The sequence below is a fragment of the Kocuria sp. LHG3120 genome (assembly GCF_049897445.1).
In the GTDB taxonomy this organism is placed as follows: domain Bacteria; phylum Actinomycetota; class Actinomycetes; order Actinomycetales; family Micrococcaceae; genus Kocuria; species Kocuria rosea.
Map to the genome: position 1 here is coordinate 16,562 of NZ_JAFCWG010000001.1, position 227,826 is coordinate 244,387.

General features: G+C 68.4%; 207 protein-coding genes, 6 tRNA genes, 1 other RNA gene, 1 pseudogene and 1 riboswitch (1 of these 216 running past the window's edge). Of the genes and pseudogenes, 75 read left to right on the forward strand and 140 right to left on the reverse strand.

Annotation, left to right across the window (positions count from 1 at the left end):
• Positions 1 to 224 precede the first annotated feature (224 nt).
• A complete protein-coding gene (locus ACP7CD_RS00075; protein WP_426118205.1) occupies positions 225 to 1,049 on the reverse strand; it encodes an IclR family transcriptional regulator in 825 nt (274 codons plus the stop codon).
• A 30-nt stretch (positions 1,050 to 1,079) separates the two neighbouring features.
• On the opposite strand from ACP7CD_RS00075, the gene ACP7CD_RS00080 reads away from it, so the two are divergent.
• The 5 genes from ACP7CD_RS00080 (at position 1,080) to leuD (ending at position 6,183) form a co-directional block, all read left to right on the forward strand.
• Positions 1,080 to 2,321, forward strand: coding sequence for an FAD-dependent monooxygenase (locus ACP7CD_RS00080; protein WP_426118207.1), 1,242 nt, complete (start codon positions 1,080 to 1,082; stop codon positions 2,319 to 2,321).
• Between the two features lie 31 nt (positions 2,322 to 2,352).
• A complete protein-coding gene (locus ACP7CD_RS00085; protein ID WP_426118209.1) occupies positions 2,353 to 3,240 on the forward strand; it encodes a fumarylacetoacetate hydrolase family protein in 888 nt (295 codons plus the stop codon).
• Positions 3,241 to 3,354: 114 nt separating this feature from the next.
• On the forward strand, positions 3,355 to 4,485 hold the full coding sequence (locus ACP7CD_RS00090; RefSeq protein WP_426118211.1) for a cupin domain-containing protein: 1,131 nt from the start codon (positions 3,355 to 3,357) through the stop codon (positions 4,483 to 4,485).
• Between the two features lie 9 nt (positions 4,486 to 4,494).
• Complete coding sequence (locus ACP7CD_RS00095) at positions 4,495 to 5,331, forward strand: maleylpyruvate isomerase N-terminal domain-containing protein (protein WP_426118213.1); 837 nt, start codon at positions 4,495 to 4,497, stop codon at positions 5,329 to 5,331.
• A gap of 252 nt (positions 5,332 to 5,583) precedes the next feature.
• Positions 5,584 to 6,183, forward strand: a complete 600-nt coding sequence (gene leuD, locus ACP7CD_RS00100; protein WP_426118215.1) for a 3-isopropylmalate dehydratase small subunit — start codon at positions 5,584 to 5,586, stop codon at positions 6,181 to 6,183.
• 111 nt (positions 6,184 to 6,294) lie between these two features.
• Here the strand turns inward: leuD and ACP7CD_RS00105 are convergent, their stop codons facing one another.
• The gene (locus ACP7CD_RS00105; RefSeq protein ID WP_426118217.1) at positions 6,295 to 6,516 is read right to left on the reverse strand and encodes a MarR family winged helix-turn-helix transcriptional regulator; all 222 of its coding nucleotides are present in this window, start codon (positions 6,514 to 6,516) and stop codon (positions 6,295 to 6,297) included.
• A 418-nt stretch (positions 6,517 to 6,934) separates the two neighbouring features.
• Here ACP7CD_RS00105 and ACP7CD_RS00110 point away from each other — a divergent pair, with 418 nt between their 5' ends.
• The 3 genes from ACP7CD_RS00110 to ACP7CD_RS00120 are packed head-to-tail and all read left to right on the forward strand — an operon-like array spanning position 6,935 to position 9,311.
• Positions 6,935 to 7,885: an SDR family NAD(P)-dependent oxidoreductase gene (locus ACP7CD_RS00110; protein ID WP_426118219.1), complete on the forward strand. Its 951-nt coding sequence runs from the start codon at positions 6,935 to 6,937 to the stop codon at positions 7,883 to 7,885.
• Between the two features lie 11 nt (positions 7,886 to 7,896).
• Entirely contained in the window at positions 7,897 to 8,838 is a 942-nt protein-coding gene (locus ACP7CD_RS00115) for an amidohydrolase family protein (RefSeq protein WP_426118221.1), read from the forward strand.
• Entirely contained in the window at positions 8,835 to 9,311 is a 477-nt protein-coding gene (locus tag ACP7CD_RS00120; RefSeq protein ID WP_426118223.1) for a MaoC family dehydratase, read from the forward strand. The genes ACP7CD_RS00115 and ACP7CD_RS00120 overlap by 4 nt, the downstream gene beginning before the upstream one ends.
• 120 nt (positions 9,312 to 9,431) lie before the next feature.
• Here the strand turns inward: ACP7CD_RS00120 and ACP7CD_RS00125 are convergent.
• Positions 9,432 to 9,835: pseudogene (locus ACP7CD_RS00125) on the reverse strand (recombinase family protein); the annotation flags it as partial.
• A 260-nt stretch (positions 9,836 to 10,095) separates the two neighbouring features.
• Between ACP7CD_RS00125 and ACP7CD_RS00130 the strand changes: the two are divergent.
• A complete protein-coding gene (locus tag ACP7CD_RS00130; RefSeq protein ID WP_426118225.1) occupies positions 10,096 to 11,727 on the forward strand; it encodes a bifunctional 3-(3-hydroxy-phenyl)propionate/3-hydroxycinnamic acid hydroxylase in 1,632 nt (543 codons plus the stop codon).
• 209 nt (positions 11,728 to 11,936) lie between these two features.
• On the opposite strand, the gene ACP7CD_RS00135 is transcribed toward ACP7CD_RS00130, so the two are convergent.
• From ACP7CD_RS00135 to ACP7CD_RS00150, 4 genes are read right to left on the reverse strand one after another with little or no spacing between them, the layout of a single operon-like run.
• Positions 11,937 to 12,698 carry an IclR family transcriptional regulator gene (locus ACP7CD_RS00135; RefSeq protein WP_426118227.1) on the reverse strand — a complete coding sequence of 254 codons (762 nt, stop codon included), beginning with the start codon at positions 12,696 to 12,698 and terminating at the stop codon, positions 11,937 to 11,939.
• Positions 12,699 to 12,712: 14 nt separating this feature from the next.
• Positions 12,713 to 13,114 (reverse strand): nuclear transport factor 2 family protein, encoded by a 402-nt coding sequence (locus ACP7CD_RS00140; RefSeq protein WP_426118229.1) that lies wholly within the window; start codon positions 13,112 to 13,114, stop codon positions 12,713 to 12,715.
• On the reverse strand, positions 13,111 to 14,406 hold the full coding sequence (locus ACP7CD_RS00145; RefSeq protein ID WP_426118231.1) for a DUF3500 domain-containing protein: 1,296 nt from the start codon (positions 14,404 to 14,406) through the stop codon (positions 13,111 to 13,113). The genes ACP7CD_RS00140 and ACP7CD_RS00145 overlap by 4 nt, the downstream gene beginning before the upstream one ends.
• 55 nt (positions 14,407 to 14,461) lie before the next feature.
• Positions 14,462 to 15,307: a FadR/GntR family transcriptional regulator gene (locus ACP7CD_RS00150; protein ID WP_426118233.1), complete on the reverse strand. Its 846-nt coding sequence runs from the start codon at positions 15,305 to 15,307 to the stop codon at positions 14,462 to 14,464.
• A gap of 34 nt (positions 15,308 to 15,341) precedes the next feature.
• On the opposite strand from ACP7CD_RS00150, the gene ACP7CD_RS00155 reads away from it, so the two are divergent.
• From ACP7CD_RS00155 to ACP7CD_RS00165, 3 genes are read left to right on the forward strand one after another with little or no spacing between them, the layout of a single operon-like run.
• On the forward strand, positions 15,342 to 16,187 hold the full coding sequence (locus ACP7CD_RS00155) for a fumarylacetoacetate hydrolase family protein (RefSeq protein ID WP_426118235.1): 846 nt from the start codon (positions 15,342 to 15,344) through the stop codon (positions 16,185 to 16,187).
• The gene (locus tag ACP7CD_RS00160; RefSeq protein WP_426118237.1) at positions 16,184 to 17,416 is read left to right on the forward strand and encodes a CaiB/BaiF CoA transferase family protein; all 1,233 of its coding nucleotides are present in this window, start codon (positions 16,184 to 16,186) and stop codon (positions 17,414 to 17,416) included. The genes ACP7CD_RS00155 and ACP7CD_RS00160 overlap by 4 nt, the downstream gene beginning before the upstream one ends.
• The gene (locus tag ACP7CD_RS00165) at positions 17,413 to 18,345 is read left to right on the forward strand and encodes an enoyl-CoA hydratase/isomerase family protein (protein WP_426118239.1); all 933 of its coding nucleotides are present in this window, start codon (positions 17,413 to 17,415) and stop codon (positions 18,343 to 18,345) included. Before ACP7CD_RS00160 ends, ACP7CD_RS00165 begins: the two co-directional genes overlap by 4 nt.
• Before the next feature lie 274 nt (positions 18,346 to 18,619).
• On the opposite strand, the gene ACP7CD_RS00170 is transcribed toward ACP7CD_RS00165, so the two are convergent.
• The 10 genes from ACP7CD_RS00170 to ACP7CD_RS00215 form a co-directional block, all read right to left on the reverse strand.
• On the reverse strand, positions 18,620 to 20,335 hold the full coding sequence (locus tag ACP7CD_RS00170; RefSeq protein WP_426118241.1) for a CocE/NonD family hydrolase: 1,716 nt from the start codon (positions 20,333 to 20,335) through the stop codon (positions 18,620 to 18,622).
• Complete coding sequence (locus tag ACP7CD_RS00175) at positions 20,332 to 21,207, reverse strand: EthD domain-containing protein (protein WP_426118243.1); 876 nt, start codon at positions 21,205 to 21,207, stop codon at positions 20,332 to 20,334. Before ACP7CD_RS00175 ends, ACP7CD_RS00170 begins: the two co-directional genes overlap by 4 nt.
• 199 nt (positions 21,208 to 21,406) lie before the next feature.
• Positions 21,407 to 22,333: a LysR family transcriptional regulator gene (locus ACP7CD_RS00180; protein ID WP_426118245.1), complete on the reverse strand. Its 927-nt coding sequence runs from the start codon at positions 22,331 to 22,333 to the stop codon at positions 21,407 to 21,409.
• 328 nt (positions 22,334 to 22,661) lie between these two features.
• Complete coding sequence (locus ACP7CD_RS00185) at positions 22,662 to 23,672, reverse strand: helix-turn-helix domain-containing protein (protein ID WP_426118247.1); 1,011 nt, start codon at positions 23,670 to 23,672, stop codon at positions 22,662 to 22,664.
• 97 nt (positions 23,673 to 23,769) lie between these two features.
• Positions 23,770 to 24,780, reverse strand: coding sequence for an alpha/beta hydrolase (locus tag ACP7CD_RS00190; RefSeq protein ID WP_426118249.1), 1,011 nt, complete (start codon positions 24,778 to 24,780; stop codon positions 23,770 to 23,772).
• 588 nt (positions 24,781 to 25,368) lie between these two features.
• Positions 25,369 to 25,704, reverse strand: a complete 336-nt coding sequence (locus ACP7CD_RS00195; RefSeq protein WP_426118251.1) for an NIPSNAP family protein — start codon at positions 25,702 to 25,704, stop codon at positions 25,369 to 25,371.
• A gap of 323 nt (positions 25,705 to 26,027) precedes the next feature.
• Positions 26,028 to 27,245 (reverse strand): alpha/beta hydrolase family protein, encoded by a 1,218-nt coding sequence (locus ACP7CD_RS00200; protein ID WP_426118253.1) that lies wholly within the window; start codon positions 27,243 to 27,245, stop codon positions 26,028 to 26,030.
• A gap of 33 nt (positions 27,246 to 27,278) precedes the next feature.
• Complete coding sequence (locus tag ACP7CD_RS00205; RefSeq protein WP_426118255.1) at positions 27,279 to 28,076, reverse strand: SDR family NAD(P)-dependent oxidoreductase; 798 nt, start codon at positions 28,074 to 28,076, stop codon at positions 27,279 to 27,281.
• 96 nt (positions 28,077 to 28,172) lie between these two features.
• On the reverse strand, positions 28,173 to 29,192 hold the full coding sequence (locus tag ACP7CD_RS00210) for a VOC family protein (RefSeq protein ID WP_426118257.1): 1,020 nt from the start codon (positions 29,190 to 29,192) through the stop codon (positions 28,173 to 28,175).
• 143 nt (positions 29,193 to 29,335) lie between these two features.
• Positions 29,336 to 30,001, reverse strand: a complete 666-nt coding sequence (locus tag ACP7CD_RS00215; protein ID WP_426118259.1) for a TetR/AcrR family transcriptional regulator — start codon at positions 29,999 to 30,001, stop codon at positions 29,336 to 29,338.
• Positions 30,002 to 30,158: 157 nt separating this feature from the next.
• Between ACP7CD_RS00215 and ACP7CD_RS00220 the strand changes: the two genes are divergently transcribed.
• The 3 genes from ACP7CD_RS00220 (at position 30,159) to ACP7CD_RS00230 (ending at position 32,709) form a co-directional block, all read left to right on the forward strand.
• Positions 30,159 to 30,452: a putative quinol monooxygenase gene (locus tag ACP7CD_RS00220; RefSeq protein ID WP_426118261.1), complete on the forward strand. Its 294-nt coding sequence runs from the start codon at positions 30,159 to 30,161 to the stop codon at positions 30,450 to 30,452.
• Positions 30,453 to 30,535: 83 nt separating this feature from the next.
• Entirely contained in the window at positions 30,536 to 31,777 is a 1,242-nt protein-coding gene (locus ACP7CD_RS00225) for an FAD-dependent oxidoreductase (protein WP_426118263.1), read from the forward strand.
• A 170-nt stretch (positions 31,778 to 31,947) separates the two neighbouring features.
• Positions 31,948 to 32,709, forward strand: a complete 762-nt coding sequence (locus tag ACP7CD_RS00230) for an SDR family NAD(P)-dependent oxidoreductase (RefSeq protein WP_426119017.1) — start codon at positions 31,948 to 31,950, stop codon at positions 32,707 to 32,709.
• Positions 32,710 to 32,762: 53 nt separating this feature from the next.
• On the opposite strand, the gene ACP7CD_RS00235 is transcribed toward ACP7CD_RS00230, so the two are convergent.
• The 5 genes from ACP7CD_RS00235 to ACP7CD_RS00255 all read right to left on the reverse strand — a co-directional run bounded on the left by ACP7CD_RS00235 (position 32,763) and on the right by ACP7CD_RS00255 (position 38,451).
• A complete protein-coding gene (locus tag ACP7CD_RS00235) occupies positions 32,763 to 33,722 on the reverse strand; it encodes a LysR family transcriptional regulator (protein WP_426118265.1) in 960 nt (319 codons plus the stop codon).
• Between the two features lie 28 nt (positions 33,723 to 33,750).
• Complete coding sequence (locus ACP7CD_RS00240) at positions 33,751 to 34,767, reverse strand: fumarylacetoacetate hydrolase family protein (protein ID WP_426118267.1); 1,017 nt, start codon at positions 34,765 to 34,767, stop codon at positions 33,751 to 33,753.
• Between the two features lie 64 nt (positions 34,768 to 34,831).
• Positions 34,832 to 35,956 carry an FAD-dependent monooxygenase gene (locus ACP7CD_RS00245; protein ID WP_426118269.1) on the reverse strand — a complete coding sequence of 375 codons (1,125 nt, stop codon included), beginning with the start codon at positions 35,954 to 35,956 and terminating at the stop codon, positions 34,832 to 34,834.
• 77 nt (positions 35,957 to 36,033) lie between these two features.
• Positions 36,034 to 36,993 (reverse strand): cyclase family protein, encoded by a 960-nt coding sequence (locus ACP7CD_RS00250; protein WP_426119019.1) that lies wholly within the window; start codon positions 36,991 to 36,993, stop codon positions 36,034 to 36,036.
• 828 nt (positions 36,994 to 37,821) lie between these two features.
• Positions 37,822 to 38,451, reverse strand: coding sequence for a TetR/AcrR family transcriptional regulator (locus ACP7CD_RS00255; protein WP_426118271.1), 630 nt, complete (start codon positions 38,449 to 38,451; stop codon positions 37,822 to 37,824).
• Between the two features lie 133 nt (positions 38,452 to 38,584).
• On the opposite strand from ACP7CD_RS00255, the gene ACP7CD_RS00260 reads away from it, so the two are divergent.
• Both ACP7CD_RS00260 and ACP7CD_RS00265 read left to right on the forward strand, forming a co-directional pair.
• The gene (locus tag ACP7CD_RS00260) at positions 38,585 to 39,028 is read left to right on the forward strand and encodes a DUF3237 domain-containing protein (protein WP_426118273.1); all 444 of its coding nucleotides are present in this window, start codon (positions 38,585 to 38,587) and stop codon (positions 39,026 to 39,028) included.
• 43 nt (positions 39,029 to 39,071) lie between these two features.
• Positions 39,072 to 39,983, forward strand: coding sequence for an alpha/beta hydrolase fold domain-containing protein (locus ACP7CD_RS00265; RefSeq protein ID WP_426118275.1), 912 nt, complete (start codon positions 39,072 to 39,074; stop codon positions 39,981 to 39,983).
• Between the two features lie 618 nt (positions 39,984 to 40,601).
• On the opposite strand, the gene ACP7CD_RS00270 is transcribed toward ACP7CD_RS00265, so the two are convergent.
• Genes ACP7CD_RS00270 through ACP7CD_RS00280 form a run of 3 tightly spaced genes read right to left on the reverse strand, consistent with a single transcriptional unit; the run spans position 40,602 to position 43,398 of the window.
• Positions 40,602 to 41,828 carry an amidohydrolase gene (locus ACP7CD_RS00270; RefSeq protein ID WP_426118277.1) on the reverse strand — a complete coding sequence of 409 codons (1,227 nt, stop codon included), beginning with the start codon at positions 41,826 to 41,828 and terminating at the stop codon, positions 40,602 to 40,604.
• Positions 41,829 to 41,853: 25 nt separating this feature from the next.
• Complete coding sequence (locus ACP7CD_RS00275; RefSeq protein WP_426118279.1) at positions 41,854 to 42,618, reverse strand: hypothetical protein; 765 nt, start codon at positions 42,616 to 42,618, stop codon at positions 41,854 to 41,856.
• Between the two features lie 27 nt (positions 42,619 to 42,645).
• The gene (locus ACP7CD_RS00280) at positions 42,646 to 43,398 is read right to left on the reverse strand and encodes a DUF5058 family protein (RefSeq protein WP_426118281.1); all 753 of its coding nucleotides are present in this window, start codon (positions 43,396 to 43,398) and stop codon (positions 42,646 to 42,648) included.
• Positions 43,399 to 43,628: 230 nt separating this feature from the next.
• Between ACP7CD_RS00280 and ACP7CD_RS00285 the strand changes: the two genes are divergently transcribed.
• Positions 43,629 to 44,642 (forward strand): AsnC family transcriptional regulator, encoded by a 1,014-nt coding sequence (locus ACP7CD_RS00285; protein WP_426118283.1) that lies wholly within the window; start codon positions 43,629 to 43,631, stop codon positions 44,640 to 44,642.
• A gap of 237 nt (positions 44,643 to 44,879) precedes the next feature.
• Here the strand turns inward: ACP7CD_RS00285 and ACP7CD_RS00290 are convergent, their stop codons facing one another.
• Positions 44,880 to 46,529, reverse strand: a complete 1,650-nt coding sequence (locus tag ACP7CD_RS00290; protein ID WP_426118285.1) for a helix-turn-helix domain-containing protein — start codon at positions 46,527 to 46,529, stop codon at positions 44,880 to 44,882.
• A 243-nt stretch (positions 46,530 to 46,772) separates the two neighbouring features.
• On the opposite strand from ACP7CD_RS00290, the gene ACP7CD_RS00295 reads away from it, so the two are divergent.
• Positions 46,773 to 48,383 (forward strand): flavin-containing monooxygenase, encoded by a 1,611-nt coding sequence (locus ACP7CD_RS00295; protein ID WP_426118287.1) that lies wholly within the window; start codon positions 46,773 to 46,775, stop codon positions 48,381 to 48,383.
• A 51-nt stretch (positions 48,384 to 48,434) separates the two neighbouring features.
• On the forward strand, positions 48,435 to 49,823 hold the full coding sequence (locus ACP7CD_RS00300) for an aldehyde dehydrogenase family protein (protein ID WP_426118289.1): 1,389 nt from the start codon (positions 48,435 to 48,437) through the stop codon (positions 49,821 to 49,823).
• Between the two features lie 183 nt (positions 49,824 to 50,006).
• On the opposite strand, the gene ACP7CD_RS00305 is transcribed toward ACP7CD_RS00300, so the two are convergent.
• A complete protein-coding gene (locus tag ACP7CD_RS00305; RefSeq protein WP_426118291.1) occupies positions 50,007 to 50,906 on the reverse strand; it encodes a LysR substrate-binding domain-containing protein in 900 nt (299 codons plus the stop codon).
• A gap of 110 nt (positions 50,907 to 51,016) precedes the next feature.
• On the opposite strand from ACP7CD_RS00305, the gene ACP7CD_RS00310 reads away from it, so the two are divergent.
• The 6 genes from ACP7CD_RS00310 to ACP7CD_RS00335 all read left to right on the forward strand — a co-directional run bounded on the left by ACP7CD_RS00310 (position 51,017) and on the right by ACP7CD_RS00335 (position 57,713).
• A complete protein-coding gene (locus ACP7CD_RS00310) occupies positions 51,017 to 52,261 on the forward strand; it encodes a CaiB/BaiF CoA transferase family protein (RefSeq protein WP_426118293.1) in 1,245 nt (414 codons plus the stop codon).
• A 22-nt stretch (positions 52,262 to 52,283) separates the two neighbouring features.
• Positions 52,284 to 53,513: an acyl-CoA dehydrogenase family protein gene (locus tag ACP7CD_RS00315; RefSeq protein ID WP_426118295.1), complete on the forward strand. Its 1,230-nt coding sequence runs from the start codon at positions 52,284 to 52,286 to the stop codon at positions 53,511 to 53,513.
• A gap of 56 nt (positions 53,514 to 53,569) precedes the next feature.
• Positions 53,570 to 54,784, forward strand: a complete 1,215-nt coding sequence (locus ACP7CD_RS00320; RefSeq protein WP_426118297.1) for a thiolase family protein — start codon at positions 53,570 to 53,572, stop codon at positions 54,782 to 54,784.
• Positions 54,784 to 55,644: an enoyl-CoA hydratase/isomerase family protein gene (locus ACP7CD_RS00325; RefSeq protein WP_426118299.1), complete on the forward strand. Its 861-nt coding sequence runs from the start codon at positions 54,784 to 54,786 to the stop codon at positions 55,642 to 55,644. Before ACP7CD_RS00320 ends, ACP7CD_RS00325 begins: the two co-directional genes overlap by 1 nt.
• 38 nt (positions 55,645 to 55,682) lie before the next feature.
• A complete protein-coding gene (locus ACP7CD_RS00330) occupies positions 55,683 to 56,564 on the forward strand; it encodes a 3-hydroxyacyl-CoA dehydrogenase family protein (RefSeq protein WP_426119021.1) in 882 nt (293 codons plus the stop codon).
• Positions 56,565 to 56,669: 105 nt separating this feature from the next.
• Entirely contained in the window at positions 56,670 to 57,713 is a 1,044-nt protein-coding gene (locus ACP7CD_RS00335; protein ID WP_426118301.1) for a zinc-dependent alcohol dehydrogenase, read from the forward strand.
• 262 nt (positions 57,714 to 57,975) lie between these two features.
• Here ACP7CD_RS00335 and ACP7CD_RS00340 read toward each other — a convergent pair whose 3' ends face one another.
• Together ACP7CD_RS00340 and ACP7CD_RS00345 are read right to left on the reverse strand one after the other, a co-directional pair.
• Positions 57,976 to 58,761 (reverse strand): (S)-acetoin forming diacetyl reductase, encoded by a 786-nt coding sequence (locus ACP7CD_RS00340; RefSeq protein ID WP_426118303.1) that lies wholly within the window; start codon positions 58,759 to 58,761, stop codon positions 57,976 to 57,978.
• A gap of 51 nt (positions 58,762 to 58,812) precedes the next feature.
• Positions 58,813 to 59,589, reverse strand: coding sequence for an SDR family NAD(P)-dependent oxidoreductase (locus ACP7CD_RS00345; protein ID WP_426118305.1), 777 nt, complete (start codon positions 59,587 to 59,589; stop codon positions 58,813 to 58,815).
• Positions 59,590 to 59,782: 193 nt separating this feature from the next.
• On the opposite strand from ACP7CD_RS00345, the gene ACP7CD_RS00350 reads away from it, so the two are divergent.
• Positions 59,783 to 60,709 carry a helix-turn-helix domain-containing protein gene (locus ACP7CD_RS00350; RefSeq protein ID WP_426118306.1) on the forward strand — a complete coding sequence of 309 codons (927 nt, stop codon included), beginning with the start codon at positions 59,783 to 59,785 and terminating at the stop codon, positions 60,707 to 60,709.
• 142 nt (positions 60,710 to 60,851) lie between these two features.
• On the opposite strand, the gene ACP7CD_RS00355 is transcribed toward ACP7CD_RS00350, so the two are convergent.
• The 3 genes from ACP7CD_RS00355 to ACP7CD_RS00365 form a co-directional block, all read right to left on the reverse strand.
• Positions 60,852 to 61,559, reverse strand: coding sequence for an SDR family NAD(P)-dependent oxidoreductase (locus tag ACP7CD_RS00355; protein WP_426118308.1), 708 nt, complete (start codon positions 61,557 to 61,559; stop codon positions 60,852 to 60,854).
• Between the two features lie 272 nt (positions 61,560 to 61,831).
• Positions 61,832 to 62,554, reverse strand: a complete 723-nt coding sequence (locus ACP7CD_RS00360; RefSeq protein ID WP_426118310.1) for an SDR family oxidoreductase — start codon at positions 62,552 to 62,554, stop codon at positions 61,832 to 61,834.
• Positions 62,551 to 63,534 carry a VOC family protein gene (locus ACP7CD_RS00365; protein ID WP_426119023.1) on the reverse strand — a complete coding sequence of 328 codons (984 nt, stop codon included), beginning with the start codon at positions 63,532 to 63,534 and terminating at the stop codon, positions 62,551 to 62,553. Before ACP7CD_RS00365 ends, ACP7CD_RS00360 begins: the two co-directional genes overlap by 4 nt.
• A 526-nt stretch (positions 63,535 to 64,060) precedes the next feature.
• Between ACP7CD_RS00365 and ACP7CD_RS00370 the strand changes: the two genes are divergently transcribed.
• From ACP7CD_RS00370 to ACP7CD_RS00380, 3 genes are all read left to right on the forward strand, one after another.
• Complete coding sequence (locus ACP7CD_RS00370) at positions 64,061 to 65,191, forward strand: mandelate racemase/muconate lactonizing enzyme family protein (protein ID WP_426118312.1); 1,131 nt, start codon at positions 64,061 to 64,063, stop codon at positions 65,189 to 65,191.
• 96 nt (positions 65,192 to 65,287) lie between these two features.
• Entirely contained in the window at positions 65,288 to 66,319 is a 1,032-nt protein-coding gene (locus ACP7CD_RS00375) for a zinc-dependent alcohol dehydrogenase (protein ID WP_426118314.1), read from the forward strand.
• A 241-nt stretch (positions 66,320 to 66,560) separates the two neighbouring features.
• On the forward strand, positions 66,561 to 67,589 hold the full coding sequence (locus ACP7CD_RS00380) for a cyclase family protein (protein ID WP_426118316.1): 1,029 nt from the start codon (positions 66,561 to 66,563) through the stop codon (positions 67,587 to 67,589).
• A 234-nt stretch (positions 67,590 to 67,823) separates the two neighbouring features.
• Here ACP7CD_RS00380 and ACP7CD_RS00385 read toward each other — a convergent pair whose 3' ends face one another.
• Positions 67,824 to 69,302 (reverse strand): Nramp family divalent metal transporter, encoded by a 1,479-nt coding sequence (locus tag ACP7CD_RS00385; protein WP_426118318.1) that lies wholly within the window; start codon positions 69,300 to 69,302, stop codon positions 67,824 to 67,826.
• Positions 69,303 to 69,551: 249 nt separating this feature from the next.
• On the reverse strand, positions 69,552 to 70,448 hold the full coding sequence (locus ACP7CD_RS00390) for a LysR family transcriptional regulator (protein WP_426118320.1): 897 nt from the start codon (positions 70,446 to 70,448) through the stop codon (positions 69,552 to 69,554).
• Positions 70,449 to 70,792: 344 nt separating this feature from the next.
• Here ACP7CD_RS00390 and ACP7CD_RS00395 point away from each other — a divergent pair, with 344 nt between their 5' ends.
• The 5 genes from ACP7CD_RS00395 (at position 70,793) to catA (ending at position 76,301) form a co-directional block, all read left to right on the forward strand.
• The gene (locus ACP7CD_RS00395; protein WP_426118322.1) at positions 70,793 to 71,506 is read left to right on the forward strand and encodes an alpha/beta fold hydrolase; all 714 of its coding nucleotides are present in this window, start codon (positions 70,793 to 70,795) and stop codon (positions 71,504 to 71,506) included.
• A gap of 334 nt (positions 71,507 to 71,840) precedes the next feature.
• On the forward strand, positions 71,841 to 72,737 hold the full coding sequence (locus ACP7CD_RS00400; RefSeq protein WP_426119025.1) for a helix-turn-helix domain-containing protein: 897 nt from the start codon (positions 71,841 to 71,843) through the stop codon (positions 72,735 to 72,737).
• 122 nt (positions 72,738 to 72,859) lie between these two features.
• Positions 72,860 to 74,740: an FAD-dependent oxidoreductase gene (locus ACP7CD_RS00405; protein WP_426118324.1), complete on the forward strand. Its 1,881-nt coding sequence runs from the start codon at positions 72,860 to 72,862 to the stop codon at positions 74,738 to 74,740.
• Positions 74,741 to 74,752: 12 nt separating this feature from the next.
• A complete protein-coding gene (locus ACP7CD_RS00410) occupies positions 74,753 to 75,289 on the forward strand; it encodes a VOC family protein (RefSeq protein WP_426118326.1) in 537 nt (178 codons plus the stop codon).
• Between the two features lie 127 nt (positions 75,290 to 75,416).
• Complete coding sequence (catA, locus tag ACP7CD_RS00415) at positions 75,417 to 76,301, forward strand: catechol 1,2-dioxygenase (RefSeq protein WP_426118328.1); 885 nt, start codon at positions 75,417 to 75,419, stop codon at positions 76,299 to 76,301.
• A 160-nt stretch (positions 76,302 to 76,461) separates the two neighbouring features.
• Here the strand turns inward: catA and ACP7CD_RS00420 are convergent, their stop codons facing one another.
• The 6 genes from ACP7CD_RS00420 to ACP7CD_RS00445 all read right to left on the reverse strand — a co-directional run bounded on the left by ACP7CD_RS00420 (position 76,462) and on the right by ACP7CD_RS00445 (position 81,442).
• Entirely contained in the window at positions 76,462 to 77,388 is a 927-nt protein-coding gene (locus tag ACP7CD_RS00420; RefSeq protein WP_426118330.1) for an ABC transporter substrate-binding protein, read from the reverse strand.
• Positions 77,385 to 78,086 carry an ABC transporter permease gene (locus tag ACP7CD_RS00425; RefSeq protein ID WP_426118332.1) on the reverse strand — a complete coding sequence of 234 codons (702 nt, stop codon included), beginning with the start codon at positions 78,084 to 78,086 and terminating at the stop codon, positions 77,385 to 77,387. Before ACP7CD_RS00425 ends, ACP7CD_RS00420 begins: the two co-directional genes overlap by 4 nt.
• On the reverse strand, positions 78,083 to 78,760 hold the full coding sequence (locus tag ACP7CD_RS00430; RefSeq protein ID WP_426118335.1) for an ABC transporter permease: 678 nt from the start codon (positions 78,758 to 78,760) through the stop codon (positions 78,083 to 78,085). The genes ACP7CD_RS00425 and ACP7CD_RS00430 overlap by 4 nt, the downstream gene beginning before the upstream one ends.
• Positions 78,757 to 79,569: an ABC transporter ATP-binding protein gene (locus tag ACP7CD_RS00435; RefSeq protein WP_426118337.1), complete on the reverse strand. Its 813-nt coding sequence runs from the start codon at positions 79,567 to 79,569 to the stop codon at positions 78,757 to 78,759. Before ACP7CD_RS00435 ends, ACP7CD_RS00430 begins: the two co-directional genes overlap by 4 nt.
• A 340-nt stretch (positions 79,570 to 79,909) precedes the next feature.
• The gene (locus tag ACP7CD_RS00440) at positions 79,910 to 80,890 is read right to left on the reverse strand and encodes an NADPH:quinone reductase (RefSeq protein WP_426118339.1); all 981 of its coding nucleotides are present in this window, start codon (positions 80,888 to 80,890) and stop codon (positions 79,910 to 79,912) included.
• Positions 80,891 to 80,902: 12 nt separating this feature from the next.
• A complete protein-coding gene (locus ACP7CD_RS00445; protein ID WP_426118341.1) occupies positions 80,903 to 81,442 on the reverse strand; it encodes a PadR family transcriptional regulator in 540 nt (179 codons plus the stop codon).
• A gap of 197 nt (positions 81,443 to 81,639) precedes the next feature.
• Here ACP7CD_RS00445 and ACP7CD_RS00450 point away from each other — a divergent pair, with 197 nt between their 5' ends.
• Both ACP7CD_RS00450 and ACP7CD_RS00455 read left to right on the forward strand, forming a co-directional pair.
• On the forward strand, positions 81,640 to 82,254 hold the full coding sequence (locus ACP7CD_RS00450) for a cysteine hydrolase family protein (protein WP_426118343.1): 615 nt from the start codon (positions 81,640 to 81,642) through the stop codon (positions 82,252 to 82,254).
• 131 nt (positions 82,255 to 82,385) lie between these two features.
• Positions 82,386 to 83,336 carry an aldo/keto reductase gene (locus ACP7CD_RS00455; protein ID WP_426118345.1) on the forward strand — a complete coding sequence of 317 codons (951 nt, stop codon included), beginning with the start codon at positions 82,386 to 82,388 and terminating at the stop codon, positions 83,334 to 83,336.
• Between the two features lie 130 nt (positions 83,337 to 83,466).
• Here ACP7CD_RS00455 and ACP7CD_RS00460 read toward each other — a convergent pair whose 3' ends face one another.
• A complete protein-coding gene (locus ACP7CD_RS00460; RefSeq protein ID WP_426118348.1) occupies positions 83,467 to 84,921 on the reverse strand; it encodes an aldehyde dehydrogenase family protein in 1,455 nt (484 codons plus the stop codon).
• 319 nt (positions 84,922 to 85,240) lie between these two features.
• Here ACP7CD_RS00460 and ACP7CD_RS00465 point away from each other — a divergent pair, with 319 nt between their 5' ends.
• The 5 genes from ACP7CD_RS00465 (at position 85,241) to ACP7CD_RS00485 (ending at position 91,024) form a co-directional block, all read left to right on the forward strand.
• Positions 85,241 to 86,074 (forward strand): PaaX family transcriptional regulator C-terminal domain-containing protein, encoded by an 834-nt coding sequence (locus ACP7CD_RS00465; RefSeq protein WP_426118350.1) that lies wholly within the window; start codon positions 85,241 to 85,243, stop codon positions 86,072 to 86,074.
• A 248-nt stretch (positions 86,075 to 86,322) separates the two neighbouring features.
• Positions 86,323 to 87,435: an NAD(P)-dependent alcohol dehydrogenase gene (locus ACP7CD_RS00470; protein WP_426118352.1), complete on the forward strand. Its 1,113-nt coding sequence runs from the start codon at positions 86,323 to 86,325 to the stop codon at positions 87,433 to 87,435.
• 236 nt (positions 87,436 to 87,671) lie between these two features.
• A complete protein-coding gene (locus ACP7CD_RS00475; RefSeq protein ID WP_426118354.1) occupies positions 87,672 to 89,396 on the forward strand; it encodes a sulfatase-like hydrolase/transferase in 1,725 nt (574 codons plus the stop codon).
• Positions 89,389 to 90,360, forward strand: coding sequence for a formylglycine-generating enzyme family protein (locus tag ACP7CD_RS00480; RefSeq protein ID WP_133410750.1), 972 nt, complete (start codon positions 89,389 to 89,391; stop codon positions 90,358 to 90,360). Before ACP7CD_RS00475 ends, ACP7CD_RS00480 begins: the two co-directional genes overlap by 8 nt.
• A gap of 502 nt (positions 90,361 to 90,862) precedes the next feature.
• Positions 90,863 to 91,024, forward strand: a complete 162-nt coding sequence (locus ACP7CD_RS00485; RefSeq protein WP_426118357.1) for a hypothetical protein — start codon at positions 90,863 to 90,865, stop codon at positions 91,022 to 91,024.
• 181 nt (positions 91,025 to 91,205) lie between these two features.
• Here ACP7CD_RS00485 and ACP7CD_RS00490 read toward each other — a convergent pair whose 3' ends face one another.
• From ACP7CD_RS00490 to ACP7CD_RS00510, 5 genes are all read right to left on the reverse strand, one after another.
• Positions 91,206 to 91,754: an antibiotic biosynthesis monooxygenase gene (locus ACP7CD_RS00490; RefSeq protein WP_426118359.1), complete on the reverse strand. Its 549-nt coding sequence runs from the start codon at positions 91,752 to 91,754 to the stop codon at positions 91,206 to 91,208.
• 183 nt (positions 91,755 to 91,937) lie between these two features.
• A complete protein-coding gene (locus tag ACP7CD_RS00495; protein ID WP_426118361.1) occupies positions 91,938 to 93,608 on the reverse strand; it encodes a (2,3-dihydroxybenzoyl)adenylate synthase in 1,671 nt (556 codons plus the stop codon).
• Positions 93,609 to 93,613: 5 nt separating this feature from the next.
• A complete protein-coding gene (locus ACP7CD_RS00500; protein WP_426118363.1) occupies positions 93,614 to 95,686 on the reverse strand; it encodes an acetate--CoA ligase family protein in 2,073 nt (690 codons plus the stop codon).
• Positions 95,683 to 97,254, reverse strand: coding sequence for an FAD-dependent monooxygenase (locus ACP7CD_RS00505; protein WP_426118365.1), 1,572 nt, complete (start codon positions 97,252 to 97,254; stop codon positions 95,683 to 95,685). The genes ACP7CD_RS00500 and ACP7CD_RS00505 overlap by 4 nt, the downstream gene beginning before the upstream one ends.
• An 88-nt stretch (positions 97,255 to 97,342) precedes the next feature.
• Positions 97,343 to 98,176, reverse strand: a complete 834-nt coding sequence (locus tag ACP7CD_RS00510; RefSeq protein WP_426118367.1) for a PaaX family transcriptional regulator C-terminal domain-containing protein — start codon at positions 98,174 to 98,176, stop codon at positions 97,343 to 97,345.
• 145 nt (positions 98,177 to 98,321) lie between these two features.
• On the opposite strand from ACP7CD_RS00510, the gene ACP7CD_RS00515 reads away from it, so the two are divergent.
• The 4 genes from ACP7CD_RS00515 to ACP7CD_RS00530 all read left to right on the forward strand — a co-directional run bounded on the left by ACP7CD_RS00515 (position 98,322) and on the right by ACP7CD_RS00530 (position 102,592).
• Positions 98,322 to 99,701 carry an MFS transporter gene (locus ACP7CD_RS00515; protein ID WP_426118369.1) on the forward strand — a complete coding sequence of 460 codons (1,380 nt, stop codon included), beginning with the start codon at positions 98,322 to 98,324 and terminating at the stop codon, positions 99,699 to 99,701.
• Between the two features lie 117 nt (positions 99,702 to 99,818).
• Positions 99,819 to 100,919, forward strand: coding sequence for a cupin domain-containing protein (locus ACP7CD_RS00520; RefSeq protein ID WP_426118371.1), 1,101 nt, complete (start codon positions 99,819 to 99,821; stop codon positions 100,917 to 100,919).
• An 80-nt stretch (positions 100,920 to 100,999) separates the two neighbouring features.
• Positions 101,000 to 101,827: a fumarylacetoacetate hydrolase family protein gene (locus ACP7CD_RS00525; RefSeq protein ID WP_426118373.1), complete on the forward strand. Its 828-nt coding sequence runs from the start codon at positions 101,000 to 101,002 to the stop codon at positions 101,825 to 101,827.
• A 24-nt stretch (positions 101,828 to 101,851) separates the two neighbouring features.
• On the forward strand, positions 101,852 to 102,592 hold the full coding sequence (locus tag ACP7CD_RS00530) for a maleylpyruvate isomerase family mycothiol-dependent enzyme (protein WP_426118375.1): 741 nt from the start codon (positions 101,852 to 101,854) through the stop codon (positions 102,590 to 102,592).
• A gap of 52 nt (positions 102,593 to 102,644) precedes the next feature.
• On the opposite strand, the gene ACP7CD_RS00535 is transcribed toward ACP7CD_RS00530, so the two are convergent.
• The gene (locus ACP7CD_RS00535) at positions 102,645 to 103,832 is read right to left on the reverse strand and encodes a luciferase family protein (protein ID WP_426118377.1); all 1,188 of its coding nucleotides are present in this window, start codon (positions 103,830 to 103,832) and stop codon (positions 102,645 to 102,647) included.
• Positions 103,829 to 104,371 (reverse strand): VOC family protein, encoded by a 543-nt coding sequence (locus ACP7CD_RS00540; RefSeq protein WP_426118379.1) that lies wholly within the window; start codon positions 104,369 to 104,371, stop codon positions 103,829 to 103,831. Before ACP7CD_RS00540 ends, ACP7CD_RS00535 begins: the two co-directional genes overlap by 4 nt.
• Positions 104,372 to 104,817: 446 nt before the next feature.
• Here ACP7CD_RS00540 and ACP7CD_RS00545 point away from each other — a divergent pair, with 446 nt between their 5' ends.
• From ACP7CD_RS00545 to ACP7CD_RS00555, 3 genes are all read left to right on the forward strand, one after another.
• Positions 104,818 to 106,770, forward strand: coding sequence for a beta-glucoside-specific PTS transporter subunit IIABC (locus ACP7CD_RS00545; RefSeq protein WP_426118380.1), 1,953 nt, complete (start codon positions 104,818 to 104,820; stop codon positions 106,768 to 106,770).
• A 70-nt stretch (positions 106,771 to 106,840) separates the two neighbouring features.
• Positions 106,841 to 108,265, forward strand: a complete 1,425-nt coding sequence (locus ACP7CD_RS00550) for a glycoside hydrolase family 1 protein (RefSeq protein ID WP_426118382.1) — start codon at positions 106,841 to 106,843, stop codon at positions 108,263 to 108,265.
• Between the two features lie 97 nt (positions 108,266 to 108,362).
• Complete coding sequence (locus tag ACP7CD_RS00555) at positions 108,363 to 109,208, forward strand: PRD domain-containing protein (protein WP_426118384.1); 846 nt, start codon at positions 108,363 to 108,365, stop codon at positions 109,206 to 109,208.
• Between the two features lie 51 nt (positions 109,209 to 109,259).
• On the opposite strand, the gene ACP7CD_RS00560 is transcribed toward ACP7CD_RS00555, so the two are convergent.
• The 33 genes from ACP7CD_RS00560 to ACP7CD_RS00720 form a co-directional block, all read right to left on the reverse strand.
• Positions 109,260 to 110,105: a Cof-type HAD-IIB family hydrolase gene (locus ACP7CD_RS00560; RefSeq protein WP_426118386.1), complete on the reverse strand. Its 846-nt coding sequence runs from the start codon at positions 110,103 to 110,105 to the stop codon at positions 109,260 to 109,262.
• A gap of 1,040 nt (positions 110,106 to 111,145) precedes the next feature.
• Positions 111,146 to 111,295, reverse strand: a complete 150-nt coding sequence (locus tag ACP7CD_RS00565; RefSeq protein WP_426118388.1) for a hypothetical protein — start codon at positions 111,293 to 111,295, stop codon at positions 111,146 to 111,148.
• Between the two features lie 25 nt (positions 111,296 to 111,320).
• Complete coding sequence (locus ACP7CD_RS00570) at positions 111,321 to 111,515, reverse strand: hypothetical protein (protein WP_426118390.1); 195 nt, start codon at positions 111,513 to 111,515, stop codon at positions 111,321 to 111,323.
• A gap of 117 nt (positions 111,516 to 111,632) precedes the next feature.
• Positions 111,633 to 112,208 carry a hypothetical protein gene (locus ACP7CD_RS00575; RefSeq protein ID WP_426118392.1) on the reverse strand — a complete coding sequence of 192 codons (576 nt, stop codon included), beginning with the start codon at positions 112,206 to 112,208 and terminating at the stop codon, positions 111,633 to 111,635.
• Positions 112,209 to 112,308: 100 nt separating this feature from the next.
• Positions 112,309 to 112,887 carry a hypothetical protein gene (locus tag ACP7CD_RS00580; protein WP_426118394.1) on the reverse strand — a complete coding sequence of 193 codons (579 nt, stop codon included), beginning with the start codon at positions 112,885 to 112,887 and terminating at the stop codon, positions 112,309 to 112,311.
• A 4-nt stretch (positions 112,888 to 112,891) separates the two neighbouring features.
• Complete coding sequence (locus ACP7CD_RS00585; RefSeq protein ID WP_426118396.1) at positions 112,892 to 113,350, reverse strand: hypothetical protein; 459 nt, start codon at positions 113,348 to 113,350, stop codon at positions 112,892 to 112,894.
• A gap of 341 nt (positions 113,351 to 113,691) precedes the next feature.
• Positions 113,692 to 115,146, reverse strand: a complete 1,455-nt coding sequence (locus ACP7CD_RS00590; protein WP_426118398.1) for a zinc-ribbon domain-containing protein — start codon at positions 115,144 to 115,146, stop codon at positions 113,692 to 113,694.
• A gap of 631 nt (positions 115,147 to 115,777) precedes the next feature.
• Positions 115,778 to 116,827: a TniB family NTP-binding protein gene (locus ACP7CD_RS00595; protein ID WP_426118400.1), complete on the reverse strand. Its 1,050-nt coding sequence runs from the start codon at positions 116,825 to 116,827 to the stop codon at positions 115,778 to 115,780.
• 72 nt (positions 116,828 to 116,899) lie between these two features.
• Positions 116,900 to 119,083 carry a Mu transposase C-terminal domain-containing protein gene (locus ACP7CD_RS00600; protein ID WP_426118402.1) on the reverse strand — a complete coding sequence of 728 codons (2,184 nt, stop codon included), beginning with the start codon at positions 119,081 to 119,083 and terminating at the stop codon, positions 116,900 to 116,902.
• 5 nt (positions 119,084 to 119,088) lie between these two features.
• Positions 119,089 to 119,916: a TnsA-like heteromeric transposase endonuclease subunit gene (locus tag ACP7CD_RS00605; RefSeq protein WP_426118404.1), complete on the reverse strand. Its 828-nt coding sequence runs from the start codon at positions 119,914 to 119,916 to the stop codon at positions 119,089 to 119,091.
• A gap of 591 nt (positions 119,917 to 120,507) precedes the next feature.
• Positions 120,508 to 121,278 carry a hypothetical protein gene (locus ACP7CD_RS00610; protein WP_426118406.1) on the reverse strand — a complete coding sequence of 257 codons (771 nt, stop codon included), beginning with the start codon at positions 121,276 to 121,278 and terminating at the stop codon, positions 120,508 to 120,510.
• Positions 121,279 to 121,569: 291 nt separating this feature from the next.
• Positions 121,570 to 122,568, reverse strand: a complete 999-nt coding sequence (nrdF, locus tag ACP7CD_RS00615; RefSeq protein WP_426118408.1) for a class 1b ribonucleoside-diphosphate reductase subunit beta — start codon at positions 122,566 to 122,568, stop codon at positions 121,570 to 121,572.
• Between the two features lie 91 nt (positions 122,569 to 122,659).
• Complete coding sequence (nrdE, locus tag ACP7CD_RS00620) at positions 122,660 to 124,819, reverse strand: class 1b ribonucleoside-diphosphate reductase subunit alpha (protein WP_426118410.1); 2,160 nt, start codon at positions 124,817 to 124,819, stop codon at positions 122,660 to 122,662.
• Positions 124,816 to 125,313 (reverse strand): class Ib ribonucleoside-diphosphate reductase assembly flavoprotein NrdI, encoded by a 498-nt coding sequence (gene nrdI, locus ACP7CD_RS00625; RefSeq protein WP_109222434.1) that lies wholly within the window; start codon positions 125,311 to 125,313, stop codon positions 124,816 to 124,818. Before nrdI ends, nrdE begins: the two co-directional genes overlap by 4 nt.
• Before the next feature lie 74 nt (positions 125,314 to 125,387).
• Positions 125,388 to 125,624 carry a glutaredoxin-like protein NrdH gene (gene nrdH, locus ACP7CD_RS00630; protein WP_109267973.1) on the reverse strand — a complete coding sequence of 79 codons (237 nt, stop codon included), beginning with the start codon at positions 125,622 to 125,624 and terminating at the stop codon, positions 125,388 to 125,390.
• A gap of 298 nt (positions 125,625 to 125,922) precedes the next feature.
• Entirely contained in the window at positions 125,923 to 127,422 is a 1,500-nt protein-coding gene (locus ACP7CD_RS00635; RefSeq protein ID WP_109267974.1) for an aldehyde dehydrogenase family protein, read from the reverse strand.
• 142 nt (positions 127,423 to 127,564) lie between these two features.
• Positions 127,565 to 128,635: an App1 family protein gene (locus ACP7CD_RS00640; RefSeq protein ID WP_426118414.1), complete on the reverse strand. Its 1,071-nt coding sequence runs from the start codon at positions 128,633 to 128,635 to the stop codon at positions 127,565 to 127,567.
• Between the two features lie 106 nt (positions 128,636 to 128,741).
• On the reverse strand, positions 128,742 to 129,959 hold the full coding sequence (gene fdhA / locus ACP7CD_RS00645; protein WP_426118416.1) for a formaldehyde dehydrogenase, glutathione-independent: 1,218 nt from the start codon (positions 129,957 to 129,959) through the stop codon (positions 128,742 to 128,744).
• Between the two features lie 240 nt (positions 129,960 to 130,199).
• A tRNA-Ala gene (locus ACP7CD_RS00650) sits at positions 130,200 to 130,275 on the reverse strand.
• 110 nt (positions 130,276 to 130,385) lie between these two features.
• Positions 130,386 to 130,796 (reverse strand): ribosome silencing factor, encoded by a 411-nt coding sequence (rsfS, locus tag ACP7CD_RS00655; protein WP_017834607.1) that lies wholly within the window; start codon positions 130,794 to 130,796, stop codon positions 130,386 to 130,388.
• Positions 130,797 to 130,912: 116 nt separating this feature from the next.
• On the reverse strand, positions 130,913 to 131,791 hold the full coding sequence (locus ACP7CD_RS00660) for a hypothetical protein (RefSeq protein ID WP_426118418.1): 879 nt from the start codon (positions 131,789 to 131,791) through the stop codon (positions 130,913 to 130,915).
• Positions 131,791 to 132,465 (reverse strand): nicotinate-nucleotide adenylyltransferase, encoded by a 675-nt coding sequence (gene nadD / locus ACP7CD_RS00665; protein ID WP_306460803.1) that lies wholly within the window; start codon positions 132,463 to 132,465, stop codon positions 131,791 to 131,793. Before nadD ends, ACP7CD_RS00660 begins: the two co-directional genes overlap by 1 nt.
• Positions 132,466 to 132,532: 67 nt before the next feature.
• Positions 132,533 to 132,781: a hypothetical protein gene (locus ACP7CD_RS00670; protein WP_017834605.1), complete on the reverse strand. Its 249-nt coding sequence runs from the start codon at positions 132,779 to 132,781 to the stop codon at positions 132,533 to 132,535.
• 123 nt (positions 132,782 to 132,904) lie between these two features.
• On the reverse strand, positions 132,905 to 134,263 hold the full coding sequence (locus ACP7CD_RS00675) for a glutamate-5-semialdehyde dehydrogenase (RefSeq protein WP_426118421.1): 1,359 nt from the start codon (positions 134,261 to 134,263) through the stop codon (positions 132,905 to 132,907).
• A complete protein-coding gene (gene proB, locus ACP7CD_RS00680; RefSeq protein ID WP_035930013.1) occupies positions 134,260 to 135,513 on the reverse strand; it encodes a glutamate 5-kinase in 1,254 nt (417 codons plus the stop codon). Before proB ends, ACP7CD_RS00675 begins: the two co-directional genes overlap by 4 nt.
• A 127-nt stretch (positions 135,514 to 135,640) precedes the next feature.
• A complete protein-coding gene (gene obgE / locus ACP7CD_RS00685; RefSeq protein ID WP_368828128.1) occupies positions 135,641 to 137,200 on the reverse strand; it encodes a GTPase ObgE in 1,560 nt (519 codons plus the stop codon).
• A gap of 142 nt (positions 137,201 to 137,342) precedes the next feature.
• Positions 137,343 to 137,600, reverse strand: coding sequence for a 50S ribosomal protein L27 (rpmA, locus tag ACP7CD_RS00690; RefSeq protein ID WP_017834601.1), 258 nt, complete (start codon positions 137,598 to 137,600; stop codon positions 137,343 to 137,345).
• A 60-nt stretch (positions 137,601 to 137,660) separates the two neighbouring features.
• Positions 137,661 to 137,972 (reverse strand): 50S ribosomal protein L21, encoded by a 312-nt coding sequence (gene rplU, locus ACP7CD_RS00695; RefSeq protein WP_017834600.1) that lies wholly within the window; start codon positions 137,970 to 137,972, stop codon positions 137,661 to 137,663.
• Positions 137,973 to 138,192: 220 nt separating this feature from the next.
• Positions 138,193 to 139,728: a bifunctional hydroxymethylpyrimidine kinase/phosphomethylpyrimidine kinase gene (locus tag ACP7CD_RS00700; protein ID WP_426118425.1), complete on the reverse strand. Its 1,536-nt coding sequence runs from the start codon at positions 139,726 to 139,728 to the stop codon at positions 138,193 to 138,195.
• Positions 139,725 to 140,408 carry a thiamine phosphate synthase gene (gene thiE, locus ACP7CD_RS00705; RefSeq protein ID WP_176337485.1) on the reverse strand — a complete coding sequence of 228 codons (684 nt, stop codon included), beginning with the start codon at positions 140,406 to 140,408 and terminating at the stop codon, positions 139,725 to 139,727. The genes ACP7CD_RS00700 and thiE overlap by 4 nt, the downstream gene beginning before the upstream one ends.
• Positions 140,405 to 141,229: a hydroxyethylthiazole kinase gene (thiM, locus tag ACP7CD_RS00710; RefSeq protein WP_426118428.1), complete on the reverse strand. Its 825-nt coding sequence runs from the start codon at positions 141,227 to 141,229 to the stop codon at positions 140,405 to 140,407. The genes thiE and thiM overlap by 4 nt, the downstream gene beginning before the upstream one ends.
• Before the next feature lie 42 nt (positions 141,230 to 141,271).
• A riboswitch (TPP riboswitch) is annotated at positions 141,272 to 141,365 on the reverse strand.
• Between the two features lie 49 nt (positions 141,366 to 141,414).
• On the reverse strand, positions 141,415 to 142,149 hold the full coding sequence (locus ACP7CD_RS00715; protein WP_426118430.1) for a nuclear transport factor 2 family protein: 735 nt from the start codon (positions 142,147 to 142,149) through the stop codon (positions 141,415 to 141,417).
• Between the two features lie 193 nt (positions 142,150 to 142,342).
• A complete protein-coding gene (locus ACP7CD_RS00720) occupies positions 142,343 to 145,693 on the reverse strand; it encodes an Rne/Rng family ribonuclease (protein ID WP_426118432.1) in 3,351 nt (1,116 codons plus the stop codon).
• Between the two features lie 427 nt (positions 145,694 to 146,120).
• Between ACP7CD_RS00720 and ACP7CD_RS00725 the strand changes: the two genes are divergently transcribed.
• Positions 146,121 to 146,753: a vitamin K epoxide reductase family protein gene (locus tag ACP7CD_RS00725; RefSeq protein WP_035930031.1), complete on the forward strand. Its 633-nt coding sequence runs from the start codon at positions 146,121 to 146,123 to the stop codon at positions 146,751 to 146,753.
• Positions 146,754 to 146,887: 134 nt separating this feature from the next.
• On the opposite strand, the gene ndk is transcribed toward ACP7CD_RS00725, so the two are convergent.
• The 5 genes from ndk to ACP7CD_RS00750 form a co-directional block, all read right to left on the reverse strand.
• On the reverse strand, positions 146,888 to 147,304 hold the full coding sequence (gene ndk / locus ACP7CD_RS00730) for a nucleoside-diphosphate kinase (protein WP_017834593.1): 417 nt from the start codon (positions 147,302 to 147,304) through the stop codon (positions 146,888 to 146,890).
• A gap of 43 nt (positions 147,305 to 147,347) precedes the next feature.
• Positions 147,348 to 147,782: a DUF4233 domain-containing protein gene (locus tag ACP7CD_RS00735; RefSeq protein WP_426119027.1), complete on the reverse strand. Its 435-nt coding sequence runs from the start codon at positions 147,780 to 147,782 to the stop codon at positions 147,348 to 147,350.
• Positions 147,783 to 147,847: 65 nt separating this feature from the next.
• Positions 147,848 to 149,221, reverse strand: a complete 1,374-nt coding sequence (locus ACP7CD_RS00740; RefSeq protein ID WP_426118434.1) for a bifunctional folylpolyglutamate synthase/dihydrofolate synthase — start codon at positions 149,219 to 149,221, stop codon at positions 147,848 to 147,850.
• Complete coding sequence (gene ileS / locus ACP7CD_RS00745; protein ID WP_426118436.1) at positions 149,218 to 152,577, reverse strand: isoleucine--tRNA ligase; 3,360 nt, start codon at positions 152,575 to 152,577, stop codon at positions 149,218 to 149,220. The genes ACP7CD_RS00740 and ileS overlap by 4 nt, the downstream gene beginning before the upstream one ends.
• Before the next feature lie 356 nt (positions 152,578 to 152,933).
• Complete coding sequence (locus ACP7CD_RS00750; protein WP_426118438.1) at positions 152,934 to 153,713, reverse strand: SDR family oxidoreductase; 780 nt, start codon at positions 153,711 to 153,713, stop codon at positions 152,934 to 152,936.
• 85 nt (positions 153,714 to 153,798) lie between these two features.
• Here ACP7CD_RS00750 and valS point away from each other — a divergent pair, with 85 nt between their 5' ends.
• Positions 153,799 to 156,459 carry a valine--tRNA ligase gene (valS, locus tag ACP7CD_RS00755; protein WP_426118440.1) on the forward strand — a complete coding sequence of 887 codons (2,661 nt, stop codon included), beginning with the start codon at positions 153,799 to 153,801 and terminating at the stop codon, positions 156,457 to 156,459.
• A gap of 90 nt (positions 156,460 to 156,549) precedes the next feature.
• Here valS and ACP7CD_RS00760 read toward each other — a convergent pair whose 3' ends face one another.
• The 6 genes from ACP7CD_RS00760 to ACP7CD_RS00785 all read right to left on the reverse strand — a co-directional run bounded on the left by ACP7CD_RS00760 (position 156,550) and on the right by ACP7CD_RS00785 (position 161,886).
• Positions 156,550 to 157,146 carry a DsbA family protein gene (locus tag ACP7CD_RS00760; RefSeq protein ID WP_109222440.1) on the reverse strand — a complete coding sequence of 199 codons (597 nt, stop codon included), beginning with the start codon at positions 157,144 to 157,146 and terminating at the stop codon, positions 156,550 to 156,552.
• A 64-nt stretch (positions 157,147 to 157,210) separates the two neighbouring features.
• Complete coding sequence (clpX, locus tag ACP7CD_RS00765) at positions 157,211 to 158,506, reverse strand: ATP-dependent Clp protease ATP-binding subunit ClpX (RefSeq protein WP_017834586.1); 1,296 nt, start codon at positions 158,504 to 158,506, stop codon at positions 157,211 to 157,213.
• 151 nt (positions 158,507 to 158,657) lie between these two features.
• On the reverse strand, positions 158,658 to 159,335 hold the full coding sequence (locus tag ACP7CD_RS00770) for an ATP-dependent Clp protease proteolytic subunit (protein WP_017834585.1): 678 nt from the start codon (positions 159,333 to 159,335) through the stop codon (positions 158,658 to 158,660).
• Between the two features lie 61 nt (positions 159,336 to 159,396).
• Positions 159,397 to 160,062: an ATP-dependent Clp protease proteolytic subunit gene (locus tag ACP7CD_RS00775; RefSeq protein ID WP_017834584.1), complete on the reverse strand. Its 666-nt coding sequence runs from the start codon at positions 160,060 to 160,062 to the stop codon at positions 159,397 to 159,399.
• A gap of 190 nt (positions 160,063 to 160,252) precedes the next feature.
• The gene (gene tig / locus ACP7CD_RS00780) at positions 160,253 to 161,704 is read right to left on the reverse strand and encodes a trigger factor (protein ID WP_017834583.1); all 1,452 of its coding nucleotides are present in this window, start codon (positions 161,702 to 161,704) and stop codon (positions 160,253 to 160,255) included.
• 109 nt (positions 161,705 to 161,813) lie between these two features.
• Positions 161,814 to 161,886 (reverse strand) — tRNA-Pro (locus ACP7CD_RS00785).
• Positions 161,887 to 162,111: 225 nt separating this feature from the next.
• On the opposite strand from ACP7CD_RS00785, the gene ACP7CD_RS00790 reads away from it, so the two are divergent.
• A tRNA-Gly gene (locus ACP7CD_RS00790) sits at positions 162,112 to 162,182 on the forward strand.
• 81 nt (positions 162,183 to 162,263) lie between these two features.
• On the opposite strand, the gene ACP7CD_RS00795 is transcribed toward ACP7CD_RS00790, so the two are convergent.
• Genes ACP7CD_RS00795 through ACP7CD_RS00805 form a run of 3 tightly spaced genes read right to left on the reverse strand, consistent with a single transcriptional unit; the run spans position 162,264 to position 164,350 of the window.
• Complete coding sequence (locus tag ACP7CD_RS00795; RefSeq protein WP_109222441.1) at positions 162,264 to 162,905, reverse strand: methyltransferase domain-containing protein; 642 nt, start codon at positions 162,903 to 162,905, stop codon at positions 162,264 to 162,266.
• A 32-nt stretch (positions 162,906 to 162,937) separates the two neighbouring features.
• A complete protein-coding gene (locus ACP7CD_RS00800) occupies positions 162,938 to 163,828 on the reverse strand; it encodes an Fpg/Nei family DNA glycosylase (RefSeq protein WP_284563641.1) in 891 nt (296 codons plus the stop codon).
• Positions 163,829 to 164,350 carry a ribose-5-phosphate isomerase gene (locus tag ACP7CD_RS00805; protein ID WP_035930062.1) on the reverse strand — a complete coding sequence of 174 codons (522 nt, stop codon included), beginning with the start codon at positions 164,348 to 164,350 and terminating at the stop codon, positions 163,829 to 163,831.
• Between the two features lie 252 nt (positions 164,351 to 164,602).
• Between ACP7CD_RS00805 and pepN the strand changes: the two genes are divergently transcribed.
• Both pepN and ACP7CD_RS00815 read left to right on the forward strand, forming a co-directional pair.
• Complete coding sequence (pepN, locus tag ACP7CD_RS00810; RefSeq protein WP_284563640.1) at positions 164,603 to 167,170, forward strand: aminopeptidase N; 2,568 nt, start codon at positions 164,603 to 164,605, stop codon at positions 167,168 to 167,170.
• The gene (locus ACP7CD_RS00815) at positions 167,167 to 167,712 is read left to right on the forward strand and encodes a globin (RefSeq protein ID WP_126346268.1); all 546 of its coding nucleotides are present in this window, start codon (positions 167,167 to 167,169) and stop codon (positions 167,710 to 167,712) included. Before pepN ends, ACP7CD_RS00815 begins: the two co-directional genes overlap by 4 nt.
• 13 nt (positions 167,713 to 167,725) lie before the next feature.
• Here the strand turns inward: ACP7CD_RS00815 and ACP7CD_RS00820 are convergent, their stop codons facing one another.
• Both ACP7CD_RS00820 and ACP7CD_RS00825 read right to left on the reverse strand, forming a co-directional pair.
• On the reverse strand, positions 167,726 to 168,394 hold the full coding sequence (locus tag ACP7CD_RS00820; RefSeq protein ID WP_284563639.1) for a hypothetical protein: 669 nt from the start codon (positions 168,392 to 168,394) through the stop codon (positions 167,726 to 167,728).
• 5 nt (positions 168,395 to 168,399) lie between these two features.
• Positions 168,400 to 168,885, reverse strand: coding sequence for an acyl-CoA thioesterase (locus tag ACP7CD_RS00825; RefSeq protein WP_017834576.1), 486 nt, complete (start codon positions 168,883 to 168,885; stop codon positions 168,400 to 168,402).
• A gap of 73 nt (positions 168,886 to 168,958) precedes the next feature.
• Between ACP7CD_RS00825 and ACP7CD_RS00830 the strand changes: the two genes are divergently transcribed.
• Positions 168,959 to 169,849 carry an acyl-CoA thioesterase gene (locus ACP7CD_RS00830; RefSeq protein WP_017834575.1) on the forward strand — a complete coding sequence of 297 codons (891 nt, stop codon included), beginning with the start codon at positions 168,959 to 168,961 and terminating at the stop codon, positions 169,847 to 169,849.
• A 102-nt stretch (positions 169,850 to 169,951) separates the two neighbouring features.
• Here the strand turns inward: ACP7CD_RS00830 and ettA are convergent, their stop codons facing one another.
• Complete coding sequence (gene ettA / locus ACP7CD_RS00835) at positions 169,952 to 171,634, reverse strand: energy-dependent translational throttle protein EttA (protein WP_031283621.1); 1,683 nt, start codon at positions 171,632 to 171,634, stop codon at positions 169,952 to 169,954.
• Between the two features lie 122 nt (positions 171,635 to 171,756).
• Positions 171,757 to 172,260 carry a single-stranded DNA-binding protein gene (locus ACP7CD_RS00840; protein WP_426118447.1) on the reverse strand — a complete coding sequence of 168 codons (504 nt, stop codon included), beginning with the start codon at positions 172,258 to 172,260 and terminating at the stop codon, positions 171,757 to 171,759.
• A gap of 59 nt (positions 172,261 to 172,319) precedes the next feature.
• Between ACP7CD_RS00840 and ACP7CD_RS00845 the strand changes: the two genes are divergently transcribed.
• The 3 genes from ACP7CD_RS00845 (at position 172,320) to ACP7CD_RS00855 (ending at position 176,990) form a co-directional block, all read left to right on the forward strand.
• Positions 172,320 to 174,476, forward strand: a complete 2,157-nt coding sequence (locus tag ACP7CD_RS00845) for a KAP family P-loop NTPase fold protein (RefSeq protein ID WP_426118449.1) — start codon at positions 172,320 to 172,322, stop codon at positions 174,474 to 174,476.
• A gap of 1,348 nt (positions 174,477 to 175,824) precedes the next feature.
• Positions 175,825 to 176,268: an excalibur calcium-binding domain-containing protein gene (locus tag ACP7CD_RS00850; protein WP_426118451.1), complete on the forward strand. Its 444-nt coding sequence runs from the start codon at positions 175,825 to 175,827 to the stop codon at positions 176,266 to 176,268.
• Positions 176,269 to 176,534: 266 nt separating this feature from the next.
• A complete protein-coding gene (locus tag ACP7CD_RS00855; RefSeq protein ID WP_426119029.1) occupies positions 176,535 to 176,990 on the forward strand; it encodes a class F sortase in 456 nt (151 codons plus the stop codon).
• A 218-nt stretch (positions 176,991 to 177,208) separates the two neighbouring features.
• On the opposite strand, the gene ACP7CD_RS00860 is transcribed toward ACP7CD_RS00855, so the two are convergent.
• The gene (locus ACP7CD_RS00860; protein ID WP_426118453.1) at positions 177,209 to 177,874 is read right to left on the reverse strand and encodes a hypothetical protein; all 666 of its coding nucleotides are present in this window, start codon (positions 177,872 to 177,874) and stop codon (positions 177,209 to 177,211) included.
• 472 nt (positions 177,875 to 178,346) lie between these two features.
• Here ACP7CD_RS00860 and ACP7CD_RS00865 point away from each other — a divergent pair, with 472 nt between their 5' ends.
• Positions 178,347 to 179,369 carry a hypothetical protein gene (locus ACP7CD_RS00865; RefSeq protein WP_426118455.1) on the forward strand — a complete coding sequence of 341 codons (1,023 nt, stop codon included), beginning with the start codon at positions 178,347 to 178,349 and terminating at the stop codon, positions 179,367 to 179,369.
• 132 nt (positions 179,370 to 179,501) lie between these two features.
• Here ACP7CD_RS00865 and ACP7CD_RS00870 read toward each other — a convergent pair whose 3' ends face one another.
• The 17 genes from ACP7CD_RS00870 to ACP7CD_RS00950 form a co-directional block, all read right to left on the reverse strand.
• On the reverse strand, positions 179,502 to 180,095 hold the full coding sequence (locus tag ACP7CD_RS00870) for a recombinase family protein (RefSeq protein ID WP_426118457.1): 594 nt from the start codon (positions 180,093 to 180,095) through the stop codon (positions 179,502 to 179,504).
• Between the two features lie 362 nt (positions 180,096 to 180,457).
• Positions 180,458 to 180,970: a hypothetical protein gene (locus tag ACP7CD_RS00875; RefSeq protein WP_426118458.1), complete on the reverse strand. Its 513-nt coding sequence runs from the start codon at positions 180,968 to 180,970 to the stop codon at positions 180,458 to 180,460.
• 92 nt (positions 180,971 to 181,062) lie between these two features.
• Positions 181,063 to 181,776, reverse strand: coding sequence for a hypothetical protein (locus tag ACP7CD_RS00880; protein ID WP_426118460.1), 714 nt, complete (start codon positions 181,774 to 181,776; stop codon positions 181,063 to 181,065).
• Between the two features lie 30 nt (positions 181,777 to 181,806).
• A complete protein-coding gene (locus ACP7CD_RS00885; RefSeq protein WP_426118462.1) occupies positions 181,807 to 183,423 on the reverse strand; it encodes a recombinase family protein in 1,617 nt (538 codons plus the stop codon).
• A gap of 357 nt (positions 183,424 to 183,780) precedes the next feature.
• A complete protein-coding gene (locus ACP7CD_RS00890; RefSeq protein ID WP_017834572.1) occupies positions 183,781 to 183,915 on the reverse strand; it encodes a hypothetical protein in 135 nt (44 codons plus the stop codon).
• A 436-nt stretch (positions 183,916 to 184,351) separates the two neighbouring features.
• On the reverse strand, positions 184,352 to 184,582 hold the full coding sequence (locus ACP7CD_RS00895; RefSeq protein WP_017834571.1) for a hypothetical protein: 231 nt from the start codon (positions 184,580 to 184,582) through the stop codon (positions 184,352 to 184,354).
• Positions 184,583 to 185,513: 931 nt separating this feature from the next.
• Positions 185,514 to 185,822 carry a hypothetical protein gene (locus ACP7CD_RS00900; protein ID WP_426118465.1) on the reverse strand — a complete coding sequence of 103 codons (309 nt, stop codon included), beginning with the start codon at positions 185,820 to 185,822 and terminating at the stop codon, positions 185,514 to 185,516.
• 295 nt (positions 185,823 to 186,117) lie between these two features.
• Positions 186,118 to 186,885, reverse strand: coding sequence for a hypothetical protein (locus ACP7CD_RS00905; protein ID WP_426118467.1), 768 nt, complete (start codon positions 186,883 to 186,885; stop codon positions 186,118 to 186,120).
• A gap of 366 nt (positions 186,886 to 187,251) precedes the next feature.
• A complete protein-coding gene (locus ACP7CD_RS00910; protein ID WP_426118469.1) occupies positions 187,252 to 188,316 on the reverse strand; it encodes a hypothetical protein in 1,065 nt (354 codons plus the stop codon).
• Positions 188,317 to 188,614: 298 nt separating this feature from the next.
• The gene (locus ACP7CD_RS00915; RefSeq protein ID WP_426118470.1) at positions 188,615 to 188,881 is read right to left on the reverse strand and encodes a hypothetical protein; all 267 of its coding nucleotides are present in this window, start codon (positions 188,879 to 188,881) and stop codon (positions 188,615 to 188,617) included.
• A 74-nt stretch (positions 188,882 to 188,955) separates the two neighbouring features.
• Positions 188,956 to 189,324 carry a terminase gene (locus ACP7CD_RS00920; RefSeq protein ID WP_426118472.1) on the reverse strand — a complete coding sequence of 123 codons (369 nt, stop codon included), beginning with the start codon at positions 189,322 to 189,324 and terminating at the stop codon, positions 188,956 to 188,958.
• 370 nt (positions 189,325 to 189,694) lie between these two features.
• Positions 189,695 to 190,522: a hypothetical protein gene (locus ACP7CD_RS00925; protein WP_426118474.1), complete on the reverse strand. Its 828-nt coding sequence runs from the start codon at positions 190,520 to 190,522 to the stop codon at positions 189,695 to 189,697.
• Between the two features lie 11 nt (positions 190,523 to 190,533).
• On the reverse strand, positions 190,534 to 190,725 hold the full coding sequence (locus tag ACP7CD_RS00930) for a hypothetical protein (RefSeq protein ID WP_426118476.1): 192 nt from the start codon (positions 190,723 to 190,725) through the stop codon (positions 190,534 to 190,536).
• A complete protein-coding gene (locus ACP7CD_RS00935) occupies positions 190,722 to 190,943 on the reverse strand; it encodes a hypothetical protein (RefSeq protein ID WP_426118478.1) in 222 nt (73 codons plus the stop codon). The genes ACP7CD_RS00930 and ACP7CD_RS00935 overlap by 4 nt, the downstream gene beginning before the upstream one ends.
• 228 nt (positions 190,944 to 191,171) lie before the next feature.
• On the reverse strand, positions 191,172 to 191,345 hold the full coding sequence (locus ACP7CD_RS00940; RefSeq protein ID WP_426118480.1) for a hypothetical protein: 174 nt from the start codon (positions 191,343 to 191,345) through the stop codon (positions 191,172 to 191,174).
• Positions 191,342 to 192,679, reverse strand: a complete 1,338-nt coding sequence (locus tag ACP7CD_RS00945) for an AAA family ATPase (RefSeq protein WP_426118482.1) — start codon at positions 192,677 to 192,679, stop codon at positions 191,342 to 191,344. Before ACP7CD_RS00945 ends, ACP7CD_RS00940 begins: the two co-directional genes overlap by 4 nt.
• 537 nt (positions 192,680 to 193,216) lie before the next feature.
• Complete coding sequence (locus ACP7CD_RS00950) at positions 193,217 to 193,414, reverse strand: helix-turn-helix transcriptional regulator (RefSeq protein WP_426118484.1); 198 nt, start codon at positions 193,412 to 193,414, stop codon at positions 193,217 to 193,219.
• 108 nt (positions 193,415 to 193,522) lie between these two features.
• On the opposite strand from ACP7CD_RS00950, the gene ACP7CD_RS00955 reads away from it, so the two are divergent.
• Both ACP7CD_RS00955 and ACP7CD_RS00960 read left to right on the forward strand, forming a co-directional pair.
• Positions 193,523 to 194,080, forward strand: a complete 558-nt coding sequence (locus ACP7CD_RS00955) for a helix-turn-helix transcriptional regulator (RefSeq protein WP_426118486.1) — start codon at positions 193,523 to 193,525, stop codon at positions 194,078 to 194,080.
• A gap of 15 nt (positions 194,081 to 194,095) precedes the next feature.
• Complete coding sequence (locus tag ACP7CD_RS00960; protein WP_426118488.1) at positions 194,096 to 195,199, forward strand: tyrosine-type recombinase/integrase; 1,104 nt, start codon at positions 194,096 to 194,098, stop codon at positions 195,197 to 195,199.
• A gap of 88 nt (positions 195,200 to 195,287) precedes the next feature.
• Here the strand turns inward: ACP7CD_RS00960 and ACP7CD_RS00965 are convergent.
• Positions 195,288 to 195,360: transfer RNA gene (locus ACP7CD_RS00965), tRNA-Arg, on the reverse strand.
• Between the two features lie 69 nt (positions 195,361 to 195,429).
• Positions 195,430 to 197,001: a polyprenol phosphomannose-dependent alpha 1,6 mannosyltransferase MptB gene (gene mptB, locus ACP7CD_RS00970; RefSeq protein ID WP_306460800.1), complete on the reverse strand. Its 1,572-nt coding sequence runs from the start codon at positions 196,999 to 197,001 to the stop codon at positions 195,430 to 195,432.
• A 156-nt stretch (positions 197,002 to 197,157) separates the two neighbouring features.
• Between mptB and orn the strand changes: the two genes are divergently transcribed.
• From orn to def, 3 genes are all read left to right on the forward strand, one after another.
• Complete coding sequence (orn, locus tag ACP7CD_RS00975) at positions 197,158 to 197,775, forward strand: oligoribonuclease (RefSeq protein ID WP_095650531.1); 618 nt, start codon at positions 197,158 to 197,160, stop codon at positions 197,773 to 197,775.
• A gap of 129 nt (positions 197,776 to 197,904) precedes the next feature.
• Positions 197,905 to 197,978: transfer RNA gene (locus tag ACP7CD_RS00980), tRNA-His, on the forward strand.
• Between the two features lie 98 nt (positions 197,979 to 198,076).
• On the forward strand, positions 198,077 to 198,649 hold the full coding sequence (def, locus tag ACP7CD_RS00985) for a peptide deformylase (RefSeq protein ID WP_109244278.1): 573 nt from the start codon (positions 198,077 to 198,079) through the stop codon (positions 198,647 to 198,649).
• A 31-nt stretch (positions 198,650 to 198,680) separates the two neighbouring features.
• Here the strand turns inward: def and ACP7CD_RS00990 are convergent, their stop codons facing one another.
• Positions 198,681 to 199,454, reverse strand: coding sequence for a YaaA family protein (locus tag ACP7CD_RS00990; protein ID WP_186374906.1), 774 nt, complete (start codon positions 199,452 to 199,454; stop codon positions 198,681 to 198,683).
• A 69-nt stretch (positions 199,455 to 199,523) separates the two neighbouring features.
• On the opposite strand from ACP7CD_RS00990, the gene rnpB reads away from it, so the two are divergent.
• Positions 199,524 to 199,917: RNase P RNA component class A (gene rnpB, locus ACP7CD_RS00995), an RNA gene on the forward strand.
• A 46-nt stretch (positions 199,918 to 199,963) separates the two neighbouring features.
• Here rnpB and ACP7CD_RS01000 read toward each other — a convergent pair.
• Positions 199,964 to 200,698, reverse strand: a complete 735-nt coding sequence (locus ACP7CD_RS01000; RefSeq protein ID WP_426118492.1) for a zinc ribbon domain-containing protein — start codon at positions 200,696 to 200,698, stop codon at positions 199,964 to 199,966.
• A complete protein-coding gene (locus ACP7CD_RS01005) occupies positions 200,695 to 201,654 on the reverse strand; it encodes a Nif3-like dinuclear metal center hexameric protein (protein ID WP_426118494.1) in 960 nt (319 codons plus the stop codon). Before ACP7CD_RS01005 ends, ACP7CD_RS01000 begins: the two co-directional genes overlap by 4 nt.
• A gap of 104 nt (positions 201,655 to 201,758) precedes the next feature.
• Between ACP7CD_RS01005 and msrA the strand changes: the two genes are divergently transcribed.
• From msrA to epsC, 3 genes are all read left to right on the forward strand, one after another.
• Positions 201,759 to 202,361 (forward strand): peptide-methionine (S)-S-oxide reductase MsrA, encoded by a 603-nt coding sequence (gene msrA / locus ACP7CD_RS01010; RefSeq protein ID WP_232035287.1) that lies wholly within the window; start codon positions 201,759 to 201,761, stop codon positions 202,359 to 202,361.
• Positions 202,362 to 202,498: 137 nt separating this feature from the next.
• Entirely contained in the window at positions 202,499 to 203,434 is a 936-nt protein-coding gene (cysK, locus tag ACP7CD_RS01015; protein ID WP_017833731.1) for a cysteine synthase A, read from the forward strand.
• A 158-nt stretch (positions 203,435 to 203,592) separates the two neighbouring features.
• Entirely contained in the window at positions 203,593 to 204,177 is a 585-nt protein-coding gene (gene epsC, locus ACP7CD_RS01020; protein ID WP_109222445.1) for a serine O-acetyltransferase EpsC, read from the forward strand.
• Between the two features lie 76 nt (positions 204,178 to 204,253).
• Here epsC and gndA read toward each other — a convergent pair whose 3' ends face one another.
• Positions 204,254 to 205,711, reverse strand: a complete 1,458-nt coding sequence (gene gndA, locus ACP7CD_RS01025) for an NADP-dependent phosphogluconate dehydrogenase (RefSeq protein WP_095650535.1) — start codon at positions 205,709 to 205,711, stop codon at positions 204,254 to 204,256.
• Positions 205,712 to 205,929: 218 nt separating this feature from the next.
• Between gndA and ACP7CD_RS01030 the strand changes: the two genes are divergently transcribed.
• Positions 205,930 to 206,226: a hypothetical protein gene (locus tag ACP7CD_RS01030; protein ID WP_229587629.1), complete on the forward strand. Its 297-nt coding sequence runs from the start codon at positions 205,930 to 205,932 to the stop codon at positions 206,224 to 206,226.
• 42 nt (positions 206,227 to 206,268) lie between these two features.
• Here ACP7CD_RS01030 and ACP7CD_RS01035 read toward each other — a convergent pair.
• The 4 genes from ACP7CD_RS01035 to ACP7CD_RS01050 all read right to left on the reverse strand — a co-directional run bounded on the left by ACP7CD_RS01035 (position 206,269) and on the right by ACP7CD_RS01050 (position 208,319).
• Positions 206,269 to 206,344 (reverse strand) — tRNA-Val (locus tag ACP7CD_RS01035).
• Positions 206,345 to 206,474: 130 nt separating this feature from the next.
• A complete protein-coding gene (locus tag ACP7CD_RS01040; RefSeq protein ID WP_284563633.1) occupies positions 206,475 to 207,377 on the reverse strand; it encodes an NAD-dependent protein deacetylase in 903 nt (300 codons plus the stop codon).
• Positions 207,378 to 207,408: 31 nt separating this feature from the next.
• The gene (locus ACP7CD_RS01045; protein WP_017833736.1) at positions 207,409 to 207,867 is read right to left on the reverse strand and encodes a peroxiredoxin; all 459 of its coding nucleotides are present in this window, start codon (positions 207,865 to 207,867) and stop codon (positions 207,409 to 207,411) included.
• Positions 207,868 to 207,902: 35 nt separating this feature from the next.
• Positions 207,903 to 208,319, reverse strand: a complete 417-nt coding sequence (locus ACP7CD_RS01050; protein WP_017833737.1) for a DUF3052 domain-containing protein — start codon at positions 208,317 to 208,319, stop codon at positions 207,903 to 207,905.
• Positions 208,320 to 208,772: 453 nt separating this feature from the next.
• On the opposite strand from ACP7CD_RS01050, the gene aceE reads away from it, so the two are divergent.
• The 6 genes from aceE to ACP7CD_RS01080 all read left to right on the forward strand — a co-directional run bounded on the left by aceE (position 208,773) and on the right by ACP7CD_RS01080 (position 216,894).
• On the forward strand, positions 208,773 to 211,511 hold the full coding sequence (gene aceE, locus ACP7CD_RS01055) for a pyruvate dehydrogenase (acetyl-transferring), homodimeric type (RefSeq protein ID WP_284563632.1): 2,739 nt from the start codon (positions 208,773 to 208,775) through the stop codon (positions 211,509 to 211,511).
• A 111-nt stretch (positions 211,512 to 211,622) separates the two neighbouring features.
• Positions 211,623 to 212,897: a PucR family transcriptional regulator gene (locus ACP7CD_RS01060; protein ID WP_035929850.1), complete on the forward strand. Its 1,275-nt coding sequence runs from the start codon at positions 211,623 to 211,625 to the stop codon at positions 212,895 to 212,897.
• A gap of 78 nt (positions 212,898 to 212,975) precedes the next feature.
• Positions 212,976 to 213,890: an ACP S-malonyltransferase gene (locus ACP7CD_RS01065; RefSeq protein WP_095650538.1), complete on the forward strand. Its 915-nt coding sequence runs from the start codon at positions 212,976 to 212,978 to the stop codon at positions 213,888 to 213,890.
• A gap of 111 nt (positions 213,891 to 214,001) precedes the next feature.
• Positions 214,002 to 215,069: a beta-ketoacyl-ACP synthase III gene (locus ACP7CD_RS01070; protein WP_095650539.1), complete on the forward strand. Its 1,068-nt coding sequence runs from the start codon at positions 214,002 to 214,004 to the stop codon at positions 215,067 to 215,069.
• Between the two features lie 208 nt (positions 215,070 to 215,277).
• Complete coding sequence (locus ACP7CD_RS01075; RefSeq protein WP_017833742.1) at positions 215,278 to 215,523, forward strand: acyl carrier protein; 246 nt, start codon at positions 215,278 to 215,280, stop codon at positions 215,521 to 215,523.
• 111 nt (positions 215,524 to 215,634) lie between these two features.
• A complete protein-coding gene (locus tag ACP7CD_RS01080) occupies positions 215,635 to 216,894 on the forward strand; it encodes a beta-ketoacyl-[acyl-carrier-protein] synthase family protein (protein ID WP_426118501.1) in 1,260 nt (419 codons plus the stop codon).
• A 138-nt stretch (positions 216,895 to 217,032) separates the two neighbouring features.
• Here ACP7CD_RS01080 and ACP7CD_RS01085 read toward each other — a convergent pair whose 3' ends face one another.
• The 13 genes from ACP7CD_RS01085 to rimM form a co-directional block, all read right to left on the reverse strand.
• Positions 217,033 to 217,536 (reverse strand): DUF3145 domain-containing protein, encoded by a 504-nt coding sequence (locus ACP7CD_RS01085; RefSeq protein WP_031283140.1) that lies wholly within the window; start codon positions 217,534 to 217,536, stop codon positions 217,033 to 217,035.
• A gap of 309 nt (positions 217,537 to 217,845) precedes the next feature.
• Positions 217,846 to 218,796 carry a tyrosine recombinase XerC gene (locus ACP7CD_RS01090; RefSeq protein ID WP_426118503.1) on the reverse strand — a complete coding sequence of 317 codons (951 nt, stop codon included), beginning with the start codon at positions 218,794 to 218,796 and terminating at the stop codon, positions 217,846 to 217,848.
• A 9-nt stretch (positions 218,797 to 218,805) separates the two neighbouring features.
• The gene (gene dprA, locus ACP7CD_RS01095) at positions 218,806 to 220,014 is read right to left on the reverse strand and encodes a DNA-processing protein DprA (RefSeq protein ID WP_426118505.1); all 1,209 of its coding nucleotides are present in this window, start codon (positions 220,012 to 220,014) and stop codon (positions 218,806 to 218,808) included.
• 52 nt (positions 220,015 to 220,066) lie between these two features.
• Entirely contained in the window at positions 220,067 to 221,638 is a 1,572-nt protein-coding gene (locus ACP7CD_RS01100; protein WP_426118506.1) for a YifB family Mg chelatase-like AAA ATPase, read from the reverse strand.
• Positions 221,639 to 221,806: 168 nt separating this feature from the next.
• Positions 221,807 to 223,063: a hypothetical protein gene (locus ACP7CD_RS01105; RefSeq protein ID WP_426118508.1), complete on the reverse strand. Its 1,257-nt coding sequence runs from the start codon at positions 223,061 to 223,063 to the stop codon at positions 221,807 to 221,809.
• 90 nt (positions 223,064 to 223,153) lie between these two features.
• Positions 223,154 to 223,522, reverse strand: coding sequence for a YraN family protein (locus tag ACP7CD_RS01110; RefSeq protein WP_017833749.1), 369 nt, complete (start codon positions 223,520 to 223,522; stop codon positions 223,154 to 223,156).
• 112 nt (positions 223,523 to 223,634) lie between these two features.
• Positions 223,635 to 223,979: a DUF2469 domain-containing protein gene (locus tag ACP7CD_RS01115; protein ID WP_144836305.1), complete on the reverse strand. Its 345-nt coding sequence runs from the start codon at positions 223,977 to 223,979 to the stop codon at positions 223,635 to 223,637.
• The gene (locus ACP7CD_RS01120) at positions 223,976 to 224,749 is read right to left on the reverse strand and encodes a ribonuclease HII (RefSeq protein ID WP_426118511.1); all 774 of its coding nucleotides are present in this window, start codon (positions 224,747 to 224,749) and stop codon (positions 223,976 to 223,978) included. Before ACP7CD_RS01120 ends, ACP7CD_RS01115 begins: the two co-directional genes overlap by 4 nt.
• Complete coding sequence (gene lepB / locus ACP7CD_RS01125) at positions 224,739 to 225,644, reverse strand: signal peptidase I (protein WP_232035286.1); 906 nt, start codon at positions 225,642 to 225,644, stop codon at positions 224,739 to 224,741. The genes ACP7CD_RS01120 and lepB (ACP7CD_RS01125) overlap by 11 nt, the downstream gene beginning before the upstream one ends.
• A gap of 62 nt (positions 225,645 to 225,706) precedes the next feature.
• The gene (gene lepB, locus ACP7CD_RS01130; RefSeq protein ID WP_426118513.1) at positions 225,707 to 226,387 is read right to left on the reverse strand and encodes a signal peptidase I; all 681 of its coding nucleotides are present in this window, start codon (positions 226,385 to 226,387) and stop codon (positions 225,707 to 225,709) included.
• Between the two features lie 16 nt (positions 226,388 to 226,403).
• Positions 226,404 to 226,808 (reverse strand): 50S ribosomal protein L19, encoded by a 405-nt coding sequence (rplS, locus tag ACP7CD_RS01135; RefSeq protein ID WP_017833754.1) that lies wholly within the window; start codon positions 226,806 to 226,808, stop codon positions 226,404 to 226,406.
• Positions 226,809 to 227,003: 195 nt separating this feature from the next.
• A complete protein-coding gene (trmD, locus tag ACP7CD_RS01140) occupies positions 227,004 to 227,822 on the reverse strand; it encodes a tRNA (guanosine(37)-N1)-methyltransferase TrmD (RefSeq protein WP_426118515.1) in 819 nt (272 codons plus the stop codon).
• Positions 227,822 to 227,826: the 3' portion of a ribosome maturation factor RimM gene (gene rimM, locus ACP7CD_RS01145; RefSeq protein WP_426118517.1), read on the reverse strand. The gene runs 664 nt beyond the window's last position; 5 of the gene's 669 nt are visible here — the last part of the coding sequence; the start codon falls outside the window, past its right edge; its stop codon occupies positions 227,822 to 227,824. The genes trmD and rimM overlap by 1 nt, the downstream gene beginning before the upstream one ends.

Here is a 227,826-nt window from a genome sequence, read left to right on the forward strand (position 1 = left end):
CCACCACCGGAAAGCTACATAAACCGCTCCTGCGTGCCCAGTCATAACAACGGGGGGGGCCCCCGGCCTTGCCCCCCGGTGGGGGCGGGGCCCGGGACGACGCCGACACGGGGTCAACGATGTCGTGACCGACGTACGTGTCATACCCACGGGCTCGCTCCACGAAGACGTGCAGCTGTGACTCGGCCTCCTGACCCGTGAGTAATAAGTTCGTGTACACGCCTTTAAGAGCGTCGTTCGACGCCTAAATCAATGAGGGCCAGGTCGCGCTCAATCTGGGTCCTGGCGTCTCGGAGGAGATCCAGCAGGGCCTTCTCGATCTGACTGGCGAAACGGCGAGTCTGGGTGGACACCGAGATCGCCCCCACTGGCTCGCCCAACCGATCGTGCACTGCCATTCCCACGGCCGCGACGCCGCGTTCGGTTTCTTCGAAGTTGACGGCGAAGCCCTGTTTGCGTACCCGGGCGAGGTCCTCCGTCAACGCGGTGAAGTTGTCGTGAGTCATGAGGTACGGGTTGTCGCCTCGTGGATTCTCCAGGTACAGCCGGGCGAGCCGGTCCTCCGTCAGTTCCGCCAGCAGTGCTTTTCCCCCGGAGGATTGGTGGGCCAGCATCACGATGCCTTTGCGGTCGTTGGTGGCGTGCACCGACTGTGCCCGGACCGTGCCCAGAAAGCGCACATTGGCGCCCACCCGGATCATCAGGTTCGCTGATTCGCCGCTGCGGCGCGAGAGGACCTCCAAGTGGGGTTCGCACAGCTTGCGGAAGTCCGTGATCCAGGCCAGACGCGCCGGGCCGGCGTCCATCGCCGGGCCGGGACGGTAGATGTGCTCCTCGTCCTGCATCGCGAAACCGCGGTAGACCAGTGTCTGTAGGAGCCGATGCGCGCTGGAGCGCGAGATGTTCAGATGGGCGGCGGCATCCATGACCCGCAGGCTGCCGTAGTCCCGCAAAAACTGCAGCAACTGCAACCCCCGATCCAGCGATCCCACAGCTCCGGTGGGCCGCTCAGGCAAAGGTGGGTTGCGCATAGCGGAATTGTATTCCATGTCACCCCATCCCTTCCGTACGGTCGTGATATGTCTCACACCAACAGCACTTCACTGGAAAATGCCTTCGTCGTCGGCGGCGGGATCGGCGGGCTGGCCACGGCTCTTGGACTGGTCAAAGCGGGGTACTCGGCCACGGTGGTCGAGCAGGCCCCGGCCTTTGGCGAGGTCGGAGCGGGCCTTCAGCTCGGTCCCAACGCCACCCGCATCCTCGACTCCTGGGGCCTGATGGACCAGGTCAAAGCCGTCGGTTGCCTGCCGGAGAATCTCGTCATGCGGGATGCCATCACGGGCGAGGAGCTCACCCGACTGCCGCTGACTGGGGAGTTCGTGCAGCGCTACGGCGCCCCGTATGTCGTCATTCACCGCACCGACCTGCACTCGATCTTGCTGGAAGCTTGCCGCGAGGCCGGGGTGACGTTGCAGACTGATGTCCGCATCGGCGCGGTGGAGCGCACCGAGACCGGAACGCGGGCGGTAGCCGAGGACGGCCAGGCCTTCGAGGCGGATCTGACGATCGGTGCTGACGGCCTGCACTCGGTGCTGCGCCAGGGCATCGTCGGGGACCAGCCGGTGCCCTCCGGCTATGTCGCCTACCGGGGCACCGTTCCTAGCGAAGACGTCCCGACCGATCAGGGACTCAATGATGTGGTGGTGTGGGTCGGTCCTGCCTGTCACGTGGTCCAGTATCGGCTGCGGGCCGGGGCCGTCCTCAACGTGGTTGCGGTCTTCGAATCTCCGTCGTTCCTGCGCGGGGAGGAGGAGTTCGGCGGGGTCGAGGAGCTGGAGGCTGCTTTCGCTGCCTGCCACCCGCGGGTCCGGGAGACCCTCGAGCACATTGGCCGGCATCAGCGGTGGGCGATGTTCGACCGGGAACCGGCCGAACATTGGGGCGAAGACCGGATCGTGCTCACCGGCGACGCCGCCCACCCCATGCTGCAGTACCTGGCCCAGGGCTGCTGCCAGGCCCTGGAGGACGCCAAGACGCTCGAGACTCTCGCCCGTCAGGCCCGCGATACCGGGTCCACCCCGTGGAGCGAGGTCACTCGCCGCTACACCGAAGCCCGCATCCCCCGCACCGCACAGGTACAGCAGCGCGCCCGGATGTTCGGAGAAATCTGCCACGCCACCGGTACGGCCCGTCTGCTGCGCAACGAGCTCCTCGCCCAAGGAGACGTCGACCTTTTCGAGTACACGGATTGGATCTATCAGGACAGGATCCCTGCCCTGCCCACCGAGCCGGCCACGCCGGTGAGCGCCACCCTCGCCTAGTCCCTCCCCCGCTGACCGAAGGAGCACCATCATGAAACTGGCTGTCTTGGACGGCGACCGCGCCGCGATCGTCATCGACGAGGTCGTCTACGATGTCACCGATCATCTGCCCACCCGCGCCGGTCGCTACGGCGGGCCCTGGCTTCCCTGGCTGGAGGAGGGTGGGGCCATCGCGCAGCTGCAGCAGATCGATCTCACCGCCTGCCCGCAGCAGCCCCTGTCGCAGGTTCGCCTGGCGGTTCCGCTGTCGCGGCCGGGCAAGATCGTGGCCGCCCCGGTGAATTATCTCGACCACAAGGTGGAGATGTCTGAGCAGAAGACCATCGCCGAGTACGGGGTTTTCCTCAAGGCCAACACCTCGGTGATCGGTCCCGGGGAGGAGGTCGTGCTGCCCTACACCGACAAGCGCACCGACCAGGAGGGTGAGCTGGCGATCGTGATCGGCCGCACGGCCCGCCACGTGGACGTCGATCAGGCCCTGGACTACGTCTTCGGGTACACCGGTGCCCTCGACATCACGGTGCGCTCCACCGAGGACCGCTCCACGCGCAAGTCCTTCGACACCTTCACCCCCCTGGGCCCGTGGATCGTCACCGCCGATGAGGTCGGGGACCCCGACAACCTCTCCTTGCGCTGCTGGGTCGATGGTGAGCTGCGCCAGGACACCAACACCTCGGAGCTGATCTTCGACGTCGCCGAACTCGTCGCCTACGCCAGCTCCGTCATGACCTTGCACCCCGGCGACGTCATCGCCACCGGCACCCCGGCTGGAGTCGGCGCCCTCTCCGATGGCTCCCTGGTGCGGCTGATGATCCAAAACATCGGCACCCTCGAGGTCCAGACCACCGCACGCCACGCCATTGCCTACGCCGACCGTCCCGGAGCCCGCCACGACGCGCGGGTTCTCCAACAGGGATGAGAGAGAACGACTATCTGACGCGGCATCGACGGCATCGCAATCCTTCCTCACCGAGGCCGGTGCCAGAGCCGTCGCCCCCCATATTGCCGAACCTCCGTTCCGGAAGGAAAGACCATGACTGAGCACAACCTGACCGAGGTGACCCCCGTGCCCGGGGGGCAGCCGGAGCCCAGTGAGGCTCTCGATCGGCTCTACGCCGACTTCGCCCGCAACTCCACGGCACCGCTGTGGACGCAGACCAACGACCTGATGCCCCTGGAGCCGAAGCCGGCGGCGGTGCCGTTCGTGTGGAAGTGGGCGGAGCTGCTGGACATCGCTAAGCGCGCCGGTGATCTGGTGCCCGTGGGACGGGGCGGGGAACGACGAGCCATCGGGCTGGCCAACCCCGGGCTGGCCCCCACCGCCTACGCCACCCCCACCTTGTGGTGCGCCATCCAGTGGCTGGGCCCGCACGAGACGGCACCGGAGCACCGCCACGCCCAGAACGCCTTCCGCTTCGTCGTCGAAGGCGAGGGCGTGTGGACGGTGGTCAACGGGGACCCGGTGGCCATGCGCCGAGGGGACCTGCTGATGACTCCGGGCTGGAACTTCCACGGCCACCACAATGACACCGACCAACCCATGGCTTGGATTGACGGGCTGGACGTGCCCTTCGCCCACGACGTGGACTTCGGGTTCTTCGAGTTCGGCTCCGAACGCGTCACCGATGAGGCGTCCCCGGCGATCTCGCGCTCCGAACGGATGTGGGCCCACCCCGGTCTGACACCCCTGGCCTCCCAGCACGAGCAGGTCTCCACCCCGATCGCCGCCTACCGATGGGAGCACACCGACCGCGCCTTGTCCGAGCAGCTGGCCCTGGAGGATGAAGGCCACCCGGCCACGGTCGAACCCGGTCACGCCGCGATCAAGTACACCAACCCCACCAACGGCGGGGATGTCTTGCCCACGATGCGCTGCGAGTTCCACCGTCTGCGTCCCGGCACCAAGACAGCAGTACGCCAGGAGGTCGGATCCTCCGTCTGGCAGGTCTTCGAAGGATCCGGAACGGTCCTGCTCAACGGCGAACCCCGCCACCTCGTGCGCGGTGACGTCTTCGTGGTTCCCTCCTGGGTGGCTTGGTCGCTGGAGTCCGAGGACCAGCTGGACCTGTTCCGCTTCTCCGATGCCCCGATCGTGGAGCGCCTGCACTTCCAGCGCACCTACTTTCCCGAGGCCGGCCGGTTCCTGCCCGGCAGCCGCGGCTGAGGACGCCACATGGCTGCCCGACATGACCAGGTCACCGATCCGCAGATCACCGCCTCGCTCCTGCTGGCCCGTAGGGGCACCGCCTACTTCTCCCGCTACCTTACCCAGCTCACCGCGGAGGACATGCGGGGACCGTCCCTGATCCCCGGGTGGGACCGGGCGCACGTGGTGGCCCATGTCGGTTACCACGCCCGGGGCCTGGCCCATCTCATCGAAGAAGTCCGTACGGGCATGCCTGTGGCAGAGACAGATCTGCCGCAGGCCCATGACGTCGACTACGGGGCCACCCTGCCCGACGCCGCCCTGCGCAATCTCCACGTCCACGCAGCCGTCCACCTCAACGTCGAATGGCGCGACCTCCCCGCCGAGCGGTGGAGTACGGTCTTCACCCGAGACAACCAATCCTCGGTGCACGTTGCAGATACTGCCTGGCAACGAGCATGTGAAGTGTGGGTCCATGCCGTGGACCTCAACGTCGGCGCACGGCTGGAGGACTTCCCACCGCCACTACTCGAACGTCTCCTCCACGACGCCTTGGACGACTGGAGTGCGCGGTCTGCGCAGAGGGACACGCGCCCGCAGCTTATCCTCCGGCCCACAGATCGGGATGCTGACCACCGCATACCTCACCCCAGGAACACGCTGACGCCCCGGACGGAGGAAGGCGCCGCGCCTGGCCACACCGTGATCATGGAGGGCACTCTGGCTGCCCTGACCCGATGGTGTCTAGGCCGTGGGACCGCTGGTGTGCTCAGCACCGAGGGGGCAGTTCCGGTGCTGCGCCCGTGGACACCGCACGAGGATGCCTGCCCATTCCCGCCTCACGCGTCGTTGCTGATGGTGTGATCGCTCGTGCTGTTGTCGGGGCAGCTCATGCCCTACGGGGGAACCGAGTGGGGTTTGCAGTACCGATCATTTAGCCCGGCCTGCCACGACACCTTTGAGGCTATTCGACCCGCGCACTGCCATTTCCCGGGGCCCTTGAGTCGCCGCACCCAGCATGCGCGTCGAGAGAAGCCGTGCGCGGACTACCCCTCAGCCATAAAGCCACCGATCTTTGGACTCCTCCGCCCCTCTGCAGACAAGGAACCCACGCCGATGCAGCCGTTCACTACCGTCACCGGAACCGGAGTCCCGTTACGGCGCAGCAATGTCGATACGGATCAGATCATCCCCGCCGCCTACATGAAGCGCATCACGCGCACCGGTTTCGAAGACGGCCTGTTCGCCGCCTGGCGCAAGGATCCCCACTTCGTACTCAATGATCCCCACTATGCCCAGGGCCGTGTACTGATTGCCGGCCCCGACTTCGGTACGGGCTCCTCTCGAGAGCACGCCGTTTGGGCGTTGCTGGATTATGGATTTCGAGTGGTGATCTCTCCTCGCTTCGCCGATATCTTCCGCAGCAACGCCGGCAAGGCTGGCCTGTTGGCGGCGCAGGTGTCCGAGACGGACATCGAGGCGCTATGGGAGGTTGCCGAAAGGTCACCCGGCGTGCAGATTACCGTGGACCTGCACCGCCGCTCCATCACCGCCGGGCGACTTTCGCGGGGATTTGACGTCGACGACTACACCCGCTGGCGGTTACTCAATGGCCTCGACGACATCGACCTGACCCTTCAACATTCCAACGCTATCGCCGATTTTGAACAACAACGACCGGCATGGTTGCCCACCACCTTGCCTCACCGGAGGTGAGTCCCTTCGCTGGACCATGCCTGCACAGAGGCATGACGACTCCGGGAAACTGTAGGCCATACCGCGACCGGCAACTCCACACTTCTGCGCCTTCGGCGGCAAAGGGCGAGGCTAGAACGCCACTTGAGTCAATAACTGGCGCCGCTGTTCACGCTCAGCAGGAGCCAACCTCGCCAACGAATGCTCCGTGGCACCAGCCACGACCTCCTCCGCCTCGGCGTACAGCATCCGCCCCGCGGCGGTGGGCGCAATGATCTTCCACCGCCGATCACGGGGGTCGGCTCGACGCTCGACGGCACCCCGCCGCTCCAACTCATCGATGAGTCCCACCATCTGGCTGGGATCCAGGACGAGGAACTCCCCCAAGCTCCCGCTGAGTGGGTTCCTCACCGTTGCAGATGATGGCCCGGACGGAGTAGTGGCGCACCTTCAAGCCAAGATTGGCCAGCCGCCGGTTGGCCTCCGAGGAGCCGATCGAGGCAGCCCGGGCCATGAGGAAGATCGACTCATCGGCCAGCCCCGTACTGACCAGTCGCCCAGCGGCGACGCCAGAGGGCGGGGTAAGAGGTCATGAGGGGGCTCCTGGGTGGCTAGATCGGATGGGACCCATCCTAGAAGTACTTAATAATCTCATCTGTAGCTGAACTAAACTATTGACTTTTTAAACTATCTGACTTGAAATGGTCGGAGAACAGCAGACCACTACGTCGTTGATGTCCGTCACCGCGTACCCATCGAAGGAGTTCCTCCCATGACCGATAACAGCACCGCACCACTGACCGGCAAGGTCGCCGTCGTCACCGGCTCCGGCCAGGGTCTGGGCCTCGCCTACGCTCAGGAGCTCGCCCGCCAGGGTGCCGCCGTGGTGATCAACGACGTCGACCAGGCCATCGCCGAGCGCGCCGTCGCCTCCATCACCGAGGCCGGCGGGCGGGCCGTCGCCGTCGTGGCGCCGGTGGGCTCCACCGAGACCGCCACCGCGCTCGTGACCGGGGCCGTGGAGGCCTTCGGCCGCCTCGACGTCCTCGTGACCAACGCCGGGGTGCTGCGCGACAAGTCCCTGCTGAAGATGACCGACGAGGACTTCGACCTGGTCATCCAGGTGCACCTGCGCGGCACCTTCACCTGCGCCCGCGAGGCCTACCGGTACTTCAAGGAGAACGGGGTGCCGGGGCGGATCATCACCATCGGCTCCCCCACCGGCCAGTACGGCAACTTCGGCCAGACCAACTACGCCGCGGCGAAGGCCGGGATCGTGGGCATGGTCCGCACCTGGGCGCTGGAGATGAAGAAGGCCGGCGTCACCGCCAACGCCGTCATCCCCGTGGCCGCCACCGCCATGACCGAGACCATCCCCTTCTTCGCCTCCGCCGTCGAGGCCGACCGCCGCGGCGAGCCGATGCCGGAGTTCTTCCGCAAGGACCTCGGCTTCGGCAACGCCGCCGACGTCGCCGGGCTGATCGCCTGGCTCGCCTCCGACGACGCCGCGCAGGTCACCGGCCAGGCCATCGGCGCCGGCGGGGACCGCCTGCAGGTCTTCAGCCACCCCCGGCCCGTGGCGACCGAGTACCGCGACGGCGGCTGGACCTTCGAGGCGCTGCGCGAGCAGCTCCCCGCGATCCTCGAGGGCAGCCTGCAGCCGGTCGGCGAGACCCTGCCCCCGCTGCCGGCCGAGCTCCAGCCCGAGACCGCGACCAAGTAAGGAACCGGAACATGGCTTATGAGTACGGGATCGATCTGGCGTCGGTGGACGCCATCGACATGCACGTGCACATCGAGTGCGACGGACACGGGCACTCCTCCCTACCTCCGATCTTGAACGAAGCCTCCACGAAGTACTTCAAGGCCGAGGACCGCTCCCCGTCCCTGGACACCATCGCCGAGCGCTACCGGCAGTGGCGGATGGCCGCCGTCGTCTTCACCGTCGACGCGACCACGGCCCTGGGCCACGAACCGAACTCCATCGAGGAGATCGCCGCCGGCGCGGCCCGCAACAACGACGTGCTGATCCCCTTCGGCTCCGTGGACCCGCTCCAGGGCTCCGCCGCGGTGGAGCGGGCCCGGATGCTCGTCGAGGAGCACGGCGTCAAGGGCTTCAAGTTCCACCCCTCCCTGCAGGGCTTCGACCCCTCCTACGAGCGGTTCTACCCGCTCTACGCGGCGATCCAGGACCTGCGCGTCCCCGCCCTGTTCCACACCGGGCAGAACGGCATGGGCGCCGGGCTGCCCGGCGGGGGCGGGATCAAGCTGGGCTACTCCAACCCGCTGCTGCTGGACGCGGTGGCCGCGGACTTCCCCGAGCTGCAGGTCATCATGGCCCACCCCTCGGTGCCCTGGCAGGAGGAGGCCAACTCCATCGCCACCCACAAGGCCAACGTGTGGATCGACCTCTCCGGCTGGTCGCCCAAGTACTTCCCCGATTCGCTGGTGAAGGCCTCCAACCGGATGCTGCAGGACAAGGTCCTCTTCGGCACCGACTACCCGCTGATCACCCCGCAGAAGTGGCTCGGCGCCTTCGAGCAGCAGTCCTTCACGGACGAGGTCCGCCCCAAGATCCTCAAGGACAACGCCGTGCGCCTGCTCGGCCTCGACGGAGCACGGGCACCCCACGCCACACGATCCATCACGGACACCACCACGGAGGACACGCCATGACCGAAGCACAGACCCAGCCCCAGACCGTCGTCGCCTTCGACGAGGTGAAGAACCTCGTCGGCAAGAGTCTCGGGCACTCCGCCTGGCGGGAGATCACCCAGGAGCAGGTGAACACGTTCGCCGACGCCACCGACGACCACCAGTGGATCCATGTGGACCCCGAGCGCGCCGCCGAGGGACCGTTCGGCGCCCCGATCGCCCACGGCTTCCTGACCCTGTCCCTGCTCATCCCGATGTGGTCCGAGCTCTTCGACGTCACCGGCGTGCGGACCAAGGTCAACTACGGCCTCGACAAGGTCCGCTTCACCTCTCCCGTCAAGGTGAGCTCGCGGATCCGCATGACCGTGACCATCACCGACGTCCAGGAGGTCAAGGGCAACGGGCTCCACGTGGTGGCAGATGCCACGATCGAGATCGAGGGCGAGGAGCGGCCCGCTGTGGTCGCCACCTTCCTCGGCCGCTTCTACGCCTAAGGGCTCCCCTACGGTCAGTGCCCCTCCGTTCACCAGGACGGAGGGAAACTCACGTCGCCCCCCATTGCGCGTGAGGAGTCGGCGCTCTGTACAAAACCCGACGGACCGCCCACTGCGACTTCAGCTGGTCGGTACCGGCAGTTTAGGGATCCACCGGTAGAGGGCGGCCCCCGACATGCCCAGGTCCCGGGCGGCCTGGGTGGCCGGCTCGCCGCCTTCGATGAGGCGCAGCGCGTTACGGATTTGGGAGTCGGTGAAGGCCTGGCGCCGCCTGCCCAGATCCTTGTCGGCGGCTCGGAGTTTGGCCACCAATTCGATGATCCGTTTCCGCTTGATCTCCAACTCCATCTGCGTCAGGGCTGCCATGACGGTGAAGACCATCGAGCCCATCGGGGTGTGGGTGTCCACATCTCCCCCCCCCCACCGAGGTTCAGCACCCGCAACCCGGTTCCCCTGCCCCGCAGCGTCTCGGCGAAGGCCAGCAAGTTGTGGGTCGAGCGCCCCAGGCAGTCAAACGTGGTGATGCTATGAGTGGCGAGACTAGGGATGGTGCGTGCATGGGGTACTCCTCCAGCCGTGCGACCCCGGACGGGGTAGCGCTTCCTGGCAATGGTGAGGAGCGTCTGTGACGTGAACAACACATCTGCCCCGGAATCCGGGACACCCTATGAGACCTACCACATGGTGTCCCGGATCTCGGGACACCATGTGAGACAGGTCACCTTGGGCTCCGTACGGTGGGCGGCACCCCGCCCTACCGGGGGCTCGAGACGGAAGGCCGGCCATGAACCCCATTGCAGATGCAGATACCCCCGACATCTTGATCGCCGACGTGACGATCGTGGGCTTCGGCCCCGTCGGCAAACTGCTGGCGATCCAGCTGGGCCGCAAGGGCCACCGGGTCGTGGTCGTGGACCGCAAGCAGAGCGGCTATCCATTGCCGCGGGCGGTGACGCACTGCTCAGACTTCGCCCGCATCCTCCAGTCGATCGGCCTGGCCCCGGACATCATCCCGGAGGTGACTCTGCCCTACGACGACATGTACGTGTGGCGCAACGGGGAGGGGCGCACCTTGGTGGAGGTCGACTGGAGCGGGCACGGGGAGTCCGGGTGGTACAACACCTACTTCTTCAACCAGCCGGCCCTCGAAGACCGCCTGGACGCCCTGGTGACCGCTCTGCCCTCGGTGACCGTGCTGCGCGGCTGGGAGGCCGGGGAGCTGTCCCAGGACGAAGCCGCCACCCGGACCGCGTTGCGCCGCACCGACGACGGACGCCAGTGCACCGTGATCTCGGACTGGCTCATCGGCGCCGACGGGGCCAGCAGCGCGATCCGCCAGTGGGCCGGGATCCAATGGCACGACGAGGGCTTCTTCTACGACTGGCTCGTGGTCGACGTCAAGCCCGGCCCCGAGCTGAACTTCCCGCACGTAGCTAACCAGGTCTGCGACACAGCCCGGCCGGCCACCATGGTGCCCGGTGGGCCCGGGCGCCGGCGCTGGGAGTTCATGCGCCTGCCCGGAGAGACCCGCGAGGAGCTCAACCGCACCGCGAAGGCCTGGGAACTACTGGCACCCTTCGGGGTCACCCCGGACAACGCCGAACTGGAGCGTCACTCCGTCTACACCTTCCAGGCCTGCTGGGCCACCCGGTGGCGCCGCGAGCGGGTGCTGCTGGCAGGGGACGCCGCGCACCTGATGCCGCCCTTCGCCGGCCAGGGCCTCGGAGCCGGGGTGCGCGATGTGATGAACCTGGGTTGGAAGCTCTCGGCGGTGCTCGAGGGCCTGGCAGGTGAGGCCCTGCTGGACACCTATGGCCCGGAACGCTCCCAGCACGCCATCGCGTTCGTGCGTTTCTCCATGGGACTGGGCCAGGTCATCTGCCTCACCGATCCAGCCGAGGCCGCCGCCCGTGACGCCCGTATGATCACCGAATGGGAAGCCACCCACACAGCCCCCGCCCCGCCCCGCCCCGGTCTGGGCCCGGGCCTGCACACCGGACCCCACGGCGGTGAGCTGGCCCTCCAGGGCCGTGTGATCCACGGCGAGAGCGCACCGGTCCTGCTCGATGATCTGCTCGGCGGCCCCGGTGCCCTCCTTGCCCGTCACGCCGACATGCTGCAGCAGGTTTCTTCGGTTGACCGCCGCGCACTGCAGCGCCTGGGCATCCGCCTTGTGGCCCTGGAGGGCACGGAGGATGCGGGCGCGACGGAGGGCATCCTCGTCGTCAAAGACGTCGAGGGGACCTATCGGAACTGGCTGGATGAGCTCGGCACAGAGGCCTCCCCCGCCGACGTTGTCCTGATCCGACCCGACTTCCACCTCTATGGCACCGGGGGCGCCACTGGTGCCGCGGCTCTGGCGACAGGGTTCCTCACCGGGTTGCACGCCGACACCTTGGTCCTCACCGCCGGCTGACGAGGCCTTGCACCAGCGGTCCCGCACAGCAGGTCGGAGAGATCGCCGGATGGAGCGCTGAACGCTCCACCCGGCGATTACCTTGGCACACCTCCGTCAAACCCCTTACCGCTCTACACTGCCAAGAACCGGCCCCGGTGGCAGATCCCCCGGCCTGGTAAACCCACTGCAACCACGGGAGGACCGCTGACAGGGGCGGGCCGGGCTCATCAGAGCCCGGCCCGCATCCTCGTCTCCACCTGCTCCCCGGCCGCTCGCAGATCGACCGCTGGGTTAAGCCGCTGCAGGCCCTGCAGGATCACGGTGCGCTTGGCCGCAAACCGCCGGGTAGGTACCACCACGGCCACGGCTTGTAACGCGCCGGTGGGCCCGATCTGCGCGGTGGCCACCGCGCAGATGCCCACGTTGTGCTCCTCGACATCCACGGCGGTCCGGGTGGTGCGCACCGTTTCCAGCTCGGCCAGTAGGACCTCACGGTCGGTGGTGGTCGCTTCGGTGAACCGCTGCAGCGGAGCCGGTAGCAGCTCGGTCACCCGCGCAGGCGGCAGGAAGGCCAGCAGCGCCTTGCCGATACAGCTGGCGTGCAGGGAGAAGCTCTTGCCGACTTGGGTGACGCCTTTGAGTCGCTCTGGGGAGGCCACCTGGTCCACGACCACCACCTCGCGGCCGCTGAAGATCGCCAGCTCCACGTTCTCGTTGGTCTCCCGGGCCAGGGCCACCAGCCGGGAGCGGTTGGCGCTGAGCAGCTGCAGGTGCCCGGCCAGACCGAACTTCAGCAACCCCGGCCCTAGGGCGTAGCCGGGCCGATCCGGTAGGCGCACGAGGTAGAGCTCGGCCTCCAGGTCCTGCACGGTGCGGTGCACGGAGGAGCGCGGCAGGCCGGTGCGGGCGGCCAGCTCGGTCAGCGTCAAGGGCCCCCGGCTCTCGGCAATGGCGTCCAGGATGAGGCTGGCCCGCGAGAGGGTCGTCACCGCGTCACCCTAGCTCAGCTCGCAGCGGTCCAGGTACGGGTCACGGTCAGTTCCCGCACCGACCAGTCCTTCTCGGCGATGAGCAGCTCGTACTCCCCGAGAGTGTGGAGCACCGGGGCCGAGGGGGCGAGCACCCACCGGGTGTAGTGCGCCCGGGCCCGCCACGTCCCCGGCTCCTGAGCCGGTTCCACGACCAGGTTGGACACATCATGGCGATGGCCCACCGGAGCGCTCCACAGACCGGCGAAGAAGGCCCGCGCGCTCTCGGCGTCGTCGGATCTGCCGGCGGGGAACCGCACCCGGGATCTACCGAGCAAGTTCACGACGGCGTCGACGTCCTTGCGGTCGGCGATCTCCGTGTAGCCGTGCAACAGATTCGCGACCCGGTGCCGGGCTTCTGCCGCCCCGGCACTCACCGGGATTCCTCGGCGTGGGCGGCCTGCCACTGACGCACCCAAGCGCGGCCGTAGTCGTTGCCGTGCGGGGTCCGCAGCACGGTGTGGATGTGGAAGTGCTTCGGGATGTCGTAGTCCAGGAACACCCCGCAGTGGTGGTCCAGCTCGGCGATGACCACCGGGGACTGGATCCGGTAGTAGAACACGTCCCCGGACTCGTGGCCGCCGATCCAGCTGAACCACGTCTCGTCCAGGTGCTCGGCGATCTCCCGCATCCGGGCCGTACGCGGGCCCTCGGGCAGGGGCAGGACGAACTGCTCGGCGATCGACAGCACCAACCGCTGCGCCTCGTCCGGCATCTCGGCCACCCGGATCCCCTCGAACGGGATGACCCGGTTGTCCTGGAACGCCCCGGCCAGGTGCCGCTCGTCCCCCGGATGCACCCGGCCGGCGGGCATGGCCGGGTCCACCATCTGCTCATAGACGGTCGCTGCGGCCCGCTGATCGGCGGGCAGGGCGGCCATCAGCTCGGTGCCCAGGCGGATGCGGTCCCCGAAGGCGGCCGTGCCGGCGTGGGGGCCGGCGTCGACCTCATTGGGCTCGGCACCGAAGAACACCGGGCCGATGGCCATGCGCCCCTCGACCACCAGACAGTTGACCGCGCAGTGGTGGCCGTACAGCTGCCAGCCCCACGGGGCGGTGGGGTGCGGGGTGCCGTAGAGGGCGATGTTGTAGCTGAACTCGTTGAGCACATTCTCCAGGCCCACGACCTCCCCGAGGAAGCCGTTGATGAGCATCATGTCGTGGGCCAGCCGGTAGCCCTCCGGGCTCAAGGACGTCTCCATCAGGGCCAGCGCCTTCTCCCGCACCTGCTTGGGCTGGAACTCCAGGCGCAGACCGGTGTCGAACTGCATGAACTCCGGATTCGCCCAGGTCTGCCACTCCACCGCGTCCACCGCGTGGGTCAGCTTTTCCCGATCCTCCTCCGACACCGCCGCCAGCAGCGCCTCGGCCGCGGCCACCATGGCCACCACCGGGGCTTCCTCCCCAGGCTCGGCCGGTGCCAGCGGGTACAGCCCCTGGCGCAGGATGCCGCCCTCGGTCACCCCGCGGAACTTGTTGAGGTACAGCGGGGTCCAGCCGCGCACCAGTTCCCCCGTGAAGGTCCCCGGCTCCCGGGCGACCTCCCGGTAGGCGTATGCGTCCAGACCCTTGACCTCCGTCAGGCGCGGGTGGTCGGCGGGGTAGAGGTACTGGCGGAACTCGGCGGTGGACTGGATCGTGGACTCGTTGCTGGACTCGACGTCGGTCATGGCGCACTCCCTCGTGCTGGTCGAATGGCTCGTGCTGATCAAGTAGGTGGGCGGGTCAGTGGGTGGTGTTGTGGTCGGCGACAGCGACGCGAACGGCCTCGACGTCACCGGCGGCGATGGCCTCCACCAGCGCGGCGTGCACCCGGTGCCGCTGCGTGCGGTAGGCGGCCGCGGCCGGGTCCTCGGCGTCGAAGCGCGAGGACGCCGTGGAAGACAGATGGCCCAAAGTGCCGGTATAGACCGCCCGGGCCATGGCGTTGGGAGCGATCTCGGCGATCCGGGCGTGCAAAGCCCAGTTGGCGCGCATGAACCCGTCCCAGTCCCCGGCCGCCTCCATCTCCCCCAGCAACCGGCGCAGGTCCCCGACGTCGGCGGCCGTGCGGCACCGGGCCGCCCCGACATCGATGAGCTCCTCGAGGTGGTCCCGCAGCTCGATCGCATCCAGTACCGCGGAGGGGTGCTCGTCAACGCTCAAGAGCGTGTGGCGCAACCGCACCACCGGCGTCGGCTCGGCCATAAACAGGCCCCCGCTGCGCCCCGGGCGGATCTCCAGCACCCCGCGTTCGCGCAGCAGCCGCACCGCTTCGCTCACCGTGGAGCGGGCGTACCCGCTCTCCTCCCGCAACGACTGCAGCGTCCCCACGAAGTCACCCGGTTGCAGCCCCTGACCCCGGATTCGATCGTCCAGGGCCGCAGCCAACTGCTCGGCCCGCGATCGCGGGCCCGGCAGCTTGAGGGCTTCAGCCTCGACGGAGGAAATCGGTGCTGTCCCGGAATCCTGGCCAGGGGGATGTACCGCCCCTGTGTTCTGTGTCATGCTCCTATTCAAGCACAAAAGATGCGAATGTTTTAGAGGTTTATGTGTGGCCGGGACACCCCGGCACCGGAAGGGGCAACGCATGAGAATCGTCGGAATCCGCCGCCACGGAGGCCCAGTGGAAGTCGCCACCCTGTCCCAGGACGGGACCGAGGTCACCGTCCTGGCCGGGCTCGAGGAGTTCTGGCTCGACGCCCCCGCCCACCTCTCGGCTGCCGCCTCCGCAGAGGTGCTGCCTGCCGCCGAGGTGGAGTTCGTGCCCCCGGTCCTGCCCGGGGCACGGGTGGTCTGCATCGGGCTGAACTACCTCAAGCATGTGGCCGAGGGGTCCTACAAGGACCAGCAGCTGCCCGAACACCCCACGCTGTTCGCCCGCTGGACCCAGTCACTGACGGTCGGCGGGGCGGAGGTGCCGGTGCCCGCCAACGAGGACGGGCTGGACTGGGAGGGCGAGATCGTCGCTTGGGTCGGCGGCTCCCTCGTGGACGCCACCCCGGAAGAGGCCCTGAGCGCCGTCGTGGGCTACTCAACCTTCAACGACCTCACCGCCCGCCGGGCACAGAAGCTCACCTCCCAGTGGATCCTGGGCAAGAACAGCGACCGCTCCGGGCCGCTGGGCCCGATGGTCCCGGCCGCCGCAGTCGGGGACCTGCGCGACGGCCTCCAGGTGGTCACCCGCGTCAACGGCGAGGTCGTCCAGGACGGCAACACCACCGAGATGGTTTACACGGTCGGGGACACCCTGGCCCACATCTCCCGCACCTTCACCCTCCGCCCCGGGGACCTGCTGGCTACCGGCACCCCGTCGGGGGTGGGCTACGCCCGCGACCCGCAGTGGCTGCTGCAGCCCGGCGACGTCGTCGAGGTCGAGATCGACAAGCTCGGGACCCTGCGCAACACCGTGGTCGGCAACGACGCCCGCCACGCCGCCACGGAGACCGCCGCCGGGAAGGCCCTGCGATGAGCACCCCCGGACCCCTGGCCGGGGTGACGGTCCTGGATCTGAGCCGGGCGTTGTCCGGGCCCTACTGCTCCGCCCTGCTGGCCGACCTCGGGGCGCAGGTGATCAAGATCGAAAGCGCCAAGGGCGGAGACGTCACCCGGCTGTGGCCCCCGTTCGAGGACGAGCATAGCCTCTACTTCGAATCCACCAACCGCAACAAGTCCTCCATCGCCCTGGACCTCTACTCCCCCGACGGTCAGGCGATCCTGCACCGCCTGGTGGAACAGGCGGATGTGCTGCTGGAGAACTTCCGCCCCGGGGTGCTGCCCAAGCTCAGCCTGGACTTGGAACAGCTACGACGGGAGCGGCCCGAGCTGGTGATCGCCTCCATCACCGGTTTCGGCACCACCGGGCCGCTACGCGAGGCCGCCGGTCTGGACCAGGTCGCCCAGGGCATGGCCGGGCTAATGTCGGTCACCGGCCCCGACGCCGAGCACCCCTACCGCTTCGGGGTGCCCATCATCGACATGGTCTCCGGGATCTTCACCGCCCTGGGCATCGCCGCCTCCCTGGCTGGGTGCGCCCGCACCGGCCAGGCCACCGCAGTGGCCACCTCCCTGCTGGAATCGGCCCTGGCCCTGTCGGCTTTCCATGGTCAGGGATATCTGAGCACCGGCAAGATCCCCACCCCGCAGGGCAACGACCATGCCTCGCTGACCCCTTATGGCACCTTCCGCACCGCCGACATCCCGCTGATCATCGCCGTGGGCAACGAACGCCAATGGGTCCAGTTCTGCGCACTGCTCGGGGACCCGGAGCTGGCCACCGACTCCCGGTTCGTCACCGGGCGGCTGCGCACCCAGCACCGCGCCGACCTGAAGCAACGGCTGGAGGAATTGCTGGCTGCCCGGCCGGCCGCAGCATGGATGGAGACCATTCGTGCCGCCGGGATTCCGTGCGGACCGATCTACACCTACGAGCAGGCCTTCGCCGACGGGCAGGTCCGCGCCCTGGACATGGTCCAGCACCTCACCCGCACCGACGGCTCCGCCCTGCCGCTGCTGCGCGGGCCGCTGAGCCTGGACGGGGTGCCCACCGCGGTGCACAAGGTGCCGCCGCAGTTGGGGGAGGACACCGTCGACATCCTGACCGGCGCCGGCCTGACCCCCGAGCAGATCGACGACCTCATTGACCGCGGGGTGGCGCACACACCTCGGGCCCACGCCTCGACCACCGGAGGACCCCGATGACTGCTGAACCGATCCCCGAAACCTCCACCGGCGCCCTGAGCGTGCACCGCCAAGGGCCCGTGGCATGGGTGGTGCTGGAGCGCCCCGAGCGGCGCAACGCCCTGTCCCCGGCGATGTGGGCGGATCTGCCCGCCCTGTTGGAGGAGCTCGACGCCGACCCGGGCGTGCGGGTGATCGGCCTGCGCGGTGCCGGTGGGGTGTTCTCGGCCGGGGCCGACATCGCTGAGGTCTTCGACTGCCTGGGCGAACCCGGCACGGGCCTGCCCCGCGGCGGGTTGCTCACCGAGGCCGAGGTGGCCCTGACGGCGGTGCACAAGCCCACCGTGGCCGCCCTGGAGGGGTACTGCATGGGTGGGGCCTGGATGCTGGCCGGGGCCTGCGACCTGCGCATCGCCACCACCTCCCTGCGCATCGGGCTGACCCCGGCGAGGATTGGCATCATTTTCCCGGCCACCGGCATCCAGAACCTCGTGCGCCTGGTCGGCCCCGGGGTGGCCTCCTACCTGCTGCTCACCGGGGACACCGTCACCGCCGCCGACGCCGAGGCCTGGGGCATGCTCACCCGCGTCGTGAAGGATGAGCACTTCGAGACGGTGCTGGGCGAGATTGTCACCGGTCTGGCCCAGCGGTCCCAGCTGACCATGCAGGCGCACAAGCACCTCATCCGCCAGACCCACAGCGCCGAAACGGAGGCCGCCGCCTTCGGCACGGACGAGATCTCCGAGGCCCTTTTCCGCCAGGTCCTCGACGGGCCCGACGCCCGGATCGGCCAACAGGCGTTCCTGGCGAAGAAACACCCCCGATTCGAGTGGTCCGGGGAACACTTCTGGGCTGAGTGGCACCGGCGGCTGACGGCCAGCGGCGGATTTCACCGGCAGCGTGCAGGAGGTCGCCGATCCCGCCGACCGTTCCGGGCCCTCCGTTCATAAGGGGACCGATCCGTGCAGAGCTCGGTGTTCCACCACCTCAACCTCGAGCTCCAGCCATTCGATGCCACCGCCGCCATCGGAGGAACCCTTGCTGTTGCCGCTCTGCGGCGATGGATCCCACACCCAGAGGAAGCTCGATGCCTGCCATCCCCTCCCGGCCCCGTCCTCGGGAAGACGCATGGGCGTGCCGTGGGATGTTGGGCGGAGAGACCAGCGGCCTGCTCCGAGGGGTGTCCGAGCAGGCCGCCGATGTGGCCTCAGGGGCCGGGTCGGGTCAGCGTTCGATGACGGGCAGGTAGAGGTGGCTGTCGAACTGGCCCCCGGTGTGGATGATGTGGTGGCCGGCGTTGTGTAGCGGGGCGAAGACGATCTCGAACGGACCGCTGTAGCGCTGGATCGGGGCGCCCTTGACGATGACTCGCAAGGTCTCGCCGGGTTCGAAGACGACGCTGTTTGGCCAGATCTCGATGTCCACGGGCACCGGGGTGCCGTGCACGAGCCAGTGGCGGTGGGTGTGGGAGTGCCAGGGGCGTTCCGGGGTGGAGCGTTCCTCGTCCAGAGCCCGGTGCGAGACCCGCAACCAGCCGAAGCCCATCGGGCCATCGTTGTACATCTGAGAGAACGTGAATGGCACCCGGCTCCCGTCCGGATCGAGCTTCTCCACCCCGACGAACAGGTCGGCGTCGTTGCTCAGGTCGGTGGAGATCCACAGCCTCAGCTTGGCGTTGCCGGTCATCTCAGTGCGTTCCCGGAAGCTGAGGTCGAAGGTCGCCGACCCGTCCTCGTCGGTGGAGACGTAGGAGACCGTGGAGGCCGTTTCGGGGCGCTGGTCGCCCAGGGACCCTTCGGCGGCGTCGAGCCACAGGGTGCGGTAGCTGACATCGGGCAGGGGCCAGTCGGGCTCGTCACGGAAGCTCCACTGGTCCTCGCGGGTGCGCACCCCGATGCGCACCCGGGGCCAGTTGGCCACGTCGTTGTCGGCGTCCATCAGGTAGCGGTCGAAGAACTCCTTCTGGCGTTGGACGGATTCGGGCTGGTAAAACCCTTCCCATTCCTTGTCGCCGCGGATCTCCAGGAACTTTTCCGGTGAGCTGATGCCGCGCCACGCCTCGATGGTCCCGCGCAGGTGCAGGTTGTTGGGGAACTCGGTGACGGCGTAGGCCGGGACCTGGACCGCCTCCCAGTCGGCGACCCGGCACTGCCAGTACTCATCGAAAGTGGGGTGGTCGCGCATCCCGGCTTCCATGTCCTCGACGCGCTGCCGGCCGGTGCCGGTGAGCATCATCCAGCCGTGGATGAAGGGGAAGGAGGGGATGCCCCCATGTAGATAGGCCTCCCGGTAGCAGTCGCTGGCCGCGTCCCAGGGCAGGATCGCGGCCAGGTGCGGCGGTCGGGTCGCCGCTACCGACCATGCGGTCATCGCGAAGTAGGACACCCCGCCCCATCCGACTTTGCCGGTGCACCAGTCGCGTCCCGCCAGCCACTCGACGACGTCGTGGCCGACCCAGGCCTCTTCGGGGGTGAAGAAGGTCGCATCACCTTCGGAGTACCAGTTGCCCACCCCGTCGACGATGGCGATGGCGTAGCCCCACGCCGTCCAGCGCACCGGGTCGAACTGTTCCCACGGCACGAACTCCGAGAGGGTCTCGAAGGGGATGCCGGAACCGGCCCACATGGTGGCGATGTCCAGGTGGGGGTGCTTGCCGAAGGGGGCGTAGCCGACGATCACCGGGGCCTGGACCGCGCCCAGGGGCCGGAAGACATCGGCGTAGACGGTGCCGCGTCGGGTGGGGATCGCCACGTCGCGCTCGATGAGCATGTTCCCGTGCTCCTCGGTGCGGTACCCGAACCCCGGGTGGGGCTTGGCGCCGAGCAACGGCTCGGTGGGCGCCCGGCCCGGTCGGTAGGTGCGGCCCAGGCGCGCGTCGGTCCGGGCCTGCTCCTCGCGGGTCCAGGCCGGGCCGGTGCGGGTGCTGGTCTCTTCGGTCACTGCAGGGCTCCTTCGGCGGCCGGGACGATGGTGTTCCACTGTCCCCAGGCCCGTTCGGTGGTCAAGGTGGATGCTTCGACGCTGGCGGGGTTCTCGACCGCCGGCCGCGGTGGGGCATCGGCCCCGGAGTAGTCCCACACCACCCGCTCCACTACGACCATGGAGAAACTGCGCTCAGCGTCGATGAACTGGCTCTCCAGTTCCTGGCAGACGGGGTCCGCCTCGCGGCGTCGCCGGAAGCTGCGGGCCGCCTCGGGGGTGGGGAACCACAGCTCCTCGATGGCGGTGTAGGTCTGCACCCCGCCCATCTCAAACAGGGTTCCCTGGAACATCGCCGCATCCAGGGGCAGCTGGGTGTTCTGCACGTAGCGACGCAGGTCGTTGCCGTCGGCGGCCAGCTCGTAGATCCGCTCGGCGTATTCGTCGCGGCCGCGCTTCTCGAAGGTGTCCCGGTCCACCCCGGCGGCTGGCGCCAGGAAGTTCACCACCTTCACCCCCGTGCCCGGGACGATGCCGGGACCGAAGGACCGGTCGGCGACCACCCCGGTGAGCTCGATGACGAACTCCTTGTCTCCGAAGGCGTGCGGCTGCATCCGCCGCGGGTAGTCCTCCCCGCCGAAGATCTCCTTCAGGGCATGGACGTCAGGCATCATGTGGTTGGCGATCGAGTACCACCCCTTCTCGTGCCGGCCATAGGGGAACGCCTCCTCCGGCACCTCGTCGGGGGCCCTGTGCTGGGAGTACTTGATGAACCCCGCCATCACGCTCGGGGTGGTGAGCATCAGGGCCACATGGATGACCCCCCACTCGTAGTCGAACATCTCCCGGTCCGCACCGGGCCGGGGGCGAGAGGCCAGCCAGAAGTTGATCATCGTCGGTCCTTTCCCACAGGCTCCAGCTCCACGGTGGATCTGGACCTGCCTCCAGGATGTGACACGGAGCACACTTGGTCCATGTCGAAATAAGCGGAGATCATTAACAAAACCTGAACGATCGCCGGGGGTAGCGCCGGGCGGCCCCACCGGTGCCGCGCGCCCCCTCCGGGTTGACCCCGCCAGGGCCTGTCCTGGGTCAGGAGGCGGTCGAGCCAGTGGGGAAATACTCGTCGACCAACCCGGCGAAGCGCCCTAGCAACGTGGAGGCGGGACGTTGGAGCAGAGACATGTTGAACGGTGCGCCGGGGATATCCGTCACCGCCGCCCAGCTCACCCCGGGGTGGTGCGTAGCCAGAGCCACAGGCTCGGGCACGAGGTGGACCCCCAACCCGGTGGCGACCATGGCGAAGGCCTCCTCCAGGTTGCGCACCTGCGGTCCCCGCCGAGGCCGGCCACCGTCCGGGCGCGGATCCACCAGTGCCCAGCTGATGTAGCGGTCATCGGTGGCCTCCGGCACCAAGAACGTCGCCGCGGACAACTGCGCCACCGAGGTCTCGCCGCCATCGGAGTCGCTCAAGCTGGTGGGGTCGCTCAGGCCGGCGTCGGAACCGGCGTGGAGAAGCACGACCCGTCGGGCCGTGGTCAGCGTCCGGGTGGCCACCCCGTCCAACCAGTTCGGACCCCAGGAGAACACCACATCGACCTCACCATCCCGCAGGGCGGAAGCGATGCCGTCACGGGTGACGTGGCGAAACTCCAGACGGGTCCCAGCCAGGCGCTCCGGAACCGCCGCGAACACCTCCGACAGCAGCTCCGGAGCCCCCACATGCACGAACCCGACCCGCACCACCGCCTCCTGGGCCCGACTCGACCAATGGCGAATGCGGTCGTGGACATTGATGGCCTCCTGCGCCAAGGGCAACAGATCCCGTCCCTCGGCCGTGAGTTCCACCCGGCGCGAGGAACGGGCGAACAAGGACGTGCCCAGCAAGGCCTCCAGGCGGTGGACCTGCTGGCTCAGAGCTGGAGTGGTCATGTGTAACGACTGTGCTGCCCGGGTGAAGTGCAACTGCTCCGCCACCGCCACGAACGCCCGCAAAGCAGTAATATTGGGTTCCGCCACGCCCCGCCCTTCATAAAAGTTCCCTTAACGGTAGAAACCGGCTGTGGCGAAGGCAACACGAGAGGCTGTCTCATCGGCACCTCTGGCGCTGCACATCTTCTCCTCGCATAGAGTGTGGCCGCTCGTCCTCGCGGATCGCCCACCAATGGGGCACCTGCCGCACGGCCCCGTCCTGGAGCATGGACGGGGTCGAGAAGTTGGCGGACATCTGCGGAAGGAGACCCTGGCTGGGTTCCTGCGGTGGTTGCACCACCTCGGGGCTTAGGGTGTCACCACCGCGCGCGTCCAGCCAGTTCGCCTTGCTTCTACAGCACGGGAGTCCTCCTGCTCAGGGAGCGGGACGGTGCAGGCGGTGCAGCACGAGTGCCAGCTGGAAGCGCAGGCGTCCGTGCGGGTCAGTGACGGACCATCCCAGGGCTCTTTCGGCGCGGAGGAGTCGTTCCTGGAGGGTGGAATGGTGGATTCTTAGGTGCGCGGCGGCGGCACGCAGGCTGGTGGTGGAGGCGACGGCATCCAAAGTGATGAGGACTCCCGGGGTCGTGGTGGCGGCGCGCTGCAGGGCGATTTCGTCTGGGGTCAGTGGGGTGTTGGGGCCTACGTGGTGGGCCAGCAGGGCCAGTCCCCCCATCTGTTCGGCGTACACAGTCCGAGGACCGGGGTCCTCGGGTGTGCCTTCGGCGCTCAGGCGTAGTGCCACCTGGGCTGCTGTCCAGGAAGCGGGCAATTCCAGCACCGGCACTGCCGGCCCAATTCCAGCCCGAAAGGCCCCAGAGGATGCGTCGGGAGCAGGGGTCATGACTTGGATGTGCGCCTTCCCTCCGGGCAGGGCGAGGGCCCGGGCCAGCGTGGAGATCGGCAGACCCATGGCTCGAGCGGCGTGCCGTCGGGTGGACTCCGGCACCTCAGCATCGATGAGCACCTGCGCCCATTCAGTGTCACCGGGTCGGGCTTGTCCCCGGCCGCGAGTGCGCTCAAGTACCTCTCGAGCCAGAGTGGCAGCGCGCTCGAGCACCACCGCGTCAACAGTGCGGGCCGGGCCGGGGCGTTCGATCCATAGCACGGCATTGTCACCGTCGTCACTGCCGAGCGAGGCGCTCAACCACTGCGGGTCCAAGGCTTCTGGATCATAGTGGGATACCCCGTCCTCACCCACGCGCAGGTGCACGTGGCGGCCGGGATCCACGATCCCGGCCGCGGCCCCGGTCAGAGTTACGGCCCCGCGCACGATGGCCGACAGGCCCGGACGGGATTGGGCCAGGGTGTCGAAGTAGGTGATCGCCCGTAGGGCGGCGCCGGCCTCGGGGTCCAACGCTGACAGGCGCACAGTCAGGTCCTTCACCGCTTCATCGTCCTCCCGCCGCGACCATCCCGCCAGGGTGGTCCTACCGCTGCATTGGTAGAACCACCCTGCCGGGATGGTGAGACTCCCGGTGGTCTCAGCTCTCCAGCAGGCGCCGCAGCCAAGCCAGTCGCGCCGCCTTTGCCTGCTGAGAAATTGGAGCGGTGGGTGCGAAGAGGTCGAACCCGTGGCACCCCCCGGGCCACACGTGCAACTCCGCGACACCACCGGCAGCCCAGATCCGGCTGGCGTAGGCGACGTCCTCGTCGCGGAAGGTCTCGGCCGAGCCGACATCGATGAACGTTGGGGGCAATCCGGACAAATCCGTAGCCCGGGCCGGGGCCGCGTAGGGGGATACCTCCGGGCCCCCGCAGGTCTCCCCCAGCAACGCCGTCCACCCGGTATGGTTGGAGGCCTGGTCCCACACGCCTAGCCCGGCCATCTGGTGGGCTGAGACGGTGTTGTTGCGGTCATCGAGCATGGGGCACTCCAGCAGCTGTCCCGCAAGCTGCGGCCCACCCCGATCGCGGATCAGCAGTGCGACAGCGGCGGCCAGTCCCCCACCCGCACTGCCGCCGGCTATGACGATCCGCTCCGGGTCGACCCCCAGCTCCTCGGCGTGCTCAACCGTCCACACCAGACCCGCGTAACAGTCCTGCACCGGCCCGGGGTGTGGAGTCTCCGGAGCCAGGCGATAGTCCACCGACACCACTGCCATACCCAGCTCTTGGGCCCAGTCCAGCACCTCGGGTAGGCCGGTGCGGCTGTCCCCGACCACCATGCCCCCACCGTGGATGTGGTAAACGGTAGCCACCGGATCGCCGCCCACTGCCGCCGGCCGGCAGATCAACACGGGCACCTCAGGCGCGCCCTCCGGGCCTGGGACCAGTCGCTCCTCGACCTCGAAGAACCCACCGCGGGCCAGCTCCTCATTCGACGGCGGCTCTATTCCCGGCCTGCCCTGGCGCAGTACAGGAATGGCCTCCAAGGTAAAGGCATCCGGCGGCATGAATTGGTTGAGAACCTGCACCGCGGCCGCGACCTCAGGGTCGAACGGCGGGGGCGGTCCGACCTCGACGACGGGTGGTGCTTGCACAGACTCAGTCATGGAAGGCTCCTTCAACATCGACCCGACACCTTGTGTGATGTCGCTCACGCCAGCATGGTGCTTATTTGTCTTACAGCAGAGCCGTCGAACGGCGGAAACGCCCCGCCGAATGGCGGGTATCTTCATTGATGGACCCTTGCCGGTCCGACTGTGGGTGTGTTGGTACTTCGGCGAGAAGCCCGGTGTGGTTGATGCCCGTCTATCCCGCGCGGTGAAAAGCCAGATCCCGTGCGACATGCGCATCACGATGTCCACAAGAGAGGCCGGACTCAGATCGTCGTCGCTTGCGGCAGCTCGCGGATCCGTCGGTAGAGGGCGGCCCCGACATGCCCAGGTCCCGGGCGGCCTGGATGGCCGGCTCGCCGCCTTCGATTGTCAGCGCGTTGCGGATTTGGGAGTCGGTGAAGGCCTGGCGCAGACTGGCCGCTGCTGAGCGGCGACGACCGATCGCGGTACGGCGATCTCGTTGCCGCCCGGCTCGCTGAAGGCGAGCGAACGCAACAGAGGCCGGATACTCGGATGGCCTCACCCGCTCTTGTCGCGCTCGACGGAGCGTCGCCGTCGCGGGCCGCATGCGTTACGGTGCTGCTACCGGTGCGCCGAATCGCTCCGCGACGGGTCGGCGGGTGCAGGCTCCACGAAAACGGACCGGACGTCGACGATGCCGGACGGGTCGAAGCCGGCCATGTCGGCTGCGAACTCGGCGCTGTGCATGAAGGTCTTCGTGGCCTCGGCAGGATCAGCGCCGTTGTCGTACTCGACCAGGGCGACAAGGCGCGGGACGTCCGCTGCTACTTCCCGCCACACGTGGTGTGTGGTGATGCCATGAGCGGCGAGACTAGGGATGTGACGCTTCCAGTGCACGCTTGCGTACTGGTCGAGAGCCTCCACCGAGGCGAGTGTGTAGGTGCGGATCTCGAGCATGGAATGTTCCTTTCAGATGCTGTGGATGAGCGGAGTGCCACCGCATGACCCGATGGACGGCCCGCAGAGTCACACCGCCGACGGGGCGGGGGTCACCCGGCCGACGGCCAGCAGCGGAGCATCGCGCCCCAAACCATGGTCAATAATCTGCCGAGTGTAGAGAGCAGCGCGTCGGTCCCATGGGTACCGTGCTGCTTGAACAAAGGACGCTTGGGCTTTTGCGGTGGCCAGGGGTCGGCACCGCCCTGAAGGATCAAACACGGGGCCTCGAGGATGTGTTGGCGTGGGACATTCCACACCCCCAGCCATTGTCGCTGTTCCGGTTACTTCGTGGGTGCCCGTCCGGACACGGCAGCAGCCTCCCGGTCGGAGGTCAGGGTGCCCGCCGTCAGCTCCTGGAAGGTTTGGGCGACCCAGTCGGCGACGAAGGCGCTGACGTAGGGCAGGTGGTCCAGGCCGATGTGCTCGGCCCCGCCCTCTTCCTTGGTGAAGATGCGCAGCTGCCGTTTGGGGCTGTTGACGGCCTGGTCGTAGGAGCGGTGGGCGTACTCGAGGGGGATCTGGCGGTCGTTCTCCCCGTGAAGGATCAGGAAGGGCACGGTGATGTTCTCCACGACACCGTCGAGGTGGACGTCGTCGGCGAAGTCGATGAAGGTGTCCAGGTCGTCGTGGCCCCAGACCCACATCACGTGCTCCCAGTAGTGGGGAACGGGCCGCTCCCCCTCTTTCTGCAGGCGGCGGCGCTGGACCGCGCCCCAGTTGTGGTTCGCCCCCCAGGCCACGACCAGGGCCAGGCGTTTCTCGAAGGCCGCCGCCCTGGGGGCGTAGTAGCCGCCCAGGGACCAGCCGGCCAGCCCGATCCGCGCCGGGTCCACGTCCTCGCGGGTCTGCAGGTAGTCCACGCAGGCGGTGGCCCATTCCTCGGTGTCGATCTGGGAGGTCAGTCCCTGCAGGCGCAGGGCTTCGCCGGTGCCGGGGGTGTCGACCATGAGGGTGGAGATCCCGCGGGCGGCCAGCTCGGCGCCGTGGCCGGAGCAGTAGATGTGCTCCTTGGTGGAGTCCAGCCCGTTGAACATGATCATCACCGGAGCCGGGCTCTCGGCGGTGGCCGGGGCCTGGGTGAAGTAGGCCGGCAGGGTGGTGTCGCGGAAGGGAACCTCCACCCGGGTGGTGGCCGGATCGGCCAGGGCGAAGGAGCGTTCCATGAGGTCCAGGCAGCGACGGTAGGTGTCCAGGCGCCCCTCGGAGCCGGCAGCCTGCATGCGTTCGGCGTTGATGAGGTAGTTGGTGGCCCGGACGTAGGTCTGCCCGGCGGTGCGGGTGCGGCCGGTGGCCTCCATCTCCTGGGCCTGGGTGACGAGCTGGTCCACCAGTCCGGTCCAGGCGGTGAGGAAGTCTTGCGTGCCGACGTCCTCGTTGGAGGTGGCCACATCGCGCAGCGGGCGGCAGGCGCGGTCGACCTCGTCGATGAGGCCGCCGCTGTTGAGGGCGGCGACCACCCCGAGGTTCCAGACGTAGTTGCCGGGGAAGTACTCGAACACAGCAGGTCCTTTCGTAGAACGGGGAAGTTAGGGTCAGCCGGGCAGAACGGCCGACCAGCCGCCGTCGACCATGAGGTTGGTCCCGGTGACGTAGGATGCCTCCTCCGAGGCCAGGAACAGCGCACAGGCTGCGACCTCCTCCGCCTCACCCACCCTTCCGAGCGGGATGTGGCCGGCGATTGCGCGCATCGGGTGGTCCTCGGTGAGCAGACTGGACTCGGTGGCTGGGGTGCGGATCATCCCGGGACTCACACAGTTGACCCGGATGCCGGCCGGGGCGCCCTCGGCGGCGAGCTGCCGGGTCATTGCCACGACCGAGCCCTTGGTCGCGGTGTGCGCCAGCCGGGCGTTGGTCACCGACCCGGTGACGCCGGCGGTGGAGCCCACCAGCACCACCGCCGCCCGCCGCGCGGCGGTGAGCAGAGGCCAAAATGCGCGGACTGGGAGGAACACGACGTCGACCTCGTGGCGGAAGTTCCACTGCCAGTCCGCGTAGGAGATCTCCTCCACGGGTGCGAATCGGGTGGCGGCGGCGTTGGCGTAGAGCACGTCCACGCGCCCGTGGGCAGTACCGACGTCGGCGGCCCAGGCGGCCACAGCGTTTTCGTCGGTGAGGTCCACCTGACAGGCGTTGTCGGCGGTGCCGCCTGCGGCGCGGACGGCGGCGACGGTGGCCGCCGCACCGTCCAGGTCGAGATCGCAACCGACCACGGTGGCTCCTTCCCGGGCGAAGGCGCAGGCAGCGGCCCGACCCTGGCCGGAAGCGGTGCCGGTGATGACCGCGACCTTGCCCACCAGGCGTCCCTGTCTCCCTGGTTGTCTGCTACTCACTTGTCCTCCTGCGGGGGGGTAACGGGGGTCCGGCCACCGCGACGGTGGCCGGACCCAGGCGCCCGGGTAGTACCGCCCCGGCATGCGGTTCACTGCTCAGCCACGTCCCTGCACGGCATAGGGGTTGATGATGGCGGCCTTCATCTCCTCCGAGGCCCCTTCCTCGGTGGCCGTGAAGCCCTCGGCGTGCGGGAAGGACTCGGTCATCGAGTGCGGCATCGCCCCGTTGCGGTAGAAGTTGGCCGCTCCCTCCGAGGGCTTCCAGGTGTTGGGCGCCCAGTCGGGGACGTAGTTGCGGTAGCCCCCGGAGTTCAGCTCCACCCGCAGGGTCGAGGGCTCGCGGAAGTACAGGAAGTTCTGCTCCCCGATGCCGTGGATCGAGGGCCCGTACTCCATCGGGGTGCCGTGCTCCATCAGCACGTCGGCGGTGCGCAGCAGGTCCTCGTGGGTGTCCACCCAGAACGCGATGTGGTTGACCCGGCCCGCCCGCTCGGAGGTGTCCAGCACCACGCCGAGGTCGTGGGACTTCTCGTTGGTCGTCAGCACCGAGAAGACGGTGATGGGAGCCTCGTCGAGGTCGGTGAAAGCCATGGTGCGGAAGCCCAGGGTCTCGGAGTACCAGGCCGCGAAGCCGCGCACGTCCGAGGTCGCGACGGTGACGTGGTCCAGGAACCGGGGCGCGGCCGCGTGGGCGCTGCGCTTCTCGGGGCGGTCCGGGTAGATCGAGGCGAGCTCCGCCGGCGCCTTGTACTTCTCGACGTCCCAGACCAGGCGCATGGGGTGGCCGTAGGGGCCGGTGAACTCGTAGGCCCGGCCGTACCCGTAGCCGCCCTCGGACCAGGTGCCGGCAGCGCCGGTGGCCTCCACACGGGCCGCGGCGGCCTCCAGCGCCTCCGCCGACGTGGTGCGCCAGGCCATCCGGTGCAGGGACGGCTCCTCGCCGGGTACAACGACAAGGCTGTAGGTGTCGTAGTCGCCCCAGCAGCGCAGGTAGACCTGGCCGTCTTCGCGGTGGACCTCGCGCAGGCCAAACTTGTCCACGTAGAAGGCCGCGGAGGCCTCGACGTCGGGGCTGGTGATCTCCAGGTGGCTCAGGTGAGCCAGCAGCTTCTCCACGACGGGGAACCTTTCATTCGGGATAGGGACCGGTTGTGATCCTGACCACCATCGTGGAGGCGTTCCCCGGTCGGGGGAATCGGCCTCTGTGCATAGCAAGTATCCGCGCCGTGGATACTCCGTGGGGAGGCTCGACCAGGAGATCACTCCATGGACTGGGAGAAGAGATAGCGCATGGCCGCGTCGGCCAGCGAGTCCTGGAACTGCTCCTGGGGCACGGCCGGGACCGCGAAGCCGGGTCCGTACATGGTGCGCATCACCACGGCCGAGTGGATGAGCCCGAAGCAGAAACGCAAGGCCCCGAGAGGGTCCTCATGGGGCAGCCGCGAGGCCAGTGGTTGCAGGAGGGCGACGAAGTTCTCACCCAGCTCTTGGCTGTAAGCGCTGCCGCGGCGGTGGACCTCCGGATGGGTGCTGGACAGCAGCAGGACCGGTTTCAGGAAGGCCTCATGGCGGTGGAACACCTCGGCGATTCCGTGGACGACCTCGCCCACCATGTGCCACGGGACATCGCCCGAGGGGCCCATCCCGTCGAAGACCTGCCCGATCTGTTCTCGCACCTGGGCCAGGCCGTGCTCGTAGACGGCCAGGAACAGCGCCTCCTTGGTGTCCACCCGGGCATAGATCGCCCGTGGTGGCACCGCGGCCCGCTCACACACCGCCGCGATGGTGAAGGCCTCATACCCGCCTTCGCGCAGCAGCTCGACTCCGGCGGCCAGGGTGCGTTCCCAGGCTTGGCGGCTGCGTTGCTGCAGAGGTGGGCGGACGCCGTAGTCGACGTCCTCGCTCGCTTCGTAGGGCCCCGGCATCAGTGCCTCCCGTTCATCTGTCGTGCAGCCTCCGTGGCGAGATGTCCCCCGGAGAGGGGTTGACACCACTGTGAAGCAGGCCACATCCTTCTGTCTAAAGCGTAGCGCACACTACGTTTCTGCTCGTCCACCACAATCGCTTCGTCGAGGAGGACCCATGATCATCGCCCTGGGCATCGCCCGCCCCGCCCCCGGTCGGCGAGAGGAACTGCTGCAGGCCTGCCGGCGCGTGGCCGAGGCCTCGCGCGGCGACGAGGGGTGCGTGGAGTACGGGTTCCATCTCAGCCTGGAGGATCCGGAGGCGGTCACCAGCGTGGAGATCTGGGCCTCCCAGGCTGCCCTTGACGCCCACATGGAGCACGGCCACACCGGGGAGTTCCTCGCTGCCGTGGCCGATTTGACCGACGGGGACCCGCAGATGCGCCTGCTCGAGGCAAAACCGGCCTCCTGAGGTTGCTCCAGCTTCTCCTGCACCACCTGTCCGTCGTACCACGATCTGCCCATCTGTTTCTTCACACCGTTTCGAGGATCACCATGAACACCACTCCCACTCGTGGCCGTGTTGCGGTCATCGGCGCCGGCCCTGCCGGCATGGCCACCGCCCTGTCCGTCCATCAGGCCGGGCACGAGGTGCAGCTGTTCGAGCGTTACGCCCAGGCCCGCCCGGCCGGCAACATCCTCAATCTGTGGCCCCCGCCCCTCAAGGCCTTGGGGCTGATGGGCGTGGACCTGGAGGACTTTGGGGCTCCCTGCCGCTCCGAGTTCCGCAGCGTCACCGGCCACGTCCGGGCCGCGATCAACCTGCCGCAGGAGGTCATCGACCAGTACGGGGGCGGCTTCATCGGCCTGTTGCGCCCGGAGCTCTACGAACGCCTGCTGACCGCCCTGCCCGAGGGCGTGCTGCAGACCAACCGCGCGGTGCAGCGCATTGAGCAGGATCGCACCGGGGCCCGGTTGTTCATGACCGACGGGGAGGTGGTTGAAGCCGACGTGGTCGTCGGTGCCGACGGGATCAACTCCATGGTCCGCAAAACCCTGTGGGGTGACCAGCCGATCCGGGAGCACAATTTGCACATCTTCGGCGGGTTCATCTACGACCCTCCGGTGGAGGCCGAGCCGGGGCTGTGCGTGGTCTCCCACGACCGCGTCACCCAGGGGGCGTGGACCTCGATCCGCCGCAAGGGCCGCGACGGGTTCCAGTGGTGGGTGCTCACCGCCCACGACGCCGCCGAAGAGTTCACCGCCGACCTGCACGAGACCGCCGCCGCCCTGGCCGCCGGTTTCCCGGCCCCGCTGCCGCAGCTGATTGCTGCGACCCCGCCCGAGAACGTCCAGCGGTGGGTGCTGCGCGACCGCGCACCGCTGAAGCAGTGGTCGACCGGCCGGGTGACCATCGTGGGCGACGCCGCCCACCCCACCTCTCCCTATGCCGCCTACGGGGCCGGGATGTCGATCGAAGACGGGTACTTCCTGGGCCGGGCCCTGGCCGGAGTGGATCTGCGCGACCACGACCAGGTCAGGGCGGCCCTGGCCGGCTTCGAGGCCCCACGCCGTCCGCACACCGCCCGTCACACCCAGATCGCCTGGGCTTCGGGCAAGGCTTTCCATCACGCCCCCCGCCCCTTGCAGCCGGTCCGCGACGCCATCTTCGACCGCACCCCGCTGCTGCAGAAGGTGATCGGGGACTCCAACCCGAAGGAGATCCTGGGTCAACTGGGTCAGATCGAGGCTGCTGAGCAACGATTCCGCGCCACGCTGGGCCAGTCGGCCATCTGACCCACCTGCTGAAGTGACATCGACGGCATCGATAGCAGGCATCCGGGGGCCGCAGGATCTCCCTGCGGCCCCCGGCCCCACACTGAGACCTGACACCACACCTCACCCGTATGGGCCCGGCGTGGATTGCGCCCACACCCCACCCTACGAAAGGTGACCCCGTGATCGACATGAGAGGAAAGGTCGTCGTCGTGACCGGCGCCAACGGCGGCCAAGGACTGGCAGAGGCACGCCTGCTCGTTGCGGCCGGCGCGCATGTGCTTGCCGGGGACCTGACCCCCGAGCCTTCGGGAGAACTGCAGCAAGTGATGCCCGAGTACGCCGGAGCCGTGACGTACCTGCGCTTGGACGTCACCAGCCCCGGTGACTGGTCTGCCCTGGCGGACCGTGCCGCGCAGGAAGTCGGGCGGATCGACGGGCTGGTCAACAACGCCGGGATCACGCGTCGGCCTCGCCTGCTCGAGGTCACCCCGGCCGACCTCACCGTGGTGGCCGACGTCAACGTCGCCGGGCCGCTGCTGGGCATTCAGGCGTGTGTGCCGCTGATGGGCGCCGGCGCCTCGATCGTCAACGTCGGTTCCGTCGCCGCCCTGACCGGGCACTATCCGGTGGCCTACACCGCCAGCAAGTGGGCCCTGCGCGGGCTGTCCGCGGCCGCGGCCACCGAGCTGGGCCCACGCGGGATCCGGGTCAACACGGTTCACCCCGGCTTCATCGACACCCCCATGACTGCTGGGGCGAACCCTGCGTTCCGGGAGGCCACGGTGGCCGAGACGCCGCTGGGGCGCACCGGGGCCCCGGAGGAGGTCGCCGCCGTCGTGGCTTTCCTGCTCAGCCCTCTGGCCTCCTTCGTCACCGGTGCGGAGATCCCGGTCGACGGCGGCCAGACGTCCCACGGTGGCGCGAAGTCGATCTCCGACGCGCTGCGCTAATTGTGTCTTGTTTGATCCTGCCTCATGGCTGAGTCGGCCCCTGTGGGGCCGACTCAGCTGTGAGGCGCCACCTCCACTCGTATGGGATGCACGTTGAGGACAGGTTCATCCAAGCTTTGGGCCGCCCGCTGTACCAGGGAGCGGAGCCACATGTTGGCCGGGTCCGCGGTCTGCAGAGGGTGCCAGTACATCGACTCCACCAGGGGCACCTCCAACTCCTCGGCGAACCTCACTACGGTGATGCCCTGGGACCGTGCCGCGCGTACGGCCAGCATGCTCGGGACCAGAGCCACCAAGTCGGTGCCCTCCACCACCGTGGGCAGCGCCTGGAATCCCGCCACCCGGGCCGCGACCACCGGGGACTGCCCCATCCGTTGGAAGAACTGCATGGGGGGTGTGACGATGCTGCCGCCGAACTCCCCGACCGCTTGAGGGGTGGTGGCGATGTCGTGCACCGTCAGCGCCTCCCGTTGCAACAGGGGGTGGGTGGGGTCCATGACGATGACGAACTCGTCGCGGAACAGCTGCCGGGTGCTGCCGGCCAGGTCGAAGCCCATCGGGCCCACGATGAGGTCGATGTTGCTGAAGGACTCCAGCCCGGGCTTGATCCGTGCCCGGGAGGTGGGCACGAAGTCCACGGCGATTCCGGGGGCCTCGACTGCGATGAGGGCCCGCAGGTGGCGGATGAGCACCCCGGTGACGTAGTCCGAGGCCGCCAGAACGAAGGTGCGGTCGCTGCCGGCCGGGTCGAAGTCGGTGCGCAGCTGCAGAGCGTCCTGGACGTCGGCCAGGGCTTGGTCCACCCGTGGGGCCAGGGCCTGGGCGAAGGGGGTGAGCTCGTAGCCGCGCCCGGCGCGCACCAGCAGGTCGTCGTTGAAGTGGCGCCTCAGCCGGGACAGTGCTGCACTCATGGCCGGCTGGCTCAGGTGCATCCGCTCCGCCGCCCTCGAGACGTTGCGCAGCTCCAGCAGTGCCTGCAAGGAGGGCAGGAGATTGAGGTCGACGTCCTTCATATCCCGATCATGCCCCGGCCCTGTGGCATCACCGACCCCCCGCGGCGGGGTCCACGGGTGCGCCCGTCCGGGCCCGGCCGCGCCGGCGGGCGCGGGCGGCGGGGATCCGGTTGTGGCGGCGTTCTCCGATGGTGTTCTCGATTTCCCCGATACCCGCAACGACCAGGCGCACCCGGTCCCCGGCCCGCAGCGGGGAGGGGACCAGGGCGCCGTTGCGGCCCCACAGTTCCGCCAGGCAGCCCCGGCCGGACGTCCCGGAGCCCAGTACGTCGCCCGGGAGCACGAGGGAGTCCTGGGAGGCGTAGGCCACCAGCTCCGCGAACGGCCAGCCCATGTGGGCCAGCGAGTCCGTGCCCAGCGGCTCCTCGTTGACGAAGGCGGTCATCGCCAGGTCCAGGAAGCCCTCGGCGTCGTGGCGGTGCTCGAGCTCGTCGGCGGTGACGATCCACGGGCCCAGGGTGGAGGCGAAGTCTTTGCCCTTGCACGGGCCCAGCCGCACCTTCATCTCTCGGGCCTGGACGTCGCGGGCGGACCAGTCGTTGAGGATCGTGTAGCCGAAGATCATCCGGTGCGCGTCGGCGGGCTCGAGGTCGGTGCCGGTGAGCCCGTCGACCGCCCCGAGCACCGCGGCGACCTCCGTCTCCAGGTCCATCCGGGAGCACCCGGCCGGCACGGGGATCGTTTCCCCCGTGGCCTGGACGGTGTGCGGGTTGGTGAAGTAGAAGGTGGGGGCCTCGTACCACTCCTCGACGACTTCGCTGACGCCGTCGATGCTGGCAGTGACTCCCTCGACGTGCTCCTCGAAGGTGACGAAGTCCCGCACCGTGCGCGGCACCAGGGGAGCCAACAGCTGCACCTGTGCCAGGGTCGGCACGTCGGCCGGGGCCTCAGCGACGGTGCGGGCGGCCAGCTCGAGGGTGGCTTGCAGGCCCGCCTCGAACAGGTCCTGAGGTGTGTAATGCTCAGGCAGGGGCAGGCAACGGCCCTCATGGACGAACCCGGTGCGGACGGTGTCGGCCTGGGCCCAGCGGGCGATCTTAGCCACGGGACTCCTTTCGGTGGTGAAGCGTGGATGCGGTGGTCGGCGGGCACAGGCCCCGGGGCAACGCTTACACGGGCACCTTGACCGTGTCGGCGACCAGGTGCATCAGCCCGGGGACGTCGGCGTCTTTCTTGCCCTCGAGCATCCACTGCCCGATTTGCACGGAGGCCTCCACCACGGTGCGGGCGCGGGGCAGGCGTCGGTCCCGGTAGTGGGTGAGCACCGACTCGTCGAAGGCGTCCGCGCGCAGGACCTCGTCTGCCAGCACGGCGGCGTCTTCTACGGCCATCGCCGCGCCCTGGGCGATGGTGGGTGGGCAGCTGTGGGCGGCATCGCCGAGCAGCACCACCCGCCCGCGGTGCCAGGGGCCATCCACCAGGTGGGTGGTGAAGTGGGTGTAATTGACGTTGGCGTCCTCGTCGAGGTTCTGGCGGATCTCGTGCCAGGGCCCGCCGTAGGCCGCGGCCAGCTCGCCCATGATCGCCGGTCCGTCGTGGACGTCGCGCTCCTGGGCCTCCTCGACCAGGTAGGCGTACATGCTGTCGGGACCTGTGGGGGTGTAACCGGCGATGTAGGCGGGACCGCCGTAGTACAGGTCACTGCGGGTCACCTCGGCCGGGCGTGGAACGAAGGCACGCCAGATACCCATGCCGGTTCGCCGCGGCTCTTCGGTGATCCCGATGGCGGCCCGCACGGCGGAGTTGAGCCCGTCAGCGCCCACCAGCAGGTCGTAGGTGAGCGTCTCCCCGGGGGCGGTGGTCACCGTCACCGCGTCGTCGACCTGTTCGAGGCCGGTGACGGTCACCCCGTAGCGGATCACGGCTCCGGCCTTCTGAGCCCGGGCTCGCACGATGGCAGCCAGGTCGCGCCGTGGAATGCCCATCGTGGCCGGCAGGTCCTCCCCACCCACGCGCACATCATCGAGCACGGCGATGACGGTGGCCGCCAGGTCCGGGGCGCGCAGACCCAAGTTGTTGAAGGGATAGCCCTTCTCCTGCAGTTGGTCCCAGATACCCAGTTCACGGAAGATGCGCAGAGCGTTGCCCTGCAAGGTGATGCCGGACCCCAGGGTCGACGGGCCGGCGGCCTTCTCCAGCACCTCGACCTCGAGGCCTGCGTCGGCCAGTAGGGCAGCAAGGGTGAGGCCTCCGATGCCGGACCCGACGATGCCGATCCTTTGAACAGCGGGCATGATGATGTCCTTCCTGAGCGAGCGACAACCAATCCGGCTGCCACTTGGTGTGCTGGTGCGTGCGGTGAACGGGAGCTCTACTTCAAAGCCACCGGGTTGAGCGGGGAGCCGACGGCCCCGGTGATCGGCAACGGTGGGGCGGACAGCAGGAATTCGTAGCGCCCGTCGGCCGCGCAGTGGGCGGCGAGCCCGTCCAGGGCCCACATTTCCCCGATAAACAGCCCCATGTTGGGGATCACGATCTGGTGCAGCGGCTGAAAGGCGTCGTCGAACTCGTTGGGCCGCACCTCGAAACCCCACGTGTCCGTCGCGACGGCGGCGACCTCTCGCTCGTGCAACCACGGGGCGGTGGTGAAGGACAGCCCCGGGGCCGACCCGCCCGCATAGGAGCCCCATCCCTCGCGGCGGGTGCGGGCGTACTGGCCGGTGCGCACCAGGAGGATGTCCCCGCGCCCCACCGCAGCCGAGGAACCCTGGGCCTGAATGGTGGCCTCCAAATGCGCAGGCGTGATCGCGAAGCCGTCGGGCAGCTCCGGGTGCTCCAGCCCCAGCTCCGCTGCGAGGACCCGACCCACATCCAGCAGCACGCCCCGGCTTACCAGGTGCGCGCCCGCGGTCTCGATGCCGGTGACCTGGTCCCCGTCGGAGGTCACCACAGACCCGGCGCGCCGGCCGTTCCAGGCGCGGCCGCGATCGAAGATGTGCCCGAGCCCGTCCCACTGGGTGGAGCACTGCAGGGGCATCGCGATCACGTCGTCGGCCCCGCCGAAGCCGTGCGGGAAGCCCTGGTCCCCGAACTCCGCCTCCAGGCCGGTGTCGGTCATGGTGTGCACCGGGTTGGTCCGGCGCCGCCACCCGTTCTGCGGGCCGTTGGTGTCGAAGGCCTGGGCCAGGGAGAACACCGTCCCGGAGCGCACCAGCGAAGCGGCCTGGGCGCGCTTGGCGTCGTCGATGAAGTTCAGCGTGCCCAGCACGTCCTCGGCGCCCCATCGGCCCCAGTTGCGGCATCGGGCGGCCATCTCTTCGATGCTGCCCATCGCGTCGCTGCGGTCCACGTGCTCTCCTCGCCCTCCGGGACGGCCGACACGGACGTCCTGTGATCCTGGCCACTACTCTCCTGCCGGACCGCCCCTGGCGGAAGTCGCTTGCCCGGATGCCAGGTATTTGCTCCGTAAATATATGTCGCCACGTGTTTTCACACACCAAAGTTTTTCGCGCCTGCAAGAATGAAGTGATTGATCAAGCACGAGCTGAGCCCGGCGAGTTGCCCACCCTCCGCTGCAACCGGGAATTCAGCCGACCTTTCGACCGGAACCGACACCCTGATGGCAACGCGCCAGAGACCGCAGCGTGAACCGTGCCACAGCGGCTGGATCGGCCAACTCACGGGGGGTCGCAACCGAGCCATTCGGCGGATCTACACCTCACCATGGAGCGTTTCGCACTCTTCCCGCAGGTCCTGAAAGACCGGTCAGCAGTTCGGCATGGACCGGGTTCGTGCACTGGGTTCGAGCCGTGATCGCTGAGCGGCGAATGGTGTCCACCCTGCGGGTGGATTCCACGATCCCATCGCGGTCCTTTGAGACTCCCCGGGCGCGCCCGGAAATCACCGCCACTGCGGCGGCATAAGCGTCGAGCGACTCGAACATTCCCTTGATCCGCCGGCTCCATCAGTTGGGGTAGCTCGAGCGCCACGAGCCGTATCCTCGTGGCGCGCCCCGAACGGGCCTGCCCGGCGCCGCAGGAGCCGATGCCTTCGACACCGACTGTGTCCACAGTCGCGCAGGAGAGGCCCTGGGCGCGCGGAGCAGTTATGGCGCAACTGCGCTGCGGCACCATGCGTCAGTAGACAGCCGGCGAGGTGCTCAGGTTTTGTGTTTCCTGGAGGAGGACATGAAGGCGGCGATGGCCCCTTCGGTGGGGGGCGAAGGCAGGAATGTAGTGCCGGGGTGGGCCCGGAGGCCGTCGATAAGGATGCCCAAATAGCGTTCCACTGACATCCCGGGAATCTGTTGCAGGTAGGGGCCGAGCTCGCCCAGCATGTACAGCAGGGGAGGAATGTCCTCGGCGCTGACATCGGCGCGCATCCGCCCCTCGGCCTGCGCCCGGGTGACGAGCACCTTCAGGGGTGGTCTGAGGCGTTCGTGGACGTCCTGGAACTGCGTGCCGGTAAGACCGGGACCGAAGACGATTTCGCGCAACGCTCGATTCGAAAGCAACTGCTGACAGGCGGCACCGAGGTAGGCCACCAGCCCCTCCCATCCCGAAGAAGACCGGGTCGCAAGCTGGACAATGTCCTCTAACTCATCCAGGACCGAGGCGAACACGGCATTCACCAGGTCCTGCTTGTGGGGGAAGCGCCGATAGAGCGTGCCCACCCCGACCCCGGCGTGGGCGGCGATGTCGTTGACACTGACCGCCAACCCTGCAGTGGCGAACCGGTCCCGCGCCGCCTCAACGATGCGACGCCGGTTCTCCCGGGCGTCAGCGCGCATCTGTAGCGGCTGCCTGTGCTCTTTCTCAGTTCCCACCTTTCCCACAGTACAACCGGAGCATCGCGCTCCAGTTAGGATATGGTGAGGCATGTCACATTCAGTGATTCATCGTTGGTTCGGAAGGCAGGCCACCATGACCCATCCCACCCTCGAGCTCGAGCTCCTCGCACGTCTGCAGGTCCAGATCGCCGAGCCCTATGACGGCGGGGTGACTGCAACAGGTGAGGCCAGCAGCATCATTCCCATCATTGGTGGCACGGTCGAGGGCCCGCTGCTGGAAGGTGAGATCCTGCCGTTGGGGGCGGACTGGGGGGTGGCCAGGACCGACGGCACCTTCAAGGTCGCGGCCCGTTACCTCATCCGAACCATTGACGGCACCGTCCTCACCGTCACCAACACCGGGGTTATCGCCGCCGGGCAGGATCCGATCGGGTTGACCTCCCCGCGGATCGAGGCCCCCGAAGGACGCTACGCCTGGCTCAATGACGCGGTGCTGATCGGTACCCTCAGCCCCGTGTTCGCCAACGATGCACCGGTGGGCGTCAGCCTAGAGTTCCACTGCGTACGTACGGTCTGAGCCATTCCCAGTCCCTGGTCCGCTCCCGTGAAAAGGACACGTCTTGGCCCTTCAATTCGTCCCAGATGCCATCGCCCGGCTGCTGAAAAAGGTCGTAGATCCCATCCCCAAGGCCCACCTGCAGTTCGTGAACATCCCCGGTACCACCACCGAGGCCACCGTGCCGACCCGCCACGGCGACGTGGCCTGCACGCTCTATTGGCCTGCGCCGTCCGGGTCGGTGCGCCCGGCGGTGTATGTCAACGCCCATGGTGGCGGTTACATCATCGCCCGCCCAGAACAGGATGACCCTTGGTGCCGTTTTCTGGCCTCCCGGGCCGGAGTGGTGGTCGTGAACGTCGACTACTCCGTGGCCCCGCAGGCGCGCTTCCCGGTGCCCGTGGAACAGGTCTACGACGTGCTCCAGTGGGCCGCCACACCCGAACGGGAGTGGGACGGCTCACGTCTATGCGTGGGCGGGCAGAGCGCCGGCGGCGCCATCGCAGCCGGCGCCGCACGACTGGCCCTGGACAACAGCGGACCCACCCTGCGCCTGCAGGTGCTCAACTACCCGCCGCTGGATCTGGTGACTCCAGCCAAGGACAAGCGCGCCGGAGCAAAGAAAGTGGTCATCCAGCCCTGGATGGCCAAAGTTTTCGACCGCGCCTACGTACCCGATCCTGCGCGGCGGCGGCACCACCTGGTGTCCCCGGCCTGGGGGTCCAACGGCGAGAGAATCGCCGGCATCGCCCCTGCCATCGTCGTGACCCCGGGATTGGACCGCCTGCACGACGAAGGGGCAGCCTATGCCCACCAACTGAAGGCGGCCGGCGCACTGGTGGAACACCATGACCTGCCCGGAGTGGACCACGCCTACAACCTCATGGGCGACTCCCGCGAGATAGCCGAACAAGTCTACGAACAGCTCGCCGCCCATGTGATTCGCGCCGTCGCTCCCACGGTGCCCACTAACTGACCCTTTACTTCCTCACCCATCGGACCGATACCGAACCTGGATCCAGCTCGCGTCGTACTCCAACCACCCAACATCGACCCCTACTCGCCCACACATCCAGGGACTGTCGCAGAGACGGTGTAGCAAGCATTTCTGCGTCAGTCCCGACTCCTGCGCTTCTACGTGTGAGGAACATGCTCTCAGTAACTCAAAAATACTTTGAGGGACTACCCCGGGTCTCTTTGACTCCGACCTGCCCCATGTCTTCATTACCGGCCCGCGGGCGGGTCAGCTAAATGACAAGCGCCCTGGCCGCCAGAACCGCTAACCCGGCCATATGTTAAGCAAAAAGAATGGAGCCGCTCTTCGATTCGTTGCACGGGCCAACCAGCAACCGTTCCAGTCCTGAATGTACGGCCAGACCCTTGGACCCAGCGCGCCCGTGAGGAAACTCCTACTGGAACGCCAGGGGCGTTTGACACGCACCCCAGATCTATAATCAATTTTATTGCGGAACTCCCAGAAATGGGGTGAACGTTTCTTCCGTTCCGTGAGATGAAGGCTGAAGTGTGGTTGCAATGAAGCGGTCCGGTTTCGTTGACGGGGCCGGACCGCTACGTCTGGCAGACACGTTTGGGATCAGTGGCCCACCCGCGACAGGATCGCGGTGAGCGCTGCCTGGACCCCGGTGGACAGGGTCGGCTCCATGGCGGGGGCGAAGAACGGGGAGTGGTTCACCGGCACCGGACCTTCTGCGTCCATCGTGGTGACGTCGTGTCCGCCGAACATCCAGAACACCGAGGGCACCCCGATCGCCGCGCCCAGGGCCCCGAAGTCCTCCGAGGCCGTGACGGGTTCGACCTCCACCACGTTGTCCTCCCCCAACACCTGGCGGAACCGCTCGACGAGGGCGGTGGTGGCCTCGGGGTCGTTGTAGGTGCGCGGGAAGGTGGAGAGCACCTTGATGCCCGGCTCCGGGGCCCCGGAGGCTGCCGCCTCCGCCGAGATGATCCGCCGCAGCGCTGTGAGGACGTGGTCGCGGGTTGCCGGGTCGAGGGTGCGCACGTTGAGCGTGAACTCGGCCGAGGCCGGGATGATGTTCTCCTTGAGCCCTCCGTGGAAGGTCGCCACGGTGACCACCGCGGCCCGGCGTGCGTCGATCTCGCGGGAGACGATGGTCTGGATCCGGGTGATCATGTGCGCCCCGAGCACGATCGGGTCGGTGGCGTCCTGCGGCTGGGAGGCGTGGGATCCCTTGCCGTGGACGGTGACCCGCCAGGAGTCGGCCATGGTCAGTGCGTCCCCGACCGTATAGCGGACGGTGCCGGCCAGGGCGGGCATGACGTGCTGACCGTAGACGACCTCCGGGGCCGGGGCTTTGTCCCACAGCCCGTCCGCCAGCATGGCTTTCGCGCCGGCGCCGGTCTCCTCCCCTGGCTGGAAGATCAGCACCACGGTCCCGGCCCAGGCCTCCCGCGCGCCGGCCAGCAGCTCGGCCACGGTGAGCAGCACGGCCACGTGGGTGTCGTGGCCGCAGCCGTGCATCACCGGCACGGTCGTGTCGTCTTCCAGCCGCCCGGTGGCGGTGCTGGCGTAGTCCAGTCCGGTGTCCTCGGCCAGGGGCAAGCCGTCGGTGTCGGCGCGGAAGGCCACCGTGGGCCCCTCGCCGTTGCGCAGCACCCCGACCACCCCGGTGCCGCCGCACCGGAAGTTCTCGATGCCCAAGGTAGCGAGCCGGTCCTCGATCAGCTCGGCGGTGGCGTGCTCCTGCATGGACAGCTCCGGGTTCGCGTGCAGGTGCCGGTAGAGGTGGTGCATCTGCTCACGAAGGTCGTCGGTGAGCTGCACCGCGTCGGTGGTGATCATGAATAGTGTCCCTTTCTATGGGGGGTCAGTCGCGGGCGGGCTCGTGGGCGGGGGCCTCGTCAGCCTCGTCCACCGGCTGATCAACGGGGTTCGGGTGGGCCGACCTGTCGCGCAGGAACCATGCCAGCACAGCGGTGGCGATCACCGCGATGGCGGTGCCGAAGAACGCCAGGGCCGGGACGGCGGGCACGAGGACGAACACCACCGCGGCGGAGACGACGGCGGCGACGACCGTCATGCGCAGGTTCCACTGGGACACGATGGCCTGCACGAGCACGGCGCCCAGCACGGACGGCAGGATGTAGGTCTGGACCACGGCGACGACGTCGGCCGGGACGACGCTCACCAGCCAGGAGCCCAGGAGACCGACCAGGACGAGCAGCGAGACCAGGTGCACCATGGCCGCTCCGCTGATCGCCATCACCGCCGCCAGCTCCCCGCGGCGGGTGCCGGGCTTCGCACCGATGGCGGACTGGGCGATCAGCGCCGAGGGCAGCAGCTTGTTGGAGATGTTGCCGATCATGAAGGCCTGGTACATCGAGGCCTGGCCCAGGATCGGGTAGTAGGTCAGCGGCTCCACGATCCAGAGCACCCCGAAGGTGCCGGCGATGGCCAGCAGGGCGGTCCAGATCCGGGCCTGGTCCACGTCCAGGCCGGAGAAGAGCACGAGGTAGGCGGGGCCGGCCAGGGCGAAGAGCAGCCCGGCGATCATCGTCAGCCGGCCCCAGCGGGCGGTGGTCGCGTCGAACTGCTCCAGGGCGGGGACGGCAGCGGGGTTCACGGTGGTCATGGCAGAAGTCCTTCGGTGGTCTCGGGCTCAGGCGGTGAAGACGCCGGCGCCGACGGTGAGGTAGGTGACGACCAGCGCGGTCAGGATGGCGATGCCCAGGGCCCACTCGCGGATCCACTGCGCCCGGAGCGCCTTGGCGAGGCCCAGGCACACCGCCATCACGGCCGCCGAGGCGAGGAAGGCGACCACGTGGTTGCCCGACTTCGGCAGCTCCCCGAGCCCGAGGGCGAAGAACGCCCCCAGCAGGGCCGCCCCGGGGACCACGGTCATCACGGCGGGGTTGACCTTGCGCAGGTTGACGTCCCCGCGCTTGAGCAGCGGGGTGAGGACCAGCGTGGCGAGCATCCACATCGCCCCGCCCAGGCTCATCGCCATGAACGCCACGGCGAAGACGCCCTGCGTGTAGGTCGGGCCGCCCAGGTCGGCTCCCATGGTGCCCGCGGCGATGCTGGCCGCACCGGTCTCGAAGGACACCGATCCGATCAGCCCGATCCGCACCAGCACGGCCGGGGTGCCGAAGACGGTCAGGAGCGCCACGGCGACGAGGGCCACGGCCAGGGACGGCCCGACGGCGGAGACCGCCCCGGCGCGGAAGGAGGTTCTCAGCTCGGCCGGGCTCACCCCGGCGGCGGGGGCCGCCGCACGGGCGGCCCGGACGTAGATGAGGGTCTGGACGACGATGACGGCGAAGACGCCGAGGGCGCAGATCCACAGCACGGGCAGGTTGGCCACGGACAGGATGTCGGTGGAGGCGCCGTCGACAGCGGTGCGCAGGTTCATGAGAACTCCCAGGGAAGGATCAGGCGAACACGGCAAGAACTCAAGGGGCGAGGACGTCGCCCTCACCTAACCGGGCCCGTACGGTACGGGGAGAACCTCCCGCGGATGCGCCGAAGAACAGGTCGTCCGGTGTGGAACGCGTCTCTCCTGAGATTCACTCGGTATCAGTCGTCATGCCCCGATATGGTCGATAAACTGCATGAAGGCATGTTCTTACCGAAGGATTCAGCATGGAGTTGCCCGTCGAGGATCTTGAACTCGTCCACGCCCTGCAGATCGCACCGCGGGCCACGTGGACCCAGCTCGGTGCGGCGCTGGGGCGCCATCCCACCACCCTGGCCGCCCGCTGGGAGCGGCTGCGAGCCGACGGCCGCGCGTGGGTCACCGGTCATCTCGGCATTTCCGGGGCGCAGGGCTGTTCCACCTTCATCGGCCTCGAGTGCCGCCCGGGTCGCCGGGCGGAGGTGCTGGAGCGGCTGTGCGCGGCACCGGAGATCGACAGCGTGGAGGAGTCCGCCCGGGCCTGGGACCTCCGGCTCACCGTCCTCACCCACACCTGGCAGCAGATGGCCAGCCATGTACTCCCACTGGTGCGGGCCGACCCGGGCATCCTGCGCACCCAGGTCACCGTGCTCACTCGCCTGTACGCGACCGGCAGCACCTGGCGACTGGACGTGCTGTCCCCGGAGCAGCAGCGCCGCGTGAGCGCCCTGCGCCTCGAGGCGCTACGCCCGCACGGGACTCCTCCCCCGCGCTTCGAGGAAATATCAGCCGTGCTCCAGGCTGATGGGCGCGCCACCGCCGCAGAGATCGCCGCGGCCACGGGCACCCACCCCACGACGGCGGCCCGGCACCTGCGCCAAGCGATCGAGACGGGCTCGATCGCCCTGCGCTGCGAACTGGCCCAAGAACACTCCGGCTACCCCCTGTCCTGCCAGTGGTACGTCCGGGTGCCACCGGCCCAGCTCGAAGCGGCCGTGCGCCATCTGCGCTCCCACCGGACCCTGCGCCTGTGCGCCTCCACCACCGGCGACACCAACCTCACCTTCCTGCTCTGGCTGCGCACCCCCGGAGACATACTCGACATCGAAGCCGGGCTGCAGACCGCCGCACCCGGAATCCAGGTCGTGGAATCCGACGTCGGGGTGCGCACCCACAAACGCATGGGCTGGATGCTGAACCACGACTCCACAGCCACCGGCAAGGTCGTGGTCAAGAACAACCCCACCACCGGGCAGTCCTGATGCTCATCACGGCGATAACTTCCACCTGAGATCTCTCCCGCGCCGTTTCCATCATCTGCGATGAGCCTGCCACGTCACATGAACAATTGAGTGGCTCCGGCTGTCGGTCCTGATGATGGCGAATTATTTCCGCGTTTTCGTGGAAGCATTTCGCAGGTTTCACACCCGTGGCTGTTCATCCATCGGCGCCACAGGCCAGATGGGTTTTTCAATCCGCCCCTCAGATCCGACGATTAATCAACTAGTTTCTGCAAGGCTCAGAACTTCTGCCACCGCGTCTATCTGCCGTTGATCGATCGACAGGGATCGAATTTTCCGATACAGGGTGGTCCGCCCGATGCCGAGCATCGCGGCGGCCTCTGACTTGTTTCCCTTTGCCTCTCCCAGCGCGGCGAGAACAGAGTCGCGCTCTGCCTGATCCCATCTGCTCAGCCGCCGCCGCGGTGCTGCCAAGAACTGTGGGGGCAAGTCGTTAACGTCCACGGTCCACGGGTTCTCCGCGGTCCGCCGAAGTCCGTTGACCGTCCTTGCCAGCTCGGCCATGTCACCGGGCCAGTGCCACGACAGCAGAGCGCTCAGCGCCTCAGCGGTGAAGCGTGGCGGTGGGGATTCTCCGCGGTAGGCCCCTCGGGCCAGGTCTGCCAGGGCGGAGCGGCGGTGACGCAAGGTCGGAAAGACGGGTACACCGTCCGCGGCCATGTCCTCCGACCCCCGTTCACCGGCATCGAGGGAGGCGGCCACAGCGCGCGCCGGCCTGCCGGAGGCCTTCGACCAGCTGCGGATCCACTTTTCCCCATCAGATCCCGCTGGGACCGGGACCGGTAGTTCCCGGCCTTTACCTACTGCCGCACGATTCATCGCGGACCACCATGCAGCGACGGCTTGATCGGCCTCCTCGGGGGGCGGCGTTGAAGCCGCGTCCGAAGCGGCTACCGGTCGTGGACGACTGGAGGAGGCCAGCTTTTGCTGGGGGTCTTCTGTCGGTGCGGACAGTTGCAGTTCCAGCACCGGCTCGGAGGACGCCCCGACATTCCTGACAGTTCCCGCCAGACCGGCTTCTGGGAGATCGAAGTTCCGTTGTTCGCCGACGCCGAGCCGACTGACGAGCTGGTCCCAGATCTGGGCCTGCAACTCAGCGTCCAAATAGGACAGCGCCGGCAGATCCGACATCACGGTATCCCGGTTCATGACCACCACTCCGCGACTGCCCGACCGGGCCTTGCGAAACGCCCGCGCCAGAGCCACATCCCTACTGTCGGAGCCCTCGAGCAAGGAGTCGGAGATCTCCTGGCTGGCCTGGCGCACCAGCGCGACCATGAAGTCGTTGGCTTCCTGTGCGGGAGAAGTCAGTGAGACCGATCCGGTGACCCGGCCGGTGAGCGGATGGATGACCGGGGCTGCCGCGCAGGCTACGTCGCGCAGAGACTCCAGAAAGTGCTGACTGCCGCGGATGAGGATGGGTTGACGCCCTTCGATCGCAGTCCCCAGGCCGTTCGTCCCGGAGGAGCCCTCCGAAAAATCACTTCCTTCGACCGCTCCCACTTGGTCGAGGGTGCGCCGGTCCCGGGCATCGATGGTCCGTCGCCAGATGATGTGGCCCTGGGCATTGCCCAGCAGGAGGGTGGCCCGGGTGTTGGTCAAGGAGCCGTACCACCGGTCCATCACCCGGCCGGCAGCTTCACGGATGAGGTCCTCCTGGGAGCCGATGTCCTCGATGCGGGGATGCCCTGAGGGATCGACCTTCGAAGCGATCGAACGTCGCCAGCTGTTCTGGATCGCCGGGGGCACGACGTGATCGATCCCGACGTCGGACATCAAGCCTTGATCGATCAGACGCCGAAGCGCAGCGCGCACAGGATCGTCAGCGTCGTACTGTCCGCCGCTCATAGCTCCCCTCCTTTCGACGATATGTCAATCATGACGCCGCAACGGTTCCTTTGTCTGCACCGCGGGCTGGTCCAGGTCGCCCAGACGTCCGGTGGTGCCGATCCGAGCCAGCTATCCCACCCACAGCGGGTTGTACCAAAGCGGAACACCGAGTGACTTGGATCACTCCATAGAGTCCTTATCAGGAGTGGTCGGGGTCACACATGCCGGAGACCACGAAGCTACCGCACACAGGAGGATTCCATGGGTACTCACGAGACTGTTGACGCCGTCGTCATCGGAGCCGGATTCGGCGGCATCTACGCCATGCACAAACTGGTCAACGAACTGGGCCTGACGACCGTCGGCTTCGACCGGGCGGGAGGACCGGGCGGCACTTGGTACTGGAACCGCTACCCCGGTGCTCTGTCGGACTCCGAGAGCTACGTCTACCAGTACTCCTTCGACAAGGACCTGTACCAGGACACCATCTGGAAGAACACCTACCTGACGCAGCCGGAGATCCTGTCCTACCTGGAGGGCGTCGTCGACAGGTTCGACCTGCGCCGTCACTTCCGCTTCAACATGGGGGTGTCCGCTCAGCGCTTTGACGAGGAAGCAAACCAGTGGGTCCTGACCACGGACGACGGCGCCACGATCCGTGCCACCTACGTCATCAATGCCGTGGGACTGCTCGCGGCCATCAACATGCCTGACATCCCGGGACGTGACGACTTCCAGGGCCGGTTGGTCCACACCGCCGCCTGGCCCGAGGACCTCGACGTGACCGGCCAGCGCGTGGCCGTGATCGGTACCGGCTCGACCGGCCAGCAGGTGGTCACCGCCCTGGGCCCGCAGGTCGATGCCCTGAGCGTCTTCGTCCGCACCCCGCAGTACTCCGTGCCCGTGGGGCTGCGCCCGATGCGCGAGGGCGAGGTCGAAGACACGCATCAGCGCTACGAGCAGATGTGGGACGAGATCAAGAAATCGGCTCTGGCCTTCGGCATCGACGAGGTCGAACGGTCCATCTTCGACTCGACCGAGGAGGAGCGAGAGCGCATCTTCCAGCAGGCCTGGGACCAGGGCGGTGGATTCCGGTTCATGTTCAGCACCTTCGGGGATCTCGCCACCGACGAAAAGGCCAACCGGCTCGCCGGAGACTTCATCCGCCGCAAGATCGCCGAGACGGTCAAGGATCCTGAGACGGCACGGAAGATCATGCCGGAGGGGCTCCACGCCCGACGTCCTTTGTGCGACAACGGGTTCTACGAGACCTTCAACCTGCCCCACGTCGAGCCGGTGAACATCAAGGAGACCCCGATCGAGCGGATCACTCCTGAGGGCATCCTGACCTCCGACGGTGTGCTGCGTGAGTTCGACGTGATCGTCTTCGCCACGGGTTTCGACGCTGTGGACGGCAACTACCGCCGCATGAACCTGACGGGCCGTGACGGCGTGGGCATCAGCGAGCACTGGGCAGAAAACCCGACCAGCTACCTCGGAGTGACCACGCCTGGCTTCCCGAACTGGTTCATGGTGCTGGGCCCCAAGGGTCCGTTCACCAACCTTCCCACCAGCATCGAGGTCCAGGTGGAGTGGATCGCCGGCGCCGTCGACCACGCCCGACGCGAGGGAATCCAGCGCCTGGAGCCGACCGAAGAGAGCGAGCAGGAGTGGAGCGAGACCTGCCGTGAACTGGCCAAGGACTCGCTGTTCGGCCGTGTGGACTCCTGGATCTTCGGTGCCAACGTTCCGGGCAAGAAGCGCAGTGTGCTGTTCTACCTCGGCGGCCTGGCGAACTACCGGCAGAGGATGTCGCAAGAGGCCCAGTCCGGGTACTCCGGCCTCACCTCCTCTGTGTCGGTCGACGCCTGAAGTCCAGCCTTCCGCTTGCAGTCCTCGCACGACACGACAAGGAGTTTTCCATTGGGTGTATACACCTCCACCAATCCGGCCGACGGAACGGTCACGGCCACGTACCAGGAGATCTCGGACGAGGCGCTCGATGGGGTCATCACCACGGCGGCGCAGGCGCAGAAGGCCTGGGCGTCTCGGCCCGCCGAGGAGCGCGCCACCGTCCTGGCGTCCGTGGCCCGAGCCCACCGCGAACGGCGAGAGGAGCTCGCTGCGGTCCTGACCCGGGAGATGGGCAAGCCCATCTCCCAAGCCCGCAAAGAGGTCGACATCGTCGCGGCGATCTTTGACTACTACGCGGAGCACCTTCAGCAGTTCCTCGGCGAGTCCGAGCTGCCGATCCGCGGAGAGGGCAGCGCGGTGATCCGCAACGAGCCGATCGGCGTCCTGCTGGGCGTGATGCCCTGGAACTACCCCTACTACCAGGTGGTTCGCTTCGTGGCTCCGAACCTGGGACTGGGAAACGCGGTCTTCGTCAAACATGCCCGCAACTGTCCGGAAGCAGCCTTGATGATCGAGCAGGTCCTGCGTGCCTCGGGAGTGCCGGAGGGGGTCTACACGAACACGTTCATCTCATCGGCCCAAGTGGAGCGGGCGATCGCCGATCCGCGGGTGGCCGGTGTGTCCCTCACCGGGTCTGAGCGTGCCGGCGAGGCCGTGGGCGCGGCGGCCGGACGTCATCTGAAGCGCGCGGTGCTGGAGCTCGGCGGCGCTGATCCGTTCGTGGTCCTGGACGACGCCGATGTCGCGGAGGCGGCCAAGGTGGCTGCCGCCGGACGTCTCGTCAACGGTGGGCAGACGTGCACGGCTTCCAAGAGGTTCATCGTCAACGAGCGGATCTACGACGAGTTCGTCGAGCGGTTCACCCAGGAGATGGCCCAGTACACACCCTCCGATCCGATGACCGAGGACTGCGCGCTGGGTCCGCTCGTCTCGGCACAGGCCGCTCAGGAGCTCGACGCGTTCGTTGCCGACGCCGTGCGGCACGGGGCCCGCGTCACCACTGGTGGTCGCGCGGAGGGAGATGAGAGCGCGTACTTCCCGCCGACTGTTCTCGTGGACGTGGTGGAGCCGGCGCGGGCCTACCGCGAGGAACTGTTCGGACCGGTGGCCGTGGTCCACTCTGCGACTGATGACGACGAGGCAGTGCGCCTTGCCAACGATTCGCCCTTCGGTCTGGCAGGAACGGTCTTCGGTCAGGACAAGGGCCGGGCCCGCTCGGTGGCCGAGAGGATCGAGACCGGCATGGTGTGGCTCAACAGCGTCTCCCGGTCAGCACCGGACCTGCCCTTTGGCGGGGTGAAGCGCTCCGGCATGGGACGCGAACTGGCCAAGGACGGATTCATCGCCTTCGCCAACCAGAAGCTCATCCGTGACCCTGCTGCGATCGTCGAAGGCTGAGCAGCCCCGCGTTCCGCTCTGCGTTGTCGCTGTTGTGCAGGGGCACCACACGGGTCCCTGCACAACAGCGACGACGATTTTTGACCGTGGTCACATCATGGGGTTCCGTCCGGCTGCCTGCGTGCGCCGCGTGCAGGCCGCGAGGCTCCTAGCTTTCCGGCGGCCTGCCCAGATGAGTAGTGTCTATGCGGGTTCTGCGGGCCATACCTTCTCGGTGAGCGCCAGCACCGCGGTCAGGGCGGGATTGTCGTTGTCGGCGCGCCAGGCCAGGCGCAGCTGGACGGGCAGGGTGTCGTCGAGAACTCTCACGAAGCGTACGTGGGAATCCGTGACGTTCTCCGCCACGGAGGACAAAGTGAGCGAGCAGCCTACCGCCGCACCAACGAGGGCCATCGCTGTCCAGGAGTCCGGGGCGATCTGGACGATCTCCGCCTCGAAGCCCGCTCCGTGACTGAGCCGCCGCAATCGGTCCCCCAGCACGGCCCCCTCGTGCGGGGGCAGAGCCACAAAGGGTTCTCCGGCGAGTTCGACCATGTGCATGCCGTCGGCGTCGGCCAGGCGGTGCGAGGCAGGTACGGCGATCACCAGGTGTTCATCGGCGACGACACGGGTCCGTATGTCCGCAGGAATAACGTCCCAGCGTCCCAGTCCCAGGTCCATCTCCATGCGCAGCACTCGACCCAGGGCGGGCAGGGCGAAACTCTGGCTGTAGAGGCCCAGTTCGATTCCGGGATGGTGTCGGCGCACCTCTCGAGCCAGCACACCGACCAGTACATGGGTGGATGCACCCGCGTAAGTGAGCGTCACCCGTCCCACTTCACCTCGCCCGGCGGCCAGGGCCACTCTTCGAGCACGTTGCACAGCGCTGAGAACGTCCCGGGCCGGTTGGACCAGCGCCTGACCGGCCGCCGTGAGCCGCACGCTGCGCGTGCTGCGGTCGAACAGCTTGGTTCCCAGTTCCCGCTCCAGCTGCTGGATACCCCGAGTCACCGGTGGCTGGGCCATGTGCAGCTTCTCTGCGGCGCGACCGAAATGCAGCTCTTCTGCCACTGCGATGAACAGGCGGAGTTGTTGGAAGTCCATGTACCCATTATTGCAACATACGCAATACTCCCCGACATATTGGTATTGGACCTGCAGTAATCCGGGGTGGGAAGGTGGAATTCAGTCCAACCAACGATGTGAGGTGCATGATGACAGCGACGAAGAACGGTGCGTCCGCCCGGTTCGAGACCCTGTCCGAAGATCTGTTGGATGCCACAGGCACCGGTCCCCTGACGGGCCTGGTAGTGGCCGACTTTTCCCGGGTGCTGGCTGGCCCGTACTGCACCATGTTGTTGGCGGACATGGGAGCCACGGTGATCAAAGTGGAAGGCCCCGCCGGCGATGACACCCGGGCATGGATGCCACCGGTACGTGACGGGGAATCCACGTACTACCTTTCGATCAACCGGAACAAGCGCTCGATCGCCCTGGATTTCAACGACCCTGACGACCTGCAGGTGGCCCAGGAGATCGCTCGCCGCGCCGACGTGCTGGTGGAGAACTTCAAGCCGGGCGGTCTCACCAAGTACGGCCTGGACTATCCGGCCGTGACGGCGGGCAACCCGGAGGTGATCTACGCCTCGATCACGGGATTCGGAACTGCGGGGGGTGCATCGCTGCCTGGGTATGACCTGCTCGTCCAGGCGATGTCCGGTCTGATGAGCGTCACCGGCGGCCCGGACACATCCCCGTTCCGTTCCGGGGTGGCCGTGTTCGACGTAATGACCGGACTCCACGCCAGCATCGGCATTCTCGCCGCACTGCATGATCGCAACGACTCCGGCAAGGGGCAGCTTGTGGAGCTGAACCTCATGTCCTCGGCACTGTCAGGCATGGTCAACCAGACCGGTGGGTACCTGCTCAGCGGCACAGTGCCCCAGCGCATGGGCAATGACCACCCCAGCCTCTACCCGTACGAGCCCTTTCCCACCAAGGACGGGGACATCGTCATAGCCATCGGCAACGACGGACAGTTCCGCAAGCTGTGCAACGCGCTGCAGGCCGGACACCTCACCGACGATCCGCGTTTCAGCGCCGCCCCGGAGCGCAGTCGCAACCGTGCCGAGCTGCGCCCGCTCCTGCAGGAGTCGTTTGCGAATCGAACCGCCGTCGAGTGGTTCGAGATTCTCACTGCCGCCCGCATCCCCTGCGGTCCCATCAACGATGTCCGCGGAGGCATCGAGTTCGCCGAGCAGATCGGATTGGAACCCGTGGTGACCGTTGGCCACGGCACCGAGGCCGTGCCCGGGATCCGCCATCCTGTCGCCTTCTCCCGCACGCCTGCCGGGTACGACCTGGCACCGCCGGCCCTCGACGGTGACCGCGAGGCCATCCTGTCCTGGGTGCGCACTCCCACTGTCTCGCTCCCGGCCGATGCGCTCCGGAGATCTTGAACCGCTGCTGAAAGGACCCATCATGACCACCACCTCTGTCACCCCCTCAGCCACGTCCACGCCCCGGATGCCCGGAGCGTCCTCCGACTACTTCCGGCTCGACGACGAGCTCACCCCGGAGGAGATCGCGATCCGGGACAAGGTCCGCTCCTTCGCCGAGGGTCGGGTGCAGCCGATCATCAACGACTACTGGGAGCGCGCGGAGTTCCCCTGGGAGCTGCTGCCCGGGCTGGCCGAGCTGGGCATCATCGGCACCACCATCCAGGGCCACGGATGTCCGGGGATGACCCGCAAGGCCGCCGGCATGGTGGCCCGCGAGATGGCCCGGGTGGACGGCAGCATCAACACCTTTCTGGGCGTGCACGCCAACCTGTGCATGGGCGCCCTGAACATGCTCGGCTCCGCGGAGCAGAAGCAGCGCTGGCTGCCGGCGATGGCCCGGCTGGAGAAGACCGGCGCGTTCGCCCTCACAGAGCCGGAGCACGGCTCGGACTCGGTGGCCCTGGAGACCAGCGCCCGCCGCGAGGGCGAGGAGTGGGTGATCGACGGGCACAAGCGCTGGATCGGCAACGGCCACGCCGCCGACGTCGTCGTCCTGTTCGCCCGCAACGTCGAAGACGGCAAGGTCAACGCGTTCGTCGTGGAGAAGGACGCCGAGGGCAACCACCCGGCCGGCTACGCCCCGACGGTGATCACCGGCAAGGTCGGCAAGCGCGCGATCCAACAGGCCGACATCGTCATCGAGGACATGCGCATCCCCGCGGAGAACCGGCTGGTCGAGTGCCGCTCCTTCGCGGACGTCTCCCGGGTCCTGCAGGCCACCCGCGGCGGCGCCTCGTGGGAGGCCGTGGGCCACGCCATGGCCGCCTTCGAGATCGCCGCCGACTACGCCGCGACGCGCGTGCAGTTCGGCAACCCGATCGCCGGCTATCAACTCGTCCAGGCCCGGCTGGCGAACATGCTCAGCGAGCTCACCACCATGCAGCTGCTCTGCAACCGCATGGCGGAACTCGCCGACCGGGGCGAGCTGACCAACGCCATGGCCTCGATGGTGAAGATGTCCACGTCCCAGAAGGGCAAGTGGATCTGCAACGAGGCCCGGGAGCTGCTGGCCGGCAACGGGCTGCTGCTGGAGAACCACATCGCCCGGCACCTGACCGACATGGAGGTGGTCTCCACCTACGAGGGCACCGACTCCATCCAGGCCCTGCTCGTGGGCCGCGACATCACCGGGATCTCCGCCTTCCGCTGATTCCAGTGCCGCACCTCTGTATGACCAGCTCTCAGCAGAACGAAGGAGTTCTCTCCATGCCCGAAGCATTTCTCATCGGCGGGGCCCGCACCCCCGTGGGCCGCTACGGCGGCGCCCTCTCGAGCGTGCGCCCCGACGACCTCGCCGCCCTCACCGTCAAAGCCGCCGTCGAGCGGGCCGGGATCGACCCGCACGACGTCGACGAGGTGATCCTCGGTAACGCCAACGGCGCCGGCGAGGAGAACCGCAACGTCGCCCGCATGGCCTGGCTGCTCGCCGGCTTCCCCGACACTGTCCCCGGCATCACCGTCAACCGGCTCTGCGCCTCCGGGCTGTCGGCCGTCATCATGGCCTCGCACATGATCAAGGCCGGGGCCGCCGACATCGTCGTCGCCGGCGGCGTGGAGTCCATGTCCCGCGCCCCCTGGGTGATGGAGAAGCCTGCCAAGGCCTACGCCAAGCCCGGCGACGTCTTCGACACCTCCATCGGCTGGCGTTTCCCCAACCCCACCTTTCTTTCCGGGGAGCTCTCGCGCGAGGGCAAGGCCACCTATTCCATGCCCGAGACCGCCGAGGAAGTGGCCCGGGTCTTCGGCACCTCTCGTGAGGATTGCGACGCCTTCGCAGTGCGCTCCCACGAAAAGGCGACCGCTGCGATCGAGGCGGGGCGCTTCGCCGGCGAGATCGTCCCGGTCACGATCACCGATCGCAAGGGAGCGGAGACGGTCGTGGACACCGACGAGGGTCCGCGTCCCGGTACGAGCCTGGATGTGCTCGCAGGACTGCGCCCGGTCGTCAAGGGCGGCAGCGTGGTCACCGCCGGCAATGCCTCGACCCTCAACGACGGCGCCTCCGCGATCATCGTCGCCTCGGAGCGGGCCGTGGAGAAATACGGCCTGGTCGCCCGGGCGCGCATTGCCGATGGAGCTTCCGCCGGCGTGTCCCAAGAAGTCATGGGCATCGGCCCGGTCCCGGCGACCCGCAAGGTGCTCCAGCGCGCTGGCATCACGGTCGGCGATCTGGGCGCTGTGGAACTCAACGAGGCCTTCGCCAGCCAGTCCCTGGCTTGTATGCGCGAGCTGGGACTCGATCCTGGCACCGTGAACAACGACGGCGGGGCCATCGCCTTGGGTCATCCGCTCGGATCTTCCGGTTCGCGACTGGTGGTGACCCTGCTGGGCCGGATGGAGCGCGAGGGCGCCGACCGCGGCCTCGCCACCATGTGCGTAGGTGTGGGACAGGGCACCGCGATGCTCGTCGAGAAGCTCTGATGGCCGGGCCCAGCGAGATCCTCGGCGCGGAGTTCACCGCCCTGCGGCTCGAGGAGCGCGAGGACCGCCTGCACGTGGTCCTGGACCGCCCCGCCGTGCGCAACGCCATCGACGCGACCATGGTCGAGGAGCTGCATACCGTGTGCGGCCACCTCGAGCGGCACCCCAAGGTCCTGATCCTCTCCGGCACCGAGGTGAACGGCCGGGGGATCTTCGCCTCCGGCGCCGACATCGCCCAGCTGCGCGAACGCCGCCGCGACGACGCCCTACAGGGCATCAACTCCCGGATCTTCGACCGGATCCACCACCTGCCCATGCCCGTGATCGCCGCTCTCGACGGCTACGCCCTCGGCGGCGGCGCGGAGTTGGCCTACGCCGCCGACTTCCGCCTCGGCACCCCGACCCTGCGCATGGGCAATCCTGAAACCGGACTGGGAATCATGGCCGCGGCAGGGGCGACCTGGCGGCTCAAGGAGCTGGTGGGCGAGCCGGTCGCCAAGCAGCTCCTCCTGGCGGGCGCAGTGCTCACGGGCCAGGACTGCCTGCGGGTCGGACTGGTCACCGAACTGGTGGAACCCGAGGAGCTGACGGACGCGGCGCATGCGCTGGCCGACCGGATCGGCACCCAGGACCCCCTGGCCGTGCGGATTTCCAAGCGCGTCTTCGCCGCTCCGCGCGAGGCTCACCCGCACATCGACGAGCTGGCCCAGGCCGTGCTCTTCGAGTCGCAGGCGAAGTTCGACCGGATGCAATCCTTCCTGGACCGCAAGAAAACCCAGAAGCCCGAGCCGAATCAGACTCCTCCACGTCCCAACCTTCCGGCGCAGACGCCGCAGGACCAGCACCAGGAGCAGAAGTGACCACCAAGCACAGCAGCACAGTCGGGAACGCCCCCGTCATGGAACCCCAGCAGGCCTCCACCACTCCCGCTTCGGTCCCGGCCGTCGTGGGTGTCCTGGGCGGAGGCCGCATGGGCGCGGGCATCGCCCACGCCTTCCTGCTCGCCGGGGCGAGGGTGACCGTGGTGGAGCGGGACGGGCAGGCCGGACAGGCCGCCCGCGAGCGGGTCGAGCGGGACCTCGCCAAGTCCCTGGAGCGCGGGAGCGTGGACGGCAACCTGGACGAGTGGGCCGAGAACCTGACCGTCTCCCTCGACCACGCCGACCTCGCCGGCTGCGAGCTCGTCGTCGAGGCCGTCCCCGAGGCGTGGGACCTGAAGGTCTCGGCCCTGCAGGAGGTCGAGCGCCACCTGGGCGACACCGCGTGGCTGGCCACCAACACCTCCTCGCTGTCCGTGGACGGGCTCGCCGAGCAGCTGCAGCGCCCCGAGCGGTTCTGCGGACTGCACTTCTTCAACCCCGTGCCGGCCTCGAAGCTCGTGGAGGTCGTCATCTCGAAGCACACCGGCGAGGAGCTGAAGAAGCTCTCCGTGCAGTGGGTCGAGGGCCTGGGCAAGACCCCGGTGGTCGTCAACGACGCCCCCGGCTTCGCCTCCTCCCGGCTGGGCGTGGCGATCGCGCTGGAGGCCATCCGCATGGTCGAGGAGGGCGTGGCCTCTCCCGCCGACATCGACAACGCCATGGTGCTGGGCTACAAGTTCCCGGTCGGCCCGCTGGCCCTCACCGACATCGTGGGCCTGGACGTGCGCCTGGGCATCGCCGAGTACCTCGAGTCCACCCTGGGAGAGCGCTTCGCGCCCCCGCAGCTGATGCGGGACATGGTGGCCCGCGGCGAGCTCGGCCGCAAGACCGGCAAGGGCTTCTTCGACTACGAGCAATAGGCAGTACATGGCGCAACCAATGTTGTGGTCGCCCACAAGTTCTCTAGTGCAAGCAGTCGACAGTGCCCGCACAGGGCATGTCCGAACAGAAATGGAGCTGGAATCATGCGTGCAGTTGTCTACCAGGGCATTGGTGAACTCGTCGTCGAGGATCGCCCCGTTCCCGAGATCGGCCCGAAGGACGTGCTGGTCAAGAACATGCGTACCGGTATCTGCGGTACCGACATCAGTGCTTACACGAAGGGTGGCGATGACCTGGGCATCTTCCCCGGTGGACTGGTCGGCCACGAGTTCGTGTCCGAAGTTGTCGAGGTGGGTGCGGAGGTGGAAGATCCGCGGATTGTCCCTGGCCTGCGGGTGTTCGTGAACGCCTCCACCTCCAAGCGCGGCGACGATGGCCGGACGAAGCTGGAGATCACCGACTCCGCCGGCGGCCTGACGCAGTTCATCTCGGTTCAGGACGCGACGATCGGCTACAACCTGCACCCGTTGCCGGACAACGTCAGCTTCGACAAGGCGGTGGTGATCGAGCCGTTCTCCGTGGCCAACCATGGAGTGAACCTGGCCGAGCCGAGGGCGGGTGAGCGTGCCCTGGTGTTCGGCGCCGGTGCCGTGGGCCTGGGTGTGCTGGCCAACCTGAAGGCCAATGGGGTGGACGAGGTCATCGTCTCGGACATCATCCACAGCAAGCTGGAGGTGGTGCAGCAGATGGGCGGCATCCCGGTGAACGGCATGGAGGTCGACCCGATCGAGTTCGCCAAGGAGAAGTTCGGCACCGTGGCCAACTTCCTCGGTGAGCAGCGTCCGGACGTTGACATCTACTTCGACTCGGCCGGTGCCCCCACTGCCATCCCGGATTACCTGCGCGGTGGCAAAGCCGGTTCCCGCATGGTCGTCCTGGCACTGACCCCGCGTCCGATCGAGGCCCCGCAGACGCAGTTCGTCCTGTCAGAGCTCACCATGATCGGTTCCACCGCCTACGACAACGACGACATCGCGCAGGTCGTGTCCTACCTCGGTGATGAGAAGTACGATCCGACCCCGGTCGTCACGCACCACTTCCCACAGGAGGACGTGATCGAGGCCTTCAGGACCGTGATCGAGAAGAAGGACGAGGTCATCAAGGTCGTCATCGACGTCCACCCGTGATCGGCCCGCGGCCCGTTCCTCAGCGCCTCGACGGAGCCGGGCTTCGCTCTGCGAAACTCGGCTCCGTCGTCGTCCAGGCATCACCGCTCGATCCCTCTGGCCGTCACCCGACATGCACGGATGCGCCGCAGCCCACCGCCGGTGAGAACGCAACCGCAAGTAGGTCTTCATGAGAACAACCCACCGCCGCCCGCGCACTGCAGCCGAGCTGCCCCTGGTGCGAGCCGGATCAGGGGCCGCTTGTGCGTGCGCCCATCACTTTCTAGTTGAAGACCATGCCGCCGTCGACCAGGATCGACTGTCCCGTGATGTAGTCCGAGTCGGGCCCGGACAGGAACGAGACGATGCCCGCCACCTCGGACGGCTCGGACAGCCGCTCGAGCGTGATCCCATGGGTGAATTGCGCCCAGCCCCATTCCTCGGACTGCCCGGCGGACGCCGCGGTCTTCTTGGCGAGATCCTCCATCAGCGGCGTCCGGACGATGCCCGGGGCGTACGTGTTCACGGTGATGCCGAGCGGAGCCAGATCTCGCGCTGCGCTCTGCGTGAGGCCCCGTACGGCGAACTTCGTGGCCGAGTACAGTGCGATGCCAGGATTCCCGACGTGGCCCGCCTGCGATGCGGCGCTGATGATCTTGCCGCCGTGGCCGAGATCCTTGAACGCCTTCGTGGCCGCCTGGATGCCCCACACGACGCCGTTGAAGTTGATCGAGAAGATCTTGTCGATGCTCTCGGGCGTGATGTCCTCGATGGGAGACTGCGGAGCGATGCCGGCGTTGTTGATGATGACGTCGAAGCCACCGAGCGCGGAGGCCGCCTCGGCGACAGCGGCGAACACGCTGTCCCGGTCGGCGACGTTCACGGGCAAGGCGATCGCCCCGCCGTCCTTACCGCCGAGATTCTCCGCGACAGCACCGGCCGTCTCCATGTTCAGGTCCGCGATCGCGACCTTGAAGCCGTCGGCGTGCAGCCGCTCGGCAATCGCCCGGCCGATGCCCTGACCGCCACCGGTGACCAGCGCGACCTTTCCGTTCTCTGTGCGTTCCATGTTCTTCGTTCCTTTTCTCGCGGTTCGATGCAGCGGACGACGCCGGATTCTCTAGACGAGGACCATGCCGCCGTCGATCATGACGATCTGTCCGGTCATGTAGTCGGAGTCGCCGGAGGCGAGATACAGCGCCGTGCCGACGACGTCGTCGGCGGTACCGGGGCGGCCGGCGAGAATTCCGCTGGAGAACTCCGAGAACGCCTCACCCGGTGCCTTGCTGTCGCCGAGTTCCATGAGGTCCAGGTCGAGCTTCTTCCACAGGGGAGTGTCGACGACGCCGGGGGCGAAGGCGTTGCAGGTGATGCCGTGCACGGCCAGGCCCCGGGCAGCCGCCTGAGTCAGCGCGGTGACGGCGAACTTGCTGGCGCAGTACGGGGCGAAATTTGGATAGCCCTGACGCCCGGCGATCGACGACGTCAGGATGAGCTTGCCTCCGGTGCCCTGAGCAATCATCTGCTTGGCCGCCTCCTGCTGGCAGATCAAAGTGCCGAGGCCGTTGACGTCCAAGGTCGTCCGCCAGTTCTCCTCCGTGACGTCGAGGAAGTGCATCGGCTTGATGATGCCCGCAATGGCGAAGAGGACATCGAGTCCACCGAAGGCGTCCACGGACTTCTTCACCGCGTCGGCCACGTCGCCGCGTTCCGTGACGTTGCCGCCCACGGCGACAGCCCGACCGCCTTTTGTCTCGATCTCTTCGGCGACCGCGTGGGCTGCGTCCACGTTCAGGTCGAAGAGCACGACCTGGGCACCCTCATCAGCCAGCTTCAGGGCGATGGTGCGGCCCATGCCGCTGCCGGCCCCGGTGATCAGAATCCTCTTGTCCTGCACGCGTCCTACCATGATCGTCAGTTGCTCCTTGGTCGGGTGGTCCGCTCAGCGACGGCGTCGTCATGACGCCCTCATGGCGGGAGGGGTGCTCCCATACTGTGACGCCGGGCACACTTCCCGGAGGATGTGTGCAGAACTTGAACAGCCGGCTAGAGGCCCACCGTTTCACTCACTGCAAGGCCGGGGAGGAATGATGACCGATCCAGATCGAGGCACCGCGCCCTTGGTGCGAGTTGCCACCAAGGCGCTGACATCCACGAGGGCCGCCCTGGAAGGCACGACGACCTGGCTCGCACTGAGTGACGCGGACGGGCGCGTCGTGTACGAGTGGTCGTCGAGCGACCGGCTGAGGCGGCAGCTTCAGCGAGCCGACGTCCACGCCGGCGTGGACCTGGCCATCGGAGCCGCCGGGGCCAACGGCATCGGTCTCGCCCTGGCGCGCCGTGCCGCCGCCATCATCCACGGGGCCGACCACGAGGACGAGCGGTGGAAGGGGCTCACTTGTGCGGCGGGCCCGCTGCTCCACCCGGCGTCCAGGGAAGTGCTGGGCGCCGTCAATGTGACGTGCCTGGCGAACGAGGCGAATCCCTATTTGAAGCTGGCGCTGAAGCACGTGATCGACGAGGTTCAGACCGCGCTGAGCCGGGCCTCGCAGGCGCGCCATCGCCGTCTGATGGAGGCCCACCTGCGCGTCAAGGCCGGCACCCGCGCTGCCGTCGTCACCCTGGACCGCCATACCGTGATCGCGGACGGAACAGGTCCCGCCATCGGTGAACGGGCGGCGATCTGGGCGCTGCTGGAGCGTGCGGGATCCGGCGCCGCAGAAGTGGTGCTGCCTGCCGGGGGGCATGCCCGAGTGGTGCTCGTCGACCCTGGCGATGTCACCGCCGGATGCTCTCTCGTCGTCGGACACGTCGACGCCGCAGCCTTCGCGCAAGCTTCGCTGAGGGGTGAGATGCCAGTGGCTGCCGGTGCCTCGCTGAGCCCGCTGGAGACCGCCGAGCGGGAGATCATTGCGGCCGTCCTCGCTGCCTGTGACGGCAACAAGTCCGATGCAGCCGACCGTCTGCAGATCTCCCGCGGCACGCTCTACGAGCGGATCCGCCGCTACGGACTCTGACGGGCGGTGCACACTTGGCCGTACCGAACTGCTCGCGCGGAGCCCCCGGTCACTCGTTCAGTGCGCGAGTCCCGCGCTGCACGGGACGAGGTCGACTGAGCGGTACGTCAGAGCCGCCTTTGCGAGCGAGTGCCCCCCTCCGTCAGAAGTGGTTGGCGCCGACCGTCATGCCGCCACAGACATAGAGCGTCTGTCCGGTCACGAAGCCGGCCTCCTCGGAGGCGAAGAAGTTCACGGCGTGGGCCACCTCGGACGGCTTGCCCATCCGTTTCACCGGAACGGACTCCGCCAAATCGGTTCCGTCGGACGGCCGCGAGTTCGCGCCGGCGAAAAGGGGAGTTTCGATGGGGCCGGGTCCCACTGCGTTCACGGTAATGCCCGCGGCAGCGTATTCGAGAGCCCACACTCGCGTCAGTCCGATGAGTCCGGCCTTGGCAGCGACGTAGGCCGTGCGTTCGGCCTTACCGAGTGCTGCCCGCGACGTGATGTTGACGATCCGGCCCCAGCCTGCCTTCGCCATGCCGGGAGTCATCTTCTGACTGAGGATGACTGCGGGCATCAAGTTCAGGCGGAAGGACGCCTCCATGGAGCAGGGGTCGAGGTCGGCAAGTGCACCCGGGAACACTGCGCCTACATTGTTGACTAGGACATCGACTCGGCCGACGCGGTCCAGCACTTCATCGGCTAGCTGCGCCGCGGTGTCCGCTGAGGACAAGTCTCCCGCCAGCGTGTCGTAGCGACCCTCGACACGATCGATGGAGGTGACGTGGTATCCGGAGGCGTCGAGGGCTTCGCAGATGGCCAGGCCGATGCCGCCCGACCCTCCGGTCACGAGAGCATGTTTCTTCACGGTTGACTCCACTAGGTAGTTGCTCTGGGCTTCGTTCAAGGCGCGAACACGCCGAGAGCTGGACGATGATGCCGTCAGCAGTGGGTGACCGTGCGGACAGCAGGATTGAGGCGGGCAGTAGTCCTCGGGAGCTTCTTCACGAGGACGGTGGAGGGATCGCCGGAGAGACCGGGCCCTCGTCCGGCCCATGCCCGTGTCGAGGGGTTCTCATGCGCGGCCATAGGAGCGCACTCCCGGACCGGACGAGGCACGGTGCGGCCTCGACAGGCTCCTCAACGAAGGTGGACGCCGCCGTTGATGTCTAGGGTCGCCCCGGTCATGTAGCCGGCTGCCGGCGTCAGCAGGTAGGTGACGGCCCCTGTGATCTCGTCACGCGTGCCGAATCGGCCCGCGGGAATGCGATCGACCAACGCGGTGCGCGCCTCGTCCGGCAAGGCCTGCGTCGCAGGACTGTCCAGAGCCCCTGGGGCGATCGCGTTGGCCGTGATCCCCTGGGCTGCCAACTCTTTGGCCAGGACCTTGGTCAGCACGATGACCCCGGCCTTGGAGGCGGCATAGTGAGGTCCTCCGACCAGCCCTCCGGTGTAGGCGGCCACGGAGGCAATGTTGATGATGCGGCCGGCCCCGCCGGCGGCCATCAGCTTGGATGCCTCGCGGGCGATGTTGAGGCTGCCCCACGTGTTGATCTTCAGGACGGTCATGAACTCGTCGACCTGGACGTCCCACAAGCCGGCCGTCGGAATGACGGCTGCAGCGTTGACGAGTCCGTACAGCTGTGCCCCGCCGGTCTGGATGCTCTCCATGAGCTGGACCACCTGTTGTGTGTCGGTGATGTCGCAGGCCGTGACGTCGAGCCCGCCCACCGTGCCGGCTCGCACATCGACCGGGACGACTTCATAGCCCGTCTCCGCCACGGTCCGAGCGACGCTTCCTCCGACGAGGCCGCTGGCACCGGTGACGATGACGGCCCGCCGCTGCGCGTTGTCGGCGCTCATGACTGATCGACCTGGTGGATCTCGATGATGTTGCCGGCCGGATCGGACAGGAACACCTGCCGCCATCCCTTGAGGGCCCAGTAGCCGTAGTCGGAGTACGGCACGCCGTGCTCCTCGAGCCGGCGCAGCACGGCTTCGATGTCGTCGGTGCGGAAGCAGAAGTGACCGTTGAGCAGCGGATTGACGTACTGCTTGTGCTCGTACGAGGCATCGGGACGACGGCGAGTGGCGTGGATTTGCAGCTCGGACTCGTGACCGGCCACGAAGAAGCTGGCCGTTCCGCCCCATTCAGCGGAACCGTCGGTGTCGGCCTCGGACTGTCCGACCATCGGCGGGGTGGGCAGCTGCTGCAACCCCAGGACGGTGCCGTAGAACGAGTCAAGCTGTCCCATGTCGTCCGTGCAGACATTCACATGATGAAGGCGGAGCAGTCCGGCGGGCACGAACTCCTCCAGCTCCTCCACGCCATCGACCTGGTGGATCTCGATGATGTTGCCGGCCGGATCGGACAGGAACACCTGCCGCCATCCCTTGAGGGCCCAGTAGCCGTAGTCGGAGTACGGCACGCCGTGCTCCTCGAGCCGGCGCAGCACGGCTTCGATGTCGTCGGTGCGGAAGCAGAAGTGACCGTTGAGCAGCGGATTGACGTACTGCTTGTGCTCGTACGAGGCATCGGGACGACGGCGAGTGGCGTGGATTTGCAGCTCGGACTCGTGACCGGCCACGAAGAAGCTGGCCGTTCCGCCCCATTCAGCGGAACCGTCGGTGTCGGCCTCGGACTGTCCGACCATCGGCGGGGTGGGCAGCTGCTGCAACCCCAGGACGGTGCCGTAGAACGAGTCGAGCTGTCCCATGTCGTCCGTGCAGACATTCACATGATGAAGGCGGAGTTTCACGCAGGTCTCCTGAAGAGTTGGCGTTGGAGGCGCCACGCGTGGTCCTGGCGTGGCGGATGTTCTGGATCCGGTGGCGGATGTCACAAGTCTGCCCAAGGAATTGATTGGAATCCAATACCGATCTTCCAATGCTTCATCCTGAAATTAGATGACACATCGGACACAGCAGTCACCGGTGGATGCGGCGCCACAGCCTATCCATCTGATTTCTGTATGGCCGGGTGTTGGATTGGTATTGGACGCTGTGCAATAGGGACTGGGAAGGTGGAAGCACGGCCCTCCGGCCCCGGGAGGGAACAACGGAACGAGCGCGTCGGAGTGGTCAAGGGTGACTGCGCCCTCCCTTCCGGTGCGAGTTCCGAGGTTCTGGCCGAACCTCCTTGCTCCGCGGCGCCGGCCCGCTCAGGGCTGGGATTCGGATCCGGAGCACGATGGGCTCCGACGAAAGCAGAGGCAAGACGTCGGTCCGCGTGCTTTGAGGCCTGACAGTGGGCAAGGCCCTGTGACCCCCGACTGCCACCCGACCGAAGGAGTCTCCCCTCGCACGGAGGTCGGTGCACGTCAGGTCTGTTCGAAAAACTGTCCGTCACGAGAAAGCTGTCACAGCCCCATGAAGATCCAGCGCGTCGAAGCCATTCCCTACGAGATCCCCTATGTCACTCCTCTGAAGTTCGCCAGCGGTGAGGTCGTCACGGCCGATCACGTGCTGGTGCGGATCATCACCGACGACGGGATCGTGGGCACGGCCGACACCCCGCCGCGGCCCTACACCTACGGCGAGACCCAGAAGTCCATCGTGGCCGTCGTCGAGGACCTCTTCGCCCCGCAGCTGGTGGGCCTGGACGTCCTCGACCGCGAGAAGGTCCAGGCCGTGCTGGCCCGCACCGTCCACAACCAGACCGCCAAGGGCGCCGTGGACATCGCCCTGTGGGACGTCATCGGCCAGTTCCTCGGGCAGCCGGTGACCAGGCTGCTGGGCGGGTTCACGGACTCCATGCGGGTCTCCCACATGCTGGGCTTCAAGCCGGCCCAGGAGCTGCTGGACCTCGCCCTGGAGTTCCGCGAGACCTACGGCATCACCACGTTCAAGCTCAAGACCGGTCGGCACCCGATCGGCCTCGACGTCGAGGCTGCGGCCGTGCTGCGCGAGGGCCTCGGCGAGGACGCCGAGCTCTACATGGACGCCAACCGCGGCTGGACCGCCAACGAGGCCATGGAGGTGCTGCGCCGCACGGCCGACCTGGGCCTGCAGTTCCTCGAGGAGCCCGACGACGCCCGCGAGGTGCTCGGCCGGCGCCGGCTCGTGGAGCGGTCCCCCATCCCGATCGCCGCCGACGAGTCCGCCCCGAACCTGGGGGAGGCCGCAAAGGAGATCCTCACCGGCGGGGCGAACCTGCTGGCCGTGAAGACCGCCCGCTCCGGGTTCACCGAGGCCGCCAAGATCGTGGGCATGGCCGAGGGCATGGGGGTGGACGTGTACGTGGGCAACCAGATCGACACCCAGGTCGGCACGATCGCCTCCGTGGTCTTCGGCGCCGCTTTCGCGCATACCTCCCGGCGCGCCGCAGAACTGTCCAACTACTTGGACATGGCCGACGATCTCCTCGCGGAATCGATCATCATCTCCGACGGGCGCATCGCCGTTCCCCAGGTACCGGGTGTCGGCACCATCGTTGATGAGGACAAGCTCACTGCCTACCGCACCGACAGGTCTGCGCCGTCGCGCTCAGTATTCTCCTGAGAAGTATTGACTTCGGCTGTCGACATTCCCCAGGCCTCGGAAGGCAAACTGATGCGCGCTGTCCTCAAACATCGACCCAGCCCCGGATCGACATACGTGACCGACTATCCCGAACCGGAGACTGCCGCGGGGCAGGTGAAGATCAAGGTGGCCGCGGCTTCCGTGTGCGGCAGTGATCGGGAGATCTACGAGTACACCCCCATGGCTCAGGCCTTTGATCTCAACATCCCGGGTGTCATGGGTCACGAATGCTCCGGTACGGTGCTCGAAGTCGGAGCCGGCGTGACGTCTCTCGTCGTCGGCGACAAGGTCGCCTTGGAATCCCACTGGGCATGCGGCACCTGCTACCCATGCCGGACGGGCGATGCCCACAACTGTCTCAACATGCGGCTGCTCGGGCTGCACGTCGATGGCGGCTTTGCAGAGCGTCTCGTCGCGCCCGCCTCGGCGTGCTTCAAACTGCCCTCCGGCTTTTCCCTGGAACAGGCGGCCCTGCTGGAGCCGGCTGGTGTCGCCATGCACGCCATCCAGCGTTCGGGTCTCAATCCTGCCGGGGCCGACGTGGTCATCAGCGGCGGAGGGCCCGTAGGCCTGCTTATCGCCGCCCTGGTCGACGTCATGGGAGCCGCCCGCGTGGTCGTCGTCGAGCCCAATGCATACCGCCGCGGGCTCGCCGAAGGACTCGGCGCCACGGCAATGCACCCGGAGGATGACGTCGTGACGCACTGTCGCACGGTCTCCGGCGACAAGAACGGATTCGATATCGCTTTTGAGGCCTCCGGCGTTCCGGCCGCCATGGGACCGCTGTTGGAGGCAGTGCGCAAGGAGGCAACCGTTGTCGCCGTGGGTATTGCCGGCCGCCCGATCGAGTTGGATGTGGCCGCCTACCTCATCAAGAAGGGCCTGACTTTCCGCGGCAGCTTCGGCCGCGCTCTGTGGGAAACGTGGGAGCAACTCGTAGCGGTCGTCGCCAGCGGCAGACTGGACCTCGCGCGTTTCATCACGCACCGACTTCCGCTTTCGGCCATGGACGAGGCCATCGCACTGCTCCAGGGAGAGGCCTGCAAGGTCCTGCTCGTTCCGGAGCTAGACCGCCTTCCTGAGGGCACAGCCGCACGAGAGCGCTGATCCACGAGGTGCTGCAGCGCACCGCATCGCCTCCGTGCCGTGGGCATGGAGGCGATGCGGCTGCCATGGGATGAGCCTTCCATGTGCCAGATCGAGGCCTCCCGGTCCAGGCGCACCCACAGCACGACATGACTGCACGGCCTCAGGCGGACAGCCCTGCTCGCCGGTGGCTCTTACATTCCCATGGACTTGATCGGCACAATCGTCGATAGTCCATCACCACATCACGAGAGGACACCGCATGCCCCGGCCTACCGACGTTCCCAGCTATGAGAGCCTCCTTGCCCGGACCGATGTGCCCCCGGGCAGCAGTTGGGGACTGTTCGGCGCCGATGATGAGATCGGCACACTCAATTTTCTCGCGCCCGAGCAACGGGTCCGGGCAGCCGGTCTCGTGCGCAGCGGCCGGACGTTCTCACTGGATCTTCCCCTGGACGCCTTTCCCCAGCCACTGATTCCTCACCGCGGCGCCCTGCAGCACAGCGTCTTCGGCCTGAACGAATTCCACCGCGACGACCGGATCGACAACCTTTTTCCTCAAGCCACCAGTCAAATCGACGGCCTCCGCCACTTTGGGCACCCGGACCACGGCTTCTACAACCATGCAGATCCACAGAGGCTGATCGCCGGCGATCCCCTGTTGGGCGTCCAGCGCTTCGCCGAGCACGGCATCGTCGGCCGTGGGGTGCTCCTGGACGTCGAACGGCACCTCGCTCGTCGTGGAGAGCCGATCGACCATGCCGATCCACAGCCCGTCCCTGCCCAGGTGCTGGAGGAGACGGCAGTCCATCAGGGCGTCGACCTCGAACCCGGCGACATCCTGCTGATCCGCTTCGGATGGTTGGGACACCGCTTCGCGCAGCTTCGGGACGCATCGAACGCAGGCGACGTCGACGCGACCTCCGAAGCACCGGTCCCGTTGGTGTCGGTGGGGCTGGAGGCGAGCCATGAGACCGCGGCCTGGCTCTGGGACCACCGGGTCGCCGTGGCCGCTGCCGACAATGTGGCGCTGGAGGCCTGGCCGGCGACGGCTTCCGCCCTGCGCGTCAGAGCCGAGCTCGACGGAACCCTCCCGGCCTCATCCCACACCGGCATGCTCCACCGGATTCTCATCCCGATGCTGGGACTGGTCATCGGTGAACTGTGGCAGCTGGACGAGCTTGCCGACACCTGCGCCGCCGAGGGGCGGTACGACTTCATGGTCGTCGCCACCCCGTTGAAACTGCCCGGAGGAGTCGGCTCACCGGCCAATGCCGTCGCCATCCTCTGACTACTGCACAGCCTTCACCGAGCCCGAAGTGATCTGCCAGGGCAGACGGTGCCGCTCACCCTCACCGGCCCCGGCTGACGGCCGGCGCCCGGTGAACAACTGCGGCTCGGGACCGCATCCGCCGAGAGTCGTTGGCGGTGTCGCAGCCTGGCCCGCACATGCGCTTCGGATCAGAACGAACAAGGAAGTGGGCCGGGCATCGCAGCCCGGCCCACCGCCGTGGACTGTCTCGCGCTAGGCGGCGAACAGCTTCTGCGCCTGGATCACCAGGGTGTAGACCGCCACGACCGAGTAAAAAACGGTCGCGATGCCCATGACGGCCACACGGTGGCCCGGCATGCGGATCACCTTGTGCAGACGGCGGTTCAGCACCACGAGCAGGATCGAGTAGACGACCATGACTCCGCAGTTCAGCACTGCCGCCATGGCCAGCAGCGTGATCGGCTGGGTGATGCCGACCCCGAGGATGATGATGCCCAGCCCCACCATGATCCAGACGAAGGAGCTGTAGATCTTGGCCTCCGTCCAGAACGTGTGCCCGCGCAGGTAGTTCACGGTCAGGACGTCCGAGACGACCCGGGCAACGAGATCCACCACGGCGAGGTTCGCGAACATCAGGGCGACGGTGCCGATGAGCAGGTAGAAGAACTGCAGTCCGCCTCCGAACTGGTCGCCGAGGACGCCCGCCTGCACCTGGATGAAGGACAGGTCGGCCTTGCCTTCGTAGCTGCCCACCGGGATCAAGCGGTAGGCGAGCAGTGAAAAGATCGTGATGCTGAACAGCCCGACCACGAAGAAGGTCCAGAACTGTTCTGCGCAAGCATTTTTCCACCAGGTCTTCCAGCGCGACTGGTTCTCCGGGGTCATGAGGAACTGCGTGCCCGTGGCGGTGCCAGCCTCTTCATGACCGGTGATCGGAGAGACGATGCGGGGAGCGTGCGCCCCCATCCCCCATCCCTTGTCGCGGGTGTAATTGCTGACGGTCAGGTTGATGACACCCCCGCCACCGGCGAAGACGACCGAGGTCACCAGGAACTCCACCGGGATGCCCTCCGGCAGACGACCGAAGCCTTGGGCCGTGTCCGCCGGCAGGGCGGCCCACGGCCCCCAGCCGATCACGACCAGGCAGATGATCACGGCAAAGACCAGAATTCCGATGACCTTGAGGAACTCGAGCTTCTCGACGGTCTTGTACACGATCGGCGAGAGCGTCAGCACCAAACCGATCACGACGAGCCCGCCGATGGCGATCCACTGCACATTGCCACGGCCACCAGCGGTGAACGTGGCCATGGTGGCCGCACTGCTCATCCATCCCGGCCACGCAAAAGGGATCACGGTCATCGCGATGAACAGCGGTGCCCATCCACGCCACAGCCGGGCGAATCCGGTCATCGCCGTCTCGCCGGTAGCCAGAGAGTATCGAGCCGCTTCGGTGTTGAGGAAGTATTGAATGCCGATCCCCAGCGCTGCGGCCCACAACCATGTGAGGCCGACCTGGCTGGTGATGTAGGGATGAGAGATGTACTCACCCGATCCGATCCCCACGGCGACCAGGATGACCCCGGGGCCCGCCATCCTGCGGAAATTCACGGGCTTGGGAAGCTCGGCCCAGCGCAGAGCCGGGAGCCGCCCCGGCTTTTGACGGCCTCCTGAGCCGCCGAATTCTTTAGCTTCCACCTCGGTCGTGGTGGGCGGGTCGTTCACTGTCATGGCTTTGGCCTCACTGTTGGTCGAGGTCGATCGAGTAGCACATGGCGCGGTGACAGTCCTGTTGAGCGCTCAGCACCATGGCGTGGATTGGGAGACTGTTGCAGCACCATCGGCAACACCCATTGGGTGTGATGTGCGCTACATCTCCCCAAAAGGCTAGAACGGCCGTCTATAAGAGGGAAATACCAGTCACTGATCGACTATGACTGTTTTTAGATGGGGAGTACCCTCTGCCTGTCGGGGATGTCCTCAGTGGGCCGGCTCCGGCAGTACCTCGGCGCAGATGTCCAGCACCCGCGCCAGAGCCGGGGATGCGTTGTCCGTGCGCCACGCCAAGGCGGCGTGCAGCCAGATCGGCTCCCCGGCGATGGGGATGTAGGCGACACCCGTGGGCTGGACGTGACGTACCGAGGTGAGAGTCAACGTGGCCCCGGCGCCTGCGGCGACGAGGGCAAGGATGGTGTAGGAATCAGGAGCTTCCTGGACGATCCTCGGTGACACTCCGGCCTTAGCGCAGGCATCCAGCAGGGCAGCCCGAAGGGTGGATCCGCCTTCCGCCGGAAAACTGATGAAGGGGTCATCGGCCAGGCTGGCCAGCGAGATCTCATCCTCCCCCGCCAGCCGATGCGAGGAAGGCAGAGCGCAGATGAGCCGTTCGTGCTCGATGACGCGATAGCTGACCTCGGAGTGCCGCACGGGGAGCCGGACGAAACCGAGATCCAACTGGCCGCGCACCACCTGATCGAGCGCAGCCCCGGCGTAGGTTTGCCCCTGCAGCACCAGGTCGATGCCGGGATATCGGCGACGCACTTCCTGCGCCAGAGCAGGGAGGATCTTGCTGCTGGAAGCGCCGGCAAAGCCGAGCCGTACCCGACCGGACTCCCCTGCAGTCAGAGCACGCGCTGCCGCATGGGCCAGTTCAACGTCGGCCAGCACCTTTCGCGCCGGCCCCAGAAGACGCTCCCCCGCGTCCGTGAGAGTCACCGAGCGCGTATTGCGGACGAACAGTTTGAGCTTGAGCTCCTTCTCGAGCTGCTGGATGCGGTAACTGAGCGGAGGCTGGGCCATCTGGAGCCGTTGCGCTGCTCGACTGAAATGGAGTTCCTCGGCCACCGCGACGAACGCTTCCAGCTCCTTGATGTCCAACGTTTCGTCCCATGGTCGTAGCCGTCAGTGCCGGATCGAGCAGATCCCGTGGATGTTGCCAGTGGACCCAGCATAGGCATGCCCCGAGCGGAGAACAGGACGTGTCGGCATCTTCGGTCAGTCATCCGGCTCGGCTGAACGTGGGCCGCTTCTATACCGACCATCGATCAGTGAGGCCGGAATTAGTCTTGGCCCAGGAAAAGTGAGCCCGACTACAGTCTCGGTAGCGCCTTTGCGCGCCCGCTGTCGGCGGGAAGGATGCTCCCTGACCAGCAGCGAACAATGAGGCATGACCACGGCCGTACGCGTTTTGCACAGCGCAGAACACGATGAGGGGATCCGGCATGGCACAACAGCCAGAGCCCGCTCCTTTGCAGCTGACGTCGAAGGACGGCACATCGCTGGCCGTGACCGTCACCGGCGACGGCCCGCCGATCGTCATCGTCCCGGGCTCTCTCAGCATGGCCGGGGACTGGCAGGCCGTGACTCGGGTGCTCGCGCCCGAGCTGACGACATACTTTCTCAACCGATGCGGCCGCAGCGCCAGTGGAGACCATCCCTCGCACTGTCTGGAGCGGGAGATCGAGGATGTGACCGCCGTTCTCGACGTGGCCGGTCCTGAGGCCGTCCTGTTCGGCCACTCCTTCGGCGCACTGGTCTCCCTCGCTCGGGCTGCACAGCGAAGCGTGCGGGGTCTCATCCTCTACGAACCCGGCCTCGCCCTGGACGGGCCCGTCGGAGGCCCCGCCGTGGAGGCTTTTTCCGATCTGGTAGCCGTTGGTGATGCTGAGGCGGCTCTTCGGTTTGGACTGGAACATTTTGTCGGCCTCTCCCCCACGGAGGTCGAGATGTTCGCACAGGCCCCATCGTGGTCACAACTGGTGGCCATGGCGCCGACCTGGAGCCGGGAACTCGTCGCCATCGACGGCTACGCCGTCGATATGGATCGTTTGTCGTCGATCGAGATACCCACGCTGATGATGGCCGGTGAAGTCAGCCCGTCCTGGTTGATCATGGTCTCGCAGGCGGTCCACGACGCCCCGCCCCGATCCTCGTGAGCCACGCTCGCCGGTCAAGGGCACGTGGCGAACGAAGCGGCTCCCGATCTCCTGGCGCGTGAGGTCGCCGCCTTCGTAGCCTCGCTGCGCTTCCTGGCACGTCCATGACGTAGCACGGGTCCCGAACAGAGGACGTCTCGGCTCGAAGGACATGGTCACCGCTACACTGGCTCACAGTGGTGCGACGTAGATCACATGATGGCTGATGAGGGCTTCCGGTGTGTGTGCCCGTCCCGCCGCCGACGCGCCAGGGGCGGTTTCCGGCGCAACCAGGCGTCGGCGACCGTCGATGCCAGGGGAATCCGGCCCCCTATTAAGGAGGACATCCGTGTCGATGGCAGCTGCTGTGAGCGATGAGATGGTGGAGGACTTCTCCACCAGCCATTTGCCGTGGCGGCTTGACGTCTCCCGCGGCAGCGTTCTGGAGCACAGGACGGTCCACATGGGTGAGTCGTGGGCCGTGGACTGTCGTCTCGGCGGCATGGCAGGACGGCGTGATGCTCCGCAGATCCGGCGGACGGACGGAGAATACGTAGCGGTCCTACTGGTGCGGCACGGCACGGAGACGTTCACGCAGCACGGCCGGCGCGCCCAGGTCGGCGCCGGCACCGCGGTGATCTGGGACGGTGTGCGTCCCGGGGAGTGCGTCAGCGGTCAGGACCTCGTCAAGACCACGTTCTTCATGCCGCGCGACGTGTGCCGCGACACCATGCCCCCTCTGGATGCGATCGTCGCCCGCACCGTGCCCGACTCCCCCAGCCTGCGCCTGCTCTTCTCGTGGTTGCAGACGTCGACGTCGACCGAGGACCTGGACGGCACCGCCGCCGCGACAGCCGGACATGTCGCCGTTGACCTGCTGACCTCGGCGATCGGCGCGTCCTCGAACGTGGTCCTGGACACCCGGACGATCCGGCTGATGGAGATCAGGGCCTTCATCGACGCACACTTCGGCGACTCGGAGCTCACCGTGGACACCATCGCCTCGGCCAACGCGGTGTCAACCCGCTATCTGCATCTGCTGTTCCAGGAGACGGGCGAGAGCTGCCGGCAGTACCTGATGCGCCGACGCCAGGAAGCGGCGCACCAACTGCTGATGTCGGCCACAGGTCTGTCCATCACCGAGGTCGCTCACCGGTGCGGGTTCGACACCCCGTCCTCCTTCAGCCGCACCTATCGCACCGCCTTCGGCCTGTCGCCCCGGGCGGCACGAAACGCACGGCGCCAGACATGACCTAGCTCACACTGTGCACGTGGTGCGCGTTCTTGTGCGCATCACGGCAAGTTTCAACCCCTGCGGCCCTTCAATACTTGCTGACAACCGAGGAGGCACCTCCCGGCAACGAAGGAGTCGAGATGCTCAGCACATCACCTCACAGCGCGGTGAAGCACAGCGCCCTGTTCCAGCCCGGCCGCATCGGCCGGATGATCCTGAAGAACCGATTCGTCCAGTCCCCCATCTTCACCCAGTACGCCGGCACGTGGGGCGAGGTGAGCGACCGGCTCATCGAGTACTACCGGGAGCGGGCCCGCGGCGGCGCCGGCCTACTCATCACGGAGAACACATCGGTCGACTGGGAGCTCGGCCGCACAGTCGGCCACCCCATCCGGATCGACCACGACCGGTTCCGGGCCGGACTGGCCGACCTGGTGGAAGCCGTGCACAACGAGGGTGCGAAGATCGCCGTACAGCTCCACCACACCGGCCGTCAGAACTCCCAGGGCAACACGGAGCGCAACGAGCCCCCGATCGCCCCGACCGCCGGTATCACCAGCGCCTTCGGCACGGCTCCTCGGGCGATCGAACTGGAGGAGATCCCAGGGCTGATCCAGCGCTACGCCCAGGGCGCCCGGCGGGCGAAAGAGGTCGGCTTCGACGCGGTGGAGCTCCACGGTGCGCACGGATACCTGCTCTCCCAGTTCCTCTCCCCCAAGACCAACAAGCGCACCGACGAGTACGGCGGCTCCTTGGAGAACCGGGCACGCTTTGCCCTCGAGGTGGTCCGGGCGGTGCGGGAGCAGGTCGGCCCGGACTTCCCCGTCCTGTACCGCCTCAGCGTCGAGGAGCCGTACGAGGGCGGCCTGTCCCTCGACGACGGGCTGGCGTTCTGCGAGATGCTCGAGGAGTACGTCGACGCCCTCGATGTATCGGCGGGCAACTACGACACCGCCGACGTCCTGCTGCCGATGCATCCCCCGGGGAACCTGCTGCACTACGCCAAGGCCGTGAAGAAGCGGGTGTCCGTGCCTGTCATCGGCGTCGGCCGGCTGACCTGGTTGCTGGACGAGCTCAACGACGACGTGGCTGCCGGCGAACTCGACTTCGTCGCCCTGGGGCGTGCCCAGCTGGCCGACCCAGCAGCGGTGGAGAAGACCCGGCGCGGGGAGACTTCTCGCGTGCGACGCTGCATTGCGGTCAACGAGTGCATCTCACGGTGGATGTTCAACGGGCAGCGCACCCAGTGCGTCATCAACCCCGCACTCTCCCAGGAGAAGCGAGCCTCGGAGGCTCGGCACCCCGCGCCTGTCTCCAAGCGGGTGCTCGTCGTGGGGGCCGGACCCGCCGGGTGCGAAGCGGCCATGCTGGCAGCCGAGCGCGGGCACGCGGTGACACTGATGGAACGCGAAGCGGAGATCGGCGGCCAGCTCCGGTCCTGGGCCGCGGCCGAGGTGCTCAGAACGGAGATCTCGACCCTGATCAACTTCTACCGCACCGAGCTCAACCACGCCGGTGTCGATCTCCGGCTGGGCACTGATGTCCAGGAAGCGGATTTCGCCGACTACGACACCGTTCTGCTGGCTACGGGGACCGTCAGCACGGGGGCACCCGACGATGCGCTGGACGCCGTGGAGATGCTGGCCACCCGCCGCCCTCCCGATGCACAGCAGGTCACCGTCCACGGGGACACCGAGATCGCCTTGTTCGCCGCCCTGTGGCTGGCCGAACAGGGCCGGGAGGTGACCCTCTCTTCCCCGAGCGATGACATCGGCTTGGACACCAACGACATGCAGCGCGCCCATCTGACCCAGCTGCTCGTCGCCAAGCACGTCACCGTACTCACCGGACAGCAGGCTCCGACCGGCCCCGGGGTGGTGTGGGCACAGGACCGTGCGTCCGACGAGGGCTTGTCCGAGACCGTCGACGACGACCGCGTGCACATCATCGGCACCCGCCTGCGGGGCGGACGGATGTACGAGGCGACCCAGTCCGGCTTCTGGGCCGCGTCCCAGGTCTGAGAGGAGAAACCGATGACAGTCCGCGCCATCGAGCACATCGGCATCACCGTGCCCGACCTCGAGCAGGCCACCCAGTTCTTCGCCGAGGCCTTCGGGGCCGAGAAGATCTACGACATGCTCGACGAACCCCTCGCCGGCCCCGAGGTCGAGGCCGGCCTCGGCATACCCTCCGGGGCCAGGATCGAGGCGATCCGCATGTTGCGCCTGGGCGAGGGACCCAACCTGGAGCTGTTCACCTACTCCGGCACCGCCCAGCGGGACCCGGTGGTGCCGAGCGATCTCGGCCTCCAGCACTTCTGTGTCTACGTCGATGACATCGACGTGGCCGCAGACCGGCTGGAGCACGCCGGCGGCCGGCTGCTGAGCCCACCCGGCGAACTGCCCGGAGGGGACACCGGCCCCGGTAACCGCTATCTGTACGCCCGCACCCCGTGGGGCAGCACGGTGGAACTCGTGAGCTACCCCTCCCCGCAGGCCTACGAGGCAAGGACCAGCCGACGCCGGTGGCGTCCTCCTGCGCAGTCCAACAGCACCGGGCAACAGCCGTAAGCATGTCGTCCCGGTCTCACAGCCCCCCGCTCGGGCGCACGGCCGGCGCCGCGCCCGAACCCTCCCGGCGCCCGAGGACGGGGCCGGACCAGCATCAACCGAACCAACAATCGACGAGGAGAACATCATGACCGAGACACAAGAGCAACACCGCAAGGAGAACGAGGGCACCGCGGTCGAGGCCGGGTCCAAGGCCACCGAGCGGTTCACCCAGGCCGGCAAGCTGACTTCCCTGAAGGTGTCCCAGGAACGGGTGAGTCTGCTGGCCGGTGCGGCGATCAAGGCGATCAACGACATCGCGGTCAAGCACCAGGTCACCTACGAGGAGTACAACGCGCTGAAGGCGTGGCTGATCAAGGTCGGCACCGACGGGGAGTGGCCGCTGTTCCTGGACGTGTGGCTGGAGCACACCATCGAGGACGTCAACTCCCAGCACCGACCCGGTGCGGTGGGCGCCATCGAAGGCCCCTACTACGTCCCGGGCGCCCCGGTGCTGCCCACTCCCGCGACCCTTCAGATGCGCGAGGACGAGCCCGGCACCCCGCTGCTGTTCAAGGGCCGGTTCACCGACACCGACGGCAACCCGCTGCAGGGCGCCCAGGTGGAGATCTGGCACGCCGACGCCAACGGCTTCTACTCCCAGTACGCCCCGGAGCTGCCCGAGTGGCTGTTCCGCGGCGCCGTGCAGGCCGACGAGAACGGCTACTTCGAGATCAACACCAAGCGTCCGGCCCCGTACCAGATCCCCACCGACGGGGCCTGCGGGCAGCTGATCGCCGCGGCCGGCTGGCACGCCTGGCGCCCGGCGCACATCCACATCAAGGTCTCCGCCCCCGGCTACCAGCTGGTCACCCAGCAGCTGTACTTCCCCGGCGACCCGCACAACGAGGACGACATCGCCTCGGCGGTCAAGCCCGAGCTGATGCTCGACCCGACCCCGCGCACCGACGGCGGGGCGGGCGAAGAGGTCGTCTACGACTACGTCCTCGCCAAGGAGGGCCAGACCAAGTAGGACCCCAGCCGTCACCGAAGACCAGCCGGAAAAGGCACTCCCGGCACAGGACGCATCCCCGTCGGCATCGACGGGGATGCGTCCTTGGCGCGGTCCGCGGCTGACCGAGCCCGTCCCACGGCACGGCCCCGGTGCGGTTCGGCACGGGGCAGAGTCGTCCCTAGAACAGGTCCTGTTCTGCTAGCCACGTCGCCGCGATCGTCCCAGCCGGGGCCTGTTCCTGCACGCTCCGAGCATTCAGCTCGATGAGCCCTTCCGGAGTCAGCGCCGCATCCACTTCGTTGATGATCGCGGCGGCGGCCTCGTCCACGTCGTCGCTGGCCAGGGGCACGACATGCGAGGCCAGGAAGAGGCCGGCGGGGTCCTCGAGGGACACGAGATCGTTCTCGGCGATCGAAGGGTCGGCGGTGTAGACGATGGCGAGCTGAATGCTGTTGTCCCGCAGGGCCTTGACCGTCAGGGGGCCGCCGCCGTCCTCGATCGGGGTGAAGTCGACGTCGACATCGTAGGCTTCCTGGAGCCCCCGCGGTCCGTTCGGCCGCGTCTCGCCCTCGGAGTTGCCGCCGAGGGTCAACGGCTCCGTGACGTCCGCCAGGTCGCCGATGCCGGTGAGGTCCCAGGTCTCCGCGAACGCACGGGTGACGACATAGGAGTCCTGGTCAGTGGCAGAGGACTGGTCGAGGATCCGCAGGCCCTCCGGGACGGTGCCGGCAAGTTCCGCGTAGACGTCCTCAGTGAGGCGGGCAGTGGTGTCGGGTTTCCAGTACTGCAGCAGCGGACCCGTGTACTCGGGGAACAGGTCGATCTCGCCGCTCTCGATCTCGGGCAGGTAGACCTCGCGCTGGCCGATGCGGAACTGTCGCTCCACCGCGTACCCGTGGATCTCCAGGGCTTGGGCGTAGACCTCGGCAATGATCTCGTTGGAGTAGTAGTCCTGGGAACCCACGACGATGGTCGGTTTCTCCCCGGTCCCGTCGGTGGAGTCGCCGGAGGCTCGGGACAAGGGAACGGCATCGGAGCACGAGGTCAGCATCAAGGTGCCGGCAAGCAGCGTGCCGGCGAGCGCGGGCAGGGTACGGGGGTTCATCGGAGTCCTTCCGTGGGGGTGGAGCGACGCGGGGGTGCGTCAGGAGTGGTGGCCCGGGCGATCCGGCGGTGCGCCTGGCCCAGCGCGCCGTCGAGCAGGAGGGCGAGGAGCACGACGAGCAGGGATCCGGCGAGCATCAGGGGGTAGTCGCGGGCCTTCAATCCGGTGAACAGGTATCGGCCGAGACCGCTGTCCGCGACGTAGGCGGCGAGTGTGGCAGTGGCGACCACCTGCAGGACGGCCGAGCGCAGGCCTCCAACGATGACCGGTCCGGCCAGCGGCAGCTCGACGCGACGGACGATCTGCCACTCGGTCATTCCCACAGCTCGAGCGGCGTCGATCGTGGCCCGGTCCACGGCTTCGACGCCGGAGTAGGCGCCGGCCAGCATCGAGGGGATCGCCAGCACGACCAGGGCGAGCACGGGTGCCTGCAGCCCGATCCCGACGAGGAGACCGACCAGGGTGAGCAGTCCCAGGGTGGGCACCGCCCGGCCGGCGGCCGCGGCGGTGACGACGAGGCCGCGGCCTCGGCCCGTGTGGCCGACCAGGACCCCGGCGGGGAGGGCGATCGCTGCGGCGAGGACCACCACCAGTGCCACGATGCCGAGGTGCTGGAGCAGCCTGCGGGTGATGCCGTCGGTGCCGGCCCAGTGCGCGGGGTCGCCGATCCAGATCAGGGCCTCGGTCAGGAGGTTCATGGCATCGTCCGGGCTTGGGTCGGCTTCATCGGACGTCGGCGCCCGGAGCGGGTCCATGGCATGGCCGAGCGGCCCAGTGCGGCGCACAGCCCGTCCAGGGCGAGCGCCAGGGCGACCGTGAGGACCAGCCCCGTCAGGACCTCTCCGGGGAGACCGCGCTGGAAGCCGTCGGTGAACAGGGTGCCCAGGCTGCGGATCCCGATGACCGCGCCGATGGTGACGAGGCTGACCGTGCTCACCATCACGACCCGGACCCCGGCGAGCAGGACCGGACCGGCCAGGGGCAGCTCCACCAGCCAGAAGCGCGCCCAGGAGGAGAATCCGATCGCTGTGGCGGACTGGCGCACCGGATCGGGGACCGAGGCGAACGCGTCCGCGGCTGTGCGTATGAGCAACGCCGCGGCGTAGACGGTGAGGGCGATGGTCATGGTCGCGGCGGAGCGCAGGGGCGTGCCGAACACCGTGGGGATCATGATGAGCAGCGGGAGAGAGGGGATCGCGTACAGGATGCCCGCGCCACCGAGCAGGGGTGCCCCGAGGGCGGGGTGGCGGAACGCGAACCGGCCCAGCGGCAGGGCGACGACGAGTCCGACGACCACCGGCACCAGGCTCAGCAGCAGATGGGTCAGGAGCAGTTCCTCCACCAGCGGCAGATTCTGCAGCAGCCACGTCATGGTGCCAACAGCCCCGCGGGGCGCCCGTCGCGGTCGACGACGATCTGTCGACCTTCGAGCTGTTCGATGCGCAGAGTGCGCTTGGCGCTGTCGGATCCGATGAACTGCCGCACGAAGTCGTCGGCGGGGTGGGCGAGGAGGTGGGCGGGTGTCCCGGTCTGGGCGATCCGCCCTCCGGAACGCAGGACGACCACCTCGTCCCCGAGGGCGAAGGCTTCGTCGATGTCGTGGGTGACGAGGACGATCGTCTTGCCCAGGTCGGCCTGCAGCCGCCGCAGCTCCTCCTGCAGGCCGGTGCGCACGATGGGGTCCACCGCCCCGAAGGGTTCGTCCAAGAGCAGGATGTCGGGCGCGCCGGCCAGGGCCCGTGCCACGCCGACGCGCTGCTGCTGGCCGCCGGACAGTTGCGCGGGATACCGAACGGCAAGTTCTGTGCTCAGCCCGACCCGCTCCAGCATCTCCAGGGCCGTCGACCGCGCCTGGCGTTTCGGGGTGCCGTTGAGCACGGGGACGGTGGCGACGTTGTCAAGGACCGTGCGGTGCGGCAGCAGCCCACCCGCCTGAAGCACGTAGCCGATCGACCGGCGCAGCCGCATCTTGTCGAGGGACCGCACGTTCTGCCCGTCGATCATCACCGCCCCGGACGTGGGGTCGAGCATCCGGTTGACCATCCGCAACAGGGTGGTCTTGCCGGACCCCGAGGAGCCCACGAGCACCACGGTCCGGTGCGAGGGAACCGTGTAGGAGAAGTCGTCCACCGCGACCGACTCGTCGGCGTAGGTCTTGGTGACGGACTGGAACTCGATCATGGCTGACTTTCGGGTCGGGACAGAAGCATGGGCTTCACCGGGGTGCTGGTGTGGCGCCGGCCCACAGGCACGGCTGGGTACCGGCGGCGCATCGGAGCCGGCCCGGGATGTGGGACAGCTCTGGAGCGACGGGCTGGTCCAGGACCACGAGGACGACACGCACGAGGCGGCGTCGTTCACTGTGGCGTTGACCGCTCGGGGGAACAGCTCGTGCTGGCGGGTCTCGGGCAGGACTTCGTCGAGGATATACCTCGAAACGAGGTAATCTAATTTGATATTCCACTCGCTCGGCATGTTTTCCGTCACCGCCGGACGTCCAGGCCGGGCCGGCGGCGAGCTCTCAGTCCGGAATGGCGAGGAGGACGCGGCGCCGGTTGTCGACGTCGACCTGGTCGTGCGCCAGAGCGACCTGCTCGAAGGGGAACGGCGGACGGACGGGAATGCTCAGCGCACCGACCTGCGCGGCAGCGGTGAGGTCACTGGCCGCCTGCCGCTTGGCTGCGGGCGGGAAGTCGTCGCTGCCGAGGAGCCGGACCGTGATGTTGTCGAACAGCATCGGCCAGAACGGGAAGTCCGGCCGGTCGCGGCCACTGGCGTAGGCGGCAATCACGGCGCCGTTCTTCGCCACGGCGGCATCCAGGTCGATGTTGCCGGCGAAGTCGACCTCGACGATCCGGTCCACACCGTCCGGCGCCAGGGCGCGGACGGCGCCGGCAGGGTCGGGCTCTCCCAGGACCACCGTGTGCCCGAACGCCGCCCCTCTCAACCGGAACGCGTCCTCGGAACGCCGGACGGTGGTGACGACGTGGGCCCCGGAATGGTGGGCGAGCTGGGCGGCCAGCGAGCCGACCGCCCCCATGGCCCCGTGCACCAGCACGGTCGCCCCATCCACCGGGCCGTCGCCGAAGACGGCACGGTGGGCAGTGATCCCAGGAATGCCGAGGCATGCCCCGAGAAGGTCATCGACCTCGTCAGGCAGATCGACCGCCTGGTCGGCGGGCACCACGGTGTACTGGGCGGCGGTGCCGAGAGGCCGGTAGGACTGGGCACCGTAGACCCAGACCCGCCGCCCGATCCTCGACGGGTCCACACCATCTCCCACCTCGTCGAGGACACCGGACCCATCACTGTGCGGGACCACCCGAGGGAAGGCCATGGTCGACCCCAGCCAGCCGCGCCTTTTCTTCGTGTCCCCCGGGTTCACCCCGGAATACCGCAAGCGCACCCGGACCTCCCCCGGCCCCGGCTCGGGATCGGGCAACTCCCCGGCCTGGAGCACGTCACCGGCCGGACCTTGCTGCTCGTACCAGACTGCGCGCACATCGCCTCCTGATCAGTCGTGGGTGTGGTCGCCGTCCAGGACGCCGCGCAACCAGGTCCTTTCGGCCCGGCTCGTGGCCCGCGCGACGACGAAGAGGCCCTTGCGGTAGGGATCGTCCATCTCGCGTTCACGCAGGGGGCGGTCGCCGTCGTAGAAGAAGCTGGCCGGCTCCTCCAGGAAGGCAAGTCGCCTCGAGAGGACGGCATGCTGGTCGGCAACGTCCGGCAGCTGGGAGAGGAAGGCGAGGACCACAGCGAATCGGTTGAAGTCGGTGATGTCCTGCTCGGGCGGCCGCCTCAGCCGTTGCAGCAGGTCGGTCCGGCCGGCCTCCGTCAGGTGCAGCACGTGGCGCCGGGCGGCAGCCCTGCCGGCTTCGGTGCGTCGTTCCAGCAACCCCTGACGGACCAACCGATTGATCGCAGGGTACAGGCTGCCGTCACTGACCGGCCGGGAGTGGCCCGACAAGTGCGCCACCCGGCGCCGCAGTTCGTACCCGTGCAGCGGAGCTTCCGCCAGGAATCCCAGAATCGCCAGTTCAAGCATGATGGCCATGACTATACCTCGAACCGAGGTAGTGTGGATGTCGTCATTGCCGGACCAGGACCTGACCGAGAGATCGGCCCACCGCCGACCACAAGCGCGGAATCTGACAGTCCCACGAGATGCAGACCACGGACCCGGGCTCGACGCAACCGGTCAGCCGCTCGTCCCGGTCCCCGACGACACCCCACAACCCCTGAGGAGCACCCATGGACATCACCACCCTCGACCCCACGAACACTGCCCTGCTGCTGGTGGACCTGCAGAACGACAACGTCCACCCCAACGGCGCGTTCGCCGCCTCCGGAGCAGCCGATCACGCCGCAGAACAGAACCTCGTGCCGAACGTGCGCGAGCTCCTCGACTGGGCCCGGGGGCGGGAGATGCCGGTCATCCACAACCGCATCGTGTTCTACCCCGGCGGCAGCTACGGCGGCGACAATGCCCCGATCTTCCGCATGATCGGACCGGAGTCGCTCAAGCTGGGATCATGGGGTGCTGAGGCCCTCGAGGGCCTGGAGGCCCTGCCGGAGGAGCCGGTCCTGATCCGCAACCGCATGAGCGGCTTCAACGGCACCGGCCTGGACGCCCTCCTGCGCAACGCCGGCGTGACCGACCTTCTCGTGGCAGGCGTCTGGACCAACATGGCGGTGGAGCACACAGTGCGGGACGCCGCCGACCACGGCTACCGCCCGATCCTGGTCACCGACGCCACGTCCAGCATCAATGCCGACTGGCAGCGCGCCGCCCTGTCGTACGCGCTGACCAACATCGCCGAGTTCACCACCACTGGTGACGTCACCGGTGCCTCGCCCACGAGCTGAGCGCACATTGTCAGGGGCCGGGCCGGTGAAGCACGCCGCCGGCCGGCCCTCGCCTCAGGCACTGCATCAGTAGGGCCGCCGCGCCGAAACGGATCGACACGGCAGGAGACCCGCATCAAGAAAAGAGAGACATGACCACCACCGTTTCCAACCCCAGCCTCGGGGCTCCGATCGTCCCGCTCCATCTGGGTGGCAACACCTTCGGGTGGACTTCCGGCCGAGAGCAGTCCTTCGCCGTGCTCGACGCCTTCCAGGATGCCGGCGGCAACGTCGTGGACACCGCCGACATGTACTCCTCGTGGGTTCCGGGGCACTCCGGCGGGGAGTCCGAGGAGATCCTGGGGGCGTGGATGGCCGCCCGCGGCAATCGTGACCGGGTGGTCATCGCCACCAAGACCGGAGCTCACCCCGAGTTCACCGGCTTGGCTCACGACACTGTGGTGGCCTCGCTGGAGGCCTCCCTGAAGCGCCTGCGGACCGACCACGTCGATCTCTACTACGCCCACTACGACGACGAGTCCGTGGAGATCTCCGACCAGGTGGACACCTTCGACGAGCTCGTGCGCAGTGGCAAGATCCGTGGAGTCGGCCTGTCCAACTACTCCCCCGCCAGGATGCGGGAGTTCTTCACCACCGCGCGACAGGACGGCAGGACGATCCCGGTCGCGATCCAGCCCCAGTACAGCCTGGTGGCCCGCAAGGAGTACGAGCAGGAGTACCGGCCTCTCGTGGCGGAGTTCGACGCTGCGGTGTTCTCCTACTACTCCTTGGCCTCCGGGTTCCTGACGGGCAAGTACCGCACACCCGAGGACCTGCAGGGCTCGGCGCGGCAGGACGCCGCCCAGAGCTATCTGACGGCGGACGGGCTGGAGGTTGTCGACACGCTGGACCGGATCGCCGCTGCCCACGGCACGCACATTCCCACCGTCGCCCTCGCGTGGTTGCGGGCCAGGGGTGTGACCGCCCCGATTGCCTCGGCATCGAGGCCTTCGCAACTGCCGGCCCTGCTGGCCGCGTCCTCCCTGCGCCTGACGAACGAGGAGTTGGGCGCCCTCGACGACGCCTCGCAGCCGTTCGCCTGAGAGCACGCCCGCACGGCGGCCGCACTTCTCCAGCGGCGTGCAGCAGCCCCGACCTCGTCCGACGAGATCGGGGCTGCTGCACGATCGGGAATCGGCCGACGGCGCGGCCCTGAGCTTGTAGCTCAGCTCCCTACTTGAGGAGGCGGATGGCGTGGTCCTCGGCGTAGGCGGCCAGCCCGGCCTCGCCGAACTCCCGGCCGAGGCCGGACTGCTTGATCCCGCCGAAGGGCATCCGCAGGTCCAGGGACTCGAAGGAGTGGGTGTTGATGAAGGTGCTGCCGGCCTCGATGCGGGAGGCCATGGCCAGACCGCGCTCGGGATTGGAAGTCCAGACCGAGGACCCGAGCCCGTACTCGCTGTCATTGGCCCAGGCGATGACCTGTTCCTCGTCGTCATAGGCGGTGACCGGGATGATCGTCCCGAACTGCTCGCAACCACTGAGCTCGGAGCCGTGCTCCACGTCGGCCACGATGTGCGGCAGCACGTAGTAGCCGTCCGCGGCGTCCAGTCCCTCCGCCAGGCGCCCGAGCTCGACCACCTCGGCCCCGGTGGCCCGGGTGGACTCGATGAACCCGCGCACCTTCTCGTACTGCGCCTGCGTGGCCAGCGGCCCGAAGTTCACACCCTCGGTCAGACCGTGCCCCACGACGTAGTCCTGCACGCGTGCGATCATGGCATCGACGAAACGGTCGTGCATCTCTCGCGGCACGTAGATGCGCTTGACGGCGAAGCAGATCTGACCGGACCGGGTGAAAATGCCGGCGAGCATCCGGTCCAGGGTCGCCTCGAGGTCGGCGTCGTCGAGCACGATCGCCGGGTCGTTGCCACCCAGCTCCAGGGTGACGTTCTTGATCGTGTCGGCGGCGGCCTTCACCACGTGCTTGGCCGTCTCGGTGCCGCCGGTGAAGCCGATCTTGCGCACCAGCCGGTGGGAGGTCAGCGCCTGGCCGACGTCGCCGTCACCGTGGACGACGTTGATCACCCCGGCCGGGAACTTTTCGGCCATCCGCTGCAGTGCGAGCGTCAGGGCGGCCGAGGCGAACGGTGAAGGCTTGAGCACCAAGGTGTTGCCGGTGGCCAGCGCCGGGGCGAGCTTCATCATGGTCAGCACGATCGGCATGTTCCACGGCACGATGGCCGCCACGACACCGCGGGCTATCTTCTCGATCCGGATGAAGCTGGTCTCGTCGTCGTACTCGACCGGGACGAAGAACTGCTCGGTCAGACTCGCGGTGTGCTGCAGCACCCCGGCACCCAGGGCGAAATCGGTCTGGGCCTCCCACAGCACCCCGCCGTGCTCGCGCACCAGCAGCGGCGCGAGCTCCTCCGCGGACCCCGAAAGCACCTCGGCGGCCTCGAGCAGCTTGCCCGCCCGCTCCGCCGGGGCCACGGTGCGCCAGGACAGATACGCCTGATGGGCGGCCTCCACGGCACGATCCACGTCGGCCGGGGTGCCCACCGCCAGACGAGCCACCACCTCGGTGAGCCGCCCCGGATCCCGGTGGTCCCGGAAGTTGTCGCCGCTGGTCATCTCGCCGTTGATCAGGTGACCGATCTGCAGAGTCTTGGTGGGAGTGATGGTCATGGTGAATTCCTCCTGCGTGGGAAGGTGGAGTGGTCGTCGGCGCGGGGTCGGCCTGCAGAGTCGCAGTGGCGCCGGCGAGTCTGTTCCGGGTGCCTGATGCAGCACTGACCCGCTGTGACCGTGCCGTGCAGTCGCCGCGGCTCGGGCCTTGGGACCTCATGGGGACGTCGTGGCGGAGCCCGTCGTCCGATCCGGATGACGGCTGTGCCGTGTATCACACAGTCAATACGATTGTCCGACGTACGTCAATAGGATGAATCACAATAACGAGAGCTGACCGGTGGGCAGTGCCGGACCCGGCCCGACAGGAAGGACCGTCGTGAAACCACGCGGGATCGTCATCGACCTCTTCGGCGACTACCTGCGCTACCGGGGAGGAAGTGCCCGGTTGCGGGACCTGACCGCGCTGCTGGAGTGCTTCGGCGTCGGGGAGAGCACAGCCCGGGTCACACTGACCCGGCTGCGCAAGGAGGGGTGGTTCAGCACCGAACCGGATCCGAGCGGCCGGGGCGTCATCTACTCCCTGACCGAGAAGAGCTGGCGGATCCTGGACGAGGGGCGGGAGCGGATCTTCACGCGCGCGGAGAGCGAGTGGGGCGGCATGTGGCACATGGTCATCTACTACGTCCCCGAACCCGAACGGGCCCTGCGGGAGCAGCTGCGCAAGGAGCTGTCCTGGCTGGGCTTCGGCGCACTGGCCGCCTCCACGTGGATCTGCCCACACGACCGGTTGACCACGGTCGAGGAAAAGTTCGCCGGCATTCCGGCCGTACGCCTGGATCTGCTGCGCGCCCAGTCCAAGGGACTGACCTATGACCGCGACATGGCTCAGCGCTGCTGGGATCTCACGGAGCTCAACCACGACTATGTGGAGTTCGTGGAACGGTATCGCCAGCTGATGCCCCGGTTCCGGTCGGGCCGCATGCCGGCCCGGGAAGCGCTGGTGGAGCGCACTCGCCTCATCCAGGACTACCGGAAGTTCCCGTTCCGTGACCCCGACCTGCCAACCGACCTCCTGCCCGCCCGGTGGATGGGATGCGAAGCCCACGAACTCTTCCTGGAGGCGCGGGGCGTCCTTCGCACGAGCGCCGAGGGTCATGTCGACACCCTCCTTGGGCCCGTCGGGACACAGAATGCCCCGGGCGCTGTGTAACTCAGATTTATAACGGACGTCCTACTCTTGACACATTGTGAAGCACATCACCACAATGGGGCATCGACTACGTCGCCATCCCCTGTTGACGGTGTTGTCCCGCACCGCGGCATCGAGACGGTCGGTACAGCGTCGACAGGCGGCGGGCCACATCGGACATCGACCCCGGTGATCGACGGACCCACCGCGGGAGGTCGTAGTCGCCCACAGAGCGTCCACACAGGTGTCCCGAAAAAAGGATGAAGTCCATGACGACAACAGTCACAGCAGCAGTGGCCCGTACTCTGGGCGAGCCGCTCGCCATCGAAGAGCTGCAGCTCGACGATCTGCAGGCGAACGAAGTGCGGGTGCGCCTGGTGGCCACCGGCATCTGCCACACGGATGCGATCGTGCGCGACGGGGTGTACCCCACTCCCCTGCCGGCGGTGCTCGGTCACGAGGGTGCCGGTGTCGTCGAGGCCGTGGGCAACGAGGTCGCCGCCGTCGAGGTCGGTGACCACGTGGTGCTCTCGGCCGCGTACTGCGGCACGTGCCGGCAGTGCCGGGCCGGGCGCATGGCCTATTGCGAGAACCTCTTCGCCGAGGACTTCGGCGGTCGGCGCCGCGATGGTTCGACCGCTTTATCCGCGGACGGGGAACGCATCTCCTCGCACTTCTTCGGCCAGTCCTCGTTCTCCACCTACGCCAACGTGGTCCAGGAGAGCGTGGTCGTCATCGACCGAGAGGTCCCGCTGGAGCTGATGGGCCCGCTCGGGTGCGGCCTCCAGACCGGCGCCGGGGCGGTGCTCAACGAGCTCCGGCCCGAACCAGGGACGTCTCTTGTGGTGTTCGGCACCGGTGCGGTGGGTTCGGCGGCCATCATGGCCGCCAGGGTCGCCGGGTGTACGACGATCGTCGCAGTGGACCTCCACGACTCTCGCTTGGAGCTGGCTACCGACCTCGGAGCCACCCACACCATCAACGGCAGGACGACCGATGCTGTAGAGGAACTGCGCCGCATCACCGACGGGCAGGGCGTGAACTACGCCGTGGACACCACCGCGGTGCCGGCAGTCCTCCGTCAGGCGGCGGATTCGTTGGGGATCCGCGGCACCCTGGTGCTCGTCGGTGCCGCCGCCCCGGGTACGGAGGTGCCCTTCGAGATCGGTGGTTCCCTGGTCAAGGGATGGACCTTCAAGACGGTGGTTCAGGGAAGTTCCGTGCCCCAGGTGTTCATCCCCCGCCTCGTGGAGCTGTGGAAACAGGGCCGGTTCCCCTTCGACAAGCTCGTCCGGCACTACGCCCTGTCCGACATCAATCGGGGTTTCGAGGACTCGGAGAACGGATCCGTGATCAAGCCGATCGTGAAGCTGTCCAGCTGAGTGCCAAGCTCCTCGTCGTGCTCGACCGGTAGAACTCCTCCACCTCTCTCATGAATCGGCGAGCACCTACCCCTTCCCAGGTGGGTCCGGTCGCCTTTAGCTGCCCCTCTTTCCGCGCTGTTGAAAGTTGAAAGCTCATGAACTCTTTTCCCACACCTCACCCTGGCCGGCTGGCTTGGCCGATCCTGTCGGTAGGGGGCTCCGTACTCCTTGCATCCAGCCTGGCCGGTTGCGGAATGTCCTCAGAATCCGCCGGACAGGAGATCACGCCTGCTGCACACGGGCAGGAACAGCCGAACATCATGATGATCCTCTTGGATGATCTGGGGTATAGCGACCTGGGCGCATATGGTAGTGAAATTGACACACCGCACCTGGATGCCCTGACCAAGGAGAGCACTCAGTTCACCGATTTCCATGCCTCTCCCCTGTGTGCTCCCACGCGTGCAGAGCTCATGACCGGCCAGGACCGGCACCGAGTCGGCTTGGGCTCCATGGAGGGTCTGACCCCGCCAGGAGTGCCTGAGACGACCCCTGGTTACAAGGGCAGTCTGGAGGGTGATTTCACCGGCATCGCCGAGCTGCTGGGCGACACCGGGTACGACACCTACCAGGTGGGCAAGTGGCACCTGGGAGGGGAAGAAGGCCAGACCCCCCAGGACCTCGGCTTCGACCAGAATTTCACCCTCTACGATGCCGGCGCCTCCTACTTCTCCGACGGACACCGCCTCTTTGACAGGCCGGTGGAGCCGGTAGATACCGTCATCCATGAGCGCAGCGGCGAACGGGTCGACGAGCTGCCGGACGATTTCTTCTCCACGCGTTCCTATACCGATGAAATGCTTCAGATGGTCGATCAGAGCGTGGAAGCTGACCAGCCGTTCTTCAGCTACCTCGCTTACACCGCTCCTCATGATCCCCTGCATGTGGAAAACGAAGAACTCATCGAGCAGTACCTAGACATGTACATGGATAAGGACTTCGTAGAAATTCGAACCGAACGTATCCAACGGATGGCTGAACTCGATCTCATCGACGAAGGCATGGAAACCCGGTGGCTGGATCGCACACCTGAATGGGAGTCCCTGACCCCCCTCCAGCAGCAGGATCTGGCCTACCGCATGGCCACCTACGCAGCCGTCATTCATGAGGCAGATGAACAAATTGGCCGGGTCATTGACCACCTCAAGGACAGCGGCGAGTACGACAACACGCTCATCGCGGTGGTCAGCGACAACGGCGCAGCCGCCAGTACCCAGGCCAACTACCTCGGATTCAGCACTGAAGAAGGCTGGCACGACCGGGCTTACCCACTGATGGGGGACATGGAGGCATACGGTCAGCAGGGATCCTTCGCGTCCATCGGTCTCCCCTGGGCTCAAGTTTCCTCCGGACCCTACTTCCAGGCCAAGAACACCCTGTTCGAGGGTGGCACCCGGGTGCCGGCGATTGTCAAGGCCCCGGGAACCAACGGGGATGCTGGTGGACGGGTTGTCGATACGTTCGCCCATATCACCGATCTCTACCCCACCTTCGCCGAGTACGCCGGGGCGGATCTCGCCTCGGCCGGCAACCTCCTCGGTGATTCCGCCCGCCCGCTGCTGGAGGGCACCGCGGAAACCATCGGGGACGATGAATTCGGCTGGGAGCACTTCGGACACCGCGCCTACCGTTCCGGTGACTGGAAGCTGGTATTCGCCCCTGCACCCATGGGTGGCACGGGTGAGTACTCGCTCTACAACCTGTCAGACGATCCGGGCGAGACCACGAACCTCGCATCCGAACGCCCGGACGTCCTTGACGATCTGAGCAGGAAGTGGGACCAGTACGCCGAAGAGAACGGTGTCGCCGTCGTCGACTTTGAAGCCGTCAACAAAAACGCGCCTGCTGCAGCTGACAAGTGGTACGTCATGGATTGGGCGGTTGAAAAGAATGCTTCGGAGACCGCCACCAATGGGTAACTGCTGCTCGCCGTCAGGTGATGACCTCTCCTCATCCGGCTCGGTCACAACAACCAGCTCCATCCATCCTCAGCCCACCCTGTCGGGCAGGGCCATCCGGCAGCAAGCACCAGGTGAGTTCGCCGACATCCCCGCCGGCAGCTTCGCCATGGGAGACCACCACAATGAGGGGCACCCGAAGGATGGGGAGACCCCCGTCCACCAGGTCGCTCTGGAGGGTTTCCGTATGCAGAGCACAACGGTCACCAACGCCCAGTTCGAGGAGTTCGTGCAGGCCACCGGCTACCGGACCACCGCAGAACGGTTCGGTATCTCGGCCGTCTTCTACGCCGCCTTCCAGGCGCAACGCACCGACATCCTTAACCAGGCCGCCGGTGTCCCTTGGTGGCTGGCCGTAAAAGGAGCCGACTGGCAACACCCCCACGGACGGGCATCTGATCTGACCGGACTGGAGGACCACCCGGTCGTCCACGTCTCCTGGGACGACGCAACCGCCTACTGCCAATGGGCCGGCACCCGTCTTCCCACCGAGGCCCAATGGGAGTACGCCGCCCGAGGCGGCCTGCAGGGAAAACGCCTGGCGTGGGGAGATGAGCTGACCCCGGACGGAACGTGGAACTGCAACATCTGGCAGGGCCGGTTCCCGCATGAGAACTCTGCCGATGACGGATATCTGATCACCGCACCGGTGAAGACCTATCGACCCAACGGGTACGGGCTGTGGCAGATGGCCGGCAACGTCTGGGAATGGTGCCGGGACTGGTTCGAGGCGGACTACTATTCCCAGACCCCACTCAATGATCCTCACGGTCCGGCATCCGGCACCCGGCGTGTGCTGCGCGGTGGGTCCTACTTGTGCCACGATTCCTACTGCAATCGCTACAGGGTCGCGGCCCGCAACTCCAACACCCCGGAATCCACCTCCGGCAACATCGGATTCCGAGTAGTCGCCGACATCAGGTGAGACCAGCGAGATGACACTGCCCTTCGGCTAGCAGGCTCGCTAAAGAGCCTCCAGGTAGATGCAGGCCTCCCCCTCAACATGGGAGGCCTGCATTCCGTTTCATAGGGTGTTTCCCAGGGGAATGATTCAGCTGACAAGGTATCCCGTGTATCAACAAGTCCCTCGAGCCATTCTTGCTACACGTCTTCAAGAGGCCATTGACGTCGTGAGACATCGGGGAAAGGGATGCCCAGAATCGACACGCTGCTCGACCCCTACGGCCGACCAAAGGGCCGGGTCGAGCTCATCCGCAAGTGGTAGAAGACCACTCGGATCCGCCGCTTCACCAACCACGGCCGAGGGACAAGTCCTCAAAGCGGCCATCGGGATCGTCAGTTACTCCATGCGCGAAGACCTCGACCGGCACGTACCCTCAATGCTCGAAGCATCCGAAAAGCTGGGGAAACGCCTGGTCAGCAGAGCAGGCAATGAACCGACGGCGCGACGATGTGCGGAGAGTTCCGTGCCACAGGTGTTCAACCCCCGTCTCGTGAAGCTGTGGAAGCAGGGCCGGTTCCCCTTCGACAAGCTCGTCCGGCACTACGCCCTGTCCGACATCAATCAGGGGTTCAAGGACTCGGAGAGCGGATCCGTCATCAAGCCGATCGTGAGTTTCGCCGACTGACCCGACCTCGGGGCCACGACGATGGGCGCTCTCCGCCGTGGCGGGGTGCGCCCATCGTCGTGCGGTCGTCCGCGACGACGGCGCCCGGCCCGGCCCGCGTGATGGGGTGCGGAGCGGATTGCCGGTCAGTGTCTTCTCCTCCGCGGAGGGCAAGGTCACACGTGCATCCGTGCGGCCGTGTTCATCGATGAGCAATCCGGAACGGGCCCAGCAGCCAGTCGCGGAGACGCTGAGCGGCAGGTATGGCGATCAGGATGAGGAACGGGACTGTGACGAAGGTGGTGATCAGGGTGCGCACGGGAAGCGGGAGCGGCTCGAGCTGAGGCACCAGGAGGTAGCCCAGAATGGTGGAGGTCGGGAAGAGCGTGATCCACACCCACACTATGGTCCTCCATCGTGACGGGGGCGAGACCGCTTCGCCGGGACGCGCTCCCAGCAGCGCGCCGTTCAGATCGGCGGCGGACAAGCGGCTGCTCGGCACGAGCATGGAGTCCCGGCACTGATCGAGGAGGTGGTGTCGCTCGTCGCTGCGCTCCCACTCCAGGAGGTGCTCAGTGCTGTCGAAGGTCAGGACGACCAGCAGCTGGTGGCCCTCCTGATCCTCTCGGGTGAGGTGGGCGTCGAGATAGCCCGGAAAGGTGCCGGCGGCGTCGCAGAGCGCGCCGGCCCTGTCGCGGAGCGTGTCCTCGTGGCCCGGACGGGCCCGCATGGAGACGGCGATCATCGCCATGGGTGTGAGCCGTCCTTTCTCGAGGCGGGTCCGGGCCGCTCAGTGCGGGCCCATCAGCCGGGGGCTTCGGTGCCAGATTCCGGGAGGCAGTCCGTGCGACGGCGGACCGGCGAGCCGTGCCCGCACCGTGCACGGGAGTGCCGAGCCGCCGCGGTCATGCGGCGGCTCGGCACTCGGGACGGATCACACCTCGAGCTGTATCCGTTCGGCGATGTCGGCACGCAGGGCCTTCTTGTCGATCTTGCCGACCTTGGTGGTGGGGATCTGATCCACGACGACGACCTTCTCGGGGATCTTGTACGCGGCGACACCGGCTGTCTTCAGGTGGGCCTGGACCTGTTCGAGAGTCAGCGGCTTTCCGCCGGCCATCTCGGCGTAGAGGCAGACCTTCTCCCCCAGCACCGGGTCCGGCATGGAGACCGCGGCGACGATGCTCAGACCCGGGATCTGGTAGACGAGAGACTCGATCTCCTCGGCCGAGACCTTCTCCCCGCCGCGGTTGATCATGTCCTTGTCCCGTCCCTGCACAATCAGGTTGCCGTCGGGGCGGCGTTCGACGATGTCACCGGAGGCGTACCAGCCGCCGTCCTCGAAGGACTTGGTGTTGGCCTCCGGGGCGGCGTAGTAGCCACGTGGGGTGTAGGGCCCGCGGGTAAGGATGGACCCGGGGGTGCCATCGGGCAGCTCCTCGTCGACCACCAGGTCGACGATGCGGACCTCGTCGGCCTCGGAGACGGGCCGGCCCTGGGTGGTGCAGATGACCTCCTCCGGATCGTCCAGCCGGGTCATGTTGATCAGGCCCTCGGCCATGCCGAAGACCTGCTGCAGGGTGCAGCCCAGGACCGGTTTGACCTTGCGGGCGACCTCGTCGGGCATCCGGGAACCGCCGACCTGCAACACTTCCAGGGATGTGAGCTGGTCGGTGGGGTGTTCCTCCTGGTACTCGATCCATTTCTGCGCCACCGCCGGCACCACCGCGGTGATTGTCACGGATTCGGCCGCGATCACGGGGAACGCCTTGGCAGGGTTCGGGGACGGCAGCGTCACGGCGCGGGCGCCCAGGAAGAGGGCACCGAGGACACCGGGGCAGGCCAACGGGAAGTTGTGGCTGACGGGCATGGACACCAGGTAGACGGAGTCCGCCGTCAGACCGGCCACCGCGGCGCACGCCTTGATGTTGTAGGCGTAGTCGTTGTGGGTGCGCGTGATGAGCTTGGGCAGACCTGTCGTCCCGCCCGAGAGCAGGAACAGGGCCGGGTCCGTACCGGCCGGGGCGGAGGCGTCCAGGCGTGCGCGGGCGCCATCGGGATCATCGCCCGGGCGGAGGATGTCCTCCAAGGACAGATTGCCGTCCTGGGGCGTCCCCGAGACGAGGGTCCACTCCAGGGTGGGAATCTCTGGGCGCAGCTCAGCGGCGAGCTGCTGGTAGTCGAAGCCCTTGACCTCGTCGGCGGCCACGATCGCGCGGGCCTCGGCGAGCTTGCCCAGGAACTTCAGTTCGTACTGCCGGTGGGCAGGCAGCGCCATGACCGGGATGATCCCGGCACGGAAGCAGGCCAAGGTGAAGACCATGAACTGCCAGCCGTTGGGCAGCACCACGAGCACGCGGTCGTCACGCTCGAGGCCCAGCCGCAGGAGTCGCTCTGCGGCGGCGTCGGCCCGGCCGACGAGTTCGGCATAGGTCATTCGCGTACCGTCGGCCGCGTCGACGACGGCGATTCGGTCGGGGAACGCCCGGGCGGCCTCCTGGAAGTGGGCGCCCAGAGGCTTGTCCTCCCAGTACCCCTTGGTGCGGTAGAGCTCGGCGTACTCGGCGGGCCAGGGAACGGTGCCCTCGCTGGTGTGCTTGACCATGTGTTTCAGTCCTCCTCGACCGAAGTGCCGTTGGCGACGATCACGGCGTCCAGGGCGATGAGCCCGGAGCCGGTGAGTCGCAAGGGGTTGATCTCGATCTCGCTGATGCCGGTGTCGGCAGTCAGGGTGGCGCCCAGTATGGCCAGAATGCGCGCGAGTTGCCCGGTGTCGACGGCCGGTCCGCCGCGCCAGCCGCGCAGCAGGGCCTTGCCGGCCAGCTCCTCGATCATCGACTCGGTGGCGCCCTCGGTCATCGGTGCGGCGCGCAGAGCCACGTCGGCCAGGGCCTCGGCTGCAGTGCCACCCAGTCCGAGCAGCACGACCGGCCCGAAGACGGGATCGCGGCGGGCGCCGACCACCAGGTCGATGCCGGAGGACGCCATCTCCTCCAGGAGGTACTCCTTGGCCCCGGCCCGGTCCAGTGCGGCCAGTGCCTCGTCGAGCTGAGACTCGGTAGCGATGCCGAGGTGCACACCGCCGATCTCGGTCTTGTGCAGCACCGCGGCGTCCACCAGTTTGACCGCCACAGGCTTGTTCAGGTCGGCGAAAGCGGTGCGGGCCGCTTCGTGGGTGGTGGCTCGGGCCCGGGTGGGCACCGGGATGCCGGCGGCCTCGAAGAGGTCCTTGGCCTCCGCTTCGTCCCACGGGCCGTCGCCGGTCTCGATGGCCGGTGCTGCCACGAGCGGGTGGCCCAGTCCGTGCTGTGCCTGGGCATCGCGGACCAGTGCGGTGAGTCCGCGAGCCAGGGCGGTGGGTCCGGTCACGACGGGCAGGTCCCGCTGGGCGCCGTCGGCCACGACGGAGGCCACCTCCGGTGCCGGCCCGTCGACGGCGATGAGCGCCGGGGTGTTCTCAATGCCGGCCGCGGTCACAGCGGCGGGCAGGTCCACGACGGGTTCGAGGATTCCGTACAGGCCCACGGCCTGGATGGCCGGGTCCTCCGCCACGGCGCGCACCACGTCCGGGAACTCGGGGCCGGGTCGGCCGGTGTCCACGGGGTTGCCCTGGAAGGTGAGCGGCGGCAGCAGCGTCGACAGGGTCGCGGTCGTGGCTTCCGACAGGCGCGGCACGGCCACGGCCGCGCCGGCCAGCTGGTCCGCGATGATGAGCCCGGGCCCGGCCTGGCCGGTGATCAGACCGATCCCGGGTGCCGGGTGAGCGGGGATGCGGGTGCGGGCCAGTGCGGTGACCGCGTCGACCAGCTCGGTCTCGTCGTTGACGAGCACCGCCCCGGACTGGCGCAGGACCGAGCGGCTGGTGCGCCAGGAGGTGGCCAGTGCCCCGGTGTGGGACTGGGCGAACTCGGCGACGTCGTTCTGCCCGATGACCAGGGCGACGACCGGCTTGACCCTGGTGGCTCGTCGGATGGCATCCATCATGCGCGGTCCGTCGGTGACCGTTTCGATGTGCAGGGCGATGGCGGTGGTGTGCGGGTCGGCGGCGAGATGGTCGATCACGTCCGGGGCGGTGACGTCGATGCCGGCACCCAGGCCCACCCCCAGGCTCACCCCGACACCGGCCTGCTGGAGGCGGAAGGACACGGCGTGATTGACCCCGCCGCTGGAGGAGATCACTCCGACGGGTCCAGGGCTGATGGCTGAGACCCCGGGCACGAAGCTGGCGCGCAGGCCGCGGTGCGGAGCAAAGAACCCGGAGGTGTTGGGGCCCAGCACGCGGATGCCGGTCTCGCGGACAGCGTCGATGACGTCCTGTTGGTACTGCACCCCGGGGCCTCCGGCCTCGGCGAAGCCGCCGGCGCAGACCAGAGCTGCTTGTACTCCGGCGGCTGCGGCGGCGCGCAGGGTCTCAGCGGTGACGGAGGCCGGCACGCACAGGATGGCTAGGTCGATCGGGCTGTCCAGTGCGTCAGCGGCGGCTCCGATGGAGGGGTGCATGCCCTCACCCCGGGGATTCACCAGCGCGATCGGCGCATCGTAGGAGGCGACGGCCTGGGCCATCACGGCCCCGAGCTTGCCCGGGGTGGATGAAGCACCCACGACCGCGACGGCGCGCGGAGCGAAGAGCGCCTCCAGGCCGGTGACGGACTGGGTCGGATTGATGTCGAGGGAGCTGGTCATCGGGCACCTCCGGCGGTCACGGCGTCGGAGCCCTGGGAGGCCACGCCGGTGCCGACGGCCACGGCGTCGGCCCTGCCCGAGAGGACCGCGGTGGCCGCCGCGTCCTCGGTGGCGTCCTCGAACAGGATCGCGGTCAGACCTCGGCCCAGCCGTGCCTCCTCCGAGACCAGGCGGCGGGTCAGAGCGGTGCCGCCGCGCACGAGAACGGTGCCGGAAGCCGGCACCTGCGCGAACACCTCGGCCAGACCAGTCTCGTCGGCGGGAGCCTCGAGAACGGTGAGGGCCGGGGCGTCCAGTGAGAAGGTGGTGGTGCCGTCGGTCAGCCCATCGTCCACGGCGGACAGCAGGCGACCGGAGAACTCGGTCCCGTCCACGACGACCGGGGTGCGCAGCGGGTCGGTCCCGTGACGGCGCAACCACTCCTGCTCCACCGCGGCCACCAGCTCTGGGTCGCGCTGGCGGATCTTCTCCCGGGGAATGGATCGGGAGAAGAAGTGGAAGGTGAACTGCAGCGGGTCGAAGGCGTTGTGGTAGCGGCCGAAGTGTTCCCACCAGCTCAGCGAGGGACGGGCAGCGTCCTGGACCTTGGCGACCTCGGGCTTGCGCTCGGCCTCGTAGTTGGCCAGGGCTGTCGGCAGGTCCTGCGGGTGGGCGGCGACCTCGCGGGCCAGAACGATGGAATCCTCCATCGCCATCTTGGTCCCCGACCCCACGGAGAAGTGCGCGGTGTGCAGGGCGTCACCGATGAAGACCACGTTGTCGTGGTGCCAGTGGGCGGTGCGGCGGGTGCGGAAGTTGCCCCAGCGGGAGTTGTTGACCACGATCTCGTGGCCCTGCAGGTCCGGCGCGAACAGCTTCTCCAGGTAGTCCTTGGACTTCATGTCCGAGACCCCGGGGGGCTGGGTGGGGTCGAACTCGTCGAGGCCGGCGTTGCGCCAGGTCTGCTCGTCGGCTTCGACGATGAAGGTCGAGAGCTCGTCACTGATGGGGTACGCGTGGGCGGCGAAGTTGCCGTGCTCGTTCTGCCGGTGCACGAAGGTCAGCCCCTCGAACATGTAGGTGGTGCCGAACCAGATGAACTTCGCGGTCGCCTCGACCACCTCGTGGCCCAGGACCTCCTCACCGATCTGCTGACGGGTGTTGGAGTTCGCGCCATCGGCGGCGACCACCAGGTCGAAGTCGGCCAGCTGCGCCAGATCAGGGACGAAGGTGCCGAACCGCAGGTCCACCCCCGCCTCCCGGGCCTTCTCCTGGAGCAGGGACAGCAAGGTCTTGCGGTGGATGGCGGCCATGCCATTGCCGGAGAAGGCGTGCCGCTGATCCTTGAGCCACACCTGGATCGCGTCCCAGTGGCACCCATGGTCGGACAGGGCGTCGTTGAGCACCGGGTCGGCCTCGGTGATCCGCCGCAGCGTGGCGTCGGAGAACACCACACCGAAACCGAAGGCGTCGGTGGCTTGGTTGCGCTCGAAGAGCACCACCTCGGCCTCGGGCAGCTGGCGCTTGAGCAGGGTGGAGAAGAACAGGCCGCCGGGTCCTCCGCCAATGCATGCGACTCGGATCGTCATGGTGGGTCACTCCCTCGTGTGGATGGTCTCGATGTGATCGAGGTCTCCTCACAACTGTAACAACACAACGCGCATCAGTGAAAGAGTGTCACGCAATTGTTTTGAGTGACGGCGTGGTCGTCCTGGCGGATACGGTCAGCACGGAGGACACATAGGAGGTGGCCGGACCAGCGAGGGCCTGGTGCGCCCGGACGAACGTCTCATACGCCTCGTCCCCCGGCCACCCGTCCGGCTGGAGGGCAGTGGGCAGTTGCGGGTCGCGGAAAGGAAACCGCCGGTAGGCCGAGACCAGCTCCACCCGGGCGACCAGGGCCTCCTCCGGGGTGAGCTCGCCCGGGTCCAGCGGTGTCCACTCAGCACATTGAGCAATGAAACGCCGGTAGTCGGCCGCCAGATCCTCGAGGTCCCAGCACTGCACGGCCAGTCCGCGGTCCCGCTCTAGGGCACCGGTCGACATCGTCACGACGTGGATGTTCTCGTCGGCGTCGCAACTCAGGGCCGCACACATCTTCTCCCGCACGTCGCGCGGAGCTACCCAGGTGGTGGGGTTGAGCTGGCCGAAGCCCTCCCAGGACAACGCCTTCTTCAGTTGGTCCCGTTCCGCCCGGCGAGATTCGGGAATCTGGTAGAGCACCATCGTCCACTGCCCCGCCCACGGGGAACGCGGCGGGGCGAAGATCCGCTCCCGGCCCTCATCCAGGACCTCCAGCAGCTTGGGCGTGGCCGAATAGTCCATCTCCCTTCCGTGCCGCCGCGTTTCCACCCAGCCGTCCTTGCGCATCCGCGACAGGGTCACGCGAGTGGTGGCCGGCTCCACGCCAAACAGTTCCAGCAACTGGCTCAGCTGACTCAGGCGGATGCTGCCACCCATGTAGCGGACGTAGTCCCCGAAGAGATCCATCACCAAGTCCTTGGGTCGCATCTCGTCTCCTCCTCGACGGCGTTTTTCAACAACTACCGACTCCCCCTTGTGAAACAACTCACTGTGTGTTCACATTTTAAGTGTTACATATGCTCCGGGTGCTCGCCACGACGCTGGGGCACCATCGCCCATCAAGGAGTACCCCATGAATGACTCGCCCAACGGCCTGAAGGCCAACGGCCGTCAGGCCGCACCCGAGAATAGGACCACACGGCCGCGGAAGTCCGCCGCCGTGGTGATCCTGCTGTGCTTCGTAGCCATCGTCTTCGACGGCTACGACCTCATCGTCTACGGCGCCATCGTCCCATCCCTCCTGGCATACGAGCCATGGGGGCTCACCCCGGTCCAGACCGGCGCCTACGGCAGCTACGCCCTGGCCGGCATGTTCATCGGCGCCATCGTGGTGGGCTACCTCACCGACGTCGTGGGACGTCGCAAGGTGCTCCTGGCCAGCATCTCGATGTTCTCCCTGCTCATGGTTGCCACGGCCTTCGCCCCGAGCCCTGAGCTCTTCGGCCTCTTCCGGTTCCTGGCCGGCCTCGGCCTGGGCGGAGTGATCCCCACCGCCATCGCGGTGACTGTGGAGTTCTCCGCCGCGCACCGGCGCAATTTCAACAACGCGCTGATGTTCTCCGGCTACGCCATCGGCGGCATCCTCGCCGCGCTCTTGGCGATCCTCCTGCTCGGCGCCATCGGCTTCCGCGGCATGCTCGCCATCGGCGGCCTGCCCCTGATCACAGTAGTCCCGCTGCTGTTCTTCCTGCTGCCCGAGTCCCCGGCCTACCTGCGCGCCCGCGGCCGCCATGACGAGGCAGCTCGCATTGTCGACGATTACGGCCTGCCCACCCCCGCTGAGGACTCACCCACAGAGGCCGCCGCCGCCGCCGGTAGCATCCACGAGCAGCCCAAAGCACCGAACCGGCTCCGGGCGATCCTCACCGGCCGCTGGGCGATTGCCACCGTCCTGTTCTGTCTCGCCGGCATCGCCGGCCAGACCCTCGTCTACGGGCTCAGCACGTGGATGCCGCAGCTGCTCGTCCTCGCCGGCTATTCCCTGACCTCTTCTCTCAGCTTCCTGCTCACCGTCAACATCGGCGCCGTGGTCGGGGTGCTCGTCTCTTCCCGGCTCGCCGACGCCTTCGGGCCCCGGCCGTTGACCGCCTTCGCGTTCCTGTCCTCCGGAGCCGCGCTGCTGCTCATGGCCACCGGAATCATGCCCCTGTGGGCCATGTACCTGCTCGTGGCCATCGTCGGCTTCGGCTCCATCGGCGCCCAGATCCTCGTCAACGGCTTCGTCGCCACCTACTTCACCGACGCCACACGGGCCACCGCTCTGGGCGTCACCCTGGGCATCGGACGCATCGGCGCGGTGCTGGCCATCGCCGGCGGCGGCGTCCTGGTCGCCGCGCAACTCGGGACCTTCGCGAACTTCTCTGTCTGGTCCATTGCCGCACTGGTCGGCATCATCGCCGTCCTGACCGTTCCGCGAAAGAAGCCCGCACCCACAGCCTCCCCCAGAATGTAGCCAGACCGTGTCCACGCTTGGACCACCCGGCCTCGAACCAAGCTCAGGCCGCCGCAGCCCTGCGGACAGAACGCACCTAGCAACCGCCTATTCACCATCGACATCGAGGAGCTCACCATGAGTCACGACAACCAGATGACGGTCCCGGCCCCCACGCCTCAGGAGCAGGCCGAGCTCGATGCCCTCTACCAGGACTTCGAGTCGGGCCACATGGTCCCGCTGTGGACGGAGATCGGCAACCTCATGCCGGAGGCCCCGGCCTCGGCGGCCGTGCCGTTCGTGTGGGAGTGGAAGAACCTGCTGCCGCTGGCCGAGCGGGCCGGGGACCTGGTGCCCGTGGGCCGCGGCGGGGAGCGGCGGGCCATCGCGCTGGCGAACCCCGGTCTGGGCGGGCGCCCGTACGCGACCCCCACCCTGTGGTGCGCCATCCAGTACCTCGGCGGCCACGAGGTCGCCCCGGAGCACCGGCACTCCCAGAACGCCTTCCGCTTCGTGGTCGAGGGCGAGGGCGTGTGGACCGTGGTCAACGGCGACCCGGTGCGGATGTCGCGCGGGGACTTCCTGCTGACCCCGGGCTGGAACTTCCACGGCCACCACAACGAGCTCGACCAGCCCATGGCGTGGATCGACGGCCTCGACATCCCGTTCGTGCACTACACCGACACCGCGTTCTTCGAGTTCGGCATCGACCGGGTCACCGACGAGTCCACCCCGGAGTTCTCCCGCGGCGAGCGGCTGTGGTGCCACCCGGGCCTGCGCCCGCTGTCGGGTCTGGGCAACACCGTGTCCTCCCCGATCGGGGCCTACCGGTGGGAGCACACCGACCGGGCGCTGTCCGAGCAGCTGGCCATCGAGGACGAGGGCTACCCCGCCACCGTGGAGCCCGGCCACGCCGCGGTGCGCTTCGTGAACCCCACCACCGGCGGGGACGTCATGCCCACCATCCGCGCCGAGTTCCACCGCTTCCGCCCCGGAGCCCAGACCCGGACCGTCCGCGAGGTCGGCTCGAGCGTCTACCAGGTCTTCGAGGGCCGGGGGCAGTTCGTGCTCGACGGCGAGGTCCGGGTCGTGGAGAAGGGCGACCTGGTGGTCGTCCCGTCCTGGACGGCCTGGCAGATCCAGGCCGAAACCGGCTTCGACCTGTTCAAGTTCGGCGACCAGCCGATCGTCGAGAAGCTGAACTTCAACCGCACCTTCGTGGAGGGCGAGGAGAAGTAGCCCCACCCACCCCTCCGGCGCGCGGCGCAGTCCGCGCCACTCGCTGGCCCACGTACCCCGAACCAGGAAAGTAGAACCTTATGAAGCTTGCAACCCTGCGCACCGACCGGTCTACGGCGGCCGCCCGCCTCGACGGTGAGGTCTTCACCGAGATCGAGGGCTACCCCGATCTCGGGGCCTTGCTGACCGAGGCCGACTGGCGCCGGCTGGCCGAGAACGCCTCGGGCCCGCGCCACGAGGCCGCCCACGTCCAGCTGGAGACGCTGGTGCCCAACCCCTCCAAGGTGCTGTGTGTGGGGCTCAACTACAAGTCCCACATCCAGGAGATGGGCCGGGACCTGCCGAGTCACCCTACGATGTTCGCGAAGTTCGCCGACACCCTGACCGGGCCCAACGACCCGGTGGAGGCCGTGGCGGAGGACCCGGAGCTGGACTGGGAGGGCGAGCTCGTCGTCGTCATCGGCAAGACCGCGCATAAGGTTTCCGAGGAGGACGCCGGCCAGTACATCGCCGGGTACACCGCCGCCAACGACATCTCCATGCGTGGCTGGCAGTTCCGCACCAAGGAGTGGCTGCAGGGCAAGATCTGGGCGAAGTCCACCCCTGTGGGCCCAGTCATGGTCACCGCCGACGAGTTCGACCCCGCGGCCGCGACCCTGCGCACCACGGTCAACGGCGAGACCATGCAGGAGCACTCGATCGGGGACCTGCTGTTCACCCCGACCTATCTGGTCTCCTACCTCTCCACGATTCTGCCGCTGCGCCCGGGCGACATCATCCTCACCGGCACACCGGGCGGGGTGGGCCGGGCCCGCAACCCGCAGATCTTCCTGAAGTCCGGCGACGTGGTCGAGGTCGAGATCGACGGCCTGGGCGTGCTCACCAACAAGATCGTCGATCCCGCCTGAGCGCGGGCACGAGAGGAGTCAGCCATGGTCGCCCGTCAGGACCTCACCACCGACGAGGACCTCAAGGCCCAGCTGCTGCTGGTCCGCCGCGGCACGGCGTTCTGGTCCCGCAAGGTCAACGAGCTCACGGACGACGAGCTCGACGGACCCTCGCTGCTGGACGGCTGGTCCCGCCGGCACGTCATCGCCCACGTCGGCTACAACGCCCGCGCCCTGACCCGGCTCGTGCAGTGGGCCAACACCGGGGTGGAGACCCCGATGTACTCCTCCCCGGCCGCCCGCAACCAGGAGATCGCCTACGGGGCGACGCTGCCGGCCCGGGCGCTGCGCCACCTCAACGACCACGCCTCGGTGTCCCTGAACGTCGAGTGGCGCGACACCCCGGACGAGGCGTGGGCCCACGAGGTGCGCACCGCCCAGGGCAGGACCGTGCCGGCCACGGAGACCGTCTGGATGCGCAACCGCGAGGTCTGGATCCACGCGGTCGACCTCGACAACGGGGCCCGCTTCTCCGACGTCCCCGCCGAGGTCCTGACCCGGCTGCTCACGGACATCCTCGGCAACTGGGCGGGACAGGACAAGGACCCCGGGCTGCGGATCCAGGTCTCCGACGCCCCGGAGCTCGGCGAGCTCGGGGCCGGGGCGGGACAGGACGCCGGGATCCTGGTGCGCGGGGACCTGGCCGTGGTCGCCCAGTGGGCCTCCGGTCGCGGCGGAGCCCGCCTCGAGGTCGGCGCGGACGTCGAGAACCCGCGCTGGATCTGACGCACGCCGGCCGGCGCAGGGCCCCGGGGAGCACCCCGGGGCCCTGCGCCGTTCAGGTGCTGGGATGCATTCCCTCGGCAGCGCGCGTGCCACCGGCGGCGTAGCTGTGGGCGGTGGCCACGATCCCGGCCACGGTCTCCAGCTCGGGCTCGTTCCGAGGGCCGTAGACCATCACCATGCCCGGGGTCAGTCGCACGCCGGCCAGCGGGTGGGCCTGGGCCCAGCCCTTCGTGATCGCCTCGGCGACCAGCGGCCTGGGCAGGGCCACGTGCAGGGAGCCGTCGTGACCGGGGTGCTGATGGGCGAACTCCCCAGCCGGCGGAACGAGAAAAGCATCCAACGGACCGGCCGCGGTGGGCCCCAGCATCAGGCCGTGGGCTCCTGGCACGGATATCGCCGACTGCCGCACCGTCACACCGGGCAGCGCGGCCAGCCGGGCGAGGAGACGCTCCTGAAGTCCGGGCGGGGCGATGTCGGTGAGCTGCTCCTGTGGAATGGTCCAGGACACCGTCGGCCTCGATCTGGACCGGACGGGAAGGCGCCCGTCCAGCGCATCAGCCCAGGTGGCGGCACCGAGTGGCGGCGACAGTGGTCCGCGCCGGTCCAGGAATGCCAGACGCTCCTGGATCCAGCCACCGAGCTCCGCCAGGGTGGGCACGGTGATGCCGTGCCCACCGGGGTCACGCCGGGCATAGGCAGGGGCGCCGGAGTCCCCGAGGAGGTAGGACCAGGTGCGGTCCAGCAGCTCGCGCGGAATGACGGAGTCCTGCTCCCCCTGGGCCACGAACACCGGGACCCCGGTCAGCCATGCCGGGTTCACGGGAATCCCGGCCTCGAAGGGCAGGGTGCCGTAGAGGATCCCGGCCCCGGCGAACCGGGAAGGCTCCTGGAGGAGCAGGGCCCCCGCGAAAGCGGCCCCGCCGCTGAAGCCGATGAGCACCACCGGCCGTCCTGCCGGGGCAACCCGGTCGAGCCAGGTGCGGAACCAGGCCGTGGTGGCGGCCAGCGACTCTGCCACCGGGCGGCCGATGCCGCGGTTGGCGAACCAGGCGAACCCCCCGTCCTCGGCGATCGGGGCGCGCACCGCCGCGTAGGCCGGCCCCACCGGCAGGCGCGAGGCCAGGGAGAGGATCTCCCGTTCGTGGGAGCCGCGTCCGTGCAACAGCACCACCAGCGGGGCCCCTGGATCGGTGGACCCGGCAGTGGCCACCACCGGGTCGTCGAACAACGTCGCGCTCACGCGCCCTCCCCCAGGTTTCCCTGCGACGACGAGGTCGTGTCGGTCTGCACGCTGCCGGCCGTTCGGACGCCCGACCAGCGGACCAGCTCCGCGGCCAGGTCCAGGGCATCGACCGGCGCCTCGGTCTCGTAGCGGCCCCAGTCGGAGCGGGGCAGCATCCACATGATCTCGAACTCGTTGCCGTCCGGATCGACACCGTAGACGCTCTTGGTCGCCCCGTGGCTGGACTCCCCGGTGTAGGCACCGGCTTCCACGAGTTGCTCGCGCGCCCCGGAGAGCTCCTCGATGGTGTCGACCTGCCAGGCCAGGTGGTACAGCCCGATCCCGCCCCGGCGCTTCGGCGGAGCACCGGCACCGAGGCCGAACAGCCCCAGGTCGTGATGATTGCCCGAGCGCGGCAGACGCAAGAACGCCGCATCGGCACGCGGTTCGCGGGCGACAACGCTCATCCCGAACACCTCCGTGTAAAAGCGTGCAGCACGCTGGAGATCAGCAACGAACAGCACGGCGTGATTGAGGCGGACCGGGTCGATGGACATGACATTCTCCTGGTGACGCCGGCACCTGGCAGAGGTCCCGGGAAAGGAACGATGGGTCCCTGACAGCATGACAACATTTACTTTCCCCGTCAACTATTGATCAGTAAAGCACATGCGGGCTGTCCAACGACAGGGCGGGACTCCCTGCACCGACCAGCACCCCCGGTCGTAACGCCAGAGGCGGGGTGACTGCCGACCCTTCTCTCGCTGCGTGGCTCGCGCCCACCACCCGGGCCGGATGTGCACTACAGATGTTCGGCACGGTGCGACACAGAAGCCTTCATGCTGCGGCCCCCTTGCATGTGAGGCTGCTCACCCGTAGCATCTTCCTAACAGGCGGATTCCGCCTGAAGGATTGTTACCCGGACACGGGGCAAGACCTGAGACGCACCAATGGTGCATCTCGGGTCTTTTTTTGTGCCCGAAATCGGAGAGAGAGGCCTGTCATGGCTGTTGTGGACTACCGGTCGTTGGCCGCGGGGATCGTGCAGGAGGTGGGCGGTGAGGCCAACATCGCCTCTGCCACCCACTGCGCCACCCGTCTGCGCCTGAAGCTGCGTGACGACTCGAAGGCGGACAAAGCCGCCGTCGAGAAGCTGCCCGGGGTGATCACGGTGATGCAGGCAGGCGGTCAGTACCAGGTCGTCATCGGCGACAACGTGCCCACGGTGTATGCCGAACTGGGCCGGATCACCAAGTTCGGCGACGACGAAGCGGCCGCCGGTGGCGACGATGCCCCCAGCGGGAACATCTTCAACCGGTTCATCGACCTGGTCTCCTCGATCTTCCAGCCGATCATCTGGCCGCTGGCCGGAGCCGGTCTGCTCAAGGCGTTCCTGAGCGCGGCCACTCAGTTCGGCTGGCTGGACGCCGAGTCCCAGACCTCCGTCATTCTCGCCGCAGCTGCCGACTCGATCTTCTACTTCCTGCCGCTGTTCCTGGCGGTCACCGCCGCCCGGCGGTTCAAGACGAACCAGTTCACCTCCATGGCCATTGCCGGCGCCCTGGTCTACCCCTCGATCGTGGAGCTGGCCGCCGCCGGCGCCCCGGTGTCCTTCGCGGGCCTGCCGGTGGTGATGATGAGCTACACCAGCTCGGTGATCCCGATCATCGTGGCGGTCTGGCTGCAGGGATACCTGGAGCGGTTCCTCAACCGGGTCATCCCCGCGGCGTTCCGCAACTTCAGCACCCCGCTGCTGAGCATCCTCATCATGGTCCCGTTCATCCTCATGACGGTCGGCCCGATCACCACCCTCGCCGCCCAGGGTCTGTCCGCCGGCATCAACGCGATCTTCGGCTTCGCTCCCTGGCTGGCCGGGGCCATCATGGGCGGTTTCTGGCAGGTGTTCGTGCTGTTCGGGCTGCACTGGGGTCTGGTGCCGACCATGATCAACGATCTCGCCACCCAGGGCTACTCCCTTCTCATGGGGCCCCTGGTGGCTGCCGTGCTTGCCCAGGCCGCCGCCACCGCGGCCGTCTTCGCCCGGACCCGCAACGCCGCCCGGCGTGAGGTGGCCGGTCCGGCCGCCCTGTCCGGGTTCCTGGCCGGGATCACCGAGCCGGCGATCTACGGTGTGAACCTGCCGCTGAAGAAGCCCTTCTACTTCGGCATCGTCGGCGGCATCGTCGGCGGGGCCATCGCCTCCGCCGGAGGCAGCGCAGCCAGCTCCTTCGTCTTCGCCTCCGCCCTGGCGTTGCCCGCCTACACCGAGGTCGGAAGCTTCACCATGCAGCTGATCGGCACCGGTATCGCCGTGATCATCGCCTTCACCCTCACCTTCCTCTTCGGCACCCGGGAGTCCGAGGCCGTCACCGCGCCTCCCGCCCCGATCGACCAGACCGGCACCACGTCCTCTGCCTCCTCGCCCGGCACCGGGGCGAACGGTGCCACCGCAGCCAAGGCCACCCTGCCCACCGGCACGGCCACGGGCACCGAGGTCTCCGGCACCGTGGAGGTGCTCTCCCCCGTCGACGGCGCGACCGTGGCCCTGACCGACGTTCCGGACAAGGTCTTCGCCTCCGGCGCCATGGGCCAGGGCCTGGGCATCGTCCCCACGGACGGCCACGTCTACGCTCCCCTCTCGGGGACCGTCAAGGCCGCCATGAAGTCCGGGCACGCCTACGGCATCAAGTCTCCTGACGGGGTCGAGGTGCTGGTGCACATCGGCATCGACACCGTCCAGATGGAGGGCCGCGGCTTCAGCCCGGCCGTCGCCCGCGGCGACCACGTCGAGGCCGGCGATCTTCTTGCCGTCGTCGACCTCGATGTGGTGGCCGAAGCCGGGTATGACTCCACCACTCTGGTGGTCGTCACCAACACCGCCCAGCTGGCCGGCGTGGTCCCGGTCGCCCGGGGCACCGTGACCCACGGTCAGCCGGCGGTCACGGTGCAGGTCTGAACCAGGACCGGCACAGGACCCGGAGCAGACACGACTGATGAATGATGGACCACAGACGAAGGAGCAGATGATGACGACGACGACTTCCCCCGACACGTTCCCGAACGGGTTCCTCTGGGGCGGCGCGACTGCCGCCAACCAGATCGAAGGTGCCTACAGCGAGGGCGGCAAGGGCCTGTCCATCCAGGACGTCATGCCGCACGGGATCAAGACTCCCCCGACGGACGGCCCCACCCCGGACAACCTCAAGCTCGAGGCGATCGACTTCTACCACCGCTACGCCGAGGACATCGCCCTGTTCGCCGAGATGGGCTTCACTGTCTTCCGCTTCTCGATCGCCTGGAGCCGGATCTTCCCGTGCGGTGACGAGGAGACGCCCAACGAGGAGGGACTGGTCTTCTACGACCGAGTTCTGGACGAGCTCGAGAAGCACGGCATCGAACCGCTGGTGACGATCAGCCACTACGAGACCCCGCTGCACCTGGCGCGGAACTACGGGGGCTGGATGTCCCGGGAGCTGATCGGCTTCTACGAACGCTACTGCCGGGTCCTGTTCGAGCGCTACGGGGAGCGGGTGAAGTACTGGCTGACCTTCAACGAAATCAACTCGGTGCTGCACTTCCCGTTGATGTCCGGCGGAATCCTCACCCCGAAGGACCAGCTGTCCCAGCAGGACCTCTACCAGGCGGTCCACCACGAGCTGGTGGCCTCGGCCCGGGCCACCCGGCTGGCCCGGGAGATCATGCCCACCGCTCAGGTGGGGTGCATGATCCTGGCGATGCCGGTCTACCCGCTGACCCCGGACCCCGCGGACGTGGTGGCCACGATGCACACCGCCCACGATTCCTACGCTTTCGGCGACATCCACTGCCGCGGTCAGTATCCCGGGTACCTGCTGCGCCGCTTCCGGGAGAACGGCATCGAGCTGGAGATCACCGACCAGGACCGCGAGGACCTGACGCACACCGTGGATTTCGTGTCGTTCAGCTACTACATGAGCTCGTGTGAGACTGGCGACCCGGCCCGCAAGGTCACGAGCGCCGGAAACCTGTTGGGCGGGACGCCCAACCCCACCCTCCAGGCTTCCGAGTGGGGCTGGCAGATCGACCCGCAGGGTCTGCGAGTGGTGATGAACGATTATTGGGAGCGGTGGCAGAAGCCGCTGTTCATCGTCGAGAACGGGCTCGGGGCGGTCGATGAGCTCGTGGAGGTCGACGGCACGAAGACCGTGGTGGACGACTACCGCATCGGCTACCTCAACGACCACCTCGTCCAGGCTCGCGAGGCGGTGGCCGACGGCGTGGAGCTGCTGGGCTACACCACCTGGGGGTGCATCGATCTGGTCAGCGCCTCCACCGCTCAGCTCAGCAAGCGCTACGGCTTCATCTACGTCGACCGCAACGACGACGGCACCGGCACTCTTCAGCGCTACCGGAAGAAGTCCTTCGACTGGTACCGCCAGGTCATCGCCACCAACGGAGGATCCCTGCAGTAGGAGCCGTGCTGTGACACCCGGTGGTGGGGGCACGAGAATGCCCCCACCACCTCTCCGGGGAGCCGACTCCGGAGGAATCGACAGAAAGGAGGACGACGTGGAGGTGCTGCGCGTGTTCAACAACAACGTCGTCCTCGCCCGCAATCCGGCCGGAGGCGAGGTGATCCTCACCGGCCGCGGCCTGGGTTTCCAGGCCAAGCCCGGGCAGAGGGTCGACGAGTCCAAGGTGGTTCGCGTCTTCGTCCCCGACGACGGGCGCGACGCGGACAACTTCGGAGCCCTGGTGGCTGCCATCCCTCCGGAGCACCTGCTGCTGGCGGACCAGGCCCTGGAAGCCGCCCGGGGACAGATGAGCACCCCGCTGAGCTCCACCACGGTGGTGGGCCTGGCCGACCACCTGAGCTTCGCGATCAAACGCCTGCGGCAGGGCATCGACATCGAGTACCCCCTGCGGGCAGAGGTCGCCCACCTCTACCCCGATGAGCTGCGGACCGCCCAGCGGGCCCTCGACCACGTCAACACCGGTCTCGAGCAGCCGTTGCCGGAGGCAGAGGCCGTGCCGATCGCCCTGCACCTGGTCAACGCCGGCTTCGCCACCGGCGATCTGTCCTTCACCTACCAGATGACCGGGGTCTTCGCCCAGCTGTTCGAGGTCCTCGAGCAGGCCTACGGCCGGCCACTCGACCGGGAGACCGTCAACGCCGCCCGGTTCATCACCCATCTGCGCTACTTCTTTGTCCGAGCTCACACCGGCCGGCAGTTGGCCGAAGGCGCCACCAAGCTGGGCAACGCCATCCGTGAGGCCTATCCAGAAGCCTTCGCCACCGCGCTCAAGCTCCAGGCGGTGCTCGAGCTCCGGCTCGGCGAACCGCTCACCGAGGACGAGGTGACCTATCTGACGCTGCACGTGGCCCGAATGGTCGATGACCTCCGCGTGCACTAGCGCACGACCCGTGACCCTTGACCGGGGTCCGAAAGCCCCACAAAGGAAACCTCAGACAGCGACGAGTCCGTGACGCAGGAACGCGTTCCACACCCCGTCCTCGCGCACGCTCGTGGTGGTCTCGTCGGCCAGCGCCTTCAGCTCCGGGGCCGCGTTGCCCATCGCGATGCCTACGCCGCACACCTCGAACATCTCCACGTCGTTCCAGCTGTCCCCGATGCCGATCGCCACCGACCGATCGACATCGAGGTGTTCCAGCACTGATTCGATGGCCGAGCCCTTGGTGGTCCCGCGCATGCCGATCTCGCCGTTGGATCCGGCGGGCAGCGGCATGCTGCCGGGCACGACGTGGAACCGGTCGCCCAGCTCCTCCTGGGCGCACGCGACCGTGTCCACCGCATCCCCGAGGAACACTGCCTTCGCCACACAGTCGAGATCGACGTCAGCGAGATCCCGGGATCGTGGCACCTCTTGAGGCGCCGTCTGCGGTTCGTCCGGCTCACCGTGTGCGCTCTGCCAGCGGTGCAGCATCGCATCGAGCTTCTCCTGGACCTGCGGTGACGCGTGGACGGCGGCATCGGTCTGCAGGAAGAAAAGGATGTCGCGGTGCTCGAAATAGTCGATGAGGCGTTGCACGGCGTCGGACGGCATGGGTTCGGCGACGACGGTCTCAGCGCCGCTGGTGGCATACGCGCCTCCATTGGTGATTGCGCCGTCGAAGCCGATGGCGCTCACCTGAGGGGGTATCGCCCCGGCTGAGCGTCCGGTGCAGAGGTACACGAGATGACCCGCCGCGCGCGCCCCCCTGACGGCCGCAACGGTCGAGGGGGCGATGGCCTTGCCATGGTCGAGAATCGTTCCGTCGACGTCGAGGAAGGCGATACGGGTGGGGGTCATGCAGTTCTCCAATACTGTCGTTTCCAGGATGCCGCGGGGCGCCGTGGGGACGACCAGCTCGAGCGGCGCCAGCGCGCCAGCGTCGCGCCGTCCGCACGAATGACCTCGGCCTACCGACCGGGGGACTTCGGGGGCAGCGGACGAGGGTGCAGGTGTCCTCGTCAGCGTGGTGGACGCAGATGGATCCGTAGCACGTGCCGATCTGAGCGGCCGAGGCGCTGGCCAGGCAAATGCACCCCCACATGGTATCGCCCGAGATGGGGCCACCATCCTCCACGGCCTCCGTCGTGAAAGCGAAAAGGTCATACAGCGCCTCGTGCCACGACACCACGGCGACAGAGTCGGACCGGCGGAAACGACGGGCCGCAATGCGTGGGTGCAGGCGGCTGTGAGTAGCGGTACATGCGACCGCCGCGTCGATAGCTTGCGAAACTTCCCGGGCGTCGTGAACACCGCCAATCCCGGCGAACTCAGACTGGCTGGAGACAAGGGTGTGGTGCGACCGCGTGTGCATGACCTCGCCCGGAAGCACGGCCCGGGCGCGGTCGACGACGTCGGGGAATCCGTGCTGTTGAGGTGAGCCGGATCGATATGGGGGAAGGTATCTCGGACGGGCGGGATCCTCACTGCGGCCGAACGGCTGACAGCATTGGAAGCGAAGCGTCGTCCTCGAGGGTGGATTGGGGTCGACTCCTCAGCTAGGCGTCGTAATAACGGCTCGTATCGCTCGTAAGTCTTTGCAAGGAGCTGTTACAGGCGGGCCTCGCCCGGGTCCTGCTCCTCTTCCCGGTTGTCGTCAGGGATGTCCTTGGCGCTCACCACACGGCTCCGAACTCGTCGCGTGCCGCGGCCAGCAGCATTTCAGGTTCATGCAAGTGATTCAGGGGCTCATCCTGCTCTGCGAAAAAAGCAGAACGGGTGCACAACCACATGAGCACGTCGTGTACCGGCACCTGATAGTTCCGGGAAACGTCCAGCAATGCGTTGATTACTTGCAGGACCTCACCGGTGCCGGCATCGAATTGAAATGCGGGGCAGCGTTAGATGCCACCGTGGTGATGGCCGAGCAGGCGGCCCGCGCGGATCAGCTCGACCTCCGTCTCCGTGGCGTCGACAAAGGTGTGCTCGGACTCGATGCGACGCCACCAATAGCGCTCCGCTTCCACCGCCCGCGCGTACTTGGGGCTCATTCCCTCGGAGCCCGCTGTTTAGGTGTCAGGCACGTTCCACCTCTAACGCTGCCAGTGCCTCGTCGGTTCGACCGCGCCGGACCAGGTCGATGAGTCGAGCGCCTTCCAAAACGTCGTTGGACCCGTGCATCCACTTTTCCGCCGTCTCATGCGGCCATATCTGGCGGGCGAGTGCCAACACCTTCTGCACCCGCTCCTGCTTGTTGGCCTCGGTTTCCATGGAACCAGTGTGACCGGTAGGCACGGCGGCCGCTACGGTACCCGGCACCCAAGACGAGGTGGGCGCCAGTCGCCCAACCGAGCCAGTACGGCGCGCGCCACGATGAAGCGGTGGCGGTCAGGAACAGGTGTCGCACTGCCCGGACATGGGCAGTACCGTTCCGCACCCCGGGCACGTCGCCTCAGGCATCGGAGTCCGCTTTGACGTGTTGCGCTCATCTCGGTTCAGCAGCGCGCCGTACTCCCGCGTGGGTGTCGGTCGCGCTTCCGGCGGGACCTCGGCGCCGAAGTGCCGATAGCACTTGAGCCGCTCCTGGGCTGCGACCCACTCTACGACTTTGGGCTCTTGTGTGGGTGGAAGGCCGATCTTGGGGAGCCACGCGCTGAAACCGGGGCCGACCATCCCGGACTTCTTCTGCACGACTAACGCGGGCAAGGCCGGCAGGCCCATGGTGTCGCAGTAGTCCAGAACCATGCCCAGAACATGCCTGATCCAGTAGTCCAACCGCTGATCAGTGCGAACGTTGGTGCGCTCGAATAGATACTCCGCGAGTTCCCCGTAGGAGATGTAGTCGCCGTAGTGAGAGGCGACGTCCTCGAGCTTCGGCACCGTCGCCTCGGCCCAGGTGCCCAATTTCCACTGGTGCGGGGTATGACCGCGCGGAAAGCGATAGCCCGACGACGTACTGCCCATGCCCGGTTCCTCCTGTGTGTGCGAGGCGTCAGCTCTCAACCTAACTAACCAGGAGGATTGGTCTTTGCAGTGGCACACTCAGTCGGTCCGAGACTCAGTTCTATGGGCGGCTGAGGACGTGCTGGAGCTCGTTGGATAGCTCAAGCAGCACACGCTCCTCTTCGAAGCTATACGGCACCTCTTGTTGGAGCACCTCGACGCGCATGGTTCCGAGCGGATTATGCCCTCGCCGTCCCCGCCGCTTCTCCTGAACGTCGGGCACCGATCGCGCACTCCCCTCCCCCTCAATAGCTGATGATCCAGCGACGACCTCAGGGTCCGGTGCATGGTCGGAGCACAAATCCTCTGCAACGATGCGCCGGGCGAGCACGGCATTGACGTCGGCGAGCAACTGGTTATCACCGAACCGGAACTCATGTTGCCTGGCCAGGTGCACGAGGATGAGCATCTTGATTTGCAACTGGTGGCATTCCCGGGCATCGAGGGCCTGATCGATCGCTCTGGCCAGTAACTCCCACTGCCGTACGCGTCTTTCGGAGCGCCGCCTCAACGTGTGAGTACGCCAGAAGAAGTAGGCGGCAGCCATCAGCGCGAGCGAGGTCCCGGCCCAGGCCAGGACATTGAGATAGTCCAGCCACCACAGCAGCTCAACGACAGGAGGATCCATCCGGATGTTCATTCAGTTAGCCCTTCCCGCAACGTTGACAGACGGGGGATGTAGAGGGCTGGTGTGCTCCCAGCTCGTGGAGATCGTCGAGCACGGCCGACAGCCAGGCCTGCTCATTCTTCGGCAGTCCCCCGGCCGTAGCGAGGTGCCTCAGCGAACGCCAGGCCCATTGCTGCCCAGACGACGCCGGGGCCACGACCGCCTCCAGCGCGGACGACACGCGCTTGTTCCAGAGGTACAAGCGATAGAAGCGGTAGACGAACAAGGCCGCGACGGCCCAAGACAGCGCGGTGAGGAAAGACATGAGGCTCGGGTGTTCAGCCAAGCGGTCGACCCCTTCCCAGAAACTGTCCAGAGCCACGACCACCCAGGGCACGCCGGCCACGTACAGCAGGGTGAGGAGCACGATCACCGCGAGCGGCACGAGCAACCCCTTGCTGGCCAGGAGAGGGCGGGGCTTGACGGATGTGGTCATCGAGGGTGCTCCATTCGTTCAGAGACCCGCCACAGCGGCTGGTCGCACAAATGCACTCGGTCGGTGCCGACGGTCGTGGTCACTGTCTCATATGTGCGGACACTGACTGATGAACATCAGTCTCCTCATGATGTCCATCTTCTCGGAGCTCGATCAGTGGACGACAACGCTGCGTGAATGTGTCTGGCGGTAGTTGGGAAGCGTGCTGGGAATTCCTCGGCCAGCGGGGCGGCTCTCATCAGCGCTGGTGCCGTCGCGGCGGACAGTGGTTAGTGTGGCATCGCTTATCGTGGCGGGCTACCCGTTTGGTCGAGGGAAGCTACGCACAGCACTTCGGAGACCTAGGGACGAGTGCCTGCGAAGGACCGGCCTGAACTAGGCCCATGCTGGAGACTCTGCGTCAGCAGAGGGCTCTTCCCCGCCCTGGTTTTGGCTGTCCCATTTCGCTTGCGCGTGTCCCAACCCTGCCGTCCCCGGGTGAGCTTCCGTTGTCCTCGTGCCACGCGGTCCTCGGGAGCACATTCGGTGCAACCGCCCGCTCGGCGGCGGTTCGCCACCGTAGCAGATTGGGTGTGGCCGAACCGGCAGGTCCACGACCAGGGGCGGTTGGTCGCCACGGTCTGAGATGGCTTCGTCGGGTTGAGGATTGGATCCCAGTCTTTCACCAGACCTGGTTCCTTGGTCGCGAGGTCGTTGACACCGGCAAGGAGTAGGCGGCCTGTGTCCACAGGGCAGTTGATCTTCTTCTGATGGCATCTGTATGTGATGGTTTCTTGGAAATCGTGTCGATCCTGGCACTGCCACCAGACCGTCACCTCGCTGCCTGTCTTGACCATGGAGGGGGTGAGGTCGCCGTTGCGGGTTGGGTGCCACCACGCGGCGATGTCGGGCCTAAGGGTCGCCAGATCGTTGGTGCCAGGAATCAGTATGCGGCCGATGCACTTCTGGCAGCGACCGCCCGTTTCGACCAGCTTGGCGGGGGTGCGCGTGAAGGGGTGCCCCTGGGCGCACCGTAGATGAATCTTCAGTTTGGAGTTGCCGGCAGAGACGTTGGTCGGTTCAAGTTCTCCGTTGTCCTCGTGGTCCCACAGGGCTGCCAGTTCCGGGTGGGTCGTGGCCAAGTCGTTGTAGCCAGCTTGGACTGCTTTGCCGGCACAACCGGGACAGCCGGTTCCATGTTTGGTGCGGTTGGTGATGTAAGCCCGATATCGGTGGCCCTTGTCATCGATCCACCCGACCTTCTTGTTGGTCCCGGGCGAAACCATGAACGGCGTCAGATCCCCGTTGGCGTCATGGTCCCATTCGGCGCGGAGACGGGGAAAAACGTCACCGAGCGAGTTCAAGCCCGCCACAACACGTTGACCGGAGCAAATGGAACAGTGAAATGCTTCGCCCGTATACCGGCGGGCATGTCCCTTGGAGGTGCGCTGGACGTGTCCGTTGTCGCATATCAACAACAGCGCCCCGCCCGTTGCTGGTCGGGAGACCACGTAACGGTTCTCCCACCACCGGTCGTCGTCTCGTCCGGCGGTACGCAGGCAATCCATGGATCGGTAGAACGGTTCCATCGGGTATCGGATAGCTGACAGATCTAGGCCGGCCTCGGGGAGGAGGGCTGGTTCGAAGGCATCCACGGCAGCTTCACCGTGAAGGACGCTGCGCACCCACACGGCCGTGGGCCTCAGGAGCAGCCACACCTGATCGCACAGTTCCGGGGTGCGCTGCGGCACCCTGGCCTCCAACATGGTGGAAAGCCGCGCGTATCGATCCGCGAACGGCACCGTCTCGTCCAGCACGACTGCCTGCACTTCGGGGTCGATGACGGACGCCAGGACAGCGGCAACCCACGAGAGGTCTCCGGGACGGGCTACACCGTGGTGCTCTGCCCCACGGGCGGACCCCACTCGGCGTACCACCTCCTCGACCAACCGTGCGGTGATGCGTCCCTTGCTGTAGAGATCAGCGATCTGCAGATCCGCCTCGACGACCTCCGGCGGTACCCGATGTGCAGTCCACTCACCCGGTGGGTGCGGCGTATAGGTCGACGGTCGTTTGGGCGAGGGACCGGGGGCAACCCATCGGTGATGTGCTGAGCAGGTGTACCTGTGGCCATCCCACACATGCTCGGCTCCCGGGTCTCCGACGCACTCAGCACACAGGTGCGCCGAAAAAGACCCCTTGTCCATCGGGGAGCTAAGCGTTCCAGGCTCCAATTGGCACAACGTCTGACACAAGGTGACCATCCGTTCCGTGACCTGAGCCGGGGCGGCACGGGTGCCCAATACACGCGAAACGTCGGCGTACGCGAGGTGGCTGATGACGCCCCTGGTCGCATGTAATCTCCGCTCCAGGCGGTGAGCGAAGCTGTAGACAGTCTCCCCCGGCCACCCCGCCAGACGCAGAGCTGGCGGCAAGGGACGATTCAGGTCAACCTGCATCAAGGAGCTTCTTCCGCTTACGGGCTCCAGGTAGTGGAGCTGGCTCGTCGACGCCTACATGGCCCACCTCGGCGGCATAGTCCCTCACGGACTGTTTCAGCAGATCTGGGGTCAAGGATTCATTGCCGGGGTCGTCAGCGAGGATCAGCTGGGCAGCTGCGTCGACCATCACGGCTTTGAGCGTGCCGATGTTTCCGCCGGTGTACCCGTGGAGCCATTCGGCTTCGGCGCCCACCACCTCCGGCCTCGTGGCATACAGCGGGAGGGCTCTGGCGAAGGCGCCGACGATGTTCGCCCACTCCCCTGCCTGCTCAGTGGTCAGCGTGCCGGTGAAATCGCTGACTTTGACGTTGAACACTCGACGTCTCAGTTGCAGGCCTGCGTCCCCGAACAGCAGTCCCGATCCTGTGAGGTTGAGTCCTGAGTAGACGATAGTGCCCTCGAAGTAGTTCGTCAGGTCTTTCAGATTGTTCACCGCCGGGCGGGCGGTGGACTCGGCGCCGTTGAGCATCTGCACCTCGTCCAGGACGATCATCTTCGTGCCGACCGCGGGCAGGGCTTCCTGCAGCATGGCCGCCAGCTCCGTCTCGGTGTCGGACTTCTTGAACGGCAGAGCCAGGAACCGGGCGATCCGTTGCAGAGTTCCTTTGATGGTGCGGGTCGCCGGGATGGAGACGTACACCGCCGGTACGGCGCCCGCCAGAAGAGCACCGGGATGTTCCTTCTCGTACTGGGACAGGTAGTACTTGATCAGTGCTAGGCAGGCGGTGGACTTGCCCGAGGACGCCGGGGCGGAGAGCATCACACCGCGGCGCCCGATGAGTGAGCCCTCGTTCATCATCTCGACCTTCGTGAACAACGCGATCAGCTCACGGATCGTGCCGGTGGTGATGATCATTTGCCCCGCCATGAACCTGATGCGGGCCTTGTTGAACGCCAGCCTCTCGTCGATCCCGAGACCGTCGTATTCATCCCGGTCCAGCATGGTGAACCGGTCCTGGTGGGGTCCGAGCAGCCGGTTCAGAGACTCCCACTGCATGAGGGAGTGGTCTTCCTCGATGGGCCCGGGGACCGGGGGTGGGGCGCTCTGGGACATCTCGGTCAGCGTTCGTCAGAGTCCGGTCCGGCCTTGAGGCGCTTCCGGGTCGACCGGCCCTGGTGTGCTCGTCCCATCGTTTTGAGGGGCCGTGGCGGACGGGCCTGGCTCGGCAGAGTCGGTGCCCCCGTGGTGCGGGGGGACAGCGTTGATGACGGTGTCCGGATCGAACAGGTCATACGCACCAGTGTCGCTCACGCCGGCCCACACGTGCGAGGGGTCGGCCGGGCCTACGACCGTCGTGGATGTGGGACGGGGCATTCCCTGCTCCACAGCCAGTCTTTCCCTGGCCTCCCGCTTCTCGGCGTCGCGGAACTCCTTCTCCGCTGCCGCAAAAGCACCCCTCACCAGACGCCTGGACAGGGCATGGGCGTCCTTCTTGGCTATCTGGTAACCCATCTGCGCGATGTTCTCCGCGGCCTCGCGGGTCGCGCGTTCGAACGGCGCGTCGAACGCCCCGGAGTTCACCCACGGACACTCGATGTACGATCCCGCATCCGGAAAGCCCGGCAAGTCCGGGACGTGGAGCCAGACCACCGCCGGGTTGTTCGGGTCGTAGTGGACCTCCCACTGGTCGCCAGCCAGCTTGTTCCCGGAGGGTTGTCCCCGGTACGAGTCCACAGCTGGGCTGTCGTAGCGACGGTAATTGATCGTGATCCCCCTGCGTCCGAGCACCCGGTCCACGGAGGGCAACAGCGCGATGTAGGTGCTCTCACTGATGGGGCGGAACAAGCAACCTGTTCTGTAGGTCAGAGCCTCATACATGGTGTTGGGGCTGTAACGGAGGCCGGAGTGCGCAGGGTTGACCAGCGCGTCGGTCTCCAAATTGTTCCACACGTGGCGGATCCACAGGTCCAGGACATAGGCCAGGGTGTGGACGCTGATCAGGTCCGACCGTTTCTCGATGTCGTCCCCACGGTTGCCCGGGTCTCCCCCGGTGAATCCGGGCAGGTAGCGGACGAACATGTCTTTGACCGTACGGTGGGATCGCTCCACCTCGGGCTTGTCCGTGCCGGTTTCCGGGGCCGCGTCGGTGGTGTCGATGCAGAAGCGGTGGCAGGCGGCGTGGAAGACGTTCGACTGGTATTCCCTGCCGTTGTCCATCATGATGCGCGAGGGCACGATGAGCGGCCGGCCGGTGTCCTTGCCCTCAAGCTCGGCTTCGATCAGCGCCTTGGCCCACGGCATTCTGCGCAACTCGTTGAGGTCGAACGGCAGGTTCGGTCCTGGCCGCAGCTCGGGAATCGTCAAGGTCTTCGCCAGCAGGTACGCCAGATCAACACCCCGGAGGCCGTCGGTGACCATGGAGGCGGGAATGCAGTGGGTGGCCTTGTCGATAAATGTCGTCAGGGTTGGACGAAACGGTTGGCCGTTGTCCCCACGCACCATGACGTCCAGCAAGGTGGAGTCGATCTGGAACTCCTCACCTGGAGCGTAAGCAGGTCGACCTTTTTGGTAGCCCTTTCGGGCGCTCTCATTCGTGCGGCGATTGATCGCGCTTCCAGTGGTATATCGGCCATGGGTGATGATCTTGAGTTTCCGGCGAAGGGTCTGATCCGAGGGCAACCGATCCAATTCGTCGGGGTGCTTGTCCGCCCACTCGCCACGGATGTCAGCAATCAGCTGCTGCGTGGAAGCGGTCGACTCGTCCTTCGCCGCATTCACCCGTCGGACCATCAGCGAGTACAAGCGGGGGTCGATGTTATCGAACGGGCTTCGGACACGGATGGATCGGCCGTCCACAAGAGCTGTTGTGTCCTGGCTTTTCAACTTGCGGACAAGCTTTTTCAAGTTCGAGCGAGACGTCCCGCGGAGTTTCAACGGGGCCAGCTCCGCGGCCTTGCGGTCCAGGCGCTCAGCCTGGGTCGTGGTCGCCGGGTCGTATTCCGGGCGGTAGGTCTTAGCGTCGAGCGGCTTGCCGTATGCGATTTCCTCGACGTGGGGAGTCAACAAATCTTTTCTGGCCTGCTGCAACGGCTGTAGTTTCTTCTCGGCGGCCCGGACGGCATCGACGTTGTCCATTGGGATCTCCGACAATCCCGACCGACGCATCACCGCCGCATACGTCATCGTCAACGTCTCACCGGTGAGCGTGTTGAACAGCGCCAGGTCGGAGCCCTGGCGGCCCTCCACCAGATAGTCGATACCGTCCATGGTGATGGGCCGCGCAGGGTCCAGCCGTAGCGGATTGTCGTGCATCGCGTTCAGGCCTTCCAGACCAGGGTGTCATCGTCCAGCGGCACAGTCCGGTCGTAGCCCAGCACCCGGGTGAACATCAGGTGCTGGATGGCCGGAAGATACCGCCATTCGGGGTCAAGGCAGAGCCGGCGGGCCAGGTCCATCACTGCGATGGGCTCGGCGGCGGTTTCTAGGATCCGTGTGAGGAGGACGGCGTCCGGGGCTTCGAAGTGATGACGGTACCGGCCCAACCTCTCCAAATTGGACTGCTGGAATCCTGGTAGAGATTCGATCACGGTGTAGCCCAAGCCGGCCTGTTCGCACAGGTGGGCGCTGCGATTGAACTTATCTATGTCGTGGAGGTCGGTGAACTGCAGATCACGGACGTCCACGACTATGGTGGCCCCCTCAGGAGTGCGCAAAGCGTAGTCGGGATAGTGGTACACATCGCCTCGAAGCAGGAAGCAGCACGGTTGGGAGGCGATCGAGGCGATGGACATCGTGTGTTCAATTTGAAGGAGCGCCGAACGTTCAACCATGGATTCGTGCCACACCTCTTGGCGGGTCTGGCCGACGATGTAGCGCCCTTCATGGTGGGCCCTCAGCGGATACTTGGGACCGATCCGGATAGGCACGGCGCGGGTCAGGTCACCGCTGAAGGAATTCCTTCCGTCCACCACATATTTCTGTGGGCCCCCCATCGGAGCGGGATAGTGCCATCGGATTTCTTCCAGACCGTCCTTGATGCGCACTCCCTGGTACGGGTGTGAAGACCGCGCCTGGTTCTTGCCGGACTGCGGGAACACGCCATGGGGATCCCAGTCCAGAGGCACTTCTCCGCCAAGACGGTGCATTGCGGCCCACCTTCGGCGCCGACCACGGCGCCAGCGACTGAGCGTGATAACCCGTCCCCAGCCTCGGGACAAGTCGGTTGGTGACATCATGCCTCAAATGCGGTAGTGCACACCACAGTCGCTGCTGGACTCGACCTCGGTTCAGGCCTCCAGGACCCGCGCCAGCTGTGGCCAATGTGGCCATCGCCCGGGGGCTGGCCGGATGGTGCTGGCCGATGGGCCGTCATGGATGAGGTCACTGACGGACAGGCCCAGGCCCCACGAGCCGGCCCGTGAGTGGTCCTGGGAGGCAGCGCGTGGAGCGACTCACGCCACTACTATGGGCAGCCCCATGACGGTCACACCGCAAGGCGACGCTCGATGCTACAAGCGCGGTCCGCTCCAGCCGAATACCGTCCTGCGGTAGCCAACCCGCGAATATCGTCTAGGACGGGTATCCCCTCTGTGGTGATGTGCTTTGCCAGGTCGGGCGCCTCCCCGATGCGGTATCCAGGATGGGCTTGCCGTCAGTAGCATCGTCACCTGAACGCCGTGCCTCTCAACGGTGCAACAGTGGCCAGGATTGGCACGGTTCTATCGGTTTCCTAATTTTCAGCCCTTGATACTCGTGGGATTCACGAGGGGCTTCACGACCTTGTCAGCAAGCCATCCCTCGAACAGCGTGGCCAGCACAGCATTCAAGGCATCTTGGGGAGACTCTGCCTCAAAGACCCCGCTCAACCACATAAGAATGACGCACTGGGTGACGTACATCGTGACCTTCCAGGCGAGGACCACCTCGTCTCGCTTGGCCTGATCCCAGGCGACAAGTCCGTCCACCGAGTCCCGCACTGCCAAGGAAAACCCAGGGGCCTCCTTGGCGACGTACTCCACAGCATCGTCGACGACCTCGGTGTTGACCCAGCCCTCACGGATGGCCTCGGCGATTTTCGCGGTTACGGAAGCCGCGAACTCCGGTTGAATGGAAACAGTTGGAAGGAGCTGTTGAATCGACTTCGCGTACTGCTGGCCAACCGATTCCATAAATCCCAGAGGAGCCGCTGCCTCCAGAGCTCTGTGCAACGCGCTGTTTTGAACCTCGTAAATGTGAGCCAGAGTATCGCCAATGTCAGACCAACGGGCGATGCCCTCCTGGTACTGAGTCACCGCTTCCAGCACCGGGTTACTCAGTTGCCACTGCTTCTGCCACTTCGCCTGGAATTCGGCGATCTGCATCCCGATTGAATGCATGTCAGCTTGGTGGGCCAAGCGTTCCTGGAAGCGGTTCACGCCGTTCTGATTCATGCTCTGCCAGGCGTAGGTCCGCTCCGTCATCTCGCGCAGTCGATGTTGCCCTGCCGGTTCACCGCTGAAGTATTTCAAGGTGGGTCCCTTCTCCACGCGGCGGATGTTTGCTCATGAGGGCGTAGGCGGTTCCGTAAGTTGATGACCGAAGCACTATTAGCACTTCGGTCTAGAAAAATCATGCCCCTCGCGCAACGCCCCGCATCAGCAAGTCGATATACCGCTTCAAAGGCGTGCGGCAGGCCTGACATGCTTATGCACATCTACGGCCTGCCGCACTGACAACTCCAGGACCAAAGGACCGGACAGAATGTCAGGGGACCAATTATGTTGTCAAAAGGTCCAAGTAGCTTGTCAATTTACACGGGATCAGAAGTCCCAGTCCTCGTCCTCCGTGTTCACGGCCTTGCCGATCACGTAGGAGGAGCCCGAGCCGGAGAAGAAGTCGTGGTTCTCGTCGGCGTTCGGGGACAGCGCGGACAGGATGGCCGCCGAGACGTCCGTCATCTCCTTGGGGAACAGCGCCTCGAAGCCCAGGTTGTTCAGGGCCTTGTTGGCGTTGTAGTGCAGGAACTTCTTGACGTCCTCGGTCCACCCGACACCGTCGTAGAGGGACTCGGTGTAGCGCACCTCGTTCTCGTAGAGCTCCTCGAGCAGCTCGTAGGTGTAGAGCTTCAGCTCGTCCTGGCGCTCCTGGGACTCCAGGGCCATGGCCCGCTGGAACTTGTAGCCGATGTAGTAGCCGTGCACGGCCTCGTCACGGATGATGAGGCGCACCAGGTCGGCCGTGTTCGTCAGCTTGGCCCGGGAGGACCAGTACATGGGCAGGTAGAACCCGGAGTAGAAGAGGAAGGACTCGAGCAGGGTCGAGGCCACCTTCTTCTTCAGCGGGTCGTCGCCCTTGTAGTACTTGATGATGATGTCGGCCTTCTTCTGCAGGTACGGGTTCTCCCGTGACCAGCGGAAGACGTCGTCGATCTCCTTCATGGAGGACAGCGTCGAGAAGATGGAGGAGTAGGACTTCGCGTGCACCGACTCCATGAACGCGATGTTGGTGTACACCGCCTCCTCGTGCAGGGTGACGGCGTCCGGGATCAGGGAGACGGCGCCCACGGTGCCCTGGATGGTGTCCAGCAGCGTGAGACCGGTGAACACCCGCATGGTGAGCTGCTGCTCCTCCGCGGTGAGGGTCTTCCACGAGGAGACGTCGTTGGAGATCGGCACCTTCTCGGGCAGCCAGAAGTTCGCGGTCAGCCGGTCCCAGACCTCGTCGTCCTTCGGGTCCTCGATCCGGTTCCAGTTGATGGCCTGGGCCTGGTGGTGGAGCAGCTGCACCTTGTCGATGCTCTCGCTCTTCTCCAGAGTCATGATCTGTCTCTTCCTCGAACGGGGTGGACCCCCGCGCGCGTCCTGCGGACGCGCGCGGGGAGTTGTGGGGTGGTCGCCGGGGCTCCGGCGGTCAGAGCATGCAGGAGACGCAGCCCTCGACCTCGGTGCCCTCCAGCGCCAGCTGGCGGATGCGGGAGTAGTACATCGTCTTGATGCCCTTGCGCCACGCGTAGATCTGCGCCCGGTTGATGTCCCGGGTGGTGGCCGTGTCCTTGAAGAACAGGGTCAGCGACAGGCCCTGGTCCACGTGCTGGGTGGCCGCGGCGTAGGTGTCGATGATCTTCTCGTAGCCGATCTCGTACGCGTCCTGGAAGTACTCCAGGTTCTCGTTGTTCATGAAGGGCGCCGGGTAGTACACGCGGCCCAGCTTGCCCTCCTTGCGGATCTCGATCTTCGAGGCGATCGGGTGGATCGAGGACGTCGAGTTGTTAATGTAGGAGATCGACCCGGTCGGCGGCACGGCCTGCAGGTTCTGGTTGTACATCCCGTGCTCCATGACCGAGGCCTTGAGCTGCTCCCAGTCCGCCCGGGTGGGGATGTGCACGCCCGCCTCGGCGAACAGCTCCCGCACCCGCCCGGTGGCCGGGACCCAGTCCCGGTCGGTGTACTTGGTGAAGTACTCCCCCGACGCGTACTGGGACCGCTCGAAGTCGGCGAACACCGCCCTGCGCTCCTTCGCGATCTCGTTCGACGCGCGGACCGCGTGGTACGTGACCGTGTAGAAGTAGATGTTCGTGAAGTCGAGGCCCTCCTCGGAGCCGTAGTGGATGTGCTCCTTGGCGAGGTAGCCGTGCAGGTTCATCTGCCCGAGGCCCACGGCGTGGGACATCTGGTTGCCGCGCTCGATCGAGGGCACCGAGGTGATGTCGGACATGTCCGACACCGCGGTGAGCCCGCGGATCGCGGTCTCCACGGACTGCCCGAAGTCCGGGGACTCCATGGTCAGCGCGATGTTGAGGGACCCGAGGTTGCAGGAGATGTCCTTGCCGACCTCGTCGTAGTTCAGGTCCTCGTGGTACGTGGACGGCTCGGAGACCTGGAGGATCTCGGAGCAGAGGTTGGACATGATGATCTTGCCGTCGATCGGGTTGGCCCGGTTCACCGTGTCCTCGAACATGACGTACGGGTAGCCGGACTCGAACTGGACCTCGGCGAGGGTCTGGAAGAACTCCCGGGCGTTGATCTTCTTCTTGGTGATCCGGCCGTCCGCGACCATCTCGTGGTACTTCTCGGACACGTTGACGTCGGAGAACGGCATGCCGTAGACCCGCTCCACGTCGTACGGGGAGAACAGGTACATGTCCTGGTTCTTCTTGGCCAGCTCGAACGTGATGTCCGGGATGACCACGCCCAGGGAGAGGGTCTTGATCCGGATCTTCTCGTCCGCGTTCTCCCGCTTGGTGTCCAGGAAGCTGTAGATGTCCGGGTGGTGGGCGTGCAGGTACACCGCGCCCGCGCCCTGGCGGGCGCCCAGCTGGTTGGCGTAGGAGAAGGAGTCCTCCAGCAGCTTCATGATGGGGATGATGCCCGAGGACTGGTTCTCGATCTTCTTGATCGGGGCCCCGGCCTCGCGGACGTTGGTCAGCGCGAACGCCACGCCGCCGCCGCGCTTGGACAGCTGCAGGGCGGAGTTGATCGACCGCCCGATGGACTCCATGTTGTCCTCGATGCGGAGCAGGAAGCAGGAGACGAGCTCGCCGCGCTGCTGCTTGCCCGCGTTGAGGAACGTGGGGGTCGCCGGCTGGAAGCGCCCGGAGATGATCTCGTCGACCAGCTGCGTGGCGAGCAGCTCGTTGCCGTCGGCGAGGTAGAGGGAGACCATGACCACACGGTCCTCGAAGCGCTCGAGGTAGCGCTGGCCGTCGAAGGTCTTCAGCGTGTAGGACGTGTAGAACTTGAACGCGCCCAGGAAGGTCTCGAAGCGGAACTTCCGGGAGTACGCCCGCTTGGAGAGCTCCTTGATGAACTCCATGCTGTACTTCGCCAGGACCTCGGGCTCGTAGTACTGGTGCGAGACCAGGTAGTCGAGCTTCTCCTCGAGGTCGTGGAAGAAGACGGTGTTGTTGTTCACGTGCTGCAGGAAGTACTGCCGGGCGGCCTGCCGGTCGGCGTCGAACTGGATGTGGCCGTCGGCGTCGTAGAGGTTCAGCAGGGCGTTGAGCTCGTGGTAGCCCAAGCCCCGGTACTTCTCGGGGACGCGCGTGTCCTCGTGGCCGGGCTCGACGCTCACGCCCGGAGCTGCGGAAATTGTCGCCAAAACTGTTCCAATCCTTGATTTACCTGGTGGACATCCTCGGGGGTGCCCATGAGTTCGAACTTGTAGAGGACGGGGACGCCGCACTTGGTCGCGATCTTGTCCGCGGCCAGGCAGAACGCCGACCCGAAGTTGGTGTTGCCCGCGCCGATGACGCCGCGCAGGAACCGCCGGTTGGTCTCCTTGTTGAGGAACTTCACGACCTGCGGCGGGACGGCCCCGCTGCCGTTGGGCCGCCCGTACGTCGGGGCGGCCAGCACGAAGGGCTCGGTGATCTCGGGGGGCTCCTCCCCGGTCAGAAGAGGAAGGCGCAGCACGCGGGCGTCGAGCTTCTCGACGAAGCGGTGCGTGTTGTTGGAGACCGAGGAGAAGTAGACCACCAGTGGGGCGTGGCTGTCCGGTGCCGCGGCGGTGTCGCCGTGGTCCTGCTGAGCGGTCCCGGGACGGGTGCCGGGGTGGTGCGTGCTCATTGCTTCCGCGCTCCGAAATGGGGTCGGTGGTGGATGGACCGGCGCGCCGCGGGGAAGCGGGCGGCGCCCCGGCCTCAGGCCGAGAGGAGGACGGCCAGGGAGGTGATCTTGTCCGGGCGGTAGCCGGACCAGTGCTCGGTCGCCGTCTCGACGACCGGGACCTGCTGGTAGCCGAGGGCCAGGACGTGGGCCAGGGCGGCCTCGTCCTCGGTGACGTCGACGACGTTGTACTCGATGCCCTTCTTGCTCAGGGCCCGGTAGGTGGCATTGCACTGGACGCAGGCCGGCTTGCTGTACACGGTCACGGACATCGCTGTTTCCCCTTGGTCGATCGGGTGGTTTGTGGGGGAGATCCGGGACTTCCGCAGGGTCTGCGGCGGTGTAGGGGTCTCTCCGGGTGGCTGATTTCAATACTACATCTAGTGCCAGGAAGGGGAAGCGACCCCTAGATGCAGTGGTGAGGGTTGTCCACAGCTCCTCTCTCGCTATCCCCAGAACCACCGCCGGCCATCCACAGGCGGCCTCCGCGGGGGGTCGCGGAATCCCGCCGCCGGGGTCCCGTTGTGCACAGGCTGTGCGCACCGCGGGACCCCCGGCCGGTGGACAGGATTAATTTTCGGACACGGCGTGTCGGGTCCGGCGGCGGGGCCGGCGCAGCCCGACCGCCGCGGCCGCGAGGCGGGCCCGCAGACCCCGGTAGGGCGGGTAGACGACCCGCAGCGTGTCGGGGGCGAGCGGCTTGTCCAGGACCGCGCGCGCGTGGGAGAACGTGGTGAACGAGAACTTCCCGTGGTAGGCGCCGGTGCCGCTCTCACCCACGCCGCCGAACGGCAGCTGGGGGCTGGTCAGGTGCAGCAGCGGGGCGTTGAAGGACAGTCCGCCGGAGGACGTGCGCCGGCGGAACAGCTCCTTCACCGAGCGCTCCTCGGAGAACACGTAGAGGGCCAGCGGCTTGTCCCCGGCGGTGATCAGCTCGACGGCGTGCTCCGCGGAGGCGACCGGGACCAGGGGCAGGACGGGACCGAAGAGCTCCTCGGCCATGAGCGGGCCGTCCGGGGCGGAGCGCACCACCGTGGGCGCGAGGTAGCGCTCCCCCGGCTCGGCGGTCCCGCCGCAGACGACGTCGTGGGCGGGGACCTGCTCCAGGAGCCCCACCAGCCGGTCGAGGTGGCGCGCGGTGACGATCCGCCCGTAGGAGTCGCTGCGGGACGGGTCCTCGCCGTAGTGCTCCTCCACGGCCCGCAGGAGCTCCGGTTCGAGGGCGGCGAGCGTCTCCGGGGTGCCGAGCACGTGGTCCGGGGCCACGCAGGTCTGGCCGGCGTTGAGGAACTTCCCCCACACGATCCGCCGGGCGGCGGTGCGCAGGTCGGTCGAGCCGTCCACCCAGACCGGGGACTTCCCGCCCAGCTCGAGGGTCACCGGGGTCAGGTGCCGGGCCGCGGCGGCCATCACGATCCGGGCCACCGTCCCGTTGCCGGTGTAGAAGACGTGGTCGAAGCGGTGCTCGAGCAGCCGCGTGGTCTCCGGCACGCCGCCCTCGACCACGCGCACGCAGTCCCCCAGGTAGCGCTCGAGCAGCTCGGCCAGCACCCCGGAGACGGTCGCGGAGACCTCGGAGGGCTTGACGACGACGGTGTTGCCGGCGGCGAGCGCTCCCGCCAGGGGGCTCAGGACGAGCTGGACGGGATAGTTCCACGGCGCCATCACGAGCACGGTCCCGAGCGGCTGGTGCTCCACGCGGGAGCGGGCCGGGGCGAGGCTCAGCGGGACGGGGACGCGGGCCGGGGTCATCCAGCGGCCGAGCTCCTTGCGGATGCCGGCGATCTCCTCGAGGGTGAAGCCGAGCTCGGTCAGCCACGCCTCCGCCGGGGGCTTGCCGAGGTCGGTGGCCAGCGCCTCCTCGAGCACCGTCCGGTTCTCCCGCACGAGGTCCTCGAGCCGGTGCAGCCGGTCCAGCCGGGTCGCGAGGTCGACGTCGGGCACGAAGGCCGCCCGGGCACCGGCGACGGCGGCGTCCACGGCCGGGAAGTCCGCCGAAGTGTCCGCCGGGACGTCTGCCGAGTCGTCTGCCGGTGCGGGGGCGGGGAGGGTGCTGCGGGTGCTGGTCATGGGTCCAGGGTAGGGCCCGGCTCGGACGCCGCAGCCCGCCGGGTCCCGACGGACGGTCCGGGGCGGGCCGCCGGCCGGAACAGACCTTCGGTCCGAGCAGGCCCGCGGTCGGAGCGGGTCGCCGGTCAGGGCGGGTCGGCGGTCAGAGCAGGCCGTGCTCCGCGAGCTGCCGCGAGATCGAGGCGCCGTCGTTGCCCTCGATCCACAGCGTGCCCTCGGGGATGGTGACCCGCCGCTCCTCGTTGACCAGCGGGGTGCCGGCCAGCACGGCCTCCGCCGGGGACAGGTTGCGGATCACGATGGCGGCCACGTGCTCGGGATAGCGGTGCACGAAGCCGCTGTAGATCTCGGGGTCGTGCTGGCCGTCGTCGCCGATGAGGATCCAGCGCACGTACGGGAAATTGCGGGCCAGCCGCTCGAGGTTCTGCACCTTGTGCGCGGCCCCGGCCCGGAACCACCGGTCCGTGGTGGGTCCCCAGTCGGTGAGCAGCAGGGCCCCGGCCGGGTAGGCGTTGCGCGTGAGGAAGCGGCGCAGGGTCGGCGCCACGTTCCACGCCCCCGTGGAGAGGTAGAGGAACGGCGCCTCGTGGTGGCGGTGCAGCAGCCGGTCCATCATGACCGCCATCCCGGGGGTGGGCGTGCGGGCGTGCTCGTTGAGCACGAACGAGTTCCAGGCGGCCAGCATGGGCCGGGGCAGGGCCGTGACCATGACGGTGTCGTCGATGTCGGAGACCACCCCGATGCGCTGCTCGTCGGCCACGACGAACACGCGGGACTCGACCGTCTCGGAGCCCTCCGTCTGCATCCACACGGTGTGCTCGCCGGGGGCCAGGGACACCTGCAGGTCGACGTCGACCACCCCGCCCTTGTCGGCCACCAGGTGGAACTCGAACTCGTCGATCCAGATGTTGACGTGGGCGAAGGCGATGGGCACGGAGGTGAACGAGCGCCAGCCGCGGATGGACTCGGCGCTCTCGTCGGTGGACTCGATCAGCCCCCGGGTCTTCAGCAGGGCCCGGCCCAGGACCCGCACGTGGTGCTCGGAGCCGTAGCCCTCGAAGGCCACCATGACCGGGATGTCCCCACGGGCCTCGGCGCGCCGCTGCCGAAACCGGTGGAGCCGCTGCTCGAGGCGGTAGCCCACGTTGATGGCTTCCTCGGCGACCTGGTCGACGGTCTGCTTGAGCTCCGAGCTGCTGGATTTCTTGGCCATGCGCCCAGTCTTCCACAGGGCACACCGCGGACACGGCGGCGCCCGCGGGGCGGGCCGCGCCGGAGGTCCGGTGCGGCCCGCCCCGCGGGCGGTCGGGGTCCGCGGACTAGTTCTTGATGTAGCCGTTGGGGTTGAGCACGTACTTGGTGGCCGCCCCGGCGTCGAACTCGGCGTAGCCCTGCGGCGCCTCCTCCAGCGGGATGGCCTTGGCGTTGACGGCCTTGGCGATCTGGATCCTGTCGTGCAGGATCGCCATCATCAGCTGCCGGTTGTACTTCATCACCGGGCACTGCCCCGTGGTGAAGGACAGCGACTTCGCCCATCCCGTGCCGAGGCTGATCGACAGGGACCCCTTCTTCGCGGCCTCGTCCACGGCTCCGGGATCCCCGGTGACGTAGAGGCCCGGAATGCCCAGCGCCCCGCCGGCGGCGGTGATGTCCATCAGGGAGTTGAGCACGGTGGCCGGGGCCTCGTGGGAGGCGTCCTTGCCGTGCCCACGGGCCTCGAAGCCGACGGCGTCCACGCCGCAGTCGACCTCCGGGACACCCAGGATCTGCTCGATCTGCTCGGCGGGCGAGCCCTTCGAGACGTCGACGGTCTCGCAGCCGAAGCTGCGGGCCTGGGCCAGCCGCTGCTCGTTCATGTCGCCCACGATCACCACCGCGGCTCCCAGCAGGTGCGCCGAGGCCGCCGCGGCCAGGCCCACCGGTCCGGCACCGGCGATGTAGACGGTCGAGCCCACGCCCACCCCGGCCGTCACCACGCCGTGGTAGCCGGTGGGCAGGATGTCGGAGAGCATGGTCAGGTCCATGATCTTCTCCAGGGCCTGGTCCCGGTCCGGGAACTTCAGCAGGTTCCAGTCCGCGTAGGGCACCAGCACGTACTCGGCCTGACCGCCGACCCAGCCGCCCATGTCCACGTAGCCGTAGGCGGAGCCCGGCCGGTCCGGGTTGACGTTGAGGCAGATGCCGGTCTTGCGCTCCTTGCAGTTGCGGCACCGGCCGCAGGAGATGTTGAACGGGACGGAGACGATGTCCCCGACCTTGATGAACTCGACGTCCGGCCCGCACTCGATGACCTCGCCCGTGATCTCGTGACCGAGGACCAGGTCCGTGGGGGCCGTGGTGCGCCCGCGCACCATGTGCTGGTCCGAGCCGCAGATGTTGGTGGCCACGGTCCGGAGGATGACCCCGTGCGGGACCTTCCGGCCGATGTTGGCCGGGTTGATCCCCGGCGCGTCCTTGAGATCGAACTCCGGGTACTCGGTGTCGATGACCTCGACCTTGCCGGGACCCTTGTAGGCGACCGCTCTGTTCCCTGCCATCATGACCTCTTCCGTGGTGGATGTCCGTCACGGGCGTCCACGGTGGGTCTCCACCGTCGACGCCCTTGTCCCCGACGGAACTCCCCACGCTATGGCCTCGAGCTCGCTGTGACCCGGGTCACGCAGGACGGCCGCCGGTGGTGCTGACGGTAACAGGACGCGTCAACGAACGGAAGGGAAGGAAGCTGAGAAAACGCGAAAGAGCCCGCCCCGCGTGATGCGGAACGGGCTCTTTCGTCCTGGTGGAGCTGAGGGGACTCGAACCCCTGACCCTTTGCATGCCATGCAAATGCGCTACCAGCTGCGCCACAGCCCCAGGTCGTTACCTCGGAGACATTATCACAACCTTGACGGGCTCCTTTTCAGTCACCCTTTTCCGGTTGTTCCAGCGCCTCGCTGGGCAACGCATTCATAGTAGACAGCCGATCAGGCTCCAGGCAAATCGTCGGTGGCGGGGGCCGCGGCGGTCCGGCCGGAGAGCGGTCCGAGGTCCACCACGGGGCTGTCCCGCCACAGCCGCTCGAGGGCGTAGAACGCCCGGTCCTCGTCGTGCTGCACGTGGATCACGACGTCGCCGTAGTCCAGGAGCACCCAGCGCCCCTCGGAGCGGCCCTCGCGGCGGATCGGGCGCAGCTCGAGGCGCTCGACGAGCTTCTCCTCGATCTCGTCGACCACGGCGTTGACGAGCCGCTCGTTGGAGGCGGAGGCGACGAGGAAGGCGTCGGTGATGCCCAGGGCCTCGCTGACGTCGAGGGCCACGATGTCGTGGGCCTGCTTGGCGTCCGCCGCGGCGGCCGCGACCTGGAGGATGGAGAGGGAGAGATCGTTGACAGTCAAGGAGGATCCTTTCCCGGCGAACCGGAGGTCCCGTCCCGTGGGGACGGTTGGAGTGGACGAGTCGTGCAGGTACGGGTGGTGCGGGAACGGTCGGTGCGGTGGAGCCGGCGGGGTGCTCAGAGCACGAACAGCACGAGCACGACGGCGAGGGCCGCGAGCACCGCCAGCAGCAGGAACCACCAGGCGCCGTTCGTGCGGCGGCGGTACTCCCGGGGCTCCAGCAGCTCGAGCCCCTCGGCGGTGCTGGCCGGCACGGGGGCGGCCGGCGGATCGTCCTCGGCCGCGGGCCACGACGCCGCGGGCCCGGACGGAACGGCCCCCGGCGGAGCCGGTGGGTCCTCCGCGTGCCCGTGCTCCTCGTGGTCACCGGCCGCGGCGGGCGCGACCGGCGTGGAGCCGTGGTGCTCGGGGGCCCGCGGCGCGACGATCTCGATGTGCGTGAGCGCCGCCAGGTCCTCCGGGGAGAGCCGGTTGCTGAACAGGGCCGGGTCGACGTGCACCGGGTCGTGGGACACGTGCCCGTCCGGCCCGTCCGGGCCGCCGCCGGGGAACACGACGGTGATCTGCTCGAGCGGATCCTGCGGGTCATCCGGCACCCCCGCGGGACGCGGGACCGCAGCGGGCTGCCCCGGGACGAGCGGTGCGGAGCCGGGCGCCGGGGCCTCCGGAGCCGCCACCGGCTCCCGGACCGCGGTGTCAGCGCCCGGGTCGGCCTGCGCGGCGCCGGCCTGGGCGGCGAGCTCCGCGAACCGGCGCTGCTTCTCGAGCAGCTCGGGGTCCGCCGGGCCGGCGCCGGCCTCCTCGAGCTCGCGGGCGCGCTCGGCCAGCTCGCGCTGCAGGCGGGCCAGCCGCCGCGGCCCGAGGGGCTTGACGGGGCGGACCGGCACGCCGTCCCCCCCGAGGTCGATGATGGGCGCCGGTCCGGAGGGCGGCGGCGCCGGGGCGCGGTCGGGGTCCGGTGCGGCGCCGTCCCGCACGTCGTCCTCGCCGGCCATCAGGGTGCCTTCGCCGAGACGCCGCGGGCGCCGACGTGGTCCGTCGTCGTCCCGTCCTCGGGTCCGAGGTAGAGGCCGTACTTGTTGATGTACTGCACCACGCCGTCGGGCACCAGGTACCAGACGGGCTTGTGCTCGGCCACGCGGGCGCGGCAGTCCGTGGAGGAGATCGCCATCGCGGGCACCTCGAGCAGGTTCACGCCGCTGGAGCCCACGGGCGCGGCCAGGTCGTGGCCCGGCCGGGTGACGCCGACGAAGTGCGCGAGCTGCCAGAGCTCCTCGGCGCCCTTCCACGTCAGGATCTCCGCCATGACGTCCGCACCCGTGATGAAGAACAGGTCCGCCTCCGGACGCTGCCGCTTCAGGTCCCGCAGGGTGTCGACCGTGAACGTGGGACCGTCGCGCTCGATGTCCACCCGGCTGACCGTGAACCGCGGGTTGGAGGCCGTGGCGATCACCGTCATGAGGTAGCGGTGCTCCGCGGGGCTCACCGCCCCGGCGGCCTTCTGCCAGGGGTGCCCGGTCGGGACGAACACGACCTCGTCGAGGTCGAACTCCCCCGCCACCTCGGACGCGGCCACGAGGTGGCCGTGGTGGATGGGGTCGAACGTCCCGCCCATGACGCCGAGCCGGGTGCGGCCCGGCCTCCGGGGCGGGACGGCCGTGCCCGTCAGGGGCAGGCCCCGGGTCCGGGCGGCGGTGTCCTGCGAAGCGGTCGTCACGACGGTGGGGTTCCCCGGCTCAGCCGTGGCGCTTGGCCGCGTACTCGTCGAGCATGGCGCGCTCGTCCGCGGGCAGGTCGGCGGGGTCCTGGTGCTGGCCGACCTCCGGGCTGAGGCCCCGGTTCGCGAAGGAGAGCGTCACCACCATGAGGCCGATGAGCACGACGAACACGGAGGCGCCCCAGACCCACGGGGGAACTCCGGCCTCGGCGGCGGCGTGCCCGCCCTCGGCGGCTGCGAGGACGGTGGTGACGGTCTGCTGGAACATGGGGATCCCTTCTGTCGCCGGCGTGGCGGCGGGTGGTCGGTGGACGGCCCTGCCGCCTCGGCCGGGCGGGCCCGGACGGCTCTCATCGTACTGAATCCGCGGCGGGCCCGCCGCGTCCGTGGCTCAGGCGCGGACGTGCCCGTCGCCCTGGACGATCCACTTGGTGGTGGTCAGCTCCTCCAGGCCCATGGGTCCGCGAGCGTGCATCTTCTGGGTGGAGATGCCGATCTCGGCGCCGAGGCCCAGCTGGCCCCCGTCGGTGAAGCGGGTGGAGGCGTTGACCATGACCGCGGCGGCGTCGATCTCGGCGACGAACCGCTCGGCGGACGCGAGGTCGTTGGTCACGATCGCCTCGGTGTGCCGGGTGGACCACCGGTCGATGTGCTGGAGCGCCTCGTCCAGGGAGTCCACCACCTTCACGGCCAGGTCCATGGACAGGTACTCGGTGCCCCAGTCCTCGTCGGTGGCGCGCAGGTGGTGGCTGCCGGCCGGCAGCAGGGCCTCGGCCCGCTCGTCCACGTGCAGCGTGACGCCGGCCCGGTCGAGGGCCGCGAGCACGGCGGCCCCGTGCTCGAACTCGCGGTGCAGCAGCAGGGTCTCCGTGGTGTTGCACGTGCTCGTGCGGTGCGTCTTGGAGTTGACGACCACGTCCACGGCCATCTTCTTCGACGCCGAGTGGTCGACGAAGAGGTGGACGTTGCCCTCGCCGGTCTCGATGACGGGGACCTTGGCGTTCTGGACGACGGACTGGATCAGGCCGTGCCCGCCGCGCGGGATGAGGACGTCGACCTTCCCGCGGGCCGCCATGAGCGCGTTCGCGCCCTCGCGGCCGTACTCGTCGACGCTCTGGACGCAGTCCACGGGCAGCTTCACGTCGGCCAGGGAGTCCCGGATGATGCCCACGAGGGCCCGGTTGGACTCCTCCGCGGCCGACCCGCCGCGCAGCAGCACCGCGTTGCCGGACTTCAGGGCGATCCCGGCGATGTCCACGGTCACGTTGGGGCGGGCCTCGTAGATGGCGCCGACCACGCCCATCGGCACGCGCACCTGGCGCATCCGCAGCCCGTTGGGCAGGGTGCTGCCGCGGACGAACCCGCCCACGGGGTCGGGCAGCGCGGCGAGCTCGCGCAGGCTCTCGGCCAGGCCGGTGATCCGCTCGGCGTCCAGCTTGAGCCGGTCCAGGAGGGCCGTGGAGGTCCCGTTTACGCGGCCGCGCTCGAGGTCCTTGGCGTTCGCGGCGAGCACCACGTCCTGCTTGCGCTCGATGCGGTCGGCGATGGCGAGCAGCGCCCGGTCCTTCCAGGCCCGGGTGGCGCGGCCCAGGACGCGGGCGGAGTCCCGGGCGTCGTCGGCCATCGCGGCGACGCCGACGACGGGGTCCTCCCCGAAGGTGGCGATGACGCCGGTGTCGGTCACGACCGCCTTGCCGGTCGTGCGGGTGGCTTCGTCGGTGGTCACGGAATCGTGTGCGGCGGAAGTCATTTCTTCAGTTTAGTCCGTGCGCCGCGGGCGCGCAGGACCACGAGGTTGTCCACGTGCACGAGCTCCCGGCTGTAGTCGTCCCCGAGCTCCTCCGCCAGCACGGAGGTGGACTTGCCGAGCATCGGCGGGATCTCGTCCGAGGAGTAGTTGCTGAGCCCGTGGGCGATCTCCTTGCCCTCCTGGTCCCGCAGCGAGACGGGCTCCCCCGCCTCGAACGTCCCGGACACGCCGGTGACCCCGGCGGCCAGCAGCGAGTTGCGGTCGCGGATCGCCTCGACGGCGCCCGGGTCGAGGGTCAGGGAGCCCTTGATGTCCGCTAGGTGGGCCAGCCACAGCAGCCGGACGTTGCGCCGCCCGCCGGAGGTCGCGAACCAGGTGCCGACGTCCTCGCCGTCCAGGGCGCGGGTGATGTTCTGGGCCGAGGTGACGAGCGCGGGGATGCCCGAGGCCGCGGCGATCCGGGCCGCCTGGACCTTGGTGACCATGCCGCCGGAGCCGACGCCGGCGCGGCCGACCGACCCGATCTGCACGCCCTCGAGGTCCTTGATGGGGTCGTTCACCACCGGGATCCGCTCCCCGCCCTTGCGGGGGTCCATGGTGTACAGGGCGTCGACGTCGGAGAGCAGCAGCAGGACGTCGGCCTTGATCAGGTGGGCGATCAGGGCGGCGATCCGGTCGTTGTCGCCGAACTTGATCTCCTGGCTGGACACGGCGTCGTTCTCGTTGACGATGGGCAGCACGCCGAAGTCCAGGAGCCGTTCGATCTGGCGGTGGGTGTTCTTGTAGTGGCTGCGCCGCATCAGGTCCTCGGCGGTGACCAGGACCTGGCCCACCGTGACGCCGTAGCGGGCGAAGGACTCGATGTAGCGGCCCATGAGCAGGCCCTGGCCCACGGCGGCGGCTGCCTGCTTGCCGGCCAGGTTCTTCGGCCGCCGGGACAGGCCCAGGGGCGCCAGGCCGGCCGTGATGGCGCCCGAGGACACGAAGACGAGCTCGATGCCGCGGGCCTTCGTCTCGCCGAGGGCGTCGACGATCATCCGCACGGCCTGCTCGTCGATCGAGCTCTCGATGGACGTCAGCGAGGAGGAGCCGACCTTGACGACCACGCGGTGGGCGCGCGGGATGTCCTCGCGGCGCTCGATGGGGCTGCGCCGGTTCTTGCCGCGGTTCTCGCTGCTGAGCTGGACCGCGGACTTCTCCGCGACCTCCTCGAGCTGCTCGACGTCGATCTCGTTCGTCTGCTCGTTCATCCTGGGCGTCTCCCTCGTCCGGTGGGCGTCGTCGGTGTGTCGGGTCAGTCGGTGTGTCGGGTCGGTCGTCGGGTGGTGGCCGCGGGGCGTCCGGCACGTGCGGCCGCGGTCCGCCCCGCAGGCGGGCTCAGTCGTCGGTGCCGGCCGGGGCCTCGCCGCGCCGGGCGTCGACCGACTCGGTCCACACCCCGGCGGAGCGCTCGGCCTCGAGCTCGGCGCGGGCGGCGGCCTTGGCGTCCTTGCGGTCCTGGTACTGCTGGCGCTTCTGCTCGCGGGTGGGACGGTCGATGTCCGCGAAGCGCAGGTCGGTGCCGCGGGGCCCGGCCAGCAGCTCGGCGCCGCCGACCATCGTGGGCTCCCAGTCGAAGACCACGCCGTCGTCCTCGGGACCGATGAGCACGGCGTCGCCGGGCCGGGCGCCCTGCTTGAACAGCTCCGTCTCGACACCGAGCTTCGCGAGCCGGTCGGCGAGGTAGCCGACGGCCTCCTCGTTGTTGAAGTCGGTCTGCAGGATCCACCGGTCGGGCTTGTCGCCGCGCACGTGCCACAGCGGCTCGAGGTTGCGCTCCTCCCGGGTGATGGTGAACTCGGGCCCGCGCACCCCCTTGGGTCGCAGCACGACCCGCGGGGCCTCCGCCGGGGCGGGGCGGGTCGCCCGGGCCTCCTGCACGACCTCGCCCATGGCGAAGGTCAGCGCCCGCAGCCCCTCGTGGGAGGCGGTGGAGATCTCGAACACGCGGTAGCCGCGGGACTCGAGCTCGGGCCGCACGAACTCGGCGAGCTCCCGGGCCTCGAGGACGTCGATCTTGTTCAGCACCACGAGCCGGGGCCGGTCGTTGAGCGGCACCGCCTGGCCGCCGTCGAGGTCGCCGTCGACGGCGTAGCCGGCGAGCTCCGCCTCGATCGTCTCGAGGTCGGAGACCGGGTCCCGCCCGGGCTCGAGGGTGGCGCAGTCGAGGACGTGCACGAGGGCGGCGCAGCGCTCGACGTGGCGGAGGAACTCCAGCCCCAGGCCCTTGCCCTCGGAGGCGCCGGGGATCAGGCCCGGGACGTCCGCCACGGTGTAGCGCACGTCCCCGGCCTCCACCACGCCGAGGTTCGGAACGAGCGTGGTGAACGGGTAGTCGGCGATCTTGGGGCGGGCGGCGCTGATCGCGGCGATCAGGCTGGACTTGCCGGCGGAGGGGTAGCCGACCAGCGCGATGTCGGCGATGGACTTCAGCTCCAGGACCACGTCCCGGGCCGAGCCCGGCGTGCCGAGGAGCGCGAAGCCGGGGGCCTTGCGCTTGACCGAGGCCAGCGCGGCGTTGCCCAGCCCGCCCTGCCCGCCGGGGGCGGCCACGAACTCGGAGCCCTGGCCCACGAGGTCGGCCAGGACGTTGCCGTCCTGGTCCTTGACCACGGTGCCGTCGGGGACGGAAAGCACGAGGTCCTCGCCCTTGTGCCCGTGGCGGAGGTCGCCCTTGCCTGGTCCGCCGTTGGGGGCGGACTGGTGCGGGGCGTGGTGGTAGTTCAGCAGCGTGGTGGTCTGGCCGTCCACGCGCAGCACCACGCTGCCGCCGTCCCCCCCGTTGCCGCCGTCCGGACCGCCGAGCGGCTTGAACTTCTCGCGGCGGATGGACACGCAGCCGTGCCCGCCGGAGCCGCCGGAGACGTGCAGGACGACGCGGTCGACGAAACTGGCCACGGGGAACTCCTCTGGTTCAAGAACGGACGGGCCACGTTAAGACTGTAGAGGGCGGGCGCTGGACGCACCCACCCTCTACAGACCAAACATGGGTGGTGCGGGTCGTGACCCGCACCGGGGCCGGCAGCGCCGGCCCTGTGGACTACTCTGCGGCAGCCTGGATGTTGACGACCTTGCGGCCCCGGCGGGTGCCGAACTCGACCTGACCGGCGGCCAGGGCGAACAGGGTGTCGTCGCCACCGCGGCCGACGTTGAGGCCGGGGTGGAAGTGCGTGCCGCGCTGCCGGACGAGGATCTCGCCGGCGTTGACGGTCTGGCCGCCGAAGCGCTTCACGCCGAGGTACTGCGCGTTGGAGTCGCGACCGTTGCGAGTGGAGCTCGCGCCCTTCTTGTGTGCCATGAGGTGTGCCTACCTTCGGGTCTTTACTGGCTGGTGGAGTCTGGACGGGGACCGGGCCGGTCAGGCGTCGATGCCGGTCACCTTCACGGTGGTCAGCTCGGCACGGAAGCCCTGGCGCTTCTTGTAGCCGGTCTTGTTCTTGAACTTCTGGATGGAGATCTTGGGACCGCGGAGGTTCTCGACGATCTCGGCCGTGACCTTGACGCTCGCCAGGGTCTGGGCATCCGAGGTGATCTTGTCCCCGTCGACCAGCAGCAGGGCAGGGAGCTCGATGGTGCTGCCTGCTCCGCCGGCGACGCGGTCAAGGGTAACGAGGTCTCCGACGGAAACCTTTTCCTGGCGGCCGCCAGCGCGGACAATCGCGTACACCACTTGGGAACTCACTTCTCTCGACGTCATGTGTAAACAGTGTGGGTCGAGCGCATACCTGTCAGGACCAACGACGTTGAGACGAGCTGACGGTGACCGGCCCGTGGGACTAGGCCGAGGTCAGCGCAGGTTCGCCGCAATTCAGGAACTGCACCCGCATGTGCCGCCAGGTGGGGTGTCGAGTTTTTACACGCGCGCACCGGCAGGGCACCGAAGATCAAGACTACTCGATCCGGTCAGCGCCCGCCAACCGGCGCTCCGCCACCGGCGCGGCGAAGAAGTCCCGCTCGAGCGCGCAGGCCTCCAGGAACACCTCCCGCATCCTCGCCCGGACGTCCGCCGGGGCCGCCCGGGCGGCGTCGTCGAGCAGCCGGCGGGCCGTGCGGGTGGCCTCCTGGAACCCCTCGTCCGCGTACGTGGCCAGCCAGTCCGCGTAGGGGTGCCCGTCGGTCCCGTCGGCCGCGGCGAGCTCGTTCAGGTGCCGGCCCACGTCCGCGTAGACCCAGTAGCACGGCAGCACGGCGGCCAGGCCCACCGGGTAGGGCTCCGCGGCGGTGGCCGCGAGCAGGAACGAGGTGTAGCGCCGCGTCACCTCGCCGAGACCGTCCCGGGCACCGCCGGCCCGGGCGCCGCCGTCCCCGGCGTGCCGCAGCCGGGCCCGGTGCAGCTGCGCCTCGGTCTCGGTGCAGGACACGGCGCCGGCCGCGAAGAACAGCCGCTGCTCCTCGTCGGGCGCCCTGGCGGCCAGCAGGGCCAGCGCCCGGCTGTAGCCGTCGAGGTACTGCAGGTCCTGGTCGAGGTAGGCGAGAAAGCGGTCCGGCTCGAGCCGGCCGTCCCCGAGGAGGCGGACGAACTCGAGCTCCTCGATCTCCCGCCGCACGGCCGCGGAGGCCTCCCACAGCTCGTCGGTGAACCGCTCCGGGCCCGTGCCCCAGCTCTCGAGGGCGTCCTGGACGTGGTGGAAGTGGTGGACGGGCCCGCTGCCGTGGCCGACCTCGAGGTCCCCGGCGGCCTCGAGGGCGCCGCGCAGCCAGTCCCGGGCGATCCGCAGGCTCCGGGGCCAGTCCCCGTGCCGGGCCTGGAGGGTGGCCAGGGCCGAGGAGAGGGAGCACCCGGTGCCGTGGGAGTTCTCGGTGGGCACGCGGGCGCCGTCGAACGCCACGAGGGGCTCGGGGGCGTCCGGGCCCACAAGCGCGTCGGGCGTCCGGTCCCCCGTGAGGTGCCCGCCCTTGACGAGCACCAGCGTGCCGTGGGCGCGGGCCACGCGGTGGCCCTGCGCGAGGGCCTCGTCCCACGACGACGCCGTGTCCTCCCCGGCGAGCACGGCGAGCTCCTGCAGGTTCGGGGTGATCAGGTCGGCGAGGCCGAGCATCGCGCGCAGGGCGTCCTCGGCCTCGCGCTCCAGCAGGCGGCCCCCGGAGGTCGCGACCATGACGGGGTCCAGGACCACGACCGGCGGCCGGTGGGTCCCGAGCCACCGCGTGACGGCCTCGATGACCGGCACGGACCCGAGCATCCCGATCTTGACGGCGTCGATCTCGACGTCCTCGGCGACCGCGTCCAGCTGTGCCGAGAGGAACTCGACCGGCGGGACGTGGATGTCGCGCACGCCCACGGTGTTCTGCACGACGACGGCGGTGACGGCGCTCATCCCGTAGCCGCCCATCGCGGCGATCGACTTGAGGTCCGCGTGCTGGCCGGCGCCACCCGTGGGGTCGGTGCCGGCGATGGCCAGGACGCGGGGCACGCGGGCGGTCACGGGGCCACCTCCCCGGCGGGCACGGCGGCGAAGGCCCGCAGGTAGCGGGCGGCCGCGGCGGCGGGGTCCGGGTCGGCGCAGATCCCGGAGACCACGGCCAGCCCCGCGGCGCCGGCGGCGCGCAGGCCGGGGGCGTCCTCGACCCGCACCCCGCCGATGGCCAGGCAGGGCAGGGCCGTGCGGGCCGCGGCGCGGGCGAAGCCCTCGACGCCCAGCGGCTCGGGGTGGTCGGGCTTGGTGCGGGTCGCCCGCACCGCCCCGACGCCCAGGTAGTCGACCGTCCCGGCCGGCAGCGCGGCGGCGGCATCGAGCTCCTCCGCCGTGGCGGCGCTGAGGCCGAGCACGGCCTGCGGGCCGCAGATCTCCCGGGCGAGCGCCACGGGCAGGTCCGACTGGCCCACGTGCACGCCGGCCACGGGGGCGCCGGCCGCGCGGGCGGCGAGGTACACGTCGGCGCGGTCGTCCACGAGCACGGGCACCTCCCGGCCCACGCGCTCGGCCACGGCCGTCAGCAGGGCGACGAGCTCGCGGACCGGGGCGTCCTTCTCCCGCACCTGGACCATGGTGGCTCCCCCGCGCACGGCGGCGGCCACGACGTCCGGGACCGTCCGGGGGGCGCTCAGGGCGGTGTCCGTCACCAGGTGCAGGGCCAGGGCCGCGGGGTCGAGGCGCGGGCTCACCGGGCGACCTCCTCGCGCACGAGCTCCGCCCGGGCGGCGATCCCCTCCGGGGTGACGGCGTGCAGCCGGTCCAGCAGCGCCACGGCGAAGGAGCCGGGCCCGGCGGAGTCGGCGGCCGCGTCCTCGGCCGCGAGGGTGTACACCGTGGTGGCGGCCACCGCCGCGGCGGCCGGGTCCGTGCGCACGGCGGTGAACGCCGCCATGAGGGCGCCCAGGGCGCACCCGCCGCCGGTGATGCGGGTCAGCAGGGGCGTGCCGTGCGGCACCCGGACCACCGTGCCGTCCGGGGAGCGCACGAGGTCCACAGGCCCGGACACGGCCACCGCCGAGCCGGCCCGCTCGGCGAGCGCGGCGGCGGCGTCTCGGGCCGCGTCGACGCCGTGGGTCGCGTCCGTGCCGCGGCCGCCGGCGCCGCCGGCGAGGGCGATGACCTCGGAGGCGTTGCCGCGCACGATCGCCGGCTCGAACCCGAGCAGGTCGCGGGCCAGCGCCGTGCGCACGGGCAGGGCACCCACCGCCACCGGGTCCAGGACCCAGGCCCGGCCCGCGCGGCGCCGGGCCCCGACGGCCTCGTAGGCGGCGCCGCGCTGCTCGGCGGTGGGCGTGCCGGTGTTGACGAGGAGGCCGTCGGCGAGCTCCGCGAAGACCCCGCCCTCGCCCTGGATGTCGGTCATCGCCGGGGACGCGCCCACGGCGAGCAGCACGTTGGCGGTGAAGTTGGTGACCACGGCGTTGGTGATGCACTGCACCAGCGGCGCCACGGCGCGCAGGTCCGCCAGGGCCGCGGCGGCGTCCTCGGCGAGCGCGGGGTCCAGCGGCACCGGCCTCCCGGGTCCTGGTGTGCGGTCGGACGGGGGTACGGCATCGCGCATCTGCGACATCCCTTCGCTAGTACTGGCTAGATCAGGTTCGACGGGTGTGTTCTCAGCCGCTCGTGCGGCACCCCGTGTCTGGTGTCCTGCCAGTCTAGTCGTCGTGCGGGAGTCGGCACGGACCCCGCACGGGATCAGAACATGCCGTTGGCGTGCGCCATCCGCTCGGGCACCGGCTGCGCGACGCCCCAGTGCTCCGCGATCCGGCCGTCGTCGAGGCGCCAGAGGTCGTAGCAGGCGACCGTTCCGGTGGATTCTCCGTCGCGGCTCCCTCCGGGAACGGCCTCCGCGACGGTCAGCACGAAGTTCCCCTCGCCGACCACGCGGCGCAGCCGCTGGTACGCGGGCTGCGGGCCGTCCGGCGTGCCGCCGGTGTGCTCGGTGCAGCCCCGGGGGCTCATGTGGTCCTGGACGGCGTGGCGGTCGCCCCCGACGAGGGCGGCCTCGACCCACTCGGCGGCGATGCGCTTGTTGTCCTGCGTCCGCTCGTGGTCCGTGACCGCGACGGGACCGTCGAGCTGGGGGCGGGCGCCGTCGGGGCCCGTGCGCAGGGGCTCGAGGACGTCCCAGTGCTCGGCGATCCGTCCGTCCTCCACCCGGAAGACGTCGAAGCCGACCAGCGGCTCCGGACCGAGCCCTTCGTACACCGAGTGGACGGCCACCGTCCCGTGGTCGTCGAGCATCCGGACCATGTCCACGCGGAAGTCGTCGGGCATGCTCTGCACGAACTGCCTGAGACCCTCGCGCCCGTTCGGCGCGAGCGGCGAGTGCTGGACGAAGTCCTCCGTGTAGTGACGGTCCACGGCCGACGGATCCCGGTGGACGAACAGTTCCGTGCCGGTGGTGCGGATGGTGTCTGCACTGGTCATGGCGATGCTCCCTGGAACGGGCGGCCGCTCTCCCGGCGGACGGGACGGCGGCCCCGGGTGTGCTGTGGTGCGCACCACGGTACGCCGCCGCGCGGAGGGCGGGCAGGCCGGGGCGGTCCGTGACGGTCCGCGACGACGGAGGACCCCGACCGTGCCGGTCGGGGTCCTCCGTGGTGCTGCTCGGCGGGGCGGATCAGCCCCGGTCGGCGGGCCGGCCGCTGGTGAGGTCCTCGGCCTTGACGCCGACGCCGACGACGGTCGGCGCCCGGCGGGAGGGGTCCTCCGGGGCGCGCTGGGCGACGGTCCTCGCCTCGTGCCGGGCGCCCTCCGCGGCGGCCGCCCGGCCGGCGGTCACCTCGGCCTCGCCGGGCCGCGCCGTCGGGGCCGAGGCCCGCCGGGAGCGCCGCCGGGGCCGCACGGGCTCGACGTCCGCCTGCTCCGCGGCAACCGCCGAGGCGGGAGCGGGCGCCTGCCGCTCCGTGCGTTCCTGTGCCGTGCGCTCCTGTGCCGTGCTCTCCTGGGCCGGGGCCTCCGCCGCGGCGGTGGCCCCCTCCGCGGCGTCATCCGCACCGGTGACCGCCTCGGCGGCGGCCTCCGGGGCGGCGGAGCCGGCATCCGGTCCCCGCTGCCCGAAGACCTCCGCGAGGGAGTCCAGGCTCAGCGGCCGGGCCTCGGCGGGCTCGACGACCACGGCGTGGCCCTGCGGCAGCTCGATGACCTCGCCGTTGATGGTCAGGCGCGAGCCCTGCTCGCCCGGCGCCCCCTCGGCGGGGAGCTGCTCCGGGGCGGCGGGGGCGGTGTCCTCCCCCTCCTCCGGCTGCTGCTCGGCGGCGGTGTCCCCGCCCTGGCCGCGTCCGCGGCTGCGCTTGCCGCGGCGCTTCTTCCGGGAGCGCCCCGAGCCCTCGGGCCGGGACTCCGCCGGCTGGGCGGCCTCCTCGGCGCGCTCCGGCTCGTCCGCGGCCGCCTCCTCGTGGTGGGTGGCGGCGGCGATCGTCGCGAACGCCGTCCGCGCGGCCTCGGCCTTGGCCTTCTCCGCGGGATCGGCCTCGGCGGAGCGCTGCTCCGTCCGGGCGGGCTGCTGCTCGTTGCGGCCCCCGCGGCCGCGCTTGCGCTCCGTGCGGTTCGGCCGCTGGTCGCGGGACTCGCTCGTGGCGCCGCCGGAGCGGCCCTCGAGCGGGTGGTCGTGGACCACCACGCCGCGGCCGGCGCAGTGCTCGCACGGCTCGGAGAACACCTCCAGCAGGCCGGTTCCCATGCGCTTGCGGGTCATCTGCACGAGGCCCAGCGAGGTCACCTCCGCCACCTGGTGCTTGGTGCGGTCCCGGCCCAGGCACTCCACCAGCCGGCGCAGCACGAGGTCCCGGTTGGACTCGAGGACCATGTCGATGAAGTCGATCACGATGATCCCGCCGATGTCCCGCAGCCGCAGCTGCCGGACGATCTCCTCGGCCGCCTCCAGGTTGTTCTTGGTCACGGTCTCCTCGAGGTTGCCCCCGGAGCCGGTGAACTTGCCGGTGTTCACGTCGACCACCGTCATCGCCTCGGTGCGGTCGATGACGAGGGAGCCGCCCGAGGGCAGGAAGACCTTGCGCTCGAGTGCCTTCTGGATCTGTTCCTCCACGCGGTAGTTCACGAACAGGTCCTCGTCCTCGTCCCACTTCTTGAGCCGGTCGAGCAGGTCCGGTGCGACGTAGGTCACGTACGCCTCGATGTTGTCCCACGCCTCGTCGCCCTGGACGACCATGGTGGTGAAGTCCTCGTTGAAGACGTCGCGCACCGTCTTGATCGTGAGGTCCGGCTCCGCGTAGAGCATCTCGGGCGCGAGCGTCCTGGTCGACCCGGCCCGCTCCTGGATCTGCTCCCACTGGGCGCGCAGCCGGTTGATGTCGTGGGTGAGCTCCTGCTCGGAGGCCCCCTCGGCGGCGGTGCGCACGATGACGCCCGCCCCGTCCGGCAGACGGTCCTTGAGGATCTTCTTCAGCCGGGCGCGCTCCACGTCGGGCAGCTTCCGGGAGATCCCGGTCATCGACCCGCCCGGGACGTAGACCAGGTACCGGCCGGGCAGGGAGATCTGGCTCGTGAGCCGGGCGCCCTTGTGCCCCACCGGGTCCTTGGTGACCTGCACCAGGACCGAGTCCCCGGACTTCAGCGCGACCTCGATCCGGCGCGGCCCGCCCTCGAGCCGCGACGCGTCCCAGTTGACCTCGCCGGCGTAGAGCACGGCGTTGCGGCCCCGGCCGATGTCGATGAACGCGGCCTCCATGGACGGCAGCACGTTCTGCACCTTGCCCACGTAGACGTTGCCGATCAGGGAGTCCTGCTGGGTGTGCGAGACGAAGTGCTCGGCCAGGACGCCGTCCTCGAGGACGCCGATCTGGATCCGGTTGTCCTTCTGCCGGACCAGCATCTGCCGCTCGACCGACTCGCGGCGGGCCAGGAACTCGGCCTCGGTGATCACCTGGCGGCGGCGGCCCGTCTGGCGGGACTCGCGCCGGCGCTGCTTCTTGGCCTCGAGCCGCGTGGAGCCCTTCACGGCCACGACCTCGTCGACCGTGGCGGTCTCCGCGGCGCGGGGCGCCCGGACCCGGGTCACCGTGTTGGGCGGGTCGTCGTCGCTGCCGCCCACGAGCTCCATGTCGACCTCGCCGCGGCGGCGGCGCCGACGGCGGCGGCTGGTGGCGCTCCCGCCGGTCCCCTGGCCGGCCTCCTCGCCCTCGTCGGCGAGCTCCGCCGTGTCCGGCTCCTCGGGACCGTCGCCCGGGTCCTCGGCGGAGGCGTTCTCCTCCTGCTGGCGGCGCCGCGCCTCCCGGCGGCGGGCGGCGCGCTGCTGAGCGGCCTCGCGCAGCTCGTCGAGGTCCGGGGCGTGAAACATGAGAGAGGTCGCCGTCACCGCGGCGGCCAGCGCCGTGCGCGGCTCCCCGTCGTCGTCGGTGTCCTCGTCCTCGGTGTCCGCGCCGTCGTCGGTGTCCGCCTCGTCGTCCTCGGCGGACGGGGCGGAGTCCTGCCCGGCTCCGGCCGGCGCCTGGGCCCCGGGACCCAGGTCCTCGGTCTCGCCGGCGGGCTCGACGCCCTCGGCGGCCTCCTCCGCGCCGGGCGTGCCGGGCGCGGGGTTCGCGGGCGCGACGGCCTCCTCGGCCACCGCACCGGGGCGCTCGTCGCCGGGGACCGCGGTCCCGGGCGCGACGTCGAGGGTGTCGGTCCCCGCGGCGTCGCCGGTGGCCGGCGCGGACGGCACGGTCTCCGAAGGCTCGCCGGGAACCTCGCCCGGCGTGCCGGGCCCGGCCTCTGGGACGGCGTCCGGCGCGGGACGCGCGTCCTCCGACGGCTCCTCGGGCACGTGGCCCGAGACCTCGGGGGCGGCGTCCGGCACGGCCGGCGCGTCCTCCGACGGCTCCCCGGGCACGTGGCCCGGGGTCTCGGGGGCGGTGTCCTGCACCGTTGCCTCCGCCACCGGGAGGTCCCGGCGGGCGTCGTGCGATGTGTTCTGCTGACCAGCGTCCAGGGCGTCCTGCGCCCCGGCCTGGTTCACCTGTTCGGCATCCATATACAGCTGTGCTCCTGCCGCGGTACGCCGTCCGTACCCGGTCCCCGCAGCTGCTTGGTCGGCGTATCGCCGGTGGGGGTCCACGCGGCGGCCAGAAGTCCTGTGCGTACCCGTCGCGTCCCGCACACCTCGCGAACGGGCGGGGACGGCAGCGAGCCAGTCCGGGGCTTCGAGCCGCTGCTCACGAGGGCAACGGTCTTGGGCCGGCGGCGGACGCGCTCAATCCGATGAGAGCCGCGGGTCCTGCCGACCTGGGGTCGAAGTCCGACTGGGCCGAGATCCCGCGTACGGGCGGGCTCGACCGTGGCCAGTATCTCACAGACGCCCCGGTGCGGGCCGGATTGGCTCCGTCACGGCCCGCAACCCGCGGGCACGGGGCCGGGAGAGCCCCCGGGGAGCATCAGGGGGCATCGCCTAGGATCGGCGTGTGACCTCCACTCCGCCCCGCCTCGACGACTCCCCCGCCGTGTCCCGCGGCCCGGACGCCCGCGCCGACCGGCGCTGGGGCCTCGTGGCCCTCGTGACCGGGCTCCTGGGCTTCTACGGCGCCGCCACGCTGGTGTACGAGCGGCTCCAGCTCTTCCTCGACGCCGGCCACCGCACCAGCTGCGACATCAACTCGTGGCTGTCCTGCGGCACCGTCATGCGCACGCCCCAGGCGGAGGCCTTCGGCTTCCCCAACCCCTTCATCGGCATCGTCGCCTACGCGGTCGTCGTGGCCGTGGCGCTCGCGGTGCTGGCGGGTGCGCGGTTCGCCGCCTGGTACTGGTGGGGGCTGCAGATCGGGGTGACCCTCGGCTGGGTCTTCGTGCTGTGGCTGTGGTGGCAGACCACCTTCGAGATCAACGCCCTGTGCCTGTACTGCATGCTCGTGTGGGTGATGCAGACCGTCCTGCTGGTGCACACCACGACCCGCAACCTGCGCGGCGGGGTGCTGCCGGCGCCGGCCGGCGTGGCGCGCGGCGCCGAGCAGTGGGCGTGGTTCGTCTCCGCCGCCCTGCTCGTGCTGCTCTTCGGGACCGTCCTGGTCCGGTTCGCCGGGGTCATCTTCCCGGCCTGAGCCCGCCCGGTGCCGTGCGGCTCCGCCGGACGCGGCAGTGCACCGACGACGACGGCCTCCGCCCGTGCTGGGCGGAGGCCGTCGTCGTCGGTGCGCACCGGGGCCCGGCGGGCTCAGGGCTCAGGGCTCAGTGCTCAGGCGAACCAGATGCCGATCTCGCGCTCGGCGGACTCCGGGGAGTCGGAGCCGTGCACGATGTTCTGCTGGACCTTCTCGCCCCAGTCCCGGCCGAGGTCGCCGCGGATCGTGCCCGGCGCGGCGGTGGTCGGCTCGGTGGTCCCGGCCAGGGACCGGAAGCCCTCGATCACCCGGTGGCCCTCGACGACGGCGGCCACGACCGGGCCGCTCAGCATGAACTCGACGAGCGGCTCGTAGAACGGCTTCCCCTGGTGCTCGGCGTAGTGCTGCTCCAGCACGGAGCGCTCCGCGTGCAGCAGGCGCAGGTCGACGAGGCGGTAGCCCTTCGCCTCGATCCGGGCGAGCACCTCGCCGGTGAGGCCGCGGGCCACGCCGTCGGGCTTGACGAGGACGAGGGTGCGTTCCGTGGTCATGGGGGTCCTTCCGAGGTGCGGGTCCAGGATGTCGGTGCCCAGCCTAGCCGTCCGGGTGCTCCCGCTCCCACTGCGCCTGGGCGGCGTCGCGGGCGGCGTTCTCCCGGTCCAGCCGCGCCCCGGTGCGCACGGCGTACCACCAGGCGAGCACGGACAGCCCGCCCACGAAGAACATCGTGGGCAGCACGAAGCCGGTGGCCAGGAACACGGCCTGCAGGACCCAGCCGACCGTGTACCCCCAGGGCCGGCCCAGCACGGCGGGGGCCAGCCCCAGGAGCAGCGCGAGCGCGGTCCCGCCGGCCAGGATCGCCGCCCGGGCCCCGTCCCCGAGCTCCCGGCCGAGGACCCCATAGGCGGTGAGGGCCGCGAAGAACGCGATGAACGCCTCCATGACCAGCACCGAGGAGGCGAACATCGTGCGGATCGAGCGCCGCGGCCGGGGCTGCCCGGGGCGCCGGTCGCGCTGGGCTCTGGTCATGCGTGCCACGTGGGACGGGTCCTCTCCTGCGGGGGGGTGCGGTCGGTGCGGGGCGCGGGGCACGGTCACAGCCCCAGCAGCGTGCGGGCCTCGCCGACCACGGTGATCGAGCCCGTGACCAGCACGGCGCCGTCGAACTCCGGGCGGGCGGCGGCGTCCTGGACGGCCTCGGTCATCGCGTCGTCGAGCTGCGGGACGGCGTGGACCACGTCCTCCGGGAAGCCGAGGTCCACGGCGAGCTCCACGAGCTCCTGCGGGTCGACCGCCCGGGGCGAGGAGGACCGGGTGAACCAGAACTCGGTGTGGAACTCCTCGTACTCGTCGAGCAGGACCCGCAGCATCGCCTCGGCGTCCTTCTCCCGGAGCATCCCCACCACGAGGTTGAGCTTCCCGAACGTGAAGGCCTCCTTGAGGGCGGCCGCCGCCGCCGTGAGCCCGTGCGGGTTGTGCGCGGCGTCGAGGACCACCGGGGGCGCCTTGCGGGCCAGCTCCAGGCGTCCCGGGGACTCGACGGCGCCCAGCCCGGTGCGGACCAGCTCGGGGTTGAGCTCCTTCTCCCCGCCGCCCAGGAAGGCCTCCACGGCGGCGAGGGCCAGGGCCGCGTTCTCCGCCTGGTGGGCGCCGAACAGCGGCAGCAGGACCTCGGGGTACCGCCCGGCCAGGCCCTGGAGCGTGAGCACCTGACCGCCCACGGCCGTGGCGCGCGCCTCCACGCCGAACTCCACGCCGCCGAAGCGGAACGGGACGCCGAGCTCCCGGGCCCGGGCGAGGAGCACCTCGGCGGCCTCCGGGTCCTGCGCGGCGGAGACGAGGAACCCGCCCGGCTTGAGGATCCCGGACTTCTCGGCGGCGATCTCCCCGAGCGTGTCGCCGAGCAGGTCCGTGTGGTCGAGGTCGATCGGGGTCACCACGGACACCGCGGCGTCCGCCACGTTCGTGGCGTCCCAGGAGCCGCCGATGCCCACCTCGAGGACGACGACGTCGACCGGTGCGTCCGCGAACACCGCGAACGCGAGCGCCGTGACGGTCTCGAAGTAGCTGAGCCGGGGCTCCCCACGCTCGGCCAGCTCGGCGTCCACGAAACCCAGGTACGGGGCGATCTCGCCGAAGACGCGCACGAAGGCCTCGTCGTCGACGGGCGCGCCGTCCACGCTGATCCGCTCGGTGACCCGGGAGAGGTGGGGGCTGGTGTAGCGGCCCACCCGCAGGTCGTGGGCGAGCAGCAGGGCCTCCACCATCCGGGCGGTCGAGGTCTTGCCGTTCGTGCCGGTCAGGTGGATCACGGGGGCGGCGCGCTGCGGCTCCCCCAGGACCTCCATGGTCCGGCGCATCGCGTCCAGGCGCGGGGCCATCCGGTTCTCGGGGGCGCGCTCGAGCAGCCGGGCGTAGACCTCCTCGACGGTCCCTGCCCCACCGGTCCCGGCGAAGGGGGCGCTCACGCCCGCACCGCCCCGGTGCCGGCGGAGGTGCCGGCGGAGGCCCCGGTCGGGGCGCCCACGACGGACACGGCCACGGCCGGTTCGCCCACGCGCAGCTCGAGCTCGGCGGAGAGCGTCTCGCCGGCCACGAGCCCGCGGTTCGCCTCGAGGGCGGCGACCGTCCGCTCGTCGGCGGTGACGACGGTGCGGATCCGGTCGGAGACCTGGAGGGCGGCGTCCTTGCGGGCCTGCTGGATCGCCCGGACCATGTCCCGGGCGGTGCCCTCGGCCTCGAGCTCGGGGGTGAGCTCGGTGTCGAGGACGAGGAAGCCGCCGCCGGGCAGGACCGCCACGGCGCGGGACCCGGCCGCGGCGTCCTGCGCCACGACGGTCTCGAGCTCGTACTCGCCCTCCTGCAGCGCCGTCCCGCCGGCGGTGACGGTGCCGTCCTCGGCCGTGCTCCAGTCCCCGGACTTCGCGGCCTTGATCACGGCCTGCACGCCCTTGCCCAGGCGGGGTCCCGCGGCGCGGGCGTTGACCTTGAGCTGCTGGGAGATGCCGAACTGCTCCGCGGAGGCCTGGCCGGCGTCGAGCAGGGTCACCGACTTGAGGTTCAGCTCGTCCGCGACGATGCGCTCGAAGGTGCCCGCGAGCTCGTCGCCCCCGGGCACCACCACGGTCATCCCGGCCAGCGGCTGGCGCACGCGCAGCTGGTGGGCCTTGCGCAGGGCGGAGCCGTTGGAGCAGATCGTGCGGGTCGTCTCCATGCGCGCCACCAGGTCGGCGTCGGCGGGGAACAGCGAGGCGTCCGGCCAGTCGGTCAGGTGCACGGAGCGCCCGGCGGTCAGCCCGCGCCAGATCTCCTCCGCGACCAGGGGCAGCAGCGGGGCGGCCACCCGGCAGACGGTCTCCAGGCAGGTGTACAGCACGTCGAAGGCGACGGTGTCCTCGTCGAAGAACCGGTCCCGGGAGCGGCGCACGTACCAGTTGGTCAGGGTGTCCATGTAGGAGCGCAGGCGCTCCGCGGCCCCGGAGACGTCGTAGCGGTCGAAGGCGTCCTGGACGTCCGTCACGAGCCGGCCGGTGGCGGCCAGCACGAAGCGGTCCATCACGTGCTCCGAGTCGTGGCGGGTCCGGGCCTCGTAGCCGGCGCCGCCGTTCGCGGCGTTCGTGTAGAGGCCGAAGAAGTGGTAGACGTTCCACAGCGGCAGCATCATCTGGCGCACGCCGTCGCGGATACTCTGCTCGGTGACCACCAGGTTCCCGCCGCGCAGGATGGGGCTGGACATCAGGAACCAGCGCATGGCGTCCGCGCCGTCCCGGTCCAGGACCTCGTTGACGTCGGGGTAGTTGCGCAGGGACTTCGACATCTTCTGCCCGTCCGAGCCCAGCACGATGCCGTGGCTGATGACGTTGCGGAACGCGGGCCGGTCGAACAGCGCGGTCGCCAGGATGTGCAGCGTGTAGAACCAGCCGCGGGTCTGGCCGATGTACTCCACGATGAAGTCACCCGGGTTGTGGGTCTCGAACCACTCCCGGTTCTCCATGGGGTAGTGCACCTGGGCGTACGGCATCGACCCGGAGTCGAACCACACGTCCAGCACCTCGGGCACGCGCCGCATCGTGGCGGCGCCGGTCGGGTCGTCGGGGTTCGGGCGGGTCAGCTCGTCGATCCAGGGCCGGTGCAGGTCGACCTCGCCCCGGTCGTTGACGGGCAGCCGGCCGAAGTCGGCCTCCAGCTCGGCGAGGGACCCGTAGACGTCGCGGCGCGGGTGCTCGGGGTCGTCGGACTCCCACACCGGGATGGGCGTGCCCCAGTACCGGTTGCGGGAGATCGACCAGTCGCGGGCGTTCTCCAGCCACTTGCCGAACTGGCCGTCCTTGACGTTCTCCGGGATCCAGGTGATCTGCTGGTTGAGCTCGACCATCCGCTCCTTGATCCGGGTGACCTCCACGAACCAGGAGGACACGGCGCGGTAGATGAGCGGGTTCCGGCAGCGCCAGCAGTGCGGGTACGGGTGCTCGTAGCTGGCCTCCCGGACCAGCCGGCCCTGGGCCCTGAGGTCCCGGACCACCGTGCGGGCCACGTCCTTGTCGAAGACGTTGCGCCCGGCGATCCCGGCCAGGGGCGCGCCGGGGGCGAGCCGCTCGTCCTCGAAGAGCCGGTAGAACACCCCGGACTCGTCGAGGGAGAGCACCACGGGGATGTCGTAGCGGGCGCAGACGTTCTGGTCGTCCTCGCCGTAGGCGGGCGCCTGGTGCACGAGCCCGGTGCCGTCGGTGGTGGTGACGTAGTCGGCCACGACGAACTGCCAGGACGTGCCCGTGCCGAAGCGCTCGGCGTCCGCGAAGTAGTCCCACAGCCGCTGGTAGCGCAGCCCCTCGAGGTCGGCCCCGCGGTGCCGGGCGGTCACCGCCGCGGCCGCGGCCGCCGCCGGGTCCTCGGCCTCGCCCCAGCCGAGGTCCTTCGCGTAGGCGCCCAGCAGCTCCTCGGCGACCAGGAAGCGCCGGCCCTCGAGCTCGCCGGCGCCGGGGACCACGGCGTAGACGATCTCGGGGCCCACGGCGATCGCCTGGTTGGTCGGCAGCGTCCAGGGCGTGGTGGTCCAGGCGAGGGCCTCCACCCCGGCGAGCTCGGCGGCCAGTTCGGGCCTGACCGCCCACGAGGCGTCGTCGAGCACGGGGAAGGTGACGGTCACCGTCTGGTCCTGGCGGTCCTGGTAGACGTCGTCGTCCATCCGCAGCTCGTGGTTGGACAGCGGGGTCTCGTCCTTCCAGCAGTAAGGGAGGACACGGTAGCCGGAGTAGACGAGGCCCTTGTCGTCGAGCGCCTTGAACGCGGCGATCACGGACTCCATGTAGTCCGGGTTGAGGGTCTTGTAGTCGTTGTCGAAGTCGACCCACCGGGCCTGGCGGGTGACGTAGTCCTGCCACTCGGAGGCGTACTTCATCACGGAGGACCGGCAGGCGTCGTTGAACGCCGCGACGCCCATCCGCTCGATCTCCTGCTTGTCCGCCATCCCGAGCTGCTTCATCGCCTCGAGCTCGGCGGGCAGGCCGTGGGTGTCCCAGCCGAAGCGGCGCTCCACGCGGCGGCCCCGCTGGGTCTGGTAGCGGGCCACGAGGTCCTTGACGTAGCCCGTGAGGAGGTGCCCGTAGTGCGGCAGTCCGTTGGCGAAGGGCGGGCCGTCGTAGAAGACGAACTCGTTGGAGCCCTCCCGGCCGGGGTCGCGCTGGTCCACGCTGGCCTGGAACGTGCGGTCCTGCGCCCAGTAGGCGAGGACGCGCTCCTCCACGGCCGGGAACGCGGGCGCCGCGGGCACGCCCCGGGCCGCGGGGTCGGTGGTCGCCTTGGGGTAGACGGGCTGGTCTGACACGGGGTCCATCCTCGTTCTGACGTCGGTGCTGCTCGTGCGGGTCAGGGTGCAAGGACGCTGCCGGCCGGTCGCCCGGGGCGGAACGCGGTACCACCTCGCTTGCGCCCCGGTCCCCTGGGGGACGCGGGCCGCCGCTCGTCGACTGCTGTGACGGGCTTACCCGTTCGGTTCTACTGGGAGCCCGGGGGCCCTGTTCTTCCGAAGACTCCCCGGTGATGGCCGGATCGACGCCGTGATGACTGCCCCCATCTTAACCCACCCGGGACGTCGCCGAGATTGCGGCTGTCGGCGACCCGGCGGTCTCCGGTGGCCGCCAGCCGCGACCTCGGCGGGGGTGGGTGAGTTCGCCGGGAGGGCTACCGGCCGCGGATCAGCTTGTGCGGGGCCGCCTGGGCGACCGGCTTGATGGTCACGGTGTCGAGGTCCACGTGGTGGGGCAGGTTCACCGCGAAGGCGCACACCTGGGCGACGTCCTCGGAGGTGAGGGGCTTGTCCACGCCCGCGTAGACCTTCTCCGCGGCCTCCTGGTCCCCGCCGAGGCGGTTGAGGGAGAACTCCGGGGTGTGCACGAGGCCCGGGGCGATCTCGACGACGCGCACGTTGTGCTCGGCCTCCTCGAGCCGCAGCGCCTCCGTCATGGCCCGCTCGGCGAACTTCGCGGCGTTGTAGCCGCCGCCGCCCTCGTAGGCCCGGTGCGCGGCGAGGGACGTGAGGTTCAGGACGGTGCCCTCGCCGTTCGCGCGCAGCGCCGGGAGGAAGGCGCGGGTCAGGCGCATCGTGCCGAGCACGTTGACCTGGTACATCCACTCCCAGTCCTCGGTGCTGGCCTCGGCCACGCGGTCCGTGCCGCGGGCGCCGCCGGAGATGTTGAGCAGCGCGTCCACGCGGCCCTGCTCCTCCAGCACCTGGTCCCGGAGGGCCTCGACGTCGGCGTCCGAGGTGATGTCGCACGGTGCGGGCACGGCCCCCGTCTCGCGGGCCAGGGCCTCGAGCCGTTCGGCGCGGCGGGCCACCGCGTAGACGGTCCAGCCGGACCGGCGCAGCTCGCGCGCGGTGGCCTCCCCGATGCCGGTCGACGCGCCGGTGACGACGGCGACCCTGCCGATGTGCGTGGTGGGGTTCTGCTGATCGGTCATGGGCCCCACGCTAGCCGCGCGCCGGGCGCCGCCCAAGCACCGGGGCGTCGGGGCGCGTGCCGGGGCTCGTGAGAGACTGGTCGGCATGGCTGACAACACGCAGGGCACAGACACGCCCGGGACCGCACCGGAGACCACGCCCGAGACCACGCCCGTGACCGTTCCCGACAAGCCCGCGCTGGAGGGCCTGGAGCAGAAGTACGCGCGCAGGTGGCGCGAGGAGGGCACCTTCGCCTTCGACGAGGACACCACGCGCGAGCAGGTCTACTCGATCGACACTCCCCCGCCGACCGCCTCGGGCTCCCTGCACGTCGGCCACATGTTCTCCTACACGCAGACGGACGTGATCGCCCGCTTCCAGCGGATGAGCGGCAAGAACGTCTTCTACCCGCTGGGCTGGGACGACAACGGCCTGCCCACCGAGCGCCGCGTGCAGAACTACTACGGCGTGCGCTGCGACCCCACGAGGCCCTACGTCGAGGGCTACCGCCCGCCGGAGAAGCCCGCGAAGAACCAGCGCGACTGGGACGTGGTCTCCCGCAAGAACTTCATCGAGCTCTGCGAGGAGCTGGCGGTCGAGGACGAGAAGGTCTTCGCGCAGCTGTTCTCCACCCTGGGCCTGTCCGTGGACTGGACCCGCACCTACCGCACCATCGACGCCCGCTCCCGGGCCGTCTCCCAGCGCGCCTTCCTCCAGGACCTCGCGGCCGGAAACGCCTACATGGCCGAGGCCCCCACCCTGTGGGACGTCACCTTCCGCACCGCCGTGGCCCAGGCCGAGCTCGAGGACCGGGAGCGGGAGGGCACCTACCACCGGGTCGCCTTCCACCGTCCCGACGGCGAGCCGGTGCACATCGAGACCACGCGCCCCGAGCTGCTGCCCGCGTGCGTGGCCCTCGTGGCCCACCCGGACGACGAGCGCTACCAGCCGCTGTTCGGCACCACGGTGCGCTCCCCCCTGTTCGACGTCGAGGTCGAGGTGCGGGCGCACCCGCTGGCCAAGCCGGACAAGGGCTCCGGGATCGCCATGATCTGCACCTTCGGCGACCTCACCGACGTGACGTGGTGGCGGGAGCTGGACCTCCCGACCCGGGCGCTGATCGGCCGTGACGGCCGCTTCGCGAGCGAGACGCCCGAGTGGATCGCCGCCGGCGCCCCGGCCGAGCGCTACGCCGAGGTGGCGGGCAGGACCGTGTTCTCGGCGCAGCAGGCCGTCGTGGAGATGCTCCGGGAGTCCGGGGACCTGGTGGGCGAGCCCCGGAAGGTCATGCACCCGGTGAACTTCTACGAGAAGGGCGACAAGCCGCTCGAGGTCGTCACCTCCCGCCAGTGGTACATCCGCAACGGCGGCCGCGACGCCGACCGGCGCGAGGCGCTCATCGGGCGCGGGCGCGAGATGGACTGGCACCCCGCGTTCATGCGGTCCCGGTACGAGAACTGGATCGAGGGCCTGCACGGCGACTGGCTGATCTCCCGCCAGCGCTTCTTCGGGGTGCCCTTCCCGGTCTGGTACCGGCTCGACGGCGACGGCAACCCGGACTACGACGACCCCGTCCTGCCCGCCCTCGACCAGCTGCCCGTGGACCCGGCCGCCGACCCGGCCCCCGGCTTCGACGAGACCCAGCGGGACCAGCCGCACGGCTTCACCGGCGACCCGGACGTGCTCGACACCTGGGCGACGTCCTCGCTGTCCCCCCAGATCGCCACCGGCTGGGCGTTCGACGAGCGGCTGCACGCCAACACCTTCCCGATGGACCTCCGGCCCCAGGGCCACGACATCATCCGCACCTGGCTGTTCTCCACGGTGGTGCGCTCCGAGTCGCTGGCCGGCACGGTGCCCTGGACCAACACCGCGCTCTCCGGGTGGATCCTCGACCCGGACCGCAAGAAGATGTCCAAGTCCAAGGGCAACGTGGTGGTCCCCACCGAGGTGCTCGAGAACTACGGGGCCGACGCGGTGCGCTACTGGGCCGCCTCCGCCCGCCTGGGCGCGGACACCGCCTACGACGAGGGGCAGATGAAGATCGGCCGCCGGCTGGCCATCAAGCTGCTCAACGCCTCGAAGTTCGTCCTCGCCCAGGGCGTCACCGAGGCCTCCGTGCTCGGCGCCGGGGCGTCCGCGGACGTCGTGACCGACGCGGTGGACCGTGCGCTGCTCGCCCAGCTGGCCACGGTCGTGGAGCGCGCCGGCCAGGCGTTCCGGGACTACGAGTACGCCCGGGCCCTGCAGCTCACCGAGCAGTTCTTCTGGACCTTCACCGACGACTACGTCGAGCTCGTGAAGGACCGGGCCTACGGGGCCCGCGGGGCGGCCGCGCAGGCGTCCGTGCACGCCGCGCTCGCCACGACCCTCGACGCGCTGCTGCGCCTGTTCGCCCCCGTCCTGCCGTTCGCCACGGACGAGGTCTGGTCCTGGTGGCGCACCGGCTCCGTGCACCGGGCCTCGTGGCCGGGCGTCGAGGGCTTCGCGGACGCCGTGACCGACGCCGACCCGGAGGTGCTCACGACCGTGGGCGAGGCCCTCTCGGGGCTGCGCAAGGCCAAGTCCGAGGCCAAGGTCAAGCAGCGCACCGAGGTGCGCTCGGCGACCATCACGGCCGCCTCCGAGGACGTCGCCCGCCTCGAGGCGGGCCTGGGCGACCTCAAGGCCGCGGGCAACGCCGCCGAGCTCGTGCTCGTCGCCGGGCCCGAGGGCCTCGCCGTGCGCGACGTCGAGCTGGTCCCCGCGGAGGAGCCGGCCCGGTAGCGCCGTCCCCGGTGCGCAGCACGAGGGCCCGGCCGCCGCGGCGGCCGGGCCCTCGTGCTGTCCGGGACCCGGGTCGGTCCGGGTCGCTGCTCAGTCGAAGATCGGGCCCTCGTCACGACCGCGCTTGAGCTCGTAGAACCCGTGGTGGGAGACCAGGGCCAGGCAGCCGTCCCAGACCCGGGCGGCGTCCTCGCCCCGGGGCGCCGGCGTGAAGACCGGGCCGAAGAAGCCCACGCCGTTGACGGAGATGCAGGGCGTGCCGATGTCCTCGCCGGCGACCGCCTGGGCGGCCTCCGTGGAGGCCCGCAGCGCGTCGTCGAACTCGGTGGCGTGCCGGGCCGCGGCGAGCTCCGCGGGCAGGCCGACCTCCTCGAGGGACTCGGTGATGATCCGCTCCAGGTCCTCGATCCCCCCGGGGTGGCGCCGCGTGCCCATGGCGTCGTAGAGCCTCTTGTTGTACTCGTCACCGTGGGCACGGGCCGCGGCCTCGACCACGCGCACGAGCCACATCGACTCCTCGTGGCCGTGGTGGTGGTTGCCGGGGTTCTCCTCGTTGAGGATGCCCAGCGAGATGATCCGCCAGTGCACCTCGACGTCGCGCAACCGCTCGACCTCCTCCATCCACCGCGAGGTCATCCAGGCCCAGGGGCACAGGGGGTCGAACCAGAACTCCACCTTGTCCGTCATCAGCTTCCTCTCGTGCGGGCGTCCGCCGGGAGTGGCGGACGCTTCACCGGGTAGAAGCCACGGCTCAGGCTGTTTTGTTCCGGTTCTGCTCCTCGCGGATCATCTCGTGGGTGATGATCTCCGGCTCGGCCTGCTTGGCCACGGCCTCGGCGGTGACCAGCACGGCGGCGATGTCCTCCCGGCTGGGGAGCTCGAACATGACGGGCTGGAGCACGTCCTCGAGGATGGCGCGCAGCCCGCGGGCGCCCGTGCCCCGCTGGATCGCGAGCTCGGCGACGGCGGTCAGCGCCTCGGGGTCGAACGTCAGCTCGACGCCGTCCAGCTGGAACATCTTCTTGTACTGCTTCACGAGCGCGTTGCGCGGCTCGGTGAGGATGCGGGTGAGGTCGGCCACCGACAGCTCGCGCAGCGTGGTCACCACGGGCAGACGGCCGATCAGCTCGGGGATCAGGCCGAACTTCAGCAGGTCCTCCGGCATGACGTCGGCCATCACCTCGTGGCGCGGCCCGCTCTGCTTCAGCTCCGCGCCGAAGCCGATGCTCGTCCGGCCCGCCCGGGAGTCCACGATGTCCTCGAGCCCGGCGAAGGCGCCGGCCACGACGAACAGCACGTTGGTGGTGTCGATCTGGATGAACTCCTGCTGCGGGTGCTTGCGCCCGCCCTGCGGGGGCACCGAGGCTACGGTGCCCTCGAGGATCTTCAGCAGCGCCTGCTGCACGCCCTCGCCGGAGACGTCGCGGGTGATCGAGGGGTTCTCGGACTTGCGGGAGATCTTGTCGATCTCGTCGATGTAGATGATCCCCGTCTCGGCCCGCTTGACGTCGTAGTCCGCCGCCTGGATGAGCTTGAGCAGGATGTTCTCGACGTCCTCGCCGACGTAGCCGGCCTCCGTGAGGGACGTGGCGTCCGCCACCGCGAAGGGCACGTCGAGCTTGCGGGCCAGGGACTGGGCCAGGTACGTCTTGCCGGAGCCGGTGGGGCCGACCAGCAGGATGTTGGACTTGGCGATCTCGACGTCCTCGTCACCGGCCGCCGTGGCCAGGGACAGGGGCTTGCCGTTCTCGCCGGCCCGGACCCGCTTGTAGTGGTTGTACACGGCCACGGCCAGCGCCCGCTTGGCGGTCTCCTGGCCGATCACGTACTGGTGGAGGTGCTGGTAGATCTCGTGGGGCGTGGGGAGCTCCTGCTGCTCGAGGTCCTTGACCTCGCTCAGCTCCTCCTCGATGATCTCGTTGCACAGCTCGATGCACTCGTCGCAGATGTAGACGCGCGGGCCCGCGATGAGCTTGCGGACCTGCTTCTGGCTCTTGCCGCAGAAGGAGCACTTGAGCAGATCCGCGGTCTCGCCGATGCGCGCCATGAAACAGTCCTCTGGTCGGGGTACGGGAATCCTCGTCCAGGATAGGCGAGGACCGGGTCCCGCCCCAACACCAGGGCGCCCCGGTGCGCCGCGACCGGTCGGGTCGCGGCGCACCGGGGCGCTGCGGGTGGGCTGCGGCGGGTCGCCCGGGTCAGGAGGTGACGGTCGCGGGCTTGTGGATCTTCCGGGACTCCAGGACGTGGTCCACGATCCCGTACTCCTTGGCGGCGGACGCGGTGAGGATCTTGTCGCGCTCGATGTCCCGGTTGACCTCCTCGGCGGTCTTGCCGGAGTGCAGGGCCAGGGTCTCCTCCAGCCACTCGCGCATGCGCATGATCTCGTTGGCCTGGATCTCGATGTCCGAGGCCTGGCCCCCGCCCTGACCGGACATGGCCGGCTGGTGGATGAGCACGCGGGCGTTCGGCAGGGCCAGGCGCTTGCCGGGGGTGCCGCCGGCGAGCAGGACGGCCGCCGCGGACGCGGCCTGTCCGAGGCACACCGTCTGGACCTCGGGGCGGATGAACTGCATGGTGTCGTAGATCGCGGTCATCGCGGTGAACGACCCGCCCGGGGAGTTGATGTACATCGTGATGTCCCGGTCGGCGTCCTGCGCCTCGAGCACGAGCAGCTGCGCCATGACGTCGTCGGCCGAGGCGTCGTCGACCTGGACGCCCAGGAAGATGATCCGGTCCTCGAACAGCTTGGTATAGGGGTTCTGCCGGCGGTACCCGTAGGGGGTGCGCTCCTCGAAGTCCGGGAGCACGTAGCGGCTGGTGGGCAGGGCGGCCGCGGAACCGGCCGTGGACGAAGGTCCGTGGGTGAAGGTCATGGTTGAGTTCCTCGGAGGTCTGGAAGAGCGTGCCTGATGACGTGGTGGGACCGCCGAGGTCCTACTCCTGGTCCTTCATGGTCCCGCCGCCGCCGGTCATGGAGCCGGCCGAGCTGGCGATGTGGTCGAAGAAGCCGTACTCGAGGCCGCGCTGGGCGTCGAACCAGTTGTCGCGGTCGTTGTCCCGGAGGATCGTCTCCAGGGACTGGCCGGTCTGCTCGGCGGTGAGCTCCGCGAGGCGCTGCTTCATCGACAGGATCAGCTCGGCCTGCACCCGGATGTCCGAGGCGGTGCCGCCCATGCCGCCGGAGGGCTGGTGCATGAGGATCCGGGCGTTCGGGGTGGAGTAGCGCTTGCCCTTGGTGCCCGAGGACAGCAGAAACTGGCCCATCGACGCGGCCAGGCCGGTGGCCACGGTCACCACGTCGTTCGGGATGAGCTGCATGGTGTCGTAGATCGCCATGCCCGCGGTGACGGAGCCGCCCGGGGAGTTGATGTACAGGAAGATGTCCGCCTGGGGGTCCTCGGCCGAGAGCAGCAGCATCTGCGAGCAGATGAGGTTCGCGTTGTCGTCGCGCACCTCGGAGCCCAGCCAGATGATGCGCTCCTTGAGCAGCCGGTTGTAGACGTAGTCGTCCTGGCCGCCCATGGGGCCGCCGCCCTGCAGGCGCGGGCCGGTGGAGGTTGCGTGGGTCGAGCCGAACGGCGACTCGTGAGCGGAGGTCATGTAACAGTGCCTCTTTCGTCCGTGTGGTCCGGTGATCTCTGAACAGAACACTAGTGCCCGCCCCGGGTCCCGGCCGGTCCCCGTCCGGGTTGTTCGCTGATGGCGCATGGTCGGAGGGCGTGCCCCCCGCAGACGATGACGCCGCCGTCCCGGGCGGGACGGCGGCGTCGTCGGGAGCGGTGTCAGGACGTCACTTGGCGGAGTCCGGGGAGTCGGCCGAGTCGGCCGACTCCGGGGAGTCGGCGGACTCCGCGGACTCGGGCGAGTCGGCGGACTCCTCCTCGGTGCCGGGGGTCGGGGCCGCGGTGGTCTCCTCGGGCTCGACCTCCTCGGCGGGCTCTCCCGCCTGCTCCTCGCCCTGCGGGCGCACGAACTCGGAGAGGTCCACCGTGTTGCCCTCGGTGTCGGTGACCGTCGCGTACTCCAGGACCTTGGCCAGGGCCTTGCGGCGGCGGACCTCGCCCACCATCAGGCCGGCCTGGCCCGAGGAGTCGAGCAGCTGGGCGAACTGGTTCGGGTCCATGCCGTACTGCTGGGACATGTTGATGATGTAGTCGATCAGCTCGGACTGCTCGACGCCGATCTCCTCGGCCTCGGCGACCGCGTCCAGCACGATCTCGTTGCGGAACGCGTCCTCGGCGTTCTTCTGCACCTCGGCCCGGTGGTCCGCGGTGTCGTGGTCCGCCTCGGCCTGCGGGTTGTCGAAGTGCTGGGCGATCTGCTCGTCGATCACGGCCTGCGGCACGGGGATCTCCACGAGGGCCAGCAGCTTCTCCAGGACCTTGTCGCGGGCCTCGACGCCCTGCTCCACCACGGTGCCCTCGGCGGCCTGCTTCTTCAGGTCCTCCTTGAGCTCCTCGATGGTGTCGAACTCGGAGGCCAGCTGGGCGAACTCGTCGTCGGCCTCGGGCAGCTCGCGCTCCTTGACGGCGGTGACCTTGACCTTGACGACGGCGTCCTCGCCGCTGTGCTCGCCGCCGGCGAGCTTGGTCTCGAAGGTGGCGTCCTCGTCGGCGGACAGACCGGTGATGGCCTCGTCCATGCCCTCGAGCATCGTGCCGGCGCCCACCTGGTAGGACAGGTCGTTGGCGGCGTCGACCTCCTCGCCGTCGACCAGGGCTTGCAGGTCGAGGGTGACGAAGTCGCCCTCGGCGGCGGGACGGTCCACGGTCTTGAGGGTGCCGAAGCGCCCGCGCAGCTCGTCGAGGGCCTTCTGCTCGTCCTCGGCGGAGGCTTCGCGGGCCTCCACCTCGACCTCCAGGCCCTTGTAGTCGGGCAGCTCGATCTCGGGGCGCACGGCCACGTCGATCTCGACCTTGACGTCGGCCTCGCGGTCCGTCTCGTCCGGCTTGGCGAGGACCTCGACCTGGGGCTGGGTCAGCGGGGTGATCTCGTTCTCCGCCAGCGCCTGCTGGAAGAAGGTGTTCAGGCCCTCGTTGAGCGCGTTCTCGACGACGAAGTCGAAGCCCACGCGCTGCTCGATCAGCCGCGCCGGAACCTTGCCGCGGCGGAAGCCGGGGACCTGGATCTGGTTGGCGAGCGAGGTGTAGGTCTGGTCGATGAACGGCTTCAGTTCCGCGAACGGGACGTCCACCACGATCTTGACCTGGGTGGGGTTGAGTTTCTCGACGGCGCTCTTCACTTCCGCTGCACTCCTGAGTGGTAGGTCGGTTGGGTCTTCCGGTGCCGCTCTCCGGCCCGGGACAGTCGGGAAGGCGGCTGCCCGGCAGGACCGGGCAGCCGCTCCAACGTCGGGGCGACAGGACTCGAACCTGCGATCTCCTGCTCCCAAAGCAGGCGCGCTAGCCACTACGCTACGCCCCGGTACCTGCAGCCTCGGCTGCAACGACTGCGGTCCGGTGCACGAGCACGGACCACCGGCGAGTCTACCGGCTGGGCGGACGGGGCCGCACCTCGGCCCGCCGGACCCCGCTCCGCACGGCCCGCCGGCGTCCTGCCGACCGCGCTCCGCGGGTGCGCCCGCGCCCCGGGATTTGACACCGCGCGCGCCGGGCCGGTTAATGGGAAGGCCTCGACAGAGCGCTGCGCGGGGATGTAGCTCAATGGTAGAGCCTCAGTCTTCCAAACTGATTACGCGGGTTCGATTCCCGTCATCCCCTCTCCGTGCACGAACGCCCCGGTTCCGCTGGACCGGGGCGTTCGTCGTTCTGCCGGCACCTCGGCCCGGCTCCCGGCGCGTCTCAGCGGCGCAGCCCGACCACCCGCCACACCGCGCCCCGGTCCGCGTGCACGGGACGCAGCCCGTGCTCCTGCAGGACGGCGAGCATGGCCGCCGGGGAGTGCACGTAGGTGCGGAAGGGCGTCCCGGCGGCGCGGAGGCCGAGGTTCTCCAGGGCGGCGAGCGCCCGCAGGAGGCGGTGCCCGGGCGGGTGGCTGAACACGAGCAGACGCGTCGCCCGGTCCGCGGCGGCGCCCAGGAGCCGTTCGTGGTCGGGGTAGCAGCACACGACCCGGTGCAGCACCACGACGTCGTGCGGGGCGACCGCCTCCGGGTCCGTCGCGATGTCGAGCTGCCGGCGCACCGCGCGGCCGGACACCCCGGCGGCGGCGGCCAGCTCCGCGGCCTCGGCCTCGTAGGAGTCCACGAGCTCCAGGTTCGTGGTCCGTGCCGCGCCCCGGCGCAGCAGCTCGAGCTGGATCCCGCCCACGCCGCCGCCGATCTCCAGCACGCTGGCCCCCTCGACGCCCTGGGCGGCGAGGAAGTCCACGACCCGCCGGGAGGCGCGGTCGAGGCCCCGCCGCCGGTACCGGCGGGCGAGGCGCCGCGCGAAGCGGGGACCGAAGACGCGCCGGTAACCGGGCGCGCCGCAACAACTGGACACGGCTCCAGGCTACGCCGTGGAACCCGACCCGGTCAGCGCTGGCAGGAGGGGCACCAGTAGAGCGTGCGCCCCTCCAGCTCCCCCGCCGCCACGGGCGTCCCGCACCGGCGGCACGGCAGGCCCTGGCGCTGGTAGACGAGGTGGGCGTGCCCGGGCCACGCCTGCGCCTCCGGGATCCCCGGGCGGTCCGCGGCGTCGGTCGTCAGGATCCGGCCCAGCCGCACGCCCGTGCGCATGAGGGCCGCGTTCTCCGCCCACAGCTCCAGCAGCACCGGCTCGTCGAGGGCGCGCCCCGGCGTCATCGGGTCCAGTCCGCGGCGGAACAGGGACTCCGCCCGGAAGATGTTGCCCACCCCGGCCAGCACGGCCTGGTCCATGAGCAGCGCGCCCACCGGGCGGCGGCTGCGCCGCACGGCGGCCACGAAGGCCGCGGGGTCCGCGTGCGGGTCGAGCGGGTCCGGGCCCAGCCGCGCCCGGGCCGCCTCGGCCTCGGCGGAGCTCTCCAGCACGCACAGCGCCGGCCCGCGCAGATCGGCCCAGCCCTCGTCCCCGACCAGCCGCACGCGCACCGCCCCCACGGGCGCCGGCGGCAGCAGCGGGCCGGCGGGGGCGGCGTCGTCGTCGTGCGCCTCCCGCTCCCCGATCCGGCGCGGGGCCCCGATGGAGGAGGCGCCGCGGAAGCGGTCGGTGCCGCCGAAGCTCCACGCGCCGTAGAGGCCGAGGTGCGAGCGCAGCACCCGATCCCCGGCGAAGTCGAGGAACAGCTGCTTGCCGTGGGCCCGCGCCCCCTCCAGCACGGCGCCGTCCAGGGCGTGCGCCCCGGCGGCGAAGCGCCCCTGCGGGGAGCTCACGGCCAGGGCCTGGCCCACGAAGCAGTCGGCGAACTGGCGGGCGAGGCGGTGGACCGAGTGGCCCTCCGGCACTCAGGCCTCCCGGGCGGCCGGGAACTCGCGCGGGCGCAGGTCCTCGAGTTTTCCCGCGACGGTGCCGGTGGACTCGTACTCGCCGATCTGGGCGATCCGGCGCTCGTGGCGCTCGTCCCCGGAGAAGGGTTCCGCGAGGAACGCCCGGACGATCGCCAGCGCCTCCTCCTGCGGGTGCTGGCGCCCACCGACGGCCACGACCTGGGCGTCGTTGTGCTGGCGCGCGAGCCGGGCAGTGTCCAGGTTCCAGGCCAGGGCGGCACGGATGCCCTCGACCTTGTTGGCGGCGATCTGCTCGCCGTTGCCCGACCCGCCCAGGACGATCCCGAGGGAGTCGAGCCCCGCCTCCCGGTCCGCCCGGACGGCGCGCGCGGCGCTGATGCAGAACGCGGGGTAGTCGTCGAGGGCGTCGTACTCCGCGGGGCCGTGGTCGACGAGGTCGTAGCCGGCGGCGACGAGCTCCTCGACCAGGTAGCGGGAGAGGTCCAGGCCGGCGTGGTCGGTGGCGATGTGTACGCGCATGGGCGGCGTGCTCCTGGGGTTCGCGGGAACGGGGCGGGATCGAGGCGCAGGGCCCGCGCGGACGGACCGGCCGCCCTCCAGCGTAGTGCGTGCCGCGCACACCGCAGGGCCTCCCCGGGCGGGCGGGACCCGGCTGACATAATGGGACGATCCCCTGCGGCCCACCGGTCGCGGACGCCCCGATCCCGAGCCATCCCGACCCGACCCCGACCCCGACCCCGACCCCGACCCCGACGAGAGGACGGCACTGAAGTGCCCGGAACCAACCTGACCCGCCAGGAGGCGGCCGCGCGGGCCGAGACCGTGGCGGTGGACGCCTACGAGGTGGTCCTCGACCTGACCCGCGGCGAGCGCGTCTTCCGCTCCACGACCACCGTGCGCTTCCGGGCGACCCCGGGCGCCTCGACGTTCATCGACGCGATCACCGACGCGGTGCACTCCGTGGTGCTCAACGGCACCGAGCTCGATCCCGCCGAGGTCTCGGACGGCGTGCGGATCCAGCTGCCCGGGCTCGCCGCGGACAACGTGCTCACGGTCGAGTCGGACTGCCGGTACATGAACACCGGCGAGGGCCTGCACCGGTTCGTGGACCCGGTCGACGACGAGGTCTACCTCTACACCCAGTTCGAGGTGGCGGACACCCGGCGCGTGTTCGCCGTGTTCGAGCAGCCGGACCTCAAGGCGCGCTTCGCGTTCACGGTCACGGCCCCCGCGCACTGGACGGTCGTCTCGACCCAGCCCACCCCGGAGCCCGTCGCCGCCGGCGAGGGCGCCGCCACGTGGTCCTTCACCCCCACCCCGGTGGTCCCCTGCTACGTCACGGCGCTGATCGCCGGCCCGTACGCGTCCGTGCACGACGAGCTCACCAGCGCCGACGGCCGCACGATCCCCCTGGGCCTGTACGCCCGCCGCTCGCTCGTGGAGCACGTCGAGGCGGAGGAGATGTTCGGCATCACCAAGCGCGGCTTCGAGTTCTTCGAGGCGCAGTTCGGGGTGCCCTACCCGTTCGAGAAGTACGACCAGCTGTTCGTCCCGCAGTTCAACGCCGGGGCCATGGAGAACGCCGGCGCGGTGACCTTCGTGGAGCTCTACGTCTTCCGCTCCCGGCCCACGCAGGCCCGGGTGGAGCGGCGGGCCATCACGGTCCTGCACGAGCTGGCCCACATGTGGTTCGGGGACTTCGTGACCATGCGCTGGTGGAACGACCTGTGGCTCAACGAGTCCTTCGCCGAGTTCATGTCCACCCTCGCCGCGGCGGAGAACACCCGGTACACGGAGGCGTGGACCACGTTCGCCGCCGGGGAGAAGTCCTGGGGCTACGAGCAGGACCAGCTGCCCACCACCCACCCCATCAAGGCCGAGATCCGGGACCTCGAGGACGTGCTGGTGAACTTCGACGGCATCACCTACGCCAAGGGCGCCTCGGTGCTCAAGCAGCTGGTGGCCTGGGTGGGCCAGGCGCAGTTCATGGCCGGGCTGAACCGGTACTTCCGGGAGCACGCGTGGGGCAACACCGAGTTGCGCGACCTCATGGTCCGGCTCGAGGAGGCCAGCGGCCGGGACCTCGACGAGTGGGCCGCGAAGTGGCTCGAGACCGCCGGGGTGAACACGCTGACCCCGGAGCTCGAGACCGACCAGGACGGGATCATCCGCTCCTTCCGGATCCGGCAGACCGCCCCCGACGAGCACCCCACGCTGCGCCCGCACCGCCTGGCCGTGGGCTTCTACGACCACGACGGGGAGCAGGGCAAGCTCGTGCGCACCCACCGGGTCGAGCTCGACGTCGACGGCCCGTCCACGGAGGTGCCCCAGCTGGTGGGCCGGGAGCTGCCGGACCTCGTGCTGCTCAACGACGACGACCTCGCCTACGCGAAGATCCGCCTCGACGAGTGCTCCCTGGACACCGCCCTGACCCACCTGAAGAACTTCGAGGACACGCTCCCGCGCGCCCTCGTCCAGGCGTCCGTGTGGGACGGCGTGCACGACGGCGAGACGCCCGCCCGCCGCTACGTGGAGCTCGTGCTCGGCAACATCGCCCACGAGACGTCCTCGACCGGCATCCAGGTGCAGCTGCGCCAGCTGGACACCGTGCTCGACGGCTACGTGGCCGAGCCCGTGCGCGGGGCCACCGTGCGCGCCGCCGCCGACCGGCTCCGCCGGCTCACCGAGGAGGCGGCGCCCGGCTCCGACCAGCAGCTGCAGTTCCTCCGGGCCTTCGCCCGGCACGCCCGCACCGACGAGCAGCTGGACGTCCTCGAGCAGCTCCTCGACGGGCGGCGCACCCTGGAGGGCCTGGCGCTGGACACCGACCTGCGCTGGAGCCTGCTCACCGCGCTGTGCGCCGGCGGGCGGGCCGGCGACGCCGAGGTGGACGCGATGCTCGCCCGCGACAACACCGAGAACGGCGCGATCGCGGCCGCCCGCGCCCGGGCCGTGATCCCCACGGCCGAGGCCAAGGCCCGGGCGTGGCAGCAGATCATGGTGGACGGGTCCCTGCCCAACTCCATCCAGGACGCGGCGATCGACGGCTTCCGCACGGCCGCCGACACCTCCCTGCTGGCGCCCTGGGCCGAGCGGTACTTCGCGGCGATCCCCGGCGTGTGGCGCACCCGGACCCACGAGCTGGCCCAGCAGATCGCGACCGGCATGTACCCGAACATCCCCGCCCAGGAGACGGTCGACGCCGCGGACGCCTTCCTCGCGGACCTGCCCGAGGACCTGCACGGGCTCCGCCGGCTGGTCCTCGAGCAGCGCGACGCGACGGCCCGCGCGGTCCGGGCGCAGGCCGTGGACGCCGCCTACGAGGTGGTGCGCGCATGAGCGACGAGCAGCAGCGCCCCGGTCCGGCCGGCCAGGACCCGCGCACCGACCCCGCCGCCGCGGCGCCGCCCGGGGCGCGCTCCTTCGCGGTCGGGGCGCCCCTGTCCCAGCTGCGCCGCCCCGTGCCGCAGGTCGGCGACGAGCGGGAGCAGGCCGAGGCCGGCACGGCGTCGTCGTTCTACGACCAGGTGGGCGGGCACGAGACGTTCGTGAAGCTCGTGCACGAGTTCTACGCCCGGGTGGCCGAGGACGAGCGGTTCCGGGCGCTCTACCCGGAGGACGACCTCGGCCCCGCCGAGGAGCGGCTGCGGATGTTCCTCGAGCAGTACTGGGGCGGGCCGACCACCTACTCGGAGCAGCGCGGGCACCCGCGGCTGCGGATGCGGCACATGCCGTTCCCCGTGGACACGTGGGCGCGCGAGACGTGGCTGACGCACATGCGCGCGGCCCTGGACACCCTGGAGCTCTCCCCGCTGCACGACGGGATCATCTGGGACTACTTCGACCGCGCCGCCCACGCCATGATCAACCGTCCCGGCTGATCCCCCGGGAGTCTCAGCGCTTGGCCAGGACGTGCCCGCCGGGGGTGCTCAGGCGCACCCAGCGGCCGTTCTCCGCGACGGCGACCTCCGCGCCCGGGCGCAGGAAGCCGAGCGAGTACGCGGCGAACGCCGCGCCGTCCGGCAGCGGCGCCCCGGTCAGCCGCCCCGCGAGGGGCTCCGCCCACCCGGACGACCGGCCCCAGACCTGCGAGCGCACGGTGTCCACGACGGCGGCGCCCGCGTCCGTGGGCACCGCCCGGGCGACCTCGGCGATCCCGGCCCGGGCGACCTCGCGCAGCGCGTCCCCGGCGACGGAGCCCACCGGGGTCCACCCGCCCAGGGGCGGGGCGATGCCCGCCCACGAGACGTTCGCGTCCACGGGGGGCAGGCCCACGTCCGTGGCGTCCTGGTCCTGGCGCGGCATCCGGTCGAGGACCCCGCCGAGCGGGACGGTGACGTCCAGGGCCTGCTCCCCGGACAGCGCGGCGGTGCGCAGGCCCAGGACCGTGGGCGTGGTGTCGAGCAGGCCGTGGGGCTCGAGCACGCACACGTAGACGCCGAGGGCCCGCCCGCGCGCCTGGAAGCGCACCGCGCCCTGCGGGTCCACCCCGCGGGCCCGGGACAGGTACGTCCGCAGGTCGGCGACGTCCCGCGGATCCGTCAGCGGGAGGGACCGGCCCACGGGGCTCAGGCCTCCGCCGGCGCGGGCCGGCGGGCGAAGCGGGTCGGGGCGTCCTGCCACTGCTCGAGCAGGCCCCGCTGCGTGTCGTCGAGGCGCACCGGCCGCCCGGAGGAGCGGTCGATCACGACGACGACCGTCTGGGCCACGGCGTAGACGCGCGACCCGTCCTCCTCCTGGACCGCGTAGTCCAGCACGAAGCTCGACCCGCCCACGGAGGAGACCCACACCCGCACGGACACCGGGTCGTCGCGGTACAGCAGCTGCTGCGTGTACTCGACCTCCTGCCGGCCGATCACGGTCATCAGGTCCCCCAGCAGGGTGCGGAACGTCGCGCCCTCCGGCACCCCCGCGGCGGCGTCCTCGGGCAGCGGACGGGCCATGAGCCGGACCCGGGCGTCCTCGAGGTACTGGAGCATGGTGACGTTGTTGACGTGGCCGTAGCTGTCGATGTCGCCGAAGCGCATCTGGATGGGGATCAGCAGCGAAGACATGCCCCCATCCCATCACACCCGGGCGCGCCGGACGCGCCCCGGCGCGACCGGCGGCTTGGCTAGAGTGAAGGCCATGACCTACAGCCCGATCCCGGACCCCACGCAGGCCCTGCTCGACATGCTCGACCTCGCGGACGGGGGTGGCGCGCGCACGCTCGAGGACATCTACGTGGGCCACTCCATCTCCCCCGCACGCGGCCGGGTCTACGGTGGGCAGGTCCTGGCGCAGGCCGCGACCGCCGCCATGCGCACCGTGGAGCCGGAGCGGATCATCCACTCGATGCACGCGTACTTCCTGCGCGCCGGGGACGTGTCCCAGCCGATCACCTTCGGCGTGGAGCGGATCCGGGACGGGCGGTCCTTCTCCGCACGCCGCGTGCACGCCTACCAGGACGGGCGCGCCATCCTCTCGGCCATCGCGTCCTTCCAGGTCCCGGCCCGGGGCCTGGACCACCAGGACGAGTCCCCCCGGAACCTGCCCGAGCCGGAGTCCCTGCCCAGCGCCGTGGAGCTGCTCGGCCACGTCGACGCCCCCGAGGCGCAGGCGATCGCGCACGAGCGGCCCTTCGACATGCGGTACATCACGGAGCCGATCTACTTCAAGCCGGACTCCCGGGGAGAGCCGTTCAACGCGGTGTGGATCAAGACCCTCAAGCCGCTGCCGGACGACCCGAACATCCACCGCGCCGCGCTCGCCTACGCGAGCGACTACACGCTGCTCGAGCCCATCCTGCGCCTGCACGGCAGGACGTGGATCGAGCCCGGCATGAACATCGCCTCCCTCGACCACGCGATGTGGTGGCACCGGGAGACCCGCGCGGACGAGTGGCTGCTCTACGTGCAGTCCTCCCCCAACGCCTCCTCGGCCCGCGGCCTCGGGGTGGGCCGGATGTTCTCCCGGGACGGCCGGCTCGTCGCCACGACCGCCCAGGAGGGCATGATGCGCTTCCCGGAGTTCTCCTGACCGCACCGGAGCACGCCGGAGGGGCCCGCCGGGCGGGAAGGAGCTGCTCCTTCCCGCCCGGCGGGCCCCTCGGGCGGCACGGGCTCCGGGCCCGGCCCTGCGTCAGTCGCGGGTGAGGCGGCGGTGGGTGACGCGGTGCGGCCGCGCGGCGTCGGCGCCGAGGCGCTCCACCTTGTTGGCCTCGTACGACTCGAAGTTGCCCTCGAACCAGTACCACTGGTCCGGCTCGTCCTCGGTGCCCTCCCACGCGAGGATGTGGGTGGCGACCCGGTCGAGGAACCACCGGTCGTGGGAGACGACCACGGCGCAGCCCGGGAACTCCAGCAGCGCGTTCTCCAGGGAGCCGAGGGTCTCGACGTCGAGGTCGTTGGTGGGCTCGTCCAGGAGCAGCAGGTTGCCGCCCTGCTTGAGGGTCATGGCCAGGTTCAGCCGGTTGCGCTCCCCGCCCGAGAGCACCCCGGCCTTCTTCTGCTGGTCGGGGCCCTTGAAGCCGAACGCGGAGACGTAGGCGCGCGAGGGCATCTCGACGTTGCCGACGTTGATGTAGTCCAGGCCGTCCGAGACGACCTCCCACAGCGACTTGCTGGCGTCGAGGTTCGCGCGGTTCTGGTCCACGTAGGAGATCTTGACGGAGTCGCCGATCTTCAGCTCCCCGCCGTCCAGCTCCTCCATGCCGACGATGGTCTTGAACAGCGTCGACTTGCCGACGCCGTTGGGGCCGATGACGCCCACGATGCCGTTGCGCGGCAGGGAGAAGGACAGGCCCTTGATGAGGGAGCGGTCCCCGAAGCCCTTCTGCAGGTCCTTCGCCTCGATCACGAGGTTGCCCAGGCGGGGTCCCGGCGGGATCTGGATCTCCTCGAAGTCCAGCTTGCGGGTCTTCTCGGCCTCGGCGGCCATCTCCTCGTAGCGGGCCAGGCGGGCCTTCGACTTCGCCTGGCGGCCCTTGGCGTTGGAGCGCACCCACTCGAGCTCGTCGGCCAGCCGCTTGGCCTGCTTGGCGTCCTTCTTGCCCTGCACCTCCATGCGGGCGCGCTTGGTCTCGAGGTAGGCCGAGTAGTTGCCCTCGTAGCCGTACAGCCGGCCGCGGTCGACCTCGCAGATCCACTCGGCCACGTGGTCGAGGAAGTACCGGTCGTGGGTCACGGCCATGACGGCGCCGTGGTAGTCCTTCAGGTGCTGCTCCAGCCACAGCACGGACTCGGCGTCGAGGTGGTTGGTGGGCTCGTCGAGCAGCAGGAGGTCCGGCTTCTGCAGCAGCAGCTTGCACAGGGCCACGCGGCGGCGCTCACCACCGGAGAGGACCGTGACGTCGGCGTCCGGCGGCGGGCAGCGCAGGGCGTCCATCGCCTGCTCCAGCTGGGAGTCGAGGTCCCAGGCGTTGGCGGCGTCGATGTCCTCCTGGAGCTTGCCCATCTCCTCCATGAGGGAGTCGAAGTCCGCGTCCGGCTGGGCCATCTCCTCGGAGATCGCGTTGAAGCGGTCGACCTTCGCCTTGATCTCGCCCACGCCCTCCTCGACGTTGCCCAGGACGGTCTTCTCCTCGTTCAGCGGCGGCTCCTGGAGCAGGATGCCGACGGTGTAGCCGGGGCTGAGCCGGGCCTCGCCGTTGGACGGCTGGTCGAGGCCGGCCATGATCTTGAGGATGGTGGACTTGCCGGCCCCGTTGGGTCCCACGACGCCGATCTTCGCGCCGGGGTAGAACGACATGGTGACGTCGTCCAGGATGACTTTGTCGCCCACGGTCTTGCGGGCCTTGGACATTGTGTAGATGAATTCCGCCATGCCCTCAAGGCTACCCCGCCCGGCGGAGGCCGAGGGGCGGCCACCGGGCGGGGACGGACCGGGGGCTGGGGCGCCGCAGCCCCCGCTCCGTCCCCGCGCCGGGACGGCTCCGCCCGGGAAGCTCAGGCGGTGGCGGGCTGGCGGCGCGGGCGCCGTCCCGGCCCGGCAGCGGCCCCGAGGAGCTCACCGGTCTCCGGGTCGACGCCCTCCGGGAGCACGGGGGCCCCGCCGTCGAGGTCGCCGCTCGACTCCGACGGGTCCCCGTCCGGGGCCGCCGGGGCGTCCGCGGCCCCGGTCGCCGCCGCGTCCTCGGTCTGTCCGGCGGGCCGCTCCCCCGTCTGCTCGGCGGGCGGCGAGGAGCTCACGGTGCGCTGGAAGCAGGCCGTGCCGAGGGCGAGGTCGTGCCCCAGGGACACCGCGTCCACGTCCACGGCCGTGTTGCGCCCGTGCTCGCCCTCCCAGAACCGGACCTTGAGCTTGCCGACCACCACCACGGGCTGGCCCTTCTTGATGCTGGCCAGCGCGTTGAGCCCCAGCGAACGGAACGCCTGGACGGAGAACCAGTTGGTGTGCCCGGACTGTGAGACAAAGCATCCGCGCCACGCTCCCTCGGCGTGGTGGGGCACTCATGCATACTCAATGGAACTTGGGAGGCGCTAGCACCACCAAAGACACGGAAGAGGACATGACTAACGATATTCATTCTCACCAATTGTATGCGGACACACCTGTGCGGAATATCGAAGACGACGACATTCTCGGCAGGTCACAGGTGGTGGACGCAATCATCCGTGCGCTAGACAGGATCACCCAAAATGGCGACAGTTCAGTTATTGCTCTGACTGGACCATGGGGAAGCGGGAAAACATCTATACTTAACTCATTGGATCGGAGACTCGGGAACGAAAGTGGTCCTAAATGGAACATAGTCCATCACACCCCATGGATGTTTTCTAGTCCAGAAACCGCTATTCGCAGTCTTTACGAAGACCTAACTGCAGCCCTAGGTGTGGTCAATAAAAAGTCAAAGGCACGCGAAAAAGCTGCGGAACTGTTTCGCAAAATTGCCCCATTCGGGACAGCGGGAAACGTTGTCGGAATTGACGGCCAAGTTATATTTCAATCCGCTGCTGATTTTATTGAAGGAGACCGTTCAGCTTCGGAGCTCCTTCGCGAACTCAGTCAAGAATTTGCCACCACAGAAGAATCTTTCCTTGTGATCATGGACGACTTAGATCGCCTTGAACCCCCAGAACTCCTAAACACTTTTCGCACCGTTCGTCTCTTAGGACGAATTCCTCAAGTGCACTATATACTTTCATATGATGAAGAAACTTTAACGGACCTACTCTGCAAAACCCAGCTAACACCCACTCCATCACGTGCGCGTGCTTACTTGGAGAAGATGACACAGTTACGTATCGATGTGCCTCCGCTCTCGCTGGACCTTCGTACGAACTTGTTTAAGGCTTATCTGGATGTTATTTCCGCAGAACGCGATATCAAGTTCACCGAAGATGACGATCTTCGCCTTCACAGCCTTTGGTATGACACTATGTCAATCGACCTTGATCAGCCACGCACCATCAAAAGGTACATGGGAGCAGTTGACAACCTTTGGCCGGGACTGGAAAGCGGTCTGGATTTCATAGATTACATGGCCATGACCTATTTACGAGTACAATGGAAGGCGGTCTACGACGCCATATATGAATCAAGGTATTTGCTTCTGGGCGTCCGATTAGACTTTTCGTCAAGCAACAGCACGCGTAATCAAAGTGAGCAATGGGCCCTTAAGTTGCAGGCTATGAAATTAGCGGAAAGTACGCCTAGATTGATGGATCTCACATCGTTACTTTTCCCTGCCCTAGGGGAATCTACAAAAAGGTGGGATTCGGATGAGAGCTCAAAGCACCGCGTAGGTGACCCTGCCCATTTTGAGCAGTATTTTCAAAGTGGCAAACATTCCAATGACGTGAGCGATGTTGCAGTGGCACGGGATCTCTCACTTATGCTTGGCGGATCGAAGACACACCGCTACATATCAGACGCACTGCGACGGGCTCCCGAAGCGACACTTGACGCGCTTCGGAATAATCTCCAAATTATGCCTAAATTCCCTTCACAGCGCGTTTTTGACGCCCTTGGATCAACCTACGATTCGCTTATGGAAAACGCACCTCCTAGAGATGCCTTTGCTGGGGTCAAGTACGAACGCTGCGGATTGGCCATCGTCTCGAACCTAGGAGCAGGCGAGGGTGGCGCGATGCTTATACATTGCCTTGAGCAAGGTCAAACGCGACGACTCGCCTTACGCGTTTGTGGTCTTCTTCACGAAGCGCATGAACGAACTACTGTAAAAAGTCATGAAAACATTTATGAAAATGTCAAGCAAGATTTCCAACGAGTTTGCCGAAGATTCATACGGGATAGTATTGGGAATTTTCCATACCCTATTTCGCCCCGCTATGTTTCTCCCGTAGTTTGGGATTTTCATAAATCCATGGCAGATGCATGGGATTCTCAAATAATGTGGGAAAACTGCCAGCTGGTTGAACAGTTTGACTGGCTTATGCGCATGCTTGTGCCGGATGCATTCACTGATACGAGTCGAGCCCCACAGGCCCAAATGGTGCTGAAGATCGATTCTCTACTCGGTGTGGATAACGTTACAAAGTTATGTCATTCAATTCTTACATCAACAACGGATAAGGGAATACCGTTTCCTGGATCAGACTCAAAAACTTTCGGATGGCATAACCGATCAGCAAATGAATCGTGGCGCATAAAAAGAAATATGCGGAAGCTACTCGACTATTTGACCGGAAACCTTATTACGTAACTTAACGGAATTGACCCAAGCAAAGGGTACCAAATCATGTATTTTCGGTTAGCCAGGACTGATCGGGGTTTTTTGCCAGCGTCACACAGTTTGTGCACTGACTCCCATGGCTTTGAATTTCTCAAAACGAGTGAATCTCCTATTGGCAAGTTCCTTGACACGTTGCACACGGAAGTCATTTTTCGTTACCTGGCGACGCCCATCCTTGCGGAGCCGGCGGACGGTCGGAGGGACTGGTCGCCGCTGCCTCCTCAGACTGCCCGGCGGGCTCCTCCCCGCCGGTTCCGCAGCCGGGGCGAAGCTCACGGTGCGCTGGAAGCAGGCCCTGCTGAGGGCGAGGATGTGCCCGAGGGACACCGCGTCCACGTCCACGGCCGTGTCACGCCAGTGCTCGCCCTCCTATAAGCGGACTTTTAGCTTAATGAGCCCACACAGCACGAGTGGGAAGCGAAACGTTATGCATTTGCAAATACTCCACCAAAGCTGAAGCCCGAGCTTCGCTTGCTTCAAGTTCCGACGAGCGATGCCTCACCCTTGGAGCCGCCGACGAAATTTCAGCCACCTGGCTATCGAGGCGATCAAACTCCTCACGCAGCCCATCCAAGTCATCTACCATGCCGCGCCACATCGGTGGTCCAAGTTCAAGTTGAGCGTACCGCTCCAATTCGTTGGCCAGGGCTTCATACTTCCAGTGTGCCTCTCGGTTATCCGCCACCCTATTAGCGGCGCCAACCGAATTTTGTATCGGCACAATGACAGCTACTGCAATTGAAAGGCCTATTGCCAGCCATGTCAGTTCTCGAACAAAACTTACGGCCGCTAGGGATGAAGCCACTGCCGCCAGTACAGAAACCACAGTCTGGAACGCCTGCCATGACCGTGCAGCCCTGCCATAGGATCGCCACCGTGCGTCACAAATTAATAGTCGCTGGACAACAAGTCTCGCGATGTCGTCTGGGAGGCCAAGGTATGGGGATCGGCTCATTGCATCATGATGACCTTGGATGGCCATGGCGTCCTCACTCAAGTGGTAAGCCGATGGCGCACAGACTCCTTAATGCACATTATGACGGGCGATGCCGCCGCGGAACCTAGGACTCAAGCATCGCCCTTAGCGCGCACCGTAGGAACTTTTCAGCGCATCGAAGGCCACCAACCCCGCCGGTGCCTACCACTCGGCGTGCACAAACTGGAAGACAACACTTCCGCAACGTCTGAGCATGCATAACTGTTGAACCGCAAGCACCCGCATGTGGACCGACACGCCAGTCATGATCCCTTGGCGAGGTGACTTGTGCGCATCTGCATAGGCTTGAGTCACCCCTCCCCTCAACCCCAAGGAGTAACCATGAAGAAGACGACAGCTGGCGCAGCCCTGGCAGCAGCAATCGGTTTCTCGGCTCTGAGCGCCACCCCCGCCATGGCAGTCCCCTACGTCAACTGCACCGCTGCAGAGGCTGATGGCGTTTACAACATTCAGGTTGGCGACTCCCGCTACGGTGAGCACCTTGACGAAGACCTTGATGGCATCGGTTGCGAGAACGGCAACCGTGGCCTCACCCCCGTGGATACCGTGAACGACGAAACCACCACTGATGACAACGTGACCACCCCGGTGGCCCCGGTCGCTGAGCAGCCCCAGATCTCCGAATTGCCCGCGGGCGCGGTCGACGCAGGCGTGACGGTGGAGGAGTCCACGAACACGGGCATTATCGCCCTCGCTGGGGGCCTGGCTCTGGCCGGTGCTGCCGGTGCCACCGTCGTTGTGCGCCGCCGCAACGCTCAGGCGTAGCACCGGAACTGTGCGTTAGCTCACCGGATAGCTTCTTGTCTGTGACTAGTACGACCCGCGACCGCCGTAGGAGCCAATTGGCCTCTGCGGCGGTCGCGCTCACCCTGCTGACAGGCTGCGCGGGTAACGCCGTAGCGCCGTCCGAATCCACTTCGCCATCGGCGTCGCCCAGCACTCCACCGGCTACACCCAGGTCTCCGATGGCATCACCCGAGCCGTTGCTATCGCCTTCCCCGACCGAGACACCCAATACGCAGTCGTCGGTGATGACAGAGTCGACACCATCGTCTGTTCACATTCCTGCAGTCGATACCCAGTCGAATCTGCTCCACCTTGGCCTGCAGGACAACGGCTCCCTTGAAGTACCCCCCGGGGACCCGGGCGCCCCTGCGGCGTGGTACAGCGGGTCCCCCACCCCAGGGGAACGTGGACCCGCAATCCTCCTCGGGCACGTCAATGCCACCGACGGAAGCTCCGGCGTGTTCGCCCGTCTTCGTGACCTCAAACCCGGGGATATAGTCGAAGTCGCGCGTGAAGATGGTACGACGGCATTTTTCACCGTCGACCGCGGGGAGCAATACACCAAGGACGCTTTCCCCACACAGGCTGTGTATGGAAACACTGAAGGTGCCGAATTACGAATGATTACTTGTGATGGGTACAACCCAGATACTGGCATGTTTTCTGACAACTATGTTGTCTACGCGAAGCTCGTGCTCTGAGACTTGAGTTCGCCAGATGTCAACAGAAAGAATCGGTTTCTACAAGAGTGTGGTGCCCCACCGGGCGGTCCCAGTGATCGGTAGTGGCAACACAGGTGCACGGACAGTGAGACAAAACATGTCCATAGTGGCAACCCAGCTAACGGGATCCATCCCCCCTCAGCATGAGAGGCCACTGGGACTGTCCGGCCTCCGAGACCCATGTTGTCGTCCCGTGCTCAGGGCATGGGTGGGGCAGGGTCAATGCAGTAGTCGTTGCCGTTGCTGTCCTTATGACACCCGAAGCCCTGTTCCGCGTAGTCGTCAATCGGGGTCTGAGGCTCCATCCACTCAGACTGGATTTCTCCGCTGGACTTGCACCGACCCAGGGCCGGTTCGAAGCACTCGGAACCGACCTGATACTCAAATCCCGGCTCCACAAATCCGTCGTAGCTACCGTACTCCTCGGAGGGACCGACGTACCCGTGGGCGTCCGCCTCGGGGCGTTTGTAGCCGTTTTCGTCTGTGGGGAAGACGTTGGCGCAATGGGTCTGTATCTCGGCAATTGCGGCCTCAGTAGGAGGGCCGGCCGGGAAGTAATCGGAGTTGCACACTCCCCCGCTGTTCAGGAACTCCGCAAGAGAGATCGTTAAGCCGTCGTCAACGACCAATGGAGCCGCCACGTCGTGGGCCGGCTCTTCGGTGACCTCGGGCGCGCGAGCCTCTGTGGCGCTGGCGGACGGCCTAGGAGGTGCTGCCTTAGTAGGCGCAGGGGTTGCACGAGCAGAGGCCGTAGGAGAGGCGCTGAATGTCTCCCGCGCGCCCTCCGGTGCGTCGCCAGAGCAACCGGCGAGGGCGAGCACGAGCGCCGCCGTGACGGTCGCCAGCTTGATAGGTGTTTTCATTCTACCTTCCCCTGCCACAGACCGAATATTGCTTAAGCAAGCACGGTACCGGACCTTCGTGGCCCGAGCCCTGGTAACTGACATGCCGCGGGCATATGACGGAGGAAAAGCTACGCGCAGAGCGGTGACGTCCCCATCGCCGGCATAGGCAAGAGTCTGTTCAAGCCTCGGTTCACGCGCCAAGCATCCTGGCCGGTTCAAGCGCGCGACCTGACAAGACGGCCTAGACGTCCCCATGGCAGGGCGGAGTGTCAAGCCCTCCTCATCCTGTGTCGACACGGGCGCTTTCAAGCCGAGCAAGAGAACCAGCCCGCGAACCCGGAATGTGAATTAACACACCCTGCAAAATCCATGACATTGACAGCGCGCCGACCGGTAGATGGGAACCAAGCATTGGGGATCGTTCATGACACGCGACCAAGGTGGTCACGGACAATCAACGCAACACCGCGAATGCTGTATATGTATCTACATGTCAGACACCAGCGAGGATGGAACCGAACGACCGCCCAGAAAAGAACCCACAAGAACAATTGATTTGGGGACGATTGCTGGCGGCACGGGCATTGTTGTAGGTCTCGGCGGTCTTCTCATGGTCGCGAAGGCGTTTGTATCCGCTGGATTTAATGGAAACATTGCAGCAATATTACTGACAGGTGCGACACCAACGGATTACCTCATGTTCATGGGTCTTCTAATCGTTCATACATTGCCTTTATTCGCAGTGCTGGCCGGAGCAGTATACTTACCTCACTTCATGGCAAAGGGGTACACGCTGACCCTCTCCCGACCTTTGCATTTATTTCACCGCAAGCATGGCTACGGGAATATAGAAACGCCTAAAATACTGTGGGCTTTTTGGCTTATTACAGCCGGGGCGCTAGGCATTTTTTATTTTTACAATGCCCATGACTCTTCGGTTACACGGAACTTTTATTTATACATGGGCGCGATTTTGGTAGTGTACGTCTATGTATTTCATATGATTATGGAAAGTAGAAAAACTCGTAGGATAAAAAGGGAGAACTCTCTGGATATTGTTCCTCTGGTACGCACCCAGAAAGTTAAATGGAATGCCCTCAGGGGTAGATTAGAGGCTGAAAATCAACGCAGATTACTACTCTATATGGGAAAACTTATCGAAGCAGAAGTAAAGGTTACAAAGGCGGTTCAAGAACGGCATGAAAGAGCAACCCGAAATATTCCCAAGTCTTTTATTGAAAGCCTAGTGGTAACTATGTCGTTGGTGTCGGTCTTCGGAACGCCAGGATTATGGATGCCATGGGAAGTTATCACAGTCCGTCAGGGCGAGAGTGTGATAGAACATGTTGCTCAGCAAGTCAACGAAACAGAGCAAGATCAGACATTTTATTTGCCCTATGAGGATAAGATACTTCGCCTTGGATCTGCTGAACTTGAAAGTCGGGAATACTGTGTGCCCGCCACAACATACCGATATGTTGACTATGGACTGCAAAAATGCAAGCGACCATAGGCACTCCAGAAATGCAGCATCCTCTATTCTCGTCCGTCCTCACAAAAACAAATCTATGTTTATCAGGCTTTCAAACTCAATGACAAACTGTATGGCAGATTTACTGATGCGGTAGCCGATGCTACTGGAATTTCATTTTTCGGCATCCGACGTAGTCAGTTTGAGCCAGCGCCACACGGTCTGTGCGCTGACTCCCATCGCTTTTCCAATTTCTGCACGAGTGAGCCCTCTGTCTGCGAGCTCACGAGCGCGCCGCACACGGGTATCATCTGCAGAAACTTGACGACGACCACCCATTCTTCCTTGCTCTGCCGCATTGGCCAATCCCTCACGAGTGCGCTCACTGATCCGCTCCCGTTCCAGCTGAGCAAGTGAAGACAGCATTGAAAGCATGAATCGTCCGAACGACCCTTCGTTGGTCGCTCCCTCGTGGAGAGACCGGAAAGTGATGCCGTCCTTAGTAAACTGTTCGATCAGCTGGTGAAGATGGGCATTATTGCGCCCAAACCGATCCAGCCGAGTCACGACAACCTCATCCCCCTTCCGCACCTTGTGCAGCAGCTTGTCCATTTCTGGCCGACTGGTAAGTTTCCCGCTCACGCCGCGCTCAATGTAGATGTTCGCGTCCTCCACGCCATCGGCGGTCAGGCGAGCAACCTGCTCATCCAAACTGACCCCACCCTCGGCCTGATTCATGGTGCTGACGCGTGCGTATCCGAACTTCACTGTGACTCTCCTCGCCGTGTGGTTGTGGACCCGTCGGCCTACTTCTAACGCTGGACTTTGTATAACGGCAAACGATCCTTTGCTGTTACCGCTGAGCATAGCGCTTGCCGCCTGCAAACACGGGCGGGTGAGGCAGTCAAGTCGTAACATCTTGTGCACTACGTTTGATGTGACGTTGTAGCTACAGGTAGTCCGGGCGGAACAGGTATGGCCAGGAGGATGTTGGGTGGAGGCGCTGGTCGGTCTGCCGCGACCAGTCAGAGGCAGGGGGTGGGGGGGTACTCGGAACGCTGCTGTTGGCGTATCGGTGGTGCATAGCAGCCAGCGGATCGTACGGGTTGGGAGTTCGCTATGCGAACACTTCAGTGGCCGGGACCCTGAAAACGGGCAGGAATGACGAGGTTCCAGTCCATGACCTGAACCTCCTCCGTGCTCAGCTCCTCGTTCAGCCGTCCTTCGTGTCGGGGTAGATCCAGGGCACGCGCGAATACAGCCGAGTGCCCTCGCTCGCCGTGTTCGGTCTGGTGGAACCGTGAGCCAGGGTCAGCAGCAGCAAGGATTTCGGCGCGGACACGAGTCTCTTCGCGGTGATCGTCAGGGTGGATCTGGACCAGGTGAGCTGGGCGGATGCAGTGCCGGGTGTCTTGCGCGTCGCGGCCTCCGCAGACGTGGTGCAGCTCGTGGTCCGACTTCAGCCCGCCTTTGAGGTACCAGTACATCCACCGATGCACCAAAACACGTGTCCCGTAGTGCTCTCCGACCGCGTAGCCGCTGATTGGATTGCGCTGACCGGCATAGAGCCAGCACCCCGTCTCATTGGTGGTGATATCGGCAACCATCCGAACGGCGAAGCGCTCCCGCAAATCGGCAGGCACGCGCCTCCAGGCCGCGAGTTGATGGACCGGGCACCGGTTGGAGCCTGACGCGGCGGGGTCCGGACAACCGGTCTCTCGGCACTTCGTTGGTGTCATGGCCGACGCTTCCACTTCTCCACCACCTCGTCGGCTCGCATGCGGTCCACCATGTATGAACGTTCCAGGCGCGCCCGAGAGACCAGCTGTCTCCCTTGCTTGGTGGCTTCCTCTTCCTGCACGAGGCGCAACTGATCGAACACTCCAGGATCGGCGTCCAGAAGCCGGAACTGAGTGCCGGCCTTGCCCCATTCGGCCAGTGGGATCGCGAGGCTAGCCAGGGCCTTGACCCAGTTGCGCACGGAGCGGGTCGTGCGCGTTGTCAGGTACGGCAGGACGTCATCCGGGGTGAACCACATGCTGTGCGGCAGCGAGCGCCACAGCTCCCATGGCCCCCGGTAGCCAGGCTCCCGCATAGAATCGGGCACCTGAGCCGCCTTATACCATGTACCACTTTCTTCCGTATCAACCGCTAGATCGTGCGCCTGAACCGCCCATCTCTGAGGTACATGGAAAGCCTGTAGGGCCGCTAGGCCCCCGTCAGTGACGCTGTAAGAGGCTGAACCACGCATGCCTCCCGGATGTAGCCGTTCGACAAGTTGAGCCTTCAGGAGGGCAGCTAGACGCCCCTGAGTGACGTTCTTGTGCTGGTTCAACCAGCCAGCCATGTGACGGATGGACGCATGGCACTGACCAGCACGAGCCGTCTCAGCGGCGATGAACTCCAGCAACAGCCGTTCGTTCGTGTTGATTGGTGTCTCCTGTTCCATAGTGGCTGGTCAGCACCTAGTTCTACACGCTCAGCTCGGTTCCTCACCAATGGCTTCAAGGCGGCGAGGTGGCCAGGGAGCAGGCGTGCCCGCTGGCAGGCCAGCGCTCTCTGGTTCCCACTCCTCGTAGATCGGCTCAATTGTGGGCTTCACGTAGATGATGCGTTGCTTGCCCTCCGCGATGGGGAGCGGCTTGATGTCCACGTATTTCCATGGCTCCTCCAGGTTCTGGAACCGCCTGCCATCCGTCGAGTAGCAGGTGATGTCTACGCTTTGACGCAGGAGTTTGCGCTTCTCCAGCACGTCCAGCGTCTGCCAGTAGGCAGCGATCTGGCTCGTGTGAAGGTCCGGGAGCAACTGGCTCTGCTCAGTCATGTCAGCCAGCTCTTGTTCCAGCTTCCCAACCTGCCCACGAAGCTCCACGTTCTTACGTTCGAACTGTTTGCGCTCCAGCACCCCATTGGCCCACATGTCAATCAAGTCATCCTGCTGCGAGCGCAGCTTGGTCAGCTCCTCCTCAGTCCTCCGACGGTCCTCCGCGCGAGCAGGAGCATGGACGCGCAGTGCACTGCCTGGCCCGTAGACGATGTAGGGCCATCTTTCCTCCACATGGGCATCCAACTCCTCCGTCCGGCGGGAGACGTGGCGGACGTCCTTCCGGCGAGTCGCCGGGAACCTGTAGGAGATGCACGAATATTGCGGCGCTCCTGCGCTAGCTTTGCTGCTTACCAGTGGCTCACCGCAGTGACACCTGGCGATCCCACTGAGCAGATGCTTCACCCGGTTATCGTCCTGGGTCTTGCGCTTGGGGTCCTTCAGGATGCGCTGGACGGCACGGAACGTACCTTCGTCCACCAGCGGCGGGAACTGAGACTTACCCAGCTCCGCCCCCTTCAGTGACTCAATGCCGCAGTTCCGGGTGCGTTGTAGCAGTGTGCGGATGGTGGAATGTCGCCAGCCGTTGCCGCGCGTGGATGGCACGCCGGAGCGCTGGAAGTGAGCCACGATGCCTGAGATGGGTTTGCCTTCCAGCACCGCTTGGAAGGCCCAACGCACCAGCTCTGCTTCCTTCTCGTTGATGGTGATGTTGTGGTGGACACGTCCGTGCTCGTTCGTCTCCTTGATGATGCTCCAGCCGAACGGACGAGGACCACCCTGCCACTGACCTGCCAGCGCAGCCTGTCGCCGTTTGGCACTGACGCGCTCGCCCTTCTGCTCCGACTCGTACCGTGCGATAGCACCCAACTGACGGGCCATGAAACGACCGGCTGGCGTCGCTAGATCGAGCATGCCGGCACGCACCGTCTGCGTCCCCACACCGTGCTGCTCGGAGGCGATGATGTACTCCTCCAGCTCACTGGGAACACGGTGGAGCCGATCGGTGTGCCAGGTCAGCACTACCTCACACTCGCCCTTGCGGATGCGTTCCAGCAGCTCCTGGTAGCTGGGGCGAGGCTTACCCGAGTAAGCGCTGATGTCATTGTCGGCCAGGCGACCAACCACCTGGAGGCCATGGGCTGCGGCGTACTCCTCGCACTCGGTGAACTGACGGTCAATGCCCAGTCCCGCACCCGTGCGGTCCTGACTGATGCGGGCGTAGATGATGGCTCGTTGCATGAGCCAAGCATACACTGCGTTGTCTTCCACTTTGTGTGCCCGTCCCGCCACGCACCGGCCTGCTGGTCGAACCAGCGCGGGGTGGAGGCGAGGCGGAAGGTCACCACCACGGTGCCGTCGGGCAGGCTGCGGGACTCGGGATCCGTGGCCACGTAGCCGCGGACGGTGATCTGCTCGGTCATCGGGAACTCCTCTGGACGGCGGCCGGTGCGGCCGGTGCTGGCCCCGGTGGCGGGGTGCACCCAGCGTCCTGCCGGAGCCGGTGCCGCCGCGGCGGGCGGGCCCCGGTTGTGGACGGCCGCGCTCCTCGGGTTCCGGGACCACGCGCTGTGCAGTGCGACCGCCGGGCGACCAGCGTGAGACCGGCTCACGGTCCGCGAGCGCCCGTCAGTCGATGTCGACGGCGTTCCAGGCGATGACGGCGAGGGGCTCCCGGTGCCGCTCCTGCTCGTGGGAGCATGCCCAGCACCACGGGCCGTAGAGCGGTGGGGCGCCGCACTGGCAGAGTCGGATCCGGGCCATCGGACTCACCTCGATGTTCGTTGCAGTGGCCTGACAGGTGACGGCCTGCCGGACGACATCCTGCGCGGGTGTCCTCACCCCTACTACCGGCCCAGGGGCTCCTGTGGATGCACCGCGGCCCGGTTTTCGGGGCCGGCACGGCGCCCGGACCGCCGGAGCGGGCGCCGCGCCTACCCCGTCCCCGCGCGTCGCCCCGCTGCGCGGAGCCGTCGCCCCGCCCCTCGGAGCCGTCGCTCCGCGCGGCGGGGCGTCGACCGCGGACGTCAGCCACGGGCGTCGGCCGCAATCTCGCCACGGCAGGCCGGTGCCGGTGCAGTGCGGGCGCCCGGACGGGAGGCGGCGGTCGGCCTCGCGTGCGACGACCCCCGCAGTCTCCCGGGCACGGCGCAACGGCGCCGTGCCCGGTTCGCCGCCGGCCCCCGTGCGTTCCGTTCGACTAGGCGGCGTGCCCCGGCTCGACCACGATGCAGTCCTCCCGGAAGTCGAGGTGCATGCAGTGCAGCGCGACGACGCCCCGGGTGATCGCCTCCAGCTGCTGCGGATCGATGTCCGGGCCGACGTTGCGGACGATGAAGTCACGGGTGTCCTCCGTGGCCTCCTCCACCGTGTCGTAGTGGTAGTAACGGGCCCCCCGGCCGGTCCACTGCCTGATGATGGTGACGCTCATGGTTCCTCCCCCTGAATCGGATCCGGACGCGTGGTCCGCGGCCGCCCCGGGCACCCCGTCCGGGAACTGCGGCCGTCCCGGCGGGCTGCCGCCGGGGTCGTCGCGGAGGTGCTGCTCCGGCTCCTCGTCCGTCCTGGCGCGGAGCTCAGGTGGCCGGATCGCTGCACCCCTCGATGTGCTACTTAACGTATGCGAATTCACAGGGTGGTGCTTGTCCACACTTTCGCGACCGCAAACATTCCAGAGCTGGTTGCAGCTCGGGGAGAGGCACCGGCAGGACTGCCGGGAAGGGGGACGGCCGGGCCGTGCCCGCCGAGGGCCGCAGGTGGGCTGGTCGTCCGGGTCGCTGCGGGGAAGTGCTCCGGCTCCGGGCGCCTGCCGGGACGCCGCTCAGCACCTGCCGGCTTCGCCACCGACGAAAGATGGCCCGCCCGGTCCAGTAAGACCGAGCGAGCCGCGGACACACAGACGGCGAGATCTGCGTGCCCACCGCACAGCCTACCCCGCCTCCGCTCCGCTCGGAGGTACCGGTCCACCGAACGGGCGCCGGCACGCTCATCCGGTCCGCCGGCCCTGCCCGCAAGGGCCGTGCGTCTCGCCACCGGAGAGATCCCGCCGGGCACCGCAGCACGACGTGCCGTCGGATCTGCCGTCGGATCTGGCGTCGGAGACGACGAGATCCCCGCCACCCTGAGCCGTGAGGGCCGGAATGGCGGGGATCGCGAGTGTGCCCCAGGAGGGAGTCGAACCCCCGACCAAGAGATTACCGGCCTGGGGTTTACGTTGGGTATCTGCACATCCCGGGACGTGACATCTGCCGCACGATTATAGGGGTAACGAGCGATTCGTCGTGACGCCACCTGACGGCACATTCCGGTGTTTTCGTTGGGTATTCGTTGGGTCCAGGCGCTATTTATTCTCCGTGCGAGCTCTAGCCCTTGAGGACGTCGTACGGGTGCCGCCATTCCGACTCGTCCCGAGGGATCGGCTCTACCCATGTCCCGGGTATGAACACGTCGAGGACGCCAAGCCGGCCGAAGTCGCGCCAAAACTCCACCAGGGGGCCGCGCTCCGTCATCAGCACCTTGCCGTCGACGACGAGCACACCTAACTCGGTGGGGATGCGCGCTCGTCCATACGGTTCATGGTTGTAGAGGTAGCGGGTCGCCCCAGCACCCGGGGTCATGCCTGGCGCGGACACTGCCTCCGCTGCGGCGAACTGCTCGGAGGAAAGGGTCATGCGCATAGATCTACACGCTGGCGGGGACACGCCATCTGTCCCGTCAGAATCATACTAATAGGCACGCCTGAACCACCCCCTCAGGACGACTTATCCGCCCATAGAGCGACACCTTGGAATCTAATGGGTCTGCAAGCATTTCTGTAACCATTCGTACATTACTCTTAGACACATCGCGTCGCCAAAATAATTTAGACAGCAATACGTGACACACCCTCATGCCACACAATTGAGAGGAGGATCCAGCGAAATCGTCTGCAACTTCACGGGCGCGAGGATTTACATTGAAATATTGTCACAATACGAATTGTCCTCTCGCCTGCGGGGGTAGGTGTCCCTTCTCAATCTTAAGGGACTGCGAACTCCCCTGCAGCCGAGAGTCCAATTCATCAATATACTGCACCTTTTCGACCATTGTCATATTTGGCACATACATCAACTGTGTAATCAGATCGTCATTCTCACTCCTTATTTGAGACACTGCATGTACATCCACCCACTGCGTTTCCCCCACGGATCGATTGGCAAATGCCTCCTCCTCTTCGGAGCGCTCCGCTACCTGAGTCTTGCGATGTAAGCGGGCCCAGGCGAGAAGGTGAAAATGATCGAGCAACAGCTTAAGGAAACGATCGCTCTCACTGGAAATTAATCCACTATTCATTTGCCAGCGCATCGTCAAGTCGTTAAACTTATTGACGTTTTCTTGTGCAATAAATCCGACTTTCACGAAATCGCTATTACGCAGGAAACGAATCAGCTCCACCATTGCGTCGATTTCACGTGCTCGGCGGGCTTCATCCCGTTGCTTGTCGAGGGCGTCCTCATGCAGGTCGCTTTGGGTTTTCAACTGATTTCTTAGCACGAGGCCAGCGAATAAGCCGCCCAACATGGCAGCCGCGATTGACGCCACCATGTCAAGCCAAGCGTTTTCGTCGAACGGTCCTTCATTCGGTCGCGGAGCCCACGTTAGCCAAGTCGCCCACACCATCCCTGCGACTACAATAATGCCGACAACCACGACCAGAGTTCCAATGCTGCGCGTAGACGATGCGGTCTCGTTCACCGCATCACTTCGATTCATATTCATGGACTGATACTACCTGTAAGAGCACGCGGAAGGCCGCATTGACTCCTTCTCAGGGTCGAGTCGCTGCTCGTTCGCGGCAAAGACCCGGTCTAGTGACACCTTGAGTTCCGCTTGGTCATGAAACATAACCAGTGAAACCTAAATCACAAATAATTCGTGATCCGACCCTTGCTTCATGCGGTGCCCTAGTGACCGAACCCGTGACGGGGGGCTTTGCCCGACATCTGAAGCGCTCGGAAGCCATTCCGGCTGTATTGAGCTTAAAGACGCCCCAAAACCGATGAAACATCAATCTCTCATTACCGAGTTTCAAGTGCCCGTTCATCAATGAGTGATATCCACTTATCTACTTGGCGGATTTGGGCCCGCCCCTCGTAACCGGCGCCCAGTATTTGGGTGCACGGCCACAGTATCTTTGTTCTTGAAAACTACGGGACTCGGACTATAGCCATTGAAGCCGATGTCCGGCGATGAACCTACGGGCCACTGAGTCGCGGGTTGACGAATGACCACTTCCGCAGCCCTACGCTTTTCCCATAGATTTGAAGCGGCTTCCAGCGTACCTGCAACAACTGCACAAAGAGCCTCAAATGAGCCATTCATAATTTCTCCGATATCCTCGGCGATTAAGACTTCATTCATGTTGTCCTTTTGAAAAACCGATTCGAGAAAGCTTTTAGACGGCACCAAGGCTGGGGTCTCGATTATTTTGGTGACCATGCCCACGCGATTGTTGATTGTGTTTGTGTAATTGACCCCAGGCGAGCGGTGGATTATTGTATTTCGAAAGTCAATGCACCAGTCAAGCCAGCCAGCGGGCTCAATGGCTTCTATGGCCGCAGCCATAGAAAGCGCTACAACTTTTTGTGCCGATTTTTCGGCTTCATTCGGGCTGAAGCTGAAGCGCCTCGTGCCTTTATTTGAAAGTGCCTCCAGTTCTTGCCTGGTTCGAAACAATTTGTACTCTGCTCTACGAATGTTGGATTCGACTCCGGTCACGCCAATCAGTAGCGCAGACAGCAGGTCCAGCAGGGACCCCAGCTTAAAGAAATACTGGTCCCTCAGAATGGACGCGAGTTGTCCGGCCTCATATTCGGTCTTGCCTGCGGGGATGTATGGCCCCTTTCCGGACGGATCATTAAAACGCATTTTCATCTGAAAGTCCCGAGTAGCGCGCTTCTGTTCGTACATGCTCAATATGGACGCCATGTCCCCCAGTACATCTTGCAGGGTGAATGTTAGCTCACATAGGTAGTCGGAAAGATATCTTCTTTGGTCGTCCGTTAAGTTGAAGTCTTGCCACCAGGAAAAACCACCCACCCTTGGGTCAAGATCACTAAGCATGGATTCCTCAAGTGCGCCAAGAATCACTCGGGATCGCGACAACGAAGCGTTTTCCTTCGGCACAGCAATTACCTCAAAACTTTCACAAAAAGTATTTCGATTTTTCTTCTGTCGTTATTACCTGAACCTATAGTCTCTCAGAATCACTCTACACATCGCCCATGTCGTGAGAATGGATCAGAGCGCAAGATGCCTCTTCTGGCGTGCGTAACCGCCAAATCTCAGCCCATCGCGTACAAGTTGTTCGCAACCAACGCCGCCAGTGAGGGCGGGCCGCATCTGCTCACGTGCGACGGCCCCGTTAAACTCGGGCAAGGACGAGGAGTCTCCCGAAGGATTACCCAGTCAAAGTAGCCATTGGTTAGTTGCGCTTCGGCTTCCACTCCTCGAACAGTTCCCACATCAGCCGCTCAACCTCACGCGGGTCCGCCTCCGGCCCAAGCAGATGCCGCGCCCAGTCCATTGCACTCGTCGTGTAGAACTCTCCCCGTTCATTGGCGGTCGCCTCCGCGACGTCGTGAGCCTCCCGGAAACGGTCCATCATCCATTCCAGGCCACCAAAGCCCTGACCCGGCCCCCAGCGCCATTCGATGAAGTCCCGGGACCACTCCTCGTGCTGCGGGACCACGGGGTGACCCTCTACCGGGGTGAACGTGATCCATGCCGGCGGTTGAGCCGACGGCTTCCGCCGTGCCCGCGCCATTAGACGGCCCTCGGTCGGTAGAAGCCACGGGAGTTGGTGCCCTGCTCGTCCTCGAGGTCAGGGAGCCTCATAGACGCGAGCAACTGACCAACCAACTTCCGCTGATTGCGTTCCTCCACAAGCGCAGGGTGCGCCTTCACACCCTGCGGACTCATGACCGTCACACCCTCAGCGTCCACCAGGGCCCGAAGCTGTTTGATCCGGTCACGGCAGCGGGCCGCTTCCTCGAGGATCACCGCCTCAGATTCCGTCAGCTCGAAGTCCCTCACGATGGCTGACCATAGCTTCCGCCCGTCGTCGCCCAGTCCACGGGGCGCCCGTCTCTTCTCGTGCGCGGCCTCCTGCGCCGCCTTTTTTAGCTCTGGCATAACTACTCCATTCATGTGTGTTGCTACGTGTAGATCAATCGTTAGGGGCGATAGGGTGCCCCAATCCCTGCCAAACCACGAACGCCCGTCTAAAGGTGCAGAATCCGCTCCGCCCACAGACACTTACAAACATCCGCACAAAGCCGGGAGAATAGCTCACAGCGGCTCTAAGGGGCACCAAACGGAACGCCATCAAATAGACTCGAATATTTAGAAGACCGGAGAAGGATTTCTGTCAATGCAGCGGGCGACGGAACAGGGTGTCCCCCCGGGGGTTGTACCCCTCCCCTCACCATTCACCCGGGATATGGCAGTGCACCGCACAACTCGTGGTCATACGGTGCACTGCCGTTCACCTATTCCGCGTGCATTAGTTCACAACGGCGCGACGCCTAGCCGTGTGCTGCGGCTGGTAGTCGTGGTCTTCGGGGTCTACCTCGAACTGTCGGACGCCGTAGCCTTCGTGGACCATTCGCATCTCCATCGGCTTCGGCTGTCGATAAGGCTTCACGTCTTCGAGGTCTTCAGGAGCTTCGATGCTCACACCGAGCGCGTGAAGCGCGCCCCACTTACGAGTGTTGGTGTTCGTCGTGGCCCACGCCTCGTACACCCGTCGTCGGTGCGCGTCACCCGGGTTGCACACGAGCGGGATCTCTCGCTCTGCCGGTCCGACTGGAATGCCGGCGAGGCTGGCGGCGTCGAGCACCAGCGGCGTGAGCTGGTCGAGCTCTGCTGCCGCGTTGGCAGCGTCCATCCAGGCTGTGCGCTGCTTGTTGTCCACACGCACCACCTGATCAGCGGGAGCCTCGGGGTCGATCAGGGAGGCTGCAGTGGTGAAGCGGGCGGCGGTGGTGTTGAACATGGCGGCGGCTGCCTCCCATGCCTCGGTGGCAACGTCCTGGTAGGCCCGGTGCGCTTCGTTGTAGACGATGTCGGCCACGGCGTTGCGGACGGTGGCGTCCTGCACGGTGCCGGAGTTGGTTGCGGCGAGGGCGAGAACGTGGAAGGTCTGGAGATCCTTGGAGTCGCTGAGGACGGCCTCTGCCACGAGGGGTGCAAGGTTGCGGTCCACCTCCTGGTAGCGGCTCCAAGATGCGGCTACGGCGTCGAGGGGCTTGCAGGGGATTTCGGTGGCGTCGAGGACGCGGCGGGCCTTGGTGAGGTACTGGGACAGGTGAGCGGAGTCGATGCGGTTCATGGGGTTTCTCCTCAGAAGTTGTTGGTGTTGAGTGCGCCGCCGATGATGCGGGCAAGCGCGGCGTCGTCGTTCAGTGCGATGGGGCGGGACTGCTGCCGGGGTGCCTGGTGGTCGTCCAGTCCCTCGGTGTGGCGGTCGTGCTCTGCTTCGTTGGCCCCTTCGAGGGCCTTACGGATGAGGGCTTCCACGTCTTTGCCGTTCATGCTGCGTTTCTCCGGTTCTTCTCAATAGCGTCTGCCAATTGGTCTGCGAGCTTCCATGCGCCGGCTTCTGTCAGCGTCATCACGAGTTTGCGCCCCGTGAATACTGCGGTTCCGTTTTCTGTGGTGCCGTCAGGGGCCGTTAGTAGCGCGGGAATCGCCTTGATTTCTTCCGAGTCCTGCAAGGTCCGCTCGTAGAACGAGGGCTTAGTGATGAACATCAGTTGGTGTCCTTTTCGTTTTTCTCGGCTAGATCGACTAAACGATCTGCCACTTCGTAAATGTCTGCGTGCGGGATGAATACGGAATTAGACCCGCGTCTTATCCATATCCCGGGGACTCGTGCCCCGTTGGCCCCTTTATGGAATTCGTAATATCTGACGTGCGTTTCCCCGGGCGTGAAATACGTCATGCGGCCTCCTGTGCGGCTGGCAGTACCGGCAACCCGGTCATAACCGGCCACCGTTCAACCGGGACTGCGTCAGTGCGGTGGCGAGGTCATCCCGCACCCGCCGCAGCCTGACGTTGGCGGCGTCGAGACTGCGGACGAGTTCTTGCAGTTCCGCCTTCGTCTTGGCGATCTTCAGCATTTGGTCCAAGCGCTGCGCGTCGAGGTCGCTCATGCCGCCTCACCCTTGTCGATGCGCCGGCAGGTGAAGCAGGCTCCCGGACGAGGAGCACCCTGGTGGATGGGGCAGGTCTCCGTAGGGGTCACGCCCTCGTGCGCTGACCCCTTTGACGCCTTTGACGCCTTGGGGGTCTCGGTGACGCCTTTAGGGGTCTCGGTGACACCTTGGGGCCGACTAGAGGAAACGCCCATGTTCGGGGGCTCATCCGCTGCCAAGGTGTCAAAGGGGTCACCCTGCAAGGGCACGACACCTTCAGTGACCCCTTCGTCCTCCACACGCCACACCCAGCCGCCCTGGTATGCCCGGGACTTCTCCGAGACGATGCGCGGGTCCTTGCAGCGCTTCCGCGCGTTCTTGATCTCGTCCCGGGTGAACCCGGTAGCAAGCCCGGCCTTGATCACGTCCCCTGCGTTGCCCTCACGCCCAGGTTGGGACCGCAGGTGATCAAGCAGGAACGCCTGGGCCGCATTGCGGTCCTCGTCGTCCCCACCGTCCACGTGCTCCCGGTTGATCACGTCGGAGACAGTCACGTCCGACTCACCGAGGAACCGGACCCGGGCAACCTCCGCTACCCCGTCCTCGGTGGGGACGTCCACAGACTCCAGGGTGAACTTGTAGGAGCCGGTGCCGGTGCCGTAGTTGTTCTTGTCCTGCGTCAGAATCCGTTCCCCAGTCTCCTCATCGGCGGCGAACGCCAAGTAGGAGCGGGTCACGTCGCGCCACGCGTGGGAGCCGGACAACTTGTTAGAGACGCTGCCCGCGCCCTTCCCGAAGTGGTTGATCAAGGACATGGACAGCTCGTGCCGCTGCGCCAGCGCCATGAGCGGCCCGTACGCGTTGCGGACGTCCTGCACCTTGTTCATGTCGCCGGACATCAGTGCCGGGGCCGGGTCGATAATGACCAACCGCGCCCCGGTCTCCTTGACCGCCTCCTCGAGTTCGGTGACGTCCAGAGGGAACCGGAGTTCCCGCTGCATGCTGAACGCCTCGGTGGTGGTCTCCACGGCGATGGAGTACACCCGGTCGAGGTCTGCGCCGGCTGCGATGAGACGGGGCACGATGACGGTGTCCCAGTCGTCCTCTGGCCCCATGTAGATCACCGCGCCGCGTGTCCCGTGGAGGTCTCCGGGGAGTTCCCCACGGGTGAGCTGTCCCGCGATGTCGAGCATGAACGTGGACTTGCCTTCTCCACCCTTGCCCGCGCAGATGGTGCCGGTGCCCAGCGGGATCACGCCGTCACCACCGGGTGCCCACAACCATTTCTGCCGGCGCGGTTTGATCATTGACGCGGGCGTGAGCAGCAGACGCTTCTGTGCCTCGTCGCTCATGCAGTCACCTGCCGAGAAGAGAACATGCGGTGAAGCTCCTGGCAGGTCATATTGTTGTGGACTCGCCCAGCGTGGAAGCTTTGGACGAAGGGAAAGAGGAGGTCATCGTCCGGGCCGGCGCCACGGTCGAGGGCTGCGGCGAACTGTTCTCCAAGGCCGGTCATCGTGCCACCAGCTCGGGCGCCGGACCGGTGAGCACGCCGACCAAGAACATGGCGATGTGCGCGCCGGCAATGATGACGGGGAGCACGAAGCGCTGCACGAGGCCGATCACGCCCGCACCATCGCTCTTGAGTTGACGCCCTGCGTCGTTCCGGTACTGTGATTGGTAGACATTTGGTTCCCTCCTATGGGGGTCAGAGAGGTCCTGATGCACGTCCTGGCAGATGTGAGCATCAGGGCCTTCGTCATTTAAAAAGGCATGCTTATTAGCGCCTCCGTGGGCGCTGCGCCGGGATTCTGGTTCCCGGTGAACCGTCTATTCGTCACTTCAAGTAAGCGCCCGTGTCGTTTCCTCCCGGGCTAACCGCTGTCTGCTCAGCGGATCTCCTGCCGGCCCTCCTGGAGCCACCGCTCCACGTCGCTAGGCATGTAGAAGACGAGGTGTCCCCGCTTGATGTACGCGGGACCTGTCCCCCGGTGGCGCATCTGCGCTAGCGCCTGCTCACTGACTCCAAGCCATTCGGCAACCTGCGGCCCGCGTGCGGGCTTCTCTATCGTGTCCATCCGGCTCATTCACCTCCTTCGCGTCCTCGGTCACGAGGCGTGTTCCCCGCTGGTGCTCTTTCAGCATACACACGTCACGTGTTGGAAGGCAAGTACATTGTGTGAGAACGTGGAAGCATGGCCGAAGAGACTGCGCCCAACAGGCGATTCCGGGAAAACATGCGCCACATTCGAGAAGAAAAGGGCTGGTCGCAGGGTGAACTGTCCCGGCGGCTACTCGACGCTGGATGGGGAGTGTTTCACCAGACGACCATTACGAGGATTGAGAACGGAACCCGACAGGTACGGCTGGACGAAGCTATGGCAATTGCCAACGCCCTTGGTGTCACCCTGGAAACCATGACCCTGGATGCGAAGGCCGGCGCCGTACTGGCTGCGATCCGTCAAGCAACAGTCGTGCGCAAGGAGCTATCCATACTTGGACTTCGTTATGTCGACGCTCAACACCAGCTGCTAAAGGCACTTGAGCACTTCACGGGTGAACTTGAACCCGAGGGTCGAGCGATGACCGACCAAATTCTGCAAGAGACGGCGGGAGATGCGGCCTTGGAAACCGTCCAAGAACTGATGGAGGACATCGGTGTCGACGACTACAGCACCTTCATTGAGAAACGCCCCACCGCCCGGAGACGGCGATCGTTGTCCGGCATTAATCATCCACCTCGGCTCCTCTGAAAGAGGCCATTGACCATGAGCCCTCGTCCACCCCTGCCCATCGGCGCTTACGGGAAGATTGGCGTCAGCGTCACCCCGGGCGGGTCCTACGTGGCGAAGGCCAGGTTCCGCGACTACGACGGGCGAACGAGACTGGTCGAGCGGACCGCCATTTCCAAAGCCAAAGCGGAGAAGGCGCTCAAGGAAGCGTTTATTGACCGCGCCACACCATCCGGTGAGGACATCACCGGGGACACGCGCATCCATGCACTTGCTGCCGCCTGGTGGGTGGGATTCCTCGAGAAGGACCGCGCGCCGGCCACCGTGCGCCGATACCGGGAAGTTCTCGACTCCTACGTCCTGCCAAAGCTGGGCGGGGTCCGCATTCGAGAGGCGTCCGTTGGACTGCTGGACAACGCGCTCCGATCCGTGAGGGACAAGCATGGTGCGCCCACGGCGAAGCTCTGCCAAACCGTGCTCCGTCAGATGTTCGCCCTCGCTGCGCGCCGCAACGCCGTACCCATGAACCCGATGCGCGACGTCGAGCCCGTACATGTCGATCACAAGCCCGTCCAGGCCCTTACGGTCCCCCAGGTCCAAGACCTGCGTTCCAAGCTCTCAGGGGACGTCTTGGACGTCTTAGACGTGCTGCTCGCGACCGGGGGCCGCATCGGTGAAGTACTCGCGATCCGGTGGGAGGACGTCGAGCTGAACGGCAACAAGTCCCGGGTCTCCATCACAGGCACTGTCGTCCGCTCCGAGGCCGGCCTCATCCGTCAGGACAGGCCGAAGTCCGCGGGGTCCATGCACCGGCTGTTCCTGCCCGAGTTCGGCGCTGACGTGTTCCGTCGGCGGGCCAAGGTCTGCGAGCTGGTGTTCCCAAACAACGCCGGCAAGCTCTGGGAGCCAACCAACTTTCGCAAAGTCTGGCGCGAAGTTATGAAGGGCGCCGGCTACGGGCATGTGAACCCGCACCTGATCCGGGCGACCGTGGGAACCCTGCTTGCACGGGCCGAGGGTGTGTCTGCTGCGTCTGCTCAACTCGGGCACTCATCCGAGACCATCACGGTCCGCCACTACGTCGAGAAGCTGGCAGACGCGCCTGATGCATCAGACGCGCTCGAGGTGTTCGGGGCGTAAGCGTTGGGTTTGCGTTGAGTTGGTCACCTGCGAACGAAAAAGCAACCCCCTCCCACTGGCATTATGCCTAGTGAGAGGGGGTCTCTCGTGCCCCAGGAGGGAGTCGAACCCCCGACCAAGAGATTAGAAGGCTCCTGCTCTATCCACTGAGCTACTGGGGCGTGCCGCCCGGGACCGCGTCCCGGGCACCGCGGTCGAGTTTATCAACTCGCGGGGGCCACACCGGCTCCTCAGATCACGGCGCTCTGCACCGGGGGCTGGTAGCGGCCGCGGAAGAGCCGCCGGGTCGCCGGGTCGATGAACCACAGGTACACGCCGTAGGAGAGGGCGACGACCGCCGCGATCAGCCGGCCGGAGCTGAGGTCGAGGTCCAGGTACGGGAAGACGTCCAGCTGGTCGGAGACCGCGTAGATCATGAAGAAGACGGTGAGGAAGAACAGGATGTCGACCTGCCAGTCGCTGCGGATGCCCGTGACCGCGAACAGCGGGATGAGCCACACCACGTACCAGGCCTGGATCATCGGTGAGAACAGCACGATCGCGGCGAACGCCCAGGTCAGCCGGCGGATGATCCGCTCGTCCCGGCCCACGAACATCAGCCAGAGGATGACGGGCACCGCGAGGGCCTGGCCCGCCGTGTGGACCACCTCCCGCCACTGGCCCGCGTCGGCGCCCACGGCCGCGGCCAGGGTGGTGGCGAGCACGCCGGCGAGACCCACCGGGGCGTACCAGATGGACACGGAGCCGGGGGTGGACATGGCGGAGACCCAGCCGAAGCCGAAGCCGTTGAGCAGACCCATCAGCCCGAGCAGGGCGACCGCGTAGACGAGGACCAGGAACCAGATGACGAAGCGGCGGGTCCACGACGCGTTCCGGCCCGCCCACAGCAGGCCGATGAAGGGCAGGAAGACGAGGGTGATGGGCTTGATCGCCACGGACAGCGTGACGAGCGTGGTCCCGAGCAGACCGCCCTTCCAGTTGCGGTGCACCGCGGCGGCGTAGGTGCCGCCGAGGGCGAGGGCGATCATGATGGCGTCGTTGTGCACGGAGACGATGAAGTTCGTGAGGAACAGGGGGTTCGCCACGCTGAGCCACAGGGCCCGGGCCGGGTTGATGCCGTGCAGCCGCGCGAGCCGCGGGACCAGCCACATGCAGGCGATCACGGCGAGCACGCACATCCCCCGGAACCAGAGCACCCCGGCGTCCGGGTCCGCGCCGGTGACGGCCACCACGAACTGCTCGAGCCACAGGAAGAGCGGCCCGTAGGGCGGCGGGGACTCCGACCACATCTGGTCGGCCCCGAGCTGGAAGAAGTTGTCGATCGTGGAGACGCCGTGCTCGTAGGGGTTCAGCCCGCTGGCCATCACCCGGCCCTGGCCGATGTAGGAGTACACGTCCCGGCTGAACAGGGGGATCGTCACGAGCATGGGGGCGGCCCACGCCGCGATGGCGATGAGCACCCACCGGCCGCTGCCGGGTCCCCACGTGTTGAGCTTCTGCCCCAGGCGCAGCCACTCACGGATCAGGAGCATCCCGCCCACGGCGAGCAGGAGGATGGAGACGATCACCCCGGTAGTCGTGAAGCGCATGCCGATGATGACCGGCGCCTGCCGCAGCGGGGAGACGGAGGCGAGCCAGCCGACGCCCAGGGAGCCGACCAGGAGCATGAGCGACCCGAGCGTGCCCATGAGCACCGTCCGCAGGAGGGAGTCGGAGTCGTACCACGAGCTCCCGGGATCCGCCGGCGGCCGGACGCCGTCGGGTCCCTCGCCCGGCGCCGGCGTCGTCGAAGTGGTCTGCACTGCTCTCCCGATGCGCCCGTCCGGTGGCTGCGGGCGCCCCGGCTGGGCGCAGCACGGACCCGTGGTCGCCCCGATCCTATCCCCGGCTCCTCGGGGAGTCCCCGACCGGTCCCGGCGGCGACCGGCGGCGTCGGGGCGGCACGGTAGATTGTCCGGGTGGCTAATTCGAACGGACGCATTGTGTGGATCGACTGCGAGATGACGGGGCTGTCCATCGAGGACGACGCCCTGATCGAGGTCGCGGCGCTCGTCACCGACGACGAGCTCAACGTCCTCGGGGAGGGCGTCGACGTCGTGATCCGCCCCGACGAGGCGGCGCTGGCGCAGATGGGGGACTTCGTGCGGAACATGCACACCTCCTCCAAGCTGCTCGACGAGCTCCCCTCCGGTCTGACGATGGAGCAGGCGCAGGAGCAGGTCCTCGCCTACATCAAGGAGTGGGTGCCCGAGCCCGGCAAGGCCCCGCTGGGCGGGAACTCGGTGGGCACGGACCGCACGTTCCTGGTGCGCGACATGCCGGAGCTCGTGGCGCACCTGCACTACCGCGTGATCGACGTCTCCACCATCAAGGAGCTCTCCCGCCGGTGGTTCCCGCGCGCCTACTTCCAGGCCCCGCCGAAGACCGGCAACCACCGGGCCCTGGGCGACATCCGGGACTCGATCGACGAGCTGCGGTACTACCGCCGCGCCGTGTTCGCCGCCGAGCCGGGGCCGGACTCGGTGACCGCGAAGGGCATCGCCGCGGAGATCGCCGCGTCCCGCACGGGCGCCTGAGTCCGCCGTCCGGCGTCGGGACCCCGGCCCGGACGGGCGGGGGTCCCGGCGTGGTCCGGAGCCCTCCGGGAATGCGGTACACTCGTATGCGTTGCCCAGCGGAAGCAGGTCTTCCGGCGGGCGTTCATGGTGGGCGTAGCTCAGTTCGGCAGAGCGCCTGGTTGTGGTCCAGGAGGTCGCGGGTTCAACCCCCGTCGCTCACCCACTGTGAAAGGCCGTCCCGTTGACTCGGGGCGGCCTTTCGTCGTTCCCGAACCGGTTCGAAGGGGCGCAGGCCCCGGCAAGTCGAAGGAAGTGCGTCATGGCCGTCCGTCCCGTGGTGATCACCGGCGATCCCGTCCTCCACCGCCCCGCCGCCAAGGTGGCGCGGTTCGACGAGGACCTGCACGCCCTCGTGGCGGACATGTACGAGACCATGGACGCCGCCCACGGCGTGGGGCTCGCCGCCCCGCAGATCGGCGTGGGGCTGCGGATCTTCACCTACACGTTCCAGAACGACGACGACGTGGCGCCGCGCGGCGTCCTCGTCAACCCCGTGCTGACGCCGGGGAAGATCTCCCAGGAGGCGCCGGACCCGGACGAGGAGTCCGAGGGCTGCCTGTCCGTGCCCGGCTACAGCTGGCCGCTGAAGCGGGCGGACTGGGTCCGGGTCGCCGGCTTCGACGTGGAGGGCCGTCCGGTCGACTTCGAGGCCACCGGGTGGTTCGCCCGCGTCATGCAGCACGAGTACGACCACCTGGACGGCAAGCTCTACGTGGACCGGCTCAACGACAAGTGGTCCCGTAAGGCCCGGAAGGCGGTCAAGGCCGAGGGCTGGGGCCGCGGCGGCCACACCTGGACCCCCGGCGTCGACGAGGACCCGTTCGGCCACTGATCCGTCCGCGCACCGGCCCCGGCGCGCCCGCTCAGTCCTCCGTCAGCACGACGACGAGCTCGCCCGCCGACCGGGCCGTGGGCTCCGTCAGCTCGGCCCGCCAGCGCTCCTGCGCCGCCGAGAGCAGGTCCAGCGGCGTCTCCAGGCGTTCGCCGGCGGCGGCGCGCTCGACGAGGTGCCGGGCCAGCAGGCCGCGGGTGTGCTTGGCCATGTGCGAGACGACCTGGCGCCTCCCGTTCCGCTCCCGCACCACCTTCACCCCCACCGTCCGGGCCCGGGGACCGCGCCACGCCGCCGCGTAGGCGGCCGACCGGCAGTCCACGACGAGCCCGTCCCCGGCCGCCGACTCCAGCACCGCGGGCAGGTGGTGCTTCCAGTGCGCCGCGAGCCTGCCGAGCCCCGGCAGCTCGGCACCCATGGACAGGCGGTAGGCCGGGATCCGGTCGTCGGGGCGCACCGCGCCCCACAGCGCCGAGACGACGACGAGGGAGGCCGCCGCGGCGGTCCGCTGCGCCCCGGTCATCCCGGCCGGGTCGAGGGCGTCGTAGAGCACCCCGGTGTAGACGCTCAGGGCCGGTGCGGCCGGCTCGGCGCCCAGCCGGGTGTTGCGCTCGACCTCGCCGCGCAGCCGCTCCCCCACGCCCAGCACCTCGAGCGCGTCCTCGCGGGCGCTCGTCGCGGCCAGCTCGGCGAGCACCTGCTCCCGGGCGGCCGTGAGCTCGGGGAAGGACAGGACGGCGGGGTCCACGGGGGCGCCGGCGCCGGGGGCGGTCTTGGTCTCGGAGGGCGGGAGGAGGATCAGCACTCGCAGCAGTCTAGTGACCCCGCGGGCCGGTCCGGGCGCCCCGGACCGGCGGGTAGGATGGGCCTCGGACAGGTCGGCCGGGTGACCGCGGGCCGCGCAGCTCCGGCTGTCGCGGCGCGAGGAAAGTCCGGGCTCCGCAGAGCAGGATGGTGGGCAACGCCCACTCGGGGAGACCCGCAGGAAAGTGCCACAGAGAACAGACCGCCCGTCCCCGGTCCGTCCGGGCGGCGGGTCAGGGTGAAAAGGTGGTGTAAGAGACCACCAGCGCGCCGGGTGACCGGCGCGGCTCGGTAAACCCCATCCGGAGCAAGGCCAGACAGGGTGCGTCCGAGGGCTGCTCGCCCGAGCACCCGGGTAGGCCGCTCGAGCCCACCGGCAACGGTGGGCCTAGATGGATGGTCACCGGCACGGCACGGGCGACCGGCCGTGCGCACAGAACCCGGCTTACAGGCCGGCCTGTCCCTCGCCCCCGCACCGCGCGCTCCGGGCTCGAGCGGCACCGTGAAACCTCAGGAGCGGACGAGCAGAACCCCGCACTCGGGGCACGTGAGCACCTCGTCCGGGGCCGCAGCCCGGAACGTCGCGGCGTCCGTGGGGCTGAGCGCCGTGCCGCAGGACCCGCACGCGGTGCCCCGCAGCTCCGCGGCCGCCGGCCGGTCGGTGCCGCGCCCGGTTCGGATCTTCTCGTACCGTGCCAGCAGCCCGGGGTGCCCCACGCCCTCCGCGGCGGCGGGGCGCGTGCCGGCCAGCTCGTCCCGCTCGGTCGTCAGGGCGCGGCCCTCCGCGTCCCGGGCCTCGACCCGGCGCCGGGCCTCCGCGTCGGCCTCCTTGAGCCGCGGCGTGATCCGCGCCCGGTGCGCCACGGCGTCCTCGAGCTCCTGCATGACCTCCAGCTCCGCCTCCTCCGCCTCGGCCAGCTGCCGGGTGCGGGTGTCGATCTCGTGCTGCAGGCCCATGAGGTCCTTGGCGGAGCCGCCCTGCTCGAGGCGCCGGCGGTCCTTCTCGATGGAGGCCTGGACGCGGGCGACCTTCTGCTCGGCGGCGGCCAGCCGGTCCCGGACGTCCTGCTCGGCGGCCCCGAGCTCCTTGGCGGTGGCGATCGCCCGGGCCCGGAGCTGCAGCGCGGCGGCGACCTCGGGGTCGGTCTGCAGCTCCGCGATCCGGGCGGCGATCCGGCGCAGCCGGGCGTCCACCCGCTCGAGCTCCAGCAGGGCTCGTTGCTGCTCGGGCGTGGCGGTGCTCATGCGGGTCCTCCTGCGGTCGGTGCGGCGGGGTCGGGGGCGGAACGGTCGTGGCCGGACCGGACGGGGTCGGACCCGTCGTGGCCGGGGTGGTCGAGGCGGAAGTCCCACGGGTCGGAGCACTGCTCGGAGACGTCGACCTGGACGTCGTGGCCGCGCGCCGCGAGCGCGTCCCGCAGCGCGGCGGCGCCCACGGGCAGCCACAGCCACTCGCTCGCGAAGTGGGAGAGGTCCACGAGGTACGGGGTGCCGCCGGCGCCGGGACCCAGCGCGGCCTCGCGCGCCTCGGACGCCGGGTGGTGGCGCAGGTCCGCGGTCACGTAGACGTCGGCCCCGGAGGACCGCACCTCGTCGAGGAGCGAGTCCCCGGCTCCCCCGCACACGGCCACACGCCGGACGAGGGCGTCGGGGTTCCCGGCCACCCGGACCCCGTGGGCGGTGGGCGGCACGGCGTCGGCGAGGCGCCGGGCCAGCTCCCGCAGGCGCACGGGCCGCGCCAGGTCCCCCACGCGCCCGATGCCCACGGCCGGGTCGGCGGGGTGCGGCGCGAGGGGCGTCGTCGTCGTGAGGCCGGCGGCCCGTGCCACGGCGTCCGAGACGCCGTCCGGGGCGGAGTCCGCGTTGGTGTGGCAGGCGAGCAGGGCGCACCGGTGCTCGATGAGCTCGTGCACCACGGCGCCCTTGAAGCCGTCGGCGGCCACGGACGTCACGCCGCGCAGGAGCAGGGGGTGGTGGGTGACCAGCAGGTCGGCGCCGGCGGACACGGCCTCGGCGACGACCCCGGCCACGGGGTCCACGGCGAACAGGATCCGGCGCACGGGCTGGTCGGGGCGGCCGGTGACGAGCCCGCTGGCGTCCCAGGGCTCCTGCAGGTGCATCGGCCACAGCTGCTCGACGGTCTCGAGCACCTCCGACAGGGTGGGGGCGGGCCGGGGCGGGGACGTGCTCTGCTCGCTCATGCGCCCCAGTCTAGGAGTCCGTTCCGCGCCGGCCGCCGAGGCGGGCGCGGAGACGCCCGGGGCGGGTGCGGGAATGATGCGGGCCGTGCGGTGTTGTACGGGTCATGGCCTACTCCGCGCACGACGACGACGACGCACGCCCCGCCCCCGATCCCCGCCCGGACGCGGCGGAGCCCGCCGCGACCGAGACGTTCGTGCTCGCGGGCGGGTGCTTCTGGTGCCTCGACGCGGTCTACCGGATCACCCGGGGCGTCACCTCCGTGGTCTCCGGCTACACCGGCGGCGACCCCGGGCGTGCCGACTACTACGCGGTGTGCACGGGCACCACCGGCCACGCGGAGGCGGTCGCCGTGACCTTCGACCCGGCGGTGGTGCCGGCGGACGTGATCCTGGACCTGTTCTTCACCGGTCACGACCCGACCACCCTCAACCGGCAGGGCTACGACGTGGGCACCCAGTACCGGTCCGCCATGTTCTGGGCCGACGAGGCCCAGCGGGAGCTGTTCGAGCAGTCGATCCGCCGGACGCAGCCGGCGTGGGACCAGCCGATCGTCACGACGCTGGAGCCGCTGGGCCCGTTCTGGGAGGCGGAGCCCGAGCACCAGGACTTCTACGCCGCGCAGCCCTGGAACGGCTACTGCCAGGTGATCATCAACCCCAAGCTGGCGAAGGTCCGGAAACGTTACTCCGCGTGGCTTACCGCATAGTAGCGCTTGCGGCGCGTGGCTAGGCTGAGCTAGGACCGCGCCGCCGCGGGCCCCCCAGAGCGCCGGCGGCCGCAGCACGACCCGAGCAGCACCCAGATCCGACAGAGAACCGACCACGCAGAAACCGAGGTACGCACATGCCGAAGATCTACAACGACGTCACCGAGATCGTGGGCCGCACCCCGCTCGTCCACCTCAACCGGCTCGACGAGGGCCTGCCCGGCAACGTCGCCGTGAAGCTGGAGTTCTACAACCCGGCGAACTCCGTCAAGGACCGGATCGGCGTGGCCATCATCGACGCCGCCGAGAAGTCCGGCCAGCTGAAGCCGGGCGGCACGATCGTCGAGGGCACCTCCGGGAACACCGGCATCGCGCTGGCCATGGTCGGCGCCGCCCGCGGCTACAAGGTCATCCTGACCATGCCGGAGACCATGTCCACGGAGCGCCGGGTCATGCTCCGCGCCTACGGCGCCCAGATCGTGCTCACCCCGGGTGCGGAGGGCATGCGCGGCGCCGTCGAGAAGGCCCAGGAGATCGTCGACACGACCGACAACGCGGTCCTCGCCAGCCAGTTCGCCAACGAGGCCAACCCGGCCATCCACTACGCGACCACGGGCCCGGAGATCTGGGAGGACACCGACGGCCAGGTCGACGTGTTCATCTCCGGAGTGGGCACCGGCGGCACCATCACGGGTGCGGGCCGCTACCTGCGCGAGCAGAAGCCGGACGTGCGCCTCGTCGTCGTCGAGCCCGCCGACTCCCCCCTGCTCACCGAGGGCAAGGCCGGTCCGCACAAGATCCAGGGCCTCGGCGCGAACTTCATCCCCGACATCCTGGACCGCGAGATCTACGACGACGTCTACGACGTGACGGTCGAGGACTCCGTGCGGGTCGCCCGCGAGCTCGGCACCAAGGAGGGCATCCTCGGCGGGATCTCCTCGGGCGCCATCGTGTGGGCCGCCCTGCAGGAGGCGGCCAAGGAGGAGAACCGGGACAAGCTGATCGTCGCCATCGTGTGCGACTTCGGCGAGCGCTACATCTCCACCCTGCTCTACGAGGACATCCGGGGCTGAGCCTCGCCGCTGACCACGACCCGTCCCCGCCGGGAATAGCGCCGCCTGCCGGTGACGTTGCTCCCGGTGGTGGGCGGGTCGTTCCCGTCCGCGCCCCAGCACGTCCCGCCGGTCGCGGCGGGCCAGGACCCCCGCCCCCGGAAGAACAGAGGAAGACCGTGAGTATTTGGAGCAGACTCGCCGAGGACCTGCAGACGGCCCGGACGCACGACCCGGCCGCGCGGTCCAGGGTAGAGATCGCCCTCAACTACTCGGGTCTGCACGCCATCTGGGTCCACCGCCTGTCCCACCGGCTGTGGCAGCACCCCGACCGGCGGCTGCTGGCCCGCACGGTCTCCCAGCTCGGCCGCTTCCTCACGGGCGTCGAGATCCACCCGGGGGCGACCATCGGGCGCCGCTTCTTCATCGACCACGGCATGGGCGTGGTCATCGGGGAGACCGCGGAGATCGGCGAGGACGTGATGATCTACCACGGGGTGACCCTGGGCGGGCGCTCCCTGGAGAAGGTCAAGCGGCACCCCACCGTGGGCGACCGCGTGGTGATCGGCGCCGGGGCGAAGATCCTGGGCCCCGTGGAGATCGGCGCCGACTCCGCCGTGGGCGCCAACGCCGTGGTGGTCAAGGACGTGCCGGAGGACTCGATCGTGACCGGGATCCCCGGCAAGGTCCGCCCGCGCACCCCCGAGAAGCAGCAGCCCCTCGTGGACCCCTCCAGCTACATCGACCCCGCGATGTGGATCTGACCCTGCCCCGCTGCGACGCCGGCCGGCCGCCCCCGGGACGGGGACGGCCGGCCGGCGTCGTCGTGCGGGGTCCGGGTCAGGAGACGACCTCGGAACGGTCCCCGCTCCACAGGGTGTGGTAGACACCCTCGGCGTCGTCGGTGCGCCGGTAGGTGTGGGCGCCGAAGAAGTCGCGCAGCCCCTGCGTCAGGGCCGCGTTGAGCCGGGGCCGGCGCAGCGAGTCGTAGTAGTTCAGCGTGGTGGCGAACACCGGCGCGGGGATGCCGCGCTCCACGGCTCGGGCCACGACGCGCCGCCAGGACGGCAGGGCCTCCTCGACGGCGGCGACGAACTCCGGGGCGAACAGCAGGTTCAGCGGCTGCTTGTCCCCCTTGTACGCCTCCATGATGACCTCGAGCAGCTCCGCCCGGATGATGCAGCCCTCCCGCCACAGGCCGGCGATGGTCGCGAGGTCCAGGTCCCAGCCGTACTCCCGGCCGGCCATGGTGAGCATGTCGAGTCCCTGGGCGTAGCTGACCAGCTTCGAGGCGTAGAGGGCCTTGCGCACGTCCTCCACGAACTCGGGGTCGTGCACGACGTCCTCGGTGGTGCCGCCGATGCCGGCGGGCAGCACGCGCTGCGCCTCGAGGCGCATCTCCGGCTCGGCGGAGGACAGCGCCCGGGCGAAGACGGACTCGGCGATCGCGGTGACCGGGGAGCCGAGCTCGAGGGCCTCCTGGACGGTCCAGCGGCCGGTGCCCTTCTGCCCCGCGGCGTCCACGATCACGTCGATGAGGGGCCGGTCGGTGCGGGCGTCGACCTGGCGCAGCACGTGCGCGGTGATCTCGATGAGGTAGGAGGCCAGCTCGGTGCGGTTCCACTGCTCGAAGACGTCGGCCTGCTCGGCCGGCTCGAGCCCGGCGACGGAGCGCAGCAGCTCGTGCGCCTCGCCGATGACCTGCATGTCGGCGTACTCGATGCCGTTGTGCACCATCTTCACGAAGTGGCCGGCGCCGTCCGTGTCGATCCAGGCGCAGCACGGCGTGCCGTCCTCCGCCTTGGCGGCGATGTCCTCGAGGAGGGGGCCGAGGGAGTCGTAGGACTTGCGGGGTCCGCCGGGCATGATGGAGGGCCCGAGCAGGGCGCCCTCCTCACCGCCCGAGACGCCGATGCCCACGAAGTCCAGGCCCTTCTCGGCGAGCTCGCGCTCGCGGCGCCGGGTGTCCTGGAAGTAGGAGTTGCCGCCGTCGATGATGATGTCGTCCTTCTCGAGCAGCGGCACGAGCTGCTCGATGACGGCGTCCACGGGGGCGCCGGCCTTGACCATCACGAGGATGCGGCGGGGGGTCTCGAGGGCGTCCACGAGTTCCTGGAGGGTCTCCGTGCGGAGGAACGTCCCCTCGTCGCCGTGGGCGTCGAGCAGGGCGTCGGTCTTCTCGACGGAGCGGTTGTGGAGGGCGACGGTGTAACCGTGCCGGGCGAAGTTGCGGGCGAGGTTCGCGCCCATGACCGCGAGGCCGGTGACCCCGATCTGAGCTTTCTGTTCTGCTGCCATGCCCCCAGCCTACAAACTCCGGGAGGGCGCTCCGTCCGGTGCGCACTTGTTGCCGCGGCCCGCCGGGGTCACGGCGCGATCGCCGAGGCGGGGGCCGGGGCGGAGTCCGGACCGGAGGCCCGGCGGAGAAGTCCTCGGAAGAACCTGCGTCACAATCGCCAATCCCCCCGCCGGGGCTCCTACATTGGTGGTGGAGCACGAGATCCGGGGGGCTTGGCATGGACGCGTGGAAGAGGACGATGATCGGGGCCGTGGCCTGCGCCACGCTGTGGGCGGGCGCAGGGTTCGCACCCGCCGCGGCGGCCGCCGACGGCAAGGTCGACGTGGTCGTGGGCGCCAAGGAGGAGCTCAACGAGGCGACGATCGCCCGGGCCAGCGAGAAGGCGGCCCAGCTGTGCGGGGGCACGGCCTCCTCCTACGTGAAGAAGGCCCGGAAGGCAGATCGCAACGGCAGCATGGTGGTCGTCTGCACCCTGCTCAAGGACAAGAAGAGAGTATCGGTGTACTTCCGCTAGTCGTGCTCCGCACCGGCCACCGCGTGCGCCGCGACCGGCTCGTGGTGGGTCCTACCGGGATCGAACCGATGACATCCACGGTGTAAGCGTGGCGCTCTACCAGCTGAGCTAAAGACCCTGACAACCGGGTGGGCGGTTTTCGCAACCGCCGGCACCCGGTTCCCGAACAGGCTACCCGCCGGGGCGCACCGGTGCCGACCGGGTGCGGGCTGCGCCCGGCGTGACGTTCGACATATTCGATGTCCGCCCTACGGCCGGGCGAGTCGCTGCTCGAGCCCCACCAGGAAGGCGGTCGCGGACGCGTCGACCTTCAGCCGCGCCGCGGCGTCCCCCCGGGTGCGCCCGTGGTTGACGATCACCACCGGCACGTCGGCGCGCACCGCGTGCCGGACGAAGCGGCGCCCCGAGTTCACGGTCAGGGACGAGCCCACGACCAGCAGGGCGTCGGCGGCGTCCACCATGCGCAGCGCGCGCAGCACCCGGTGCCGGGGCGCGTTCTCCCCGAAGAACACGACGTCGGGCTTCAGGACCCCGCCGCAGACCGGGCAGTCCGGCACCCGGAACCCGGCCGTGTGCGGCACCACCGCATCCGCGTCCGGGGCGAAGTCGATGTCGTCCGGGGACGAGATCGAGTCGTAGAAGCCGGGGTTGAGCTCGTCGAACAGGTCGGAGAGCACCGCCCGGGGGATGCGGGTGGCGCAGCGCATGCACCCGACCTGCGTGTAGCGCCCGTGCAGGTCCACGACGTTGAGGGACCCCGCGGCCTGGTGCAGGCGGTCGATGTTCTGGGTGACCACGCCCGTGACGGACCCCGACTCCTCGAGCCGGGCCAGGGCCGCGTGCCCGGCGTTGGGCCGGGCCCGCGCCAGGTGGCGCCACCCGTACTGGTTGCGCGCCCAGTAGTGGCTGCGCATGGCCGCGCTGCCCATGAACTCGTCGAAGGTCATGGGGGTGCGAGGAGTGGAGCCGGGGCCGCGGTAGTCCGGGATCCCGGACTCCGTGCTGATGCCCGCGCCCGTCAGGACGGCGGTCCGCCGACCGCCCAGCAGCGCGGCCGCCCCGGCCAGGCCCGCCTCGAGCCCGGCGGCGTCGGAGTCCGGGAACTGGTCGGGGTGCGCGGGGGCGCCGTAGCCGGCGCGGACGGTGGGCATCGCTGCTCGCTGGGGACCGGGCCGGCCGGGCTCAGCCGTGCAGCTTGGTGAGGGCGGTGCGGTAGGCCTCGAGCTCCCGCGGCGTGCCGCGCTCCGACCGGAAGGCGTCGACGACGACGCCCTGCGCGTCCAGCACGAAGGTGGCCCGCTCCGCCAGACCGGCCACCGGGTCGAACACCCCGTAGCGCTGGGCCACCTCCCCGTGGGGCCAGAAGTCGGACAGCAGGTCGAAGTCGAAGGACTCCTCCCGCGCGAACGCCCGCAGCGTGTACTTCGAGTCCACGGACACCGCGAGCAGCTTCACCCCGGCGTCGTCGAACACGGAGAGGCTGTCCTGGAGCCGGCACAGCTCGCCGGTGCAGACCCCGGAGAACGCGAACGGGTAGAACACGATCGCCACGGGGCGACCGCGGAGGGCGCTCAGGGTCACCGGCTCGCCGAACTGGTTCTTGAGGGTGAAGTCCGGGGCGGGCGCGCCGATCTCGAGCATGCGTGGTCTCCTCCGCTGGGGTCCGGGACGCCCGGTCAGACGTTGCGCTTGGGCATGAGCCGGGTCGCGGCCCAGTCCGCGCTGACGCGGGCGGTCGTGGTCACGTGCAGCCCCGCCGTGGGCGCGGCCTCCTGGACCTCCGCGGGCGGCACGTAGCCGTCGCGGCCCGCCTTGGGGGTCAGCACCCACACCACGCCGCCCTCGTCCAGGGTGGTGGTGACGTCCACCAGCGTGTCGACGAGATCACCGTCACCCTCGCGGAACCAGAGGAGCACCGCGTCGACGACCTCCTGGTCGTCCTCGTCCAGCAGGTCCGACCCGATCACTTCCTCGATGCCGTCCCTCAGGTCGAGGTCGACGTCCTCGTCGTATCCGAACTCCTGGATGTAGTCGCCATCCTTGAAACCGAGCTGGACTACCGCGTCACCCGCGGTGGTCTTGGCCTCGCTCACTGTTCTTGCTCCTTCTGGGATCGGGCCGACGAACGACGACCACGCACTGCGTACCGGTGCTGGGCTCCGCCTGCCCGTCGGCGGACCGCGGGGGCACGGTGGCGGGCCGGATACCGGCTTCACCGTCCAGACAACACCGGATCAGGGACTCTTTCAAGCTCCCGCACGGTGAGCGCCTCCGAATCATGGGGGTGACGCGTGGGCTGACACGCCGTGTGACGGCCGGCCCCGGGTGTGGAAGCATGGTCCCCACAGACACCCCGTACGCCCGAGACGGCCCCGGCGGCGCGATCCGCACGACGGGCCCGGTTCCCGGACGTCCGCCCCTTCCGGGTGGCGTTCGGACAGCGGAACGGGCAACGGGTATTTTGAGACTGTCGGACGTCCCGGCCGCGCCCTCGCGCGCGCACCCGCCCGGGATCCGTCGGACAACTCGACGAAGAGAGGTTGAACGTGCCTTCATCCAGCAACCACCACATCCTCAGTGGCTTGACCAACAACCTGAAGGACTCCGACACCGAGGAGACCCGGGAGTGGATCGAGTCCTTCGAGGGCCTGATCGAGACGCAGGGCACGGAACGGGCGCAGTACATCATGCGCGCCCTCCTCCAGCACGCCGGCGCGAAGAGCGTGGGCGTGCCGATGGTCACCACCACGGACTACGTGAACTCGATCCCGGTGGACCAGGAGCCGGAGTTCCCGGGCGACGAGGAGATCGAGCGGCGCTACCGTGCGTTCCTGCGCTGGAACGCCGCCGTGATGGTGCACCGGGCCCAGCGCCCGGAGATCGGCGTGGGTGGTCACATCTCCTCCTACGCCGGTGTGGCGACCCTCTACGAGGTGGGCCTCAACCACTTCTTCCGCGGCCCGGAGCACCCCGGCGGCGGCGACCAGGTCTTCTGGCAGGGCCACTCGGCCCCCGGCAACTACGCGCGCGCCTATCTCGAGGGCCGGCTCACCGAGGAGCAGCTGGACGGGTTCCGGCAGGAGAAGACGAAGGCCCCGAACGGGCTGCCCTCCTACCCGCACCCCCGCTCCATGCCCGACTTCTGGCAGTTCCCGACCGTGTCCATGGGCATCGGGCCGATGAACGCGATCTACCAGGCCCAGTTCAACCGCTACCTGCACAACCGCGGGATCAAGGACACCTCGGAGCAGCACGTGTGGGCGTTCCTGGGCGACGGCGAGATGGACGAGCCGGAGTCGCGCGGCCTGCTGCAGCTGGCCGCCAACGACAAGCTCGACAACCTCACGTTCGTCATCAACTGCAACCTGCAGCGCCTGGACGGGCCGGTGCGCGGCAACGGCAAGATCGTCCAGGAGCTCGAGGCCTTCTTCCGCGGCGCGGGCTGGAACGTCGTGAAGGTCCTCTGGGGCCGCGAGTGGGACCAGCTGCTCGCCAAGGACGAGGACGGCGAGCTGGTCCGGATCATGAACGAGACCCTCGACGGCGACTTCCAGACCTACAAGGCCGAGTCCGGCGGGTTCATCCGCGACCACTTCTTCGGCAAGTCCCCGGCCACCAAGGAGCTCGTCGCGGACATGACCGACGACGAGATCTGGGAGCTCAAGCGCGGCGCCCACGACTACCAGAAGGTCTACGCCGCCTACAAGGCCGCGACCGAGCACGAGGGCCAGCCGACCGTGGTGCTGGCGCAGGGCGTGAAGGGCTACGGCCTGGGCAGCCACTTCGAGGCGCGCAACGCGACCCACCAGATGAAGAAGCTGACCCTGGAGGACCTCAAGGCCTTCCGCGACCAGCTGCGCATCCCCATCTCGGACGAGGAGCTGGAGAGCGACCTCTACGGCGCGCCCTACTACCACCCCGGCAAGGACTCGCCGGAGGTCAAGTACCTCCTGGAGCGCCGCAAGGAGCTCGGCGGCTTCGTCCCGGACCGCCCGCACGAGCAGCACGAGATCGCGCTGCCCACGGACGCCGCGTACAAGTCCGCGAAGAAGGGCTCGGGCAAGCAGATGGCGGCCACCACCATGGCCTTCGTGCGCATCCTGAAGGACCTCCTGCGGGAGAAGGAGTTCGGCCACCGGATCGTGCCCATCGTCCCCGACGAGGCCCGGACCTTCGGCATGGACTCGTTCTTCCCCACGGCGAAGATCTACAACCCCAACGGGCAGAACTACCTCTCCGTGGACCGCGAGCTGATGCTGGCCTACAAGGAGTCCCCGCAGGGCCAGATCCTGCACGCGGGGATCAACGAGGCCGGCTCCGTCGCGGCGTTCACCGCCGCGGGCACCGCCTACGCCACCCACGGCGAGCCGATGGTGCCGGTCTACATCTTCTACTCGATGTTCGGCTTCCAGCGCACCGGCGACTCCTTCTGGGCCGCCGCCGACCAGATGACCCGCGGGTTCATCATCGGGGCCACCGCCGGGCGCACCACGCTCACCGGCGAGGGCCTCCAGCACGCCGACGGCCACTCGCCGCTGCTGGCCGCGACCAACCCGGCGGTCATCCACTACGACCCCGCGTACGGCTACGAGATCGCCCACATCGTCCGGCGCGGCCTCGAGCACATGTACGGCACGGGCGACGAGGACCACAACGTCATGTACTACGTGACGGTCTACAACGAGCCGTACCAGCAGCCGGCCGAGCCGGAGGACGTCGACGTCGAGGGCATCCTCAAGGGCATCTACCTGCTCAAGCCCGCCGAGAACGAGGGGCCCCGGGCGCAGCTGCTCGCCTCCGGCGTGGCCGTGCCGTGGGCGCTCGAGGCGCAGAAGCTGCTCGCCGAGGACTGGGGGGTCTCCGCCGACGTGTGGTCGGTGACCTCGTGGGTCGAGCTGCGCCGCGACGGCGTGGCCGCCGAGAAGGAGGCGTTCCTCAACCCCGGCGACGGGACGCGGACCCCGTTCGTGGCCCAGCAGCTGGCCGGGGCCACGGGCCCGGTCGTGGCCGTCTCGGACTTCAGCGCGGACCTGCCGGACAAGATCCGCCAGTTCGTCCCGAACGAGTTCGCGTCCCTGGGCGCCGACAGCTTCGGCTTCTCGGACACCCGCGCCGGCGCCCGCCGGTTCTTCAAGATCGACTCCCACTCCATGGTGGTCCGCGCCCTGGAGATGCTCGCCAAGCGCGGCGAGGTCGACTGGCGCGCTCCCGGCGAGGCGATCGAGAAGTACTCGCTCAAGGACGTCACCGCCGGCACCTCCGGCAACGCGGGCGGCGACGCCTGAGCCGAGCCCTCCGGTGCACCACGGCGCCCCGCCCACCCGCGTCCGGGTGGGCGGGGCGCCGTCGTCGTCCCCGGGTCCGGGGCGGCGATCCGGTGCTCTAAGCTCGGAGGCATGGCTGGACAGGACGGGAACACCACGACGCGCTGGCTGCGCCCCTCGCGCAGACGGTCCACCGACCGGCACCGTCCCGTCGCCCCGCCCCACCCCAGGACGCTCGAGAACCTCAAGGCCAACCTGGGCGCGATCTCCACGGTCGCGACCCGCCGGCTCGAGACGGACCTCGGCTGGTTCGAGGAGCTGCGCGCCGACGAGCGCTCCGAGCTGGGTCTCGTGGCCCAGCGGGGCATCTCCTCGTTCGTGCGCTGGTACGAGGACCCGGAGGAGCCCCTGTGGGTGCTCACCCAGGTCTTCCGGGGCGCCCCCACGGACCTGACCCGCTCCATCTCCCTCCAGCACGCCCTGCAGCTGCTGCGGATCGTCGTGGACGTCGTGGAGGAGAAGGTCCCGGAGCTCGCCAAGCACCACGACGAGGCCGCGCTGCGGGAGGCCGTGCTGCGCTACTCGCGGGAGATCGCCTTCGCCGCCGCGGACGTGTACGCCCGCGCCGCCGAGAACCGCGGGTCGTGGGACGCCCGGCTGGAGTCCCTCGTGGTCGACGGGATCCTCCGGGGGGAGCACTCCGACGCGCTGCGCTCCCGCGTCGCGGCCCTGGGCTGGGCCTCGACGGGCCCGGTCACCGTGCTCACGGGCTCCGCGCCCGAGGCCGCCGGCCCGTCCACCGTGGCCCGGCTGCGCAGGCTCGCCGGCCGCCACGCGCAGGACTCTCTCGTCTCCATCCAGGGCGACCGGCTCGTGCTCATCCTCGGAGGGCTGTCCGACCGGGACCTCGCCCTCGAGAAGCTCGCCGCCGCGTTCGGGCCGGGACCGGTGGCCTACGGCCCGGAGTCCCCCACGGTCTTCGCGGCGGGACGCTCCGCCCGGCTCGCCCACGCCGCCCTGTCCGTGGCGCCGGCCTGGCCCGCGGCGCCCCGCCCGGTGCACTCCGAGGACCTGTGGCCGGAGCGGGCCATGGCCGGGGACGAGAGCGCGCGCACGGCGATGATCGAGTCGGTCTACCGCCCGCTGACGCGCTCCGCGACCGGGCTCGTGGAGACCCTGTCCGCCTACGTCTCCGTCGGCCACTCCCTCGAGGCCACCGCCCGGGAGCTGTTCGTGCACGCCAACACGGTGCGCTACCGGCTGCGCCGGATCAGCGACCTCACCGGCTGGGACCCCCTGGTCCCCCGCGACGCGTTCGTGCTGCACTGCGCCCTCGTGGCGGGCCGGCTCGCGGACTCGTGCGCCCCCATCGACACCTCCGCCCCCGCCGTGGGACCGGTCTTGTAGCATCCCTACAAACACCGCCGCCGGGCTTGGTGGCCTCCGGGCCACCGCGCGGGGGCCCATCCTTGCGAAGCTGTAGCGGTGATCGCGATCGTCTGCCCCGGACAGGGCTCCCAGAAACCCGGCTTCCTCACCGAATGGCTCGCCCTCGACGGCGTCCGCGCCCACCTCGAGGAGCTGGGCGAGGCCGCAGGACTCGACCTCGTGCACTACGGCACCGAGGCCGACGAGGACACCATCAAGGACACCGCGGTGGCCCAGCCCCTCATCGTGGCCGCCGGCCTCGTCGCGGGCCGGCTTCTCGGCGACCGGATCGGCCCCGGCCGGGACGACCTGGTCTTCGCGGGGCACTCGGTGGGTGAGATCACCGCCTCCGCCCTGGCCGGCGCCCTCACCGAGGCCGACGCCATGGCCTTCGTGCGCACCCGGGCCAACGCCATGGCCCGGGCGGCCGCCGCCGTCCCCACCGGCATGAGCGCCGTGCTCGGCGGCAAGGAGGACGAGGTCCTCGCCGCCATCGAGGCCGCGGGCCTGACGCCCGCCAACGCCAACGGGGGCGGGCAGACCGTGGCCGCCGGCACCCTCGAGCAGCTGGCCGCCCTCGCCGCGGCCCCGCCGGCCCGCGCCCGGGTGATCCCCCTCAAGGTGGCCGGCGCCTTCCACACCGAGCACATGGCCCCGGCCCTGGAGCCCCTGCACGAGCTGGTCCCCCGGCTCTCGCCCGCCGACCCCGTGCACCCGCTGCTCTCCAACGCCGACGGCGAGCCCGTGAGCGGCGGCGCCGCGAACCTCGAGTCGCTCGTGGCCCAGGTCTGCCGGCCCGTGCGCTGGGACCTGTGCACGCGGACCCTCCTGGAGCGCGGCGTCGAGCAGCTCGTCGAGCTCCCGCCGGCGGGCACCCTCGTCGGCCTGGCCAAGCGGGGCATGAAGGGCGTCCCGGCCCTGGCCGTGAACTCCGCGGCGGAGCTGGAGCAGGCCAGGAGTATTCTTGACTGACGTCCGCGCGCGCACCGCGTGCGCCGCCCGTCCCGAGGCCGGAGCAGCCGTTCCGCCCCGCCCAGCCGGCCCGTCCGTCCCGCCCGGCCGCACGAAGGAGCAACGACCCCTGTGGTGACCCTGAAGCAGCAACAGACCAACGCGCACTCCCGGATCCTCGGCCTGGGCGTCTACCGCCCGGACGTGATCGTGACCAACGACGACGTCTGCCAGTGGATCGAGTCCTCGGACGAGTGGATCCAGCAGCGCACCGGCATCAGGACCCGGCACCGCGCCGCCGAGGACGTGAGCGTCCTCGACATGTCCGAGCACGCCGCCCGCGAGGCGCTGGCCGCCGCCGGCATCGAGGCCTCGCAGCTCGGGGCGGTCATCGTCTCCACGATCTCCTTCCCCTACCTCACCCCGTCCGCCGCCGCGGCCCTGGCGGACCGCCTGGGCGCCACCCCGGCACCGGCCTTCGACATCTCGGCGGCCTGCGCCGGCTACTGCTACGGCGTCGCCCAGGCCGACGCGCTCGTCCGCTCGGGCGCGGCCGACTACGTGCTGGTCATCGGCGTGGAGAAGCTCTCCGACGTCATCGACAACAGCGAGCGCTCCATCTCCTTCCTGCTCGGCGACGGCGCGGGCGCCGTGGTCATCGGGCCCTCCGACACCCCCGGCATCGGCCCGTCCGTGTGGGGCTCCGACGGCTCCAAGTGGGACGCCATCCGGATGACCCACCCGCTCACCGACATCCGGGCGGTGGAGCAGGGGCGCGAGCGGGCCCAGTCCCCCGACCTCCTCGACCCGGAGACCGGCGCGGTGCGCGAGGACGCCACCCTCTGGCCGACCCTGCGCCAGGACGGGCAGACGGTCTTCCGCTGGGCCTCGTGGGAGGTCGCCAAGCGCGCACAGGAGGCCATGGACGTGGCCGGCGTGCGGCCCGAGGATCTGAGCGCCTTCATCCCCCACCAGGCGAACATGCGGATCATCGACCAGATGGCCAAGACGCTCAAGCTCCCCGAGTCCGTGGTCATCGCCCGGGACATCGCCGACTCCGGCAACACGTCCGCCGCGTCCGTGCCCCTCGCCACCCACCGCCTGCTCGCCGAGCACCCGGAACTGTCCGGGAAGCTGGCGCTGCAGATCGGCTTCGGCGCCGGCCTCGTCTACGGGGCGCAGGTCGTCGTCCTCCCCTGACCGCCGCCGGCACGCGGACCGGGCCCCCGGGGTCCTGCTCACGTGTCGGTGCCGCCGCGGGGCCCTGCGAGTCGTCGTAGGGTTGAACCGCACACCCGATGTCCCCCGGTCCGGGCCCACGGCCCGACCGGGACAGATGCACCCGGCACCTGCCCGGGGCGCACGTCACCACCGGCTGCTCCGGCAGCCGCAGAGAAAGGAAGCCACCATGGCGAGCAAAGAGGAAATCCTGACCGGCCTGGCCGAGATCGTCAACGAGGAGACCGGCCTCGAGACCGAGGCCGTCCAGCTGGACAAGTCCTTCACCGAGGACCTCGACATCGACTCCATCTCGATGATGACCATCGTGGTCAACGCCGAGGAGAAGTTCGACGTGACCATCCCCGACGAAGAGGTCAAGAACCTCAAGACCGTCGAGGACGCCGTCAACTTCATCGACAACGCCCAGGCCTGATCCGGCCGGTCGGTGCGGGGCGCGGCGGACCGCAGGATCCGCCGCGCCGCACCGACCCGCGACCGGGCGGGCCGCCCGCCGCATCACCCCAGGACACGAGGAAGTGCAGTCATGACCCGCAAAGTAGTCGTCACCGGTCTCGGTGCCACCACCCCGATCGGTGGCACCGTCCCCGAGCTGTGGCGCAGCGCCACCACGGGCGTCTCCGGTGTCAGAGCCATCGAGCACGACTGGGTGGACACCTACGATCTGGGCGTGCGGATCGCCGCGCCCGTCTCGACCCCCGCCAGCGAGGTGCTCTCCCGGGTCGAGGCCAAGCGTCTGGACCCCTCCGGGCAGCTGTCCGTCATCGCCGCCCGCGAGGCGTGGACCGACGCCGGCTTCTCCGGCAACAACGCAGAGACCTCCGAGGAGGTCGACCCGGACCGCTTCGCCGTGGCCTTCGGCACCGGCATCGGCGGGGTCTGGACCCTGCTGGACGCCTACGACACCCTCCAGAAGCGCGGCGCCCGGCGCGTCATGCCCCTCACCGTCCCCATGCTGATGCCCAACGGCAACGCGGCGGCCGTGGGCATGGACCTCAAGGCCCGGGCCGCGTCCATCACGCCCGTCTCCGCGTGCGCCTCCGGCACGGAGGCCTTCTACCAGGGCATGAACCTCATCCGCTCCGGCAAGGCGGACCTCGTGGTGGTGGGCGGCGCCGAGTCCGCGATCCACCCCGTGACCATCGCGGCGTTCGCCTCCATGCAGGCGCTGTCGAAGCGCAACGACGAGCCGGAGCGCGCCTCCCGCCCCTACGACACGGCCCGCGACGGGTTCGTGATGGGCGAGGGCGCCGGCGCCGTGGTCCTCGAGTCGGAGGAGCACGCCCGCGCCCGCGGCGCACGGATCTACGCCGAGCTCGCCGGCGCCGGCCTCACCTCGGACGCCTACCACATCACCGCGCCCGACGAGGAGGGCCGCGGGGCGGCCCGCGCCCTCGCGGAGGCCATGGAGACCGGGGAGTTCGGTCCGGCCGACGTCAAGCACGTCAACGCCCACGCGACGTCCACGCCCAAGGGCGACGCCCCCGAGGCCGGCGCCCTGCGCCGGGCGTTCGGCTCGGCGGTGGACGACATGTGCGTCTCGGCGACCAAGTCGATGACGGGCCACATCCTGGGCGGCTCGGGCGCCGTCGAGGCCGTGCTCACCGTGCTCGCCGTCCACCACCGCACCGCGCCTTGCACCATCAACCTGGAGAACCAGGACCCGGAGATCGACCTCGACGTCGTCACCGACGCCCGCGACCTTCCCTCCGGGGACTTCGTGGCCGTGTCCAACTCCTTCGGCTTCGGCGGCCACAACGCGGTCGCCGCGTTCCGCACCGTCTGAGCGCACGCCCGCCGCGCCCGCACCGTCGGGCGCAGACCGTTCGGACGCACGCAAGAGGGCCGTCCCGCTGATCGCGGGACGGCCCTCTTGCGCGCTGCGGGCCCCGTGCCCCCGGAGGCGGGGAGGGGCCGCGGGGGCTCAGCCGACGCGGTGCAGCCAGCGCACCGGGGCGCCCTCCGCGGCGTGCCGGAAGGGCTCGAGCTCCTCGTCCCAGGCCTCCCCCAGGGCGAGGGAGAGCTCGTTGATGACGAGCAGCGGGTTGCCGGCCGCCGTCTCGTAGGCGTAGCGGATCCGGTCCTCGGAGACCATGATGTTGCCGGCGGCGTCCGTGGTCGCGTGGAAGATCCCGAGGTCGGGGGTGAAGGACCAGCGGGCGCCGTCGTGGCCGCGGCACGGGTTCTCGGTGACCTCGAACCGGAGGCGGCCCATCGTGCGCAGCGCCGAGGCGAGGAGGGCGCCGGTCCCCGCGGGTCCGGACCACTCCAGCTCGGCGCGCACGGAACCGGGCTCGGCGTTCTGCTGGGTCCACTCGAGCTCGGTGCGCTGGCGCGCGACCGACTCCAGCGCCCACTGGATGTGCGGGCACAGCGCTCGCGGAGCCGAGTGCACGTAGAGCACTCCGCGCGTGGTGGGTGCAGACATGACCTGTTCCTCCGTCGTGTAGGTACGTCTTCCCCAACGCCCTGCACGGAAGCGGTCCCACCCGTCGGGCCGCGGCGAGCGTGCCGCGACCGGACGATGCTGTTGTCCGGGCTCGCGTCCCGCCGCGGGGATTCGAGGCCCGCGCGGCGTCCGGTCGCCCGGGTGCCGCACCCGTCGTTCCGGCCGGCTCCGAGCGTGTTGCCGTGTCCGGGACGTCGAGTACAATACGCCACTCATTCAACTGCAAACATTCCACGGGCGTCAACCCGGGACGCCGTGTTGCTCCGCGATCCTCCGCCCCGGCGCACGTCAGGCCCGGGGGTGGGCCTGTCGGTAGACGGTTCCCAGGCGGTCCACGGAGACGTGCGTGTAGATCTGGGTGGTCGCCACGGAGGCGTGCCCCAGCAGCTCCTGCACCGTGCGCAGGTCGGCGCCGCCGTCCACGAGATGCGTGGCCGCCGAGTGGCGCAGGGCGTGCGGCCCCCGGGCGGCGGTGTCGGGGACGGTGCCGAGCTCCCGCTCCACGACGCGCCGGACCTGGCGGGCGTCGATCCGGCCGCCCCGGGAGCCGAGGAACAGCGCCGGCCCGCTGCCCGCCGCGGCCAGCACGGGCCGGCGGGCCAGCCAGAGCTGCAGCGCGTCGTCGGCGGGGCGGCCGAAGGGCACCGTGCGCTGCTTGTCGCCCTTGCCGATCACCGTGAGGACGCGCCGGGAGCGGTCGACGTCGTCGACGTCGGCCCCCGTGAGCTCGCCCACCCGCGCACCGGTGGCGTAGAGCAGCTCGAGGAGGGCGCGGTCCCGGGCGACGAGCGCGCCCTCCGCCCCTGCGGTCCCGGGCTCGGTGGAGCGGGCCGCGAGATCGTCCAGCAGCTCGCGCATCCCGTCGGCGGGGACGACGTCCGGGAGGTGGCGCCGGCGGCGCGGGGCGACGAGCCGCAGGCTGGGGTCGGCGCCCACCAGGCCGGTGCCGGCGGCCCAGCCGAAGAACCCGCGGACCGATGCCGTCCAGCGGGCCATGGACGAGCGTCCCGCCCCCTCGGCGTGCCGGGCGGCCAGCCAGGCCCGGAGCATCTCCAGGTCCACGGCGGCCGGCGCGGCGACCCCGTACCGGGCGTGCAGCCAGGTGAAGAGGGCGCGGAGGTCGCCCGTGTAGGCGTCCACGGTGCGGGGACTGCGCGCCAGCTCGTGCACCAGGTGGTCCGTGTACCGCTCCAGGGCCCGGACCACGGCCGTGGGCAGCGGGGCGGCGTCGGAGGTCATGCGGCGATTCTAGCGGCGGCGCCACCCCTCCCCCGTCCCCTCCGCCAGGCCGCGCTCCTCGAGCCGGCGCAGCCCGCCCAGCACCTCGCGGGCGGACAGGCCGGCGACGCGGGACAGGTGGTCCGGGCGGCTGCGCGCCCTCAGGGGCAGCGCGTCGAGGAGCACGCGGTCCCGGTCCGAGAGCCCGTCGACGACGGAGACCGGGGCGGGGCGGTCGGGCGCCGGCGCCGTCCCGAGGGGCTGGACGAGCTCGAGCACCTCGTCGACGTCCGTGACCAGGACGGCGGTGCCCTCCCGCACCAGCCGATGGCAGCCGGCGGAGGTGCCGGCGTGGACGCTGCCGGGCACCGCGCCCACCGGGCGGCTGAGTCCGTCCGCGTGGTGGGCCGTGTTCTGCGCCCCGGACCGCCACCGGGCCTCGACCACCACCGTGCCGGCGGAGAGGGCGGCGATGATCCGGTTGCGCTGGAGGAAGCGGTAGCGGCTGGGCGTGCACCCGGGGGCGGCCTCGGCCAGCAGCAGCCCGGCGGCCTCGACTCGGTGGAGCAGCTTGTGGTTGCCCGGAGGATAGAGGCGGTCGATCCCGCACGCCATGACCGACACCGTGGGCGGGTGCGCGGTGCCGGTGGCCAGCGCGGCCGAGTGGGCGGCCTGGTCGATGCCGTGGGCACCGCCGGATACCACCGTCCAGCTGCGGGCGGCCAGGGCGCCGGCGATGTCCAGGGCGACCTGCCGGCCGTAGGTCGAGCAGTCCCGGGAGCCGACGACGGCGACGGAGCGGGCGGCGGGGAAGCCGAGGAGCCGCCGGTCGCCGCGGCCCCACAGGCCCACCGGCTGGAACAGGCCCAGGTCGGCCAGCGCCGCCGGCCAATCGGGGTCCTCGGGGATCGCGAACCACGCTCCCGCCCGGGCAGCGATCCCCAGGTCGGCGGAGGGGTCGAGGTCCGCCGCCCGGGGCGCCCAGCGGGCCAGGGCGCGCCGGAGGTCGACCTGCCGGGGACCGTACCCGGCCTCGGCGGCCGCCCGCACGAACACCGGGTGCTCCCCGGCGCCGATGGGGCGCGTCCCCGTGGCGATCTCGAGCGCGGCGACCGGTCCGAGCACCGCCAGCAGCAGCATGGCGGTGGCGTCGGTCGGCTCCACGAGCCGGGACAGCCCGGCGCGGGCCAGCAGCAGCGGGTCGTGGCCGGGGCGTGTGCCGGGCGGGGCGGAGTGCATGGCGGGGCCTTCCTGTCGTGGACGGGACGGGACGGGGCGGATGCGGCGGCGCTCAGGCCGGGACGAGGGAGCGGAAGTACAGCGCGGTGTCGACGTCGTCGAGCACCGGGACGCCCCGGCCCTCCAGGTCGGCCAGCGTCCAGGCGACCCGGAGCACCCGCTGGTGCCCTCGGGCGGTCAGCGAGCCTCGGTCCATGGCCCGCTCCAGCGGGGCGGTGACCGGGCGCGGGGGACGCAGGGCGCCGTGCAGGAGGCTGCCCCCGAGCTCGGCGTTCGTGCGCAGCCCGAGGCCGCGCAGACGCTCCGCCTGGGCCGCCCGCGCCCGGGCCACGCGCACGGCGACCTCCGCCGTGCTCTCCCCCTGCTCCGCCCCGGCGGCGAGCTCGCCGTAGGAGACCTTCGGCACCGCGATCTGCAGGTCCACCCGGTCCAGCAGCGGACCGCTCAGCTTGCCGAAGTAGCTGCGGCGCATCCGTGGGGTGCACGTGCAGTCGGCGCCGCGGCCCCCGGCCTGCCCGCACGGGCAGGGGTTCGCCGCGAGCACCAGCTGGAAGCGGGCCGGATAGACCGCCGAGGCCGTGGACCGGTCGATCACGACCCGGCCGTTCTCGAGGGGCTGGCGAAGCGCGTCGACGACCCCGCGGTCGAACTCGGGGGCCTCGTCGAGGAACAGGACACCGCGGTGCGCCCGGGAGGCGGCACCGGGGCGCGGGATCCCGGACCCGCCCCCGAACAGGGCGGCCGCCGAGGCGGTGTGGTGCGGCGCCTCGAACGGAGGGCGCCGGATCAGGGCCGTGCACCGCCCGGCGGCCCCGTTGAGCGAGTGGACGGCCGTCACCTCCATGGCGGCGTCGTCCTCGAGATCCGGCAGCAGGCCCGGGAGCCGCTCGGCGAGCATCGTCTTGCCGGATCCGGGCGGGCCCACCATGAGCAGGTGGTGCCCGCCGGCGGCGGCGATCTCCAGGGCCAGGCGCCCGTCGGCCTGCCCGGCGACGTCGGCGAGATCCGGTGCGGCGCGGCGTGCGGGGTGGGTCCCCACGCTGTCCGTCCCGGACCCGCCCGGCGCCGCCCCGCCCGGGACGGACCCGGCAGATGCCGGCCGGCACAGATCGGCGGGATCGGCCCCGGCGCCGGCGAGCACGTCGGCGAGGCAGCTGAAGCCCTCCACCCGTGCGCCGGGGACCAGCCCCGCCTCCGCCGCGTTGGCCGCCGGAACGACGATCCGCTCGTGCCCGGCGCGCACGGCGGCCATGACCGCCGGCAGGATGCCGCGCACCGGCCGCAGCGCCCCGTCCAGGCCCAGTTCGGCCAGGAAGACGGTCCGTCCGGTCGCAGGTACGTCACCGGCGGCCTGCAGGGCGCTCATCACGATGGCGAGGTCGAAGAGGGATCCCCGCTTGGGCAGCGTCGCGGGGGTCAGATTGACCGTGAGCTTGCGCGGGCTCAGGGGCATCCCGCTGTTGCGCGCCGCCGCCCGCAGCCGTTCCCTCGCCTCGTTGAGCGCGGCGTCCGGCAGCCCCACGATGGAGAAGGCGGGCAGGGTCTGCCCGATGTCCGCCTCGACCTCCACCATCGACCCGTCGAGCCCGACCAGGGCCACCGCCCAGGTGCGTGCGAAGCCCATCAGCGCACCCCGGTGGCGGGCGCGACGGGATCCCGGGGGCGGCGGCGCCCGGGGACGGGGAACGGAAGGGAACGACGACGGTGCATGGGAACCTCCTGGTTCCCAGACTGCGCCGTGCCGGCGGAGCGCGGCGGTGCCGCCCGCCCGACGGTGGAGAAGTCCGCCGGCTCAGGCCAGTTCGGCCCCGCTGGGGAGCGAGGGTGACGGCCCGGGCGTCGCGGCCGGCGACGGAGCGCCCGTGGAGGCCGTGGGGGTGGGTGTCGCCGTGGGGGACGGAGCGGGCGACGGAGTGGTGGTCGAGGTCGACGGCGCGGGCGTCGGCGTGGACTCCGGGCGCGGGGGCCAGTTCCAGCGCCTGGAGGTGCTCGGCGAGGGCGAGGCCGAGGCGCCGGCGGTGGCCCCCGGGGTGGCGACCTCGCCCCTGTCGGGGTTCTCGGCGGGAGGCATGGTCTCCTCCGGCGGTGGCGTGACCGGGGGAACGGGCGTCGGCGTGGGCTCCGGCGTCGGCTCCACGGGAGGGACGACGGGAGGGATCACCGGGTCCACCGGCTGCTGGGGGTTCGCCGGTTCCACCGGCGGCTGCGGCGCCGCCGGCTCGGGCTCGGGGGCCGGTGCGGGTTCGGCAGGCACCGGCGCGGCAGGCACGCGAGGCGGCTGCGCGGCGGGACGGGCGGGTTCCGGTGCCGCCGGTGCCGGCGCCGGCTCCGCCTCGATCCGCTCCCGGGGCGCCGGCTTCGGCACCCCGGCCCGGTACTGGCGCTGCTCGGGCCCGTGCCCGACCGGGGCGGGGTCCTGTGACCGGTCGTTGGGGTACGGGGACAGCTCGATGTCGTCGAAGGTCTTCGGCAGCTTCTCGAAGTCGCCGACCATGAGCTCCCGGCCCGTGGCGCCGACCGGGACGGCACCGGTGTACTGGGCGATCAGCTCGTGCGTGCGGGCGTCGAGCCGGGCGCCCTCCTGCGGGTCGAGGGGGGAGCCGTCGGCGCCCCAGAAGCCGCCCTCCCCGGACCGGTTGGGGTCCCAGTCGGAGAGGACCTCGGCGACCGGTTCGAACGGGAACTGCCCGCCCTCGTGGCTGATCACCTTGAGGTCGTCGATCTGGACGGTGCGGGTGCCCTCGGTGTTGTCGATGTGCAGCTCCACGTAGACCACCGGCTCCACGTTCAGGTCCCGCCGCAGCTGCTCGACGTCGTCGTCGGGGGCCGGCACGGTGGGCAGGTCGAAGGTGATGACCGCGCCCTCGTCGGTGGTGAGGGCGTACGGGCCCGGGCTGAGACCGCTGGGCGCGGTGGTCACGGTGCCCGGCTGCGCGATCGCGTCGGGCTCCGGGGCCTTCAGCACGCCGCACCCGGTGGCGGTCAGCGCGACAGCCGCCGCGAGAGCCGCAGCGCGTCGTGGAGCGGCGAGCGGTCCCGCAGCGACCACAGCACACCTCCGTCGTTACTCCCGGTCATCGACGGTTCAACATTGGCACGTCGCACGAGGCATGTCACGCGGGCCCGGGCGCGCCGCGTCTCATTGGATCTGCCGCAGGACCTCGATCTCCGGTCCTCCGCCGTGTGCGAAAGTAATTGCAACGGCATCGACCCTGACCACCCGGGGGTCGCGGTCGTGGGCCCGCGCCCAGGCGGCCGCCAGGCGGTGCAGACGGACGATCTTCTGCCGCGTAATGGACTCGAACGGATGCCCGTACCGCAGGCTCGAGCGGGTCTTCACCTCGACGACGACCACCCAGCCCTCGTGCTCCGCGACGAGGTCGGCCTCCCCCCGCAGTCCGTCCCGGGAGGGCCGTGCGCGCCAGTTGCGCTCCAGGACGCGGTACCCCCGCGCCTCGAGGTGGGCGGCCGCCAGCAGCTCGCCGCGCGCGCCCAGTCCCTCGGACACGGGACACCTCCCTGCTCGGCGGCGCCGTCCCGGCGGCGGCCGGTCGGGTGCCCTCATCGTGCGCCCCGCCGGTCCCCCGCCGAGTGGCCCCAGGGGCCGTGTGCAGGGCGGATCAGGAGGTCGCGGGCCCCTCCGGCACGGGCCCGGCGGCGCCCGGCACCGCGAAGGGGTCCGCGTGGGCGAGCTCCTCCACGTTGACGTCCTTGAAGCTCATGACGTGCACGTGCTTCACGAAGCGGGCGGAGCGGTAGACGTCCCACACCCACGCGTCCTTGAGCTCCACGTCGAAGTACAGCCCGTTCTTCGTCTCGACCGGCTCGACCCGGACCGAGTTGGCCAGATAGAAGCGGCGGTCCGTCTCCACCACGAACTGGAACAGCCCGGCGACGTCCCGGTACTCGCGGTACAGCTGCAGCTCGAGGTCCGTCTCGAAGTTCTCGAGTTCTTCGGCGCTCATGTCGTCCCGTCTCCGATCGTGCTCGGCGCGGCCGCGGGCGGCGCCTGCGTGAGCCGCCAGCTGAGCCGGTGGTGCGGCGTGGTCCCGTGCTCCTCGAGGGCGCGGCGGTGCCGGACGGCGCCGTAGCCCTTGTTGCTGTCCCAACCGTACTGCGGCCAGCCCACGGAGAGCTCGCCCATGACCCGGTCCCGCTCGACCTTCGCGAGCACGCTGGCGGCGGCGACGGATGCGCACGTCAGGTCGGCCTTGACGCGGGTCACGACCTGTCCTTCCCACCCGTGCACCGGGAGGTCGTCCGCCGCGGGCGGGGGGTCGCCGAAGAGCGTCCCGGCGCCGGGCTCCGAGAGCCAGTCGTGCGCGCCGTCGAGGAGCACGACGTCGGGCGGCGTCCCCCGCCGCGCCGCGGCCGCGATCGCCCGGTGTCCGGCCAGGCGCAGCGCGGCCGTCAGCCCGAGTCCGTCGATCTCCTGCGGCGAGGCGTGGCCGACGCCGGCGGCCGCGCACCAGGCGAGGATGCGGGGGACGAGCGCCTCTCGCCGTGCAGGGGTGAGCAGCTTGCTGTCCCGCAGCCCGGGGACCCCGCGCCCGGTCCCGGGTCGCAGGACGACCAGCCCGGCGGTGACGGGTCCGGCGAGGGCCCCGCGGCCCACCTCGTCCATCCCGCCGACGAGGCGCCCGTCCGGCTCCTGCAGGGACCGCTCGACGACGAGCCCCGGGGCCCCGCCCCGGGGCGGCGCCGCGCGCCGGCCCGGCCGGGGCTCAGGAGCCACCGGCGGACCGGTCGGCGACGTCGGCGAAGACCTCGTCCGGGTTCTGCAGCAGCTGGAACCGGTCCAGCGGCCAGGCGATGACGAACGCGGTCCCGACGACGTCGTCGTGGCTGATGAACGCGCCGTTGTCCGCGATCTCGGCCAGGTGCACCCGGGCGTCGGCGGACGCGTCCCGGTGGTCGCCCAGCACGAAGTAGTGGTTCTCGGGGACCTCGACCTCGAACTCGAGCTCCGAGGGCGCGGACCCGGGGTGGAGGTAAGCGTCCTGCTCCTCGAGGGCCTCCCCGTTGACGGTGACCCGCCCCGAGGCGTCGCAGCACGCCACGGTGTCGCCCCCGACCCCGATGACGCGCTTGATGAGGTGCTGGTCGGTGCGATCGGGCAGCACGCCGACGAAGGCCAGGGCGTCGTAGACGGCGTCGGTCGGCCCGCCCCCGCTGTCGGGCTGGGCCGGCAGCCAGCCCTTGGCGTCCTCGAAGACCACGATGTCCCCGCGCTCGAGCGGGCCGAAGGTGGGCTCGAGCACGTTGACGAAGATGCGGTCGTTGAGCTGGAGGGTGTTCTCCATCGAGCCGGAGGGGATGTAGAACCCCCGCACCAGCAGGGTCTTCACGACGAAGGCGATGAGCACGGCCCAGACCAGCACGAGGAGGATCTCCCGCGCCGAGCCCCAGAAGGTGTCGGGGCGCTTCTTGCGGGAGCGCCGGTCGGAGGACCGCCGCCCCGCGCGGCGCGACGACGCCTGGTCCTGCCCGTCCTCGGCGCCGTCGAGGGGTGCGGTGGCGCGCTCCGCGTCGGCGGTGGGCGCTGCCGGGACGGGAACGGCGGCGTCACCGGGGACGCCGTGGTTCTCCTGGGGCACGCCGTCGCCGGCGGGCTGGGTCCTGTCGGCCACTGCTCTCGTCCTTCCTGGGCGGACGCCTGTGGGCGTCCGGATCCGGATCCGTGCGGATCGCGTCAGAGCTGCCCGGCCCGATCCCGGGGCCACAGAACAGCAATGGGTTCTCCGATGACCTTATCCGCTCGGACCAGTCCGCCACCGGGCGCGCCGAGCAGGCTGCGCGAGTCCACCGACACCGACCGGTGGTCGCCCATCAGCCAGAGCCTGCCCTCCGGGACCACCGCGGTGAACTCGACCTCGCTGGGCCGGTCCCCGTCGAGGACGTAGTCCTCGACGACCTCCTCGCCGTCGATCTGGAGGCGGCCGGAGGGACCGCAGCAGGCGACGGTGTCCCCAGGGGTGCCGACGACCCGCTTGAGGTACACGCTGTCCGAGCCGGTGAGCCCGCTCCACCGGCCGAGGGTCTGCAGGACCTGCGCGGGCCACGGGTCGTCGCTGTGCAGCGGGGCGAAGCTGCCCCGCCCGTCGAAGACCACGAGGTCGCCCCGTTCGAGAGCGCCCTCGTCGACGAGCTTGCCCACGAGCACCCGGTCTCCCGGTTCGACCGTGGGCTGCATCGAGTCCGACCCGATCCAGTAGACGTCCAGCACGAAGGCGCGCAGCAGGCCGGTGACCAGCACGGCCGCCAGGAGGGCGAGGACGACGGAACGCCAGCCCCGAGCACGGGGCTGGCGTTCTCGCCGAACGGCGTGGGATCCGGTGGCGCGGGGGTCCCGTGCGCGGGTTCCGGTGGACACCGAAGCGCGCGCTGTCCTACTTGCCGGACTTGCCGGACTTGACGGCCTTGCCGGACTTCGAGGACTTGGCCGTGGTGTTGTCGCGCTTCTCGCGGATGCGGGCGGCCTTGCCGTGGCGGTCGCGCATGTAGTAGAGCTTCGCGCGGCGGACGTCACCGCGGGTGACGACCTCGATCTTCTCGATGACCGGGGAGTGCACCGGGAAGGTGCGCTCCACGCCCACGCCGAAGGAGACCTTGCGGACGGTGAAGGTCTCGTGCACGCCGGCGCCCTGGCGGCCGAGGACGAAGCCCTTGAAGACCTGGACGCGGGAGCGGCTGCCCTCGACGATGTTGACGTGCACGTTGAGGGTGTCGCCCGGACGGAAGTCGGGGACGTCGCTGCGCAGCGACTTGGCGTCGAGCTGGTCGAGAATGTTCATGGTGACTCTCCTGGTGAACGCCGCAGGTCGCTCACGTGGGTCGGCACGGATCCGTGGTGGCGGGGCGGTGCCCGGTCCGGGTGCGGGATCCGCAAGACGTGGTGACGGGAGCCCTGTTCGGGGTCCCGGGTGTCCGGCTGTTGGTCGCTCATCCCCCTGCGGCAGGGGCGTGCCCAGCAGACACACAGCTGAACATTATGCCACAGGTTCCCGGGAGGCGCCGTCCCCGGCGCGCACCACGTGTCCGCCCGAGACGACCCACCCGGCCTCGGCCAGGACGGCGCGGTCCGCGCGGTCCAGGCCGGCGGGGTCGAGGGACGCGACGAGGTCGGGGCGGCGGGCGGCGGTGCGCTGCAGCTGGCGGTCCCGCCGCCAGCGGGCGATCCGGCCGTGGTGGCCGGAGAGCAGGACCTCGGGGACCGGCCGGTCCCGCCACAGCGCGGGCTTGGTGTAGACGGGGTACTCGAGCAGGCCGTCGGCGTGGGACTCCTCCACGAGGGACTCGGGGTTGCCGACCACGCCGGGCACGAGGCGCCCGATCGCCTCGACCATGGCCAGCACGGCGACCTCCCCGCCGTTGAGGACGTAGTCGCCGAGGCTCATGGGGCGGACCTCGAAGTGCTCGCGGGACCAGTCCACCACGCGTTCGTCGATGCCCTCGTAGCGCCCGCACGCGAAGACGAGGTGCTCCCGCAGGGCCAGCTCGCGGGCGGTGGCCTGGGTGAAGACCTCACCGGCCGGGGAGGGCACGACCAGCACCGGCCGCTCCCCCGCCGGCGCGGGTCCGCCGCCGAGGACGGCGCCGAGCGCCGCGGCCCACGGCTCCGGCTTCATCACCATGCCGGCCCCGCCGCCGTAGGGGGTGTCGTCCACGGTGCGGTGCCGGTCGGTCGTGAACTCGCGCAGGTCCGTCACGGTCAGTTCGAGGAGGCCCTGCTGCCGGGCCTTGCCGATCAGGGAGAGGTCCAGGGCGGAGAGGTACTCGGGGAAGATGCTGACGACGTCGATGCGCATCAGC

Coding starts and splice junctions, on each gene's coding strand:
- ACP7CD_RS00075 (WP_426118205.1), bottom strand. CDS start 1,049: ATGGAATACAATTCCGCTATGCGCAACCCACCTTTGCCTGAGCGGCCC.
- ACP7CD_RS00080 (WP_426118207.1), top strand. CDS start 1,080: ATGTCTCACACCAACAGCACTTCACTGGAAAATGCCTTCGTCGTCGGC.
- ACP7CD_RS00085 (WP_426118209.1), top strand. CDS start 2,353: ATGAAACTGGCTGTCTTGGACGGCGACCGCGCCGCGATCGTCATCGAC.
- ACP7CD_RS00090 (WP_426118211.1), top strand. CDS start 3,355: ATGACTGAGCACAACCTGACCGAGGTGACCCCCGTGCCCGGGGGGCAG.
- ACP7CD_RS00095 (WP_426118213.1), top strand. CDS start 4,495: ATGGCTGCCCGACATGACCAGGTCACCGATCCGCAGATCACCGCCTCG.
- leuD (WP_426118215.1), top strand. CDS start 5,584: ATGCAGCCGTTCACTACCGTCACCGGAACCGGAGTCCCGTTACGGCGC.
- ACP7CD_RS00105 (WP_426118217.1), bottom strand. CDS start 6,516: ATGGTGGGACTCATCGATGAGTTGGAGCGGCGGGGTGCCGTCGAGCGT.
- ACP7CD_RS00110 (WP_426118219.1), top strand. CDS start 6,935: ATGACCGATAACAGCACCGCACCACTGACCGGCAAGGTCGCCGTCGTC.
- ACP7CD_RS00115 (WP_426118221.1), top strand. CDS start 7,897: ATGGCTTATGAGTACGGGATCGATCTGGCGTCGGTGGACGCCATCGAC.
- ACP7CD_RS00120 (WP_426118223.1), top strand. CDS start 8,835: ATGACCGAAGCACAGACCCAGCCCCAGACCGTCGTCGCCTTCGACGAG.
- ACP7CD_RS00130 (WP_426118225.1), top strand. CDS start 10,096: ATGAACCCCATTGCAGATGCAGATACCCCCGACATCTTGATCGCCGAC.
- ACP7CD_RS00145 (WP_426118231.1), bottom strand. CDS start 14,406: ATGACCGACGTCGAGTCCAGCAACGAGTCCACGATCCAGTCCACCGCC.
- ACP7CD_RS00150 (WP_426118233.1), bottom strand. CDS start 15,307: ATGCGTTGCCCCTTCCGGTGCCGGGGTGTCCCGGCCACACATAAACCT.
- ACP7CD_RS00160 (WP_426118237.1), top strand. CDS start 16,184: ATGAGCACCCCCGGACCCCTGGCCGGGGTGACGGTCCTGGATCTGAGC.
- ACP7CD_RS00165 (WP_426118239.1), top strand. CDS start 17,413: ATGACTGCTGAACCGATCCCCGAAACCTCCACCGGCGCCCTGAGCGTG.
- ACP7CD_RS00175 (WP_426118243.1), bottom strand. CDS start 21,207: ATGATCAACTTCTGGCTGGCCTCTCGCCCCCGGCCCGGTGCGGACCGG.
- ACP7CD_RS00190 (WP_426118249.1), bottom strand. CDS start 24,780: ATGACTGAGTCTGTGCAAGCACCACCCGTCGTCGAGGTCGGACCGCCC.
- ACP7CD_RS00195 (WP_426118251.1), bottom strand. CDS start 25,704: ATGCTCGAGATCCGCACCTACACACTCGCCTCGGTGGAGGCTCTCGAC.
- ACP7CD_RS00215 (WP_426118259.1), bottom strand. CDS start 30,001: ATGCCGGGGCCCTACGAAGCGAGCGAGGACGTCGACTACGGCGTCCGC.
- ACP7CD_RS00220 (WP_426118261.1), top strand. CDS start 30,159: ATGATCATCGCCCTGGGCATCGCCCGCCCCGCCCCCGGTCGGCGAGAG.
- ACP7CD_RS00225 (WP_426118263.1), top strand. CDS start 30,536: ATGAACACCACTCCCACTCGTGGCCGTGTTGCGGTCATCGGCGCCGGC.
- ACP7CD_RS00230 (WP_426119017.1), top strand. CDS start 31,948: ATGAGAGGAAAGGTCGTCGTCGTGACCGGCGCCAACGGCGGCCAAGGA.
- ACP7CD_RS00235 (WP_426118265.1), bottom strand. CDS start 33,722: ATGAAGGACGTCGACCTCAATCTCCTGCCCTCCTTGCAGGCACTGCTG.
- ACP7CD_RS00245 (WP_426118269.1), bottom strand. CDS start 35,956: ATGCCCGCTGTTCAAAGGATCGGCATCGTCGGGTCCGGCATCGGAGGC.
- ACP7CD_RS00250 (WP_426119019.1), bottom strand. CDS start 36,993: ATGGGCAGCATCGAAGAGATGGCCGCCCGATGCCGCAACTGGGGCCGA.
- ACP7CD_RS00255 (WP_426118271.1), bottom strand. CDS start 38,451: ATGCGCGCTGACGCCCGGGAGAACCGGCGTCGCATCGTTGAGGCGGCG.
- ACP7CD_RS00260 (WP_426118273.1), top strand. CDS start 38,585: ATGACCCATCCCACCCTCGAGCTCGAGCTCCTCGCACGTCTGCAGGTC.
- ACP7CD_RS00270 (WP_426118277.1), bottom strand. CDS start 41,828: ATGATCACCACCGACGCGGTGCAGCTCACCGACGACCTTCGTGAGCAG.
- ACP7CD_RS00275 (WP_426118279.1), bottom strand. CDS start 42,618: ATGACCACCGTGAACCCCGCTGCCGTCCCCGCCCTGGAGCAGTTCGAC.
- ACP7CD_RS00280 (WP_426118281.1), bottom strand. CDS start 43,398: ATGAACCTGCGCACCGCTGTCGACGGCGCCTCCACCGACATCCTGTCC.
- ACP7CD_RS00285 (WP_426118283.1), top strand. CDS start 43,629: ATGGAGTTGCCCGTCGAGGATCTTGAACTCGTCCACGCCCTGCAGATC.
- ACP7CD_RS00290 (WP_426118285.1), bottom strand. CDS start 46,529: ATGAGCGGCGGACAGTACGACGCTGACGATCCTGTGCGCGCTGCGCTT.
- ACP7CD_RS00295 (WP_426118287.1), top strand. CDS start 46,773: ATGGGTACTCACGAGACTGTTGACGCCGTCGTCATCGGAGCCGGATTC.
- ACP7CD_RS00305 (WP_426118291.1), bottom strand. CDS start 50,906: ATGGACTTCCAACAACTCCGCCTGTTCATCGCAGTGGCAGAAGAGCTG.
- ACP7CD_RS00310 (WP_426118293.1), top strand. CDS start 51,017: ATGACAGCGACGAAGAACGGTGCGTCCGCCCGGTTCGAGACCCTGTCC.
- ACP7CD_RS00315 (WP_426118295.1), top strand. CDS start 52,284: ATGACCACCACCTCTGTCACCCCCTCAGCCACGTCCACGCCCCGGATG.
- ACP7CD_RS00320 (WP_426118297.1), top strand. CDS start 53,570: ATGCCCGAAGCATTTCTCATCGGCGGGGCCCGCACCCCCGTGGGCCGC.
- ACP7CD_RS00325 (WP_426118299.1), top strand. CDS start 54,784: ATGGCCGGGCCCAGCGAGATCCTCGGCGCGGAGTTCACCGCCCTGCGG.
- ACP7CD_RS00330 (WP_426119021.1), top strand. CDS start 55,683: ATGGAACCCCAGCAGGCCTCCACCACTCCCGCTTCGGTCCCGGCCGTC.
- ACP7CD_RS00335 (WP_426118301.1), top strand. CDS start 56,670: ATGCGTGCAGTTGTCTACCAGGGCATTGGTGAACTCGTCGTCGAGGAT.
- ACP7CD_RS00340 (WP_426118303.1), bottom strand. CDS start 58,761: ATGGAACGCACAGAGAACGGAAAGGTCGCGCTGGTCACCGGTGGCGGT.
- ACP7CD_RS00350 (WP_426118306.1), top strand. CDS start 59,783: ATGACCGATCCAGATCGAGGCACCGCGCCCTTGGTGCGAGTTGCCACC.
- ACP7CD_RS00360 (WP_426118310.1), bottom strand. CDS start 62,554: ATGAGCGCCGACAACGCGCAGCGGCGGGCCGTCATCGTCACCGGTGCC.
- ACP7CD_RS00370 (WP_426118312.1), top strand. CDS start 64,061: ATGAAGATCCAGCGCGTCGAAGCCATTCCCTACGAGATCCCCTATGTC.
- ACP7CD_RS00380 (WP_426118316.1), top strand. CDS start 66,561: ATGCCCCGGCCTACCGACGTTCCCAGCTATGAGAGCCTCCTTGCCCGG.
- ACP7CD_RS00385 (WP_426118318.1), bottom strand. CDS start 69,302: ATGACAGTGAACGACCCGCCCACCACGACCGAGGTGGAAGCTAAAGAA.
- ACP7CD_RS00395 (WP_426118322.1), top strand. CDS start 70,793: ATGGCACAACAGCCAGAGCCCGCTCCTTTGCAGCTGACGTCGAAGGAC.
- ACP7CD_RS00400 (WP_426119025.1), top strand. CDS start 71,841: ATGGCAGCTGCTGTGAGCGATGAGATGGTGGAGGACTTCTCCACCAGC.
- ACP7CD_RS00405 (WP_426118324.1), top strand. CDS start 72,860: ATGCTCAGCACATCACCTCACAGCGCGGTGAAGCACAGCGCCCTGTTC.
- ACP7CD_RS00410 (WP_426118326.1), top strand. CDS start 74,753: ATGACAGTCCGCGCCATCGAGCACATCGGCATCACCGTGCCCGACCTC.
- catA (WP_426118328.1), top strand. CDS start 75,417: ATGACCGAGACACAAGAGCAACACCGCAAGGAGAACGAGGGCACCGCG.
- ACP7CD_RS00420 (WP_426118330.1), bottom strand. CDS start 77,388: ATGAACCCCCGTACCCTGCCCGCGCTCGCCGGCACGCTGCTTGCCGGC.
- ACP7CD_RS00425 (WP_426118332.1), bottom strand. CDS start 78,086: ATGAACCTCCTGACCGAGGCCCTGATCTGGATCGGCGACCCCGCGCAC.
- ACP7CD_RS00430 (WP_426118335.1), bottom strand. CDS start 78,760: ATGACGTGGCTGCTGCAGAATCTGCCGCTGGTGGAGGAACTGCTCCTG.
- ACP7CD_RS00435 (WP_426118337.1), bottom strand. CDS start 79,569: ATGATCGAGTTCCAGTCCGTCACCAAGACCTACGCCGACGAGTCGGTC.
- ACP7CD_RS00445 (WP_426118341.1), bottom strand. CDS start 81,442: ATGGCCATCATGCTTGAACTGGCGATTCTGGGATTCCTGGCGGAAGCT.
- ACP7CD_RS00450 (WP_426118343.1), top strand. CDS start 81,640: ATGGACATCACCACCCTCGACCCCACGAACACTGCCCTGCTGCTGGTG.
- ACP7CD_RS00455 (WP_426118345.1), top strand. CDS start 82,386: ATGACCACCACCGTTTCCAACCCCAGCCTCGGGGCTCCGATCGTCCCG.
- ACP7CD_RS00460 (WP_426118348.1), bottom strand. CDS start 84,921: ATGACCATCACTCCCACCAAGACTCTGCAGATCGGTCACCTGATCAAC.
- ACP7CD_RS00470 (WP_426118352.1), top strand. CDS start 86,323: ATGACGACAACAGTCACAGCAGCAGTGGCCCGTACTCTGGGCGAGCCG.
- ACP7CD_RS00475 (WP_426118354.1), top strand. CDS start 87,672: ATGTCCTCAGAATCCGCCGGACAGGAGATCACGCCTGCTGCACACGGG.
- ACP7CD_RS00480 (WP_133410750.1), top strand. CDS start 89,389: ATGGGTAACTGCTGCTCGCCGTCAGGTGATGACCTCTCCTCATCCGGC.
- ACP7CD_RS00490 (WP_426118359.1), bottom strand. CDS start 91,754: ATGGCGATGATCGCCGTCTCCATGCGGGCCCGTCCGGGCCACGAGGAC.
- ACP7CD_RS00495 (WP_426118361.1), bottom strand. CDS start 93,608: ATGGTCAAGCACACCAGCGAGGGCACCGTTCCCTGGCCCGCCGAGTAC.
- ACP7CD_RS00500 (WP_426118363.1), bottom strand. CDS start 95,686: ATGACCAGCTCCCTCGACATCAATCCGACCCAGTCCGTCACCGGCCTG.
- ACP7CD_RS00505 (WP_426118365.1), bottom strand. CDS start 97,254: ATGACGATCCGAGTCGCATGCATTGGCGGAGGACCCGGCGGCCTGTTC.
- ACP7CD_RS00510 (WP_426118367.1), bottom strand. CDS start 98,176: ATGCGACCCAAGGACTTGGTGATGGATCTCTTCGGGGACTACGTCCGC.
- ACP7CD_RS00515 (WP_426118369.1), top strand. CDS start 98,322: ATGAATGACTCGCCCAACGGCCTGAAGGCCAACGGCCGTCAGGCCGCA.
- ACP7CD_RS00520 (WP_426118371.1), top strand. CDS start 99,819: ATGAGTCACGACAACCAGATGACGGTCCCGGCCCCCACGCCTCAGGAG.
- ACP7CD_RS00525 (WP_426118373.1), top strand. CDS start 101,000: ATGAAGCTTGCAACCCTGCGCACCGACCGGTCTACGGCGGCCGCCCGC.
- ACP7CD_RS00530 (WP_426118375.1), top strand. CDS start 101,852: ATGGTCGCCCGTCAGGACCTCACCACCGACGAGGACCTCAAGGCCCAG.
- ACP7CD_RS00540 (WP_426118379.1), bottom strand. CDS start 104,371: ATGTCCATCGACCCGGTCCGCCTCAATCACGCCGTGCTGTTCGTTGCT.
- ACP7CD_RS00545 (WP_426118380.1), top strand. CDS start 104,818: ATGGCTGTTGTGGACTACCGGTCGTTGGCCGCGGGGATCGTGCAGGAG.
- ACP7CD_RS00550 (WP_426118382.1), top strand. CDS start 106,841: ATGACGACGACGACTTCCCCCGACACGTTCCCGAACGGGTTCCTCTGG.
- ACP7CD_RS00560 (WP_426118386.1), bottom strand. CDS start 110,105: ATGACCCCCACCCGTATCGCCTTCCTCGACGTCGACGGAACGATTCTC.
- ACP7CD_RS00565 (WP_426118388.1), bottom strand. CDS start 111,295: ATGAGCCCCAAGTACGCGCGGGCGGTGGAAGCGGAGCGCTATTGGTGG.
- ACP7CD_RS00570 (WP_426118390.1), bottom strand. CDS start 111,515: ATGGAAACCGAGGCCAACAAGCAGGAGCGGGTGCAGAAGGTGTTGGCA.
- ACP7CD_RS00575 (WP_426118392.1), bottom strand. CDS start 112,208: ATGGGCAGTACGTCGTCGGGCTATCGCTTTCCGCGCGGTCATACCCCG.
- ACP7CD_RS00580 (WP_426118394.1), bottom strand. CDS start 112,887: ATGAACATCCGGATGGATCCTCCTGTCGTTGAGCTGCTGTGGTGGCTG.
- ACP7CD_RS00585 (WP_426118396.1), bottom strand. CDS start 113,350: ATGACCACATCCGTCAAGCCCCGCCCTCTCCTGGCCAGCAAGGGGTTG.
- ACP7CD_RS00595 (WP_426118400.1), bottom strand. CDS start 116,827: ATGCAGTGGGAGTCTCTGAACCGGCTGCTCGGACCCCACCAGGACCGG.
- ACP7CD_RS00600 (WP_426118402.1), bottom strand. CDS start 119,083: ATGCACGACAATCCGCTACGGCTGGACCCTGCGCGGCCCATCACCATG.
- ACP7CD_RS00605 (WP_426118404.1), bottom strand. CDS start 119,916: ATGCACCGTCTTGGCGGAGAAGTGCCTCTGGACTGGGATCCCCATGGC.
- nrdF (WP_426118408.1), bottom strand. CDS start 122,568: ATGACTCTGGAGAAGAGCGAGAGCATCGACAAGGTGCAGCTGCTCCAC.
- nrdI (WP_109222434.1), bottom strand. CDS start 125,313: ATGAGCACGCACCACCCCGGCACCCGTCCCGGGACCGCTCAGCAGGAC.
- nrdH (WP_109267973.1), bottom strand. CDS start 125,624: ATGTCCGTGACCGTGTACAGCAAGCCGGCCTGCGTCCAGTGCAATGCC.
- ACP7CD_RS00635 (WP_109267974.1), bottom strand. CDS start 127,422: ATGACCAGCACCCGCAGCACCCTCCCCGCCCCCGCACCGGCAGACGAC.
- ACP7CD_RS00640 (WP_426118414.1), bottom strand. CDS start 128,635: ATGGCCAAGAAATCCAGCAGCTCGGAGCTCAAGCAGACCGTCGACCAG.
- fdhA (WP_426118416.1), bottom strand. CDS start 129,959: ATGGCAGGGAACAGAGCGGTCGCCTACAAGGGTCCCGGCAAGGTCGAG.
- ACP7CD_RS00660 (WP_426118418.1), bottom strand. CDS start 131,791: ATGGCCGGCGAGGACGACGTGCGGGACGGCGCCGCACCGGACCCCGAC.
- ACP7CD_RS00670 (WP_017834605.1), bottom strand. CDS start 132,781: ATGTTCCAGCAGACCGTCACCACCGTCCTCGCAGCCGCCGAGGGCGGG.
- ACP7CD_RS00675 (WP_426118421.1), bottom strand. CDS start 134,263: ATGACTTCCGCCGCACACGATTCCGTGACCACCGACGAAGCCACCCGC.
- proB (WP_035930013.1), bottom strand. CDS start 135,513: ATGAACGAGCAGACGAACGAGATCGACGTCGAGCAGCTCGAGGAGGTC.
- rpmA (WP_017834601.1), bottom strand. CDS start 137,600: ATGGCACACAAGAAGGGCGCGAGCTCCACTCGCAACGGTCGCGACTCC.
- ACP7CD_RS00715 (WP_426118430.1), bottom strand. CDS start 142,149: ATGACCAGTGCAGACACCATCCGCACCACCGGCACGGAACTGTTCGTC.
- ACP7CD_RS00720 (WP_426118432.1), bottom strand. CDS start 145,693: ATGGATGCCGAACAGGTGAACCAGGCCGGGGCGCAGGACGCCCTGGAC.
- ndk (WP_017834593.1), bottom strand. CDS start 147,304: ATGACCACGGAACGCACCCTCGTCCTCGTCAAGCCCGACGGCGTGGCC.
- ACP7CD_RS00735 (WP_426119027.1), bottom strand. CDS start 147,782: ATGACCAGAGCCCAGCGCGACCGGCGCCCCGGGCAGCCCCGGCCGCGG.
- ACP7CD_RS00750 (WP_426118438.1), bottom strand. CDS start 153,713: ATGACCGATCAGCAGAACCCCACCACGCACATCGGCAGGGTCGCCGTC.
- valS (WP_426118440.1), top strand. CDS start 153,799: ATGGCTGACAACACGCAGGGCACAGACACGCCCGGGACCGCACCGGAG.
- ACP7CD_RS00760 (WP_109222440.1), bottom strand. CDS start 157,146: ATGACGGACAAGGTGGAGTTCTGGTTCGACCCCCTGTGCCCCTGGGCC.
- clpX (WP_017834586.1), bottom strand. CDS start 158,506: ATGGCGCGCATCGGCGAGACCGCGGATCTGCTCAAGTGCTCCTTCTGC.
- ACP7CD_RS00770 (WP_017834585.1), bottom strand. CDS start 159,335: ATGACCTTCACCCACGGACCTTCGTCCACGGCCGGTTCCGCGGCCGCC.
- ACP7CD_RS00775 (WP_017834584.1), bottom strand. CDS start 160,062: ATGACCTCCGCTCACGAGTCGCCGTTCGGCTCGACCCACGCAACCTCC.
- ACP7CD_RS00805 (WP_035930062.1), bottom strand. CDS start 164,350: ATGCGCGTACACATCGCCACCGACCACGCCGGCCTGGACCTCTCCCGC.
- ACP7CD_RS00815 (WP_126346268.1), top strand. CDS start 167,167: ATGAGCGACGAGCAGCAGCGCCCCGGTCCGGCCGGCCAGGACCCGCGC.
- ACP7CD_RS00825 (WP_017834576.1), bottom strand. CDS start 168,885: ATGTCTTCGCTGCTGATCCCCATCCAGATGCGCTTCGGCGACATCGAC.
- ACP7CD_RS00830 (WP_017834575.1), top strand. CDS start 168,959: ATGACCTACAGCCCGATCCCGGACCCCACGCAGGCCCTGCTCGACATG.
- ettA (WP_031283621.1), bottom strand. CDS start 171,634: ATGGCGGAATTCATCTACACAATGTCCAAGGCCCGCAAGACCGTGGGC.
- ACP7CD_RS00845 (WP_426118449.1), top strand. CDS start 172,320: ATGACTAACGATATTCATTCTCACCAATTGTATGCGGACACACCTGTG.
- ACP7CD_RS00850 (WP_426118451.1), top strand. CDS start 175,825: ATGAAGAAGACGACAGCTGGCGCAGCCCTGGCAGCAGCAATCGGTTTC.
- ACP7CD_RS00855 (WP_426119029.1), top strand. CDS start 176,535: ATGACAGAGTCGACACCATCGTCTGTTCACATTCCTGCAGTCGATACC.
- ACP7CD_RS00860 (WP_426118453.1), bottom strand. CDS start 177,874: ATGAAAACACCTATCAAGCTGGCGACCGTCACGGCGGCGCTCGTGCTC.
- ACP7CD_RS00865 (WP_426118455.1), top strand. CDS start 178,347: ATGTCAGACACCAGCGAGGATGGAACCGAACGACCGCCCAGAAAAGAA.
- ACP7CD_RS00880 (WP_426118460.1), bottom strand. CDS start 181,776: ATGGAACAGGAGACACCAATCAACACGAACGAACGGCTGTTGCTGGAG.
- ACP7CD_RS00890 (WP_017834572.1), bottom strand. CDS start 183,915: ATGGCCCGGATCCGACTCTGCCAGTGCGGCGCCCCACCGCTCTACGGC.
- ACP7CD_RS00895 (WP_017834571.1), bottom strand. CDS start 184,582: ATGAGCGTCACCATCATCAGGCAGTGGACCGGCCGGGGGGCCCGTTAC.
- ACP7CD_RS00900 (WP_426118465.1), bottom strand. CDS start 185,822: ATGACCCTTTCCTCCGAGCAGTTCGCCGCAGCGGAGGCAGTGTCCGCG.
- ACP7CD_RS00920 (WP_426118472.1), bottom strand. CDS start 189,324: ATGCCAGAGCTAAAAAAGGCGGCGCAGGAGGCCGCGCACGAGAAGAGA.
- ACP7CD_RS00925 (WP_426118474.1), bottom strand. CDS start 190,522: ATGAACCGCATCGACTCCGCTCACCTGTCCCAGTACCTCACCAAGGCC.
- ACP7CD_RS00930 (WP_426118476.1), bottom strand. CDS start 190,725: ATGAACGGCAAAGACGTGGAAGCCCTCATCCGTAAGGCCCTCGAAGGG.
- ACP7CD_RS00935 (WP_426118478.1), bottom strand. CDS start 190,943: ATGTTCATCACTAAGCCCTCGTTCTACGAGCGGACCTTGCAGGACTCG.
- ACP7CD_RS00940 (WP_426118480.1), bottom strand. CDS start 191,345: ATGAGCGACCTCGACGCGCAGCGCTTGGACCAAATGCTGAAGATCGCC.
- ACP7CD_RS00945 (WP_426118482.1), bottom strand. CDS start 192,679: ATGAGCGACGAGGCACAGAAGCGTCTGCTGCTCACGCCCGCGTCAATG.
- ACP7CD_RS00950 (WP_426118484.1), bottom strand. CDS start 193,414: ATGAGCCGGATGGACACGATAGAGAAGCCCGCACGCGGGCCGCAGGTT.
- ACP7CD_RS00955 (WP_426118486.1), top strand. CDS start 193,523: ATGGCCGAAGAGACTGCGCCCAACAGGCGATTCCGGGAAAACATGCGC.
- ACP7CD_RS00960 (WP_426118488.1), top strand. CDS start 194,096: ATGAGCCCTCGTCCACCCCTGCCCATCGGCGCTTACGGGAAGATTGGC.
- def (WP_109244278.1), top strand. CDS start 198,077: ATGGCCGTCCGTCCCGTGGTGATCACCGGCGATCCCGTCCTCCACCGC.
- ACP7CD_RS01000 (WP_426118492.1), bottom strand. CDS start 200,698: ATGAGCACCGCCACGCCCGAGCAGCAACGAGCCCTGCTGGAGCTCGAG.
- ACP7CD_RS01005 (WP_426118494.1), bottom strand. CDS start 201,654: ATGAGCGAGCAGAGCACGTCCCCGCCCCGGCCCGCCCCCACCCTGTCG.
- msrA (WP_232035287.1), top strand. CDS start 201,759: ATGGCCTACTCCGCGCACGACGACGACGACGCACGCCCCGCCCCCGAT.
- cysK (WP_017833731.1), top strand. CDS start 202,499: ATGCCGAAGATCTACAACGACGTCACCGAGATCGTGGGCCGCACCCCG.
- gndA (WP_095650535.1), bottom strand. CDS start 205,711: ATGGCAGCAGAACAGAAAGCTCAGATCGGGGTCACCGGCCTCGCGGTC.
- ACP7CD_RS01030 (WP_229587629.1), top strand. CDS start 205,930: ATGGACGCGTGGAAGAGGACGATGATCGGGGCCGTGGCCTGCGCCACG.
- ACP7CD_RS01040 (WP_284563633.1), bottom strand. CDS start 207,377: ATGCCCACCGTCCGCGCCGGCTACGGCGCCCCCGCGCACCCCGACCAG.
- ACP7CD_RS01045 (WP_017833736.1), bottom strand. CDS start 207,867: ATGCTCGAGATCGGCGCGCCCGCCCCGGACTTCACCCTCAAGAACCAG.
- ACP7CD_RS01060 (WP_035929850.1), top strand. CDS start 211,623: ATGGCTGGACAGGACGGGAACACCACGACGCGCTGGCTGCGCCCCTCG.
- ACP7CD_RS01075 (WP_017833742.1), top strand. CDS start 215,278: ATGGCGAGCAAAGAGGAAATCCTGACCGGCCTGGCCGAGATCGTCAAC.
- ACP7CD_RS01080 (WP_426118501.1), top strand. CDS start 215,635: ATGACCCGCAAAGTAGTCGTCACCGGTCTCGGTGCCACCACCCCGATC.
- ACP7CD_RS01085 (WP_031283140.1), bottom strand. CDS start 217,536: ATGTCTGCACCCACCACGCGCGGAGTGCTCTACGTGCACTCGGCTCCG.
- ACP7CD_RS01090 (WP_426118503.1), bottom strand. CDS start 218,796: ATGACCTCCGACGCCGCCCCGCTGCCCACGGCCGTGGTCCGGGCCCTG.
- dprA (WP_426118505.1), bottom strand. CDS start 220,014: ATGCACTCCGCCCCGCCCGGCACACGCCCCGGCCACGACCCGCTGCTG.
- ACP7CD_RS01100 (WP_426118506.1), bottom strand. CDS start 221,638: ATGGGCTTCGCACGCACCTGGGCGGTGGCCCTGGTCGGGCTCGACGGG.
- ACP7CD_RS01115 (WP_144836305.1), bottom strand. CDS start 223,979: ATGAGCGCCGAAGAACTCGAGAACTTCGAGACGGACCTCGAGCTGCAG.
- rplS (WP_017833754.1), bottom strand. CDS start 226,808: ATGAACATTCTCGACCAGCTCGACGCCAAGTCGCTGCGCAGCGACGTC.
- trmD (WP_426118515.1), bottom strand. CDS start 227,822: ATGCGCATCGACGTCGTCAGCATCTTCCCCGAGTACCTCTCCGCCCTG.